Raw genomic sequence first — 222,655 nt, 5'->3', positions numbered from 1 at the left:
GTTCGATCAAGGACAAATTCCTGCCGCTGGTGATCGAAGCACTGAAAACCTGGAAGCCGGGTAACCCGCTGGATCCGGCGACCAATGTTGGCGCGCTGGTCGATACCCAGCAGATGAATACCGTACTGTCCTACATCGAGTCTGGTCATGCCGACGGCGCCAAGCTGGTGGCCGGTGGCAAGCGTACGCTCCAGGAAACTGGCGGCACTTACGTTGAACCGACGATTTTCGATGGCGTGAGCAACGCGATGAAAATCGCCCAGGAAGAAATCTTCGGCCCGGTACTGTCGGTCATCGCATTCGACAGCGCCGAAGAAGCCATCGCGATCGCCAACGACACTCCGTACGGCCTGGCCGCTGCGGTCTGGACTGCGGACATTTCCAAGGCTCACCTCACCGCCCGTGCACTGCGTGCCGGTAGCGTATGGGTCAACCAGTATGACGGTGGCGACATGACCGCTCCGTTCGGTGGCTTCAAGCAGTCCGGCAACGGTCGTGACAAGTCCTTGCACGCGTTCGACAAATACACCGAGCTGAAGGCGACCTGGATCAAGTTGTAAGCCGTTAAGGGAGGTCTGTTGTAGAGCAGGCCTCCCGAACGACACAGACCCCTTGTGGGAGCGGGCTTGCTCGCGAAGGCGGTGTATCAGCCAACGTTGATGTTGGATGTGATGACCTCTTCGCGGGCAAGCCCGCTCCCACATTGTTTTGTGTGTCCTGAAAAAAATATTAATCCACAGGAGCGTGGAACATGCGTTGGGCGACGTATTTCGCCGTTTTGGCATCTGTCCTGAGTGTCGGCCTGGCCCTGGGTGTCAGCATGCCGCTGGTGTCGTTTCGCCTGGAAAGCTGGGGCTACGGCTCGTTTGCCATTGGCGTGATGGCGGCGATGCCGGCCATCGGCGTCCTGTTGGGGGCGAAAATCTCCAGCCATCTGGCGGCGCGATTCGGCACGGCCAATCTGATGCGCCTGTGCTTGTGGGCTGGGGCGGTTTCGATCGGTTTGCTGGCGCTGTTGCCGAGCTATCCGATCTGGTTGGTGCTGCGGCTGATGATCGGGGTGATCCTGACCCTCGTATTCATCATCGGTGAAAGCTGGATCAATCAACTGGTGGTCGAGCAATGGCGCGGGCGGTTGGTGGCACTGTATGGCAGCAGCTACGCCTTGAGTCAGCTGGCAGGGCCGGTGTTGCTGGGTTTCCTCGGTACCGAGCACGACTATGGCTTTTGGGTGGGCGTCGGTTTGCTGATGGCTGCTCCGTTTCTGTTGCTGGGGCGCAGTGGTGCGCCGAGCAGCGAGGCCAGCAGCGTGACCTTGAGTGATCTGCTCGCTTTCTGTCGTGGCCTGCCGGCGATTGCCTGGGCTGTGTCGTTGTTCGCTGCGTTCGAGGCGATGATTCTGACGTTGTTGCCGGTCTATTGCCTGCGCCAGGGCTTCACCACCGAGATCGCCCTGGCGATGGTCAGTACGGTGGTGGTCGGCGATGCGGTGCTGCAATTGCCGATTGGCGCGTTGGCCGATCGCTTGTCGCGGCGCGCGTTGTTCACCGGTTGTGCAGTGGTCCTGCTGATGTCGAGCCTGGCAATCCCGTTGCTGATCGACACGCTGCTGATCTGGTCCTTGTGGGTGCTGTTCGGTGCCAGCGCTGGCGGGTTGTTTACCTTGTCGTTGATTCTGATCGGCGAGCGTTATCGCGACGATGCGCTGGTGCGGGCTAACGCGCACATTGCTCAGCTGTGGGGGATTGGTTGCCTGGTCGGGCCGCTGCTGGCGGGTGCCGGCAGCCAGTGGATCAACGGCCATGCGTTGCCGTTGCTGATGGCGGTGGGGGCCTTGGGCGTGTTGATTGTGGTCTCGCGGCAAGGGGCGTTTGGCACTGCTCAGCCAGCCTGATGAGCATCGGAGAACTGTGGCGGTCGAGTCTTACAACATCTTCTCCAGGCCCACCGTATTGCTCATCCACGCATTGAAGCGCCGCCACCAACTCCCTGGCTCCTTGGCCAGGGTGTGCATTTTTCCGTCGTCTTCGGTGGTCCAGACGATCTGATCGTTTTCCAGCTCCACCTGATAACTCAGGGCCGGAGCCATACCCTGCAGCGCCAGTTCGCGGACCCGTGCAGCCAATTCCGGACTGTCCACCAGCACGCCGACTTCGGTGTTCCACAGCACCGAGCGCGGATCGAAATTGAACGAACCGATAAAGGACTTCTGCTGGTCGAAGATCATCGCCTTGCTGTGCAGGCTGGAGTCAGAGCTGTGATAGGCGTTGCTGGAAAACAGATGCGGCCCGCTACCGCTGCCGCCTTCCTCGCCGGGTTGGCTACGCAATTCGTACAGCTTCACGCCGTGCTCCAGCAGCGCCCTGCGATAGGGTGCGTAGCCACCGTGTACGGCGGGAACGTCCGTGGCTTCCAGTGAATTGGTCAGCAAACTCACGGAAACGCCGGCATCGGCGCGCCCGGTCAGGTACACCAGCCCCGGCTGGCCGGGCACAAAGTAGGCCGAGATCATGATCAGCTCTTTGCTGACGTTATTGAGTTCAGGTGCGAGTTGCGTGGTCAGCAGCAACTGCGGATCGGGTTCGCCCTTGGCCAGTACCTTGCTCGGCGCATCCCACAATGCCTGGTTCCAGGCCCAGATCAGTTCGCGGCGCCAGATGTCCAGGCGAGGGTGGGTGGTGAAGGTCATCAAGTGTTTGTAGAGCGCGTGATTCTGGTTGCGTGTCTCCGCCAGGGACTCTTCCAGTCGGGTGCGGGTGTTTTCCAGGTCCCGGGGGGTGGGTTTGCTCGACAGGAATTCGTCGATCGGCTTGCTCAGGGCGCTGTTCCAGTACTGGTCGAAACTGTGCCCGAGTTGCTCGGCGACCGGGCCGACACCGAGCATGTCGATGTCGGTGAAATTCATGTTGGGCTCGGCATCGTAATACTCGTCCCCCAGATTGCGCCCGCCGACGATGGCCATGCTGTTGTCCGCCAGCCACAACTTGTTATGCATGCGTCGATGCTGTTGCGACAGGTTGAACAGCCGGCCCACGGTGCGCGTCACACCCGTACTGCGGCCAAGATTCAGCGGGTTGAACACGCGGATCTGAATGTTCTGATGCGCGGCGAGGGTCGCGATGACCCGGTCCAGGCCGTCGCTGGTGGTGTCGTCGAGCAAGACCCGCACCCGCACACCCCGGTCGGCGGCCTTGAGCAACTCCGCGATCAACATGCGCGTGCTGATGCCGTCGTGCACGATGTAGTACTGCAAGTCGAGGCTGCTTTGGGCGTTACGGATCAGTTCGGCGCGGGCGGTGAAGGCCTCGGTGCTGTCCGATAGCAGGCGAAAACCCGATTGTCCGTTGTAGGGTGCGGCTTGCGCCTGGACCGAGCGACCGAATGCGGAGTCTGCAGCTGGCAGCGCCTGGCTCGGCACACGCTGAACGTCGAAGCTGGAGCAACCGCCCAGGAACGCGGCGAGTAGCAGAAGAGCAAGCAGGGGCTGTCTGACTCTCACGTAGGATCGTTCCGTTTGGCGGCGCAGATAGGCATATGGACGCCGATTCCCGAAGAAAAGTCAGTCGCTGAGCTGATCGGTTTCCGCCAGCAGTTTGATCGCTGTCACACCCACCTTGCGCACCGCGTCTTCGATCTGCGGTGTTGGCTTGGCAGCGTAGTTCATGCGCAGGCAATTGCGGTACTTGCCGGAGGCGGAAAAAATGCTGCCCACGGCAATCTGTACGCCCTGGTCGTGCAATGCACGATTCAGTTTCAGGGTGTCGAAACCTTCCGGAAGTTCGACCCACAGCATGAAGCTGCCTTGTGGGCGACTCGCGCGAGTGCCGGCCGGGAAATAGCGGGTCACCCAATCAATCATCACGTCGCGATTGCGTTGGTATTGCGTGCGCATTCGTCGCAAATGCGGCTCGAAATGGCCGCCCTTGAGAAACTCGGCGATGGCGATCTGCGGCTGTGGCGCTGTGGATCCGGTGCTGATGTATTTCATGTGCAGCACCCGTTCCAGATAGCGGCCGGGCGCGACCCAGCCGATGCGCAGGCCCGGCGCCAGGGTCTTGGAAAACGAGCTGCACAACAGGACGCGACCGTCCTCGTCGAAGGATTTGATCGTGCGTGGTCGCGGATAGGTATAGGCCAGTTCGCCATACACATCGTCCTCGATGATCGCCACGTCATAGCGCTGGGCAAGCGTCAACAACGCGCGTTTGCGCGACTCCGGCATGATGTAGCCCAACGGGTTGTTGCAGTTGGGGGTCAGCTGTATGAGCTTGATCGGCCACTGCTCCAGGGCCAGTTCCAGCGCTTCGAGACTGATGCCGGTCAGCGGATCGGTGGGGATTTCCAGGGCTTTCATGCCCAGGCCCTTGAGGGTCTGCATCGCGCCGTGAAAGCTCGGCGAGTCCACCGCGACAATGTCGCCGGGCTCGCAGATTGCGCGAATGCTGGTGGACAGCGCTTCGTGGCAACCGGTGGTGACCACCAGTTCGCTGGCGCTCAGCTGGCAGCCGGAATCGAGCATCAGGCGAGCGATCTGTTCGCGCAGTTCGAGGTTGCCGTGGATGTTGTCGTAATACAGCCCGGGCATGTCCTGCCGACGGCTGATTCGCGCCAGGTCACGCAGCAGCGGTTTCATCGTCGGACTGGTGATGTCCGGCATGCCGCGGCCCAGTTGCACCACGTCTTTGCGCGGCACGGCGCGAATCAATTCCAGCACTTGATCCCATTGGGAAATGTCCACTGGCCGTTGGGCCGGGCGGCCGACTGCCGGCAAATCCGGCAGTTCGCGGCTGGCGGGGACGAAGTACCCGGATTTTGGCCGTGGCATGGCCAGCCCGCTGTCCTCCAGCACCCGATAGGCCTGCTGCACCGTGCTCAGGCTGACGCCGTGCTCGACGCTCAGCGCCCGTACCGAAGGCAGCCGGTCACCGGGGCGATAGAAGCCCTGTTCGATACGTGTGCCGAGCAATTCGGCGAGGTTGACGTAAAGGGTCATGGTGCAGCCTCGATAAGGGTGATCGGTTAACCAGTACAGATCGGGCAAAAAATGAGGATTCAGTGGCGGAATCGGCAAAACTGTATGGAGTTAATACAGTTGCTTTGAATCTGTAATGCTTTTGCGCGCCCACGCATCATGGAACCTCTGGCTACCCAAGTAAACAGGAGCATCCAAGATGAACGGTTTGAGCGATGTGCGGCTGACGTTACACAGTCAGGAACTGGCGACCGGGCAGAACAACGGCGCGCGGGAGGCGGGCATGGGCAATGCGTCGTCCGGCCTGAGTCGCTGGGACCAGTTCTGGCGTCGCCTGCACACGCGCAAGGCCTTGCTGGCCCTGACGGCCGATCAGCTCAAGGATATCGGGCTGACGCGGGAGCAGGCGCGGGAGGAGGGACTGAAGCCTTTCTGGCGGATCTGATTTTGGCGGCGTTCTTCAGGGCCTCATCGCGAGCAAGCTCGCTCCCACAAGGACCGGCGGTGAGCACAAATTTTGTGAACACCATCATTCCCTGTGGGAGCGAGCTTGCTCGCGATAGCGTCGGCAAAGACGCAGAGAATCCTTCAGACCAACTCTTTAAGCCGATGCCACAACATCCCCAGCGCCAGCAACGGTGAGCGCAAATGCTTGCCGCCGGGGAAGGTGATGTGCGGCACCTTGGCAAACAGGTCGAAACCACCACTGTGCTGCCCGCTAATCGCTTCGGCCAGCAGCTTGCCGGCGAGGTGCGTGGCATTCACGCCGTGACCGGAATAGGCCTGGGCGTAGTATACGTTCGGCTGGTCCTTGAGTCGCCCGATCTGCGGCAGGCGATTGGCGCCGATGCCGATCATGCCGCCCCATTGGTAATCGATCTTCACTGCGCTCAGCTGCGGGAAAACCTCGAGCATTTTCGGGCGCATGTATGCGGCGATGTCTTTCGGGTCACGGCCCGAGTAATGGCAGGCGCCGCCAAACAGCAGGCGCCGGTCCGCCGAGAGCCGGTAATAGTCCAGCGCCACCCGCTGGTCACAGACCGCCATGTTCTGCGGTAGCAGGGCGTGAGCCAGTTCTTCGCTCAACGGTTCGGTGGCGATGATGTAGCTTCCGGCGGGCAGGACTTTGCCGCTGAGCTCCGGGTTGAGGTTGTTGAGGTAGGCATTGCAACCCAGCACCAGGGTCTTGGCGCGCACCGAGCCCTCGGCGGTATGGACCTTGACCTCGGGGCCATAGTCGATGCGGGTCACGGCCGAGTGCTCGAACAGCTGGACCCCCAGTCGTTGTGCCGCAGCGGCTTCGCCCAAGGCCAGGTTCAGTGGATGCAGGTGCCCCGAACCCATGTCGATCAGGCCACCCACATAGCGCGTGGAGCCGACCACGGTGTGCATCTCGTTGGCTTGCAGCAAACGGGTCTCGTAGCGATAACCGAGGCTGCGCAGTTCTTCGGCATCCTCGGCGAAGCCTTCAAGGTCACGGGGCTTGTTGGCGAGGTCGCAGTAACCCCAGGTCAGGTCGCAGGGGATCTGGAAGCGCTCGACCCGTTGCCGGACGATTTCCACGGCTTCCAGGCCCATGAGTTTCATTTGCCGAACACCTTCGGCACCGATGACGTTGGTGAACTGATCGAGGCCGTGGCCGACGCCACGAATCAGCTGCCCGCCATTGCGACCACTGGCGCCCCAGCCGATTCTATGGGCTTCAAGCAACACCACGCTGAGACCGCGTTCGGCCAGCTCAAGCGCCGTGTTCAACCCCGAAAACCCGCCGCCCACCACACAGACATCGGCCAGCACTTCGCCTTTGAGCGCCGGAAGTTCGGGCTGCGGCAGGCTGCTGGCGGCGTAGTAGGACGCGGTGTGGTTCAGGGCAGGCTGTTGAGCACGGGCATTCATGTGCGTGTTCCTGATTCTTGCGTTTGGAAAACCTGACGGAGCATAAGCCGGACCTTTCCTGGCGGGCAACATTGGTCGGCTGGTGCTGTCTGGATCGGGGCTTTTGCGTCAGAATCGCGCTCTATTCCGCTATTGGTCACCGCTTCAATGAGCTGCAACAGCCAGATAATCCGCACATTGCGACAACAGATTCCCTCGTTCGAGTGCGTGCCCGGCTGCCATGACTGCTGCGGGCCGGTGACCACCTCGCCCGAAGAAATGTCGCGCCTGCCGCGCAAGACCCGCGCCGAGCAGGAGGCCGCCATGGAAGAGCTCAACTGTGTGCATCTGGGGCCGAATGGTTGCACGGTGTATGACGAGCGGCCGCTGATCTGCCGGTTGTTCGGCACCACCAAGACCTTACCGTGCCCCAATGGGCGCGGGCCGATGGAGCTGATTCATCCGCGGGTGGAGAAACAGGTGTTCGAGTACATGGCTTCGAACCGACAGGTGCTGGTTTAAGAAAGACCGAGTCGCCTGCATTCGCGAGCAGGCTCGCTCCCACAAGGACGACGCCGTACCTGTGGGAGCGAGCCTGCTCGCGATGGGGGCTGAACAGACACCGGAAAATCTTCAGTCCGGAATAGGCAAAGTCAGGCTCTCCTTCACCTCTTCCATCACGATATAGCTCTTGGATTCCCGTACATGAGGCAGCTTGAGCAGGATGTCGCCCAGCAACTTGCGGTACGAAGCCATCTCGGAAATCCGCGCTTTCACCAGGTAGTCGAAATCCCCTGACACCAGATGACACTCCAGCACATGGGGCAATTTCAGCACCGCACGTCGGAACTCTTCGAAAGTATCGCCGGATTTGTAGTCCAGGCTGATCTCGACAAAAACCAGCAGACTACCCTTCAGGTGCTGCGGATTGAGCCTGGCGTTGTAGCCCATGATGATCCCTTCGCGCTCCAGACGCCGGACCCGCTCAGTACAGGGCGTGGTCGAGAGCCCGACCTTTTCCCCAAGCTCCGTAAAGGAAATCCGCCCGTCCGCTTGCAGGATCCGCAGGATGTTGCGGTCGATCTTGTCCAGCTCACGTTTGGTCTGAGTGTTGGTACGCATAGGGGATGCGCCTCCGTGAAAAGGGTTTTTGCCGAGAATTGTCGCCAAATATAGGCGCTTATATAGTGAAAAGCACTGGCGAATCTTTTTTACACTGCGCGCATCTAAAGCTCTGAATAACAAACGTCAGCGGTTAGCCGCGATGAGGGATATGAAAATGCGCGTCATGGTCTTGGGTAGCGGCGTCATCGGTACCACCAGTGCTTATTATCTGGCCCGTGCCGGGTTTGAAGTGGTGGTGGTCGACCGGCAGCCAGCTGCCGCCATGGAGACCAGTTTCGCCAACGCCGGGCAGGTTTCGCCGGGTTATGCCTCGCCGTGGGCCGCGCCTGGCGTGCCGCTCAAGGCCATCAAGTGGCTGTTGCAGCGCCACGCGCCCTTGGCGATCAAGGCCACCGCTGACATCGACCAGTACCTGTGGATGGCGCAGATGCTGCGCAACTGCACCGCCAGCCGTTACGCGGTGAACAAGGAGCGCATGGTCCGTCTGTCCGAGTACAGCCGTGACTGCCTCGATGAACTGCGCGCCGAAACCGGCATTGCCTATGAAGGCCGTAGCCTGGGCACCACCCAACTGTTCCGCACCCAGGCTCAACTCGACGGCGCCGCGAAAGACATCGCCGTGCTGAAAGAGTCCGGCGTGCCGTTCGAGCTGCTCGACCGCGACGGCATTGCCCGCGTTGAGCCGGCCCTGGCCAGCGTCACTGACATCCTCGCCGGTGCCCTGCGCCTGCCGAACGACCAGACTGGCGACTGCCAGATGTTCACTACCAAGCTCGCAGAAATGGCCGCGAACCTCGGTGTGCAATTCCGTTTCGGCCAGGACATTCAGCGCCTCGACTTTGCCGGTGACCGCATCAACGGCGTATGGATCGACGGCAAGCTGGAAACCGCCGACCGCTACGTGCTGGCCCTCGGCAGCTACTCGCCGCAACTGCTCAAGCCGCTGGGGATCAAGGCGCCGGTGTACCCGCTCAAGGGCTACTCCCTGACCGTGCCGATCACCAACTCGGCGATGGCTCCGACTTCGACCATTCTCGACGAGACCTACAAGGTCGCGATCACCCGTTTCGACAACCGCATCCGCGTTGGCGGCATGGCTGAAATCGCCGGTTTTGACCTGTCGCTGAACCCGCGTCGCCGGGAAACCCTGGAGATGATCGTCAACGACCTTTATCCTCAGGGCGGCGATCTGGCCCAGGCCAGCTTCTGGACCGGTCTGCGTCCGACCACTCCCGACGGCACGCCGATCGTTGGCGCCACTCCGTTCAAGAACCTGTTCCTGAACACCGGTCACGGCACACTCGGCTGGACCATGGCCTGTGGCTCCGGTCGCTTGCTGGCAGACCTGATGGCGAAGAAAAAGCCGCAGATCAGCGCCGAAGGCCTCGATATTTCCCGTTATGGCAGCAAAACCCAGGAGCCTGCAAAGCATGTCAGTCCAGCGCCAGCTCACCAATGAGCGCATGAGTCAGATCGTCACCCATAACGGCACGGTTTACCTTGCCGGACAGGTCGGCGATGACATGAACGCCGGGATTGAACAGCAGACCCGTGAAACCCTCGCCAACATCGAGCGGTTGCTCGATCTGGCCGGCACCGACAAGCACAATCTGTTGTCGGTGACGATTTACCTGAAAGACATCGACGCGCATTTCGAAGGCATGAACGAAGTGTGGGACCAGTGGCTGCCAAAAGGCGTCGCCCCGGCCCGCGCCACCGTTGAATCGAAATTGTGCGAACCGGAAATCCTGGTCGAGCTGTCGGTTGTCGCCGCTCTGCCATAAGCTTTCAGACAGATCCCTCTCCCGGTGCTGTTGGCGGTTCACGCCGTCAGCCAGCACCGGTTTTTCTTCCCGATAACCCGACCAGAAGTCTGCCGCCATGCGTCCTGCCCGTGCCCTGATCGACCTTCAAGCCCTGCGCAACAACTACCGAGTCGCCCGTGAGCTCACGGGGGCCAAAGCCCTCGCGGTGATCAAGGCCGATGCCTATGGCCATGGCGCGGTGCGTTGCGCCCAGGCGCTGGAAGCCGAGGCGGACGGGTTTGCCGTGGCGTGTATCGAAGAGGCGTTGGAGCTGCGGGCGGCGGGCATTCGTGCGCCGATCCTGCTGCTGGAAGGTTTTTTCGAAGCCGATGAGCTGGCGCTGATCGTCGAGCATGATTTCTGGTGCGTGGTGCATTCACTGTGGCAGCTCGAAGCCATCGAGAAAGCGGCGTTGAGCAAGCCGATCACCGTGTGGCTGAAGCTCGATTCGGGCATGCACCGCGTTGGGCTGCACCCGGCGGATTATCAGGCGGCCTATCAACGGCTGCTAGCCAGCGGCAAAGTCGCGAAAGTGGTGCTGATGAGCCACTTTGCGCGTGCCGATGAACTGCACGAGCAGGCCAGTGCCGATCAGGTGGCGGTATTTGAAGCGGCGCGCAAGGGCTTGTCCGCCGAGGTCAGCCTGCGCAACTCGCCGGCGGTGCTCGGTTGGCCGCAGATTCCGAGCGATTGGGTGCGCCCGGGCATCATGCTCTATGGCGCCACGCCCTTCGAAGAAGCCAACGAAGTGGCATCGCGCCTGCAACCGGTCATGACCCTGGAGTCGAAAGTGATCAGTGTGCGCGAGTTGCCGGCTGGCGAACCCGTCGGTTACGGCGCCAAATTCATCACCCCTAAACCGATGCGCATTGGCGTCGTGGCCATGGGTTACGCCGACGGCTACCCGCGTCTGGCACCGACCGGCACGCCAGTGCTGGTTGCCGGGCAGCGCAGCCAGTTGATCGGCCGGGTGTCGATGGACATGCTCTGTATCGACCTGACCGATGTGCCGCAGGCCGGTCTTGGTTCGACCGTCGAATTGTGGGGCAAAAACATCCTCGCCAGTGATGTGGCCATGGCTGCCGGCACGATTCCTTACCAGATTTTCTGCAACCTGCGCCGAGTGCCACTGCTCTATTCCGGGGCTTAGTGCGCAGGGCTCCAGACCGGAAGTCGCCTCGCTGAGCAGGATTCAGGTCAAGGTGTTGTAAATACTGAACGCTGTCGCCATGATAACGCTCACTATTCCAACAATCCTGAATCCTGGAGGCGCAAGCTTTGGACGTCGGTGAACGACTGCAATCCATCCGTAGGCTCAAAGGCCTTTCCCAGCGTGAGCTCGCCAAACGGGCGGGGGTCACCAACAGCACGATTTCGATGATCGAAAAGAACAGCGTGAGCCCTTCGATCAGTTCGCTGCGCAAGGTGTTGGGCGGGATTCCCATGTCCATGGTCGAGTTCTTTTCCGAAGAAATCCTGCAGGAAAAACCGACCCAGATCGTCTACAAGGCCAACGAGCTGATCGATATTTCCGATGGCGCGGTGACCATGAAACTGGTCGGTCGGGCGCACCCGAGCCGGGCTATCGCATTCCTCAATGAAATCTATCCGCCAGGCGCCGACACCGGTGACGAGATGCTCACCCATGAGGGCGAGGAAACCGGCATCCTGGTCGAAGGAAAACTGGAACTGGTGGTCGGTCTCGAAACTTTTGTCCTCGAAGCCGGCGATAGCTACTACTTTGAAAGTACCAAGCCACACCGTTTCCGTAATCCGTTCGATGTGCCGGCGCGACTAATCAGCGCAGCCACGCCGGCGAATTTCTAAGAAAAGAGGCGTCCTGCCAGCATCGCAGAGGCGCCCGGGCTGTTTTTCCGTTGCGGCCTAAGACCCCTCCGACTTTGGGGTTGTTTCAGTGCGACGGGCTTACCGCTATACTTGCGCCCGCCTGCGAACCGTGGCCGTAGGCGTGACTAGCCACCATTGAGGGTGAACGCGTGAACCTAATTATGAAAATGCTGGCTGCACCAGCAACCGTATTGGCCCTATGGGCTGTCAGTGTCAGCGCTCAGGCTGCGACCAACGACGAAATTGCCAAACGCCTTGAGCCAGTTGGCCAGGTTTGTGTTCAGGGTAAAGAGTGCAAGGGCATGGAAGTGGCCGCTTCGGCCGGCGGCGGTGGCGGTGCCAAGGCGCCTAAAGATGTTATTGCCAAACATTGCAACGCTTGCCACGGCACCGGCCTGCTGGGCGCGCCGAAAATCGGCGACAAAGCGGCCTGGAAAGAACGCGCCGATCACCAGGGCGGCCTCGACGGCATCCTGGCCAAAGCCATTACCGGCGTCAACGCGATGCCGCCTAAAGGCACCTGCGCCGACTGCTCCGACGACGAGCTCAAGGGCGCCATCAAAGAGATGTCCGGTCTGTAACTCAGCCCGCCTCTTTCGCAAAAAAGCCGCTTTCGAGCGGCTTTTTTGTGCCTGTGATTCAGCAGACGCCGTAAACCCCTGTGGGAGCGAGCTTGCTCGCGATGGCGGTGTATCTGGCAACGATGTGTTGATTGATCGTCCGCTATCGCGAGCAAGCTCGCTCCCACAGGACTGGTCATTGCAGCCAAGACCCGGCAAGCTCGGTCCAAGCCCAAGTCATGGAACATGAGGGAGGATCCGATGGTTCAGCTGTGCTCTATCGAACAGGCAGTCGATGACGTCCTGGCACGGTTGCCAGCGCATATCCACATGGGACTGCCTCTGGGGTTGGGCAAACCCAATCACTTCGTCAACGCATTGTATCGGCGAATCGCACAGTCGCCCGAGCGACGGCTGACGATCTACACCGCGTTGTGCCTGGGGCGCCCGCCCTTGGGCGATGGTCTGCAAAAGCGATTTCTCGAACCCTTTATCGAACGGGTCTTCGGCGACTATCCGGAGCTGGAATTTCTCGCCGACCTGCGCCGCGACGTTCTACCGGGCAACATCCACATCCAGCAGTTCTTCATGCAGCCCGGCAGCCTGCTCAACAGTGCCACGGCGCAACAGGATTACGTCAGCAGCAATTACAGCCATGCGGCGCGGGACATCAATGCCGCCGGGTTGAATCTGGTGGCGCAGCTGGTGGCCAGCCACGCCGAGCATCCCGACCGCGTGAGCCTGGGCTGCAACCCGGACATCACCCTCGACCTGCTGCCGATGATCGCCAGGCGCCGCGCCGCCGGAGAAACCATCCTGATGGTCGGCCAGGTGCACAACGATCTGCCTTACATGCCCGGCGATGCGGAAGTCGGTATCGACACCTTTGACCTGCTGATCGATGAGAAGGACAACACCACGCTGTTTTCCACGCCGAACATGCCGGTGGGGTGTCAGGACCATTTCATCGGCCTGCACGCCAGCACCCTGGTGCGTGATGGCGGAACTTTGCAGATCGGCATCGGTTCCATGGGCGATGCGCTGACGGCGGCGCTGCTGGCGCGGCAAGCCGACAACGACGGATACAGGGCTTTGCTGGCAGACGTAAACCTCAGCTACTGGGCGCAACTGATCGAGCGCGAAGGCGGCATCGAACCCTTCGCCAAAGGCCTGTATGGCTGCAGTGAAATGTTCGTCAATGGCTTGCTGGTGCTGGCCGATGCCGGGATCGTGCGGCGCAAGGTTTATCCGGACGTGGCGACCCAACAGCAGGCAAATGCAGGCACCCTCGACGAGGCTGCGCAAACCGATGGCATCTCGGTGCACGGCGGATTCTTTCTCGGCCCGCGCAGCTACTACGAACGCTTGCGCGAATTGCCACAAAACAAGCGGCTCGAATTCAACATGACCCGCATCAGCTACATCAACGAGCTCTACGGACAGGAAGAACTCAAGCGCTTGCAGCGCCTGGATGCGCGATTCATCAACACCGCGTTCACCGTGACCTTGCTCGGTGCCGCAGTGGCTGATCAGCTCGAAGACGGACGTGTGCTCAGCGGCGTAGGCGGGCAATACAACTTCGTGGTGCAGGGGCATGCGCTGGCAGGCGCACGCTCGGTGTTGCTGCTGCGCAGTTGGCGCGAGTCCGGCGGCGATGTCAGCTCGAACATCGTCTGGGAGTATGGTCACTGCACGATTCCCCGACACTTGCGGGACATCGTGGTCACCGAATACGGCATCGCCGATCTTCGCGGCAAAACCGATGCGGCAGTGATCGAGGCCTTGCTCAATATCAGCGACTCGCGTTTTCAGCCGGGATTGATCGAGCAGGCGCAGAAAGTCGGCAAACTGCCCAATGACTTCCGTCTCGATCCGCGCTTTACCGATAACAGTCCGCAGCGTTTGCAGGCGATTCAGGCACGGCATCCACAGCTGTTTCCGGAGTATCCGCTGGGCTGTGATTTCACCGAGGTCGAGCGTGATCTGTTGCGGGCACTGAACTGGCTCAAGAGCAAGTTCAAGCTGAGCGAGGTGCTGGAATTGGGCAGGGCGGCGCTGGATGCGCCGGAGCCTGCGTTGTTCCAGGAGCATCTGCAGCGCATGCAACTGGCCAACCCGGAGGGGATGAAGGAGGACTTGTATCAGCGGTTGCTGCTCACAGGCCTCAAGGCGACTGCGCAGTAACTGGCCACCGAAAACAACTGTGGGAGCGAGCTTGCTCGCGATAGCGGCCTGACAGACAACATTGATGTTGAATGTGATGGCCTCATCGCGAGCAAGCTCGCTCCCACAGGGGATGTGCGTTGTCGCGGCTTTATTCGATAAAGGTCACGACACCATCGGCCAGCGATTTCACGCGGGCCAGCGACTCTACGCGATAACCCTGCGAATCCAGCTCCGCACGCCCACCCTGGAACGACTTCTCGATCACGATACCCAGGCCCGCCACGGTGGCGCCGGCCTGTTTGATGATCGAAATCAGTGCCTGGGACGCCTTACCGTTGGCCAGGAAGTCATCGATGATCAGCACGCGGTCGCTGCTGGTCAGGTGGCGCGGGGAGATGGCCACGGTGCTTTCGGTCTGCTTGGTGAACGAGTAGACGGTCGCCGACAGCAGGTTTTCGGTCAGGGTCAGGGACTGGTGCTTGCGGGCGAAAATCACCGGCACACCCAGGTTCAGACCGGTCATGATCGCCGGGGCGATGCCCGAGGCTTCGATGGTGACGATCTTGGTGATGCCCGAATCCTTGAACAGCGTGGCGAATTCGTCGCCGATCAGCTTCATCAGGGCCGGGTCGATCTGGTGGTTCAGAAAGGCGTCGACTTTCAGGACCTGGTCGGAAAGCACGATGCCTTCTTCGCGAATTTTCTTGTGCAGGGCTTCCATGAAGCTGTCCTCTGTTGGCGCCTTGTGCGCCCTAAGGTTTTAAAAAAGTGGTCAATTCTAGCGCTTTAACATCGCGCGTATATCCGCCAATGCGTTGTTGCCCCGCACGGCTTTGACTTCGGTCGGTGTGTCGTCGTTGCCTTCCCAGGCCAGATCGTCCGGCGGCAGTTCATCGAGGAAGCGGCTCGGCGCGCAGTCGATGATTTCGCCGTACTGCTTACGCTTGGCGGCGAAGGTGAAGGCCAGGGTCTGGCGCGCGCGGGTAATGCCCACGTAGGCCAGGCGACGCTCTTCTTCGATGGTGTCGGCTTCGATGCTGGAACGGTGCGGGAGGATTTCCTCCTCCATGCCCATGATAAACACGTAGGGGAACTCCAGTCCCTTGGACGCATGCAAGGTCATCATCTGCACGCCTTCGGCGCCGTCTTCCTCTTCCTGCTGGCGCTCGAGCATGTCGCGCAGGACGAGTTTGCCGATGGCGTCCTCGACGGTCATCTCGCCTTCTTCGTCTTTTTCCAGGGTGTTTTTCAGCGCTTCGATCAGGAACCAGACGTTACCCATGCGGTAGTCGGCAGCCTTGTCGCTGGAGCTGTTGGTGCGCAGCCAGTTCTCGTAGTCGATGTCCATGACCATGCTGCGCAGGGCCGAGATCGGGTCTTCGCCGGCGCACTGCTCGCGCACCCGGTCCATGAAACGCTTGAAGCGCGACAGGCGATCGGTGAAGCGGCTGTCCAGATGCTCGCCCAAACCCATCTCGTCGGTGGCGGCGTACATCGAGATCTTGCGCTCGGTGGCGTAGTTGCCCAGCTTCTCCAGCGTGGTCGAACCGATCTCACGGCGCGGCACGTTGATCACCCGCAGGAACGCGTTGTCGTCGTCCGGGTTCACGATCAGGCGGAAGTAGGCCATCAGGTCTTTTACTTCCTGACGCCCGAAAAAGCTGTTGCCGCCGGACAGGCGATACGGCACCTGGTGATGCTGTAACTTCAGCTCGATCAGCTTGGCCTGGTAGTTACCGCGATACAGGATCGCGAAATCGCTGTACGGGCGGTCGGTGCGCAAGTGCAGGCTGAGGATTTCCATGGCCACGCGCTCGGCCTCGGCATCCTCGTTGCGGCAGCGGATCACGCGGATCTCGTCGCCGTGACCCATTTCACTCCACAGCTGTTTTTCGAATTCGTGGGGGTTGTTCGAAATCAGCACGTTGGCGCAGCGCAGGATGCGGCTGGTGGAGCGGTAGTTCTGCTCCAGCATCACCACTTTCAAGGATGGGTAGTCGTCCTTGAGCAGCATCAGGTTTTCCGGGCGAGCGCCGCGCCAGGCGTAGATCGACTGGTCGTCGTCGCCTACCACGGTGAACTGGTTGCGTTTGCCGATGAGCATTTTCACCAGCAGGTATTGGCTGGCGTTGGTGTCCTGGTATTCGTCGACCAGCAGGTAACGCACCTTGTTCTGCCACTTTTCCAGGATGTCGGCGTGCTCTTCGAACAGCTTCACCGGCAGCAGGATCAGGTCGTCGAAGTCCACCGCGTTGAACGCCTTGAGCGTGCGCTGGTAGTGGGTGTAGACGATGGCGGCGGTCTGTTCCTTGGGGTTGCGCGCGTTTTCCAGGGCCTGGGCCGGCAGGATCAGGTCGTTTTTCCAGGCGCCGATCATGTTCTTGATCTCGTCGACGCCGTCGTCGCCCGAGTATTCCTTCTGCATGATGTCGGTCATCAGGGCCTTGACGTCGGTCTCGTCGAAGATCGAGAAGCCCGGCTTGTAGCCCAGCCGCACGTGCTCCTTGCGGATGATGTTCAGGCCCAGGTTGTGGAACGTGCAGACCGTCAGCCCGCGACCTTCACCGGCACGCAGCAGGGTGCCGACCCGTTCCTTCATTTCGCGGGCGGCCTTGTTGGTAAAGGTCATGGCGACGATGTACTGGGCGCGAATGCCGCAGTTCTGGATCAAATGCGCGATTTTGCGCGTGATCACGCTGGTCTTGCCGGAGCCTGCACCGGCGAGCACCAAAAGAGGGCCGCCGACGTAGCTCACGGCTTCTTGCTGCCGGGGATTGAGTCGGGACATAGGTAAATTCAGGAGTCAGTCACAAAATGGGCCGGCATTTTAACAGGCTCAGCGAATTGTGCTGCTCTGTCCGACTTGTGACGTAGCACGCTATCTGTAATCGCCGGTTTTGTTACTTTCACGCAGGATGCGCAACGGATTTGCGGCTAATGTTCGTAATTCCGGATACAAAGGGCTCGTTTTGCCAACTGATGTCATTGTCATTGATCATCGGAACGGCATAATGCCCGTCGCCTACATCTTTGCAGAGTCTAGGGAGCTAGCTTGTCTACGCCTGTCGAACCCTTGCGTTTGCTGCTACTGGCTGAAGAGCCAGCGTGGGCAGCGTTGTTGCGCGAGTGTCTGGTTCCTATGGGGAGCTCGGCCGTTCTCATCAGCGCGCCGAGTTGGGAGTCGGTCAGCAGCCTGTTCGATGACAACCGCAGCGCGGTGTTATTGACCATCCCGCAACTTCAACCGGCGCCGGGCCGTTGCAGCCTGCCGACGGTGTTGCTGCTCGACCATGAACCGCTGACCCCGCCCGACGGTGTGAGTGACTGGCTGGTGCGCGATCTGCTTGATTCCGGCATGTTGCGCCGCTGCCTGCGCCATGTGCGCGAGCGGGGCGTCCTGGAAAACACTCTGCAACGCCTGGCCGAGCAAGATCCGCTCACGGGCATCGCCAACCGCCAGGGCTTCCAGACCCTGCTGACGGCGCGGCTGGCGGAAAACGACGGTCGTGGCCTGGCCCTCGGTCATCTCGACCTCGACAATTTCCGTTACGCCAACGATGCCCTCGGCCATCAGGCCGGTGACCGCCTGATCTTGCAAGTGGTGGCGCGGCTCAAGTGCCAGCTTGAGGTCGGCGATCAACTGGCGCGCCTGGGCAGTGATGAATTCGCTCTGCTGATCGACACCCGTCGCGCTCCCCAGCGTGCCGAGTGGATGGCCGAGCGCATCAGCGAAGCGCTGGCCGAACCTTATTGGGTCGATGGCGAAAGCCTGCTGATCGGTTCCAGTCTGGGCATCGCCTACGCCCGGGCCCAGACCGATGCGGATCCGCTGATGTGGCATGCACACATCGCCATGCAGCAGGCCAAAAGCACCCAGGGCTGCACCTTTCACATTTTCAACGAACGCATCAATCGCAATGCCCGCAGCATCGCCGACCTCGAAACCGAGCTGCGCCGGGCACTGCGTCGCGATGAACTGGAATTGCACTACCAGCCACGGCTGAACCTCGAAGACGGGCAGATCGTCGGCCTCGAAGCGTTGGTGCGCTGGCGGCATGCCGAGCGCGGCTTGTTGCCGCCGAGCGAGTTTGTGCCGCTGGCTGAGCAAAGCGGCCTGATCGTGCCGCTGGGCTACTGGGTGATTTCCCGGGCCTTGCGCGACATGCAGGCGCTGCTTGAACTGGGTTTACCGCCGTTGCACATGGCGATCAACCTGTCGTTCCGGCAGTTCCAGGACAGCCAGTTGCTGTCGACCCTGAGTCGTCTGATTGCCGAGCGCGGTGTCGAGGCGCAGTGGCTGGAGTTCGAACTGACCGAAACCGCCGTGATGCGCCGCAGCGATCTGGTCAAGCAGACCATGGACGCCCTTGGGCGCCTCGGGGTGCGCTTCTCCCTCGACGACTTCGGCACCGGGTTCTCGTCGTTCGTACACCTCAACAGCTTGCCGATCACCTTGCTGAAGATCGACAAGAGCTTTGTCGGCGGCATGGAACAGCGTGAGGAAAACCGCAAACTGGTCCACGCGATGATCAACCTGGCGCACAACCTCAACCTTGAGGTGGTCGCAGAAGGCGTGGAAACGCCGGAGCAACTGGATCTGCTGCGTGGGTTTGAATGCGATCAGGTGCAGGGATATTTGATCAGCATGCCATTGCCGCTGGCCGAGCTGGTGGAGTATCTGACGTTTGGCAGCAATCAGCAGTCGATGCTGGAAATCGTGAGTTAAAAACCCCACGACCCCCTGTAGGAGTGAGCCTGCTCGCGATGAGGCCAGGTCAGTCAACATTCATGTCGGCTGATAGTTCGCTATCGCGAGCAGGCTCACTCCTACAAGGGATATGAGTCTGTCTGAGCGACCTCGAAGCGCTGCTCTGACGTCGTGTCCCGCTTGATCATCCGCTTCATCTTCCACTCAAACCCCAGGGTCAGGCTCACCGCTGCACACGCCAGCCCCAGCGCCAGGCCCCACCAGACACCCGTTGGCCCCCAGTCCAGGTGGAACGCCATCCACCACGCCGCCGGTGCGCCAATCAGCCAATAGCAACCCAGACCGACGAGGAAAGTGGTCTTGGCATCCTTGAGTCCGCGAATGCAGCCCATGGCAATGGTTTGCACGCCGTCGAACAACTCGAACCATGCCGCCACCGCCAGCAGGCTCACGGCAAGGTTGATGACATCGCGAAACGCCGGGTCGTTGTGGTCGAGAAACAGGCCGACCAACTGGTTTGGCAATAGCCAGAAGACCATGGCGAAACACAGCATCGCCGCCGCCCCGAACGCAATGCCGACCCGCCCGGCCAGCCGCGCATCCAGCAGTTGCCCGGCGCCGTAGTGCTGGCCGATGCGCATCGTGATTGCGTAGGAAATACCCGCCGGGACCATGAACGCCACCGAGACGATTTGCAGGGCGATCTGGTGTGCGCCCAGTTGCGTACTGCCCATGGTGCCCATGCACAGCGCGGCGAAGGCAAACAGACCGACTTCCACCGCGTAGGTACCGCCAATCGGCAGGCCCAGGCGCCACAGCTCCTTCAGGTACTGGCGGTTCAGCCGCGACAGGCCCTGGCGCAGCGGATAGGCCTCATAAGCCGGATGCCGACGAATGTGCCACGCCAGCGCAAGTGCCATGAGGTTGGCGACAATCGCCGTGACCAACCCGATGCCCGTCAGCCCCAGTTTCGGCAGGCCGAACATCCCGGTAATCAGCGCATAGTTGAGCAAGAAGTTGGCGACCGTACCGCCGAGGCTGATGACCATCACCGGCGTCGCACGACCAATGGCGCTGGTGAACCCGCGCAGGGCCATGAAGCTCAGGTAGCCAGGCAGGGCGAACGGCAGGAAAATCAAAAACTGCCCGGCCGCATGGACGTTGCTTTCGGTCTGGCCGAACAGCAGCAGCACCGGTTTGAGGTTCCACAGCAGCAAACCGGCGACCAGCGCCATCAGCCACGCCAGCCACAACCCAGCCTGGGTCAGCCGGGTAGCCCCGACAATATCGCCGGCACCCTGACGGATCGCCACCAGCGTACCTACCGCTGCGATCACGCCAATGCAGAAAATCGACACGAACGAGTAGGTCGCCGCACCGAGCCCGCCACCGGCCAACGCTTCGGGACTCAGGCGCGCCATCATCAGGGTGTCGGTGAGGACCATCAGCATGTGCGCCAACTGCGAGGCAATCAGCGGCCCCGCCAGCCGCAGGATGGCCCAGAGTTCAGTACGTGCTGGATGCTGCATGGTCATCACGCTCGATTATCAAAGGGAACAGGAAAGCACCGATTCTCGGCGCTCTGCGCGGTTTGCACAAAGGGATAAAAAGGATGGATGGCATGATTCAAACTCATTCTGGAGAGTTTCTGCTAGGGTGGGCGAAACCCGCAGTAGGAGCTTTCCCAATGTCCCGTCGTCTTCCTCCCTTGTATGCCCTGCGCGCATTCGAAGCGGCGGCGCGGCACAGCTCGTTTACCCGCGCGGCCGAAGAGCTGTCGATTACCCAAAGTGCGGTCAGCCGACATATTCGTACGCTCGAAGAGCATTTTGCCTGCCGCTTGTTTCACCGCAGTGGCCGTAATCTGCAATTGACCGAGTCGGCCCGTTTGCTGTTGCCGGGCATTCGCGAAGGCTTCACCGCCCTGGAGCGCGCCTGCAATACCTTGCGCGCCGAAGACGACATCTTGCGCATGAAAGCCCCGTCGACCCTGACCATGCGCTGGTTGCTGGCGCGCCTCAGTCGCTTCCGTCATCTGCAACCGGGTAACGAAGTGCAACTGACCAGTGCGTGGATGGACATCGATTCGGTGGACTTCAACGACGAGCCGTTCGACTGTGCGGTGCTGCTGGGTAACGGACATTTTCCGCCGGACTGGGAGGCGAGTTACCTGTTCCCCGAGGAATTGATCCCGGTCGGGGCGCCCAACCTGCGGGGCGACCAGCCCTGGGATGTCGAGCGTCTGGCCAACACCGAGTTGCTGCACCCGACGCCGGACCGCCGCGACTGGCGCAACTGGCTGGAACGCATGGGACTGGCCGATCAGGTGTCGCTCAAGGGCGGACAGGTGTTCGATACCCTGGAACTGGGCATGATCGCCGCCGCGCGGGGTTATGGCGTGTCCATGGGCGATTTGCTGATGGTGGCGGAGGATGTGGCCCAGGGACGCCTGAGTTTGCCGTGGCCAACCGCCGTCGCCAGTGGCGAGTGTTATTACCTGGTATGGCCGAAAACCCGGCCCGGCGGCGAACGCATGCGCCGGCTCAGTGACTTTCTGCAAAACGAAGTCCGGTCCATGGAATTGCCGGATGTCGTGCATCTGAGCTGAACGATGAAGCCACCGATGTCTCGACTTTTATGCTTGCTGAAACGTTTCATCAGGTCTATAAAAATGGCACAACTCCAAGAAAGGCTATTGCCATGACCCCACTCAAACTCTTCGTTGCCCTCAGCGCACTGTCCGCTGCCTCCCAAGCCCTAGCCTGGGATTACGTCCTGCTCGACACCGACAAAGCCGCCCAGAACTGGCAAATCACCAGCCAGCAACTCGGCGTAAAAATCGACAAACCTTTCAGCGTGACCCTGCGCACCTTGCACGGCGGTCGGCAGGAAGGCGTCAGCATCGTCGACATCGATAACGGCACGATGAAACTTTCGGTAGTTCCAACTCGCGGCATGAACGTCCTGCAGGCCTCGGTCGGTAACGTGCGCATGGGTTGGGATTCGCCAGTCAAGGAAGTGGTCAATCCGTCCTTCATAGAGCTCAACGGCCGTGGTGGCCTGGGCTGGCTGGAAGGCTTCAATGAACTGGTCACCCGCTGCGGCTACGAATGGGTCGGCCATCCCGGCATCGACAACGGCGAACTGCTGACCCTGCACGGTCGCGCTGCCAATATCCCGGCCAACAAAGTCACCCTGCACATCGATGAAAAACCACCGTACGCCATCAGCCTGCGCGGCGAGCTGAAAGAGCAGGCTTTCAAGAAAGTCGACTTCTCGGTCGCGACCGAACTGGTCACCGAGCCCGGCAGCGTAGCGTTCGCCCTCAACGACACCCTGACCAACAACGGCGACTATCCAAAGGAATACCAGGCGCTGTATCACAGCAACTTCAGCACCCCATTCCTGGAGCAGGGCGCCCGCTTCGTTGCGCCGGTGAAACAGGTGTCGCCGTTCAACGATAAAGCCAAAAGCGATTTGCCGGACTGGCAAACCTACCGCGCACCGACCAAGGACTACGACGAAACGGTTTACAACGTAGTGCCGTACGCCGATGCCAAGGGCGATACATTGACCGTCCTGCATAACAAGGCCGGAAGCCTGGGCGTTTCGGTCGGTTTCAACACTCAAACACTGCCCGTGTTCTCGCTGTGGAAAAACACCGATACCCAAGGGCAGGGCTATGTCACGGGGCTGGAGCCAGGCACGAGTTTTTCCTACAACCGCCGGTATCAACGGCCACTGAACCTGGTGCCAATGATTGGGCCGAAGGAGCAAAAGCAGTTCCGCATCAGCTACGGCTTGCTGGCGGATAAGACCGCTGTGGATAAGGCGTTGAAGCAGGTGAGCGAGATTCAAGGTGGGCGGGAGACTGAGGTGCGGCAGACGCCGTTGGTTGACCTTACCAAGGGTTGATTTTCGCCATCTTTCCGAAAAACCGCTTACTGGTCGAAAAAAACACTTGGGAATGACGTTTTTCTCAAAAAAATACTTACAAATTTGAGCTACTGGCTTGTTGGCCGATATTGCAGCGCTTCGGCCAAGTGCTCGCGTCTGATCTCATCGACTTGTTCAAGGTCCGCAAGAGTGCGCGCTACTTTGAGCAGTCGATGGGCCGCTCGCAGTGACAAGGTCAGTCGTTCACACGCCGTCTCCAGCCAGGTTTCGTCTGTTGTGGATAACTTGCAGTGTCTGCGCAGGCCCGGCAAGTCGAGAAAGGCATTGGCACAGCCTTGGCGCTTTTGTTGCCGTTCTCGTGCGTCGGCAACCAACTCGGCGGCGGTGGCAGTGTCGTCGCCGGGTTTTAACGCAGGATTCAATGCCGTGGCTTCGCGAGCAACCGTCAGGTGCAGATCAATACGATCCAGCAGTGGCCCCGACAGTTTGTTGCGATAGCGCTGAACCATGTCCGGCGTACAGGAACAACGGCCACTCGGTTCGCCAAGATATCCACAGGGGCAGGGATTCATCGCGGCGACCAGTTGAAAGCGCGCCGGGAAGCGTACGCGGTCCTTGGCACGGGAAATCACGATGTGGCCGGATTCCAGTGGCTCTCTCAACACCTCCAATACCTTGCGATCAAATTCCGGGAGTTCATCGAGGAACAGCACGCCATGGTGAGCGAGGGTGATTTCGCCCGGTTGTGGTTTCGAGCCACCGCCCACCAGTGCCGGTCCTGAGGCGGAATGGTGTGGTTGTCGGAAGGGGCGCTGTGGCCAATGGCTCAGTGGCACACAGCTGGCGACCGATTGAATCGCTGCGACTTCCAGCGCTTCGCTCTCGGCCAATGGCGGTAACAGCCCCGGCAGACGACTCGCCAACAACGTTTTTCCCGTCCCCGGCGGCCCGCTGAACAACAGGTTATGAGCCCCCGCCGCCGCAATCAGCAAGGCTCGCTTGGCCGCAAGTTGCCCCTGAACTTCATTCAAGTCTGGGTAGGGTTTGCTGGCGTAGAGCAAACCGTTGGAGGCGTAGGGTTCGATGGGCGTGTGGCCATTGAAATGCGCGACCGCTTGAAGCAGATGATCCACCGCAATCACCTTCAACCCCGACGCCAGGCATGCCTCCTCGGCATTCGCTCGCGGGACTACCAGCATACGCCCGGCCTTGCGTGCCGCCAGCGCCGCCGGCAACACCCCGCGAACCGCCCGCACCGCACCTGACAGCGCCAACTCTCCCAGGCACTCCACGTCATCCAGTGTCAGGGTCGGCACCTGCACACTGGCCGAGAGAATCCCCAAGGCAATCGCCAGATCGAACCGCCCGCCATCCTTGGGCAAGTCCGCTGGCGCCAGATTCAGCGTGATCCGACGCGCCGGAAATTGCAGCCCCGAATTGATGATCGCGCTACGCACCCGGTCCTTGCTTTCCTTCACCGCCGCTTCGGGCAGGCCGACCATCGTCAGCGAGGGCAGACCGTTGGCCAGATGGACTTCGACGGTAACGGCGGGCGCATCCACGCCAATCTGGGCGCGGCTGTGGACGATGGAGAGGGACATGGTCGTTCCTTGAAATTACGGGGAGCCGCTTCCTGCGGTTTTTCAAGGGTAGTCAGGAGATGAGCATTTCGCGTGGCGTGAGAGAAGGTGAATTTTCGCAGGATGTTGCGAGCCATCGCCGGACGGGCGGGCAGAAAGAACCGCCATTCAGGCGGTTCTTTGGTAGGCGGTTTCAGGCTCTTTTACCGGCAAGTAAGCCCGGAGGTTCAAGGTCTTTGCCGTGAGCCGCAGCGACATCAAGAAATCGTTGTTGATTGGCTGAAATCTTGCCGCCTAGCCGAAGTGCTTCAGCATGATATTGAATGATGAGTAAAAGCTTGGCTTTGCGCTTTCTGTGAATCATGGACACCTCCTGTGCCTGGGAGTGAGATCGATACTATTAATCGTCCAGGTAAATGACAAGTCGATTGTTCTGGTCGAAGCTGAATCCGAGGCTCTGGTAGTAGGGGACGACATTTGGGCCAGGATCCTGAATCTCTATTTCTTTGCACCCCAGCATTCGTGCATAGGTATCTGTAGCCAGCAGTGCCATCGGGGCGATCAAGCCACGAAGAGGATGAGACCTGTCTGGGTGACCCTGCAAAAGAATGATCTTTATGCAAATAGCGCTTTTACGCGGAGTGGCATAACACAGACCACATAGTTTCTGTTCGTACCAGATGGCCAAATCCAGTCCCTTGGCATCTTTGCACTTCCAGTTCGGCACGCTTTCCCATGGGAAGAGTGCTGCTTCCAACCATGGGAGGCAGGCAGTAATCGCAGCTGGAGTTATTGGGTCGAACCTAACCGCCTCGGTGTTGAGTTTCCTGGCCCGAGATTTACAGTCCTTGACGAACATTTTATATGCGAGCTTTCGTGCATCTGATTTGTAAGTCTGGTTTCGAAGTTCGGTGCCTTTTCCTTTTCTTCTCATTGCTAGTGTCTATCGAGTAACAAGGCGAAAAGCGTAAAGAAAAGGGTGAGGACTGATAAATCAGGCCGGAGCGCCGCTTTTTGTAGGACCGTGCCGAGAAAGATGAAGGACGTCGGTGAAAGAGCGTGGATGGTCTTGCCGGATGAAGGTTGCTGCTTATTATCTCGCTGAATGCAACCTTGGGAGGCGTGAATGAACAGGAATGGGGTGCGCCCGATTCATCCTGGCGAAATTCTCAGCGAGGAATTTTTGACGCCGCTGGGCATTACAATCGAGGGCTTGGCTCGTTTGCTGAATGAGCCTGAGGCGGAAGTAAGCGGGGTGGTGAGTCAGCAGATCAGTGTCAATGCTGGTCTGGCGAAGAAGCTATCCATGAACCTGAACACCACGCCCGAGTTCTGGCTGAATCTGCAATCGATCTACGAGTTGCGCTCAGCCCGGATCGAGCGTGGTTGAACGTTAAATATTCAAAGCGACTGCAAGACGAGTGAAGCCCGCTTCCACCACGGTTTTACCGGGCGTCTTGCCTGATCCTGCTCTGTCATCATCTGCGGCACATCCTGCAACCGAATCCATGGCTGGTTGTTCCAGTGCAGCAGGCTCAACGACATTTCCGGCCAGTTGAGCAGGCTCAGTTGCGGGCGTTCGGTTGTGGTGGGGTATTGGGCATCTCGCAGGGCGGGAACAACTTCGTGGGTGAGCCATTCGCGTAAGGCTCGGTATTCGGGGCAGTAGTGATAGACCAGCAAGGCGTAGACGCCGGATTCGCTGATCAGCAGGGTGTTTTCGATGCTGCCGTGGATGAATGTTCGGGCGATTTGGTGTTGGTCTGCATCGAGTTTTCGGACGGTGCGCTCGTCGATATAGAGGCGAAGGAGGCGGCCCAGGTCGCGGGCGCTGAACCAGGGTTGGTTTTGTATTAGGAGGGCGTGTAGTTGGAGTTTGTGGCGGGTGAAGACTTGCGGAATCAGGTAAGCATCATCTCGATTCATTGATACGGCTCCTTTTGCTTAAGGGCTGCCGGCAATTGTCGCCAAACAATTAGGTGGCAGTTGTACGCGGGTTGGCGAACCGGAGCAAAAGGAACCCGGCAGACCCGGAGATCTCCCACGCACAACCGCCATGACTTGCGTCGATGGTCGTCATGCTCCTTTAGCTTCCGGGTCGCCAAACCCAGTGCTGAACATTCAGCTGAGGGTGAGCTTAGGAACCGGAGATCTGCGGAGCAATCGGACGGCGGATGAGAACTTTGTAGGACTTTGCCGGGATTGTTGCGGGGCTTGAGATCAAAAGATCGCAGCCTGCGGCAGCTCCTACAGGTGAAGCGCAAGGTCGTTCCGACCTTCAATCGCGAGCAGGCTCGCTCCCACAAGGGGACTGCATTTCACATCAGAATTTATTCGGTTGGCGGATTCAGCTTCGCTTCCAGCTCAGCCACCTTCACCTCAAGGCTCTCCAACCGCGCCCGGGTGCGCGCCAATACAACCATCTGGCTATCGAATTCTTCCCTACTCACCAGATCCAGTTTGCTGAAGCCGCTCTGCAGCAACATTTTGAACTGGCTTTCGATTTCAGCTTTCGGCAGAGGCGTGTCGCCGCTGAAGAGACGGGAGGCGGTGCCGGTCAGGGCGTCGAGGAAGTCTTTTGGCGCGAGCATGGGCAATGTCCTGGAAACAATGACGGGCAGTGTATCACGCAGTGTCTATAGTCATTTGCGCAGGCGAAGGGCGCACGCTTTTCGCGCATGGGGACGGACGGCGTCGCACCGTTATTGTGCGTAACCAGGCGAGTGTTGTTGCGATATGGCAGACATCTGCCAGCAAAAGATTGAAAACTATGAGTTTTGTGGAGATGGCAAGGTTTCTGCTTAGATGCTGGTGACCCATGCACTGATGCAGTCGCTGTGACGAATGCAGTGCGCCAAGCGAAACACGGGGAGTGCTTCGTCAGGAGCGGTTAGCTGGCGTCGAACGGGCAGGTAAGGCCGACGATGCGTTACAAAGCCAGGCACTGCGCTTAGACTTGAGTCGGGTTTGTTTTCCTGGGGCAAGTCCACCAATTCGGGAGAGAGTTTTCATGAAGCTAGTCACTGCCATCATCAAGCCGTTCAAGCTGGACGACGTACGCGAGTCGCTGTCCGAGATCGGCGTGCAGGGCATTACCGTCACTGAAGTCAAAGGCTTTGGTCGGCAGAAGGGTCACACCGAGCTGTATCGCGGCGCGGAATACGTGGTCGATTTCCTGCCCAAGGTGAAGATCGACGTCGCCATCGACGACAAGGATCTGGACCGGGTAATCGAGGCCATCACCAAGGCGGCCAACACCGGCAAGATCGGTGACGGCAAGATCTTCGTGGTCAATCTGGAGCAGGCGATTCGCATCCGTACCGGCGAAACCGATACCGACGCAATCTAAGCCGCCACAAACCCAACGCCCCAGGAGAAAACAATATGACTCTGCGTAAATTCGCAGGGCTAGGAGCCCTGTTGTCCATCGTAATGCCCAGCCTTGCTCTGGCGGCAGACGAAGTGGCGGCCCCAGTCCTCAACTCCGGCGACACCGCCTGGATGATGACCTCGACAGCCTTGGTGCTGTTCATGACCATTCCCGGCCTCGCGCTGTTCTACGGCGGCATGGTCCGGTCGAAAAACATTCTTTCCGTGATGATGCAGTGCTTCGCCATTACCGGTCTGATCAGCGTCCTGTGGGTCATTTATGGCTACAGCATCGCGTTCGACACCACGGGCATGGAGCAGGGCGTCGTCAACTTCAACTCGTTCTTCGGCGGCATGGGCAAGGCATTCCTCGCCGGCATAACGCCAGCCAGCCTGACCGGCCCTGCGGCGCTGTTCCCTGAGGCGGTGTTCGTCACCTTCCAGATGACCTTCGCGATCATCACCCCGGCGCTGATCGTCGGTGCGTTCGCCGAGCGGATGAAGTTCTCCGCGATGCTGGTGTTCATGGGCATCTGGTTCACCCTGGTGTATGCGCCGATCGCGCACATGGTCTGGTCCGGCAACGGTGGCCTGATGTGGGACTGGGGCGTGCTCGATTTCGCTGGCGGCACCGTGGTGCACATCAACGCCGGTGTAGCAGGTCTGGTTGCCTGCCTGGTGCTGGGCAAGCGTAAAGGCTTCCCGACCACGCCGATGGCGCCGCACAACCTCGGTTACACCCTGATGGGCGCGGCCATGCTGTGGGTCGGCTGGTTCGGTTTCAACGCCGGTTCCGCCGCTGCGGCCAACGGCACCGCCGGCATGGCGATGCTGGTGACTCAAATCGCTACCGCTGCTGCTGCACTGGGCTGGATGTTTGCCGAGTGGCTCACCCACGGCAAGCCTAGTGCACTGGGCATCGCTTCGGGCGTGGTTGCCGGTCTGGTGGCAATCACCCCGGCTGCCGGCACCGTTGGCCCGATGGGCGCGCTGGTAATCGGTCTGGCAGCTGGTGTGGTGTGCTTCTTCTGCGCCACCACCCTCAAGCGCAAGCTCGGCTATGACGATTCCCTGGACGCCTTCGGCGTGCACGGTATCGGCGGTATCCTTGGCGCAATCCTGACCGGTGTGTTTGCTGCTCCGTCCATGGGTGGCTTCGGCACCGTGACCGACATTGCCGCACAAGTGTGGATTCAGTGCAAAGGCGTGGGCTTCACGGTGATCTACACCGCGATCGCTACATACATCATCCTCAAGGTGCTGGATGCGGTCATGGGCCTGCGTATCAACGAAGAAGAAGAAGCGGTCGGCATCGATCTGGCGCTTCACAACGAACGCGGCTACAACTTGTAAGCAAGCGCATAAAAAACCTGCCCGGCTTGCCGGGCATTTTTTTGTCTGGAATTTGTCATTGAAGGCTGAGCTGAAAGGTTTTTTCCTACAGGTTTTACGATGTTTACGTCGGGTGTTTTTGTGCGGCCAAAGGCTTACAGGATTGAAGGAATATTAGGGCCTTTGTTTTTTCCCAGAGCGCGCTAGAATGCGCCCCGAACGTGCGGAGAACTGTATGTGGCAACAGACTCTGATTACCTTGCGGGCGAGGCCTCGGGGCTTTCATCTGGTAACGGACGAGTTACTCGCCGGCCTGCCTGAACTCAAGGCGTGTCGGGTCGGTCTGTTGCATTTGTGGCTGCAGCATACCTCGGCGTCGTTGACCATCAACGAGAACGCCGATCCGGCGGTACGTCGCGACTTCGAACGATTTTTCAATCGTCTGATCCCACAAGGAACAGACGGCTATGAGCATAACGACGAAGGCCTGGACGACCTCCCGGCGCACTTCAAGGCCAGCGTGCTTGGCTGTCAGCTCAGTTTGCCGATTGCGGCAGGCCGGTTGGCGTTGGGAACCTGGCAAGGCGTTTACCTGGGCGAGCACCGTGATCATGGCGGTGCCCGTAAAGTCCTCGCCACCGTACACGGTGAAGAGGCATAGCCGCTGGTCAGCAGCGGCTGTTGAATTTTTTCCTGCAGCCTTCGACAGAGGGCAAAGCTGGGCTATAACTAATCTGCTTTTCGCAAGTCATGAGGTAGAACATGAGCGACGATGATCTGGAAAACGACGACCTCGAAGTAGGCGACGACGACGAAACCGAAGAAGGTCTGGAAGCAGCGGCGGAAGACGTCGCTGAAGACGACGGTGGTGATGCGCCGGTTCCGGCCGCCAAAGGCAAGGCCAAGGCAGCGGTATCGGTCGATGAGCTGCCGAGTGTCGAAGCCAAGAACAAGGAACGCGATGCTCTCGCGCGGGCCATGGAGGAGTTTTTGGCCAAGGGTGGCAAGGTGCAGGAAGTGGAGGCCAATGTGGTCGCCGATCCGCCCAAGAAGCCTGATAACAAGTACGGCAGCCGGCCTATCTGAGCCTGCTACCCGCTTGCTGAAAAAGCCCGCCGTCGCTGCGGGCTTTTTCATGCCTGATACAAAAAATATGAAACCTGTGGTGATCCCTGTGGGAGCGAGCTTGCTCGCGATGGCAGTAGACCAGACGCCGACATGGTGACTGTCAGTCCGCTATCGCGAGCAAGCTCGCTCCCACAGGTTTTTTCGTCAGGCCGACACCGAATTCCACCGCGCCAGCAATGCCGGCAAATCGGTCAGGCTGCGAATCTCCGCATCGGGCAAGCGGTCGGCTTCCCAGGCCTTGCCCGCCGGGTTGAACCAGATTGCCCGCATTCCCGCCTGCTGCGCACCGGCAATGTCATCGCCCGGATGATCGCCAATGTGCACCGCCGATTCAGCGGTCGCGCCACCGCGCTGCAAGGCCTCCTGGAACAATCGTGCGTCGGGTTTGGCGATGCCGATGTCTTCGGCGCACAGCGCAAACTTGAAGTAATCCGCCAGGCCCAGCCGGCGCACATCGGCGTTGCCATTGGTGACCACGCCGAGGGTGTAATGATTGGCGAGGATTTCCAGGGTCGGTTCGACCTCTGGAAACACTTCGATCTGATGCCGGGCATGCAGGAACACTTCAAAGCTCTTGTCCGCCAGGTCCGAGGCTTCGTCATGCCCATAACCGGACTCTTCCAGTGCATGGAACAGCACCCGCCGACGCAGGGCGCTGATGCGGTGCTTGAGGCCAGGCTCGTTGCTCAATACGCGCTCGCGAATGGCCCACAGATGCTCCACCGGCACAGCCCCAAGGTTGGGGGCGTGCTCGGTCAACCATTCACGCAAAACGGCTTCGGCGCTGACGATTACCGGGGCGGTGTCCCACAGGGTGTCGTCGAGGTCGAAGGTGATCAACTGAATGCTCATGAATCGTCGCCCTTAATGCGTTTGGCCCGTGGGTGGGCGCTGTCGTAGACCGTGGCCAGATGCTGGAAGTCCAGGTGGGTGTAGATCTGCGTGGTCTTGATGTCCGAGTGGCCGAGCAGTTCCTGCACTGCCCGCAGGTCCTGGGAGGATTCCAGCAAATGGCTGGCAAAGGAGTGCCGCAGCATGTGCGGATGCAGGTTCTGCCCCAGTTCGCGCTCGCCGGCAGCCTTGACCCGCACCTGGATCGCCCGGGGGCCGAGGCGGCGGCCTTGCTGGCTGACAAACACCGCATCGTCTGCCGAGTTGGTCATGGCTCTCAATGGCAGCCACTGCTCCAGGGCCTCGCGGGCCTTTTTTCCTACCGGCAGCAGGCGGGTCTTACTGCCTTTACCGAGCACCTGGACCATGCCGTCAGCCAGGTCGAGCTGATCGAGATTGAGCCCCGTCAGCTCCGACAGCCGCAAGCCGGAGGAATAGAACAGTTCGAGTATCGCCTGGTCCCGGCGAGCCAGAAAGTCATCCTCCACACCACCTTCCAGCAGTTGCAGGGCGCGGTCGGTATCGAGGGTTTTCGGCAGGCGGCGTTCGCCTTTGGGCGGTGCGAGGCCATTGGCCGGGTCGTGATCGCACAGGCCTTCGCGGTTCAGGTAGTGATAGAGCCCGCGAACGGCCGACAGCAATCTCGCCAGGCTGCGGGACGATTGACCCTGGGCGTGCAGGCGGGCAACCAGGCTACGCAGGCGCTGGATGTCCAGCGCCGTCCAGCTGCCGATATTCTGTTTGACGCACCAGCCCAGCACTTTATCGAGGTCGCGGCGGTAGGCCGACAGCGTGTGCGGCGACACCTGCCGCTCACTGCGCAGGTGTTCGCAGTAAGCGTCCAGTTGCCGTTCCATGTTCAGCGTACCGAGCGCAGGGAGTTGTTGACCCGTGGCAGCACGCGACCCATGACTTCAGCGATGTAGCTCAGGAACAAGGTGCCCACCGAGCTTTTGTAGTGCTGCGGATCACGGCTGGCAATGGCCAGGATGCCGTGGATGCCCTGGTGGCTGATGGCGACGACGGCGGTGGAACCGATCTGCTTGCGCTGTTCTTCGCCGAACAGGAAGTCCAGTTCATGCTCGCGCAGGCTGCCGCTGACGCTTTTGTCTTCCGAGAGCAAACCGCCGATGGCCACTTGTGCTTCGGCGTGGGTGACCCAACGGCCCACCGGCATGGCGTTGTCGCCGAGCAGGATGAGGCTGACGAAGGGCACCTGGAATTCCTGGCGCAGGCTGTCTTCGACGCACATCACTACGTCTTCCAGGCTGGCGGCATCCATCAGCGCCAGGATCAGGCGACGGGTCTTCTCGAACAGCCGGTCGTTGTCCCGGGCCACGTCCATCAAATGCGACAGACGATGACGCAGTTCAATGTTGCGGTCGCGCAGGATGGTCATCTGACGCTCCACCAGCGACACGGTATCGCCGCGCCGATGGGGGATGCGCAGGGACGGGAGCAGTTCTTCATGCTCGACGAAGAAGTCCGGATGAGCCTCCAGGTACGCGGCTACAGCCGCCGCCTCCAGGCTTTCGGACGGTGATTCGTCAGCTTGTCGTGCGGGTACCGGAGGCTTGTCGGTCATGGATTTCGCTCACTCAAAGACGCACTTGTCCTTCATATACGCGCACTGCCGGGCCGGTCATCATCACCGGTTGGCCAGGGCCTGCCCATTCAATGGACAAACGCCCGCCAGGCAGGTCGATCAATAGCGGCGAATCCATCCACCCCTGGCTGATCGCGGCCACTGCAGCGGCACAGGCGCCGGTTCCGCAAGCCTGGGTTTCCCCGGCTCCACGCTCCCAGACGCGCAACTGCGCGCGGCTCCGGTCGATGACCTGGAGAAAACCGACATTGACCCGTGCCGGGAAGCGCGGGTGATGTTCGATTTTCGGGCCCAGCTCATGCACCGGCGCGTTGTTGATATCGCTAACCCGCAGCACGGCATGGGGGTTGCCCATGGACACGGCGGCCAGATCGACCGGGGTGCCGTCGACGTCGACCTGATAACTCTTGGCCTGCTCCGGCGCCTGGAACGGAATATCCGCCGGCACCAGGCGTGGGGCGCCCATGTTGACACTGATCTGGCCGTCGTTACGCACGTCGAGCTCGATGATACCGCTCTTGGTCTCGACGCGGATCTGCCGCTTTGCGGTCAGGCGCTTGTCGAGCACGAAACGGGCGAAGCAGCGCGCACCGTTGCCGCACTGCTCCACTTCGGAGCCGTCGGAGTTGAAGATCCGATAGCGGAAATCCACGTCCGGATTGCTCGGCGCTTCAACGATCAACAACTGGTCGAAACCGATGCCGGTGTGCCGGTCGCCCCATTGCTTGGCATGCTTGGGCAGAATGTGCGCGTGCTGGCTGACCAGGTCGAGGACCATGAAATCATTGCCCAGGCCGTGCATCTTGGTAAAACGCAGCAGCATGGTTTTACTCCGGCAGCAGGCTTTCGCCAGCAAACAACTCGGCTACCGTTTCACGGCGACGCACTTCAAATGCCTGATCACCGTCCACCAACACTTCTGCGGTACGGCCGCGGGTGTTGTAGTTGGAACTCATGACAAACCCGTAGGCACCGGCCGAATGCACGGCCAGCAGGTCGCCTTCTTCCAGCGCCAGCTGACGATCCTTGGCCAGGAAGTCGCCGGTCTCGCAGATCGGGCCGACGATGTCGTAGGCGCGGGCAGCGGAGGTGCGCGGGCGCACGGCAGTGACGTCCATCCAGGCTTGATACAGCGCCGGGCGGATCAGATCGTTCATGGCGGCGTCGACGATGGCGAAGTCTTTGTGCTCGGTGTGCTTGAGGTATTCGACCTGGGTCAGCAATACACCGGCGTTGGCGACGATGAAGCGGCCTGGCTCGAACACCAGCGCCAGGTCACGACCGTCGAGACGCTCGCGCACGGCCTTGATGTAGTCGGCAGCCAGTGGCGGCTCCTCGTCCTTGTATCGCACGCCCAGGCCGCCACCGAGATCGATGTGGCGCAGGTAGATGCCGCAATCGCCGAGGCGATCGACCAGGCCCAGCAGGCGGTCGAGAGCGTCGATGAACGGCGGCAGGGTGGTCAGTTGCGAGCCGATGTGGCAATCGACGCCGACCACTTCCAGGTTCGGCAGCTGCGCGGCACGCACGTACACGTCTTCGGCGTCGGCGATGGCGATGCCGAACTTGTTCTCTTTGAGACCGGTGGAAATGTACGGGTGGGTGCCGGCATCGACGTCCGGGTTCACGCGCAGCGAAATCGGCGCGCGAACGCCCAGTTCGGCGGCGACCACTTGCAGGCGTTCCAGCTCGTCGGTGGATTCGACGTTGAAGCAGTGCACGCCGACTTCCAGGGCGCGACGCATGTCGTCACGGGTCTTGCCGACGCCGGAGAACACGATCTTGTCGGCGCTGCCGCCAGCGGCCAGTACACGTTCCAGTTCGCCACGGGAGACGATGTCGAAACCGGCGCCCAGGCGCGCCAGGACATTCAGTACACCCAGGTTGGAGTTGGCCTTTACAGCAAAGCACACCAGGTGCGGCATGCCGGCCAGTGCATCGGCGAAAGCCAGGTATTGGGCTTCGATGTGCGCGCGCGAGTAAACGTAGGTCGGTGTACCAAAGCGCTCGGCGATGGCAGACAGGGCAATACCTTCCGCGAACAGTTCACCGTCACGGTAGTTAAAAGCGTCCATGAGGTTCCCTTATTATTGGTAGACGTCGTGCTTGTGTGCTTTGGAAGCAGGCTGCTGCTGCGACGACTTGGCTTGCTCGACAGGGTCCTGGTCTGCATCGGGCAGGTACAGCGGGCCTTTTTGACCGCAGGCCGACACAAGACAGGCAACCGCGAGGAGCGCAGCAAAGGAAGAGATCAGGCGCTTCATGGCGAAATCCTTGAAAATGCATTAATTGCGCCAGAGTATACCGGCCACCCGGCAGCTTGCCTATGCAACGGACCGCCCGTCCGGCGGGGCTTGGCCGCAAGCACATCGAACCCTATGGGAGCGGGCTTGCCCGCGATGAGGCCATAATAGGCGCATCAATGTTGAATGTGAGGCCGCCATCGCGAGCAAGCCCGCTCCCACAGGTAAGCTACTGGTCGTTATCCTTTGCAATCGACGGGGCTCGGTCGTATCTTGCGGCGCTTGAGCCTGATCAGACACTTTTTGAGGTTGCCGTAATGAGTTTGTCCGAAGCGCGTTTCCATGACCTTGTCGATGCCACCCAGCAAACCCTGGAGGACATCTTTGACGAGAGCGACCTGGATATCGACCTCGAAAGCTCGGCCGGTGTGCTGACCGTCAAGTTCGAGAACGGCAGCCAGTTGATCTTCAGTCGCCAGGAGCCGCTGCGTCAGCTGTGGCTGGCGGCGGTGTCCGGTGGTTTCCACTTCGACTACGACGAAGAAAGCGAGCGCTGGATGTGTGACAAGAGCGAAGAGCAGTTGGGTGAAATGCTTGAGCGTATCGTCCAGCAGCAGGCCGGTGTCGAGCTCGATTTCGAAGGTCTGTGAGATCGTGACCCAGCCTGCGCCTGTCCGTGCGCCCAAGCCGCTCTACAGCAACGTCAGCCAAGCGGTGCCATCGCCCTGCAGCGGTGTGTGCCGGCTGGACGAGCAGAAAGTCTGCCTGGGCTGCTTCCGTCATGTCGAAGATATTCGTGAGTGGCGTTCGGCCGATGATCAGCGTCGGCGGGTGATCTGCGAGCAGGCGGCGAATCGCAAGGCCGACACTCTGTAGGAGCTGCCGAAGGCTGCGATCTTTTGGCAGCTCTGAAGATTGCCGAAGAACAAGATCAAAAGATCGCAGCCTACGGCAGCTCCTACGCCGCCGAGTGGCGGCTTGTATATTTTTTGAGCTGTGATAGTGTCCGGAAACGCCTCAACCCACCGAGGCTGATGAAAACCCCGCCTTTTTCTGGCGGGGTTTTGCTTTTTTCGTGCAGAAGAAAGGAGTCTGCCCAGACCATGACCGCACCTTCCATCACCCTTACCCGTCTGGACGTCCAGCGTCTGGAGCGTCTGATCGACAGCCTGGACGACACGCTGCCGGGCGTTATTGCGTTGCAAACCGAACTGGATCGCGCCGATACCCTGGTCGGCCACGATGAAGTGCCGGCGGATGTCGTGACCATGAATTCCCGAGTGCATTGCCGCGAAGAAGGCAGTGGCAAGGACTACCACCTGACCCTGGTGTACCCCAAGGATGCGAACGCCGACGAAGGCAAGGTCTCGATCCTGGCGCCGGTGGGCAGCGCGCTGCTCGGCCTGAAGGTTGGCCAGCACATCGATTGGCCAGCTCCGGGCGGCAAGACCCTGAAGCTGACGCTGCTGGAAGTTGAATCGCAGCCGGCCAATGGCGGCGCGTTCCCGGAGTGACATCCCTCAGACCTGATCGAGCGCCTCGTTCAACGCGTACTCCAGGTCGGCTTTGTAGCGCAGGTACAGATGGGTGGAACTCTGGCCTTCGCCCAGCAGGCCTGACAGGTCGAGGTCGGTGATGTAGCAGCGGTAGCGTTCGGTTTCCCGGCGCTGCCCGACGATTTCTCGGGCGACCACGCGGAACAGCTGGTCGCCATGTTCCAGTTCGGAAAACTCCCGTTGATTGCAATACAACGTCACCTGCACCTGACCCGGTGCGGCTTTGCCGACGATCGCCTGCACGTCGTAGAACGGCTTGTTCACCGGCGTCTGCGGCTCCGGCCGGGCTTCGATGCGGCGCGCCCGGCCAGGACCTGACGGCAGCAACTGGCAATACAGGGTGTCGAGGCTTGAGGGGTGGGTCGCGTCCATCGGCAGCAGGGCATCACGGCGGTACTGGATCGATTGCAGGAAACGCTGCAGCGGCACCAGCAGGCTTTGCTCATCGTGCCAGGGCAGGCGTTGCTGCCACAGGGCATTGAACTCATCGAGCACGTACAGATCAGCCTGATCTTCGATAACCCGGTAGAACACTTGAATGCAGTCCGGCTGGCCCGTTGGCAGGAATAGCGCGAGGTCGTGGTCTTCCAGTGCCTTTGGGTCCAGGTGAAGTGGGCTGTAACTCGCCACTTCCTCGCCCAGGTAATCGATCAACGCTGGCAGAGTGGCCAGCGCGATGTGCTGGACCTGGCCCGGCACCAACTCCAGCACGTGGTAGTGCTGCTGGACCTGGATCAGGTAGCGATGATTGAGCCGGCTCAGCAGCAGGTTCTGCGCGGTATCGAGGATTTCCTCGACCCGTTGGGCAATGAACTGCGCGCGGTTATGGCAGAAGCAACGCACCCTCAGCTTCGGCTGTTGTGGCCCGGCCGGCAGGTTGTTGAGGTAATCGCGGATACAGTCGAGCAGGGCGTGGGGGCCGTGGTAGCGGCCGACCAGCACTTCGTTCCAGCTATTGAGCGTGACCTGGTCAAGGGTCAGCACCAGATTTTCCCGGACACCGGCGTAGCTCAGGGAGTCGGTGCGCTCGGTGGTCATGAGGATGTTCAGGTCGCGATGATGCTTGAGCGGATCGATGCCGACATTCACCAGGATCAGCACTTCACTCGGCACGCTGGCGCGCAACAGAGGTTCCTCGGCGACGGTGGGCAAGGGCAGGGCGATGGTCTGTTGCAGGCTGCCGAGCAAGTTGAACAGTTCGAATTCGCTCAAGTCGCTGGTGCCGGGGTGCAAGGCCAGACGGGTACTGCTGTCGATTACGACATTGCGGTGGCACCAGGTCAGCAGTTCGAGCAAGTGACGGCTGCGTTTGATCGGCGCGAAATGCTCCCACTCCAGTGCCGTCAGGCTGCCGTTGTACAAGCCCCACTGGCCTTGCCCCGGTTCTTTCTTGTTCGGGGCGTACACCAGCGTCAGGGTGTCTTCAGCGAGGTCCGGGGCGATGCCGGGGTTGATGAATTCGACTTTGCCGGCCTTGCGCTCGAAAGCGGCGTACAGACGACGGCCGAGGACACTCAGGTCGCGCTTGTTGATGCGGCTGGCCGTTTGTTCGTGACGGGCAAACTGGGTGAGGAAGCGGTAGCTGTAGTTCAGCTCGTTGACCAGTGCACGCCGCTCGGAGCTGACCTGGCGGACTTTCCACTGGCTGCGGCTGTCGAGCAGGGCCAGTTGGCGCTGGTCCCAGTGCCATTCGTGGGCCAGGCGTTCGAGCAAAGAGCGCTGCCAGCTCTGGGTGCGGCTGTTGCCGGTGAGTTTGCGATTGACCTTCAGGTACAGCGCGCGACGTACCAGCTCCAGCCGTTCCGGTTCGTTGCGGGCGATCAGGTATTCTTCGATGCGCCGGTACACCACGACGTACGGATCCAGTTCGTCGAGGTCGAGCCGGTTGGCGAACACCGCTTGCTTGAAGCGCAGGCTCAGGCAATGAACCCTGGGGTGCTCACTGGCGTAAACTTCGGTCAGCAGCAGCTTGAGTACCGACTTGTAGGGCGACTCGATGCCCTTGAACAACTGCCAGAGCCCGGCACCGATAAATTCGCCGGGCGGGATGTAGGCCAGGCTGCCGAGGTCGATGGTTTCATCGGCACGGATGAAGCGTTTGGAAATCAAGGTGTGGGTGTAACGGTCGTAGCTCGACTCTTCGTAGACCGGCACCAGCCACCAGATTGGTGTCCGCCCGGCGAGCCAGATCGCGGTGCGGTAAAACTCGTCCAGCAACAGGTAGTGCTGGGTGGTGCCGCAATCTTCCGAACTCAGCTGGGTATCGCGCTCGCCACGGACGAAACGGCTCGGGTCGATCAGGAAAAAATGCGCTTCGGCGCCTTGGCTGGCGGCCCAGGCTTCCAACAACTGGCATTTTTTGCGCAGCTCGGCGAGTTCGTTCTCGGTCAGGTCCGGCCCATGGCAGACCCACACATCCATGTCGCTCTGGTCGGCCTGCGCCAGGGTGCCGAGGCTGCCCATCAGGAACAGTCCGTGAATCGGTCTCGGCGGGTTACTGCCGTGGCGCGGCTTGTAGGAAAACGAGCGGGTCAGGCGCTGGGCTTCAGCGAGGACATTGGCATCCGGCTCGAAATTCGACAGCCCGGCCGGCGTACTGCCAGAAACGTAGCCGGGCAACAGCGGATGGTTGACGTGGAAAAACAGCGGCAGCAAGGTCAGGACCCCTTGCTGGCGGGTAGACAACCCTTCCATGGCGCGAGCCATGCGTCCTTCGTTGAGTTTCAGGAAGCGTGCGCGCAGCTGGCTGAGAACCTTGCGGTCGATTCCCTCGTCCAGATCGGGGCGGATTTCATGGGTGCGCGTCATGTCAGCTCAAACCGGCTCGCAGGGCTCGGACGTGGGGGCTCAGGTGAGGGGGAGTTTAGCGCCTGGGTCACGAGACTTTTAAGCTGATTTTGTATTTCTGGCGTCAGATTTCTATCGCGCGGGCTACAACGGGCATCGAAATGCGCCCACGGAAATCCTTCAGCAGGGTTTCCGTGGGCGATGCGGGGGAATTCAGGCTGTTTCTTCGGCTCTCAGAATGGTGAGCACGGTTTGCACATTTTGCGCGGCGTCACGACCCAGGCTGGTCAGATAGCCGCCATCAGGCTGGTCGATCAGATCTTTTTCAAATAGGCGTTTGGCAGCGGCAATGGCTTTTGGGGCAGCGGTCTGATGAATTTTCAAACCTTCCTGGGAACTGTCCAGGTTGAAGAGTGCGAGGATTTCCAGTTCGGCAACCAACTCAGGGGTAAGCGACATAAGGACTCCAGACTTTCTAGGAATTGGACGACAGCGCCCCTAAGGTGAACCCGCTTGTCCGGCATGTCCAGTGCTCGCGACAGGGTTTTTTCTTTGTAGGAGCAGCCGGTCGACGCTCGATTGCTCGCGAAGATCGTCAACGATGACGCGTAAACCAGATGCCCCGTGGCGCTCTCGGGTTTTTCGCGAGCAATCGAGCGTCGACCGGCTGCTCCTACAGGGAGGGCGTGGGCTTACTGCTTTTCCGGCGGCAACTCGGGCAATGCGCGCAGCGCAGCTTCGTACCATTCGGTGTTGAACGCGCGGTCTTCTTCGAGGATCGCGTCGATTTCCACTGCCAAAACGTGAGCCATCAGGTTGAGGATTTCTTCCCGCTCGTAACCCACCAGCGTCAGCTTGTTGAACGTCGCCTTGGCCGCTGGCGGGTTGTCGCTTTCGATCTGGTTTTCGATGGCCTGGATCAGGGTGCTTTCGGCGAACTCTTCTTCGTCGTTATCGATATCGGTTGGCTCGCTCATGGCAGGCTCCTCAGGGAAAGGTGGCCAGTTTACCCGCATTCAGTCGCGTGATGCTGCTGGCAAGAATCCCGGCAGCGTTCTATAAACAGGCACCGCCCACCCCGCATGGCCTGGAGGCTTTGTGATGATCAAGCTTTATGGATTCTCCGTCAGTAACTACTACAACATGGTCAAACTGGCGCTGCTGGAAAAAGGACTGCCTTTCGAAGAAGTACCGTTTTATGCTGGCACCAGCCCCGAGGCACTGGCCATCAGCCCGCGCGGAAAGGTCCCGGTGCTGCAGGTAGAGCAGGGCTTCATCAATGAAACCAGCGTGATCCTCGAATACATCGAGCAAAGCCAGAAAGGCACGTCGCTGCTGCCGAGCGATCCGTTCGAGCGCGCGCAGGTGCTGGCACTGGCCAGGGAAATCGAGTTGTACATCGAATTGCCAGGCCGGGCCTGCTATCCCGAGGCTTTTTTCGGCATGACCCTGCCGGAAGCGATCAAGGAAAAAACCAAAGCCGAATTGTTGCTGGGGATGGCGGCGCTGGGCCGGCACGCCAAATTCAGCCCTTACGTGGCTGGCGACAGCTTGAGCGTGGCGGATTTGTATTTCCTGTTCAGCGTGCCGCTGGCGTGCGGGGTCGCCAAGAAGTTGTTTGGCATCGATCTGTTGGCCGAGATGCCGAAGGCCAAGGCACTGCTGGAGCGGTTGGGGGGTAACCCGAACGTGCAGCGCGTGGCGGCAGACCGGGAGGCCGCGATGCCGGCATTCTTGGCGATGATTGCTGCCAAGAAGTAATTCTGTGGGGTTTTGAAGTCAGTCATCGCGGGCAAGCCCGCTCCCACAAGATTGCGTAAACCCTGTGGGAGCGAGCCTGCTCGCGAAGCTTTTGGCGATTTAGCGGCTGGCGAGCAACGCCTGGCCGCGAGCGACGGCAGCCTTCACCTGCGCCGGCGCGGTGCCGCCGATGTGGTTACGGGCATTGACCGAGCCTTCCAGGGTCAGCACGGCGAACACGTCCTGATCGATCTGGTCGCTGAACTTGCGCAGTTCTTCCAGGCTCATTTCCGCCAGGTCCTTGCCGCTGTCCACGCCGTACTTCACGGCATGACCAACGATTTCGTGGCAATCACGGAATGGCAGGCCGCGACGCACCAGGTAGTCGGCCAGGTCGGTGGCGGTGGAGAAACCGCGCAGGGCCGCTTCGCGCATCATCGCGTGCTTGGGCTTGATCGCCGGAATCATGTCGGCAAAGGCCCGCAGCGAGTCGCGCAGGGTATCGGCGGCGTCGAACAGCGGTTCCTTGTCTTCCTGGTTGTCCTTGTTGTAGGCCAGGGGCTGGCCTTTCATCAGGGTCAACAGGCCCATCAGCGCGCCGAATACGCGGCCGGTCTTGCCACGCACGAGCTCCGGTACGTCCGGGTTTTTCTTTTGCGGCATGATCGAGCTGCCGGTGCAGAAACGGTCGGGCAGATCGATGAACTGGAACTGCGCGCTAGTCCACAGCACCAGCTCTTCGGAGAAGCGCGACAGGTGCATCATCGCGATGCTGGCCGCCGAGCAGAATTCGATCGCGAAATCGCGATCGGAGACGTTGTCCAGCGAATTGCCGCCAACCGCGTCGAAGCCCAGGAGTTGGGCGGTGTATTCGCGATCGATCGGGTAGGTGGTACCGGCCAGCGCCGCGCTGCCCAGCGGCATGCGGTTGGTGCGCTTGCGGCAGTCGACCAGGCGTTCGTAGTCGCGGCTGAGCATTTCGAACCAAGCCAGCATGTGGTGTCCGAACGTCACCGGCTGTGCGGTCTGCAGGTGGGTGAACCCCGGCATGATGCTGCCGGCTTCGCGCTCGGCCTGCTCAAGCAGGCCTTTTTGCAGGCGGGTGATTTCGGCCAGGATCAGGTCGATCTCGTCACGCAGCCACAGACGGATGTCGGTGGCGACCTGATCGTTACGACTGCGGCCGGTGTGCAGCTTTTTACCGGTCACGCCGATGCGGTCGGTCAGACGCGCCTCGATGTTCATGTGGACGTCTTCGAGGTCGATGCGCCAGTCGAATTGGCCGGCTTCGATTTCACCCTGGATGGTGTTCAGGCCATCGATGATGCTGTCGCGCTCGGCATCGGTCAGCACGCCGACCTTGGCCAGCATGGTGGCGTGGGCGATCGAGCCCATGATGTCGTGGCGATACAGGCGCTGGTCGAAGGTGACGGAGGCGGTGAAGCGGGCGACGAAGGCGTCGACGGGTTCACTGAAGCGGCCGCCCCAGGACTGATTGGTCTTGTCAGTGCTCATGAATTCGCTCGTATCGGCTTGAGGTAAGAAGGCGTGGAACGCTGGCGCGGATAATAACAGGGTTGCCAATCCTGTCGCTGACACTGGTCGATACGTTTTTTTGGGGGGGAGAGCCCTGGCCCGGGTAAGACCCGCGTATTTTTGCCGAACGATATTTTCCAATTGAGCTATATCGTCCCGGCAACCGTCTACAGTTGGACAATAGGATCAGCGCACTTCTCGGTGCAGCCGCTGGCTATAAGAAGAGTGGGGTGTTCATATTGCGTATCAGCAAACCCTGTGGCGATGTGTCGCCAATGCGGACCTGGACCGCCAATCGCCCGGCAGATGAAAATTTAGCCGCCGGACCAGCGGCACTTTTTGACGCTCGCGCTAGTCTTAGCGTGGATCGCGGTGACGGACGTCACTTCACCTGTCTACGCTATCCTTGTGCGAGACTCACGCAGGAATCCAGCGCAATATGAATGTCCTGATCGTTGATGACGAACCCTTGGTCCGCGAGCGCCTGAGCCGAATGGTTGGCGAACTCGAGGGATACAGTGTCCTGGAGCCTAGTGCCACGAATGGCGAAGAGGCGTTGGCACTGATCGACAGCCACAAGCCGGATATCGTGCTGCTCGATATCCGCATGCCCGGCCTCGATGGCCTGCAAGTGGCTGCGCGGTTGTGCGAACGCGAAACTCCGCCCGCCGTAGTGTTCTGCGCCGGGCCCGATGAATTTGCCGTGGAAGCCTTACAGGCCAGCGCCGTAGGCTATCTGGTGAAACCTGTGAGAACTGAACAATTACATGACGCATTAAAGAGAGCCGAGCGCCCCAATCGTGCCCAGCTCGCCGCCCTGACCCGCCCTGCTGCCGAAAGCGGCAACGGCCCGCGCAGCCATATCAGCGCCCGAACCCGTAAAGGGATCGAGCTGATTCCGCTGGATCAGGTGGTGTATTTCATTGCCGACCACAAATACGTGACCTTGCGCCACGAAAGCGGCGAAGTGTTGCTCGATGAGCCGCTCAAGGCCCTCGAAGATGAGTTCGGTGACCGTTTTGTGCGTATCCACCGCAATGCACTGGTCGCCCGCGAGCGTATCGAGCGATTGCAACGCACACCCCTGGGGCATTTTCAGCTGTTCCTCAAAGGCCTCAATGGTGATGCGCTGATCGTCAGTCGGCGTCATGTGGCTGGGGTACGCAAAATGATGCAACAGCTTTAAATAGCTGTTCGCAGGCCAATTTTACACCCGATTGCCGGACATCCGGGGCCAGGGAGGCCGAGTAGTATCTGATACAAGTCAAAGTGGATTTGGCTGAGCTGTTATTATCCGTCATATCTATTCAGTACGGATTGATCCATGTCCTCTCGCCAGATCCGCATCGCCACCCGCAAAAGCGCTCTCGCCCTGTGGCAGGCCGAATACGTCAAAGCCCGTCTTGAAGCAGCCCATCCGGGCCTGCTGGTGACTCTCGTCCCCATGGTCAGCCGTGGTGACAAGCTGCTTGACTCACCGCTGTCGAAAATCGGCGGCAAGGGCCTGTTCGTCAAGGAACTCGAAACCGCGCTGCTGGAAAATGAAGCCGACATTGCCGTGCACTCCATGAAGGACGTGCCGATGGACTTCCCCGAAGGCCTCGGTCTGTTCTGCATCTGTGAGCGGGAAGACCCGCGCGATGCCTTCGTTTCCAACACTTACACCAGCCTGGATGAGTTGCCCCAGGGCAGCATCGTCGGCACCTCCAGCCTGCGTCGTCAGGCTCAATTGTTGACCCGTCGCCCGGACCTGGAAATCCGCTTCCTGCGCGGCAACGTCAACACTCGCCTGGCCAAGCTCGATGCCGGCGAATACGACGCCATCATCCTCGCCGCTGCCGGCCTGATCCGCCTGGGCTTTGAAGATCGCATCACCTCGGCCATCAGCGTCGACGACAGCCTTCCGGCCGGTGGCCAGGGCGCGGTGGGTATCGAATGCCGCAGCGGCGACAGTGAAATCCATGCGTTGCTGACACCTCTGCATCACCAGGACACCGCCACCCGCGTGACCGCCGAACGTGCCCTCAACAAGCACCTCAATGGTGGCTGCCAGGTGCCGATCGCCTGTTACGCCGTGCTGGAGGGTGAGCAAGTCTGGTTGCGCGGGCTGGTGGGCGATCCAGCCGGTGGCCTGCTGCTCAGCGCACAAGCCCGTGCCCCTCGCGGCGATGCCGAGGCGCTGGGTGTGCGAGTCGCCGAAGACCTGCTCAGCCAGGGTGCCGACGCCATCCTCAAAGCGGTCTATGGCGAGGCTGGTCACGAGTGATCGGCTGGCGCTTGCTGCTGACGCGTCCCGCCGAAGAAGCGGCGGCGCTGAGCAGTCTTTTGGCCGAGCAGGGGATATTCAGTAACAGTCTGCCGCTTTTGGACATCATGCCCATTGCGGCCACTGACACAATGCGCCAGGTGATTCAGGCGCTGGATCAGTTCTGCGCCGTCATCGTGGTCAGCAAGCCGGCAGCCCGGATCGGCGTCGAACTGCTCGAGCGATATTGGCCAACACCGCCTGGTGTGAAGTGGTTCAGCGTCGGTGCGGCGACTGCGCAGATCCTCGAGGATCACGGGTTGGACGTGAGCTTCCCGGCAGAGGGCGATGACAGTGAAGCCTTGCTCGAACTTTCCCGACTGCGCGAGGCCATCGCACAACCCGATGCGCGAGTGCTGATCCTGCGTGGGGAGGGCGGGCGCGAGTTGCTGGCTGAGCGTTTGCGTGAGCTTGGTGCTAGTGTCGAGTATCTGGAGCTGTACCGCCGGGCATTACCGAATTACCCGCCGACTGCGTTGCCGGAACGGATCCGGGCGGAACGCCTGAACGGGCTGGTGGTCAGCAGTGGGCAAGGTTTTGAGCACCTGCATCAACTGGCCGGCGATGCCTGGCCGCAGTTGGCGCGGTTGCCGTTGTTTGTACCGAGCCCCAGGGTTGCCGAGCTGGCGCGTGCCGCCGGGGCTAAAACAGTTGTGGATTGTCGCGGCGCCAGTGCCGCGGCCTTGCTGACGGCGTTACGGGAGCATCCCGTACCCGTTTTCTGATGCAAAGGATGGATACGTGAGCGAAACAGCCTTGCCTAAAGATGACGTGCGACCTGTGCTTGATGCACCAGTTGATGCTCCTGTTGATGAAATGCCGCCGCCGCCACCTGCTGCCGAGCAGCGTCGAGGCAATGGTCTGGCAATCATTGCGCTGCTGTTGGGTGCGGCCGGTGTCGCAGTGGGCGGTTGGGGTGTCTGGCAGGTGCGTCACCTGCAGGCCAATAATCAGCAGCAACTGAGCCAGGTGCAGGCGCTGAATGACCAGGCGCAAAGCCTCAAGCTCAATGAAGAGCGCCTGAGTGCACGCCTGGCGCAATTACCTCCCGCCGATGAACTGGAAGCACGCAGTCGTCTGGTGATTCAGCTGCAAGGTGATCAGCAGCGTTTGAACCAACGGCTGGAAACCGTACTCGGCGCCAGTCGCAAGGACTGGCGTCTGGCCGAGGCCGAGCACCTGCTGCGTCTGGCCAGTCTGCGACTTTCCGCCTTGCAGGACATCAGCAGCGCCCAGGCACTGGTCCAGGGTGCCGACGAGATACTGCGCGAGCAGAACGACCCGGGTTCCTTTGCCGCTCGCGAGCAGGTGGCCAAGACCCTGATTGCCTTGCGCAGTACCGAGCAACCGGATCGCACCGGGCTGTTTCTGCGTCTTGGCGCGCTGCGCGATCAAGTGGCCAGCCTCACTGAGCTGGCGCCGGAGTACAAGGACCGTGGCGATTCGTTGCTGGGCCTGACCGCCGATGGCGACGGTGCCAGTCGCTGGGCGCAGTGGTGGGATCAGATTTCGCGCTACATCCGTATCGATTTCAATGCCGACAAAAACGTTCGTCCATTGCTGGCCGGCCAGAGCCTGAGTCAGGTACGCCTGGCCCTGAGCCTGGCGCTGGAGCAAGCGCAGTGGGCCGCACTCAATGGCCAGGCGGCGGTTTACTCCCAGGTGCTGGACGAAGCGCGGGACATCCTCAAGGGCAACTTCAACCCGGACAACGCGCAAAGCAAAGTCATGCTTGAGCAGGTGGCCGAGTTGAGCAAGCAACCTGTCACCGTCGTCACGCCGGACATGACCGGCACCCTGAGCGCGGTGCAGGGGTATCTGGAACGGCGCAACGTCAACGCCGAAGATTCGGTCAAGCCGCTGGTCAGGCCTGCTGCGAACACCGCGCCGGAGGCCACGCCATGAAACGCCTCTATGTGATCGTGTTCCTCGTGATCGCCGCTGCCGCTGCGCTGGGGCTGGCGATTGCCGAACACTCCGGTTACGTGCTGATTGCCTACAAGACCTTCCGCTATGAGTCGAGCCTGTGGGCTACTTTGGCGCTGGTGGCTGTGCTCTGGCTGGTGATCTGGGGCATCAAGTCGCTGGTCGAACTGGTGATGGCTTCCAGTGGCGTGGTCAATCCGTGGTCGCGACGTAACCGCAGCCGTCGGGTGCAGGTGGCGATCGAACACGGTCAGCTGGACCTGGCCGAGGGTCGCTGGGCCAGCGCGCAACGGCACTTGCATCGGGCTGCCGAAGCCGAGCGCCAGCCGCTGCTTTACTACCTCGGCGCTGCCCGTGCCGCGAACGAACAAGGCAATTACGAAGAAAGCGACAACTTGCTGGAGCGCGCCCTGGAGCGTCAGCCTCAGGCCGAGTTGGCGATCGCCTTGAGCCACGCCCAGTTGCAGACCGATCGCGGTGATACCGAAGGCGCCCTCGCCACCCTGCAAGCCATGCGTGAACGCCATCCTCATAACGCACAGACCCTGCGTCAGTTGCAGCGCCTACTTGCGCAGCGTGGTGACTGGTCGGCAGTGATTCGCCTGCTGCCGGAGCTGCGCAAGGACAAAATCCTGCCGGCGGCCGAACTCGCCGATCTGGAGCGTCGGGCCTGGGGGGCGAACCTGTCCCTGGCGGCGCAACGGGAAGAAGACGGAACGGTGGGGCAGCAATCGCTCGAACGTGCCTGGCAACAACTGACTTCAGCACAGCGTCAGGAGCCGCAACTGGTGCTCGCATATGCCGAACAACTGCGGCAATTGGGGGCCCAGATCGAGGCCGAAGAAGTGCTGCGCACCGCTCTCAAACGCGGCTACGACAGTCATCTGGCACGACTCTACGGACTGGTTCGCGGCAATGATCCGACCCGCCAGTTGCAGGCCGCCGAAGGCTGGCTCAAGGACCATCCGGCCGATCCGGGTCTGCTGCTGACACTGGGTCGTCTTTGCCTGCAAAACAGTTTGTGGGGCAAGGCCCGGGACTATCTGGAAAGCAGCCTGCGTGTACAACGCCATCCGGAAGCCTGTGCGGAGCTGGCGAGGTTGTTGGCGCAAATGGGCGATACCGAGCGTAGCAACCAGCTGTTTCAGGAAGGCCTGGGGCTGTTGGATGAACGCTTGCTCGCGGCCCCTCTGCCGGTGGCAGTCCGCGCTTGATCCCCCCCTCGCTGGCGCCAACCTCCGGCGTCTGAGTGATGACTTGCGACGAGGGCGCAATCGCCCTCGCCGCAGTGCGATGACTGGTTGAAATTCAGTCGCAAAATTTCGTCGCAGGCAAAGTCCTACAGAGGACTACATTTTATCCTCTCGCCTGCGTCGGGATTTCCCTACACCTGCGCTGAAGTCTCTGTGGGCACTTGCCTTGAAAGGCCGTCGCGCTTTCCTCTACCGTAATGGTCTGTCACTACTTTTACGGAAAAGCCATGTCTTTGGCCTGCTCACGCTCCTTGTTTTTCATGGCTTTCATTGCGGGTACCCTGGCGATGGGCGTTTCCTACTACCTGGAATATGCAGTTGGCCTGCGGCCTTGCGGCTTGTGTCTTGTGCAACGATTTTGCCTGGCGCTCCTTACCGGTGTCTGCCTGATGGCTTCGATCCATGGCCCCGGTCGCATCGGCAACGTTCTGTATTGGCTGCTCAGTCTTTGTAGCAGTCTGGCCGGCACTGTCACGGCGTGGCGACAGGTCCTGCTGCAAAGCCTTCCGACGGAACAGGTAGCGGCGTGCTCGACCCATCTGGCGGAACTGTTGGCCAGTTCTCCGTGGCTATCCGTCGTACAGCAAATGTTCAGGGGCGCCGCCGATTGTGTGGAAATTTCCTGGACGCTGTTCGATCTGAGTCTCACCGAGTGGAGCCTGCTGTTCTTCGTCGCGATGATGATTCTGGCCGTTTACCAGTCGTTGCGACTGGTCTGGACCAGCTATCAGCGACCACTCAGCGGCGAGTCGTCGCACCGGGCCTTTGTGGGCGATTAAACACTTGTATGAACTTTATCGCCTGCGTACCTTGAAGCCAGTGTCGTGCGGGCATAATCTGGCCCGCACGTGTCATTGGAATTATGTTGCTCGATGACGCTCTGCCTGACCGCCCACCGACGTTACAAGAGGCGAGCGGGCATAGAGCAGCTGACCCACAAGGGAAGAGAGATCACCATGCTCGAAAGTTGTCAGAATGCTCAGGAACGCTGGGGCGGAGTGCACCTGCTGATCGATCGCTGGTTGCAGGAGCGCAAAGAGCTGATCGATGCGTACGACAAGCTCGGCGCAAAGCCTGAGGCGCTGAGCGAGAATCGAAAGCCCTTGCAGGAGTTCTGCGGTGTGCTGGTCGATTACGTGTCTGCCGGGCATTTTGAGATCTATGAACAGCTGACGGGGGAGGCCAAGGCCTTCAACGACAAGCGTGGCCTGGAGCTCGCCGAGACGATCTACCCGCGTATTGACGTCATCACCGAAAAGCTGCTCGCCTTCAATGACCTGTGTGACGCAGGAAAGTGTGTCGCCGAAGAGTTCAAGACACTCGGCGGGCTGTTGCATGAGCGCTTTGAGCTGGAAGACTGCCTGATCGAAGTGCTGCACACCGCCCACAAGGAAACCGATTCGGTTCAAGCCTGAAGCACTTCCTGCAAGATCCCGAAACGGCGTGCCAAGGCACGCCGTTTTTCGTTTGCGTCGTCAGCCGGTAGCACCGCGCAATTCGACTTCGAACACCAGTGGAGTGAATGGTGCGATCACGTCACCGGCACCGTCGGCGCCATAGGCCTGAGCCGATGGAATCACCAGTCGCCACTTCGCCCCTACCGGCATGTTTTGCAGCGCGCTACGCCATCCGGCGATCACGCTGTCGAGACTGAACCATTGTGGCTGACTGTTCTGATCGAACACCGTGCCGTCGGGCAAGCGACCGATGTACAGCACCTGCACCTTGCCGTTCGGTCCGGCCTTGGCGCCAGTGCCTGGCGTCAACTCGGTCAGCAGCACGCCATCAGCCAGTTCGCGCACGCCGGGTCTGGCTTTCTCCGTGGCGAGAAAACGCTGTTCTTTTTCCAGTGCCATTTCGCTTTGCGGCTCGGCTGACTGCATGGCGATCCGGGCTTCATGCTCGGTCAATATCTGCTGGATCTGCTCGTCCTTCAGCGCCAGCGGTTTGCCCTGATAGGCCTGCTGCAACCCTTCGACCAGTGCCTGGAGTTGCAGGTCGGGAGCCTCCTGGCGCAAGCGTTCGCCAAGGCTTGCACCCAGGCTGTAAGCGAGGTCGTGGGCTTCATTTTCCTGCGTTGTTGCAGCGGCTTGAGCCACTGAAAAAAACACGCACAGCGATAAAAAAAGATAGCGCGACATGAGCACTCTCCGACCTGAAATTCGGGCGATTATGCCAGCGGGAATGCGCACAACGGTGAACTGCTTTTGCGCCGAGGCAGAAGTTTTTCAATCCTTTGCAACGCAGCGCTTTCGATAGTGTCAACATGCCCTAGCGGCGGTTGCAGCAGAGGTCTAGTATGAGCCGCACTCACTTCAGCCAGGAGGTAAACCATGTCGGCCACCAAGAAGCCAGTAAACACTCCATTGCACCTGCTCCAACAACTCTCGGGCAGCTTGCTCGAGCATCTGGAAACCGCTTGTTCCGAAGCCTTGGCTGATGCTGAAAAACTGCTCGCCAAGCTGGAAAAGCAGCGCGGCAAAGCGCAAGAAAAACTGCACAAGTCCCGCACCAAATTGCAGGACGCTGCGGCGGCCGGAAAAGCCAAGGCACAAGCCAAGGCCAAGGGCGTAGTGGGCGATCTTGAGGAACTGCTCGATGCCCTCAAGGATCGTCAATCGGAAACCCGCGGCTACATTCTGCAACTCAAGCGCGATGCTCAGGAAAGCCTGAAACTGGCTCAGGGCGTCGGTCGTGTACAAGAGGCTGTCGGCAAGGTGTTGTCCTTGCGTGCGGCCAAGCCTGCTGCGGCACCTGCGAAGAAAGCCGCTGCCAAACCGGCTGCTGCAAAAGCACCGGCCAAGCCTGCTGCTGCAAAACCTGCAGCTGCCAAGCCAGTCGCTAAAACTGCCGCAGCCAAACCTGCTGCCAAACCGGCTGCGAGAAAACCGGCCGCTGCCAGCGCAGCAAAACCTGCGGCTAGAACCACGGCTGCCAAACCAGCCGCACGACCCGCCGCTGCACGAGCCGCTGCTGCCAAACCAGCCGTGGCTAAAACCGCCGCCGCTAAACCGGCTGCAAAACCAGCTGCAAAACCGGCCGCTAAACCAGCTGCCCGCACCGCTGCGGCGAAACCTGCTGCCAAGCCGGCTGCCAAACCTGTCGCTGCAAAACCAGCAGCCAAAACTGCCGCTAAACCAGCAGCCAAGCCAGCGGCAAAACCTGCTGTAAAAGCGGCTGCCAAGCCTGCTGTTAAACCTGCCGCAAAACCAGCTGCAGCGAAACCAGCCGTTGCCGCCAAGCCTGCCGCTGCCAAGCCGGCTGCTGCAAAACCCGCTGCAAAACCAGCAACCAAACCTGCAGTGAAGAAGCCGGTTGCCGCCAAGCCAGCCACCGCACCGGTTGCCAAGCCAGCCAACCCGGCTCCGGTAGCAACGTCTGCTTTAGCAGCAGCCACCTCGACAGCCACGCCAGCGCCAACGCCGGCCGCCGCATCGATCGCAGCAACCACCCCAACCAGCGCTTCCTAAGTGCCGGTTACCGCGACGCGCAGCTGATGCAGCGCGTCGCGGTGCAGGTGGGCGGCCTCAGCCGCCGCACCTTCCAGCCAGGCCGATAGATCGGCCCCGACATTTTGCGGCCAACTCTGCGCCGCTCTCTCCAGCCGCAACAACAGATGCCGTTCGGCTTCCAGCTCCAGTGCCTTCACTTGTTCACGCAGGGTATGCAATTCAGCGTCTTCCTTGGCTGCGGCTTTCCACTGTGTGCGCAAGGCGCGTAACGGCCGCACGACATCGGTGTCCCAGGCGGCAGCCACGCTGCGTAGTTGCTGCAAGCGCTGCTCATCGCAGGCCACGCCTCGTTGTCCCAACCACGCACCACACAGCAACAGGCACACATTGACTCCCGTCGACTGCAATTGCAGGCATGCCTGCTCAACACCCGGACGGGCGTAAGTGGTCAGGGAAAAGTTCCACAGGTCAGAGGACATAGTGCTACTCGCGCCAGTTGCGAGCGAAGCTGGTAGACTCCGCCGCCATTATGATTCGACTTCAGAACCTGACTTTACAGCGTGGCCCGCAACGTCTGCTAGAAGACGCCGAGCTGACGCTGCACGCCGGCCAGAAAGCCGGCCTCATCGGTGCCAACGGCGCCGGCAAATCGAGCCTGTTCGCCTTGCTTCGGGGCGAACTGCACCCGGACTCGGGTGATTGCTTCCTGCCGGCCGACTGGCGTATCGCCCACATGCGCCAGGAGGTCGACACCCTCGAGCGCCTGGCGGTCGACTACGTGCTCGATGGCGACCTGCGCCTGCGCCAGGTGCAACGCGACCTGGCGACAGCCGAAGCGGCCCATGACGGTGCCGCGCAGGCCCGCCTGCACTCGGAACTCGACAGCGCCGACGGTTACACCGCCGACGCCCGGGCGCGCAAGTTGCTGGCCGGGCTTGGGTTCACCAACGAGCAGATGGATCGCCAGGTCGGGGATTTCTCCGGTGGCTGGCGGATGCGCCTGAACCTGGCGCAGGCCTTGATGTGCCCATCGGACTTGCTGCTGCTCGACGAACCGACCAACCACCTCGACCTCGACGCCATCATCTGGCTCGAAGAGTGGCTCAAGAGTTATCCCGGCACCTTGATGCTGATTTCCCACGACCGGGATTTCCTCGATGCCGTGGTCGATCACGTGGCCCACGTCGATCAGCGCAAGATCACCCTGTACCGCGGTGGCTACAGTGCCTTCGAGCGCGCCCGTGCCGAACGCCTGGCCCAGCAACAGCAGGCGTACGAGAAGCAGCAGGTGCAACGTGCGCACATGGAAAGCTACATCGCCCGCTTCAAGGCCCAGGCCACCAAGGCCCGTCAGGCCCAGAGCCGGATCAAGGCACTGGAGCGGATGGAAGAGCTGACCGCGGCCCACGTCGATTCGCCGTTCGACTTTGTCTTCCGTGAATCGCAGAAGATTTCCAGCCCGCTGATCGACCTGTCCGATGCCCGCCTGGGTTACGGCGACAAAGCCGTGCTGGAGAAGGTCAAGCTGCAACTGACCCCGGGTGCGCGGATCGGTCTGCTCGGCCCTAACGGCGCCGGTAAATCGACCCTGATCAAGAACCTTGCCGGCGAACTCTCGCCATTGGCCGGGCGCTTGACCCGTGGCGAGAACACCGTGGTCGGTTACTTCGCCCAGCATCAACTCGATTCTCTGGACTCCAAGGCCAGCCCGTTGCTGCACTTGCAGCGTCTGGCGCCGACCGAGCGCGAGCAGACTCTGCGCGACTTCCTCGGCGGTTTCGACTTCCGTGGCGCGCGAATCGACGAGCCGGTACTGAATTTCTCCGGTGGCGAGAAAGCGCGCCTGGCGTTGGCCTTGATCGCCTGGGATCGACCGAACCTGTTGCTGCTCGACGAACCGACCAACCACCTGGACCTGGAAATGCGCCTGGCGCTGACCATGGCCCTGCAGGAATTCAGTGGTGCGGTACTGGTGGTCTCTCACGATCGCCACTTGCTCAAAAGCACCACCGACAACTTCTATCTGGTGGCGGACGGCAAGGTCGAGGAATTCGACGGCGACCTGGAGGACTACACCCGCTGGCTGGTGGAGTATCGCCAGCGCAACGCCCCGGTCAGCAACACGCCGGTCAACCCGGACAAGACCGACAAGAAAGCCCAGCGTCAGGCCGCTGCTGCGTTGCGTCAGCAACTGGCACCGCACAAGCGCGAAGCCGACAAGCTCGAAGCCGAGCTGGGCAAGCTCCACGAAAAACTGGCGAAGATCGATGCCAGCCTCGGCGACAGCGACATCTACGAGCAGGCGCGCAAGAACGAATTGCGTGATCTGCTGGCCGAACAGGCCAAGCTGAAGGTGCGTGAGGCGGAGCTGGAAGAAGCGTGGATGGAAGCCCTGGAATTGCTGGAAAGCATGCAGGCGGAGCTGGAGGAACTGTCCTGATGGACGCCTTCAAGCTGCCGCTGCCGGCGGTGTGGGCCGAGCCGATCTGGCTCGGCGTACAAATCCTGCTGATCCTGCTCGCCGGTTACATCGCCCAGCGCTTTGTTGCCAAATGCCTGACTCGTCTCGGTGAGCGCTACCCGTTTCCGCCGCAGTTGCTGATGCCGCTGCGGGGCGGATTGCGTTGGCTGATCATGGGCAGTGCACTTATTTTCGTTCTGGAGCGACTCGGTGTATCGGCCACGGTGCTCTGGACCGCGTTGTCCGGTTTCGTCGCGGTCGCGGCGGTGGCGTTTTTCGCTATGTGGAGCGTGCTGTCGAACCTGCTGTGCGCGATCCTGATCTTCACCGTCGGCCCGTTCCGCCTCGGTGACGTGGTCGAGTTGGTGGACACCACCGACAAGCCCGGCGTCAAAGGCCGGGTGGTGGCGATCAATCTCCTGTACACCACGCTGGTCGAGGCCGAAGAACTCGGCACTGGCAGCGCCATGGTGCAGGTGCCCAACAGTTTGTTCTTCCAGCGTTCAGTACGGCGCTGGCGCGGGACGGATGTGTTTCCTTCCAGCGGGTTTGAAAAGTAAGCCGGCGGTCACCTGATGTACCGCTTTCGCGAGCAAGCCCGCTCCCACATTTGACCCGTGTCGTTCACAAGATTTGTGGCCACTGAAGATCAACTGTGGGAGCGGGCTTGCTCGCGAAGAGGCCCTCAAGCCGCAAACGCTGGTCGGCCGCTGACACATCCTGCAAAAAATCGGTAGTCATCCAACCCAAGCCGCATTAGCTTAGACGTCTGTCACGAGTCTGAGTCGAGGTGTGCAATGGAGCTTCAAACATGGCTGGCGTTTTTTGCCGCCTGCTGGGTGATCAGCCTGTCCCCCGGTGCCGGCGCCATTGCGTCGATGTCCAGCGGTCTGCAATACGGCTTCTGGCGCGGCTACTGGAACGCTCTGGGCCTGCAATTGGGTCTGGCGGTGCAGATCGCGATTGTCGGCGCCGGTGTTGGCGCGATTCTTACTGCGTCGGCCACCGCTTTCTACGCGATCAAATGGTTCGGTGTGGCCTACCTGGTTTACCTCGCGATCAAACAATGGCGCGCGCTGCCCAGCGACATGAGCGATGACGCGGCGGTCCGGCAGATAGGCAAGCCGATTGCCCTGGTGTTCCGTGGCTTTCTGGTGAACATCAGCAACCCCAAGGCGCTGGTGTTCATGCTGGCGGTGTTGCCGCAGTTCATTGATCCGCACGCGCCACTGCTGATCCAGTACCTGATCATTGGTGTGACGATGATATGCGTGGATCTGATCGTCATGGCCGGCTACACCGGATTGGCCTCGAAGGTGCTGCGCCTGCTGCGCACACCCAAGCAGCAGAAACGCATGAACCGTACCTTTGCCGGGCTGTTCATTGGTGCAGCGGCATTCATGGCGACCTTGCGTAAAGCGGCGGTTTAACAACCCTCAGGTACAAAAAAGGCGACCTTTTCAGGTCGCCTTTTTCATTTGGGGTATGCCTGCAAACCACAACAAAGCTTGAGTGAAAGTGATTGGGAGGGAACAATATGTTACTTCGTGTTTCCAATTGAGATTCATTCATGATTGCCCCGTCCCGTTTCCTGGCCTGGCTGATAGCGCCAGTGTTTGCCTTGTGCAGCTTGAACCTGCTGGCCGACACGGTGGAAGGCGCACCGCAAGCCCTGCATTTACTCGACTACATTGGTGCGGATTACCCGCAAGCGGTGCAGGCAGGCAAGGTCGTCAACGAATCCGAATATCGCGAGCAACTGGAGTTCGTCCAGGCCCTGCAAGGCTTGGTGGCCGCCATGCCAGCCAAACCGGAAAAGGCCGGGCTGGAGCAGGGCATCAGCGCACTGCGTAACGCGATTACTGCGCGTCAGGACGGCGCAGACGTTACCCGCCAGGCGCGGCAGCTCGGGGCGAAGCTTGCCGTGGCCTATGAAGTCAGCCAGGCCCCGATCATTACCCCGGACCCGACCCGTGGGGCGCCGCTGTACGCCCAGCATTGCTCGGTGTGCCATGGCGATGCCGGGGCGGGTGATGGTCCGGCAGGTGTCGGTCTGACGCCGCCACCGGCCAATCTGCGCGATAACGCGCGTCTGGATCACCTGAGTCTCTACGCGATCTACAGCACCCTGGGCCTCGGGGTCGAAGGCACCGACATGCCAGCCTTCGCCGATCAGCTGGATGATCGTCAGCGTTGGGACCTGGCCACCTATATCGCCAGCTTCAGTGTTGACCCGGCGACGGCCAAGGCTGAAAAGACCTACAACATCGCCGACCTGGCTCGTCAGACCCCGGCCGAGGTGCTGGCCGTCGAAGGCCTGCAAGCCGCCGCGACCTTCCGTTCCCAGCGGGCGCAACCGCCGCAGGTCAAGCGTGGCCCGGCACAACTGCTCGACTACACCGCAGCCACTCTGGACAAGAGCATCGCGGCGTATCGTGCCGGTGAGCATGATCAGGCTTATGACTTATCGGTAGCGGCGTATCTGGAAGGCTTCGAGTTGGTTGAGAGCTCGCTGGATAACATTGACGCCAACGTGCGTAAAGACACTGAAAAATCCCTGATGGCCTACCGTCAGTCGTTGCAGGATGGCCTGCCGGTGAGCGAGGTCGAGCAGCGCCTGGACGTGGCCAAGGACAAGTTGAAGGCATCGGCCGGCCTGTTGGGCAACGAGGGTTTGAGCTGGTCGCTGAGTTACATTTCCGGCCTGCTGATTCTGCTGCGCGAAGGTCTGGAAGCGATTCTGGTGCTGGCGGCGATCCTTGCTTTCCTGCGTAACACGGATCAACAGGCGGCGGTGCGCAGCGTTAACGTCGGCTGGGGCCTGGCGTTTGTGGCGGGGCTGGGCACCTGGGCGCTGGCAGCCTATGTGATTGATGTCAGCGGTTCGCAGCGCGAGTTGCTGGAGGGCGCGACGGCGTTGTTTGCCAGCGTCATGGTGCTGTGGCTGGGCGTGTGGATGCATGACCGTCGTCACGCGGCAGCCTGGCAGGATTACATCAAGACCAGCCTGGTGGGTGGCGGCGGGCGTTTCGGTTTTGCGACCCTGGCGTTCTTCTCGGTGTATCGCGAGCTGTTCGAAGTGATTCTGTTCTACGAAACCCTGTGGTTGCAGGCAGGCCCCGCGGGGCACAACGCCGTGCTGGCCGGTGGGGCCACGGCGCTGGTGCTGCTGGTCGGCCTGGCCTGGGTGATTTTGCGCGGTTCGGCGAAGTTGCCGCTGGCGCTATTCTTCAGCATCAACGCCGGTCTTTTGTGCGCATTGTCGGTGGTGTTTGCCGGGCATGGAGTGAAAGCGCTGCAGGAAGCCGGGATTTTCGGCACGCGGCCGGTGCCGTTCTTTGACTTTGAATGGTTGGGGATCCATGCCGATGCGTATTCGCTGAGCGCCCAGGCAGTGGCGATCATTGCGATTGTCGTGTTGTATGGTCGCAGTCGGGTGGTTGAGAGGCAGCGGGTGCAGGTTTCCTGAAGAACAGCATTCGCTGCGCTCATATTCGCGAGCAGGCTCGCTCCCACAGGATTGGGTATAACCTGTGGGAGCGAGCCTGCTCGCGATTTTTTTGGAAGAGGAAAAACCAATGCGTGTGTGGATCGATGCCGACGCTTGTCCGCGGGCAGCCAAGGATCTGGTGGTGAAGTTCGCCCTCAAGCGCCAGTTCGAAGTGGTGCTGGTGGCCGGGCAGCCGCAGATCAAACCGGGGCTGGCACTGGTCAAGCTGATCGTGGTGCCGAGCGGACCGGATGCGGCCGATGACTACCTGGTGGAACACGCGGTGCCTGGTGAGCTGGTGATCTGCAGCGATGTGCCGCTGGCCGATCGCCTGGTGAAGAAGGGCGTGGCAGCGCTCGACCCACGGGGCAAGGAGTTTGATACGCAGAACATGGGCGAGCGGCTGGCGGTTCGCAACCTGTTCACGGATTTGCGCGAACAGGGGCAAATGGGTGGTGGGCCGGCGCCGTTTGGCGACCGTGAGAAGCAGGCGTTTGCCAATGCGCTGGACCGGATTTTGACCCGGCTCACACGCAAAGCCTGACCTTTGCCAAGAACCCTGTGGGAGCGTGTCAGGCGTCGTTTTCGTGGGTCAGTTCGAGCACGCGGTCGACCAGCTTATTGATTCCCGACGCCGCTTCACTGATCGATTGCGCCAGCATGTAAGCCGGTGTGCTCACCAGCTTGCGCGCCTTGTCCTCGACGATCTCACTGACCGCGCAATCGGTATGGGTCGCGCCCATCTTGTTCATCGCCGCAGCCGTGTCGGTGTCGTTGCCGATGGTGCAGGTGACGCCAGGGCCGTAGATCTTTGCCGCCAGGGCAGGGGAGATGCACATCAACCCCACTGGTTTGCCAGCCTCGGCAAAGGCTTCGGTCAATGCCAGGACATCCGGTTGAACGGTGCAGCCGGCGCCTTCGATGGCGAAGTTGGACAGGTTCTTGGCCGAGCCGAAGCCGCCGGGCACGATCAGCGCATCGAACTCATCGACGTTCGCGTCACGGATATCCTTGATGTTGCCCCGGGCAATCCGCGCTGATTCCACCAGCACGTTGCGCGATTCGGGCATTTCTTCGCCGGTCAGGTGGTTGATCACATGCAACTGCGCGATGTTAGGTGCGAAACACTGCACCTGAGCCCCGCGCTGGTCCAGGCGCAGCAGGGTGATGACGCTCTCGTGGAGCTCGGCGCCGTCGTACACGCCACAACCGGAAAGGATCACTGCAACTTTTTTGCTCATGGGCTTTTCTCCAGATTCATGGCGTTAAATGTCCACTAATTTGTCCCGCGTTGCCATAGGGTTAATTCACCGCTGCACATAGCATCTGTCCTCAAGATTCCGATCAGGGCGCGTCATGGACTTCATTCTGTATGCGGTGCCGTTTTTCTTTGTGCTGATCGCCGTCGAGCTGCTGGCCGACCGTTGGCGCGGGGTAAGCAATTATCGGGTGGCGGACGCGATCAACAGCATCAGTACCGGCGTACTGTCGACCACCACGGGTCTGTTGACCAAGGGTGTGGGGCTGGTGACCTATGCCTTCGCTCTCAAGCACCTGGCACTGTTCGAGCTGTCGGCCGACAGCGTCTGGACCTGGGTGTTTGCCTTTGTCTTCTACGATTTCTGCTACTACTGGCTGCACCGCATGGGCCACGAGCGCAACATCCTCTGGGCCGCCCATTCGGTGCATCACCAGAGCGAGGACTACAACCTGTCCACGGCGTTGCGCCAGACCAGTACCGGATTCCTGCTGAGCTGGATCTTCTATCTGCCGATGGCGGTGTTCGGCGTGCCGCTGCTGGTGTTCGTCAGCGTCGCGGCGCTGAACCTGCTGTACCAGTTCTGGGTGCACACGCGGCACATTCCCAAGCTTGGCTGGTTCGAATGGTTCTTTGTCACGCCGTCCAATCATCGGGCCCACCATGCACAGAACGCTCTCTACATGGATCGCAACTACGGCGGTGTGTTCATTATTTGGGACCGTCTGTTCGGCTCGTTCCAGGAAGAAGTCGACAACGAGCCGGTGATCTTCGGCGTGACCACGCCGCTGGCGAGCTGGAACCCCGTGTGGGCGAACGTGCAGTTCTACGCGCAGTTGTGGGCAGACGCGCGGCGTACCGAAAGCACTTGGGACAAGCTGCGGATCTGGTTCATGCGCACTGGCTGGCGCCCGGCGGACGTGGCGGCCAGATACCCGATGAAAAAGCCGGACCTGAGTCAGTTTCGCAAATTCGAGGTGGCGCTGGACGGGCGTCAGCAGCTCTACGTCCTCTTGCAGTTCTGCGTCTACATCGCGCTGGGCAGTTACTTGATGAGTCTTGAATCGAAGCTGCCAGTCGCCGCCCTGGTGTTGGGCTGGGGAGCGGTGGCGCTGGGTCTGTTTGTGCTGGGCGTGGCCCTGGAGAATCGCCCGTGGGCGTTGAAGCTGGAGCTGGTGCGGCTGGCGTCGAATCTGCCATTGGCATGGCTGGCCCCGATGGTGGGGCTGTGGCCGGCCGGCGCGGTGGGCTGGGTCGGCCTGCTCAGCTACAGCCTGTTGAGCGGCATCGGTCTCTACTGTTGCAGAAACCGCATCACTCGGTTGGCGTCGTAGGGCCTTCGGTGCTGGTCCGCGTAGCTTTCAGGGCTTGTTCGTCGGCGTAGACCTGTTTGGCCAGGCGGGCATTCTTGAAGCGCCGACGCAGCCACAGCACGAAGCCCAGGACCAGCAGCGCACCGAGCACCCAGAGTTCATACTTCTTCACACTGCCGAGCATGCCTTCAAGCACGGCGCCGAAATGGTAAGCGGCGGCCGCCAGGGCTGTGGCCCAGATCGCTGCACCAATGCCGTTGAGCAGCAGGTAACGGCCCGGCGGATAGCCCGACAGCCCAATGGCCACCGGCATGACCGTGCGCAAACCGTAGACGAAGCGGAAACTCAGGACCCAGATGTCCGGGTGCTTGCGAATGTGTTCCAGCGCCCGGTCACCCATCATCTGCCAGCGGGGTTTGCGCGCCAGCAGTTTGCGGCCGTGCTTGCGTCCAAGGAAATACCACAGCTGGTCGCCGGCATAGCTGCCGAAGAAGGCCACGACCACCACCAGGTTGATGTCCATGTATCCACGGAACGCGAGGAAGCCCGCGAGTACCAGGATGGTTTCGCCTTCGAAGAACGTGCCTAGAAAAAGGGCAAAGTAGCCGAAGTCATGCAGAAATTGTTGGAGCATTGTCTGGGTGCTGGCGAAATGAACGCGCAGCCTAACCCTTCGGACACATTCAGGAAAGTGTCCAAATGTGTCTCGACGTGAACATTTCCTACAACGACAATGGAATGCGGCTACCTGTCACAGGGATGCACACAACTGTAATACGTTCGTCATAATGGCCGCTTATAACTGTCACGCTCGCCCGTAAGCGCGGGCTCAGGAGTCTGCCGTGAGCTTTACCCCCGCCAACCGCTTGTTCCCCGCAACCCGCCTGCGCCGCAACCGTCGTGACGACTTCTCGCGTCGCCTGGTCCGTGAAAACGTCCTGACCGTCGATGACCTGATCCTGCCGGTGTTCGTGCTGGACGGTGAAAACCGTCGCGAAGCGGTGGCCTCGATGCCGGGCGTTGAACGCCTGACCATCGACCTGTTGCTGGAAGAAGCAGCCAAGTGGGTCGAACTGGGGATTCCGGCGCTGGCGCTGTTCCCGGTGACACCCGCGGAACTCAAGTCCCTGGACGCCGCCGAAGCGTGGAACCCCGAAGGCATCGCCCAACGCGCGACCCGTGCGCTGCGTGCGCGATTCCCTGAGCTGGGCGTGATCACCGACGTCGCCCTGGACCCGTTCACCACCCACGGCCAGGACGGCATTCTTGATGAAGAGGGCTACGTGCAGAACGACATCACTGTCGACGCACTGGTCAGGCAAGCCCTGTCCCACGCCGAAGCCGGCGCTCAGGTCGTGGCGCCGTCGGACATGATGGACGGTCGCATCCAGGCGATCCGCGAAGCCCTCGAAGTGGCCGGTCACGTCAACGTGCGGATCATGGCCTACTCGGCGAAGTACGCCAGCGCCTATTACGGCCCGTTCCGCGATGCGGTCGGTTCGGCATTGAACCTGGGCAAGGCCAACAAGGCCTCCTATCAGATGGACCCGGCCAACAGCAACGAAGCCCTGCACGAAGTGGCGGCGGACTTGTCAGAAGGTGCAGACATGGTCATGGTCAAGCCGGGCATGCCGTACCTGGACATCCTGTGCCGGGTAAAAGAAGAATTCAAAGTGCCGACGTTTGTTTATCAAGTCAGCGGCGAATACGCCATGCACATGGCGGCGATCCAGAATGGCTGGTTGAGCGAAGGGGTTATCCTCGAGTCCCTGACCGCTTTCAAACGTGCAGGGGCTGATGGCATCCTGACGTACTTTGCCGTTCGTGCCGCTCAATTGTTACGAGAGCAAAAATAGCCCTCCCAGGAACATTCGATGAATACCGAAGTACTCACTGAAGTTGCCGTAAAAGACGCTCAACCTGTGGTGGAGCAAGTCGACGAGACCCCGCCGGAGCTGGAGCCAGCTCCGCCCGCGGCGGTCGTCGAAACCGCCGTGACAGCGCCAGCGCCGGCGCTGGCCATTCCCGGCCTGGATGACAGCAGCCTGTACATCCACCGCGAGCTCTCGCAACTGCAGTTCAACATCCGCGTGCTGGAGCAGGCGCTGGACGAGTCCTACCCATTGCTGGAGCGGCTGAAGTTTCTGTTGATCTTCTCCAGCAACCTGGACGAGTTCTTCGAGATTCGTGTCGCCGGCCTCAAGAAGCAGATCACCTTCGCCCGTGAACAGGCCGGTGCCGATGGTCTGCAACCGCATCAGGCGCTGGCGCGCATCAGCGAATTGGTCCACGGTCACGTCGATCGCCAGTACGCGATCCTCAACGACATTCTGTTGCCGGAGCTGGAAAAACATCAGGTCCGCTTCATCCGTCGCCGTAACTGGACGACCAAGCTCAAGACCTGGGTCCGCCGCTATTTCCGTGACGAGATCGCACCGATCATCACCCCGATCGGCCTCGACCCGACGCACCCGTTTCCGTTGCTGGTGAACAAGAGCCTGAACTTCATCGTCGAGCTCGAAGGCATCGACGCCTTTGGCCGCGATTCCGGTCTGGCGATCATCCCGGCGCCACGCTTGCTGCCGCGGATCATCAAGGTGCCGGAAGAAGTCGGCGGCGCTGGCGACAACTATGTATTCCTGTCGTCGATGATTCACGCTCACGCCGATGACCTGTTCCAGGGCATGAAGGTCAAGGGCTGCTACCAGTTCCGCCTGACCCGGAACGCCGACCTGGCACTGGACTCCGAAGACGTCGAAGACCTGGCCCGCGCCTTGCGCGGCGAACTGTTCTCCCGTCGCTATGGCGATGCAGTACGTCTGGAAGTGGCCGACACGTGCCCGAAACACCTGTCCGACTACCTGCTCAAGCAATTCAACCTGAGCGAGACGGAGTTGTATCAGGTCAACGGTCCGGTGAACCTGACGCGGCTGTTCAGCATCACCGGCCTGGACAGTCAGCGCGAGCTGCAATACCTGCCGTTCACCCCGCAGATTCCGAAACTGCTGCAGAACAGCGAGAACATTTTCAGCGTGATCAGCAAGCAGGACATCCTGCTGCTGCACCCGTTCGAGTCGTTCACCCCGGTGGTCGACCTGCTGCGCCAGGCCGCCAAGGACCCGCACGTGTTGGCGGTGCGCCAGACCCTGTACCGTTCCGGCGCCAACTCGGAAATCGTCGATGCGCTGGTGGATGCGGCGCGTAACGGCAAGGAAGTCACGGCGGTGATCGAATTGCGCGCGCGGTTCGACGAGGAGTCCAACCTGCAACTGGCCAGCCGTCTGCAAGCGGCCGGTGCGGTGGTGATCTACGGTGTGGTCGGCTTCAAGACCCACGCCAAGATGATGCTGATCCTGCGTCGCGAGGCCGGAGAGATCGTGCGTTACGCGCACCTCGGCACCGGTAACTACCACGCCGGCAACGCCCGCCTGTATACCGACTACAGTCTGCTGACCTCCGACGACGCCTTGTGCGAAGACGTCGGCAAACTGTTCAGCCAGTTGATCGGCATGGGTAAAACGCTGCGCATGAAGAAGCTGCTGCACGCGCCGTTCACTCTGAAAAAGGGCATGCTCGACATGATTGCCCGGGAGACCCAGTTCGCCCTCGACGGCAAACCGGCGCACATCATCGCCAAGTTCAACTCGCTGACCGATCCGAAGATCATCCGCGCGCTGTACAAGGCCAGCCAGTCAGGTGTGCGTATCGATCTGGTGGTGCGTGGCATGTGCTGCCTGCGGCCGGGCATTGCCGGGGTTTCCCACAACATCCACGTGCGTTCGATCATTGGCCGCTTCCTGGAACACACCCGGGTCTTCTACTTCCTCAACGGTGGCGACGAGCAGATGTACCTGTCCAGTGCCGACTGGATGGAACGCAACCTCGACAAGCGCGTCGAGACTTGCTTCCCGGTGGAAGGCAAGAAGCTGATCATGCGGGTCAAGAAAGAACTGGAGTTGTATCTGACCGATAACACCCACAGCTGGAGCCTGCAGTCGGACGGTCGTTACATCCGTAACACGCCGACCGGCAACCAGAACCCGCGCAGCGCCCAGGCGACATTGCTGGAACGTTTGGGTAGCCCGATTCTGGCTGTTCGGTAACATGGAACCTGTGGGAGCGGGCTTGCTCGCGAAGGCGGCCTAACAGTCAACATTGATGTTGGCGCTGACGGCCTCTTCGCGAGCAGGCTCGCTCCCACATGGGGCTGTGTCGCTTGCTGAATCTCGAACACAAAAAAGGCCTTCCGAAGAAGGCCTTTTTCAATTTCAGCGAGCGGTCAACACAATGTCGACCCGGGTCAGCCATTGCGCTTCGATTTCGAAGTCGGCCTGGGTCAGCTGGTTTTCGTCCAGCCAGTTTTCCGGGAACACCACTTCCAGGTGGTTGCCATTGGCGTTCAATTCCACCTGGGGCATTTGCTGGGTGCCACGGATGTGGTGGAACAGGATCGCAAAGCGCAGCAGCGCGCACAGGCGAATCAGCTTGATGCCGTCGTCGCCGAAATCGGCGAACCTGTCCTTGGGAATGTTGCGGCGGTGACCGCGTACCAGCAGCGCGAGCATCAACTGGTCTTCGCGGGAGAACCCGGCGAGGTCCGAATGCTCGATCAGGTAGGCACCGTGCTTGTGGTACTGGTAGTGAGCGATGTCCAGGCCCACTTCATGGACCTTGGCCGCCCAGCCGAGCAGTTCGCGCCAGACGCCGTCTTCCAGATCCCAATCCTGCGCCACCTGGTCGAACGCATGCAGCGCCTTGCGCTCGACCCGTATCGCCTGTTCCTGGTCGACGTGGTAGCGCTCCATCAGCGAAGTGAGGGTGCGCTCGCGCACGTCTTCGTGATGATGGCGGCCCAGCAGGTCATAGAGCACGCCTTCGCGCAGGGCGCCTTCGCAGTGATCCATGCGTTGCAGTTCGAGGGCGTCGAAGATCGCTTCGAGGATCGCCAGGCCCGCCGGGAAGATCGCCCGGCGATCCGGCTTGATACCTTCGAAATCGATTTTTTCGACGTCGCCCATCTTGATCAGTTTGCGCTTCAGCCAGGCCAGGCCTTCGGCATTGACCTCGCCGGTACCATGGCCGCCAGCCTTCAGCGCCAGGCCGATGGCGCGGATGGTGCCCGAGGAGCCGATGGCTTCATCCCAGGTCAGGCGGTGCAGGGCGTGTTCGATGCTCATAATCTCCAACCGTGCCGCGGTGTACGCCTGGGCGTAACGGGCCGGGGTGATCTTGCCGTCCTTGAAATAGCGCTGGGTGTAGCTGACGCAACCCATCTGCAGGCTTTCGCGCAGCAGCGGTTCGAAGCGCTGGCCAATGATGAATTCGGTACTGCCGCCGCCGATGTCGGCCACCAGGCGCTTGCCCGGGGTATCAGCGAGGGTGTGGGACACGCCGAGGTAGATCAGGCGCGCTTCTTCACGGCCGGAAATGACTTCCACCGGGTGGCCGAGAATTTCTTCGGCGCGACGGATGAATTCGGCACGGTTGCGGGCTTCACGCAAGGCGTTGGTGCCGACGATACGAACGGCGCCGGTGGGCATACCGCTGATCAGTTGGGCGAAGCGCTTGAGGCAGTCGAGCCCGCGCTGCATCGATTCTTCGTTGAGATGGCGTTCTTCGTCGATGCCAGCGGCCAGCTGAACCTTCTCCCCGAGACGCTCGAGAATTCGGATCTCGTCGTTCTGGGACTTGGCCACGACCATGTGAAAGCTGTTGGAGCCCAGGTCGATTGCGGCGATCAGGGACAGATTCTTGGCTTGGGATTGCGGCATGGTCAGGGGTCTCGGTCGATAACCTCGACATCGTGCCACGATCAAAGGCTGGCGCCAACGCACAGTGTTCAAAGCCTTGATCCAGTGCATGCAAACCGGTGACCGCTGCGCGGTCAATCGCGAGCAGGCTCGCTCCCACATTGGAATGCGTACCTCTGTGGGAGCTAGCCTGCTAGCGATGGCGGCCTTCCAGACACCGAAGATCTTCAGCCCGCCGCCTCAACCGTCCCGATGAAATTCGCCAGCTCCGCCGTCTGCGGGTTGGCGAACAGTGCTTTCGGATCCCCAACCTCATGCACCTTGCCCTGGTGCATGAACACCAACTTATCCCCAACCTCCCGGGCGAAGCGCATTTCGTGGGTGACCATGATCAGCGTCATGCCCTCCCTGGCCAGTTGCCGGACCACGCTCAGCACTTCGTTGACCAGTTCCGGGTCCAGGGCCGAGGTGATTTCGTCGCACAGCAAAACCTTCGGCGACATCGCCAGTGCCCGGGCAATCGCTACCCGCTGTTGCTGTCCGCCGGACAGCCGATCAGGGAAGGCATCGAACTTTTCCCCCAGCCCGACTCTTTCCAGCATCTGCCGCGCCAGTTCGGCGGCCTTGGCTTTCGGTACTTTCTGCACCACTTGCGGCGCGAGCATGACGTTCTCGCCGACGGTCAGGTGCGGGAACAGATTGAACTGCTGGAACACCATGCCGACTTTCTGCCGCAGGCTGCGCAGATCGGCGCGGGCGGCGTCGAGGTACTCGCCGTCGACTTCGATCACGCCGTCGTTGATCGACTCCAGGCCGTTGAGGGTGCGCAGCAAAGTGGACTTGCCCGAGCCGCTGCGACCGATGATCGCCACCACCTGGCCCTCCTCGATGCTCAGGTCGATGCCTTTGAGCACATGGTGATCGCCATAATATTTATGCAGGGCGGAAATTCTAAGCAGAGGCATGCAGTCTCCTTTCCAGGTAACGCGCACTGAGCGACAAGGGGTAGCAGAGCAGGAAGTAGCCGAGGGCGACGAGGCCGTAGACCATGAAGGGTTCGAAGGTGGCGTTGGCGAGCATGCCGCCGGTCTTGGTCAGCTCGGTGAAACCGATGATCGAGGTGACGGCGGTGCCTTTGACTACTTGCACCGAAAAACCCACGGTTGGCGCCACGGCGATGCGCAGCGCCTGGGGCAGGATCACATAGCGCAATTGTTCCAGCGGGCTCAGCGCCAGGCTCGATGAGGCCTCCCATTGACCGTTGGGAATCGAATCGACGCAACCGCGCCAGATCTCCGCCAGATAGGCGCTGGTAAACAACGTCAGTGCAATCGCCGCTGCCATCCACGGCGAAATCTCTATCCCGGCCAACGCCACGCCGAAAAACACCAGGAACAGCTGCATCAACAGCGGTGTGCCCTGGAACAGTTCGATGTAGGTTCGGGCGAAACTGCGCGGCAGGGATTTTTTCGAGATGCGCATGACCATGATCAGCAAGCCGATCAGCCCGCCGCCAATGAACGCCACCAGCGACAGCGCCAGCGTCCATTGCAGACCCATGAGCAGGTTGCGCACGATGTCCCAGAAGGTGAAGTCGCTCATCGGCTGCTCCTTGCAATGAAGCGGTGGCCGATCCAGTTCAGCAACTGGCGGATCAGCAGTGCCATGCACAGGTACAGCAGTGTGGTCAGGGCGTAGGTTTCAAAAGCGCGGAAGTTGCGCGATTGAATGAAGTTGGCGGCGAAGCTCAGCTCTTCGGTGGCGATCTGCGAACACACCGCCGAACCGAGCATGACGATGATGATCTGGCTGCTCAGGGCCGGCCAGACTTTGCCCAATGCCGGCAGCAGCACCACATGACGGAACGCTTCGAAGCGCGTCATCGCCAGTGCCGCCGCAGCCTCCAGCTGACCCCGGGGGATCGCCTGGATGCCGGCGCGAATGATCTCGGTGGAATAGGCGCCGAGGTTGATGACCATCGCCAGCACCGCCGCCTGCCATTCGGAAATCTGCACGCCCAGGGACGGCAAGCCGAAGAAGATGAAAAACAACTGCACCAGGAATGGCGTGTTGCGGATCAACTCGACGTAGGCCGCGAAAATCCCCGCGAAAGGCCGGATGTTCCACGCCCGCACCAGCGCCCCGACGATGCCCAGCCCCACGCCGAGCAAAGCGCCGATGGCGGTCAGCTCAAGGGTGAACAACGCACCGCGCAGCAACAGGTCGGTGTTGTTCACCACCGGCAGGAAATCGAATTGATAAGCCATAAAACGTCTCCAGCGCGCCGAATCAGAGATCGGCCGGCAGCGGTTCTTTCAGCCAGGTCAGGGCGTTCTTTTCCAGCGCGCCGTCGCTCTTGGCGGTCACGAGGATCTGGTTGACCTTGTCCAGCAGCGCTGGCTCGTTCTTGTTCACGCCGACGTAGACCGGCGAATCCTTGAGCTTCACTTTCAGCGCCGGCACGCGTTTCGGGCTCTTCTCGCTGATCGCGACCATCACTACGTTGCCGCTGGCGATCAGGTCGACTTGCCCGGCCAGGTACGCGGCAATGGTCGAGTTGTTGTCTTCGAAACGCTTGATGGTCACGCCTTCGGGGGCGACCTTGGTCAGCTCGATGTCTTCGATGGCGCCGCGGGTGACGCTGATGGTCTTGCCCTTGAGATCGTCCAGGCCTTTGATGTCGGCGTCTGGCGGACCGAACACGGCGAGGTAGAACGGCGCGTAGGCGCGGGAGAAGTCGATGACTTTTTCGCGCTCCGGGTTCTTGCCGAGGCTGGAGATCACCAGGTCGACCTTGCCGGTGGTGAGGAACGGGATGCGGTTGGTGCTGTTGACCGGGGTCAGTTCGAGTTTGACCTTGAGCTGGTCGGCCAGCAGTTTCGCGGTGTCGATATCGAGGCCGCGGGGTTTCATGTCCGGGCCGACCGAGCCGAAGGGCGGGAAGTCCTGGGGCACGGCCACCTTGAGGACGCCGCGCTTGACCACATCCTCCAGACCGTCGGCGTGGGCGGGTGCCTGGCTCAGCATCAGGCTGGCAAACAGGGCGGCGAGGAGGGCGCTGTAACGCTGGGTCATGGCAAATCTCCGGATCGGCAAGAAGTGATTTCTGCGGATCGACAGAGCATGGGCCATGCCAACATAGGGTTTTGGGGGCGCCAGAGCGCGGTTTTGCTGGCGTCACACGGTCTTACTGGTCTGAACAGTCAGGTTGCGTTTCGCACCCCGATGGCGCAGCCGTGAAAATCACCGAACCCCCATGGGGCACGACTTGCCGGGCGTCGCGAATAGCTTTACAACTGAGCGCACATTGGCCTGGTTCGTCTGGAAAACCATGAACTCGATCTCCCGCGCCGTACCTGAAGTGGCGCTGCAAGCCATCCGCAAACTGATTACCGAACAGGGCTTCGGGCCGGGGGATGCCTTGCCTTCGCAACGGGACCTGGCGGTGCAATTGGGGGTCAGTCGGGCGTCGTTGCGCGAGGCGTTGTCATCGCTGAGCGCACTGGGCGTCATCAGCATCCAGCCGGGCAAAGGCGTGTTCGTGCAATCGCCGGTGGAGTTGCCGCGAGGTGATGCGGCGCCGGGCTGGCCGTTCGCGGCGCAGGCTTCGCCGCTGGACATCTTTCAGTTGCGCTATGCGCTGGAGGGGTTTGCGGCGGGGTTGGCGGCCGTAACCTTGAGCACCGACGAACTCGATGCGCTGGAAGACAATGTCGCCGCCATGCGTAATGAGCTGAAATCCGGCGACTTCGAAGCCGCGGCCCGCCTGGATTTCGAATTCCACCGCCGCATCCTGCTGGCCAGCGGCAATCAGGCGATGCTGAGCATCCTGACCGCCAGCGCCGACATCTTCCTGGAGAGCCAGAAGCTACCGTTCATCCGGGTCGAGCGGGCCATGGAAACCTGGCAGGAACACCGCAAAATCCTTCGTGCGCTGGCTCGCCGAGCGTCTGGCGCCGCGCAAAAGGCCATGCAAGAGCACGTACGCAATTCCGCATTGCGCACCGGAATCGCGTTCATCGCTCCCGTCACTTCATGACCTGAGCTATACCCAAACTCATGAATCACCATAGCGAGACTCAATCATCTGCACCTTCCTGAACGAGGGAAGGGCAGCTATGATGGGCCACGTTTTTTTGCTTACAACCTGGAGAATTCCATGAGCAGCGATCTTATCAAACACGTTAGCGACGCTAGCTTCGAGGCCGACGTACTCAAGGCCGAAGGCGCTGTACTGGTCGACTACTGGGCTGAATGGTGCGGCCCTTGCAAAATGATCGCTCCGGTTCTGGACGAAATTGCCGAGACTTACAAAGGCAAGCTGACCATTGCCAAGCTGAACATCGACGAGAACCAGGAAACCCCGGCCAAGCACGGCGTGCGCGGTATCCCGACCCTGATGCTGTTCAAGAACGGCAACGTTGAAGCGACCAAGGTCGGCGCACTGTCGAAGTCGCAACTGGCTGCCTTCCTCGACGCCAACATCTAAGCGTCGCTGCAAAGTATCCTGAAAAAGCCCCGCAAATAGCGGGGCTTTTTGCGTATTCAGGGCTAGACGCTCCTAAACTCAGGTGGTACATTCGGCCCCGCACTGGTTTCTCCATTGCCCCCTGCTAGCCGTCGCCGACGCACTCCTTTTCGAATAAGTACGCGATCCTGTCGCCTTCTCTGCGGCGCGGCCTCATTAAGCCAAAAGCTTAATTTCCCCCCTCCATAAATGATTACGTCATTCCTATATGAATCTGACTGAACTCAAGCAAAAGCCGATTACCGAACTGCTCGAATTGGCCGAACAGATGGGCATAGAAAATATGGCCCGTTCGCGCAAGCAGGACGTGATTTTCTCCCTGCTCAAGAAGCACGCGAAAAGCGGTGAGGAAATCTCCGGTGATGGCGTGCTGGAGATTCTCCAGGACGGCTTCGGCTTCCTGCGCTCCGCTGACGCTTCCTATCTCGCCGGTCCAGACGATATCTACGTCTCGCCGAGCCAGATCCGTCGTTTCAACTTGCGCACCGGTGACACCATCGTTGGCAAGATCCGCCCTCCAAAGGAAGGCGAGCGTTATTTCGCGCTGCTCAAGGTCGACACGATCAACTACGACCGTCCGGAAAACGCGAAGAACAAGATTCTCTTCGAGAACCTGACCCCGCTGTTCCCGACCGTGCGCATGAAGATGGAAGCCGGTAACGGTTCCACCGAAGACTTGACCGGTCGTGTCATCGACCTGTGCGCCCCGATCGGTAAAGGCCAGCGCGGTCTGATCGTTGCACCGCCGAAAGCCGGCAAGACGATCATGCTGCAGAACATTGCCGCGAACATCGCGCGTAACAACCCTGAAGTTCACCTGATCGTGCTGCTGATCGATGAACGTCCGGAAGAAGTGACCGAAATGCAGCGCACCGTGCGCGGCGAAGTGGTTGCCTCGACGTTCGACGAGCCGCCAACCCGCCACGTGCAGGTTGCCGAAATGGTGATAGAGAAGGCCAAGCGCCTGGTCGAGCACAAGAAAGACGTGGTGATCCTGCTCGACTCCATCACCCGTCTGGCTCGCGCCTACAACACCGTGATCCCGAGCTCCGGCAAGGTACTGACCGGTGGTGTCGATGCCCACGCCCTGGAGAAACCGAAGCGTTTCTTCGGCGCCGCGCGGAACATCGAAGAAGGCGGCTCGCTGACCATCATCGCCACCGCGCTGGTTGAAACCGGCTCGAAGATGGACGAAGTGATCTACGAGGAATTCAAAGGCACCGGCAACATGGAACTGCCGCTTGATCGCCGTATCGCTGAAAAACGCGTCTTCCCGGCCATCAACATCAACCGTTCCGGCACCCGCCGCGAAGAGTTGCTGACTGCCGACGACGAGCTGCAGCGCATGTGGATTCTGCGCAAGCTGCTGCACCCGATGGATGAAGTGGCTGCCATCGAGTTCCTGGTCGACAAGTTGAAAACGACCAAGACCAACGATGAGTTCTTCCTGTCGATGAAACGCAAGTAAGTCGAACAGGCAAAAAAAGCCGGGGAAACCCGGCTTTTTGCTATCTGATTTTTGATCAAGCGGCAGTTCGTGGTTCTGAACCGCAGGGTTCGGCGCTAAACTGCCTGCCCCGAACGCCACGGCCAACACGAGGCTCACGCATGCAGTATCGCGACTTGCGCGACTTTATCAGCGGGCTGGAACAGCGCGGCGAACTCAAGCGCATCCAGATTCCGGTGTCCCCAGTACTGGAAATGACCGAGGTCTGCGACCGCACGTTGCGCGCCAAAGGCCCGGCCCTGCTATTCGAAAAGCCTACGGGTTACGACATTCCCGTGCTCGGCAACCTGTTCGGCACCCCCGAGCGCGTGGCGTTGGGCATGGGCGCCGAGGCGGTCAGCGAGCTGCGCGAGATCGGCAAGCTGCTGGCGTTCCTCAAGGAACCCGAGCCGCCGAAAGGCTTGAAGGATGCCTGGTCCAAGCTGCCGATCTTCCGCAAGATCATTTCGATGGCGCCGAAAGTCGTCAAGGACGCGGTGTGCCAGGAAGTGGTCATCGAAGGCGACGACGTCGACCTGGCCATGCTGCCGGTGCAGACCTGCTGGCCGGGTGATGTTGGCCCGCTGATCACCTGGGGCCTGACCGTCACCAAAGGCCCGAACAAGGATCGCCAGAACCTCGGCATCTATCGTCAGCAGGTGATCGGTCGCAACAAGGTCATCATGCGCTGGCTGAGCCACCGTGGCGGCGCGCTGGATTTTCGCGAGTGGTGCGAAAAGCATCCCGGCCAGCCATTCCCGGTATCGGTCGCATTGGGCGCCGACCCGGCGACCATCCTCGGTGCCGTGACCCCGGTGCCCGACAGCCTTTCCGAATACGCCTTCGCAGGCCTTTTGCGCGGTAACCGCACCGAGTTGGTGAAGTGCCGCGGCAACGACCTGCAAGTGCCGGCCACCGCCGAAATCATCCTCGAAGGCGTGATCCATCCGGGCGAGATGGCCGATGAAGGCCCGTACGGCGACCACACCGGTTACTACAACGAAGTCGACAGCTTCCCGGTGTTCACCGTCGAGCGCATCACCCACCGGATCAAGCCGATCTACCACAGCACCTACACCGGCCGTCCACCGGATGAGCCGGCGATCCTCGGCGTGGCATTGAACGAAGTGTTCGTGCCGATCCTGCAGAAGCAGTTCCCGGAGATCACCGATTTCTACCTGCCGCCCGAAGGCTGCTCGTACCGCATGGCCATCGTGACCATGAAAAAGTCGTATCCGGGCCACGCCAAGCGGGTAATGCTGGGTGTCTGGTCGTTTTTGCGACAGTTCATGTACACCAAGTTCGTTATCGTCACCGACGACGATATCAACGCCCGGGACTGGAACGACGTGATCTGGGCCATCACTACGCGCATGGACCCCAAGCGCGACACGGTGATGATCGACAACACGCCGATCGACTACCTCGACTTCGCCTCGCCGGTTTCCGGCCTGGGGTCGAAAATGGGCCTCGATGCCACGCATAAATGGCCGGGCGAAACTACCCGCGAATGGGGCCGGGTCATCGTCAAGGACGATGCCGTGACCCAGCGGATCGATGCCATCTGGAATCAGTTAGGAATAGATTGATGCGTGTAACCTTGCAGCCCTCCGGAGCAGTACTTGAGATATTGCCCGGCGAGCGGATTCTCGATGGCGCACGACGTCTGGGCTACGAATGCCCGCAAAGCTGCCGCAACGGCAATTGCCACGTGTGCGCGGCGCTGCTGGTGGAAGGCCGGGTCGAGCAGGCCGGCAATGTGCGTGATCATGGCGAGTTCTACACTTGCATAGCGGAGCCGCTGGAAGACTGCATCGTGCTGTGGGATGGCGTGCTCGCGCTGGGAGAACTGCCGGTGCGCAGCGTGTCGTGTCAGGTCATTGAGTGCAAGGAGGTGGGCGGCGACACCTGGCGCGTGCGTCTGCGGGCTCCGGCCGGCAAGCCGCCGCGCTACCACGCCGGCCAGTACCTGATGATCGAGCGTGAGAACGGCGAGAAATCCGCCTTCTCCCTCGCCTCGGCACCGCATGCGGGGCGCGACCTGGAAATCCACGTACTGGCGCGCGAAACCAGTGCGCTGAGCCTGATCGAACAGCTCCAGCGCAACAGCATGGTGCGGGTCGAATTGCCGTTTGGCGATACCCACCTGGAGGAGTTGCCGGACGGTTCTCTCGTGCTGATCGCCGCTGGTACCGGCATGGGCCAGATCCACAGTCTGATCGAGCATTGCCGGGCCTCGGGTTTCAAGCACCCGGTGCATCTGTATTGGGGCGTGCGTCGTCCTGAAGATTTTTATCAAATCGAGCACTGGGACGAATGGCTGAAGCTGCCCAACCTATTCCTGCACAAGGTCGTCAGCGATCAATGCGGTTGGGAAGGGCGGTGCGGCATGTTGCATGAAGCGGTCTGTGAAGACTTCCCTGACCTCAAGCCGCTGCATGTATACGCCAGTGGCTCTCCGGCCATGGTCTACGGCACGCTGGATGCGCTGGTGGAAGCGGGGATGGACGCTCACCAGATGCGTGCCGACGTTTTTGCGTATGCCCCCAGATCCTGATGTTGCCCCTCCACACTGTAGGAGCGAGCCTGCTCGCGATGGACTCAAGAGCGCCGCGGACAGCCTGACTCCCCGCGTAATCGTTAACAACCATCGCGAGCAGGCTCGCTCCTACAAGTTATAAACCCCTATATAGCCTATCGGTATTTATAAACATCTATAAATTTCGGTAGGTTATATCTCATGCAGGCATCAACTTAAGAACTGTGCCATGGCATTCAAATTGCCTTAAAACTTATGTGCCTTATTGTTACAGCTGTGCGTTCTATTAAGTAATTCTTCACCCGCGGGGAGCTGAACGCTATTCGCCATGAGCGCCATTGAATCTGCTTTTTTGAATCTGGCTTACCCTCCGCGGCTCGATCTGGGACCGCAGCTCACTCACGAACAATTGCTCAGCTCGATGCAATCGACCATGGCGCGCCACAAGGGTGGGCCGGTCTGGTTGTTTGCGTATGGTTCGCTGATCTGGCGCCCTGAATGCACGGCGGTTGAGCGGGTTCGCGGCCGGGTGCATGGATACCATCGCGGGTTGTACCTGTGGTCCCACGAACATCGCGGCACACCGGAAATGCCCGGCCTGGTGTTTGGCCTGGATCGCGGCGGTTCTTGCAGCGGTTTCGCCTATCGCTTGCCCGAAGAGCAACTCGAAGCCTCGCTCTACGCGCTTTGGCAGCGCGAGATGCCTTTCCCTTCCTACCGCCCGCACTGGCTCAACTGCCGTCTCGAAGATGGCAGCCAGGTTCAGGCATTGGGCTTTGTGCTGGAGCGACATCTGCCCAGCTATGCCGGCAACTTGCCGGACCATGTGTTGAGCCATGTGTTCGAGAACGCCTGCGGGCGCTACGGCACCACTCGCGATTATGTCGAGCAGACCGCGCATGCCCTGCGCAGCCACGCCATGCCAGACCGGAATCTGGAGGCGCGGCTCAAGCGCTGTAAATCAAAGGCTGATCAAGCGAGTGCTTCGCGGCCCTGACTGGCGATTTGTTTGTGCCGTAGTGTCGGGGCCAGGAAGGCCATCGCCAGCAGGCAGGCGCCGACCAGCAGCACGAAGCCGCCGTCCCAACCGAAATGGTCCACGGTGTAGCCCATCGCTGCACTGGCCGCGACCGAACCGCCCAAGTAACCGAACAGACCGGTAAAGCCCGCCGCCGTACCGGCAGCTTTCTTCGGTGCCAGTTCCAACGCCTGCAGGCCGATCAGCATCACCGGGCCGTAGATCAGGAAGCCAATGGAAAGCAGTGCAATCATGTCGACCATCGGATTGCCGGCCGGGTTGAGCCAGTAAACCAGCGTCGCGACCGTCACCAGCGCCATGAACACCATGCCGGTCAGGCCACGGTTGCCACGGAAGATCTTGTCCGACATCCAGCCGCACAGCAGCGTGCCTGGAATACCTGCCCACTCGTAGAAGAAGTACGCCCACGAGGTTTTATCCACAGTGAAACCCTTGGCTTCCTTGAGGTAGGTCGGCGCCCAGTCCAGCACGCCGTAGCGCAGCAGATAGACAAAGACGTTGGCCAGGGCGATGTACCAGAGCATTTTGTTGCGCAGCACGTATTTGACGAAGATTTCCTTGGCGCTGAATTCCTCTTCGTGGCTGGCGTCGTAGCCTTCCGGGTAGTCGTTCTTGTATTGCTCGATCGGCGGCAGGCCAACCGATTGCGGGGTGTCGCGCATGGCCACAAAGGCAAACACCGCTACTGCCAGCGCCACGGCTGCCGGCACGTAGAACGCGGCGTGCCAGTCATTGAACAGACCCATGCCGAGCAGGAACAACGGGCCGATCAGGCCGCCGCCGACGTTGTGCGCCACGTTCCACACGGACACCACGCCGCCACGTTCCTTCTGCGACCACCAGTGCACCATGGTCCGGCCACTCGGCGGCCAACCCATGCCCTGGGCCCAGCCGTTGATGAACAGCAGAATGAACATCATGGTCACGCTGGACGTCGCCCAGGGCGCGAAACCGAAAATGAACATCACCCCCGCCGACACCAGAAGACCGAACGGCAGGAAGAATCGCGGGTTGGAACGGTCGGAAACCAGCCCCATCAGAAACTTCGACAGACCGTAGGCAATTGCGATGGCGGACATCGCCAGACCCAACTGACCACGGGAGTAGCCCTCGTCGATGAGGTACGGCATGGCCAGGGAGAAGTTTTTGCGCAGCAGGTAGTAACCGGCATAGCCAATGAAGATACCGGCGAAAATCTGCCAGCGCAGGCGTCGGTAGGTGCTGTCGATTTTTTCTTCAGGCAATGGAGCCTGATGTGCGGCAGGACGAAAGAAAGCAAACATTCAAGAGCTCCAGATTTCTTGTTTTGACTGCGGATACGAATGTTACAGTTTCGTTACCGAAAATAGCACCGGTTCTCATCGGCAAAACAGCGGAAATGTTGGATATCGCGCGTTCCTTTATGAACATGTCGCTCAGATGTAAGTGAGGGGCGTTGTAGGAAGCGTTACCTGTTTGGTTAGCAGGCGCTTGATGTGCCTGAAATAGGGCAGGTCTTTAGGAAAGGTCCTTCGTTTAAAGCAGAAGTCATGGCGTTATGCCGAATGACTCCGCGCTTTAACCTTTGTGCTGTTGCCAGGTCTGGCGTTGCAGGCGAAGGGAGAGGGACATGCGGTGGTGGGTATGCATGGTGGTGTTGGTGGCGTCCCTGGATGTCAGGGCCGGGGAGGTGTTCCTGATACCCGAGAATAATCCGAAGCCGGTTTATCCGGTGGCGCTGCATCGGGCGGGTGTCACCGGCATGGTGCGTGTCAGTCTGACTGTGCAGGTGGATGGTTCAGTCAGCAAGGCCGGTATTTTGGAAGGGCGCTGTTATGACAAGAAAGCGCGGCAGCGTGGCCGCGCTTTTATTGCAGATAGAGATTCAGCGAACCTGCACCACCACTTTCCCGACCGCTTTACGCTGGCCAAGATCATTGATGGCTTGGGCTGAATTGCTCAGCGGATAAACCTGCGACACCAGCGGTTTCAACTTGCCCTCGGCAAACCAGCCAAACAACTGCTGGAAGTTCGCTGCGTTGTCTTGCGGCTGGCGTTGGGCGAACGAGCCCCAGAACACGCCGAGCACTGCCGCGCCTTTAAGCAAGGCCAGGTTGACTGGCAATTCGGGAATGCGCCCGCTGGCGAAGCCGACCACCAGCAGTCGGCCGTTCCAGGCGATGGCGCGGATGGCCTGGTCGAACAGGTCGCCGCCGACCGGGTCGTAGATCACGTCGGCGCCCTGGCCGTCGGTCAGGCGCTTGATTTCGTCCTTCAGGCTGGTTTCGCTGTAGTTGATCAGCTCATCGGCGCCGGCAGCCTTGGCCACGGCGAGTTTCTCTGCGCTGCTGGCCGCCGCGATCACCCGGGCGCCCATGGCTTTGCCGATTTCCACCGCCGCCAGGCCGACACCGCCGGAGGCACCAAGCACCAGCAGGGTTTCACCCGGTTGCAGGTTGCCGCGCTGCTTGAGGGCGTGCATCGAGGTGCCGTAAGTCATGCTGAAGGCGGCGGCAGTGTTGAAGTCCATGGACGGCGGGATTGGCAACACGTTGTAGCCCGGCACGGCAACCTGCTCGGCAAAGCTGCCCCAGCCGGTCAGGGCCATGACCCGGTCACCGACTTTCAAGTGGCTGACTTTTTCACCCACGGCGCTGACCACGCCGGCCGCTTCACCACCCGGCGAAAACGGGAAGGGCGGCTTGAACTGGTATTTGCCCTCGATGATCAACGTGTCGGGGAAATTCACCCCGGCGGCGTGCACGTCCAGCAGGATTTCATTCTTCTTCGCGACAGGACTGGCGACGTCTTCCAGCACCAGCGATTCGGCAGGGCCGAAGGCTTTGCACAGCACGGCTTTCATCAGGGCTATTCCTTTGGGAGTGATGGCCGATAAGTGTAGGTGTGTGGGTCGATGGGTCAACGAGCATGCCCGACCCTGATAGTCAGCCATAAGCTTGTGCTTGCGCGGCGGGTCGTTATGCCAGGCCGCAAACCGGATAAGGAGCGAATTTTGAAAGCGTGGATCATGTTGATACTGGCCCTGTCTCTGCCTGTGGCAGCGGTGGCCGAAGAAGCCAAAGAAGATGCAGCTCCGAAGGTCAGTTACATCACCCTGAGCCCGCCATTCGTGGGTAACTACGGGCTGGACGGCACGCCGAAACTCAAGGTCTACAAGGCCGATGTGGCGTTGCGGGTGACCGGTGACGAGGCCGCCAAAGCGGTGAAGGCCAATGAGCCGTTGATCCGCAATCAATTGGTCGCACTGTTCGCCCAGCAGACCACCGAGACGATGAACAACGTCGAGGCCAAGGAAAAGCTGCGTCAGGAAGCCCTGAAGCAGACCCAGCAGGTGATGAACGATGAAACCGGCAAGCCGGTGGTTGAGGATTTGTTGTTTAACAACCTGATCATTCAGTAAGGTTTTCGCTGCTCCTGCCGGCCTCATCGCGAGCAGGCTCGCTCCCACAGGGTTCTGTGGTGGATATGTGATTGTGCTTCAACACAAATCCACTGTGGGAGCGAGCCTGCTCGCGATGAGGCCAGTCCAGGCGATAAATGACTCAAGGCTTTAAAGCAATGACCACCGCCCACTGCTCGGGGGTTACGGGCATCACCGACAACCGCGAGCCTTTCTGCACCAGCGGCAACTCGGCCAGCGCCGTCTGCTGCTTCAGGTAATCCAGTTTCAGCACTCGGGCAAACGTTTCGACATGCGCGACATCGATCGCACTCCAGGCGTTTTTGTCCGGGGTGGCCTTCGGGTCAAAATAATGGCTCTGCGGCTCCAGCGCCGTCGGGTCCGGATACGCGGCTTCGACAATCTTGCCGATTCCGGCGATGCCCGGCTCAGGGCAGCTGGAATGATAGAAAAAGAACTCATCACCCACTGCCATGGCCCGCAGGAAATTGCGTGCCTGATAGTTGCGAACCCCGTCCCAGCGCGTTTTGCCGAGCTTTTCCAGCCCCTTGATCGAGAGTTCGTCGGGCTCGGATTTCATCAGCCAATAGGCCATGTCTTTTGCTCCTTGCGTGGTGATTGGGCAGCTTGTCGGCGATTTTATGACAAACCGACAGTCGGTTGGCGTCAGCATTTGCGCAGCGGTTCGCGTTGTCGCAAAATGCCGGCCTTTAAAGCTTGACGCTGCTGCACGGCCTACAAACGGAAACCGCTGCTGTCATCGTGTTGATGTGCCTTTGGGGGGCAATCGATGAAACGCAAACCGGATTTACTATGGATTTTGGTCATTTTGTTTGGACTTGGCGTCGTGACCACCGGCTATGCCCAAAGCCTGTGGGCCAACAAGACCGATGCGCCGGTCGAACTCGCCCAATTGCAGCAACAGTCGACAGCCTTCAAGCGCTGATCCTGTTGCCTCGCGCCACTGATCGAAGTGGCGCCTAACCTGCGTAATACCAGGCCTTGTCCGTCACCGTTCCTTGCAGCGGCACATCCCAACTCGCCTGAGCCAATCGCGCCACCTTCTGACACTCATGGGCCAGCCCCAACAATGTCGGCTTGCGCCAGTCATTGCGGCGCGCCAGGTAGGCCAGGCTTCGATCATAGAAGCCGCCACCCATGCCCAGGCGTCCACCGACATCGTCAAATCCCACCAACGGTAAAAGCACCAGATCCAGCGCCCAGACTTTACGTTGCCGGGCGAGGTTGTGCCTTGGTTCAAGAATGCGGAAGCGGTTGGGTTTGAGTTTTTCCCCGGGACGGATGCGCTGGAACACCATTTTGGTTCGCGGCCAGGCGCTCAGCACCGGTAGATAGGTGGCCTTGCCCCGGCGTTGCGCGGCGCGCAGCAACAGGTGCGGATCGATTTCACCGTCGGTGGGCAGGTAGAGCGAGATGTGTCTGGCGCGACGGAACAGCGGTTGCTGGGCCAATTGCTTGTACAGCCCGCGAGCGGCCTGGCGCTGCTGACTGGGTGTCAGTGCGCGGCGGGCCTTGCGCAGCATGCGTCGAAGTTGCGGGCGGGGGAGCAGCGCAGGTTCGGTCATGTATTCGGGCTTCAACAATGCGGATACGTGAAGCGTACCCGTAAAAACGCCAACGCCGGTATCAAAACCGGCATTGGACTGGAATCAGGCTCCCCGAATGTGCCGCTGTCGACTTAGCCCTTGAACCCGAAAGTTCAAGGTGGAAGATGCAGTAGGCTTTAAGGCTTTCCGTCTAGCGGACATGCACACCAGCCCAACGTGCAACCTCCAGGGTATAGCAAATCGGCTCAGGGACATCGCCAACTGGCAAGCACCCCAGGGAGTGAGGGGATTATACCGCAAGCGGCGACGCGAATCAGCCTTTGGTGACGTCCGGATCGGTGGCGAGCGCCAGATCGACGCGATCGAGCAGGTCACGCACCTGTTCGCGGGTCGATCCGCTGGCCTGGATATCCGGGCGTTCTTCCTTGTGCAGCAGGTCGTGGGTGATGTTCAGCGCGGCCATCACGGCGATTCGGTCGGCGCCGATGACTTTGCCGCTGCTGCGGATCTCGCGCATCTTGCCGTCCAGATAACGGGCGGCGCTGACGAGGTTACTGCGCTCTTCCTGAGGGCAGATGATCGAATACTCTTTGTCGAGGATCTGCACGGTGACGCTATTGCTTGAACTCATGAGTCTTGCTCCAGGGCCTTGAGGCGCGAAATCATCGATTCGACCTTACGCCGGGCGATTTCGTTTTTTTCAATGAGGTGCGCGCGTTCCTCGCGCCAGGTCTTTTCCTGAGCTAGTAAGAGTCCATTTTGACTCTTAAGTTGCTCGACTCGGGTAATCAGCAGCTCGAGTCTGGCCATCAGCGCTTGCAGGTCGGTGTCTTCCATTGTCTTCACTGTCTGATGGGGGGCGGACTTGTAGGAGCGAGCTCGCTCGCGATGAACCTGAGAGCGCCGCGGGGTATCAGGTACCCAGCGTTATCGTTGGCGACCATCGCGAGCAAGCTCGCTCCTACAGGGGTAGTCGATGTAGGATACAAGGCCTTCATTCTAGACATAGCGCCGTCTGGCGCCTAGCTGCCCATGACCATTCAGAATTCCCCGTACCAAGGCTTCGCCACCCTGCTGACTTCCAGCGGTCACAACGTCTCGCCTGCTGAACTGCACGGCCTGTTGCTCGGCCGCAGCTGCGCCGGCGCCGGTTTCGACGCCGAAGGCTGGCTGATCGACGCCGCCGAATTGCTCGAAAGCGAGCCGCAGGACAACGTTCGCAACGCCCTGATCGGCCTGCAAGCGATGGTAAAAGGCGAGCTCACCGGCGATGACGTGACCGTCGTTCTGCTGTTGCCGACCGACGACGCCCCGCTCACCGAGCGTGCCGCCGCACTGGGCGAGTGGTGCCAGGGTTTCCTCAGCGGCTTTGGCCTGAACTGCCGTGATAGCAGCACCCTGAGCACCGAGGCCACCGAAGTGTTGCAGGATCTGGCGGCCATTTCCCAGGTGCAAGACGCGCTGGAAGAGTCCGAAGACGGCGAAAGCGACTACATGGAAGTCATGGAGTACCTGCGCGTCGCACCGCTGCTGCTGTTCTCCGAGACCAAGAAAGACGTGCCGGCCGCCGCCAAGCCGTCGCTGCACTAATCGTTTGCCAGGGAACGCCATCTGCCCATGATCCATATCCCGAAATCGGAATACAGCCGTCGCCGCAAGGCCCTGATGGCGCAGATGGAACCCAACAGCATCGCCATCCTGCCCGCCGCCGCGGTGGCCATCCGCAACCGCGACGTCGAGCACGTCTACCGCCAGGACAGCGACTTCCAGTACCTCAGCGGGTTTCCCGAGCCGCAGGCCGTACTGGTGCTGATGCCGGGGCGTGTGCATGGCGAATACATCCTGTTCTGCCGTGAACGCAACGCCGAGCGCGAGCTGTGGGATGGCCTGCGTGCCGGGCAGGAAGGCGCGATTCGCGACTTCGGCGCCGACGACGCCTTTCCGATCACTGATATCGACGACATCCTGCCGGGCCTGATCGAAGGTCGTGACCGGGTGTATTCGGCCATGGGCAGCAACCCCGAATTCGACCGCCACCTGATGGAGTGGATCAATGTGATCCGCTCCAAGGCCAACCTCGGTGCCCAGCCGCCGAACGAGTTCGTTGCTCTGGATCATCTGCTGCACGACATGCGCCTGTATAAATCGGCGGCGGAAGTGAAAGTGATGCGCGAGGCGGCGCGGATTTCCGCACAGGGGCACGTACGGGCAATGCAGGCCTGTCGCGCCGGATTGCACGAATTCAGCCTGGAAGCCGAGCTCGATTACGAATTCCGCAAGGGCGGGGCGAAGATGCCGGCCTACGGGTCGATCGTCGCGGCGGGGCGCAACAGCTGCATCCTGCATTACCAGCAGAATGACGCGCTGCTCAAGGACGGGGATCTGGTGCTGATCGACGCCGGTTGCGAGATCGACTGCTACGCCAGCGACATCACCCGGACCTTTCCGGTCAGCGGCAAGTATTCAGCGGAACAGAAAGCGATTTACGAATTGGTGCTGGCCTCCCAGGAAGCCGCCTTTGCCGAAATCGCCCCGAACAAGCACTGGAACCAGGCGCACGAGGCCACGGTCCGGGTCATCACGGCCGGGCTGGTCAAGCTGGGTCTGCTGCGGGGCGACGTTGACGAACTGATCGCCAGCGAAGCCTACAAGGCGTTTTACATGCACCGCGCCGGCCATTGGCTGGGTATGGATGTGCATGACGTCGGCGAATACAAGGTCGGCGGCGAGTGGCGCGTGCTGGAAGTCGGCATGGCGCTGACCGTGGAGCCGGGGATCTATATCGCCCCGGACAACCAAAATGTTGCGAAGAAATGGCGCGGCATTGGCGTGCGCATCGAGGACGACGTAGTGGTCACCAAAACCGGCTGTGAAATATTGACGAACGGCGTGCCGAAAACCGTCGCCGAGATCGAGGCCCTGATGGCCGCCGCGCGGACACAGGCAGCATGAGTCGAGTCAACCTGGCAATCATCGGTGGCGGGCTGGTCGGTGCAAGCCTGGCGCTGGCGCTTCAGGCCGGGGCCAAGGCCCGGGGCTGGAAGATCGTGTTGATCGAGCCGTTCGCCCCTGGCGACAGCTATCAACCGAGTTACGATGCCCGTTCCTCTGCGTTGTCCTTCGGTTCGCGGCAAATCTATCAACGGCTGGGCGTCTGGCAGGAAGTCTCGCGCCGCGCCGAGCCGATCAAGCAGATTCATGTTTCCGACCGTGGCCGATTCTCCACCGCCCGTTTGTCGGCGATGGAAGAGGGGGTGCCGGCGCTGGGTTATGTCGTTGAAAATTCCTGGCTCGGCCAATGCCTGTGGCAAGGCCTGGACAAGGACGTGATCAGTTGGCGCTGCCCGGCGGAAGTCACCCGCATGGAGCCGCTGACCGACGGCTACCGCCTGACCCTGAACGATGAAACCACCCTGGAATGCGACCTCGCGGTGCTCGCCGATGGTGGCCGCTCCGGCCTGCGCGAACAACTGGGGATCGGCATCCGCAAGCGTCCGTACAACCAGAGCGCGCTGATCGCCAACATCACCCCGAGCGAAGCCCACAACGGTATGGCCTTCGAGCGTTTCACCGACGAAGGCCCGATGGCGTTGCTGCCGCTTCCGGATAATCGCTGCGCATTGGTCTGGACCCGCCTGGGCATGGACGCGCAACGCCTGGCGGCCCTTGATGAACGCAGCTTCCTCAGCGAGTTGCAGGGTGTGTTTGGTTATCGCCTCGGCACATTGAAACAGGTCGGTGCGCGGCATCTGTATCCGCTGACACTGGTCGAGGCCGAAGAACAGGTGCGCCCGCATCTGGCGATTCTCGGCAACGCAGCGCACAGTCTGCATCCGATTGCCGGCCAAGGGTTCAACCTGTCCCTGCGCGATACCCAGGCCCTGGCCGATGCCTTGCTCGCCAGTGAAGAACCTTTGGGCGACTTCGCCACGTTGCAGGCCTATCGCGAACGCCAGCGTCTCGATCAGGACCTTACCGTGGGATTCTCCGATCAGGTCACGCGCCTATTCGGCAGCACCCAGCCGCTGGTGTCCCTGGGGCGCAACATCGGCTTGCTCGGCCTGGATCTGTTGCCACCGGCCAAACGCTGGTTTGCCCGGCAGGCGATGGGGCTGGGTACCCGTCCAGATGCGTGACTGGCTGATCCGCGGATTCGGCAAGGCATGATCGATAAAAATACCTGCCGCAATTGCAGGTTCGACATTCATGACGGCCCCTGCCACCTGGTGGCGCGGGTCGGGAAAACCCTTTACGTGCGGCTCAAGCCGCAAGAGAGACAGGCTTAAAGCATGGAAATGCGCGCAGATCTGCTGATTGTCGGGGCCGGAATGGTCGGCAGCGCCCTGGCGCTGGCGTTGCAGAACAGCGGGCTGGAAGTCCTGCTGCTGGACGGCAGCCCCATGAGCGTCAAACCGTTCAACGCTCAGGCTGCGTTTGAACCGCGGGTGAGCGCCTTGTCGGCCGCCAGCCAGCGGATTCTCGAGCGCCTGGGCGTGTGGGACGGCATCGCCGGGCGGCGCAGCAGCCCCTACACCGACATGCAGGTCTGGGATGGCAGCGGCACCGGGCAAATTCACTTCTCGGCGGCCAGCGTGCATGCCGAGGTACTGGGGCATATCGTCGAGAACCGCGTGGTCCAGGATGCCTTGCTCGAACGCCTGCACGATTGCGACCTGGGGTTGCTGGCCAATGCTCGCCTGGAGCAGATGCGCCGCTCCGGCGATGACTGGCTGCTGACCTTGGCCGACGGCCGCACCTTGCGTGCACCACTGGTGATCGCGGCGGATGGCGCCAACTCGGCGGTGCGACGCCTGGCCGGTGTGGCGACCCGCGAATGGGATTATCTGCACCATGCCATCGTCACCAGCGTGCGTTGCGCCAAGCCGCATCAGATGACGGCCTGGCAGCGCTTCACCGATAATGGTCCGTTGGCGTTCCTGCCCCTTGAGCGCGACGGCCAACAGGATTGGTGTTCGATCGTCTGGTCGACCACACCGGGCGAAGCCGAACGCCTGATGGCGATGGATGAGCAAGGTTTCTGCAAGGGGCTGGAGCGGGCCTTTGAAGGTCGGCTCGGCGAGGTGCTTAGCGCCGACCCGCGCCTGTGTGTGCCTCTGCGCCAGCGGCATGCCAAGCGTTATGTGGCTGAAGGTCTGGCATTGATCGGCGATGCGGCCCACACCATTCACCCGTTGGCCGGGCAGGGAGTGAATCTCGGATTCCTCGATGCCGCCGTGCTGGCCGAAGTGTTGCTGCAAGCGGCAACACGTGGCGAACGCCTGGCGGATGTGAAAGTCCTCAGCCGTTACGAACGTCGACGGATGCCCCACAACCTGGCGCTGATGGCGGCGATGGAAGGCTTCGAGCGCTTGTTCCAGGCCGATCCGTTGCCGGTGCGCTGGTTGCGTAATACCGGGTTGAAAATGGTCGAGAAAATGCCGGAAGCCAAGGCGCTGTTCGTGCGTGAAGCGCTGGGGTTGACTGGGGATTTGCCGGCGTTGGCCAAGCCCTGAGATTTTCGTTGTGGCTGCCGCCCTCATCGCGAGCAGGCTCGCTCCCACAAGGATTTGTGGTGAACACAAAACTCCTGGACTCTGGAGATTCCCTGTGGGAGCGAGCCTGCTCGCGATGGCGGCGGTAAATTCACCATCATTTTCTGCCTGTGCAACATCCGGTAACTCCTCCACGGTCAGCTTCGATTGAGAAGCTAAATGTGAGTCCTTATCATTTGCCCTCATTTATCAATCGAGAGACCGCTCCCATGTTGGCACCGAAGCGTCTACTGACTGCACTGGCCTTGACCCTGATCGGCAGCACCGCCGCCCAGGCCGCTGACGAGGTGGTGGTCTACTCCTCGCGTATCGACGAGCTGATCAAGCCAGTATTCGATGCCTACACCGCCAAGACCGGCGTGAAGGTGAAGTTCATCACCGACAAGGAAGCGCCACTGATGCAGCGGCTCAAGGCCGAAGGCGCGAATACGCCGGCCGACCTGCTGCTCACCGTCGATGCCGGCAACCTCTGGCAAGCCGAGCAGATGGGCATCCTCCAGCCGTTCACCTCGAAAACCATCGACACCAACATTCCGCTGCAATACCGGGCCGCCTCCCATGCCTGGACCGGCCTGAGCCTGCGGGCGCGGACCATTGCCTACTCCACTGATCGGGTGAAGCCGGGTGAACTGACCACCTACGAAGCGCTGGCCGACAAGCAATGGGAAGGCCGCCTGTGCCTGCGCACGGCGAAGAAGGTCTACAACCAGTCCCTGACCGCGACCATGATCGAAGTGCACGGCGCCGGGAAGACCGAGGAAATCCTCAAGGGCTGGGTCAAGAACCTCTCCACTGACGTGTTCTCCGACGACACAGCCGTGCTGGAAGCGATCAATGCCGGCCAGTGCGACGTCGGAATCGTCAACACCTACTACTACGGCCGCCTGCACAAGCAGAAGCCAGACCTGCCGGTGAAACTGTTCTGGCCGAACCAGGCTGACCGTGGCGTACACATCAACCTGTCGGGTATCGGCCTGACACAATACGCGCCACACCCGGAAGCGGCCAAGGCCCTGGTGGAGTGGATGACCACCCCTGAAGCACAGAAGATCTTTGCCGATGTGAACCAGGAGTTCCCGGCGAACCCGGCCGTGCAGCCATCGGCTGAAGTCGCCGCATGGGGTAAGTTCATCGCTGATACCTTGCCTGTGGAAATCGCCGGCAAGCGTCAGGCCGAAGCGATTCGCTTGATGGACAAGGCTGGCTGGAACTGAGCCTGCTGTTTTAAAGGTCAAAAGATCGCAGCCTCCGGCAGCTCCTACATTGGGTTGGTGATCAACCTGTAGGAGCTGCCGGAGGCTGCGATCTTTTTGCGTTTTCTCTACACTTCAAAATTTCGCGAGAGATTTTCCTTGGCTCATCCCGCCCAACGCCGCTGGTATCCAGTCGTCTTCGCCATCGCTGCGCTGGTCCTGTTGCCCCTGAGCGTCCTGCTGCTTTCCTGGCAAACCATCGATCAACAGATCTGGTCCCATCTCTGGGACACACAGATGCCGCGTTTGCTGGGCAATACCTTGACCCTGGTGCTAGGCGTCGGTGTCGGCGTGACAGTCCTGGGTGTCAGCCTGGCCTGGCTCACCAGCCTTTGCGAATTCCCCGGCCGGCGTTGGCTGGACTGGGCGCTGATGCTGCCCTTCGCGATCCCGGCCTATGTGCTGGCCTTCGTCTTCGTCGGCCTGCTGGATTTTGCCGGGCCCGTGCAAACCCTGCTGCGGGAGTGGTTTGGCAGTGGTCTGCGCCTGCCGCGCGTGCGTTCCACGGGCGGCGTGATTGTGGTGCTGGTGCTGGTTTTCTATCCCTATGTCTATCTGCTGGCCCGCACCGCCTTCCTCGCCCAAGGCAAAGGCCTGATGGAAGCCGCGCGAGTCCTTGGCCAATCGCCCTGGCAAGCGTTCTGGCGGGTGGCGTTGCCCATGGCGCGACCAGCCATTGGCGCGGGCGTGGCATTGGCGCTGATGGAAACCCTGGCAGACTTCGGCGCAGTGTCGGTGTTCAACTTCGATACCTTCACCACCGCCATCTACAAGACCTGGTACGGTTTTTTCAGCCTGTCGTCCGCCGCGCAACTGGCCAGCCTGTTGCTGCTGGTGGTGATGCTCGTGCTCTACGGCGAACGACGTGCCCGTGGGGCCAACCGGGCGAGCAACGAGCGACCTCGGGTCAAGGCGCTGTATCACCTGCGAGGCGTCAAGGCACTGGCGGCCACGACGTGGTGCGGTCTGGTGTTCGCCTGCGCTTTCGTTATCCCGATGCTGCAATTGGTGGTGTGGTTCTGGCTGCGCGGGCGCTTCGATCTCGACGAGCGTTACACCGGGTTGATCGTCCATACCTTGTATCTGGGTGCGATGGCGGCGTTGATCACCGTCAGCGTCGCCTTGTTACTGGCGTTTGCCCGACGATTGGCGCCCACCCGGGTCATTCGTTCCGGGGTCAGTCTGGCCAATCTGGGTTATGCCTTGCCCGGTTCGGTGCTGGCGGTGTCGATCATGCTGGCGTTCAGTTACCTGGATCGCGAACTGGTGATCCCGCTCTCGAGCTGGCTCGGTGGCGCGGGCAAGCCGCTGCTGCTGGGCAGTCTGTCGGCGTTGCTGCTGGCCTATCTGGTGCGCTTCATTGCGGTGGCCTTCGGGCCACTGGAAAGCAGTCTGGCGCGTATACGGCCATCTTTGCCCGAAGCGGCACGTAGCCTTGGCGTCAGTGGGCCACGACTGTTTTTCAAAGTGTATCTGCCATTATTGCTACCCGGCACGTTGAGCGCCGCGCTGCTGGTGTTCGTCGACGTGCTCAAGGAAATGCCCGCGACCTTGCTGATGCGCCCGTTTGGCTGGGACACGCTGGCGGTGCGAATCTTCGAAATGACCAGCGAAGGCGAATGGGCACGGGCGTCTTTGCCGGCGTTGACCCTGGTGCTGGTCGGACTGTTACCGGTCATCGGATTGATCCGGCGTTCAGCACATCGAAACAGCTAGGTGTCAGTCCTACACCTTGCGGCTACAATGCGCGGCATTCGGTGCGGTCGGTCTGACAGACCAGGTAGCTGAAATTGGCTGAAGGCCCTTTGTTACAAGGCATTCAGTCCGTGCAGCACCTGCCCGCGCCTTCGCCACGCCCGGAAGGAGAAACCCATGGGACAGCGTACGCCTCTGTATGACCTTCATCTCGCACTCGGCGCGAAGATGGTCGATTTTGGCGGTTGGGACATGCCTCTGCATTATGGATCGCAGGTCGAGGAGCACCATCAGGTGCGCCGCGATTGCGGTGTCTTCGATGTATCCCACATGACCGTAATCGATGTCGGCGGCGCCCAGGCCAAAGCCTGGCTCCAGCATTTGCTGGCCAATGATGTCGAACGCCTGCACAGCCCCGGCCGTGCGTTGTACAGCACCATGCTCAACGAGCAGGGCGGGATCGTCGACGACATGATCGTCTACCGTCTCGATGAGGGTTATCGCCTGGTGGTCAACGCCTCCACCCGCGATCAGGACATGGCGTGGATGCAAGCCCATCTCAACGGTTTCGACGTGCAACTTCGCGAGCGTTCCGAGTTGGCGATGCTGGCCATCCAGGGCCCCCACGCCCGGCAAAAAATTGCCGAGCTGGTCAGCCAGTCCCGTGGCAACCTGATCCAGCTCCTCAAGCCCTTCGAAGGCCTGTCCGATGGTGACTGGTTCATCGCGCGCACCGGGTATACCGGTGAAGACGGCCTGGAAATCATTCTGCCGGCCGATCAGGCGCCAGGCTTTTTCAACGATCTGGTCGGTGCCGGGATTTCTCCCATCGGCCTCGGCGCGCGGGATACCTTGCGGGTCGAAGCCGGCATGAACCTTTACGGTCAGGACATCCAGCAGGATATTTCCCCCTTGGCCTCCAATATGGCCTGGAGCATTGCCTGGGAACCCGCCACCCGGCAGTTCATCGGGCGCAAGGCGCTGGAAGCCGAGCAGGCCGCCGGCGTACAGCAAAAACTGGTCGGTCTGGTCCTTGAGGAGCGCGGTGTTTTGCGCGCTCATCAGGTGGTCCGCATCGCCGATGTTGGCGAAGGGGAGATCACCAGTGGTAGTTTCTCTCCTACGCTTAGCAAGTCGATTGCACTGGCGCGCGTGCCGGTGGCTACCGCCGACCGCGCTGAAGTGGAAATCCGTGGCAAGTGGTACCCGGTCCGAGTGGTCAAACCGACCTTCGTACGCCACGGTAAAACCTTGATCTAACTTTTTTTGGCGGGCAATGACCGCTGACATTTTTCTTGAGGACACAGAACATGAGCGAAATCCCTGTCGACCTGCGTTTTGCCGAAAGTCACGAATGGGCCCGTCTAGACCATGATGGCGGCGTGAAAGTGGGTATTTCAGACCATGCTCAGGAAGCCTTGGGTGACGTAGTGTTCGTTGAGCTGCCGGAAATCGGCAAAGTGTTCGCTGCCGGTGAGGCTGCGGGTGTCGTCGAGTCGGTCAAGGCCGCGTCGGATATCTACTCGCCAGTTTCCGGTACAGTCATTGCCGTTAACGATGAATTGGCCAACAGCCCGGAACTGCTCAACAGCGCGCCTTATGACAGCTGGATATTCAAACTCGAGCCAAGCGATACCTCTGAGCTGAACAACCTGCTCGACGCGATGGCCTACAAGGCCGCCATCGGCGAGTAAGCCTTAAGCGTCATCCCCAAAGCCCCGACTTGTCGGGGCTTTTCAGTTTCCGGGATCCTGATCTTCAAGGCTCTGTGGCATCGACTGCTATGCTGGTTTGACCGTGTTGCATCGACGCTGAGCGCCAGTCAAGAGAGAGCCCGTCATGTCCCAATTGCCGTCCCTGAGCCAGTTACGCGACCCCAATGCCTTCCTGCGCCGCCACCTCGGGCCCGATGCCGCCGAGCAACAGGCGATGCTCGACAGCCTCGGCCTGGGCAGTCGGGTCGAATTGATCGAGCAAACGGTGCCGCCGGGCATCCGCCTCAACCGGGCGCTGGACCTGCCCCCGGCACTCGATGAAGAGGCCGCGCTGGCCAAACTGCGCGGTTATGCCGAGCAGAACCAGGTCTGGACCAGCCTGATCGGCATGGGCTACCACGGCACCCTTACACCGGCGGTCATTGTGCGTAATGTGCTGGAAAATCCCGGCTGGTACACCGCGTACACCCCCTATCAGCCAGAGATCGCCCAAGGGCGGCTCGAAGCGCTGCTGAACTTCCAGCAACTGACCATCGACCTGACCGGCCTGGAGCTGGCCAATGCCTCGCTGCTCGATGAAGCCACCGCCGCGGCGGAAGCCATGGCCCTGGCCAAGCGGGTCGCCAAGTCCAAAAGCAACCTGTTCTTTGTCGACGAAAACTGCCACCCGCAAACCATTTCCGTGGTGCAGACCCGCGCTGAGGGTTTCGGCTTCGAGCTGATCGTCGACGCTGTGGATAACTTGAAGCAGCACCAGGTCTTCGGCGCGCTGCTGCAATACCCTGACACCCACGGTGAAATCCACGACCTGCGGCCACTGATCGATCACCTGCACGCGCAACAGGCCCTGGCCTGTGTCGCCACGGATTTGTTGAGCCTGTTGTTGCTGACCCCGCCGGGTGAACTGGGTGCCGATGTGGTGTTCGGCTCGTCCCAGCGATTTGGCGTGCCCATGGGCTACGGCGGGCCGCACGCGGCATTTTTTGCCAGCCGCGATGAATACAAACGGGCAATTCCCGGGCGGATCATCGGTGTTTCGAAAGATGCGCGGGGCAACATCGCCCTGCGCATGGCCCTGCAAACCCGCGAGCAACACATCCGCCGGGAGAAGGCCAACTCCAACATCTGCACGGCCCAGGTGCTGCTGGCCAATATCGCCAGTTTCTATGCGGTCTATCACGGCCCCGAAGGGCTGAAGCGGATTGCCCAGCGGGTACATCGGCTGACCTGCATCCTGGCCGCCGGGCTTGAGCGCAACGGTATCACCCGGGTCAACCGGCACTTCTTCGACACCCTGACCCTGGAAGTCGGCGGAGCCCAGACCGCCATCATCGAAAGTGCCCGGGCCGCGCAGATCAACCTGCGCATTCTCGGGCGCGGCCAACTGGGCCTGAGCCTCGACGAGACCTGCGACGAAGGCACTGTGGCGAAGCTGTTCGATGTGTTCCTGGGTGCCGATCACGGGCTCAGCATCGATGACCTGGATGCAGAGGTCCTGCCTGGCGGAATTCCCGAAAGGTTGGCGCGAACTTCGCCTTATCTGCGCCATCCCGTGTTCAGCGCCCATCACAGCGAAACCGAGATGCTGCGCTACCTCAAACAACTGGAAAACAAGGACCTGGCGCTCAATCAATCGATGATCCCGCTGGGCTCCTGCACCATGAAGCTCAACGCCACCAGCGAGATGATCCCGATTACCTGGCCGCAGTTCGCCAATCTGCACCCGTTCGTGCCCAAGGAACAGGCTGCCGGTTATGGGCTGATGATCGAAGAACTGGAGCGCTGGTTGTGTGCGATCACCGGTTTCGACGCGATCTGCATGCAGCCCAACTCCGGTGCCCAGGGTGAATACGCCGGGCTGCTGGCAATCCGCAAATACCATGAGAGCTGTCATCAGGGCGGCCGCGATATCTGCCTGATTCCTTCGTCGGCTCATGGCACCAATCCCGCATCGGCGCAAATGGCCGGGATGCGCGTGGTGATCGTCGAGTGTGACGAGGCGGGCAACGTCGACCTGGATGACCTCAAGGAAAAAGCCGCGCAGGCCGCAGACAAACTCGCCTGCCTGATGGCGACCTATCCTTCGACCCATGGGGTGTATGAGGAAGGCATCAGCGAAATCTGTGAAGTGATCCACCAGCACGGCGGTCAGGTGTACATGGATGGCGCCAACCTCAACGCCCAGGTCGGGCTGGCGCGGCCGGCCGATATCGGCGCCGACGTCTCGCACATGAACCTGCACAAGACCTTCTGCATTCCCCATGGTGGCGGTGGGCCGGGCATGGGGCCGATTGGTGTTCGGGCGCACCTGGCGCCGTTCGTGGCCAACCATCCGGTGGTGCCGATCGACGGGCCGCACCCGCAAAATGGCGCCGTCAGCGCAGCGCCGTGGGGCAGCGCAAGCATTTTGCCGATCAGCTGGATGTACATCGCGATGATGGGGCCGCAGCTGGCGGACGCCAGCGAAGTGGCGATCCTGGCCGCGAATTACCTGGCGCGGCATTTGTCCGGTGCCTTCCCGGTGCTCTACACCGGGCGCAACGAGCGGGTGGCCCACGAATGCATCCTCGACCTGCGACCGCTCAAGGCGTTGACCGGCATTACCGAGGAGGACGTGGCCAAGCGCCTGATGGACTACGGCTTCCATGCCCCGACCATGTCGTTTCCGGTGCCGGGGACGCTGATGGTCGAACCGACCGAAAGTGAGTCGAAGGCGGAACTGGACCGCTTTATCGGAGCGATGCTGAGCATCCGCGCGGAAATCAACGAGGTGCAGAACGGTAACTGGCCGGCTGAAGAAAACCCGTTGAAAGGTGCGCCGCATACGTTGGCCGACATCACCGGCGTGTGGGAGCGGCCGTACAGCATCGTGCAAGCGGTCACGCCGGACACGCACACCAAGGCTCACAAGTACTGGCCGGTGGTGAACCGGGTGGACAACGTGTATGGGGATCGGAACCTGTTTTGTGCGTGTGTGCCGGTGGATGACTATCGCTGACATCCCAGGAAACACATAACCAATGTGGGAGCGAGCCTGCTCGCGATTGCGGTGTGACAGTCACTGAAGATTTCACTGATCCACCGCAATCGCGAGCAGGCTCGCTCCTACAGGGAGGCTCGGTGAACATGGGATTTGTGTTCGCAGGGCAAAAAAATACCGCTCAATTGAGCGGCATTTTTCATTCGCAACGCTTACTCCGAAGCCACGGCATTCTTCGCCAGGATCGCATTCGCCAGTTCCATGTCTGTGGCTTGCAGGCCCGGGTTGTCGGCGCGGACTTTCTGCATGGCCGCTTCCAGGTACGGGCCGCGGATGCTGCCGTCGCTGGCGACGAAGCTGCTGGCATCGTCCTGGGCCGCGACGACCAGCTTGTTATCCTTGGATGTCAGATAGCTCGAACCGGTGGTTGCACCGGACGTAAGAACGTTACGCCAAAAAGTATCGGCCATCGCCGAACCGACAGGCAGGGACAACAGCGCGACGGTAGCGACAGCAAGTTTGAAACGCATGACAGGGTGACTCCACTGGGTTGACTACGCGGTTGGATTGCCAACCCCCAATCGAGTTCCGTGGTTGCCTATTCCTCTGCTTCGACCAGCAGGATCGCGCCTTGCTGGCCGACCACCCGCACGCGGCTGCCAATGGCGGAGTCCGGCCCGCGGGCCATCCACACGCCGTCGGCCACCTTGATCTTGCCGCGACCGTCGACAATCGCTTCATGCACCACGAAGGTCTTGCCGATCAGTTCCTGGCCGCGCAGATTCAGGTGCGGCTGATCGCTCGGACGCGCCGCCGTGCGCTGACGCCGCCACCAGTACAACGCGGTGGTGATCGACAGCAGGCTGAACAATAGAAACTGCCATTCCCAGGACAGGTCCGGCAGCAGGAAGATCAAGACGCCCACGGCTGCCGCGGCCATGCCGATCCACAGCAGGTAACCGCCAGCGCCGAACACTTCGAGAATCAACAGCACTGTGCCCAGCGCCAACCAGTCCCAGAACGAGAGGTGCTGCAAAAATGCCCACATGGCGCGCCTCAGGCTTTCTTGTTATCGAAAGTGGCCTTGACGATTTCGCCAATGCCGCCCACCGCGCCGATCATCGAACTGGCCTCCAGCGGCATCAGGATCACCTTGCTGTTGTTGGCTGAGGCCAACTTGCCCAGCGCATCGATGTACTTCTGCGCCACGAAGTAGTTGACCGCCTGCACGTTGCCGCTGGCGATGGCTTCGGACACCACTTTGGTCGCCTGTGCTTCTGCCGCGGCTTGCCGCTCGCGGGCTTCGGACTCCAGGAAGGCGGCCTGGCGACTGCCTTCGGCTTCGAGGATCTGCGCCTGCTTCTTGCCTTCGGCGGTCAGGATCGCTGCGGCGCGCAGGCCCTCGGCCTCGAGGATTTGTGCACGCTTGATCCGTTCGGCTTTCATCTGCCCCGACATCGCCGCCATCAGGTCGGCGGGTGGGCTGATGTCCTTGATCTCGATCCGGGTGATCTTGATACCCCACGGCGCGGTCGCTTCGTCGACGGTGCGCAGCAGTTTTTCGTTGATCCCGTCGCGCTGGCTGAGCATGGCGTCGAGTTCCATCGAGCCGAGCACGGTGCGGATGTTGGTTTGCAGCAGGTTGCGGATGGCGTGTTCGAGGTTATTGACCTCATAGGCCGCCTGGGCCGTGTTGACCACCTGGAAGAAGCACACGGCGTCGATTTGCACGGTGGCGTTGTCGGCGGTGATGACTTCCTGCGGCGGAATATCCAGCACGCTTTCCATCACATTCATCTTGCGCCCGATGCGGTCCATGACCGGAATGATCACGTTCAGCCCCGGCTTGAGCGTGTTGGTGTAGCGACCGAAACGCTCGACGGTCCATTCAAAGCCTTGGGGCACGACCTTGAAACCCATGAACAGAATGGCGACCACCAGGCCGACAAAAAGCAAAAGCACACTACCGATCTGCATAACGATTCCTTGTTGATGTGTGGATCTGTGGAGTTGCAATCGCTGGAGTGTAGCTGTGCCGATGCCGGATAAGTACAGCCGGGCTCAGTTCTGCTCGCTCTGGGGCGTCACTCGCAGAACCTCCTCGATGGTCGTCAGCCCGGCGGCGACCTTTTGCGCTCCTGACAGCCGCAGGCTGCGCATGCCTTCCTTGAATGCCTGGCGCCGTACGGCCAACAGATCGGTGTCGGGACTGATCAGCGCTTTGATGCTGTCGCTCAGTTGCATGATTTCGTAGACCCCGGCGCGACCGCGATAACCGGTGTCGCGGCATTCCACGCAACCGATGGCACGCTGGGCATTGGTCGGTAACGGTGCTTGCCAGGGACGGGTCAGGGTTTGCCAGTCGTCTTCGCCCAGCGTCAGCGGCGCCTTGCAGTGCGGGCACAGGGTCCGCACCAGTCGCTGGGCCATGACGCCGAGCACCGTGGCCTTGATCAGGTAGTGCGGCACGCCGAGTTCCAGCAGGCGGCTGATGGCGCTGGGTGCGTCGTTGGTGTGCAGGGTCGACAGCACCAGGTGCCCGGTGAGCGCAGCCTGGATCGCCATCTCCGCGGTTTCGAGGTCGCGGATCTCGCCGATCATGATGATGTCCGGGTCTTGCCGCATCAGCGCGCGCACCCCGGCGGCGAAGGTCAGGTCGATGTTGTGCTGGACCTGCATCTGGTTGAACGCCGGCTCGACCATTTCGATCGGGTCTTCGATGGTGCAGAGGTTGACCTCCGGCGTCGCCAGTTTTTTCAGGGTGGTGTAGAGGGTGGTGGTCTTGCCCGAACCCGTCGGCCCGGTGACGAGGATGATGCCGTGGGGCTGGCGGGTCATGTCCTGCCAGCGGCGCAGGTCGTCGGCGGAGAAACCAAGCTGGTCGAAGTCCTTGAGCAATACTTCCGGATCGAAGATCCGCATGACCATTTTTTCGCCGAAGGCCGTGGGCAGTGTCGACAAGCGCAGTTCGACTTCACCGCCGTCCGGGGTCTTGGTTTTGACCCGGCCGTCCTGGGGTTTGCGTTTCTCCGCGACGTTCATGCGCCCCAGGGTTTTCAGGCGACTGACGATGGCCATGGTGACCTGGGGCGGGAATTGATAGACGTTGTGCAGCACGCCGTCGATGCGAAAGCGCACCGTGCCTTGCTCGCGCCGGGGTTCGATGTGGATGTCGCTGGCGCGTTGCTGGAACGCGTACTGGAACAGCCAGTCGACGATATTGACGATGTGTGCATCGTTGGCGTCCGGCTCCTGGTCGCTGGCGCCGAGGTTGAGCAGCTGTTCGAAATTGCCGAGGGTACTGACTTGCGGGTCGGCGCTGTTCGCTCCGGTGACCGATTTGGCCAGGCGGAAGAATTCGACGCTGAAGCGCTGGATGTCCACTGGGTTGGCTACCACACGCTTGATCGGCAATTTGAGCACGTGGGTCAGGTCAGCCTCCCAGCCGCTGACATAAGGCTGGGCGCTGGCCACGGTTACCGCCTCGCGGTCGATCGCTACCGCGAGGATCTTGTGGCGCTGGGCGAAGGCATAGGACATCAGCGGGGTCACGGCCGCGACATTGATTTTCAACGGGTCGATGCGCAGGTAAGGCTGGCCGGCCTGCCGGGACAGCCACAGGGTCAGGCTCTCGAGGTCCAGCGGTTTGCCGGGACGGCTGAGATCGTCCAGCTGTTGGCTGGCAATGAACTCCAGCGGATGCATCTGGCCAAGGGAGGCGTTGCGGCGGCGGGCATTGAGCGCGTGTTCGGCCGAATCCTGACTGATAAAGCCTTGGGCGACCAGTTCGCGCAGCAGGTCATTGAGATCCAGCCAGCGGTCCTGAAAGGCGAGATGTACGGACATGCGGGCTCCTTTTGAACGACAGTGCGCAAAGGATAGCCGTGGCCCGGCTGACCGCTGGGCCACTACCCGACAAAGCCGTTTCGGAGTTTTTCAGCCCGCCGCTTGAGCCGCTTCGGTCCATGGGGCATCAGCTTCTTGCAGCTCCACCGAGCAGACGCTGATCAGGTTACGAAGTTTTTCCGCAATCACTTGCGCGCGGTGCCAGCTCAAACCGTCGATGACGATCTCGATGGTCAACCAGTCGTCCTGGCGCTGCGCGTTGACCTGCACCGGTGTGAGCAATTGCAGGGCGAACAGATTGAGGGCGCGACACAGCAGGTCCGGTTCTGCCTCGGCCAGCATTTGATAGCGAACCCGGCAATGGGTGTTGCCGACGTTCCAGACATCGGCGCGGGCGGGTGGGGTGTTCACGGCTTCGAGATACGGCATGGTCTGGCTCCAAAATCATTGGAGAAATGTTTACATCCTGTGCCGGGTATTTCTTCTCTATGATTGGCTGTATTACGGAAATGAAGAATCAATCAATTCACTTGTTACTCGGTTAAGGGTTTTTTTATGCAAAGCGAACTGGACAGCTACGACCGTAAGATCCTCGCCTTGCTGCAAGAGGATGCTTCGCTTTCCAGCGCGCAGATCGCCGAGCAAGTGGGGCTCTCGCAATCGCCGTGCTGGCGGCGGATTCAGCGGATGAAAGAGGAGGGCATCATTCGCGGCCAGGTGACCTTGCTCGACCGCAAGAAAATCGGCCTGAACACGCAGATTTTCGCGGAGGTGAAACTCAATGCCCACGGGCGTTCGAACTTCACCGAATTCACCGAGGCGATTCGCGGCTTTCCGGAGGTGCTGGAGTGTTACGTGCTGATGGGGGCGGTGGATTTCTTGCTGCGGATTGTCACGGCGGACATCGAGGCCTACGAGCGCTTTTTCTTCGAAAAGCTGTCGATGGTGCCGGGGATTCAGGAGGTGAATTCGATCGTGGCGTTGTCGGAGATCAAGTCGACTACCAGTTTGCCGGTCTGAGATTTTGCGGTGAATGTGCTGGCCTCTTCGCGAGCAGGCTCGCTCCCACAAGGACCGCATAAATCCTGTGGGAGCGAGCCTGCTCGCGAATGCGGTATTACAGGCGCAGCAACATTTTCCAGGCACGGTTCTGATACACCGCGATCGCCTGCTGCTTGCGCGCATCCAGGACTTCGTCGGTGATCGACTCGTTGGCCAGTTGCGCCAGCTTGTTCAGCTCACCGTAGAGGCGATCCATTTCTGGGATCTCCAGCACGTTACGCGCATGGTGCAGCCACACCTGGATGCGTTCGATGCGCGGCAGTTGCTCGGCCAGGTCTTCCGGCTGTTGCTGGTAACGCTGCAATTGCAACGAAGTGGCTTCTTCGCCCAGCAGGCGCGGCAACCAGCTGCCCAGTTGCGCAGCGCCCTGGCGATTGCCACGGGTGTTGCGGTCGGCGGCCCAGGTGCGGGCCAGCAGCCAGCGCGAGGTGGTCAGGGAGAACAGGCCCCAGCGCGGGTCTTCGAGTTCTTCGAGGAACTGCTCGGGCGCGGCTTTGCGCACGTCTTCATCTTCCAGGCCGGCCTGGACCAGCGGGCGCCAGTCTTCCAGCAAGGCATCGAGGGCGATACGCAAATCGTGGGTCGACTGGCGTGGTGCGGCCTGGCCCAGGCTGCTGATCAGCGCGCGCATTTCCGCGAGGCATTCGACCCAGTCCTGCAACAGGCGCCAGTGACCGTTGAAGCGATACTGCTCGGCCAGACGCTGGCTGCTGCCCAGCAAATGCCAGCTCAGCGCGGCGAACGCATCGTCCAGCGGCGTTTCGGCGGTGATCTGCGGCGCCGGCAGGCTCAACGAATAGCTGTGGGCGTCGTACAAGCGATAACCGCGCTCGGCCTTGCTGATGTCGCAGGGCATCAGGGCCAGTTTCTCGGCCAGCTCGGCGGCCAGTTCCAGCAGGGCTGCCGGTTCGCCTTCGCGCAGTTCCAGTTCCAGCTCGCAGATTTCTTCTTTCTGCTTGCCGACCACGACGTGACCCAGGTCCAGCGCGGCTTCGATGACCACTTTGGTCTTGCCGCGACCCCAGGCGATTTCTGCGCGTTCGCGGACGAAGTCGGTGGTGAAGATCGGCTTCAGGGTCTTCCTGTCCAGCTCGGCCAGTTCCTCGGGCCAGCATTCGCCGTCGAGTTTCTTCAAGTCGAGCTTGGCCTTGGGCAGGGGCCAGTTGAATTCATTACGCTCGGACAAGCCGGCGACGCTCTGGCCACGGGTCTTGAGGGTCTGAATCACTTCGTCGCCATCCTTGCGCAGGCGCAGGGCGACTTTGGCCTGGGCCAGGTCGCGCTCGGGCGTGTCGAAGTACTGATTCATCAACTCACGGCGTTCCCAGCCACTTTTGTTGCGTTTTTTCAGTAACGGGTGCTCGCGCAGGGCGGCGAGGGTTTCGCGGCTGACGCGGAGTTTGATTTCGGTTTCTTTCTGCATGGCCGGAAAATCCAGGATCGGGAGCGCAGCCGGGGGAATGTGTGGCTGCCAAGGTCGTGCAGTGTACAGGACTCAAGGTTAGTACGCGCCGAGACGGTTTATTCCTGTCATCGGTTGGTTCTATGATGGACCTCAATTCGGGTGCCGGGAGTCAGCGATGCCATTGCCGTCGATGAAAGAACAATTCGCAGCGTTGATCGCCGCACCGTCGGTCAGTTGCACACAGCCCAGTCTCGATCAATCCAACCGCCCGGTCATCGATCTGCTGGCAACGTGGCTCGGTGAGCTGGGCTTTACCTGCGAGATCCAGCAGGTCAGCCCCGGCAAGTTCAACCTGCTGGCCAGTTTCGGCTCCGGCCCCGGCGGCCTGGTGCTGGCCGGGCACAGCGACACCGTGCCGTTCGACGGCGCGCTGTGGCAAACCGACCCGCTGAAGCTGACTGAAGTCGACGGTCGTTGGATTGGCCTGGGCAGTTGCGACATGAAGGGTTTTTTCGCCCTGGCCATCGAGGCGGTCAAACCGCTGCTCGATCAGCCGTTCAAACAGCCGTTGCTGATTCTCGCCACCTGCGATGAAGAAAGTTCGATGTCCGGTGCCCGCGCGCTGGCCGAGGCGGGGCGACCGCTGGGGCGGGCGGCGGTGATCGGCGAGCCGACCGGGCTCAAGCCGATCCGCATGCACAAAGGCATCATGATGGAGCGCATCGACATCCTCGGGCAGAGCGGGCATTCCTCGGACCCGCGCCTGGGCCACAGCGCCCTGGAAGCCATGCACGATGCGATCGGTGAACTGCGTGGCCTGCGCCTGTTGTGGCAGCGCGAATTCCGCAATCCACAGTTCGGCGTGCCGACACCAACGATGAATTTCGGCTGCATCCATGGCGGCGACAATCCCAATCGCATCTGCGGCCAGTGTTCGCTGGAGTTTGATCTGCGCCCGTTGCCCGGCATGGACCCCAAGGTCTTGCGTGCAGAGATCCTGCAGAAGCTCAACCCGGTTGCCGAGCGGCATCAGGTGAAGATCACCTACGCGCCGTTATTCCCCGAAGTGCCGCCCTTCGAACAGGCCGAGGACGCCGAGTTGGTGCGCCTTGCCGAAAAGCTCACCGGTCACAGCGCCGAAGCAGTGGCGTTCGGCACCGAAGCACCTTATCTTCAGCGCCTTGGCTGTGAAACGCTGGTGCTTGGCCCGGGTGATATCGCCTGTGCCCACCAGCCGGGGGAATACCTCGAAATGTCACGTTTGCAGCCTACGGTGCATCTATTACGACAGTTGATCGAACATTATTGCCTGACACCGGCGCAAAACACGGTGCCTGTCAATTGAACGCAATCCATGTGGGAGCGAGCCTGCTCGCGAAAAGGGAGTGCCAGTTGATACTTGTGTGTCTGACACACCGTATTCGCGAGCAGGCTCGCTCCCACAGGTTCCGTGCCATAACGGACAAAGCCGTATAAATTGCCGGTACCCAAACCCGTATTCATGAGGAGAGCGCGCGTGTCGCCAAGCCTGTTCCGACGATAACCATCAGCCTGCTGTGCGTTTTCAGTTTCGCCCTTTTTTCGGCTGCTATTTATTACAGGCCCAGGTTCATGCCCGAATACGTCAATTGGCTTCGTCACGCTTCGCCTTACATCAACGCCCACCGCGATTGCACCTTTGTCGTCATGCTGCCCGGCGACGGCGTTGAACACCCGAATTTCGGCAATATCGTCCACGACCTAGTGCTGTTGCACAGCCTGGGTGTGCGTCTAGTGCTGGTTCACGGCTCCCGCCCGCAAATCGAAGCGCGCCTCGCGGCCCGTGGCTTGACCCCGCATTACCACCACGGCTTGCGCATCACCGATGCCGCGACCCTGGAGTGCGTGATCGACGCGGTTGGCCAGTTGCGCATTGCCATTGAGGCTCGTCTGTCGATGGACATGGCTTCGTCGCCGATGCAGGGCTCGCGCCTGCGGGTAGCCAGCGGCAACCTGGTGACGGCCCGGCCGATCGGCGTGCTTGAAGGCGTCGACTATCACCACACCGGCGAAGTGCGCCGGGTCGACCGCAAGGGCATCAACCGTCTGCTGGACGAGCGCTCGATTGTGCTGCTGTCGCCGCTGGGCTACTCGCCGACCGGGGAGATTTTCAACCTGGCCTGTGAAGACGTCGCCACGCGAGCGGCCATCGAGCTGGGGGCGGACAAGCTGCTGCTGTTTGGCGCCGAACTGGGTTTGATCGACGAAAACGGGCGTCTGGTGCGCGAATTGCGTCCGCAACAGGTGCCGGCGCATTTGCAGCGCCTGGGCAGTAACTATCAGGCGGAACTGTTGGATGCCGCTGCCGAAGCTTGTCGTGGCGGTGTGGCCCGTAGTCATATCGTCAGTTATGCCGAGAACGGTGCACTGCTGACCGAACTGTTCACCCGTGACGGTGGCGGTACGCTGGTGGCGCAGGAGCAGTTCGAAGTGGTGCGCGAAGCGGCCATTGAAGACGTCGGTGGTTTGCTGGATTTGATCAGCCCGCTGGAAGAGCAGGGCATCCTGGTGCGCCGTTCCCGCGAAGTGCTGGAGCGTGAGATTGAGCAGTTCAGTGTGGTTGAGCGCGAAGGCATGATCATCGCCTGCGCGGCGCTGTATCAGATTGCCGATTCGGATACCGGTGAGCTGGCGTGCCTGGCGGTGAATCCGGAATATCGCCATGGCGGTCGCGGTGATGAGCTGCTGGAACGCATTGAAAACCGCGCGCGGGCTCAGGGATTGAAAACCTTGTTCGTGCTCACCACCCGCACTGCGCACTGGTTCCGCGAGCGTGGTTTTGTGCCGAGCAGCGTTGACCGTCTGCCGTCGGCGCGGGCGTCGCTGTACAACTATCAGCGTAATTCGAAGATCTTCGAAAAAGCCCTCTGACCGCGTCGCTTTCATCGCGAGCGAGCTCGCTCCCACAGTTGACCGAGTATCCCTGTGGGAGCGAGCCTGCTCGCGATGGGCGCACAGCAGCCTTCAGCAATTACTCAGTGACAAACTTCGCGCTGACATACGGCGAATAATCCGGCAACACCGTCTCCACCTTCCCTTGCTCCTTCAAGAATTTCGCCGTCTCACCAATGGCCTTGGCCGTGCCGCCGTCCAGCAGCGCGGCGCTCTGTTGCGCCTTGGCATCCGGGAATGCAGAACCGGCCAGTAACTCCGGCACGTCGGCGGCATTGGCACCGGTCAATTTGGCGATTTTCTGCACCGGCTCCGAGTCGACCGTCCAGTTGGCTTTATGCGCTGCGTAATCAGCAAAGGCGTCGAGGGTGACCTTGGCGAATCTGGCCACCACCTCTGGGTGCTTCTCGGCGTAATCCTTACGCGCTACCCAGACCTCAAAGGTTGGCGCACCCCATTGGCCCACCTGCGCAGCGTCGGTCAGGGTCTTGCCAGTCTTGCGGATTTCCCCCAGGGCGGGCGACCAGACAAACGCGCCATCAATATCACCACGCTTCCAGGCTGCCGCGATTTCCGCCGGCTGCAGGTTCACCACTTTGACTTTCGAACTGTCCAGGCCCCAGTGCTTCAGCGCACCAAGCAGGCTGTAGTGGGAGGTTGAAACGAAAGGTGTAGCGATGGTCTTTCCGATCAGATCTTGCGGTTTTTCGATGCCGCTGCCATTGCGCACCACCAGCGCTTCGGCGGCATTGATCTGGGCCGAGACGATGAACGCGACAATCGGCAGGTTGCGCGAGGCGGCAGCGGCCAGCGGACTGGAGCCGAGATTGCCGATTTGCACATCGCCGGAGGCAATCGCCGTGACCACTTCCGGGCCGCTGTTGAAGCGCCGCCAGTCGATGGGCTGGCCGATGGTTTTTTCATAAAGGCCATCGGCCTGGGGGACTTTGCTGGGGTCGATTCCGGTTTGATAGCCGACGGTGAGGTTCGCCGCCTGGGCGGTGAAAGAAAATGCGAGAGATATACAAACTGTAACAATTGCTCCGGATAGTGCGCGTTTGGTCGTCATGGGGCTGCCTTTCGGTAAGGATTTGTTTCCGAATTGCGTCAGAAACTAATCGATCTAAAAAAGCAAAAATAAATACCGTTTAGGAATTAGCTTATGAGCCGAACCCTCTGTTCTGGGGGATCTGGAAATTGAGCGCTAAATTCCTAAACGGTATTAGAAAAGAAGCGGGTAATTCTTTTCAGGTTCATGACGAATTCATGACCCGGCAGGGACCAAAAAATCGGGGGTTAGACTATGGTCGTAGACACACATGGTTACGATTGACTTGTGGGTCACGGTCTGGCGCTAATCGCGCATCTTAGGATTTCGGGCGACGACTCGAGACCAGGAATACAAGAATTAGAATCGAGAGGAGCTACACAATGAACAAGTCCACCTTGGCTTTGGCCGTGGCCGTTGGGGTTTTGGCGCAGCAGGCAGGCGCCGCAGGTTTCCTGGAGGACAGCAAGGCGTCCATCAGTTCCCGGACCATGTATTACAACAACGATAACCGTGAAGGCGGTGCGGATCAGAAAGAGTCCGCGGAAGGCCTGAAATTCGATTATCTGTCCGGTTTCACCCAAGGTACTGTCGGCTTCGGTATCGACGCCCAGGCACTGCTGGGTATCCACCTGGATGGCGGCAAGGGGCACCATCCGGATGCCAACACCTTTTTCCCAAGCGACACCGATGGTTCGGCCGTACACGAATGGAGCCGTGCGGCGGCCAACGTCAAGGCGCGCTTCTCGAAGACCGAGGCCCACCTGGGTGGCGCTCTGGCACCTAACTTGCCGATCCTGGTCGCGAACGACAGCCGTCTGCTGCCACAGACCTTTGACGGTGGCACCATCACTTCGAAAGAAATCGACAACGTGACCTTCAACGCAGGTCAGTTGGAGCACTCGGCAGGTCGCGCCTCTTCGAACTCCACCGGCCTGGCCGTGGCGGGCGGTACAGAGGACAGCAACAAGTTCTACTACGGTGGTGCCGACTGGAAGGTCACCAAGGACCTGACCCTGCAGTACTACCACTCGAATCTGAAGGACTACTACAAGCAGGACTTCCTGGGTTTGATTCACGTCTTTCCGATCGACGCCAACCAGTCCTTCAAGACTGATATTCGCTACTTCGACAGCAGCTCCGACGGCAAGAACGGTGATCCGGGTTTCCGTTTCAACAACAACAACGGTTTCGCCAAGACCCCGGGCGAGGTCGATAACAAGACCTGGAGCGCCATGTTCACCTACACCCTGGGTGGCAACGCCTTCCTGCTCGGTCATCAGCGCGTCAACGATGACGGCGGTTTCGTTTTCCTGAACCAGGGCAACGTGGTTGATAGCAATGGCCGTCCGGAAGGGAACGGCGGCGCCAGCTTCTACCTGTTCACCGACGCCATGATCAACGGCTTTGTTCGTGCCGGTGAAAACACCACCTTCGGTCAGTACTCCTATGACTTCGCCGGACTGGGCGTGCCGGGACTGAAAACTTCGATCGCCTACCTGCATGGCGACAACATCAAGGCTACCAACGGCAGCGGCCCTGATGGGTCCGAGTGGGAGCGCGATATGCGGATCGACTACACCATCCAGCAGGGTGCTCTCAAAGGTTTCGGCGTAACACTGCGTAATGGCGTCTACCGTGGCAGTGAAGTCTCCAACAACCCTGATGTTGACCAGACTCGTCTGATCTTCAACTACACCTACAGCTTCCTGTAACAAGACTTCTGAAAAAGCCTCGCCTGCTGGCGAGGTTTTTTTGTCTGTTTTTTTATATTCCATAATGATCTTTAATGATTATTTATTATTCTTTTTAGTTTTTAAATATCCCGCTTAAAGTGCGCCTGTCCGACACTCATCCCTGAGCCCGGATTTGGCAGTTTCGTCCCTCGACCGTTGATCAGGTTCAGGAATTGGCCTAGCCGCCGATACCTCGGATCTGTCGTGGGAAGTCATATTCCGAGACGATATTAAAAAGCATCAATAAATTCTTTTTAGCTTTAAGGCCATGTATCCTGCGGCCCGCCAAATGACCGGCTCAGGCGGTTTGCCGCGAATTTACGCATTCAGGATCCCGGGCGATCGATTCGGGACCAGGAACATCAGAATTAGAAACGAGAGGAGCGAAACATGAACAAGTCCACCTTGGCCATGACTGTGGCCGTCGGGGTTTTGACCCAGCAGGCAAGCGCCGCGGGTTTTGTCGAAGACAGCAAGGCAACACTGGGGCTGCGTAACTTCTACATCAACACTGATTACCGTGACGGCACTGGCCCGAACAAAAACGAAGAATGGGGCCAAGGCTTCGATCTGCGTTTCATCTCCGGTTACACCCAGGGCACCGTCGGCTTCGGTATCGATGCGATCGGTCTGTTGGGCGTCAAACTGGATTCCGGTGGCGGCACCAACGGCGCGAGCAACAACTCGTACGGCGGCACCGTGTTCCCGAGCAAGTCCAACGGCGAAGCGGTTGATGACTTCTCCAGCCTGGGTTTGACTGCCAAAGCCAAGATCTCCCAGACCGAGCTGAAGCTGGGTACCTTGCAGCCAAAGTTGCCGGTGATCGTGACCAATGACGGTCGTCTGTTGCCGCAAACCTGGCAGGGCGGCCAGCTCGCCTCGAGCGACATCAAGGACCTGACCTTGATCGGTGGTCAGATCGAGCAGGTAAAAGGTCGTAACTCGAGCAACAACGAGCAGTTGTCTATCTCCGGCGCCAACAGCCGATCCGCTACAGGCCGCGACAGCAACAAATTCATTTATGCCGGCGGTGACTACAAGCTCACCAAGGACCTGACGGCCCAGTACTACTACGGCAACCTGGAAGAGTTCTACAAGCAACACTTCCTGGGTCTGGTGCACAACTGGGCCATCGGCCCTGGCGTGTTGAAGTCTGACTTGCGTTACTTCAACAGCTCCGACGACGGTGCCAACGGTCACGACCCTCTGTACTTCACCACTGGCAACTACAGTGGTGCAGCCAATGGCAAAGGCAAGGTCGACAACAACCTGTACAGCGGCCTGTTCCTGTACACCGTTGCCGGTCACACCTTCGGTGGCGGTTACCAGGTCAGCAACGGCAGCAGTGACTTCCCTTGGCTGAACCAGGGCGACGGTTCGTCGAACTACACCATCACCGACTCGCAAATCCAGAAGTTCGGCCGTGCCGGCGAGCATACCTGGCTAGCACGCTACTCCTATGACTTCGCCAAGGTCGGCGTACCTGGCCTGACGGCGGGTCTGGTGTACCTGCACGGCGACAATATCGATACCGTTAACGCCAAGGGTGGCGAGGCGGCCAATGGTGCTTCCGAGTGGGAGCGCGATTTGAGCCTGGCTTACGTCGTTCAGGAAGGTCCGCTGAAAAACCTGGGCCTGGCGTGGAAAAACGCGACCTGGCGCACCGACCTGCCGAACACGCGTTCGCAGGACGAAAACCGCCTGATCGTCAGCTACTCGATCCCGCTGCTGTAATAGCGCTCGCGTAACCGAGACAAAAAAGCCCCGCCCGGTATTGCACCGGGCGGGGCTTTTACACTTTCAAGACGGGTTCACCCCCGTAATCCCGCCTTGAACTTCCCTCTTTGCAGCAACTCAAGGCCTTCTCGAACCTTGGGGGCGATGTTCGGCTGGTTGTACGAGCACGTCCAGTGAACAGATATTTAATATTTCTTTATGATCTAAATAAATCGATATTTATTCTTTTTAATAGATAAAAAACACAGGCACAGTTGAACCCATCAAGCACTCAGAAGGAGCAGCACCATGGGTCTCAGACTTGGCGATATCGCCCCCGATTTCGAACAGAACTCCAGCGCCGGCACCATCCGTTTCCATCAGTGGCTGGGCGATAGCTGGGGCGTGCTGTTTTCCCATCCCGCGGATTTCACACCGGTGTGCACCACGGAATTGGGCTTCACCGCCAGGCTCAAGGATGAGTTCGCAGTGCGCGGTGTCAAGGCCATCGCTTTGTCGGTAGACCCGGTGGAGTCGCACCATCGGTGGATCGAGGACATCAACGAAACCCAGGGCACCGTGGTCAACTTTCCGATCCTGGATGACGCCGACCGCAAGGTCTCGGACCTCTACGACCTGATCCATCCCAACGCCAACGACACCCTGACCGTGCGCAGTCTGTTTGTGATCGACCCGAAGAAAAAGGTCCGGCTGACGATTACCTACCCGGCGAGCACCGGCCGCAACTTCAATGAAATCCTGCGGGTGATCGACTCGCTGCAACTCACCGACAACTACAAGGTGGCCACACCGGCCAACTGGCAGGACGGTGATGAGGTGGTGATCGTGCCGTCGCTCAAGGATGAGGATGAAATCAAGCAGCGCTTTCCCAAGGGCTATCGGGCGGTCAAGCCTTACCTGCGCCTGACGCCGCAGCCGAACCGGTGAGCCAGTCTTTTTTGTGGTGTGACTGAAAAGCCTTCGCGAGCAGGCTCGCTCCCACAGTTGATCGCGTACCCCTGTGGGAGCGAGCCTGCTCGCGAAGGCGATAGTCCAGGCACTACAGACGTCATAGTTAATCCACAAAGCAGGGGATTTCGGGCCGTTTCGACGGCCTGTTTTTTTGCCTGGAAGAAACCGGTTTATATATTTCTTTAACGAATAACCAAATGAATAAATATGATTTATGGATATATAAATCAGCTGTTAAGGTCACTCCATCAAAGCGAGATCGCAAGCCGCGAATCGCCAACACCGTGCAAGGAATCGTCTGAATGTTGGTTGTCTCACTCGGTGGCAGTCCCAGTCAGCGCTCTCGTTCCGGGGTGCTGCTGGATCGCTCCCAGCGTTGGTTGCAAGGGCAGGGCGTGGAAGTGGTGAGTTATCAGGTGCGGGACTTCCCGGCCGAGGACTTGCTGCACGCACGCTTCGACAGCCCCAAGGTGGTCGACCTGTTGCAACAGATTGAAAACGCCGATGGCCTGCTGATCGCCACACCGGTATACAAGGCATCGTTTTCCGGAGCACTGAAAGTCGTGCTGGATCTGCTGCCCGAACGCGCCTTGAGCCACAAGGTGGTTTTGCCAATGGCCACGGGCGGCAGCATCGCTCACATGCTGGCGGTGGATTACGCGCTCAAGCCGGTGCTGTCGGCATTGAAGGCCCAGGAAATGCTGCAAGGGATTTTCGCCGTCGACAGCCAGATCGCCTACGGCGAAGGCAGCGCCCTGGCGCAGTTGGCGCCGGAGCTGGAACAACGACTGAATGAATCGCTGGAGCTGTTTTTCAGCGCCATGGCGCGACGGCCCAAGCCGCTCGATCCGAACCTGTTGAATGATCGTTTGTTGAGTGCTCGCTGGAGCATTTGAGCCTCACCGAAAAATTGAAGTACTGGCCTTACTCGCCCGCCAACGGGCAAGCAGGTGCAGCCAAAACCCAACTGCAAAAAGGAGAGCGCCATGCGCCCTGTCATTTTGCGTCGTGGTCTGGTCGCTCTGTTTGCTGCGGCTTTGACCTTCGGCGCCATTACTCAAGCTCAAGCGCTTTCTACCCAAGAAGGCGTTCTGCGAATCGGCTATCAGAAATACGGCACCCTGGTGCTGCTCAAAGCCAAAGGCACCCTGGAAAAACGCTTCGCCGCCCAAGGCGTGGACGTGCAATGGACTGAATTCCCCGGTGGCCCGCAACTGCTCGAAGGCCTGAATGTCGGTTCCATCGACTTCGGCGTCACCGGCGAAACGCCTCCTGTGTTTGCCCAGGCAGCAGGTGCCGATCTGCTCTACGTCGCCTATGAACCGCCAGCGCCGCACAGCGAAGCGATCCTCGTTCCAAAGGACTCGCCGATCAAATCGGTAGCAGAGCTCAAGGGCAAGAAAGTCGTGCTCAACAAGGGCTCCAACGTGCACTACCTGCTGGTGCGTGCGCTGGAAGACGCCGGCCTCAAATACACCGACATCCAGACCGTATTCCTGCCGCCAGCCGATGCCCGTGCCGCCTTCGAGCGTGGCAGCGTCGACGCCTGGGTGATCTGGGACCCGTACCAGGCCGCCGCCGAACAACAGCTGCAAGCGCGCACTCTGCGCGATGGCCAGGGCATCGTCGACAACCATCAGTTCTACCTGGCGACCAAGCCTTATGCGCAGAAAAATCCCGAGGTGATCAAGACCCTGGTGGAAGAAGTGCGCGCGGTGGGCGAGTGGTCCAGGGCTAACCCGCAAGAGGTGACCGAACAGGTTTCACCGCTGCTCGGCCTGCCAGCAGACATCACCCTGACCTCGGTGAAACGCCAGGGCTATGGCGCGCTGTTCCTCACCCCGGAAGTGGTCGCCGCACAGCAGAAAATCGCCGACAGCTTCTATCAGCTCAAGCTGATTCCCAAGCAGTTGAGCATCAAAGATGTGATCTGGACACCGCCGGCCGCCGTTGCCCAAAGCTCAGTAACCAAAATCCAATAAATCGCTTCCCCAAGGAGACCACTCCATGAGCCTCAATATTTTCTGGTTCCTGCCTACCCACGGCGACGGCCATTACCTTGGCACCGCCGAAGGCGCACGCGCCGTCGATCACGGCTACCTGCAGCAAGTCGCACAGGCAGCGGATCGCCTGGGTTTTGGCGGGGTGCTGATCCCTACCGGTCGCTCTTGCGAAGACTCGTGGCTGGTGGCGGCATCGCTGATTCCGGTGACCCAGCGCTTGAAGTTCCTTGTCGCCCTGCGCCCCGGGATCATTTCCCCGACTGTGGCGGCGCGTCAGGCCGCGACCCTGGATCGACTGTCCGGTGGGCGTGCTTTGTTCAACCTGGTGACGGGCGGTGATCCGGAAGAGTTGGCGGGCGATGGTCTGTTCCTCAGCCACGAAGAACGCTATCAGGCCTCGGTGGAATTCACCCGCATCTGGCGCCGGGTGCTGGAAGGTGAAACCGTCGATTACGACGGTCAGCACATCAGCGTGAAGGGGGCGAAATTGCTCTATCCACCGATCCAGCAACCGCGTCCGCCGCTGTACTTCGGTGGTTCCTCGGAAGCCGCACAGGATCTGGCCGCCGAACAGGTGGAAATGGTCCTGACCTGGGGCGAGCCACCGGCCGCCGTCGCGGAAAAAATCGAACAGGTCCGAGCCAAGGCCGCCAAGCTCGGACGCACCGTGCGCTTCGGCATTCGACTGCACGTGATCGTGCGCGAAACCAACGATGAAGCATGGAAAGCCGCGGATCGGCTGATCTCCCATCTCGACAATGAGACTATCGCTCGTGCCCAGGCTTCCCTGGCGCGTTTCGATTCGGTCGGTCAGCAACGCATGGCCGCATTGCATGGCGGCAACCGCGACAATCTGGAGGTCAGCCCTAACCTGTGGGCCGGCGTCGGTCTGGTGCGCGGCGGTGCCGGTACGGCGCTGGTGGGCGATGGTCCGACCGTGGCCGCCCGCGTGAAGGAGTACGCGGACCTGGGCATCGATACCTTCATCTTCTCCGGTTATCCACACCTGGAAGAGTCGTACCGGGTGGCCGAGTTGCTGTTCCCGCACCTCGATGTCGAGCGTCCCGAGTTGCCGAAAAGTGCCGGTTATGTCAGCCCGTTCGGTGAGATGGTCGCCAACGACATTCTGCCCAAAGCCGCATCCCAGAGCTGAGGCGCGGTCATGAAGAAAATCATCCACAGCCTTGCGCCCTGGGCGTTGCCGGTGTTGTTGCTGGCGGTGTGGCAGTTGAGTGTGTCGGCGGGTTGGTTGTCGACACGGATCCTGCCGGCACCCATCGCCGTGATCGAGGCCGGCGTGAGCCTGGTACGCAGTGGCGAAATCTGGACGCACCTGGCAATCAGTGGCTGGCGTGCAGCGCTGGGCTTCACCGTCGGTGGTGGCATCGGCTTGACGCTTGGCTTCATCACCGGCCTGTCGAAGTGGGGCGAACGCCTGCTCGACAGTTCGGTGCAGATGGTCCGTAACGTGCCGCACCTGGCGCTGATTCCACTGGTGATCCTGTGGTTCGGCATCGACGAGTCAGCGAAGATTTTCCTGGTGGCGCTGGGCACGTTGTTCCCGATTTACCTCAACACCTATCACGGCATCCGCAACGTCGACCCGGCGCTGGTGGAGATGGCGCGCAGCTATGGCCTGAGCGGTTTCAACCTGTTCTGGCAGGTGATTCTGCCGGGGGCACTGCCTTCGATTCTGGTCGGCGTGCGCTTCGCCCTGGGCTTCATGTGGCTGACGTTGATCGTCGCGGAAACCATTTCCGCGAGTTCCGGCATCGGCTATCTGGCAATGAATGCCCGGGAGTTCTTGCAAACCGACGTGGTGGTGCTGGCGATTCTGTTGTACGCGGTGCTCGGCAAACTGGCCGACCTCGCGGCCCGTGGGCTTGAGCGAGTGTGGCTGCGCTGGCACCCGGCGTATCAGGTTGCCAAGGGAGGTGCGGCATGATCGCGGAACAACCTCCACGCCTGCTGCGCGGCATTCCGCTGGCGGTGCGCAAGCTGCAAAAAACCTTTGGCTCGCGGCAGGTGCTGCGCGAGATTGACCTGCACATTCCGGCGGGCCAGTTTGTTGCCGTGGTCGGTCGCAGTGGCTGCGGCAAAAGTACCTTGCTGCGCTTGCTCGCCGGTCTCGATCAGCCAACTGGCGGTGAGTTGCTCGCCGGTGCCGCGTCATTGAGTGACGCGCGGGAAGACACCCGGCTGATGTTCCAGGAAGCACGTCTGCTGCCGTGGAAAAAGATCATCGACAACGTCGGCCTGGGCCTCAAGGGCAACTGGCGGCCGCAAGCACTTGAAGCTCTGGAAGCGGTGGGTCTGGCGGATCGTGCCAACGAGTGGCCAGCGGCGCTGTCCGGTGGACAGAAGCAACGCGTGGCTTTGGCGCGTGCGTTGATTCACCAACCGCGCCTGCTGTTGCTCGACGAACCCTTGGGCGCGCTGGATGCCCTGACCCGAATTGAAATGCAGCAACTGATCGAACGGCTCTGGCAACAGCACGGCTTCACGGTGTTGCTGGTGACCCATGACGTCAGTGAAGCGGTGGCGATTGCCGATCGGGTGATCCTGATCGAAGACGGCGAAGTCGGCCTCGACCTTCAGGTGGAACTGCCGCGCCCTCGGGTTCGTGGCTCCCATCGGCTGGCGACGCTGGAAACCGAAGTCCTCAATCGCGTGCTGGCGCTGCCCGGCCAACCGCCGGAACCGGAGCCTGTTTCACCCTTGCCTACGCAATTGCGCTGGGCTCAATAACTCAAGTCTTACCCAACGACAGGAATCAACATCATGACGATCAAGGCCATCAACGTTCGCAACCAGTTCAAAGGCTCCATCAAGGAAATCGTCCTCGGCGACGTGCTCTCGGAAATCGACGTGCAAACCGCTTCCGGCATCGTCACTTCGGTGATCACCACACGCTCGGTGAAAGAGCTGGAACTGGCGGTCGGCAGTGAAGTGATCGCGTTTGTGAAATCCACCGAGGTATCGATCGCCAAGTTGTAAGGCGCATGCGCAAACAACAACCCCGAAGGGTTTGAGCCCTTCGGGGTTTTTTGTGCGTGTGATTCATTGAGATCGGTGGTGCGGCCTTCGCGAGCAGGCTCGCTCCCACAGGGGAATGCATTTCAAATGTGGGAGCGAGCCTGCTCGCGAAGAGGCCAGTAAGGCCAATCAAGAAATCAGGCTGGAACGCTGCGCTTGGGCAGATACGGTGGCAAATACAACCCCACATAAGCATCAAACACCCGCATCCCTTCCTCGGCCATGCGCGGCGTAATCTGCCCGTGTTGCTGCACCGAGCGCGCATACACCCGGTCGCCCAGTTCCATGGCCAGGGCGAACACATCGACATCACTCGGCAATGTCGGCAGCTCGAAGTGATGGTCGAACAGCTTGTGCATCAGGTCGCCGAGTTCGATGTCGTGCTGGCGGTCGGCCTGGGTGACTTCGGTCAGGCCGTGCTGGGCCAGAATGAGTTGGCGGGCGGCGGCGTCCTCGGCGTAGATGTCGAGCATGCGTTGCTCCACCAGTCTCGACAGATCGCGCCAGCCATTCAAGGCGAGGTGGTCGATGGGGGCTTGCAGGCAGGCGCGGAAGGCCGCGTGGACATCGGCGGTCAGGGCTTCGAGCAGGGCAGGCACGCTGGCGAAGAAGTGGTAGACCGAGGAGGGTGGAATCTCCGCGCGCTCGGCGACGCTGTAGATCGACAGGCTGGCCACGCCCTCCGCGGCCAGCAGCGTGCGGGCCGCATCGAGTATCGAATCGATCCGGGCCTGGCTGCGTGCGCGGGGTTTGCGGGGGGTGGCTACGCGTGTCATTGGAGTCTCCTGCGGGGCAGCGGGCATTGTACGAGTCGGGTTGTGTGTTGTCTTCTCGGCCGCCTTCGCGAGCAGGCTCGCTCCCACATTGGATCTGTTCTGGGCGCCAATTCTTTGCTCACAGAAGATCCCTGTGGGAGCGAGCCTGCTCGCGATCCGCCGCAGGCGGCCATAAAAAAACGCCGCAGGCTGTGAGGCCGGCGGCGTTTCTTCACTACTGCAACCGCTTACACGGTATGCAGGTACCAGTTGTACTCGAGGTCGGAGATGGAGTGTTCGAACTCCTCCAGCTCGCTCTCTTTACAGGCCACGAAGATATCGATGTATTTCGGATCGATGTACTTGGCCATGACTTCGCTGTCGTCCAACTCGCGCAGTGCATCACGCAGGTTGTTCGGCAGACTCTGCTCGTTCTGCTCGTAGCTGTTGCCTTCAACCGGGTCGCCAGGCTCGATCTTGTTGACCAGGCCGTGGTGCACGCCTGCCAGGACCGAAGCCATCAGCAGGTACGGGTTGGCATCGGCGCCGGCTACACGATGCTCGATGCGCACGGCGTCGGAGGAACCGGTCGGTACGCGAATCGCCACAGTGCGGTTATCCAGGCCCCAGCACGGCGAGTTCGGCACGTAGAACTGTGCGCCGAAACGGCGATACGAGTTGACGTTCGGGCAGAGGAAAGCCATCTGCGCCGGTAGGGTCTCGAGCACACCGCCGATCGCGTGACGCAGTGCGGCGTTCTGCTCGGGATCCTCACTGGCAAAAATATTCTTGCCGTCTTTGTCGAGAATCGAAATGTGAACGTGCAGACCATTACCCGCCTGGCCTGGGTAAGGCTTGGCCATGAAGGTGGTGTCCATTTCATGGTCGTAGGCGATGTTCTTGATCAGGCGCTTGAGCAGGACCGCGTAGTCGCAGGCCTTGATCGGGTCAGCCACGTGGTGCAGGTTCACTTCGAACTGCGCCGGGGCACTTTCCTTGACGATGGCGTCAGCCGGAATGCCTTGCTCCTTGGCACCTTCCAGAATGTCCTGGAGGCAGTCGACGTATTCGTCGAGGTCGTCGATCAGGTAGACCTGAGTCGAGTGCGGACGTTTGCCGGAAACCGGCGAGCGAGGTGGTTGCGGACGACCGTTCACGTTCTCCTGGTCGATCAGGTAGAACTCCAGTTCGAACGCGGCGCAGATAGTCAGGCCCATTTCGTCGAACTTGCGTACCACATTGGCCAGCACTTCACGCGGGTCGGCGAAGAATGGCTCGCCTTCGAGTTCGTGCATGGTCATCAACAGTTGCGCGGTCGGGCGCTTCTGCCATGGCTCGTTGCATAGGGTATCGGGGATTGGATAGCAGATTCGGTCAGCATCACCGATGTCCAGGCCCAGGCCGGTGCTTTCCACCGTCGAGCCATTGATATCCAGAGCAAATAGAGAGGCCGGCAGGTTGATGCCTTTCTCGTAAACCTTGTGGAGGCTGGTGCGTTCAATGCGCTTGCCGCGCACCACACCATTCATATCCGCAATCAGAAGGTCAACGTACAGAACCTCAGGATGTTCCTTAAGGAACGCGTTCGCTTCGTTAAGCTGAACGGCACGCGGGGGTACCGACATGATGCAACACCTTTGTTGTTAAAAATATCAATCATTGATCTTTTCAGATTCCAGTCAACCCGAACGGCATGCCGAAGTCAAGCGAGGCCTTTTTTGCCCTAAAAAAGCGCCCGTGTGGCTTTTTTGAGGCACTTTGGCGCGTTTTTATGCCTTTGGCCTCTATGGCGCCCGCAGGCTTGAGCGGGCCGTGTTGTATTTTTTACGGGGGTGTTGTGTAAAAAAATGAACAAGGCTAAGCTCGAATCAAACCCATAACAGCAATAATACCGGGGTGCTTCATGTCTCGCCTGCCGATAATCGGCGTCACCGACTGCTCAAGACAGGTCGGTCGGCATGTTTATCACATCAGTGATGACACGTCCGTCCGTTCCGTGGCCTCAGCGGTTCTGGTGATCCTCCCATCCGTGACGGTTCGACCGTCCCCGTCCGATATTCTGGACGGTTGCGATGGCACCCCCATTACGGTTACTCCATTCAATATAGAACCGATTCACAATAGCGGCCTGACCATCGTTCAGGGCACCGCTCGCGATTCTGCACGCCCGGCCTCCGCAGCCGTGTCGGCAAGCACGATAATCTGCCGCGCAAACGCTCTACAACGCGACGCCGATGCGTCAAACAACGCCTGACCTTAAAAAGGTCAGACAACTCAAGCCTAGAGGCATTTATGAGTAACAACCTCGACCAGCTCACCGATTGGTTGAAAAACCACAAGATCACAGAAGTCGAATGCATGATCGCCGACTTGACCGGGATTACCCGGGGCAAGATTTCGCCGACCAACAAATTCATCGCCGAAAAAGGCATGCGCCTGCCAGAAAGCGTTCTGTTGCAGACCGTGACCGGCGATTACGTCGAAGACGACATCTATTACGAACTGCTCGACCCGGCCGACATCGACATGATCTGCCGTCCCGACCAGAGCGCGGTGTACCTGGTGCCGTGGGCCATCGAGCCGACCGCCATCGTCATCCACGATACCTACGACAAGCAAGGCAACCCGATCGAGCTGTCGCCACGCAACGTGCTCAAGAAAGTCCTGAAACTCTATACCGACAAAGGCTGGCAGCCGATCGTGGCGCCAGAAATGGAGTTTTACCTGACCAAGCGCAGTGACGACCCGGACTACCCGCTGCAACCGCCAATCGGTCGCTCCGGTCGCCCGGAAACCGGTCGCCAGTCGTTCTCCATTGAAGCGGCGAACGAATTCGATCCGCTGTTCGAAGACGTCTACGACTGGTGCGAACTGCAGGACCTGGACCTCGATACGCTGATCCACGAGGACGGCACGGCGCAGATGGAAATCAACTTCCGTCACGGCGATGCCCTGTCCCTGGCCGACCAGATCCTGGTGTTCAAGCGCACCATGCGCGAAGCCGCGCTCAAGCACGACGTGGCCGCGACCTTCATGGCCAAACCGATGACCGGCGAGCCGGGCAGCGCCATGCACTTGCACCAGAGCATCATCGACATCGAGACCGGCAAGAACATCTTTTCTAATGAAGACGGGACCATGAGCCAGTTGTTCCTGCACCACATCGGTGGCTTGCAGAAACTCATTCCCGAGCTGTTGCCGCTGTTCGCACCCAACGTCAACTCGTTCCGCCGCTTCCTGCCGGATACCTCGGCGCCGGTGAACGTGGAGTGGGGCGAAGAGAACCGCACCGTGGGCCTGCGGGTGCCGGATGCGGGGCCGCAAAACCGTCGGGTGGAAAACCGCCTGCCGGGCGCCGATGCCAACCCCTACCTGGCAATTGCTGCGAGCCTGCTCTGCGGTTACATCGGCATGGTCGAAGGCCTGAACCCGAGTGCGCCGGTGGTGGGGCGTGGCTATGAACGCCGCAACCTGCGCCTGCCGCTGACCATCGAAGACGCGCTGGAGCGTATGGAACACAGCGCGACCATTGAGCGGTACCTGGGCAAAAATTTCATCACTGGCTACGTTGCGGTCAAGCGAGCCGAGCATGAAAACTTCAAGCGCGTGATCAGTTCGTGGGAAAGGGAATTCCTGCTCTTTGCCGTCTGATACGCCGGGCGCCACCGCTGTCTGGTGGCGCTTTCACCTGATTTTTTTAGGAGATTCGTATGACCAGCAACAATCCGCAAACCCGTGAATGGCAAATCCTGAGCAATGACCACCACCTGGCTCCGTTCAGCGACTTCAAGCAGCTGAAAGAGAAAGGCCCGCGGATCATCACCAACGCCAAGGGTGTTTACCTCTGGGACAGCGAAGGCAACAAGATCCTCGACGGCATGGCCGGCCTGTGGTGCGTCGCGATTGGTTATGGTCGCGATGAACTGGCCGATGCCGCCAGCAAACAGATGCGCGAACTGCCTTACTACAACCTGTTCTTCCAGACCGCGCACCCACCGGTACTGGAACTGGCCAAGGCTATCGCCGACATCGCGCCAGAAGGCATGAACCACGTGTTCTTCACCGGTTCCGGCTCCGAAGGCAACGACACCATGCTGCGTATGGTTCGTCACTACTGGGCGATCAAGGGCCAGCCGAAAAAGAAAGTCATCATCAGCCGCAAGAACGGCTATCACGGTTCCACCGTGGCCGGCGCGAGCCTGGGTGGCATGACGTACATGCACGAACAGGGCGACTTGCCGATCCCGGGCATCGTTCACATTGCCCAGCCGTACTGGTTCGCCGAAGGCGGCGACATGACCCCGGAAGAGTTCGGTATCTGGGCGGCCAACCAGCTGGAAGAAAAGATTCTGGAAGTCGGCGTCGACAACGTCGGTGCCTTTATTGCCGAGCCGATCCAGGGCGCCGGTGGCGTGATCATTCCGCCAGAGACCTACTGGCCGCGCATCAAGGAAATCCTCGCCAAGTACGACATCCTGTTCGTGGCTGACGAAGTGATTTGCGGTTTCGGTCGTACCGGTGAGTGGTTCGGTGCCGATTTCTACGACCTCAAGCCAGACATGATGACCATCGCCAAGGGCCTGACCTCGGGCTACATCCCGATGGGCGGCCTGATCGTGCGTGATGAAGTGGTGGACGTGCTCAACGAGGGCGGCGACTTCAACCACGGCTTCACTTACTCCGGTCACCCGGTGGCTGCCGCGGTGGCGCTGGAAAACATCCGCATCATGCGCGACGAGAAGATTATCGAGCGCGTTCATGCAGAAACGGCACCGTATTTGCAAAAGCGTCTGCGGGAACTGAACGATCACCCGCTGGTGGGTGAAGTTCGTGGGGTGGGTCTGTTGGGGGCCATCGAACTGGTCCAGGACAAGGCCACGCGCAAGCGTTACGAGGGCAAGGGCGTCGGCATGATCTGCCGTCAGTTCTGCTTCGATAACGGCCTGATCATGCGCGCCGTCGGCGACACCATGATCATCGCTCCGCCACTGGTGATTACACCGGCGGAAATCGATGAACTGGTGACCAAGGCTCGCAAGTGTCTTGACCTGACCCTGAGTGCATTGCAGGGCTAAGTGCTAGGCTCTGAGCGGAAGTCCAAAGTTCTGCATATGAAGTAGGAACTTTCGCTCAGAACTGTCAGAAAGCGTGGCCGTTTCCTTGAAAGACCGATGTGGATCTTGCCAGACTAGCCGCGGTTCCAGTTGCCCGGGTTCGGCCGCTGAACAAGTGGTTCAAAAAAGAAAAATTTGGAGCATTACGCATGAAGGCACTAGGTAAAAAGCTCGCTGGCAAGACTCTGCTTGCCATGTCCGTGATGGGTTTGATGGCCGGCGCGGTTCAGGCCGATGACAAAGTACTGCACGTGTACAACTGGTCCGACTACATCGCACCGGACACCGTCAAGAAGTTTGAAGACGAGTCGGGTATCAAGGTTGTCTATGACGTCTTCGACAGCAACGAAACTCTGGAAGCCAAGTTGCTCGCAGGCAAGTCCGGTTACGACATCGTTGTACCGTCGAACAACTTCCTGGCCAAGCAGATCAAGGCTGGCGTCTACCAGAAGCTGGACAAGTCCAAGCTGCCTAACTGGAAGAACCTGAACACCGACCTGCTCAAGGCAGTTTCCGTGAGCGACCCGGGCAACGAGCACGCCTTCCCGTACATGTGGGGTTCGATCGGTATCGGCTTCAACCCCGAGAAGGTCAAGGCTGCGCTGGGTGCCGATGCGCCGACCAACTCCTGGGACCTGCTGTTCAAACCTGAAAACGCCGCGAAGTTGAAGTCGTGCGGTATCAGTTTCCTCGATTCGCCAACCGAGATGATTCCGGTGGCGTTGCACTACCTGGGCTATCCAACCGACAGCCAGGACAAGAAACAACTGGCCGAAGCCGAAGCGCTGTTCCTGAAAATCCGTCCTTCGGTAGGTTACTTCCACTCGTCCAAGTACATCTCCGACCTGGCCAACGGCAACATCTGCGTGGCCGTGGGTTACTCGGGTGACATTTACCAGGCCAAGTCCCGCGCGGAAGAAGCCGGTGACAAGGTGAAAGTCAGCTACAACATTCCCAAAGAAGGTGCCGGCAGCTTCTACGACATGGTCGCCATCCCTAAAGATGCCGAAAACGTCGAAGGCGCCTACAAGTTCATGACCTTCCTGCAGAAGCCGGAAATCATGGCTGAAATCACCAACGCCGTGCGTTTCCCGAACGGTAACGCGGCTGCAACTGCGTTGGTCGATAAAGACATCACCAGCGACCCGGGCGTTTACCCACCGGCGGACGTGCTGGCCAAGTTGTACGCGATTGCCGACTTGCCGGCCGCGACCCAGCGGATCATGACCCGCAGCTGGACCAAGATCAAATCCGGTAAATAAGCCGGTTTGATGCAACAACCTGTTGCCACCACCCGCGCGGTGGCGGCAACAGGTTGAATTAAATGACAGAAAGTTTTGCTGGAACGGTTTTTCGAGGGTAAGTTGCGCGCCGGTTTTGTTGCCGGGCAACCACGGTTGTCATGTAGCGCGGGGCAACTTGGGCCCAACTAATTTCAGAGGACCTCCACTTGCCTATTTTTTCTTTGTTGCGCAATGCCATGCTGGTGGGCGCCGGATTGACGCTGGCTGTCAGTGTCCAGGCCGCCGGTACCGTGCATATTTATAACTGGTCGGACTACATCGGCGAGAACACCCTGGCCGATTTCCAGAAAGAGACCGGTATCAAGCCGGTTTATGACGTCTTCGATTCCAACGAAACCCTGGAAGGTAAATTGCTGGCCGGGCGTACCGGCTACGACGTGGTCGTGCCGTCGAACCACTTCCTCGGCAAACAGATCAAGGCCGGGGCATTCCAGAAGCTCGACAAATCGCAGCTGCCGAACTATTCGAACCTCGACCCGGTGCTGCTCAAGCGTCTGGAGCAGAACGATCCGGGCAACCTGTACGCCGTGCCGTACCTGTGGGGCACCAACGGCATCGGTTACAACGTCGACAAGGTCAAGGCTGTGCTGGGCGTCGATACGATTGATTCGTGGGGCGTGCTGTTCGAACCGGAGAACATCAAGAAGCTGCAAAGCTGTGGCGTCGCGTTCCTCGATTCCGCCGATGAGATAATGCCGACAGTGCTCAACTACATGGGCCTGAACGCCAACAGCACCGATCCCAAGGACTACGAAAAGGCCACCGCCAAGTTGCTCGCAGTGCGGCCTTACGTGACCTACTTCCACTCCTCCAAATACATCGCGGATCTGGCCAACGGCGATATCTGCGTGGCGATCGGTTTCTCCGGCGACATCTTTCAGGCCAAGAACCGCGCCGAAGAAGCCAAGAAAGGCGTGAACATCGCCTACTCGATCCCGAAAGAGGGCGGTGCGCTCTGGTTCGACATGCTGGCGATTCCGAAGGACTCGGCCAACGTCAAGCAGGCCAACGCTTTCATCAACTATTTACTGAAGCCTGAGGTGATTGCCCAGGTCAGTGATTACGTCGGCTATGCCAACCCTAACCCGGGTTCGGACAAACTGATGGAACAGTCCATTCGCACCGACGAAGCGGTTTATCCACCGCAAGCGGTGCTCGACAAGACCTACGTGTCAGTCGAGTTGCCGCCGAACATTCAACGTTTGATGACCCGCAGCTGGACCAAGGTCAAGTCGGGTAAATAGCTTCAAGGCTCAAACTATCCAAGGTTGGCTCACCTTGAGCGAACTGCACTCTTTTTTTTGGGAGTTTCGTAAATGGCAGTTGCCTCCGGCGCCTATAAGAAAGCCCTCGAGGGCGACCAGCAACCTAAACAGGTGCTGGTCAAAATCGACCGGGTCACGAAGAAGTTCGACGAGACGATTGCCGTGGACGATGTGTCCCTGGAAATCAAGAAAGGCGAGATCTTCGCCCTGCTCGGCGGTTCGGGATCGGGCAAATCCACTTTGCTGCGCATGCTCGCAGGTTTCGAACGGCCCACGGAGGGGCGCATTTTCCTCGATGGCGTAGACATCACTGACATGCCGCCCTACGAGCGGCCGATCAACATGATGTTCCAGTCCTACGCCCTGTTCCCGCACATGACCGTGGCGCAAAACATCGCCTTCGGCCTCAAGCAGGACAAGCTGCCGGCCGCTGAAGTCGATGCCCGCGTGGCCGACATGCTCAAGCTGGTGCAGATGAGCCAGTACGCCAAGCGCAAGCCGCATCAATTGTCCGGCGGCCAGCGTCAGCGTGTGGCCCTGGCCCGTTCCCTGGCCAAGCGTCCGAAGCTGTTGCTGCTCGACGAACCGATGGGCGCGCTGGACAAGAAGCTGCGTTCGCAAATGCAGCTGGAGCTGGTGGAGATCATCGAGCGCGTCGGCGTGACCTGCGTCATGGTGACCCACGACCAGGAAGAGGCCATGACCATGGCCGAGCGCATCGCGATCATGCACCTGGGCTGGATCGCCCAGATCGGCAGCCCGATCGACATCTACGAAACCCCGACCAGCCGTCTGGTCTGCGAATTCATCGGTAACGTGAACATCTTCGAAGGCGAAGTGATCGACGACGCCGAAGGCCACGCGATCATTACCTGCAAAGACCTGGATCGTCAGATCTACGTCGGCCACGGCATCAGCACCTCGGTGCAGGACAAGTCGGTCACCTACGCGATCCGTCCGGAAAAACTACTGGTCACCGCCGACATGCCGACCTGCCAGTACAACTGGTCGAGCGGCAAGGTGCACGACATCGCTTACCTGGGCGGGCACTCGGTGTTCTACGTCGAACTGCCAAGCGGCAAGCTGGTGCAGTCGTTCGTGGCCAACGCCGAGCGTCGCGGCGCGCGTCCGACCTGGGGTGATCAGGTCTACGTGTACTGGGAAGACGACAGTGGCGTGGTGCTCCGCTCATGAACATGCGCAAGTTCAAGCGTCGACTCAATCGAATAATTCCCGGTGGCCGTCAGATGGTCATCGGGGTTCCCTTCATCTGGTTGTTCCTGTTCTTCATGCTGCCGTTCTTCATCGTACTGAAGATCAGCTTCGCCGAAGCGGACGTGGCCATTCCGCCCTACACCGAAATCTACAGCTACGCCGAACAGAAGCTGCAGTTGCTGCTTAACCTGGGCAACTACGCGATGCTGGCCGGTGACGAGCTGTACATCGCCGCTTACCTCGGCTCGTTGAAGATGGCGCTGTTCAGCACCATCCTCTGCCTGCTGATCGGCTACCCGATGGCCTACGGCATCTCCGTTGCCCGCAAGGAAGTGCAGACGGTGCTGGTGCTGCTGATCATGATGCCGACCTGGACCGCGATCCTGATCCGCGTTTACGCGTGGATGGGCATCCTCAGCAACAACGGCCTGCTCAACGGTTTCCTGATGAGCATGGGCTTGATCGACGAACCACTGCAGATCCTCAACACCAACCTGGCGGTCTACATCGGCGTGGTTTATTCCTACCTGCCGTTCATGATCCTGCCGCTGTACGCCAACCTGGTGAAGCACGACCAGAGCCTGCTGGAAGCTGCGTCGGACCTGGGTTCGAGCACCTTCAACAGCTTCTGGAAAATCACCGTGCCGCTGTCGAAAAACGGCATCATCGCCGGCTGCATGCTGGTGTTCATCCCGGTGGTGGGCGAGTTCGTGATCCCGGAACTGCTCGGCGGTCCGGAAACCCTGATGATCGGTAAAGTGCTCTGGCAAGAGTTCTTCAACAACCGTGACTGGCCGGTGGCGTCTGCCCTGGCGGTGGTGATGCTGGCGATCCTGATTGTGCCGATCATCCTGTTCAACCGCAGTCAGGCCAAGGAAATGGAGGGTAAAGAATGAAGCGCTTCCGTTTCTCCAGCCTGATGCTGGTCGTGGGTCTGTTGTTCATCTATCTGCCGATGCTGATTCTGGTCATCTACTCGTTCAACGCCTCCAAACTGGTAACGGTGTGGGGCGGCTGGTCGATCAAGTGGTACGTCGGCCTGCTCGACAACAGCCAGTTGATGGGCTCGGTGGTGCGCTCGCTGGAAATCGCCTGCTACACGGCGGTGGCGGCGGTGGCTCTGGGTACATTGGCGGCGTTCGTCCTGACGCGCATTACGCGTTTCAAGGGCCGTACCCTGTTCGGTGGCCTGGTCACCGCGCCGCTGGTCATGCCTGAGGTGATCACCGGTCTGTCGCTGTTGCTGCTGTTCGTGGCCATGGCGCAGATGATCGGCTGGCCGCAGGAGCGCGGCATCGTCACCATCTGGATCGCCCACACCACGTTCTGTGCGGCCTATGTGGCGGTGGTGGTCTCGGCGCGCTTGCGCGAGTTGGACCTGTCCATCGAAGAGGCGGCCATGGACCTCGGTGCGCGGCCGTGGAAGGTGTTCTTCCTGATCACCATCCCGATGATCGCGCCGTCGCTGGCGGCGGGCGGCATGATGTCCTTCGCGTTGTCCCTCGATGACCTGGTGCTGGCGAGCTTCGTGTCGGGCCCGGGTTCAACGACCCTGCCGATGGAAGTGTTCTCGGCGGTGCGTCTGGGCGTGAAACCCGAGATCAACGCCGTGGCCAGCCTGATCCTGTTGGCGGTGTCGATCGTGACCTTCATGGTCTGGTTCTTCAGCCGTCGCGCCGAAGAAAGCCGCAAGCGTGCGATCCAGCAGGCGATCGAAGAAGCGGCAGCCGACTCGTGGAAGCAACCGGACGTGCGTCGCGCACAGGCACCGGAAGCGGCTTGAGCCCGAATTGGGTAGACCACATTTGAGTGGTCTACCCAAATCCAATGTGGGAGCGAGCTTGCTCGCGATAGCGGACTGTCATTCAACATCAATGTTGACTGTGATGCCGCCATCGCGAGCAAGCTCGCTCCCACAGGTTCTTCTGCAGTCAGGAAATCCAAGGGGATTTGCGGATGAGCTCGACGAAGTTCATCGGCTTGAACCCCGGCTCCTGATCCACCAGCACATCGGTCTTCACATTGCCGAACGTGGTCTGCGGACGATGGCGCAAGCCGTCGGCAAACGCACAGATGATGCACTCCTTGAAGCCCTCGCCCCGTGGATGCGCATGCACCACCGCTTCGCGCTGCACGCTGGAAAATGCCGCGTAGTCCATGCCCAGCACGTCCATCTCGACGCCAGCCGTGACCAGTGCCACGGTGGGTCGCAAGTGCTGAGGCACGCCCGGCGTGGTGTGCAGGGCAATCGATAGCCAGACCTGTTCGATGTCGTCATCGCTCAGTCCGTAAGGCTTGAGGAACGCCGCTGCCGCATTGGCACCGTCGACTTCGAAGCGCTCGTTGTCGCTGCGATGACCTTGCACCAGGCCCAGGTCATGGAACATCGCGCCGACGTACAGTAACTCCGGGTTGTAGGCCAGTTGCTTGCGCTCGCCGCTCAGTGCACCGAACAGGAAGACCCGACGCGAGTGGTGGTAGAGCAGGTCGGACTCGATATCGCGGATGTATTCGGTGGTGGCTTTGGCCAACGCGCTGTCGGGGATCCTGATGCCGGCGATGGTGGTGCTCATGGAGTTTTCCTCGTCGTGATGAAGGTTCCAGTCTGTTCCGGCCCTCGAAACCGGACAATCGATCCATGGCTGCGATCCCGGCCAATGAACGTGCATATCGCGCCAACCTCGCTTGTTGGACCTGGATTGGCTAGGGTGCATGCAGACCCTGTAGGAGCGAGCCTGCTCGCGATGCACGTGAGGGCGCCGCGTACATCCAGGCAGCTCCCGTCATCGTTGACGTCCATCGCGAGCAAGCTCGCTCCTACAAGTGTGCGTTGCCATTCAATGCCATCAGAGACGTTTTGAACCATGAGTAAAACCGTTGCAATCGTGGTGTTCGCCGGCGTCCAGTCGCTGGACGTCACCGGCCCCATGGATGTGTTTTCCGAGGCCAACCGCTTCCTTGCCTCGCAGGATCACTATCGTCTTGAGGTGATCGGCGTCGAGCACGGGATGATGCCGTGCTCCAACGGTTTGGCACTCAATGCCCATCGGCATTTCAGCGAAGCGCTGGAGCCGTATGACCTGTTGCTGGTGGCTGGCGGGCCGCAGTTGCCGTTCATGGATTTCGGTAGGGCATTCGATGGCTGGTTGCGTGATGCCTGTGCGCGGGCCAAGCGCTTTGGTTCGATCTGCAACGGCGCGTTCATGCTCGCCCGGGCCGGATTGCTGGAGGGGCGAACGGTCACCACGCATTGGCAGGACGCATCGGATCTGGCGGCGCTGTGCCCCTCGTCCCGGGTGGAGGCGGATCGACTGTATGTTGAGGACGGCGAGCTGTTCACCTCGGCCGGGGTCACAGCGGGGATCGATCTGTCGTTGTATCTAGTGGGCCGGGATCACGGGCCGGAAGTGGCGCTGAATGTCGCCAAGCGCCTGGTGGTGTTCACCCAGCGTTCGGGCGGGCAATCGCAATTCAGCCCATTCCTCACGCCCCACGCCGAAGCGGATTCGGCGGTGGCGATGGTGCAGCATTACGTGTTGGCCAATTTGACGGGCGACCTGACCATCGCCGACCTGGCCAATGCCGCCAACATGAGCGCACGCAACTTCTCCCGGGTGTTCGCCAGGGAAGCGAAAATCACCCCGGCCGAGTTTGTCGAGCGCGCGCGGGTCGATGCGGCGAGGACGCTGCTGGAAAGCACCCGCGCGCCACTCAAGACCGTGGCCTATCAATGCGGCTTTCGCGATGCCCAGCATATGCGCAGTGTGTTCAATCGTAGATTGGGGGTGACGCCGCAGCAGTTCAGGTTGCATTTTGCGGCTATGGTTTGAGCTGATATTTTTTTGCCTGTGAGGGCCCCATCGCGAGCAAGCTCGCTCCCACAGGGATCTTTGTTGAACACGAATTTTGTGAACAGCAGAAAACCTGTGGGAGCGAGCTTGCTCGCGATGAGGCCGGTCCAGCCAGCAAAAATCTAAGGCGCCGCCCGCGCCGGCAACAGCTTCAAGGTGCTGCGGGTATTAGCCGTGACTTCTTCATCATTGATATGCGCCTGGAAGTACATCCCCTCGATGTAGGCCTCGGCCTGATCATCGTAGTGACTGTCGAACAGTACGCCGCTCTGGCCAACCGGGTTGACGGTCAGGCTGTGGGCCGGGTCGGCGAAGTCGATCAGGCGTCGGGTCGAGGGGCCGTAGGTGACGGGCCAGGGTGCCGGGCCAATTTTCGCCGAGAGGTTGTTCGGTACTTCATGGGTGCCGGGTGCGGCGAAGGGGCCGACATTGAAGACCAGGTCCAGCGGCTTTTGCTGCCCCAGCGGATGGCCATGGGTCAATGTGTGTGCGCTGCCCCACTGCCATTGCGAGGCGTCTGCGCCGAGGGTGCTCTTGAGGTGCGCGAGGCTGGCTAGCCAAGCGGCCTTCACCGTGTCGGCACGGGTTTCCTTGCCGAGGGTGCTGCGGTTGTCCCACCACGGTGAATCAGTGCTGGCGGCCAGGCGGGGTAGCGCGGCGTCGATCACCCGGGTCGAGAGCAGCGTTTCGAAGAAGTCGTTACCCAGCTCATCGCGCATCGTCGCGTCAGCCAGGTTGAACAGGAACTGGTTGAACAGCGTGGCGCTGGTCGAGTCGAGCGGGTAATCGCCTTTCCACTGGGCCAGTTGCTCCACCAGCTTGAGTTCGGCGGGATCGCTCACCACTTCGCGCAACACTGGCAACAGCGGTGCCAACAGGCGCGGGCCGTAGGCGGTGGCGGTGCCCAGTTGCAGCTTCTGGCTGTTTTCCAGGTCCCATTTGACAGCCTTTTCGCTGAGTTGGCGATTGAGTTGCTGGCCGCGATCGGCAAGGTTGTAGTAGCCGGGAATCTCCATGCCGGTCGGCGACACCGGCTGGAAGTTGGCCGAGACGATGTAGCCCCGGGCCGGGTTTTCTTCCTGGGGGTTGGCCGTGAACGGGTAGAAGCCGTCCTTGTCTGCCTCGGCAGTGCTGCCGTCGAGGATGAACCACGGGCGTACACCCGCCGGGCGTTTAGGCAATTGCGCCGCCGCCCACCAGCCGATGTCACCCTTGGCATTGGCCCAGACAACGTTCAGGCCCGGGGCCTGGATTTTTGCCGCGGCACCACGGGCCTTGGCCAAGGTGTCGGCGCGATTGAGCTGGTAGAAACCCTCCAGGATCGGGTTCTGGCTTTCGAGAAACGCCCACCACATGGCAATCGGCGTTTTGCCGACGCCGCTACCCAAGGCATCGTTGACGATCGGGCCGTGGGGCGATTGACGCAATATCAGGGTGACTGGCGCCTGGCCCTTGACCGCGATCTGCTGCTCGCTGGTCGTCATGTCCACCCACTTGCCGCGATACCAGACCTGATTGGGGTTGTCCGGGTTGACCTTCTCGGCGATCAGGTCGAGGTCGTCGTTCTGGAACATGGTGATGCTCCAGCCGAAGTCGCGGTTCATGCCCAGCGACGCAAACGGCATCAGGGCCTGATAGTGGCCGTAGAGTTCGAAGCCCGGCGCCGAGAGCTGCGCTTCGTACCACACCGACGGCGCGGAAAAACGGATATGCGGATCACCCGCCAGCAGCGGCTTGCCGCTTTGGGTCCGGCTGCCCGCGACAACCCAGGCGTTGCTGCCCTCGAACTGTGGCAGGCCGTTGTCAGCCAGGGCTTGTTCGCTCAGGCGGGCGAGGGCGTTGAGGTCTTTCCAGTCGGCACTGGCCAAGGTGGTGCCAGTCCCGTTGAGCACGCCCTTGGGCTGCCAGTCGAGATCGAAGATGTTCAGGTATTCGGGCCCCAGTTGATCGCGCACGAATGTCAGCAAGGGTTCGGTGCGAAATGCCGCGGCAAAACTGTAGGCCATGTAACCGGCGATGCTGATGGTGTCCTGGGCTGTGAATGGGCGTTTTGGAATGCCCAGCACATCGAACTCCACGGGTTTGGCGTGGCTGTCCTGATACTGGTTGATACCGTCCAGATAGGCTTGCATGGCGATGAAGGAGGGCGACTGCTTGTCGAGGTTCGCGAAGTAGGTTTCGGCGCGTTCGCGAATGCGCAGGCTGCGCATCAGTTTGTCGGTGTCGAGCAGTTTCGGTCCCAGTACTTCAGCCAGTTCGCCACGGGCCAGGCGACGCAGGACTTCCATCTGGAACAGGCGGTCCTGGGCATGGACGTAGCCGAGGGCGCGGTACAGGTCGGTTTCGTTGTCGGCGCGGATGTGCGGGACGCCGCGTTCGTCGTAGCGCACGGTGACGGAGCCTTGCAGGTGTTGCAGTTCCACCATGCCCTGGCGTGACGGCTGCTTGCTGTAGAGGTACCCGCCGGCCCCGGCGGCCAGCATGACGATCAACAGAGCGAGAGCGGTCAGGCTGCGTTTCATGGAGACTCCTTGTTGTTATTGTGATTCCTGGCGTCACTGTGTAACACCGCGCGCCGGTTTGGCGCATCGCCCGTAGGAGGGATTCGTATTACCGCGTCTTTCCCTATTTAGTTGGCTCAACAGGCCACGGGCAGTAACACCCCACGGCCAGTGTGTGCGTGGCACTCACTGCACGGCCTTCATCCAGCGCTTGCAGAATCGGTTCGATAAAGCTGTTGCTGGAATTGCAGGTCAGGCCTTCGCTGTAGGGGCCGAAGTACGCCAGTTTGCCGCTGCGGTCCCAGATCGCCACGGCCGGGCTGGCGGGGATCTGTTCGGAGCCGGGCAGGATGTCGATGGTTTTCAGGCTGCTCAAGGTGCCCGGCAATTGGCCGTGGCTACCGGGTTTTTGCACGGCATAGAATTCCACGCCATGGGGAACGTAGCGCTCGACCAGTTCGGTCAGGTGTTGTTGATTGCCGACATTGCACGGACAAGCCGGGTCCCAGAAATGCACCAGGCGGATGGCGCCAGGGCCGGAGAGAGATTCGGGAAGACGCAGCGGATCGCCGGAGAACACGGCCGTGTGTTCGCTGAATGCGCGCAGGTAGCGTCCCTGAAACCAGTCGTAGGCCGCCCACAGCATGCCGGCACACACCACGGCGAGCAGGCAGGCAAACAGGGTGGCGCGAAAGGGCGAGCGCATCGGTTCAATCCTCGAAGGGCGGCTAGCTTGCCATGCTTGCCGCGACAGATGAATATCGCAGGCCTATAAAGTCCGTTTCACGCTCTGGAATCGTCCATGCCGGCTACTTTCGACCCCGATCTTCTACGCGCAAGCCTGCTGCCACTGGCGGCCGGGCAGCCGTTGTCGGCGCAGGCACAGGCTTACCAGCGATTCTACGGGCTGGATTTTGCCCCGCGTCAGGTGCGCAGTGGCCTTGGGCGATTCGAGGTCGACGGTTATGAGCTGGTGAGCCAGTTCTGGTGGCCTGAGCGAGCCAAGGCCACGCTGTTTGTCATCCACGGTTTCTACGACCACACCGGGCTTTACCGGCATGTGATCGAGTGGGCGCTGGATCAGGGCTTTGCGGTGATCGCCTGTGACTTGCCGGGGCATGGGCTATCCAGCGGCGAACGGGCGAGTATCAAGGATTTCGCCGAGTATCAGGACACCCTGCAAGGCCTGTTCAGTGAGGCGCAATCTCTCGACTTGCCGCAGCCGTGGCACCTGTGCGGGCAGAGTACAGGCGGGGCGATCGTGATCGATCATGTGTTGAATGCAGGGGTGAACAGCCCGGCGCAGGGTCAGGTAATTCTGCTGTCGCCGCTGGTGCGGCCGCGGGCGTGGGGTTGGTCGCAACTGAGTTACTACCTTCTCAAGCCTTTCGTCAAAGCCATCGCCCGGCGCTTCAGCGAGAACTCCAACGACCCGGACTTTCTGCCGTTCCTGCAAGCCGATCCGTTGCAGCCGCTGCGCCTGCCAACAGCCTGGGTGGGTGCATTGGCGCGCTGGATCAAACGCATCGAGGCCGCTCCCCTGAGTGCTCGCCGGCCGCTGATCGTGCAGGGGCAGGCCGACATGACCGTGGATTGGGAGCACAACCTGGAAGTGTTGCGGGGCAAGTTTGATCGGCCGCAGGTGCTGATGCTTCCCGAGGCACGGCATCATCTGGCGAATGAGACGTTGGTGATGCGAGAGGAGTATTTCGGGTTCTTGACCAGGCGGATCAAGGGGCGCAATCCCTAGCGACAGTCAGGGCCTCATCGCGAGCAGGCTCGCTCCCACATTTGGAATGCATTCCCCTGTGGGAGCGAGCCTGCTCGCGAAAGCTATCTAGAGGGCGCCGAAACTCACTGGGTCAGGTTCGAGTTGCTCTGCCCCACCGCCAACCCCGCCCGAATTGCCGCCAACGCCGCTTGATAATAAGCCTGGCCTTCCGCCGATTCGGCAAAGGTCGCGAACTCTTCCAGTTCGTTGTCCGACAGGTCGCGATAGACATACAGCAGTGTGTTGTTCAGGTCGCTGCCAATCTGGTCCATCAGGCGCTGGCGCTGGCCGTTGAGCATGCCCTGGGCCTGACCGGCACCGAGCAACCCCGGGATCATCGAACTCAAGCTATCGGCGGCGACGCCAGCAATCGCCAGGCTGACTTCCGCGCCGGCCTCGCGTGCGGGAAGGGCTTGTGCCAAGTGGCCAATGATCAGCATGCGGCTGTCGCTGGCCTGCATCTTCGGCAGGCCCTTGGCGTTTTTCGCCAGTTGGTCGCGTCGGGTCGCCAGCAGCTCGGCGGCAACGATTTTCTTGCCCAGGGGCGACTGGAAAAACGTCAGCGCGGGTTTGGGGTCGGCGAGGTTCTTGCGCAATTGCGCTTCGGCGCGCTGGTCCACGGCTCGGGCAGAAAAACGCTGATTGCTGTTATTGACCAGTGTCTGAAACACCGCCGGAGGCAGGCTGCCCTGGTAGCGTTGCTGAGCGGCCGAGAGGGCGTCGTTGAAATGCGCGCGTTGTTCCGGCCAGCCGGCGACCTTGTACAACTGGTCGTGGCCGTCTGCCCAGGCGGGCAAAACGCAGAACATCAGCAGTGATAAAAGCAAACGGCGCATAGGGACTCCAGTCAGCAGGCGACTATTCTCCGTGCGGCATCCCTGCTTGTCGAGAATTCGTATCAACCCGCTGCGCGGCTCTGTCGGATTTTCGGACACAGGAATACTATGCGCGGCATGCAAATATCCTCTGATCACCCGCTGCTGTTACGAATCGTCGATGACCTGGCTGAGCACGGCTGGTCGCAGCAGAATATTTTCCTGCCTCTGGATCTGACCCGAGCGCTGGCGGGCGAGTGTCGCAAACGTGCTGCCGAAGGTGAGCTGGCTCCGGCCGCCGTGGGCCGTGGGCCGTCATCGGAGATCCGCGAAGGGATTCGTGGCGACCATATCCAGTGGATCGACCCCGGCCAGGCCGAGGCTTGCGACAGCTACCTGAGTTTGATGGACAGCCTGCGCGAGGCGATCAATCGGGGGCTGTTTCTCGGCCTGGAGGATTTCGAAAGCCATTTTGCGATGTACCCGCCCGGGGCGTTCTACCTGAAGCACGTCGACCGCTTTCGCGATGACGACCGGCGCATGGTTTCGGCGGTGGTTTACCTCAATGACGCCTGGCTTCCCGAGCACGGCGGCCAGTTGCGCATGTACCTCGACAATGATCGCGTCCACGACGTGCAACCTATCGGCGGCTGCCTGGTGGTGTTTCTCTCCGGAGAGGTTCCCCACGAAGTCCTGCCCGCGACCCGCGATCGCCTGTCGCTGACCGGCTGGTTCCGTCGTCGTGGCAACGAGCCGTTCTGATCATGCAGAAAATTCTCGTCAGCCGCTGCCTGTTGGGCCACCGCGTCCGTTACGACGGCGGGGCCAGCGGGCCGTTCGATCAACTTCAGCAGTGGCTTGACGACGGTCGGGTCGTTCCCTTGTGCCCGGAGGTCGCCGGCGGCTTGCCAACGCCTCGGGCGGCGGCGGAAATCCCTGGCGGGCAGGGTGCGCAAGTCCTCGACGGCCAGGCGTTGGTGATCACCACCGAGGGCGAGGACGTCAGTGCGCAGTTTCTGTCGGGGGCGTATCAGGCACTGGAGCTGGTACAAAAGCACGGCATCCGCATCGTCATCCTCAAGGCCAACAGCCCGTCCTGCGGCAATCTGCTGACCTATGACGGGACGTTCAGCGGCGTGAAGGTCAGTGGCGAGGGCGTGACGGCGGCGCTACTCAAGCGCCATGGGGTGCAGGTGTTCAGTGAGTTGGAGTTGCCGCAAGCGGCGCGGGCATTGGCAACACTCGATTAACGAGCGACACAAGACACTGTAGGAGCGAGCCTGCTCGCGATGAGGCCAGTCCAGCAAACATGGATGTTTGAATGTCAGGCCGCCATCGCGAGCAGGCTCGCTCCTACAGGATCAGCTTTCACTCCAGACCTGCAACAACTTCAAGGTTTGGGTACCACACCCGCTTCCACCCCCAACCACTTCTGCTCCAACGCTTGCAGTCGCCCGTCATCCTTGATCCGCTGCAACGCGTTTTCCAGGCTGGCATGGAACGCCGGATTACCCTTCTGAAACGGAATCGCCAGGCTCACAGCCGGGTTGGATTTTGGCTTCTCTTCCGTCAGCGACTGCACCAGCAGAATGGAGCGCGGCTCTTCTTTCTGCGCGATCAGTTGCGCGCTGGTTTGAATGTAGGGTTCGCTGAAGTCGAAACGATCCTGGAGATCCGGGGTCGCTGCTATGTGGTTGATGGCGATGTCGTATTTGCCGCTTTCGACACCGGTCAGCAGATCGCTGCCGTCGGTGACGACAAAGTCGGCCCGGACATCGAGTTCACTTGCCAGCAGTTGGCCCAGCTCGACTTCGAAACCGGTGAGTTTGTCGTCATCCTTGAAATTGAATGGGGGGGTGTTGGCTTCAACGGCAATGCGCAATTCGCCCCGGTCGTTGATGTCATCAATCAGTTCGGCGTGAGCCAAAGGGCTCAGAAGGGGTAGCAGGCAGATCAGGCCAGGCAGAAAGCGCATGGTCACTCCTTTGAATTTATTATCGCGACCCTCTGATTCAGGCTCGCTTTGCTATGGTTGTCGAGTGCCTTCGACAACGAATGGCCATGAAGTTGTCATGGTCACGCGAATTTTACGGAAAAACTGGAGAAGAGAATGAAAACCTTTATGTCACGTGCTGCTTTGGCTGGCCTGTTGATGGGTGTTTCGGTGCTGGCCAGTGCAACGCCGGCTCCGAAAGGCGCCGAAGTGTCCATCGTGTCTCCCAAGGATGGCGCGACGGTTCCACAGACAGTCGTGGTCAAGTTCGCGGTCGAGAACGTTGCCTTGGCACCGGCGGGCAATACCACCAAGAACACCGGTCATCACCACTTGCTGATCGACGTCGACGAACTGCCAGCCGCCGGTGCGCCGATTCCCAAGGATGCCAACCACCAGCATTTCGGCAACGCGCAGACCCAGGCTGAAGTAACGCTCACGCCGGGCGAACACACCTTGCAGCTGGAACTGGGCGATAGCAACCACATGCCGTTCGATCCGCCGATCGTTTCCGAGAAGATCACCGTCAACGTCAAGTAAGGTTGTTGCGTGAATGAAAAAGGGAGCCCGAAGGCTCCCTTTGTTTGTTGCTCAGATCGTGATCAGAACAACACACGGCTACGGATGGTGCCGTTGACGTGTTGCAGCTTCTCTTGCGCCAGGTCCGAGTACTCGGCGTCGACGTCGATTACCACGTAGCCGACTTTCTCGTTGGTCTGCAGGAACTGACCGGAGATGTTGATGCCGTTTTCGGCGAAGACCTTGTTGATCTCGCTGAGCACGCCCGGGATGTTCTCGTGGATGTGCAGCAGGCGGTGCTTGCCAGGGTGAGCCGGCAGGGCCACTTCCGGGAAGTTCACGGACGATACCGAAGTACCGTTGTCGCTGTACTTGACCAGTTTTTCCGCCACTTCCAGACCGATGTTGGCCTGGGCTTCAGCGGTGGAACCACCGATGTGCGGGGTCAGGATCACGTTGTCCAGGCCACGCAGCGGGCTTTCGAACTCTTCTTCGTTGGAGCGTGGCTCCACCGGGAATACGTCGATGGCCGCGCCGATCAGGTGTTTGTCCTTGATCGCGTCCGCCAGGTGGTCCAGTTCGACCACGGTGCCGCGGGCGGCGTTGATCAGGATGCCGCCTTTCTTGATGGCGCGGATTTCCTTCTCGCCCATCATCCACTGGGTGGCGGCGGTTTCCGGTACGTGCAGCGAAACGATGTCGGACATCGCCAGCAGCTCGTGCAGGTTGCCTACCTGAGTGGCGTTACCCAGTGGCAGCTTGGTGATGGTGTCGTAGAAGTACACCTGCATCCCCAGGCCTTCCGCCAGGACCGACAGTTGAGTACCGATCGAGCCGTAGCCGACGATGCCCAGCTTCTTGCCGCGGATCTCGAAGGAGTTGGCCGCGCTCTTGATCCAGCCGCCACGGTGGCAGGAAGCGTTCTTCTCCGGGATGCCGCGCAGCAGCAGGATCGCTTCGGCCAGCACCAGCTCCGCTACGGAACGGGTGTTGGAGTACGGCGCGTTGAACACCGCAATGCCGCGTTCGCGGGCGGCGTCCAGGTCGACCTGGTTGGTGCCGATGCAGAAACACCCTACAGCCACGAGCTTCTTCGCGTGATCGAAGATCTCTTCGGTCAGTTGAGTGCGGGAGCGAATGCCGATGAAGTGAGCATCAGCGATCTTTTCCTTGAGCTGGGCTTCCGGCAGAGAACCAGTGAGGTACTCGATGCTGGTGTAGCCCGCCGCCTTGAGGACGTCGACAGCCGATTGGTGGACGCCTTCGAGAAGAAGGAACTTGATCTTGCTCTTATCGAGAGAAGTCTTGCTCATCTGCGTAAACCTGTATCCCGGAGAAAAATGGCAGGAGATAGCCAGCAGACGCTGACCCGGACGGCACGACAGCCGTCACCGCAGAACAGCCCTTGGGCACTATCCTGCGGGGTCGTTATGCTAGCATATGCACCCCGCTAAACACTCATTCCTGCGACGTGAAGCGTTCTCAGGATGACCATGAATTGTTCGAGAGTTCTGTCGATGACCAATCCTGCCCTGATTGAAGAGCTGAAGACCCTGGTTGAGCCTGGCAAGGTGCTGACCGATGCCGACTCCCTGAATGCTTACGGAAAGGATTGGACCAAGCATTTCGCCCCGGCCCCGACCGCCATCGTGTTCCCCAAGACCACCGAGCAGGTCCAGGCCATTGTCCTGTGGGCCAACAAACACAAGGTGGCGCTGGTGCCGTCCGGTGGTCGCACCGGCCTTTCCGCAGCAGCGGTGGCGGCCAATGGTGAGGTCGTGGTGTCCTTCGACTACATGAACCAGGTCCTCGACGTGAACCTGACCGACCGCACCGCTGTCTGTCAGCCGGGCGTGGTCACCAAGCAATTGCAGAACGTCGCTGAAGAAAAAGGCTTGTACTACCCTGTGGACTTCGCATCGTCCGGCTCGAGCCAGATTGGCGGCAATATCGGCACCAATGCCGGCGGGATCAAGGTGATTCGCTACGGCATGACCCGTAACTGGGTCGCCGGCATGAAAGTGGTCACCGGCAAGGGCGACGTGCTGGAACTGAACCGCGACCTGATCAAGAACGCCACCGGCTACGACATGCGTCAGCTGTTTATCGGCGCCGAAGGCACCCTGGGGTTCGTGGTCGAAGCGACCATGCGCCTGGACCGCGCGCCGAAAAACCTCACCGCGATGGTTCTCGGCACCGCCGATTTCGACTCGATCATGCCGGTGCTGCACGCCTTCCAGAGCAAGCTTGACCTGACCGCCTTCGAATTCTTCTCCGACAAAGCCCTGGCCAAAGTCATGGCCCGGGGCGATGTACCGGCGCCGTTCGAAACCGATTGCCCGTTCTACGCGCTGCTGGAGTTCGAAGCGACCACCGAAGAAGTAGCCAACCATGCCCTGGAAACCTTCGAGCACTGCGTCGAGCAGGGCTGGGTGCTGGACGGCGTGATGAGCCAGAGCGAAACCCAGTTGCAGAACCTGTGGAAACTGCGCGAATACATCTCCGAAACCATTTCCCACTGGACGCCGTACAAGAACGACATTTCGGTCACCGTATCGAAAGTCCCGGCATTCCTGAAGGAAATCGACGCGATCGTCGGCGAACACTACCCGGACTTCGAAATTGTCTGGTTCGGCCACATCGGCGACGGCAACCTGCACTTGAACATCCTCAAGCCGGATGACCTGAGCAAGGATGAGTTCTTCGCCAAGTGCGCCACTGTCAACAAGTGGGTGTTCGAAACCGTCGAGAAGTACAACGGTTCGATCTCCGCCGAGCACGGCGTGGGCATGACCAAGCGTGACTACCTGACCTACAGCCGTTCACCGGTCGAGATCGAGTACATGAAAGCCGTCAAGGCGGTGTTCGACCCGAACGGCATCATGAACCCGGGCAAGATTTTCGCTGTTTGATTTTCGAACTTTAAGAGCCAACGAAGCAGGAGTCGGTAATGAGCTATCAGCACCAGTATGTCGACGGTACGCGCATTCACTTCCCGCTGGGGAAAGTGGTGTGCATCGGCCGTAACTACGCCGAACACGCCAAGGAACTGGACAACCCGGTGCCGACCGAGCCACTGCTGTTCATCAAGCCGGGCAGTTGCGTGGTGCCGCTGGAAGGCGGTTTCAGCATTCCGACCGAGCGCGGTTCGGTGCATTACGAAGCGGAAATCGCGGTGTTGATCGGCAAGCCGTTGTCGACCAAGCCGAGCCGTGAAGAAGTGCTCGACGCCATCTCCGGTTTCGCTCCAGCCCTGGACCTGACCCTGCGCGACAAGCAGGCCGAGCTGAAATCCAAGGGCCTGCCCTGGGAAATCGCCAAGTCCTTCGACGGTGCGGCAGTGCTGGCTCCGTTCGTGTCTGGCAGCTCGTTTGCCGACCTGACCGACATCGGCATCCGCCTGACCATCAACGGTGAAGTGCGCCAGGACGGCAACAGCAGCGCAATGCTCAACCCGATCGTGCCGATGATCCAGCACATGGCCGGCTGCTTCTCGTTGCAGGCCGGGGACGTGATCCTCACCGGCACACCAGTGGGCGTCGGCCCGCTGAATGTCGGTGACGAGATCGTTCTGGAGTTACCGGGCGTTAGCAGCTTCACCAGCAGCGTTCGCTAGTTGTAACACCGCTATACCCTGTGGGAGATTCTATGGTTGAGGGGAAGCCCTCAACCTGCTTTCGGTTGGTATTCACCTTGCCCTTTCAGCAGTGCAAATACGATCCGGGCAAGTTTACGGGCCAAGATCACCAGTGCCTGCGTAGTACTGAACCCTTTAGCTCTTTGTTCTTGGTAAAAACCTTTCCAGGCGGCTGTGCGGCTGGCCGACATGGCAGCGTTGTGCAAAAGCCGACGCGCCTCCGGATCGCCGCGCTTGGTCAGGCTGCGGCGACCGTCTTTTTGTCCTGACTGCGATACCCGCAAATCCATCCCCAAAAACGCGATGAAGGCATCTGCATTTCTGAAATCGCCTCGCTGAAAGGCCGCGATCAAGCGGGCGCCAGTTAGAAAACCAATACCTTCAACTTTCATGCAACGCTTCAACTGGGCAAGCAAGCCGGCTTCTTTCAGGCGGTCGTTGATCATTTTCTCGACCAGCCCTTCAAGCCTCTGCATGGAGGCCACTTGCTCGGCAAAAGCGGCTTTGAGCAGCGGTTCATTTGTCCAGCTCTGCACCAGGCCAACCCGCGCCTGAACCAGCGCCGCGCGCCGGCGGAAAAGGCTCAAGAGGCAACGGTACAGCGGCGAGGGCGGGATCCACGGATGAAGCTCTTCATACTCGTTCTTCAGATAGCGAGCGAGCAACTTTGCATCCAGTGCGTCAGTTTTGGCGCGAACCTTCACACCTTTGCGGTAGTGGCTCAGTTCATAGCCGCCGACCATGTAAATGGTGCAACCGGCCTCATGGGCCAGGTCGGCGAACTCCAGGTGATAGATATTGGTCGACTCAATCGCGACATCGACCGGTGCCGGCAAGGCTTTCAGCCATTTCTTGATGGCTGGCTTGTTATTGGGAAGCGGCTCAAGCAGATCCAGTTCGGCCTGATAGATCATCAATTCATTCTTGGCGACATCCACGCCCACGATTGGCTTGATAGCAGAAACCGGCATTGCCATTGAACATCCCCCGAGATATGGTTTTGAGCACTTGAAGGGCTCACCCAGAGGCGCAGGCTTGTTCCTATCGTCGGTCTAGCCAGATGCATTCTTTATCGGCGCTTGGGTGAAAGGAGGAGGGGCGAAATCTCCCACGGATCTGTACTGCGCTAACAGTCAGAATCGAGCCTTGTCCCTCCTCCTCCCTTCAAGTCCTAGCATACAAGCGAGCCTGCTCGCGATAGCGGTGTGTCATCCAATATCTTTGTTGGCTGACACGCCCCCATCGCGAGCAGGCTCGCTCCCACATTAGTTTTGTCGTGGCCTGTAGATGGCTCACCCTGTCATTTCCCGTTTTTTTCACATCCAGTCTGGATAAAATTTCAGGGTCTTCGGCCTCTGAGCCGGCCCCAAACTGTGCTATTACCCCTAGCCTGAATTTCTGGAACGCATTCCCCGATGGCCACTCCTCCGCTTTCCACGCTTGAACCTGCCCGCCGCTCGCGCTTCGCCCTGCGTTGGCACACCTGGCTGCTGTTGGTAGCCGTTGTTGCTTACGGCGTCGCATTTACCATGCACTGGGATTCCCGGGGCGTGCTCTGGGTGAAAGAGCAATTCAAGAGCCCGGCCGAGCGTCAGGCGAGCATCTGGCTCCCGGACTACCGGGCGGTGATCGATGCCAAGCCGTTGCCGGGCATGGAGAGGGACGAAGCATCGGACGTGGCCTACGACCCTCAGACCAAGACTCTGTTTGCGGTCATGGGCAAGAACCCGTTCCTGGTCGAATTGAACTTGCAGGGCGATGTGCTGCGCAAAATGCCGTTGGTCGGCTGGAGCAACCCTGAGGGCATCACCGTGCTGGGCGACGGCCGGCTGGCCATTGTCGATGAGCGCGAGCATCTGATCGCTATCGTCAAGGTCGATGCCGATACCCGCGAATTGAATATGGCCGACTTCCCGAAATACGACCTCGGGCCTTCCAAAGACCAGAACAAAGCGTTCGAGGGTGTCATCTGGGATCCGAGCGATCAGCAACTGCTGCTGGGCGAAGAGCGCCCGCCAGCATTGTTTGCCTGGAAAGGTGACGGCAAGGTCCTGGCCGGCGACAAGTTGAAGCTGGCCAGCCATGCGCTGGACATGCGGAACCTGTCTGCCCTGGCTGTCGACCCGCGGACCGGCCACATGCTGGTGCTGTCCGCCGACTCGCACCTGTTGCTGGAACTGGACAAGAAGGGTGAGCAGGTCAGTTTCATCACCCTGCTGCGTGGTTTCAACGGCCTGAAAAACACCATTCCCCGTGCCGAAGGCGTGACCATGGATGAAGCGGGCACGCTGTACATGGTGAGTGAGCCGAACCTGTTTTATCGCTTCGAAAAACAGAAGTAACCAGCGCCTGCACTGATTGCCTGTACGTAAAAGGCCAGCGGCCATTAAGCTTCAGTTCAGACGGGCGTGATATTTCATCCGCCTGTTTTGACCCGAGCCTGCCCGAATGCGTCGATTTGCCCGTCCCAAATTCCTGATTCTGATCCTGTCGGTGATCTTGCTGATCGCGTTGATAGCGATCGCCCAGTACATGCGCCTGTTCGAGCGGACCTGGTTCAATCTGCATACGCTGTGGCAGCCGGTGAGTTCCCGCTCCATGGGGCTGGACCAGTATCAGGTTGTGACCGAAGCGCAGATGATCGATGGCCTGGCCGACGACGTTTCAGCGCTGACCTACGACCCGGTGCGTAAAAGCCTGTTCACCGTCACCAACAAGCGGAGCGAGCTGATCGAGTTGTCCCTCGATGGCAGGATCCTGCGTCGTGTGGCGCTGGTTGGCTTCGGTGATCCAGAGGCGGTGGAGTTCATCAGTGAGGACATCTACGTGGTCACAGACGAAAGCCAGCAGCGGCTGATCAAGATTCGTCTGGAGCAGGACACCACTTTCGTCGATGCGGCCGACGCCGAGCAGATGACCATTGGCGTACACATGGGCGGCAACAAGGGCTTCGAGGGCCTGGCTTACGATTCTGTGGGCAAGCGCCTGTTCGTCGCCAAGGAGCGCAACCCGATGCTGATCTACGAGGTGCACGGTTTTCCGCGCTTCAATCCTGAAGAATCCTACTCGGTGCATGTGATCAACGACCCCAAGCGTGATGCCGGGATGTTCGTGCGGGATCTGTCGAGCCTGCAATACGACGAGCGCAGCGGGCATTTGCTGGCGCTGTCGGATGAGTCGCGATTGATTCTGGAGCTGGATGTGGACGGGCGTCCGCTGAGCACAATGTCATTGAGCAAGGGGCACCATGGCCTGCAAAAAACCGTGCCGCAAGCGGAGGGGATTGCCGTGGACGACGACGGTACGCTGTACCTCGTCAGTGAGCCGAACCTGTTCTACGTGTTCAAGAAGCCGGCACAACTCTGATCAACACCCCATACCAATGTGGGAGCGAGCCTGCTCGCGAAAGCGGTGTATCAGTCGAGATTGATTTCAACTGACAGTCCGCTATCGCGAGCAGGCTCGCTCCCACAGGTATTTCGTCTGCCCTCAAATTAGGTGGACAGATTGGCTTACTCGGCGCGCAGGGTTTTCACACCTTCGCTCGTACCCAGCAACAACAGATCCGCCGGACGTGCCGCGAACAAACCGTTGGTGACCACGCCGACGATCGCATTGATCTGCGTTTCCAGTTCCACCGGATTGGTGATCTGCATGTTGAACACGTCGAGGATGATGTTGCCGTTGTCGGTCAGCACGCCTTCGCGGTAAACCGGGTCGCCGCCGAGCTTCACCAGCTCGCGGGCCACGTGGCTGCGGGCCATCGGGATCACTTCCACCGGCAACGGGAAAGTACCGAGGACCGGTACCAGCTTGCTGGCGTCGGCGATGCAGATGAAGGTCTTGGCCACGGCCGCGACAATCTTCTCGCGGGTCAGGGCTGCGCCGCCGCCCTTGATCAGGTTCAGGTGCTCGTCGCTTTCATCGGCGCCGTCGACGTAGAACTCCAGGTCGCTGACGGTGTTCAGTTCGTACACCGGAATCCCGTGGCCCTTGAGGCGTGCGGCGGTGGCTTCGGAACTGGCGACGGCGCCATCGAATGCGCCCTTGTGCTTGGCCAGCGCGTCGATGAAGCAGTTGGCGGTGGAGCCGGTGCCGACCCCGACGATGCTCTTGTCGTCGAGTTTCGGAAGGATGAAGTCGACGGCGGCCTGAGCCACTGCCTGTTTGAGTTGATCCTGGTTCATGCGGGCTCCGGGGTGCCGAGGAGGGGACGAAAGGCCGGCATTATAGCCCTAAGCGGGGCTGAAACCTCTGCATTCGTGTGGTCGTACAGCTGAAAGCCGGGTTAGACTCTTTGGTCCTGCCCAACCCGCTCAGTGATGCTTTCCGATGCTTGAACAGTACGTCAAAAAGATCCTCACCTCGCGCGTTTATGACGTTGCCGTAGAAACCCCGCTGCAGACTGCCCGCCAGCTCTCCGAGCGGCTGGGCAACAGCATTTGGCTCAAGCGCGAAGACTTGCAGCCGGTGTTCTCGTTCAAGATTCGCGGCGCCTACAACAAGTTGACCCAGTTGAGCGACGAAGAACGCGCTCGCGGCGTGGTCACCGCGTCGGCGGGCAACCATGCCCAGGGCCTGGCCCTGGCGGCGAAGGTGTTGGGCGTGAAAGCGACCATCGTCATGCCCAAGACCACCCCGGAGATCAAGGTCGAAGGCGTGCGCTCCCGTGGCGGCAAAGTGGTGCTGCACGGCGACTCGTTCCCGGAAGCCCTGGCCTACTCGCTGAAACTGGTCGACGAAAAAGGCTACGTCTACATTCACCCGTATGACGATCCCCACACCATTGCCGGGCAGGGCACCGTGGCGATGGAGATTCTGCGCCAGCACCCGCAGCCGCTGGATGCGATTTTCGTCCCGGTGGGCGGCGGCGGCCTGATCGCCGGCATCGCGGCGTACGTGAAGTATCTGCGCCCGGACATCAAGATCATCGGCGTCGAACCGGATGACTCCAATTGCCTGCAAGCGGCCATGGCGGCTGGCGAGCGCGTGGTACTGCCGACCGTAGGCCTCTTCGCCGACGGTGTTGCGGTGGCCCAGATCGGTCAGCACACCTTCGATATCTGCAAAGACTATGTCGATGAGGTGATCACCGTCAGCACCGACGAAATCTGTGCCGCCATCAAGGATATCTACGACGATACCCGCTCGATCACCGAACCTGCCGGCGCCTTGGGCGTGGCCGGGATCAAGAAGTATGTCGAGCAGCGCGGCGTCAGCGGCCAGACCTTCGTGGCCATCGACTCCGGGGCCAACGTCAACTTCGATCGCCTGCGCCACGTCGCCGAGCGTGCGGAGCTGGGCGAAGGTCGAGAAGCGATCATCGCCGTGACCATTCCCGAGAAGCCAGGTAGCTTCAAGGCGTTCTGCGAGGCCATCGGCAAGCGCCAGATCACCGAATTCAACTACCGCTACAACACCGGCAGCGAAGCGCACATCTTTGTCGGCGTGCAGACCCACCCGGAAAACGACCCGCGCAGCGCGCTGATCGCCAGCCTGAGCGAGCAGGGTTTCCCGGTGCTGGACCTGACGGACAACGAGCTGGCCAAGCTGCACATCCGCCACATGGTGGGCGGGCGTGCGGCGCATGTGGTCGACGAAGTGATCCTGCGTTTCGAATTCCCGGAACGTCCGGGCGCGCTGTTTAACTTCCTCAACAAGCTTGGCGGGCGCTGGAACATCTCGATGTTCCACTACCGCAACCATGGCGCGGCCGATGGCCGTGTCGTCGCGGGCCTGCAAGTGCCCCACGACGAGCGCCACCTGGTGCCGGCGGCGCTGGAAGAAATCGGTTACCCGTACTGGGACGAAAGCGACAACCCGGCCTATCAGCTGTTTCTTGGCTGAGCGGCTACGCTGACTGGCAAGGCAATAAGGAAATCTGACAATGGAAACGTTAACTGCCCTGAAAGCGGCGCACATGGTGGCAACTGTTGTACTGCTGGCTTGTGCGCTGGGGCTGGGAGTCTGGGTTTTGCTTGCGCGGCGCAAAGGTGATGCGACGGCGGGTAGTCGCACCTTGCAGCGGCCAAGAGTGTTTATCTGGCTGCTGATGGGTCTGGCGCTGCTGAGCATGCCGTTTACCGGCTGGTGGATGGTGCACCTGATGGGCTGGCCGCTGGGGCAGACCTGGTTGCTGGCCTCCAGCGTGCTTTACACGGTGGCGGCACTGGCGTGGTTCTGGCTGCTGGTGCGGCTGAACAAGCTGCGCAAGGCGCCGGGTGGCGTGGGGAAATTCACCTTTGCCTTGGCGTTGTTCAGTTTTGTCTGTCTTGTGGCCATTGCCGGGTTGATGGGGGCCAAGCCTGTTTAAGGCTTGAAACCCAGTCGACCCCATCGCGAGCAAGCTCGCTCCCACAGGTTTTTCTGGGGTTCACAAAATTTGTGTTCGACAGAGATCCCTGTGGGAGCGAGCTTGCTCGCGATGGCGTAATCAGCCGCGCAGAGTGATCACCGGCCAACCCCGCTTCTTGGCCTCGGCCCGCAGATTCGGATCAGGATCGACCGCCACCGGATGGGTCACCTGCTCCAGCAGCGGAAAATCATTCATCGAGTCGCTATAGAAGTAGCTGTCTTCCAGCGTAAACCCGGTTTCCTCCAGCCAGCGATTCAAGCGCGTCACCTTGCCTTCACGGAAGCACGGCACGTCGGTGCTGCGCCCGGTGTAGCGGCCGTCGAGCATTTCGCATTCGGTGGCGATCAGGGTTTCGACGCCCAGACGCTCGGCAATCGGCCCGGTGACGAAGCGATTGGTCGCAGTGATGATCACCAGTTTGTCACCGGCCGCACGGTGCTTGGCCAAAAGTTCTATAGCCTTGGGTAGCATGATCGGTTCGATGCAGTCGCGCATGTAATCGCTGTGCCATTGATCCAGCGTGGCCATTTCGGTGCGGCCGAGGACTTCCAGGCAGAAGTTCAGGTAAGCAGCGTTATCCAGTTTGCCGGCCAGGTAATCCTGGTAGAACTCATCGTTGCGTGCCTTGTAGGCGACGGCGTCGAGAAAGCCGCGCTCGCACAGGTAATCGCCCCAGGCGTGATCGCTGTCACCGCCCAGAAGGGTGTTGTCCAAATCGAATAAAGCCAGGCGCATTGCAGTTACCCGCTGAAAAGTCAGTAAAAAGGCGACAAGAATACGGTCTTTTCACAAGAGTGCACATAAGGTAGGAACCTTCGTTGCCGCCTTCACAACCTTTGTGGAACAATGCGGCGACATGCGTTTGCGAGGTTGTTGCCGTGATCGACCCCGATGGTTTTCGCCCCAATGTCGGGATCATTCTGACGAATGACGCCGGCCAGGTGCTATGGGCTCGCCGAATCAATCAAGATGCCTGGCAGTTTCCGCAGGGGGGAATCAACCCCGAAGAGACGCCGGAAGACGCCTTGTACCGCGAGCTGAACGAAGAAGTGGGCCTTGAGCGCGAAGATGTTGAAATTCTCGCCTGCACCCGGGGCTGGTTGCGCTATCGTTTGCCGCAACGTCTGGTACGTACCCACAGCCAACCGCTGTGCATCGGCCAGAAACAGAAATGGTTTCTCCTGCGCCTGATCTCCAACGAGCAGCGGGTGCGGATGGATTTGACCGGTAAACCGGAATTCGATGGCTGGCGCTGGGTCAGCTATTGGTATCCGTTGGGCCAGGTGGTGACATTCAAGCGCGAGGTGTATCGACGCGCTCTCAAAGAGCTTGCCCCGCGCCTTTTAGCGCGCGACTGACGACGGAGTTCGACCCCGAGCCATGCTCAATACGCTGCGCAAGATCGTCCAGGAAGTTAACTCCGCCAAGGATCTCAAGGCGGCGTTGGGGATTATTGTGTTGCGCGTCAAAGAGGCCATGGGCAGCCAGGTCTGCTCGGTCTACCTGCTTGATCCGGAGACCAACCGGTTCGTGCTGATGGCCACCGAGGGCTTGAACAAGCGCTCGATCGGCAAGGTCAGCATGGCCCCCAACGAAGGTCTGGTGGGTCTGGTCGGCACGCGTGAAGAACCCCTGAACCTCGAAAACGCCGCGGACCACCCGCGCTACCGCTACTTCGCCGAAACCGGTGAAGAGCGTTACGCCTCGTTCCTCGGTGCGCCGATCATTCACCACCGCCGCGTCGTCGGCGTGTTGGTCATCCAGCAAAAAGAGCGTCGCCAGTTCGATGAAGGGGAAGAAGCCTTCCTCGTGACCATGAGCGCGCAGCTCGCCGGCGTTATCGCCCACGCCGAAGCCACCGGCTCGATCCGTGGCCTCGGTCGTCAGGGCAAAGGTATCCAGGAAGCCAAGTTCGTCGGCGTGCCGGGCTCGCCGGGTGCGGCAGTCGGTACGGCGGTGGTCATGCTGCCGCCGGCCGATCTGGACGTGGTGCCGGACAAGGCCATCGCTGATATCGACGCCGAACTCGGGCTGTTCAAGACCGCCATCGAAGGCGTACGCGCCGACATGCGCACCTTGTCCGCCAAGCTTGCCACGCAGTTGCGCCCCGAAGAGCGGGCCTTGTTCGACGTCTACCTGATGATGCTCGACGATGCCGCGCTGGGCAGCGAAGTCACCACCGTGATCAAGACCGGCCAGTGGGCCCAAGGCGCGTTGCGCCAGGTGGTCACCGATCACGTTAACCGTTTCGAATTGATGGATGACGCCTACCTGCGTGAGCGGGCCTCGGACGTCAAGGACCTCGGTCGGCGTCTGCTGGCGTACTTGCAGGAAGAACGTCAGCAAACCCTGGTCTACCCCGACAACACCATTCTGGTCAGCGAAGAACTGACACCGGCGATGCTCGGCGAGGTGCCGGAGGGCAAGCTGGCCGGCCTGGTGTCGGTACTCGGTTCCGGTAACTCCCACGTCGCCATCCTCGCCCGCGCCATGGGCATCCCGACGGTGATGGGCCTGGTCGACCTGCCGTACTCCAAGGTCGACGGCATCCAGATGATCGTCGACGGTTACCACGGCGAGGTCTACACCAATCCGAGTGAAGTGCTGCGCAAGCAGTTCGCCGAAGTGGTCGAGGAAGAGAAGCAACTGGCCCTGGGGCTGGATGCGCTGCGCGATCTGCCGTGCGTGACGGTCGATGGCTACCGCATGCCGCTGTGGGTCAACACCGGCCTGCTGGCGGATGTGGCGCGTGCGCAGAAGCGTGGTGCCGAAGGCGTTGGCCTGTACCGCACCGAAGTGCCGTTCATGATCAACCAGCGCTTCCCGAGCGAAAAGGAACAACTGGCGATCTACCGCGAACAACTGGCCGCGTTCCACCCGCAACCGGTGACCATGCGAACCCTGGACATCGGCGGCGACAAATCGCTGTCGTACTTCCCGATCAAGGAAGACAACCCGTTCCTCGGCTGGCGCGGTATTCGCGTCACCCTTGATCACCCGGAAATTTTCCTGGTGCAGACCCGCGCCATGCTCAAGGCCAGTGAAGGCTTGAACAACCTGCGCATTCTGTTGCCGATGATTTCCGGCACCCACGAGCTGGAGGAAGCCCTGCACTTGATCCACCGTGCCTGGGGCGAAGTGCGTGACGAGGGCTGCGATGTACCGATGCCGCCGATTGGCGTGATGATCGAGATTCCGGCGGCGGTGTACCAGACCAAGGAACTGGCGCGGCAAGTGGACTTCCTGTCGGTCGGCTCCAACGACCTGACCCAGTACCTGTTGGCTGTGGACCGCAACAACCCGCGGGTGGCCGATCTCTACGATTACCTGCACCCGGCGGTGCTTCAGGCGCTGCAGAACGTGGTGCGTGATGCCCACGCCGAAGGCAAGCCGGTGAGTATCTGCGGTGAAATGGCCGGTGATCCGGCGGCGGCCGTGCTGTTGATGGCGATGGGTTTCGACAGCCTGTCGATGAACGCCACCAACTTGCCGAAAGTGAAGTGGATGCTGCGCCAGATCAACCTGAGCAAGGCCAAGGAATTGCTGGCTGAGCTGATGACCATCGACAACCCGCAAGTGATTCACAGCTCGTTGCAGCTGGCGCTGAAGAACCTCGGGTTGGCGCGGATGATCAATCCGGCAGCGATCAAGCCCCACTAGATCTGCGGCGCCCCATTCGCGAGCAGGCTCGCTCCTACATTGGATCTGTGAGCGACGCAAATCCCCTGTGGGAGCGAGCCTGCTCACGATGGGGCCAGTCCAGACAACACACAACTACAACCTGATCTCCACTTCCCCAAGATGCCCGCCATACGGCCCGAAACTCCTTTCGACCATATGCAGCGCCCCATCCGCCTGCACAATCAACGCCGTACTCGCCCGCGTTCCATAACTCTGGCTGGCAATGAACACGCTCGACAGCAATGTTTCGGTAGCCAGCCCGACACCGGTATCCGGCAACTCGGCAAACGGCGCGGTCTGCGCATCGCTCAATAATGCCAAAAGCGCCTGAGGCTGCGGATCATCCAGCACCTCGCTCAATGCAGCCTTGGCCTTGAGCAGCTTCGGCCACGGCGTATCCAGCCCGGCGTTCGACACGCCGTAGACTCCCGGTTGCAGCATCACGGCTTCCGTCTCCCGGGCATTGAAGTGCCAGAGCTCGTTCCTGTTGCCAACCAGTAGATTGAAACCGCCATATTCAGGCGAACGTCTGACAACGTCGGCCAAATAGTCATCAATCGAGCAGTCGCCCTCGAGGAATCGCGCCACCAGCTCCCCACGAGACTTGCGCCCCGGCGGTCGATGGGGGTCGCGGATGTTGGTCAACGCCGCAAAGCGTCCGTTGGCACCGACACCGAGCCAGGTGCCACCGGCCTCGAGGTCGCGTCCCGCATGCACGTGCGGCGCTTCGGGCCATGGCGCCAGCGGCAGGCTGGGGCGGGCGTAGAATTCATCGCGATTGGCCGCCACGACCAGTGGCAGGGCATGACCCGGTCGCCAGGCAAAAACAATCAGGCACATCAGGCTGTCCTTGTGTGTTTTTTGCTCACTCTACGCAGACATCGCTCATCGATCCATCGCCTTGCGCAGTGGAGCTTGAGGCCATGCATCCGTTACCATGCCGCTCCGGTTTTGGGGATACGGGCGGGACGACCATGGAATTTCTGCTCTATCTGGCGCTCGGCGCCTGTGCAGGTGTACTCGCCGGGCTGTTTGGCGTGGGCGGCGGGATCATCATCGTCCCGGTGCTGGTGTTCAGCTTCAAGGCCCAGGGGTTCGATCCGTCGATCCTCACGCACCTGGCAGTGGGCACCTCCCTGGCGACGATCATCTTTACCTCGGTCAACGCGGTACGTGAGCATCACCGCCGCGGCGCCGTGCGTTGGCCGATCTTCATGTGGATGACCGTCGGTATTCTGGTCGGCGCCGGGTTCGGCGCGCTGACGGCCGAAGCGATTTCCGGCCCCAACCTGCAGAAGCTCATTGGTGTATTCGCCCTGGTGATCGCCGCTCAGCTGGCGCTGGAGGTCAAACCCAAGGCCAGTCGAACCGTGCCGGGCAAACTCGGTCTGACCGTGGCAGGCAGCGTGATTGGCTGGGCTTCGGCGATTTTCGGCATTGGCGGCGGTTCGTTGACCGTGCCATTCCTGACCTGGCGCAGTGTGCCGATGCAGCAAGCCGTGGCCACTTCATCGGCCTGCGGTCTGCCGATTGCTTTGGCCAGTGCATTAAGTTTCATGATCCTGGGCTGGCACGATCCATTGCTCCCGGCCCATAGTCTCGGTTTCATTTATCTGCCGGCGTTGCTGGGCATTGCCCTGACCAGCATGGTGTTCGCCCGTTTCGGTGCGCGACTGGCCCACAACCTGTCGCCAAAGTTGCTGAAACGGCTGTTTGCCGCTTTGCTGTTCTGCGTTGGTCTGAACTTTCTAGTCTGAAGCATCTGCTCTGACGCACAGCGCAATCCTGGCTTAATCCTGAGGTGGCAGCGTCGCCCGGGAATTTTTAAGATTTGAACTCTAACGAGGAGTCGCAATGCTGCCTTACCCGCAGATCGACCCGGTGGCCCTGGCCATCGGTCCGCTGAAAATCCACTGGTACGGTCTGATGTACCTGATCGGCATCGGCGGCGCCTGGCTGCTGGCGTCTCGCCGCCTGAACCGCTTCGACCCGACCTGGACCAAGGAGAAACTCTCCGACATGGTGTTCTGGATGTCGATGGGGGTGATCATCGGCGGACGTCTGGGTTATGTGCTGTTCTACGATCTGGGCGCTTACCTGGCCAACCCGACGCTGATTTTCGAAGTGTGGAAGGGCGGCATGTCGTTCCACGGCGGTTTCATCGGTGTGATGCTGGCGGCGTTGTGGTTCGGCAAGAAGAACAACAAGTCGTTCTTCCAGCTGATGGATTTCGTTGCGCCGATGGTGCCGATCGGCCTGGGCGCCGGACGTATCGGCAACTTCATCAACGCCGAGTTGTGGGGCAAGGCAACCGATGTGCCGTGGGCGATGGTCTTTCCGACCGATCCGGCGCAACTGGCGCGTCACCCGTCGCAGCTGTACCAGTTCGCCCTCGAAGGCGTGGCACTGTTCCTGATCCTCTGGCTGTTCTCGCGCAAGCCGCGGCCGACCATGGCGGTATCGGGGATGTTCGCGCTGTTCTATGGCATCTTCCGTTTCATCGTCGAGTTCGTCCGCGTACCGGACGCACAGTTGGGCTATCTGGCCTGGAACTGGCTGACCATGGGCCAGGTGCTGTGCGTGCCGATGATCGTCGGCGGACTGTTCCTGATCTGGCTGGCGTATCACCGCGCCCCGGCGACTCCAGCGGCAGCCGTATAAAATTCGAACCCCGCAGCGATGGTTGCGGGTTCAAGGACACAGGTAATTCATGAAGCAATATCTCGAACTGGTCGCCCACGTCATCAAGAACGGCACCAAACAGGCCAACCGTACCGGCGTGAACACCATCAGCTTTCCCGGTGCGATGCTGCGTTATGACCTGCAGGAAGGTTTCCCGGCGATCACCACGCGCAAGATGGCGTTCAAATCGGCCATCGGCGAAATGTGCGGATTCCTGCGTGGCGTGAACAACGCTGCCGAATTCCGCGCATTGGGCTGCAAGGTCTGGGACCAGAACGCCAACGAAAACGCCCAGTGGCTGGCCAACCCGTTCCGCCAGGGCGAAGACGACCTCGGCGAAATCTACGGCGTGCAATGGCGCAAATGGCCAGCGTACAAGCAGATCCCGGTCAGCAACCCGGCTGCTATCGAGCAGACCCTGAAGCAAGGCTACCGCCAGATTGCCGAAGGCGAGGAGGACGGCCAGGCCTACGTGGTGCTGTACAAGGCCATCGACCAGGTTCGCCAGTGCGTCGACACCATCATCAAGGACCCGGGCAGCCGCCGCATCCTGTTCCACGGCTGGAACTGCGCTCAGCTCGATGAAATGGCCCTGCCGCCGTGCCACTTGCTGTACCAGTTCCATCCGAATGTCGAGACCAGGGAGATTTCCCTGACCCTCTACATCCGCTCCAACGATCTGGGCCTGGGCACGCCGTTCAACCTCACCGAAGGTGCTGCGCTGCTGAGCCTGATCGGTCGCCTGACGGGCTACACGCCGCGCTGGTTCACCTATTTCATCGGTGATGCCCACGTCTACGAAAACCACCTGGACATGCTCAACGAACAGCTCAAGCGCGAGCCGTTTCCGATGCCGAAACTGGTGATTTCCGACCGTGTGCCGGAATTTGCCAAGACGGGTGTTTACCAGCCGGAATGGCTGGAGCTGGTGGAGCCGGGCGATTTTTCGCTGGAAGGCTACGAACACCACGCGCCGATGACCGCGCCGATGGCGGTCTGATTCAGGGACCGCTTCGCGGTCATCGCGAGCAGGCTCGCTCCCACAGTTGATCGCGATCCCCTGTGGGAGCGAGCCTGCTCGCGATGGCGTCTTTAGTGGCCGTGACTGCGGCCCACATGGGAATGCTCAACCTCCGTCGCCACCACCCCGCCGCTCACTTCCAGCCGCTGCAAAATCCCGCATTGATCGACCCCTGGCCCCTCGTCGCAGCGTTGGCGCAGGTCGAGCAGTTGCGTCTGCAAGGCCAGCAAGCCGTCGATCCGCGCCTTTACATGGTGGATGTGCTCGTCGATCAACGCATTCACGCTTTCGCACTGGTCCTGCGGACTGTCGCGAAACGCCAGCAGGCTGCGGATTTCTTCAAGCGTCATGTCGAGGGTGCGACAGTTGCGGATGAAGGTCAGGCGCTCGGCGTGGGCCTGGGTATAGACGCGATAATTGCCGTCACTGCGGGCCGGTTCCGGCAGAAGGTTTTCGCGCTCGTAGTAGCGGATCGTTTCCACGGCGCAGTCCGTGAGTTTCGCCAATTCTCCAATTTTCATGACGCCAATCTCCAAAACTCCAGAAAGGGTGCTTGACCCTATAGTGGCTACAGGGTCTTTACTTGGCAACAGGCACTCTTATGGACGCAACCAATGAGCGATTCCCTGCACTCCCGCAAACCCGGGGCTGAGCACGAGCACAGCCACAAGCTCAAACCCGTGCAAAAACATGGCCATGGCGGTCACGGCGACGCCTGTTGCTCATCTAAAGCGGCAGCGCCTGCGCTGGTAAAACTGAGCGAATCGCCGACGATTGGCGCTAGGCTGAGTAGTTTCCGTATCGAGGCAATGGACTGCCCGACCGAGCAGACACTTATTCAGAACAAGCTAAGTAAACTGACCGGGGTGCAGCAGCTGGAGTTCAATCTGATTAATCGGGTGCTCGGCGTGACCCACGATTTGCCCGGTACCGAGCCGATCGTCGAGGCTATCAAGTCCTTGGGCATGCAGGCCGAGCCGATGGATCAGGGGGCTGAAACCCCGACGCCGGCGCCCCGGAAAAAACCGTGGTGGCCCTTGGCGCTGTCCGGTGTTGGTGCATTGCTGGCAGAGGTTATCCACTTCACCGGTTTCGCGCCGAACTGGGTGGTGGCGGTCATCGCGCTGGTCTCGATCCTCAGTGGTGGCCTCGGCACTTACAAAAAAGGCTGGATCGCCCTTAAAAACCGCAACCTGAACATCAACGCGCTGATGAGCATTGCCGTGACCGGCGCGGTGCTGATCGGCCAGTGGCCGGAAGCGGCGATGGTGATGTTCCTGTTCACCGTGGCCGAGTTGATCGAAGCCAAGTCACTTGATCGTGCGCGCAATGCCATCGGCGGCCTGATGCAGATGACCCCGGACACGGCCACGGTGTTGCAGGCTGATGGGATCTGGCTTGAGCAGGATGTCAAAACCATTGGGCTCGGTGCGCGGGTACGGGTCCGTCCCGGTGAGCGCATCGGCCTGGACGGTGAAGTGCTGTCCGGTCGCTCGACCATCGACCAGGCGCCAATCACCGGTGAAAGTTTGCCGGTAGAAAAGACCCTCGGCGACAAAGTCTTCGCCGGCACCATCAACCAGGCAGGTTCCCTGGAGTACGCGGTGACCGCCGCGGCGGATAACTCGACCCTGGCGCGCATCATCCACGCCGTCGAGCAGGCCCAAGGCGCGCGGGCGCCGACCCAGCGTTTCGTCGACAGCTTCTCGAAAATCTACACCCCGGCAGTGTTCATCCTGGCCTTGGCCGTGGCGGTGATCCCGCCAATGTTCATGGGCGCGTTGTGGTTCGACTGGATCTACCGGGCGCTGGTGCTGCTGGTGGTGGCCTGCCCGTGTGCGCTGGTGATTTCCACGCCGGTGACCATCGTCAGCGGCCTCGCGGCGGCGGCGCGCAAAGGCATTCTGGTCAAGGGCGGCGTTTATCTGGAGGGCGGTTACAAGCTCGATTACCTGGCCTTGGACAAGACCGGCACCATCACCCACGGCAAACCGGTGCAGACCGATTACCTGTCGCTGGACCCGACCGCCGACGACTCGGCACCTGCCATTGCCGCCGCGCTGGCTGGGCGCTCGGATCACCCGGTTTCCCTGGCCATCGCCAAAGCGGCTGTGGATAACCAGACCGCGACGTTGATTGTGGATAACTTCGAAGCGCTGGGCGGTCGTGGTGTGCGCGGCGAGATCAACGGCCAGCTCTACCATTTGGGCAACCATCGACTGGTAGAGGATCTGGGCCTGTGTTCGCCGGCGCTGGAAGAAAAGCTGTTTGCCCTGGAAAAGCAGGGCAAGTCGGTGGTGCTGCTGCTTGATTCATCTGGCCCGTTGGCGCTGTTTGCCGTCGCCGATACGGTAAAAGTGTCCAGCCGCGAAGCCATCCTGCAACTGCATGACCTGGGCATCAAAACCCTGATGCTCACCGGCGATAACGTCCACACCGCGCAGGCCATTGCCGCGCAAGTCGGCATCGACGAGGCCAAGGGGGACCTGTTGCCAGGCGACAAATTGCAGGCCATCGAGGCTCTTTATGCCCAGGGGCATCGGGTCGGCATGGTCGGCGATGGCATCAACGACGCCCCGGCGCTGGCGCGTTCCGAGATCGGCTTCGCCATGGCCGCCGCAGGCACCGATACCGCTATCGAAACCGCCGATGTTGCCCTGATGGACGACGATCTCCGCAAAATCCCGGCATTCATCCGCCTGTCTCGGCAGACATCGAGCATCCTCAAACAGAACATCGCCCTGGCTTTGGTCATCAAGGCGATCTTTCTTGGGGTAACCTTCGCCGGGGTCGCTACCATGTGGATGGCGGTGTTCGCCGACATGGGCGTGAGTTTGCTGGTGGTGTTCAACGGTTTGCGCCTGCTGCGCAAGTAAAGGATGAGGGACGGTTGTGCTGAGTGCGGAGCTTAAGGCGTTTTACATGGTGGCCCGCCTGGGCAGCATTACCCAGGCTGCCAAAAAGCTCGGCCTGAGCCAGCCGACGGTGACGACGCAGATCCGCAACCTCGAAAGTCAGTACTCGGTCGAGCTGTTCTACCGCGGCGGCCGGCGTCTCAGCGTCAGCGAGGAGGGCGCGCGGCTGCTGCCGATGGTCAAGGTGCTGATGCAACAGGAAGCCGACATCGAGTTTTTCCTGCGTAACTGCGGTCAGGTCCAGGGCACGTTGCGCATAGCCGCCACGGCGCCGTATTACATCCTCGACCTGGTGAAAACGTTCCGCGAGCGCCTGCCGCAGGTTGAGGTTTCGGTGGAAATCGGCAACTCCCAACAGGTGCTTGAAGCTCTGGAAGATTACCGGGTCGATGTCGCGGCGTCGTCGCAGTTGCTCGATGACGCGCGACTGGTTCGCCGGGTGCTCGGCAGTGATCCGCTGGTGCTGGCGGTGCATCGCAATCATCCGCTGGCGGTTCACGATCACGTGCCGCTCGGCGCCTTGGCCGGGCACACCCTGCTGATGCGCGAACCGGGCTCGACCACCCGTCGCCTGACCGAAGAGTTGCTGGCCAGCGCGGGTGTGTGTTTCGGCCCGTTGCTGGAGATCGGCAGCCGCGAATCGATCCGCGAAGCGGTGCTGCGCAACATCGGCATCAGCATCATTGCCCGGCAGGAAGTGCCCCATGATCCGCAACTGCGGGTGCTGACCATCGAGAATGCGCCGCAGATTCCCGAGTACCTGTACTGCCTCAAGGAGCGTAAAAACGCGCGACTGCCGGCGGCGTTTCTGGGGTTGGCGCAGGAAATGGCTCCGGCCTGAGATTTGTAGTGCCGTCCTGGCCTCTTCGCGAGCAAGCCCGCTCCCACAGGGGACCGCGATCAACTGTGGGAGCGGGCTTGCTCGCGAAGGCGCCAGATCAAACAAAACAGGGCTTGAAGGCTTAACCAAAAATCCCGAATACCACTATCGGCAGTTTTTGCCTTACTGCCACATGACGGACTCATTACAACTCTAGGATGGCCCCATCTGCTAGATGAGGTCCGTCCATGAACAACTCGATCGCAACCGCCCTGACCAACCCCGGCGCACCGATGAAGGTGCGCGGTGTACAGAAGCACTTCGGCGCCTTCACCGCGCTGGACAACGTTTCCCTCGACGTAGCGGCCGGTGAGCTGGTGTGTCTGCTGGGGCCGTCGGGCTGTGGCAAAACCACCTTGCTGCGCTGCATCGCAGGACTGGAGAAACAGGACAGCGGCGAGTTGTACCTAGGCGATCGCGACGTTTCCCACCTGGCGCCCCAAGCGCGGGACTACGGCATTCTGTTCCAGTCCTACGCGTTGTTTCCCAATCTCACCGTCGAAGCGAACATTGCCTATGGCCTCGCCGGCAGCGGTCGCGACGAGGTGCGCCGTCGTGTCGGCCAGATGCTGGAACTGGTCGGCCTGAGCGGCAGCGAGAAAAAGTATCCCGGTCAATTGTCCGGCGGCCAGCAGCAGCGGGTTGCACTCGCTCGCGCCTTGGCCCCGGCACCTTCGCTGTTGCTGTTGGACGAACCGATGTCGGCCCTCGATGCCCGGGTGCGCGAGCATCTGTGCACCGAATTGCGCCAACTGCAACGCAACCTCGGCATCACCACCTTGATGGTGACCCACAATCAGGACGAGGCCATGCTGATGGCCGACCGCATCGCCGTGATGAACAACGGCAAGGTCGAGCAATACGCCACACCGCAGGAAATCTACAACCGCCCGGCCACGCCATTCGTGGCGGAGTTCGTCGGCCAGGGCAACTGGTTGCCGTTCCAGCGCAGCAGCGACAGCCACGCCCAGGTCGGCGGGCTGAACATGCGTCTGGCCGAAGGCAGCGCCAAGACCGCGTCGGGCCGTTTGTTCTGCCGTCCGGAGGCGATCAACGTCAACCCGTTGGTGCACGAGGAAAACCTGTTCCCGGCCAAGGTTCGTGAAATCACCTTCCTCGGTAACCGCTGCCGCATGAGCTTCGAACTCGATCAGTTGCCGGGGCATGCGCTGTTGGCGGAGCTGGCACCGGAAGCCATGCCACGCCTTGGCGCCCAGCAGATCATGGTCGCCTTGCCGCCGCGCAGCCTGCAGGTGTTTGCCTGATGAGCGCGAACATCGCGCTGCCGCTGCCGCACAAGCAGGTTCGACAAACCACCCGCGCCGAGGTCGGTGACCGGTTGTTCGTGGTCGGCGGCAAAGTCCTCATGCTGGTGTTGTTGGGTGTTGCCGTATTGATGCCGTTGCTGGCGATTTTCTGGCGCGGCTTCAGCGCCGAAGCCGGGCAGGGCGGTGGCTGGGTCGCAGCGAAAGAACTGGTGACCAGCGAAAACTTCCATTGGTTGCTCGGTAACAGCCTGAAGGTTTCCCTCAGTGTCGCGGCCATTGTCGTACCGCTGGCTTACCTGTTTGCCTACGCGCTGCAACGCACCTTGATTCCGGCCAAAGGCATCTGGCGCGGTATTTCGCTGCTGCCATTGATGGCGCCGTCGATGCTGCCGGGCATCGCGCTGGTTTACCTGTTCGGCAACCAGGGCATGCTGCGTGGCCTGCTCTCGGACAACATCTACGGCTTCTGGGGCATCGTGCTCGGCGAAGTCATCTACACCTTCCCGCACGCCTTGATGATTCTGCTGTCGGCCTTGTCCCTGGCGGATGCACGACTGTTCGACGCGGCCTCCAGCATGGGCGCGAGTCCTGCGAAGGCCTTCCGCAGCATCACCTGGCCGGCGACCCGTCAGGCCGTGTTCGCCGCGTTCTGTCTGGTGTTCACCCTGACCATCACTGACTTTGGTGTGCCGGTGGTGGTCGGTGGCGACTATCAGGTGCTGGCGCTGGAAGCCTACAAGGCGGTGGTCGGCCAGCAACAGTTCGGTCGCGGGGCGTTGATCGGCATGGTGCTGCTGCTGCCGGCGCTGTTCAGTTTCGGGGTCGATGCCTGGTTGCGTCGGCGCCACGGCGACTCCATGAGCGGTCGCGCCCAGGTGTTCAAACCCGCGCCGTCGAAGCTGCGCGACAGCTGCTACATGGTCATCGTCCTGCTGATCTGCGCCGCGTTGCTGCTGGTGTTCGGCATGGCGGTGTTCTCGTCCCTGGTGAAGTTCTGGCCGTACAACCTGTCGCTGTCGCTCAACCATTATCAGTTCAACGAAACCGCTGGCGGTGGCTGGCTGGCCTACGGCAACGGCTTGAAGATGGCCTTGGGCACGGCGTTGATTGGCAGCCTGCTGATTTTCACCGGCGCCTACCTGATGGAAAAAACCAAGGGCCAGCGCGGCCTGAACCTGACCTTGCGCATGCTCAGTTTCGTCCCGATGGCGGTGCCGGGCCTGGTACTGGGTTTGGGTTACGTCTTCTTCTTCAACCTCACCGGCAACCCGCTGCACGTGCTCTACGGCACCATGACCCTGCTGATCGTCTGCACCATTGCTCACTATTTGACCACCGCACAAATGACCGCCACCACCGCGCTGCGCCAACTCGACGCCGAGTTCGAAGCCGCCGCGCTGTCGCTCAAGGCGCCGCTGTACCGCCATTACCTGCGTGTCACCGTGCCGATCTGCCTGCCGGCGCTGCTGGACATCGTGCGCTACCTGTTCGTCTCGGCCATGACCACCGTTTCGGCGGCGATCTTCCTCTACAGCCCCGACACCATCCTCGCGGCGGTGGCGGTGCTGAACATGGATGACGCCGGCAACGTCGGCGGTGCGGCAGCGATGTCGACTCTGATCCTGATTACCTCGGCGAGCGTGTCCCTGCTGCTGGCCTGGGCCTCGCGCGGTTTGCTGCGCCGGTCCCAGGCCTGGCGGCAGACCGCGCCCGGTCATTGAATCTGCACAACCCCTCAACTCAAAAAACAGGAAAAGATCATGTTCAAGCCTATGGCCCTGGCCGCTGCTGTCCTTACCGCTTTCAGCCTGAACGCCTTTGCGGCGAAAACCGAGTTGACGGTGTACACCGCCCTCGAAGCCGAACAACTGAAGACCTACAAAGAAGCTTTCGAAAAGGCCAACCCGGACGTCGAAATCAAATGGGTGCGTGATTCCACCGGCATCATCACCGCCAAACTGCTGGCCGAAAAAGCCCGTCCGCAGGCTGACGCCGTATGGGGCCTGGCCGCTTCGAGCCTGGCGATTCTCGATCAGCAAGGCATGCTGCAAAGCTACGCACCGAAAGACCTGGGCAAGATCGGCGCCAACTACCGCGACGCGGCCAACCCACCAGCCTGGGTCGGCATGGACGTCTGGGCCGCGACCATTTGCTTCAACACCGTCGAAGCCGAAAAGCAGGGACTGACCAAGCCCGTGAGCTGGCAGGACCTGACCAAGCCTGAGTACAAAGGCAAGATCGTCATGCCGAACCCGGCATCGTCCGGCACCGGTTTCCTCGATGTCAGCGCCTGGCTGCAAACCTTCGGCGAGAAGCAGGGCTGGGCCTACATGGACGGCCTGCACCAGAACATCGGCCAGTACGTTCACTCCGGTTCCAAGCCTTGCAAACTGGCTGCCGCCGGTGAGTTCCCGATCGGTATTTCCTTCGAGTACCCGGCCGTTCAGCTGAAACGCCAGGGCGCACCGCTGGACATCATCCTGCCGAAGGAAGGTTTGGGTTGGGAGATCGAAGCGACTGCCGTGATCAAGGGTACTGCCCACGAAGAAGCGGCGAAGAAACTGGCTGACTTCTCCGCCAGCCCCGAGGCGATGGAGCTCTACAAAGAAAACTTCGCCGTGCTCGCCCAGCCAGGCATCGCCAAGCCGCAGACCGAACTGCCGGCTGACTACGAGCAGCGCCTGATCAAGAACGACTTTGCCTGGGCTTCGAAGAACCGCGACGAGATCCTGGCCGAATGGCGCAAACGCTATGACGGCAAGTCCGAGAAAGTGGCGGCCAAGTAAGGTCTTCATCGGCTGTAAGGGCCTCATCGCGAGCAAGCTCGCTCCCACAGGTCCTGTGGCGGTCACAAAATTTGTGTCCACTACAAATCACTGTGGGAGCGAGCTTGCTCGCGATGGCGGTTTCGAATTCAGGACAAGACCCCATGACACAACACAACGACATGCTGATCGTCGGCGCCGGCATCCTGGGCTTGTCTCACGCGTATGCCGCTGCCAAGCGCGGTCTCAAGGTCACGGTTTTCGAGCGCAGCGAAACGCCCCTCGGCGCTTCGGTGCGTAACTTCGGCCAGGCACTGGTCACCGGCCAGCCGCCGGGACCGATGCTGGAACTGGCCCGCGCCAGTCGCGGAATCTGGGGCGACTGGGCGCAGCTCGCCGGCCTGCAACTCAAGCGCAATGGCTCGTACCTGTTCGCCCGCACCGAAGCGGAAGAACAACTGCTGGAAGCCTTCTGCGAGGGCCGCGCCGTCGAACACGGTTACCGTGTCGACTTGTTGCGCGGCGCTGCGTTACGCGATTTGTACGGCGGTCAGTTCCGCCATCACCGCGCGGCCTTGCATGGCATGGACGATCAGCAGCTATATTCCCGCGAAGCGATTCCGGCGCTGATCGACTTCCTGCGTCGCGACCTGGGCGTCAAGTTTCACTTCTCTACCCTGGTGCGCGATATCGAGCCGGGTCGCCTGCACAGCACCGCCGGCAGCTTCAGTGCCGAGCAGATCATCGTCTGCTCCGGCCACGATTATCAGACGTTGCTGGCCGAACAGATCGCCGAACTCGAGCCGCAAATCTGCCGCCTGCAAATGCTCCGCGCCCGCCCGCAGATCAACCTCAACCTGCAACACGCGTTGCTCACCGGTTTGAGCTGCGTGCATTACGGCGCCTTTGCGGATTTGCCGGAAGCCGCCGCGGTGCAGGCCGAGATTCTGCGGCACGCCCCGCACCTGCATGAAAACGGTATCCATTTGCTGATCAGTCCGACACCCCATGGCGAATTGATCATTGGTGATTCGCACCATTACGGCAGCGATCCGTCACCCTTCAATACCGAGCAGGTCGACGACTGGATGATCGAACTGGCCGAGCAGACCTTGGGCTGCAAGGTGCAAGTGGTCGAACGCTGGCAGGGGGTCTATGGTTCACGGGGGCCGGGACCGTTCTCGTTCCTGCGCCCGGCAAAAGGCCTGAGCATGGCGTTGATGCACACCGGTGTCGGCATGAGCGTCGGGCCGGCTATGGCTGAACGCAACGTTGCCACGGTACTGGGAGAAAACTGATGGAGCGTAAAGAGCAAGTGATCGCCGAAGTGTTCGCTCTCTACGAGCGCTTTGGCGACAGCGACTACATCGGCGAGCCGGTGTCGCAGATCGAGCACATGTCCCAGGCCGCAGAGCTGGCCATGGCTGAGGGCTTCGATGATGAAGTGGTGCTGGCGGCGTTCTTCCATGACATCGGGCATATCTGCGCCGACAGTGCCGAGAACATGGGTGGCTTCGGCGTGGTCAGCCATGAGCGCCTGGGCGCGGATTATTTGCGCCGCGCCGGATTCAGCGAGCGCATGGCGCGGTTGGTCGAATACCACGTGCAGGCCAAGCGTTATCTGACGCTCAAGGAGGCGGGATACTACGAGCGCCTGAGCGAAGCCAGTCGCCGGACCCTGGAATATCAGGGCGGGGTGATGACGGCTGAAGAGGCGCAGGCGTTCGAGCAGGACCCGCTGTGTGCCGTGAGTTTGCGCATGCGCCAGTGGGATGAAATGGCGAAAGAGATGCACGTGCCGGTGATTGATCTGGCGGTGTTGAAGGACAAGGCGGTGCGCCTGTTGGCTGCATAAAGCCTTTGAACCGAGGCGCGGCCATCGCGAGCAGGCTCGCTCCCACAAAGGAGCTGTGTCGACCACAGATTCTGTGTCCACTGCGAAACAACTGTGGGAGCGAGCCTGCTCGCGAAGAGGCCGGTCAGGCCACTAGAGGTGCTGCGCCAATACCTCGATCTGCTCCTGCCGCTCCCCCTGATTCAATTTGGGATGAGGATTGAGCGACGACCACTGCGGATGCGCCCGCGCCTTGTTCAGCGCCTCGGGCAGTTTGCCTTCGCGCCAGCTCTTATCCTGTGGCGTGGCCACCTGAATGCTGTCCATCGCTGCGTGCCCACGGGCATTAAGCGCTTGCAGCAATTGCCGCTGGCGCAACGCCAACAGCCGCAGCACGTTGTCATCCACCGTCAGTTCGCGCTGGCCCTTGATTTTGCCGAGCAGGCGGCTGCCATAACTGCGGGCGGTTTGCAGGGCGCCGCCGGCAATTGCTCCGGCCAATGCCGCCGCGCCCAGGGTGATGCCACCCACCAACAGATCGACCCCGGCCCCGGCAGCTGCGCCGGCAGCGATACCTCCACCGACGCGCACGCCCAGTTGCTTGAGGGTTTCCGGGTTGAACAGGTCATCGCCCCAACGACCGTCGAGCAGCGGCAAATCACTCGCAGCGGCATCCTGTGGGCGGAAGGCGTAGAGCTTGAGCAGGGCCTCGACGCAACGCTGCTCACGCTGGCGTACGGCTTTGCGCAGTGCGCTGATCGCCTGTTGTTCCTGCTCGGCTTCACTGACCACGCTGCGCCGACAAGCCGCGCAATCGATCAGCAATTCGGCAATCAATCGCTCCGCGCTTTGTTGGCGAGCCAGACGCTGGGCTTGCTGATCGGCGATCAGGCGTTCGAGTTGCGGCCGGGCAGATTCCAGCAGCAGGGCGAGACTTTCATAGAGTCGACGCTCGCCATCCTCCGGCGGCGCGACACTGTCGAAACGCACCAAGGCATGCAGGCCCAGCCGCGCCAGCGCTTCCCGCCATGCCGGTTCGCGGTGGTTGGCGCTGCTGACGAAATTCAGCACCGGCAGCAAGGGTTTGCCGCAACTGGCCAGCACTTCCAGCTCGTCGCGATACTTGGCCAGCACCGGCTCCCGGGCGTCGATCACATAGAGCCCGGCATCCGAGGCCAATAGCTGGCGCAGGACCTTGGCCTCCTGTTCGAAACGCTGTCGGGCTTCGCTGCCATCCAGGAAACGCGCCAGCCGCGCCGGGCCGTCGAGGCGTTCGCCAGGCCGCTCCAGGCGTTCGAGGTAGTCGAGCAGGGCGATGGCGTCTTCCAGGCCCGGGGTGTCGTAGAGATCGAGCAGTGGCTCGCCGTCCACCGACAACCGCGCGCCTTCGACATGCCGTGTGGTGCTCGGACGGTGGGACACCTCACCGAAACCCACGTCACGGGTCAGGGTACGCAACAGCGAGGTTTTGCCGACGTTGGTGTGGCCGACGACGGCGAGTTTCAGAGGGTTAGTCATGACCCGTCTCCAGCCAGTTCATCGGTGCGCAATCGGCAAACGGCAGCTCAAGCTGTTGCAGCGCCACGTGCCAGTCGCCCAGGCGTTCGGCGTCCAGCGCTTCACCGGGGGGCGCCTGCAACAACCACACGCGGGTGGCGCTGGCGCTGCGGGCCAGTTCGGCAATCAAGGCCAGGCTGCCGCGATCCGGCGAGCGCCGTGGATCGCACGCAATGGCCAGGCGCGCGGGGGGAAAGCGGCTCAGTTGTTCGAGTAGTTTGTGCCGCGATTCGCGGCTGTCGAGGATGCCGGCGTTGCTGACGTTTTTCGGCAATTGCGGTGGCCACGGGCGGTCGTCATCCAGTTCGATGGCGACCAATAGAGCACCATCACTTTGTTGTTCGCTGACACCGCTTTCCACGCGATGCAGTTGCTCAGGCGCCGCATCGCTGATGCCGAGACGTTCGCTGGTGGGCATCAAGCGTTCGCGAAGCTGTGCGTAGCCGGGCAGGTTCAAATCCAGACGCAGCGCCGGTTGACCCGACTTCCAGCGCCACAGGCAAAACAGCGCGAGCAGCAGGCGCGGCAAAACGCCGTAGACCAGCAATACGCCCACCAGCCAGGCGGCCCAGGCCTGGCGGGCACTTTCGATGTTCAGTGCGGCGTCGCCACTGGCGCGGATCATCTCCTCGGTCGGCACGCTGAAGCCGAGCAGGGCCGGCAGCGCGCCGAGGGCCTGGGTTACGGCGATAAAGGTGTCGGCACTGAGGATGGTGGTTTCCCAGACGAAGCCATAGCGTCGGGTCGCCATCAGCGTCAGCAGAATGACCAAGGCGCTGAGCATCGCCAGCAACCACAGGCTGTTGACCAGCACGCCGATTGCCCAGCGATTGAGTTTCTGCCGTTGCAGCAACAGCAGCAGGGCCGGAGCCAGTTGCGCGGCTTTGGCGTCCCGGGCGAGTTTTTCACTTAGCCACAGCCACAAGCGGCCGAGGCTGGCACCGTGTTCGCCGGCAAACAGCAGGCCCAGGGTCCAACTCAGCAGCAGGATCAAATTGAGTCCGAGCAGACTGCCCAAGGCCCAGAACACATTTACTGGGTGCAGGCCGTCACCCATTGCAGCAAAGGCCAGGCCGGCGCCGCTGATCACCGCCAGCACCGCCATGACGATCAGCGCCAGTCGCGCGCCTTGCAGCCAGTGTTTGAGAGCATCGGCCAGGCCATCACGCTCGGCTAGCCACAGGGCCCGGCGTTGAATGCGCGACGGCAAATCGCCCCCGGCGCTGCGGGCCAGTCGGTTGGCTTCAAGGTCTTCCAGAGGGCCGGCGTACTCTTCGCGCAGGCGGATGGTTTCTGTCAGCCAGAGGTTATTCAGTTCAGTCACGCGGCATCCCGTCGCTTAAATGAGCTGTGAGCATAACCGCTGTGACGCTTATCGGCGAAAGCGAGGCTCTGGTATCCTCGCGGCATGACTAAATCACTCCCCCTCAGCCTGATCGCAGCCCTCGGTGAAAACCGTGTGATCGGCGTCGACAACAGCATGCCCTGGCACTTGCCGGGGGACTTCAAATATTTCAAGGCCACCACCCTCGGCAAGCCGATCATCATGGGTCGCAAGACCTGGGATTCCCTCGGTCGCCCGCTGCCGGGCCGCTTGAACATCGTGGTCAGCCGTCAGGCGGATCTGGTGCTGGAAGGCGCGGAGGTTTATCCGTCGCTGGAAGCCGCCGTCGTTCGCGCTGAAGCATGGGCGAAGGAACAGGGCGTCGATGAGCTGATGCTGATTGGTGGTGCGCAGTTGTATGCGCAAGGGCTGGCCCAAGCCGATCGGTTGTACCTGACCCGCGTGGCGCTGAGCCCGGAAGGGGATGCGTGGTTTCCGGAGTTTGATTTGGGCCGGTGGAAGCTGGTGTCGAATGTGCCAAACCCGGCTGAAGGGGACAAGCCGGCGTACAACTTTGAAGTCTGGGAAAAAGCTTAAAAGCTTCGCGAGCAGGCTCGCTCCCACAGTGGGTTTGAGGTGAAACACAGATTGTGTGAACACCCAAAATCCCTGTGGGAGCCAGCCTGCTGGCGATGAGGCCAGATCAGACGCTAAAGAATTTAAGCCTGTGCCAACGCCGAATGCTCATCCGCATCCAGCAGTTCTTTATCAGTCTGCTGCATCACCTGACTGGTAATCGCACCCGCCGTCATCGACCCACTGACATTCAACGCCGTGCGCCCCATATCAATCAGCGGCTCGACCGAAATCAGCAACGCCACCAGTGACACCGGCAAGCCCATCGCCGGCAGCACGATCAACGCGGCAAACGTCGCACCGCCACCCACTCCGGCCACACCGGCCGAACTCAGCGTGACAATCGCCACCAGCGTCGCGATCCACAATGGGTCCAGCGGATTGATGCCCACAGTCGGCGCCACCATCACCGCCAGCATCGCCGGGTACAGACCGGCACAACCGTTCTGGCCAATGGTTGCGCCAAACGACGCAGCGAAACTGGCGATCGACTGCGGGATGCCCAGGCGACTGGTCTGCGCCTCGATGCTCAACGGAATCGTCGCTGCGCTGGAGCGGCTGGTGAAAGCAAACGTCAACACCGGCCAGATCTTGCGGAAGAAGCGCAGTGGATTGATCCCGGCCGCCGATACCAGCACACCGTGAACCACGAACATCAGGCCCAGGCCGATGTAGGACACCACCACGAAACTGCCGAGCTTGATGATGTCTTGCAGGTTCGACCCGGCGACCACTTTGGTCATCAGCGCCAGCACGCCGTACGGGGTCAGCTTCATCACCAGGCGCACCAGGCGCATCACCCAGGCTTGCAGGGTGTCGATGGCGTTGATCACTTTCTGACCTTTGTCAGCATCATCCTTGAGCAATTGCAGGGCCGCGACTCCCAGGAACGCCGCGAAAATCACCACGCTGATGATCGACGTCGGCTTGGCCCGCGCCAGATCGGCGAACGGGTTTTGCGGAAAGAACGACAGCAACAGCTGCGGCACATTCAGGTCGGCGACCTTGCCGGCGTAATCGGTCTGGATGGTTTGCAGACGGGCCATTTCCTGGGTGCCGGCCACCAGGCCTTCGGCGGTCAGGCCGAACAGGTTGGTCAGGCCGATGCCGATCAGGGCCGCGATGGCCGTGGTGAACAGCAGCGTGCCGATGGTCAGGAAGCTGATCTTGCCCAGCGATGAGGCGTTGTGCAGGCGGGCCACGGCGCTGAGGATCGAGGCGAACACCAGCGGGATCACGATCATTTGCAGCAATTGCACGTAACCGTTGCCCACCAGATCGAACCAGCCGATCGAGGCTTTGAGTACCGGGTTGCCGGCACCGTAAACGGTGTGCAAGGCCACGCCGAACGCCACGCCCAGCACCAGTGCGAGCAGGACTTTTTTCGCCAGGCTCCAAGTGGTGTGGCGGGTTTTCGCCAGGCCCAGGAGCAGTGCGAGGAACACCAGAAGATTGAGAATCAGCGGCAGATTCATTGGAACTCCCATTAGACTTTTGCCAACTGCCTTCCGGGGCAGCTGCGAACCGGCAAGCCTAACAGCTTGAAAACTAATGAATTAATATCGAAAACGCATGGTATCCGTCGTTTTTGGAATAAGCGGATGTCGCTGTCAGAAATGCAACTGGCGCGAAAGGGACACAGGCGGTCGCTGACAGGCGAGGACTGTCACACTTATTTGTTAGCGTCGATCTCTTTCACATTCAGGGAGAAACGCCAATGAAGTTCGCACCGAAATTACTGGCAGCAGCACTTTGCCTGGGCCTCGCCGGCCAGGTGCTTGCAACGGATCTGAAACACTGGCCCGCCGATCAGGCCAAGGCGCTGGAGGCGATGATCGCCGCCAACGCCAACAAGGGTAACTACGCGGTGTTCGACATGGACAACACCAGTTACCGCTACGACCTCGAAGAGTCGTTGCTGCCGTTCATGGAGAACAAGGGCCTGATCACCCGCGACAAGCTCGATCCCTCCCTGAAGCTGATGCCGTTCAAGGACACCGCCGACCACAAGGAAAGCCTGTTCAGCTACTACTACCGTCTCTGTGAACTCGACGACATGGTTTGCTACCCATGGGTCGCCCAGGTGTTCTCCGGCTTTACGCTCAAGGAACTCAAGGGTTATGTCGACGAGATGATGGCGTCCGGCAAGCCGGTGCCGGCCACCTATTACGAAGGCGATGTGGTCAAGAAGCTTGACGTCAACCCGCCGAAGATCTTCACCGGGCAGCAAGAGTTGTACAACAAGTTGATGGAGAACGGCATCGAGGTCTACGTGATGACCGCCGCCTCCGAAGAACTGGTGCGCATGGTCGCGGCCGATCCGAAGTACGGTTACAACGTCAAACCGCAGAACGTGATCGGCGTGTCGCTGCTGCTCAAGGACCCGAAGACTGGCGAACTGACCACCGCGCGCAAGCAGGTCACCGCCGGCAAGTATGACGAGAAGGCCAACCTCGGCCTCGAACTGACCCCGTACCTGTGGACCCCGGCAACCTGGATGGCCGGCAAGCAGGCAGCGATCCTGACCTACATCGACGAGTGGAAAAAACCGGTGCTGGTTGGCGGCGATACCCCGAGCAGCGACGGTTACATGCTGTTCCACAGTGTTGACGTGGCCAAGGGCGGCATTCACCTGTGGGTCAATCGCAAGGACAAGTACATGACCCAGATCAACGGCATGATGGCCAAGAACGCCGCGGCCCAGGCCAAGGAAGGGTTGACGGTGACGGCTGACAAGAACTGGGTGATCGTGAAGCCGGAAGACATCCAGTAAATCCGGGTTTTAGGTTCTCTGTAGGAGCGAGCTTGCTCGCGATGGTCGTTAACGATGACGCGTCTATTCTGATTTAACGCGTCGCCCTTTCGTTCATCGCGAGCAAGCTCGCTCCTACAGTGGATCGGTGTAAATAAAAATGCCCCGCACTTGGCGGGGCATTTTTATGTCGACGGTTAACGCTTACAGCCCGTCAAGCATCGCTTTGTTACGCACGGCACCCTTGTCGGCACTGGTGGCCAGCAGGGCGTAGGCTTTCAGTGCGGTGGTCACTTTACGTGGACGCACTTCCACCGGTTTCCAGCCTTTCTTGTCCTGCTCGACCCGGCGTGCAGCCAGTTCTTCATCGCTGACCAACAGGTTGATCGAGCGGTTCGGAATGTCGATCAGCACTTTGTCGCCGTCCTGCACCAGACCAATCGCGCCACCGGCAGCGGCTTCAGGCGAAGCGTGGCCGATGGACAGGCCCGAAGTACCGCCGGAGAAACGGCCGTCGGTGAGCAGGGCGCAGGCTTTGCCCAGGCCTTTGGATTTCAGGTACGACGTCGGGTAGAGCATTTCCTGCATGCCCGGGCCGCCTTTCGGGCCTTCGTAGCGAATGATGACGATGTCGCCTTCTTTCACTTCGTCAACAAGGATCCCGCGAACGGCGCTGTCCTGGCTTTCGAAGATCTTCGCGTTGCCTTCGAACACGTGGATCGACTCGTCGACGCCAGCGGTTTTCACCACGCAGCCGTCCAGGGCGATGTTGCCGTAGAGCACGGCCAGGCCGCCTTCTTGCGAGTACGCATGCTCGACACTGCGGATGCAGCCGTTTTCACGGTCGTCGTCCAGGGTTTCCCAGCGGGTCGACTGGCTGAACGCGGTTTGCGTCGGGATGCCTGCCGGACCGGCCTTGAAGAAGTGGTGCACCGCTTCGTCGGTGGTCTGGGTGATGTCCCACTTGGCGATGGCTTCTTCCATGCTGCGGCTGTGCACGGTCGGCAGCTGGGTGTGCAGCAAACCACCACGGGCCAGCGAACCGAGGATGCTGAAGATCCCGCCGGCGCGGTGCACGTCTTCCATGTGGTACTTCTGGATGTTCGGCGCGACCTTGCACAGTTGCGGCACGTGACGGGACAGACGGTCGATGTCGCGCAGGTCGAAATCGATCTCGGCTTCCTGGGCAGCAGCCAGCAAGTGCAGGATGGTATTGGTGGAACCGCCCATGGCGATGTCCAGGGTCATGGCGTTTTCGAACGCCTGGAAGTTGGCGATGTTGCGCGGCAATACTGACTCGTCGTTCTCGCCGTAGTAACGCTTGCACAGCTCGACGATGGTGCGGCCGGCCTGCAGGAACAACTGCTCGCGGTCACTGTGGGTGGCCAGGGTCGAACCGTTGCCCGGCAATGCCAGACCCAGCGCTTCGACCAGGCAGTTCATCGAGTTGGCGGTGAACATGCCGGAGCACGAACCGCAGGTCGGGCAGGCGCTACGCTCGTACTCGGCGACTTTCTCGTCAGAAGCGCTGGAGTCGGCGGCGATCACCATGGCGTCGACCAGGTCGAGGCCGTGGGAGGCGAGTTTGGTCTTGCCGGCTTCCATCGGACCGCCGGAGACGAAGATCACCGGGATGTTCAGGCGAAGGGACGCCATCAGCATGCCAGGGGTGATCTTGTCGCAGTTGGAAATGCAGACGATCGCATCGGCGCAGTGGGCGTTGACCATGTACTCGACGGAGTCGGCGATGATCTCGCGGCTCGGCAGCGAATAGAGCATGCCGTCGTGGCCCATGGCGATGCCGTCATCGACAGCGATGGTGTTGAATTCCTTTGCCACGCCGCCAGCGCGTTCGATCTCGCGGGCGACCAGTTGGCCCAGGTCCTTGAGGTGCACGTGGCCGGGTACGAACTGGGTGAAGGAGTTGGCAATGGCGATGATCGGCTTCTTGAAGTCGTCATCTTTCATCCCCGTGGCGCGCCACAGTGCGCGGGCACCGGCCATGTTGCGGCCGTGGGTGGATGTTTTCGAGCGGTAATCAGGCATGAAGCACTCCGGGCGGCTAATCAGGTATCAAAAGGGAAGTGAGCTTCTATTGACGTCTGGAACACTCAGAAATGGCCGCGTGTCCGGAAGTTGCCGATAACTTTGCGGGATCGCCGCGCGCTTCAGCTTGAGCTCATAAACCCGCCGGGGATGACTGGCGATGAATGTTCGCGATTCTACACGGCTGGCGGCTGGAGGGAATGGCTGCAAGCGTGGAGAGAGCGTTCACTGGACGTGCGGGCAAGCCTGCGGAACTTCACATGGAACGATTTTCTGTAGGAGCGAGCTTGCTCGCGATGAACCAGAGGGCAACGCGTTCATCCAGAATGAACGCGTTATCGTTTACGACCATCGCGAGCGAGCTCGCTCCTACAGTTGGCTGCGTTTCAGAGCCAGATGGCGTCCCATAGCGGATATTCGCCGATATGGTCGACTAGCCCTGCTCGCAATGGGTTGGCAACGATATATCGGGCCATCGCTTTCAGATCGTCCTCGCGACGCAACGCCCGGTCAAAATAACCTTTTTGCCATAGCGTCTCGTGACAGCCTCTCGCCTTGTTGATAGCGCGGGCGCTTCGAGATTTGGTGGCTTGCATCAGTTTCGGCAAATCACCGTTATGCAACTCGACCAGCCAGTGAAAGTGATCCGGCATGACCACCCAGGCAATAGAGGAGGCTTGGCCGTCCTCAGACGCCTTCCTGAATTCGCTTACCACCATATGACCCATATGCCAGTCCTTGAAGATGGGTTGTCGCTGGTGGGTGACAGCTGTGAGCAAATAAATCCGGCCGGTTTCCGAATAGCGGCCGGTGCGTAAGTGATGGGCATGGGGTGCGTTGGACATTCCTTGGTCCTCTTCAGTGATTGGAAGAGAAACGGTAGGTGAGGAGGGGGGAGATAGCTGGTTCGACAGTAGTTCCAGATGTGTCTTATGTCTGTAGGAGCGAGCTTGCTCGCGATGAATCCATAGACAACGCTGGCTACCAGATGCGCTGCGTCATCGTTGAGGTTCTTCGCGAGCAAGCTCGCTCCTACAGTCAGCGCCCGATCCTGGTGTTCGTCAGCAAACCCCAAAGACTGAACACGATGTAGCTGACAGCAATGGTCATCAGCAAATTGTCCCCGGTTTGTGCGAGGGCGGCGCTGCTGACGGCGGCGGTAATGAACATGATGCTGTTGCCTGCGGATGCTGCCGTCCCTGCGCTGTTTGAGAACAGCAACATGGCTGCGGAAATGGCGGCAGGCCGTACCAGGGTGACCGCCAGAGCACTGATCACCATCGGTATGAGCAGGGTGATGGTTGTCATCGCCTCATAGCGGATGATTAACATCAACAACAGGCCGGCGGCACCCAGTAATCCAAGGCCGATGTTGATTTGCACAGAGAGGGAGATATGTTTCTGCATGGCGGTAGCAATGACTCCACCCAGGAAGTAGGCGACCCCATACACCATAAGTACCCACGCGTACTGGTACTCGGACAGTTTCAACTCATCCATGAAAATCAGCGGTGTCACGCTGATCAACGCGAAATAACAAGCGAACACTAACGCGGCTATCCACCAATAGCGGATGAAGTCTTGATTTCCAGCGATGGATTTCAGCGTACGGATGACTGAAACGGGTGTTTTTTCTGGGAGGGCTGCCTTGGAAGGTAGTATCAGTTGGGCATGGATCAGCATGCCGAGCGCCATGAGCGCAAAACCATAAAAACTACCCTGCCAATCGAAAGTGGTTTGTAGCCAAGAGCCTAACAGCGGTGCCAGTGCAACAAAGGAGCCGCTCAGCGTCATGTAATAAATGCGCACCCGGGCCCTATCTTGTTCATCGAACAAATCCTCCACCAGTGCATGACCCAGCACAAAAAAACCACACCCGATGGCTTGGACTGCACGAAACGCCAGGAAGCTTGGGAAGTCCGTCGCCAGCGCGCAGCCTATCGAGCCGAGAGTAGAAACAACGATGCAACCAAGAAGAACTTCCTTGCGCCCCCACTTATCTGAAAGCGGGCCGGTTATTAATTGAGAAAACGCAAAAACCAGCGTGAACAGACTGATGGAAAGGGCGATGTCAGCGGTTGAACTGTCGAACTTCGCGGCCAAGGCAGGAAAAGAAGGCAGGAGGATGTTCAGTGGGAAAAAACTGATTAGCGAGATATTGGTAATCAGGATAAAGCGGGAGACTCGTTGGCGTTTCAGGTCGCCACTTAGAGCTGGGTAAGAGGACTCAGACATTGTTTTTGTTTTCCGGAGTGATCAAGCGTTCATGCTTGAAACCAGAAACCGATACTAGTCTGGGACGCAGGGAGTTCAATCAAAAGCGCTGTAGGAGGCTTCCTGTTTTGATGCCGGGAACCTCTGTAGGAGCGAGCTTGCTCGCGATGAGCCTGAGAGCGCCGTGGGGCGTCAGGTTGCCAGCGTTATCGTTGACGTCCATCGCGAGCAAGCTCGCTCCTACAAGGGCAGGGTTTTAGCTGTTAGGCAGCAACCGGCAGGTGATGCTCTTGATGTAGCGGGTTTCAGCGATAGCCGGATGCACCGGATGATCCGGACCCTGACCGCCACGTTCCAAGATCTGGATATTGCGGTCCAGGTGGCGGGCGCTGGTCAGCAGGATGTTCTGCAGGTCGTCTTCCGGCAGGTGCATCGAGCACGAGGCGCTGACCAGGATGCCGTCCTTGGTGAGCAGGCGCATGGCTTGCTCGTTCAGGCGGCGGTAGGCGCCTTCGCCGTTCTTCATGTCTTTCTTGCGTTTGATGAACGCCGGCGGGTCGGCCACGATCACGTCGAAGCGTTCTTCGCTGGCTTTCAGTTCTTTGAGGGCTTCGAACACGTCGCCTTCGATGCAGGTCATTTTCTCGGCGAAGCCGTTCAGTGCGGCGTTGCGCTCGACGCCGTCGAGGGCGAAGGCCGAAGCGTCGACGCAGAACACTTCACTGGCGCCGAACGCGGCAGCCTGCACGCCCCAGCCGCCGATGTAGCTGTACAGGTCGAGCACGCGTTTGCCTTTGGCGTAGGGTGCCAGGCGTGCGCGGTTCATGCGGTGGTCGTAGAACCAGCCGGTTTTCTGACCCTGGATGACAGGTGCTTCGAATTTCACGCCGTTCTCTTCGAGGGCAACCCACTCCGGCACCAGGCCGAACACGGTTTCGACGTAGCGGGTGAGGCCTTCGGCGTCACGGGCGGCGGAGTCGTTCTTGAACAGGATGCCGCTTGGCTTGAGTACTTGGGTCAGCGCTGCAATCACGTCGTCTTTATGTGCTTCCATGGTCGCCGAAGCGATCTGCACCACCAGGATGTCGCCGAAACGGTCGACCACCAGGCCTGGCAACAGGTCGGAGTCGCCGTAGACCAGGCGATAGAACGGCTTGTCGAACAGGCGATCGCGCAGGGACAGGGCCACGTTCAGGCGATGCACCAGCAGCGACTTGTCCAGCGGCAACTTGATGTCGCGCGACAGCAGTCGGGCGCAGATCAGGTTGTTCGGGCTCATGGCAACGATGCCCAGCGGCTTGCCGCCGGCGGCTTCGAGGATCGCTTGGTCACCGGCCTTGAAACCGTGCAAAGGCGTAGCGGCTACATCGATTTCGTTGCTGTAGACCCACAAATGACCGTTGCGCAGACGACGGTCGGCGTTGGCTTTGAGGCGCAGGCTAGGCAGGGACATGTCGTCGCTCCGGAAAAAAGAGCGGGAGTATAGCGTGTTGAGGTCCCGGGTAGGCCTGCAAGTGGACATGTGGCGAGGGTTGTCATGCGATTTGGTATGTCGGATCCAACTTCATAAAGGTTAGAATCACCACCTGACCCAGAGTGTGCACAAATGTCCCAAGAGCTGACTTCCGAACAGATCCAACAAGCCCTGCAGGGCATCAGCGTACCGGCCCAGCCGCAAATCATGGTGGATTTGCAGATGGAGCAGTACATGCCCGACCCGGATCTGGAAGTCATTGCCAAGCTGATCTCCCAGGACCCGGGCCTTTCCGGTTCCCTGCTGAAGATCGTCAATTCGCCGTATTACGGGCTGAGCAACAAGATTGCCTCGATCCAGCGCGCGGTAAATCTGCTGGGCAGCCGTTCGGTCATCAACCTGATCAACGCGCAGTCGATCAAGGGCGAGATGAATGACGACACCATTGTCACCCTGAACCGTTTCTGGGACACCGCGCAGGACGTGGCCATGACTTGCCTGACCCTGGCCAAGCGCATCGGCGTTGAAAATGGCGATGAAGCGTATGCCCTGGGCCTGTTCCACGACTGCGGCGTGCCCTTGATGCTCCAGCGTTTCCCCGATTATATGGGCGTTCTGGAGCAGGCCTATGCCAACGCCAGTGCCGAATGCCGGGTGGTGGATACGGAGAATCAGGTGTTCAATACCAATCACTCGGTGGTCGGGTATTACACGGCCAAGTCCTGGCGACTGCCGGAACACGTGAGCGCGGCGATCGCCAATCACCACAATGCGTTGGCGATTTTCAGCGATGAGTCGTCGCGCAACAGTTCGCTGAAGAACCTGCTGGCGATACTGAAAATGGCCGAGCACATTTGCGCGTCGTACCGGGTGCTGGGCAATCAGACCGAAGATCACGAGTGGAACGGCATCGCGCCGCTGGTGCTCGATTATGTCGGCCTCTCGGACTACGACTTCGAGACCCTCAAGCAGACGATCCGCGACCTCGGCACTCATCACTGAGTGTCGGAACCTTCCAGGCCAAGCGCCTGAGCCGAGAGCACCATGCCTGAATTGCCAGAAGTCGAAACCACCCGTCGCGGTATCGCGCCGCACCTGGAAGGCCAGCGGGTCAGCCGGGTGATCGTGCGTGATCGTCGTTTGCGCTGGCCGATTCCCGAAGACCTCGATGTGCGGTTGTCCGGGCAGCGTATCGTGCTGGTGGAGCGGCGTGCCAAGTACCTGCTGATCAATGCCGAAGTCGGCACCTTGATCAGCCACTTGGGCATGTCAGGCAATTTGCGGCTGGTGGAGGCCGGGCTGCCGGCGGCCAAGCATGAGCATGTGGACATCGAGCTGGAGTCGGGCCTGGCCCTGCGTTACACCGACCCGCGGCGCTTCGGCGCAATGCTCTGGAGTCTCGATCCGCTCAATCACGAATTGCTGATTCGCCTGGGGCCGGAACCGTTGACCGACCTGTTCGATGGCGAGCGCCTGTTCCAGCAGTCCCGGGGCCGCTCGATGGCGGTCAAGCCGTTCATCATGGATAACGCGGTGGTGGTGGGCGTGGGCAATATCTATGCGACCGAAGCGTTGTTCGCCGCAGGCATAGATCCGCGCCGAGAAGCCAAGAGCATTTCCCGAGCGCGTTATTTGAAGCTGGCCATTGAGATCAAGCGCATCCTGGCGGCCGCCATCGAGCGCGGCGGTACCACGCTGCGGGACTTTATCGGTGGTGACGGTCAGCCTGGTTATTTCCAGCAGGAACTGTTCGTGTACGGCCGTGGCGGTGAACACTGCAAGGTCTGTGGCACGGGGCTGCGGGAAGTGAAACTCGGGCAGCGCGCCAGCGTTTTTTGCCCGCGTTGTCAGAGCTGAAAGTCAGTTAGATTTTCAGTGAGGCTGATGACGTCATCGCGAGCAAGCTCGCTCCCACACTGGATCTGCGTCGTTCACAAAACCCCTGTGGGAGCGGGCTTGCTCGCGAAGACGGTCTGACAGGCGCCGAATGGCTTAAGCCTTACCGGTAATTTTCCGGTACTTCTCCATCAACTGCTCTTCAGTCTCCGGATGAGCTTCGTCCAGTGGAATGCAATCCACCGGGCAGACCTGCTGGCACTGCGGTTCGTCATAGTGGCCGACACACTGAGTGCACAGGTTCGGGTCGATCACGTAGATCTCTTCGCCTTGGGAAATGGCGGCGTTCGGGCACTCGGGTTCGCAGACGTCGCAGTTGATGCAATCGTCGGTGATGATCAGGGACATGCTAGCTCCAGCCGGGGCGGCAAGCCCGGGCGCAATAAACCAATGCACACAATTGTGCCGCATTGGCGCCTGCGTTGCACGCAGGTGCGACGTACTGTAGGAGCCAGCCTGCTGGCGATGAACTCGAGAACGCCGCGGGGTGTCAGGTTTCCCGCGTTATCGTTGACGTCCATCGTCGGAACGCCGCCCGGAGCAGGCTCGCTCCTACAGTTTGCGGGGGTTACTTCTTGAAACGTTCGGTCAGTGCGTCCGCCACCACCGGGTGCACGAACTTGGTGATATCGCCGCCCAGGGCTGCGATTTCACGGACCAGCGTCGAGGAAATGAACGAGTAACGCTCGGACGGGGTAAGGAACAGGCTTTCCACGTCCGGCGCCAACTGGCGGTTCATGTTGGCCAGCTGGAATTCGTATTCGAAGTCCGACACCGCACGCAAACCACGCAGGAACACATTGGCGTTCTTTTCTTTGGCGAAGTGCGCCAACAGCGTCGAGAAGCCGACGACTTCAACGTTCGGCAGATGTTTAGTGACCTCGCGCGCCAGTTCTACCCGTTGTTCCAGAGGAAACAAGGGGTTTTTCTTCGGGCTCGCGGCGACGGCGATGATCACGTGATCGAACAGGCGCGAGGCGCGTTCGACCAGATCGCCATGGCCCTTGGTAATAGGGTCGAAGGTACCTGGGTACAACACTCGGTTCATCGCGTCGTCCTGGCGGGAATCCGTTGGGGAGTCGGATGGTATCGCAGCCTTCCCGGTCGGCCAAGTCGCCTGTTAGGTAAGAAAGCACTATAGACGATGGGAATTATCGTTATTTTCATGGGTTTTTTAAACGTTCGGCTAGGGACGTCGCCAATTGCGCCGTCAGTCCGTAGACCGACAGTTGCGGATTGGCGCCAATGCTGGTGGGGAACAGCGAGCCGTCGTGGATCGACAGATTGCCCAGTTGATGATGCCGACCGAGGCTGTCGGTCACCGCAATTGTCGGGTCTTCACCCATTGCGCAACCGCCCATCACATGGGCACTGCCCAGGCGTGTGCGATACAACTCCAGGCTCAGGCCGTCGATCAGCGTGCGCGCTTCGGCGAGGGTCTTCACGTAGCGGGCGTCGGCGTGCATCGGCATCACGGCCTTGGCGCCACCGGCAAACTGGATCTCGGCCATGGTATGGAACGCCCGGCGCAATCCATCCCAGGCGTACGGTGATAGCTGGTAGTCCAGCACCGGCGTGTCATCGCTGCGCAATTCGACGCTGCCACCAGGGCTGTCCGGGTGAAAACCGTCCCGCAGCAACGCCAGCATGGCGTGGGTATGGGCCAGATTGGCCATGTGCTGCGAGTTTTCCTGGCCGAAACCACCGAGCAATGTCGTGGCCAGCGCCGGGTGCAGGGGCGGGACTTCCAGTTTGTAGGACATCTTGCCCGTGGTGCCGTCCTGCCATTGGAAATGGTCGGAATAGATCGACTGCGGTGCGCCGTAGAAGGGGTTGACCACTTCGTCGAACAAGGCGGCGGACATGTTTACCGGGTGCAGGAACGTACGTTTGCCCAAGCGCTTGTGCGGGTCGGGTGCCCCGGAGCGCATCAGCAAGGCTGGGCTGTTGATGCCGCCACCGGCCAGCACGAAATGCCGCGCCTTGACCGTGATGGTGCGCCCGGTCGGTGCGACGCAGCGTTCATCCATCGCCGAACATTGCAGGCCGGTGATCCTGTCGCCGCTGATGTTAAGTTTTTCGGCGCGAGCCAGGTAAAGCAGCTCGCCACCTTTTTCCAGGGTTGCTGGAATGGTGGTGACCATCATCGATTGCTTGGCATTGGTCGGGCAGCCCATGCCGCAGTAGCCGAGGTTCCAGCAGCCGCGAACGTTGCGCGGGATGACGTGCCAAGAGTAATTCAGTGCTTCGCAGCCCTTGCGGATCACATCATTGTTGGCGTTGGGTGGCACCATCCACGGCGCGACGCCCAGGCGCTGCTCCATTTTCTCGAACCACGGCGCCATTTCCGTCGGGCTGTGGCCCTTGACGTTGTGCTCTTTGGCCCAGTGTTCCAGAGTCGGCTCCGGGGTGCGGAAACTGGAGGTCCAGTTGATCAGCGTGGTGCCGCCTACCGCCCGGCCCTGGAGGATGGTGATCGCGCCGTCCTTGCTCATGCGGCCGATGCCTTCCTGGTAAAGGTTGGCGTAGGCCTGGTCTTCGAGCATCTTGAAGTCGCTGCTGGTCTTGAGCGGGCCTTCTTCGATCAGCAGCACCTTGTAGCCGGCCGCGCTGAGGATTTCGGCGGTGGTGCCGCCGCCGGCACCGCTGCCGATGATCGCCACGTCCGCTTCGAGTGTCAGGTCCTGGGTCAGTTGCGAGCCGTTGTAGGTTTTCCAGCCTCGGGCCATGCCTTCGCGGAACGGATCGGGTACGGGCATCTTCGGGTTCTCTTTTTATTATTGAGGTACACGGTCAATTGTGGGAGCGAGCCTGCTCGCGATAGGGGCGACTCGATTTCAGACCGTAGGCGGCCCGGGATACCCGCAATGCGCCCACGATTCCTTGCGGCCGTACCAGGCCATCATCACCAGTTGCAGCAAGGAACTGTGACCCATGCGCAATAGGCTCAACGAGCTGTTTTCCCAGCGATCGAGAAAGGCTCGGATGTCGTTGGCACTGGCGTTCTCCCAGCTGCCCCAGACCCCGGTCAACGGTCCGCGGGTCACGGCCATGCCCAGCACATCGAACAATTGTTGGGTCAACTTGAGCATTTCCGGCGACAGGTGAGCGAGGTTGTAGTCCAGGCTTTTCAGTGTGCCATCGACAGCCTCGGGCATCCGTTCGACGGTCACGGCACCTTCGAGCATGACCGGGAGCAACGCCCGCAAAAACAGCAGGTCGCCGCTGCGTAACGTGACGAAACCATTGGCCGGCACGCTCGACGAACAACCGCTGAGGCTGGCTCCGAGCCCGGCGGTGGCGAGGAAAGCTGTGGCGCCGAGGCTGAATTTAAGCAGCCCGCGCCGTGACAGCGCGGGTGAATCGGACAGGCTGGGGTTCATTATTGTTATTACCCGACGGTGATGATCGTTAGCGTATGAACAGCTTCTGGATCAGCTTCTGAATCGACTTGCCGTACGGCGGATAGATCAACTTCGCGGCGTTGAACCGCTGTTTGATCAACACGCCCTTGGCCTTGCTGAAGGTCAGGAACCCTTCATGGCCGTGGTAGTGGCCCATGCCCGAGGCGCCGATACCGCCAAACGGCATGTCGTCCTGGGCGACGTGCAGCAGGGTGTCGTTCAGGCACACGCCGCCGGAATGGGTTTCGTGCAGCACGCGCTGTTGTTCGCGTTTGTCGTAGCCGAAGTAATACAGCGCCAGTGGGCGAGGGCGCTGGTTGATGTAGGCAAATGCCTGGTCCAGATCCTTGTACGGCACGATCGGCAGCAGCGGCCCGAAGATTTCGTCCTGCATCACCGTCATCTCGTCCGTGACGTTGAGCAGCAGGCTATGGCTCATGCGGCGGCCCTGGCCCTGGTCGAACAGCGGCATCAGCAGCGCACCCTTGCTGGTGGCGTCGCTGACGTAGCCGTTGAGACGCGCCAGTTGTCGCTCATTGATGATCGCGGTGTAGTCCGGGTTGTCGGCCAGCGTCGGATAAAACCCGCGGACGGCTGCGCGATAGGCTTCGACGAAACCTCCGACGCGATCCTCCGGCACCAGCACGTAGTCCGGGGCCACGCAGGTCTGGCCGGCATTCAGGGTCTTGCCGAAGGCGATGCGCTCGGCGGCATCCTTGAGCGGCACGTCGTGAGAAACAATGGCTGGGGACTTGCCGCCCAGTTCCAGGGTCACCGGGGTCAGGTTTTCCGCAGCGGCGCGCATCACGTGTTTGCCGATGCTGGTGGCGCCGGTGAACAGCAGGTGATCGAACGGCAGGCGTGAAAACGCCACGCCCATATCCGCCTCGCCCAGGACCACGCAAACCAGGTCTTCGGGGAAGATTCGCGCCAGCAGTTGCTTCATCAGCAGGCCGGTCGCGGGGGTCGACTCACTGAGCTTGAGCATGACCCGATTGCCCGCCGACAGCGCGCCGACCAACGGGCCGATGGCCAGGTACAGCGGGTAGTTCCACGGCACGATGACCCCGACCACGCCCAGCGGTTGGTAAACCACTTTGGCCGAAGCCGGCTGGAAGGCTGCGCCTACCTTGCGTCGCGAGGCTCGCATCCAGCCCTTGAGGTGTTTGCTGGCGTAATGGATGCCGTGCAGGCTGGGCATCAGTTCGGCGAGCAGGGTTTCATCGGCGCTGCGATGGCTGAAGTCCTGGCTGATCGCATCGATCAGGGCCTGGCGTTCATTGTTCAACAAATCCTTTAGTGCCTTGAGCCATTGCTGGCGCTGCGCGGCCGGTGGCATCGGGTTGGCGGCGTAGGCGGCACGCTGGGAGTCGAACAGGGCCTGAAGCTCTTCCAGCGGCTGCTGTAGGTTCTGCAGGTAGGAAATTTCAGCAGTCATGGTCGGCTCCGGATTTATTGTAATGAGGCTCTTTTTAGAGTCTATACTCTAAAAAGTCAAATGACATCCTGGAACAGCTTTGTTTTATCCGCTCGCGGATAGATCTAAGATGCCCGTCAACGCACTCTGAATTAAAGCTCAAGCCATGGCCCCACGGATCAAAACCAGCGAGCGCATCGTGCAGAACAGCCTGGAGCTGTTCAACCAGCAGGGCGAGCGCAGCATCAGCACCAACCACATTGCTGCCCACATGGAAATTTCCCCGGGTAACCTGTACTACCACTTCCCTAACAAGCAGGCGATCATCGCCGTGCTGTTCAGCGAGTACGAAAGCCTGGTGGACAGCTTCCTGCGCCCGCCTCTGGGCCGTGCCGCCACGGTGGAAGACAAACGCTTCTACCTCAAGGAACTGCTGTCGGCGATGTGGCGCTACCGGTTTCTGCATCGCGATCTCGAACATTTGCTCGACAGCGATCCGGACCTGGCCGACCGCTATCGACGCTTCTCCCAGCGCTGCCTGATCCAGGGTTCGGCGATCTACGAAGGTTTCGTCGCCGCCGGCATCCTGAAGATGGACAAGGTGCAGATCGAGTCCCTGACGCTCAATGCCTGGATCATCCTCACGTCTTGGGTGCGCTTCCTGTGCACCACGCGAGAGAACTCCAGCCACCTGAGTGAGCAGGCCATTAAACGCGGTGTGTATCAGGTGCTGGTGCTGGAAGCCGGGTTTGTCACGGATGAGGCCCGCGATGCGGTCAGCGCCTTGTTCGAAGAGTTTTACGTGCCCCTGGCCCAGGCACTGGAAGAAGTACAGTAGGATCAACCGACTTAATCACAGGAGCCCGCTATGCCCATTGCGCAACTGATCAGCCCGCAAGCACTGGACCTGAAAAAGGACCAGCCGGGGCTGGTGATTCTGGATTGTCGTTTTGCCCTCGAAGACCCGGATTACGGTCAGCGCAGCTATGCCGAAGGGCACATCGCCGGTTCGAGCTATGCCGACCTTGAGCGTGACCTGAGTGGCGCGGTGGTCAAGGGCGTGACCGGGCGTCATCCGTTACCCGAGCCGGCGCAACTGATCGAGCGCCTGCAAGCCTGGGGAATCAACGCCGATAGCGAAGTGGTTCTGTATGACGACGGCCCGGGTGCCTATGCGGCGCGGGCCTGGTGGTTACTGGCGTGGTTGGGCAAACGCGATGGTGTATTCATTCTCGATGGCGGTCTCAAGGCCTGGCACGCGGCCGGTTTGCCGCTGAGCCTGGATGCGCCGGCGATTACTCGTGGCTCCTTCACCGGCAGTCCTGACACGGCGTTGCTGATCAGTGCCGAGCATTTGCAAAAGCGCCTCGCGCAGCCGGAGCTGACCCTGCTCGATGCCCGCGCACTACCGCGTTTCAAGGGTGAAGTAGAACCAATCGATCCGATTGCCGGGCACATTCCTGGCGCCCAGTGTGCGGCGTTTACCGAGAACCTGGGCAGTGACGGGCGCTTCCTGCCGGCCGATCAGCTCAGGCAGCGTTTTGCCGCAAAACTGGGTGATCGTTCACCGAATGATCTGGTGGCGTACTGCGGTTCCGGCGTGACGGCGTGCCACAACCTGTTTGCGTTGTGCCTGGCCGGTTATCCGTTGGGTTCGTTGTATGCCGGGTCGTGGAGCGAATGGATCAACGAGCCTGCGCGGGGCATTGCCACGGACGAATAAGCACCACGAAACCTTGTGGGAGCGAGCTTGCTCGCGATGGGGCCGTTACATTCAATATTGATTTTGATTGTTAAGCCGCCATCGCGAGCAAGCTCGCTCCCACAGGGATGGATGGTGTTTTTGAGACTTCGTTAAGCCTCAAGTCCCCCGCTTTGCACTGCGATACGCCCCCGGTCCAACCCCATACACCTGCTTGAACTGCCGGCTCAGATGGCTCTGGTCGGCAAACCCCAGTTGCATCGCGACTTCCAGCGGCAGACAACCACTTTGCAGCAACGCCCGCGCCCGGGCGATGCGCTGTTGCATCAGCCAGGTGTGCGGCGGCATGCCGGTGGCGCGGCGGAACACTCGGGCGAAATGGAAGGGCGAGAGGTTGACCGCCGCCGCCAGCGCCTCCAATGAGGGCGGTGCTGCCAATTGCGCGAGCAGCAATTCCTTGGCCAGGCTCACGGCCCGGTGTTCCTTGCCAGGTTTATCGGCATCGGGCACCGCCGCATGACGCTGCAACAGCGACAACACCAGTTCGCGCCAGACCGTTTGTTGCTGCAATGCGGTGGCGGGGCTTTCCAGCAGGCGGTGGAGTTGGCAGAAGCCGTTCACCAGATCCTGATCGCGATACAGCGTGGCACCGAAGGCTGGCAAGTGGTGGGTCGGCAGTTCGAGTTCAGCCAGCAGCGAGGTTATCTGCCCGCTGTCCGGATAAAACGCCCGGTAAAGCCAGCCATCCTCGGTGCCTTTGTGGCCGGTGTGCAGTTCATCAGGGTTGATCAGCACCAGCGTGCCGCTGCCCGCCAGGTGTTCGGCGCCGCGATAGCGATAACGCTGGGCGCCGGCCATGATCATGCCGATCACATAGCCGTCATGCACGTGGGGGGCGAAACGATGATCGATGTAGCGGGCGGACAACAACTCGACCCCGGCCAGCGGCGGGGTTTGCCAGAAGTGGATCGACTCGCCTTGGTCAGCGTCCATGATTCAAGTGCGCCCTATGGCGGCTAGCCACTCGGGGATGCGCCGCTCCAGGTAGTAACCCGGTTGCCTGAGCGTACCGTCGACGAAGCCGACATGCCCGCCCTTGGCTTGCAGTTCGAATTGCGTGCAAGCGGACAATTCATCGACGTGCGGCAGGCTGTGGGGAAACACGAAGGGGTCGTCGGCGGCCTGAATCATCAAGGTCGGCGTGCGAATTTCGCCAAGGAAATAGCGGCTTGAAGCGCGACGATAGTAATCCTCGGCATCGACAAAACCGTTCAGCGGTGCGGTAACCCGGCCATCGAAGTCCCAGAACGTGCGCATGTTTTCCAGCGAGCCAAGCGCCGCCAGGGCTGCCAGGCCCTCCTCGCGTCCGTCGTGCTGGAACTGTCGCTGCTTGTTCTTGATGTAGGCGAGCATCTCGCGCATGAAATGTGCCTGATAGACTTTTGAGAAGCCTTGGTCGATGCGGTCGGCGCACTGGTCCAGGCGGAATGGCACCGACACCGCCACGGCACCCATCACGCCGCTGTCGCTGCCGGTCTCGCCCAAATGCTTGAGCAGGATATTGCCGCCCAATGAGTAGCCGACAGCATACAGCGGAGCGAGAGGCCGTTTGGCCCGCAAGTGCCTGATGGTTTCGGCCAGGTCTTCGCTGGCGCCGGAATGGTAGCTGCGCGGCAACAGATTGGGTTCGCCCGAACAGCCACGCCAGTTCAGCGCGACGCTAGCCCAGCCTCGGTCGCCCAGGGCTTTTTGCATACCGGCCACGTAAGGAGAATTCGACGAACCGGTGAGCCCGTGCAGCACCAGCACCAACGGCGCATCGGCAATGTGCGGGCCGTGCCAGTCGAGGTCGAGGAAGTCGCCGTCTTCAAGCCAAAGACGTTCGCGTTCGCGGCCGATGTGCACGGTTTTACGCCACAGCGGCCCCCACAAGGTTTGCAAGTGCGGATTGCCGATGCCGAAGGCGGGGGTGAACGGTGGTGGTTGGGCCATTGCAGGGTGCAGGTGCACAGCGATTCTCGAAGAAAGTGCTCATGAGTCTGCCCGAAGACGCGGCGGGACAGCGCCGCGACCGCGTCGTCGTGGGTAACTAACTTGCCACAATCTCTTCAGGTGCGCGACACATGGCGTTGGTTGTGCTTTCGATTGGAGCTGGCAACGGTTGTTGATCTGTCTTCGGCCCCAGGATGACAACGCGCCATTGGTCGGCGTGGTGATGCCGGTTGAGGGCGCTCGTGATTGATGCGAGGTTCAGCTCCAAGGCCGCTTGCGTGGAAAAGTCGAGATCCAGCGGCAGATTGTGGATGCTGATGTTGTGCAGTCGGCTCAAAATCTGTGCATTGGTGGCGCGGCCCAATGGCGCGCTACTGGCCAGATGCTGTTGGATGTCGTTGAGTTCCTGTTGGGTCGGCCCCTGGGTGAGGAAGTCGCTGAACATCGTCTTGATATGGGCCAGCACGGCATCGGCCTGCTCAGGTCGGGTCTGCAATTCAATGGTCAGCCATCCTTGCGCCTGAAGGGCCGAGAGGTCGGCTTCAACGTGGTAGGTCAGGCCTCGGCGTTCACGCAGTTCATTGGTCAGTCGGTTGGTGAAAATCCGCATGGACATCTGCAGTGCGTCATAGTCAGGACTGCTTCGCAGGACACTTGGCTGGGCAAGGCGCAGGTAGGCCTGGGTCGATGGTCGTTCAATGCGCAGCAGACCTGGAGCAGCTGGACTTGCCACTGGCTGGATCGCCGCAGTGGCCGGTCCCGGGGGCAGGGCCGCGGATATCTGCGCACCGATGCGTTGGGCTTCTTCCTCCGTGAGATCGCCGACCAGTGTGATCTGGGCATTGCCCGCGGCATAAGCCTCGCGATGAAAGTCTTGCACTTGGGTGCGGGTAATGGCGGTCAGTCCGGCCCTGGTTCCGTAGAGGGACTGGGCATAACCGTGGTCGGGAAACAGCTGGCCGAGGTTCGCTTGTCGGACTTGAGCGGCATGGGACTGATCTTCAAGGTCCAGAAAGTACTGCAGTTGGGATTTCACCGTAGGCAGAGACTCTTGCGGTAACAGCGGCTTGCCGAGTACCTGGGCAAACAATTCAAGCGCTGGAGTGCGCTGTGATTCGTCACTCAGGCTACGCAGGGAAAACCAGGTTCGGTCGTGGCTGGTACCCATATTCATCCTTGCTCCCAGATTATCGAACGTCGCCTGTATGGCATTGATGTCCTTGCCATCTACGCCCTCATTCAAAAGGCTAACGGTGACCGCGGCCAGGCCGGGTTGATGTGATGTGTGGGCGCTGCCGGCGGCAAAGCTCACAAGGGCATCGAACATCGGCAGGCCAGGGGTGCGGATGAACAGGATCTTCGTTCCACTGAGGGTTTTGTAACCCTTGATCGGCAGTGTGCGGTGGGTCGCCGGAGTCTGTGGTTCATTGAGCGATTGCAGCGCTGGCTTCTGGGGCGCCGTGGTTGCAGTGGCAGGGGACTGTGCACTCGACAGCATGCCGACCAGGATCAATCCGTTGATGAGGCCTTTGAGCTTATCCATTGTTTTTCTCCGGCAGGATTTTCGCGGTACTCAGGCGCTCGCGCGTCAGGTAAGTCTTTGCGACCTGTTGAATATCCAGGGGCGTGACCTTGTTCAGCGCATCCGTATCCTGATCGGCCAGCCGCCAGTCGAGGCCAATGGTTTCCAGCAGGCCCAAGTTGTAGGCCTGCCCTTCCAGATCATCCTGTGCATAAACCGTGTTAGCGATCAGGCGGTTTTTCGCGCGCTCCAGTTCTGCCGGTTCCGGTGCCTTGCTCTTCAGTGATTCGATCACTTGCCACAGACGGGCGAGGGCTTCGTCAGCGTCACTGAGCTTGTCCGGGTTGAGCTGGGTGCTGATGGTCAGTAACGAATCGCCGCGATTGAAGGCGTCGTACTCTGAGTCGGCCTCGGTGAATATCGCCTCGCTCAGTTGCAGTTGCTGTTTGATCCGCGCGCTACTGGATCCGGCCAGTAACATGTCGAGCAAGCGCAGGGCATGGGCGGTCCGACGATCCGGTGCCGTGGCCAGGCTGGGCGCGTTGAAGCTCATGATCAGGCGTGGGGATGCTATCGGTGCATGCAGGGTCAGTGACCGTTCACCGGCAGACGCCAGCTCGACGGGGGCGGGCGTCACAGGTGTCGCACGTCGTTCCAGATGGCCGAAATGCTGCTGTGCCAGGGCCTTGATCCGCTCAGGCGCAACATCGCCAACGACCACCAGCGTCGCATTGCTTGGCGAATACCAAGCCTGATACCACTGCCGCAATTGCACGGCGTTCATTCGTTGCAGGTCGTGCATCCAGCCAATCGTCGGGGTGCGGTAGCCGCTGGCCGGGTAGGCAATGCTGTTCAGTCGTTCGTGAGCCGACGCGGTGATTTCATCATCAACGCGCATCCGACGCTCCTCCTGAATGACCTTGAGCTCGGGTGTGAAGTCCTGTGCATCCAGCTTTGCCGTACTCATCAGGTCGGCCAGTATTTCGAAAGCGACGCCAGTGCGGCCGGAAGGCAGTGTCTGGTAAAAAACCGTGTAATCGGTGCCGGTAAATGCGTTTTGATTGGCGCCAAGTTTTTCCAGTATTGCTGCGAACTCTCCGGCGCAGGCCTTGCTGCTGCCTTTGTAGACCATATGTTCGAGGGCGTGGGACAGGCCCGACTGGCCGGGTGGTTCGTAGCTTGAACCGGCCTTGATCCAGAGTTGGGCGGTGACGATGGGGGAGCGGTGGTCCTCGCGCACGACAACCTTGAGGCCGTTATCCAGTACGAAGTCTTGTGTCGCAGGGGGGGGCGCCGCGCTGGCCATGAGCGGCAGACAGGCGATAAAGGGCAGCATAAATGTGCTGCGGGAGATGTTCATCCGTGTTCATCCTCAGTGGTTTGCAGGTAATTGCGCAAACCACTGTGGATGATCCGAAAGGACGTCAGGCGGTAACTATGTAGTGCACTTCACAACCGGTTTGGGGCAGTCGTCTCGCCGAAATGTCAGGCGCCGCGCTGCCACAACGAGTAATACACACGCCCGGATTTCTGCTCCCGGTGCAAGCGCCAGTTCTGCGGCAAGCCCAGGGTCGAAGGCGCGGGTTTGCAGGTTGATCATGAACGGGCCGCGCACCTGCATCGGGGTGAAGCCCGAATACACGCCGTAAGTCAGGCCACGCTTCTCGCGCACCTCACTCATCAAGCGGGTGCCGAAGCCGCCGCCACCGAGAATCTGGTTACCCATGGACAACACCGCGTAGTCCGGGTCGTTGCGGTCGATACCCAGTTGCGGGAGCATCAGGTTGGTCTGCTTGGACGGAAACTGTGTCTCGCTTGCTTGGGAGCACGAACAGTGTGGGGCTGCGAGCGGTGCAGGTTCGGCAACCCCTTGGTTCACTGTTTGCAATTCAGCGGCAGGCTTGAAAATTGAACAACAGCGTTATTCCAGCGAACCTTCCAATGGGAAAATGTGGGCTGTTGTCATTCGCTGCTCTGTGAAGTAAGTGTTGGCGAAGTCTTGAATGTCCTTGGCGGTGACGCCCAGCAAAGCTTGGTATTCCTGCGCCCTGTTACTCAGAGGCAGTTTTGAATGATGATATCTGGTGACGATGGCGGGTAAAATCAAAGGATCTTGCTCCCTTTTGGCCCATAGGGTGAGACGCTTTTCACGAGCCTGTTCCAAGGTTTGGGTATCGATTGGATTTCGTTTTAGCTCATTTATGTAAGTGTGCAGCCCCTGCTCTAACTGACTTGGAGTTTGATCCGCCGACAGGGCCGTAACACTCAGAGAAAAAAGGCCCGCATTTTCGTAGCATCGTACCCCTGCGACGCCCCACCCGTCTGGCATTAGCAGGAAGTAGTTGGTCAGAAGCTCCGCGAGGATGCCTAAGGCGCCGAAAGCCTTGGGATCTTCATTGAAGAAGTTGCGGTCGGGCAAATTGAAGGTCATGACCGCTATAGGTTCTTTAGTGTTTTTGCGCAGTTCGATATGTCGCTTGCCTGGTTCGGAAGCTTCTTTGATGTAGTTGAAGGCCTCAAGAGATCTATGCGGGATTGCAGAGAAATGCTGTTCTGCCAACTTGAAAACGTTCACGGCGTTAACATTACCGACAACGACCAGCGTTGCATTATTGGGCATGTACCAACGCTGATACCATTGGCGCAGTTGATTGATATCAAGTCTTGAAAGGCTGACTGGAGTGCCGTTGGCGTTGTTGGAGTAACCACTGAAAGGATAAAATAGTTCGTTGATCTCCTGTGATGTATTGTAGTTGGATATAAAAACATCGCTTTCGACTCGATAGCTATTTTGTTGTTGTATTTCTGACTGCAAAGATTCGTCGGTCATTTTTGGTGCTGCCATCATGATGGCGTGTTGGCTGAAAGCCTCATTTAAGCTGGAAGGTAGTACCTGCTGTTTATAGGACGTAAAGTCACCCCGATGCCACGAAGTAAGCTCGGTTGCATCGGGTAATTCTATGTCTTGATTGTCTTGAAGTAAGACACCCGCCAGCATGAGGTTGATCCCCGCGCTATCCGACGGTTCGTTACAGTGGCTTACTTTGTAGTTAAGTTCGATATATGCCTCAGTGGTACCACTGAGTTCGGCAACAATGATTTTCATGCCATTGTCGAGAATGAGTTCTTTTGTTGGAGTAGTTGGATATTCTGTCTGCATAGTTTGCGAGTCCATTTGCGGTTATGCGAGTCATTTCGCTCGCCAACAATGCTCACAAGTATTAAATCTATCTAGGGTAAATATGTTTCCCGTTACGACTCTTGTAGAGATATCGGGTGGGGGGATGCCCACCCGAACTTGGTTATGCGGAAGGGCGAGCGAAGCGCTGCCACAACGAGTAATACACTCGCCCGGATTTCTGCTCCCGGTGCAGGCGCCAGTTCTCCGGCAGGCCCAGGGTCGACGGTGCCGACTCGCTTTCGGTGTACACCCAGGCATCTTCGGCCAGCCATTGGCGCTCTTCGAGCAACTTGCAAACGGCGGGCAGCAGGTTCTGGTTGAACGGCGGATCGAGGAACACCAGGTCGTAGGCCGTTGCGGTCTGGGTTTCCAGGTAGCGCAGGGCGTCGGCGGTCTGGACCTGGCCGTTGGTGCAACGCAATGTGCCCAGGTGCTCCTTCAGGCTGGACACCGCGATGCTGCTGGCGTCCAACGCCTGACCCATGGCTGCGCCACGGGACAGGGCTTCGAGGAACAGCGCGCCGCTGCCGGTGAACGGGTCGAGCACCTTGGCGCCCGGCACGTAAGGCGCGAGCCAGTTGAACAGGGTTTCACGCACGCGGTCCGGCGTCGGGCGCAGGCCCGGGGCGTCGGGGAAGCTCAGCTTCCGGCTGCGCCATTCTCCGCCGATGATGCGCAGCTGGTTCACGCCGTTGTGGACGTTTTTGGCGGGTTTTTTAGGATGGGCCATTAATGCTCCGGAACCCCGAGCGGCTGCTCGGAAGGTTTATCAGTAGGGGCCGGTAACGGCTTTTGCGGCACGGTCGGGCCAGCGCTGACGATGACCATCTTGTCCGTGCTCAGGTGTTTGTTCATGGCGGCTTTGACCTGCTCGACGGTCAAGGCCTGGGACTGTTGCATGAAGTCTTCCAGGTGACTCAACGGCAGGTTATAGAAACCGATAGCGCCCAGTTGGCCGACGATATCGGCGTTGCTCGCGGTGGACAGCGGGAAGCTGCCGGCCAGTTCGCGCTTGGCGTCGTCGAGCTCTTTTTCGGTCGGGCCGGTTTTAAGGTAGTCGGCCAGCACATCCTGCACCAGTTTCAGGGTGCCCTCGCTCATCTCGGCGCGGGTTTGCAGGTTGATCATGAACGGGCCGCGCACCTGCATCGGGGTGAAGCCCGAATACACGCCGTAAGTCAGGCCACGCTTCTCGCGCACCTCACTCATCAAGCGGGTGCCGAAGCCGCCGCCACCGAGAATCTGGTTACCCATGGACAACGCCGCGTAGTCCGGGTCGTCGCGGTCGATGCCCAATTGCGCGAGCATCAGGTTGGTCTGCTTGGACGGGAACTCGATATGGCCGACGCTGGCCTTGGGCTCGACCGGTTGCGCAATTTTCGGCAAGTCCGGGCCTTTGGGCAAGGTACTGGAAACCTGTGCGGCAATCGCTTCGGCTTCCGCGCGGGACAGGTCGCCGACCAGCGCGATCACCACATTACCGGCTGCATAGGCCTTCTCGTGGAAGGCACGCAGTTGGGCCACGGTGATCGTCGGTACGGTTTTCGCCGTGCCGTCGCTGGCGTGTGCGTACGGGTGATCACCATACAAGCGGTTCATCAGTTCCAGGCTCGCCAGTTTGCCGGGGTTCTGTTTCTGGTATTCGAAACCGGCGAGCATCTGGTTCTTGATGCGGGCCAGCGAATCGGCAGGGAAAGTCGGCTTGCCGATGACTTCGGCGAACAGCTTCAGGGCCGGCTCGCGCTTGTCCTTGGCACTCAGGCTGCGCAGCGAAGCGATTGCCATGTCCTTAAAAGCGCCGTTGCCGAAATCGGCGCCCAGGCCTTCGAAGCCCTGGGCAATGGCGCCGACGTCTTTGCCGGCCACGCCTTCGTTGAGCATGGCGTTGGTCAACACCGCCACACCCGGTGCATCGCCGTCCTGGCTGCTGCCGGCAGCGAAGATCAGGCGCATGTCGAACATCGGCAGTTCATGGGCTTCGACAAACAGCACCTTGGTGCCTTCGGCGGTGTTCCAGGTCTGCACGTCCAGCTTGCGGTGTTCTGGTGCCTTGCCGTTGAGTTCGGTCAGCGATTGCAGTTTCTGGCTGGCCCTGGCCTTGTCCAGGGCTTCGCTGGCATTGGTTTCACCAGAGCGCGACAGATAGAACGCGGCGGAGCCGATAACGGCGACGGCGACCAGGCCGATCAGGGCCAGGCGGGAGGGTTTACGCTCACTCATGAGTCGTCTCCAGAGGCAGTACATGGGCGACGCTGAGACGTTCGCGGGTGAAATACAGCTTGGCGGCTTTCTGGATATCTTCCGGCGTGACGCTTTCCAGATCGGCCAGTTCGGTGTCCATCAGTTTCCATGACAGACCGACGGTTTCCAGTTGGCCGATGGCGGTGGCCTGGCTGGTGATCGAGTCGCGCTCGAAGACCAGGCCTGCGATGACTTGTGCGCGGACCCGTTCCAGTTCTTCGGCGGTTGGCGCCGTGGTTTTCAACTGGTCGAGCAGCTTCCACAAACCGGCTTGCGCCTGGGCGATGGTCTTGTGTTTCTGCGAGTTTGGCGATGCCGACAGGGTGAAGAGGCTGTCGCCACGGGTATAGGCGTCGTAACTCGACGAACCGCCGGACACCAGTTCTTCGCCGCGCTCCAGTTGCGTCGGGATGCGTCCGCTGTAGCCGCCGTCAAGCAGTGCCGAGATCAGCCGCAGGGCATTGACCAGGCGTTTGTCGTCGGTGGTGGCGATGCTCGGCACGTTGAAGGCCAGCATCAGGCTAGGCAGTTGGGTCTGCACGTGCAGGGTGATCTGGCGCTCGCCCGGTTCGGCCAGTTCCAGTGGTTTTTTCGCGGCGGGCACTTCACGCTTGGCGATCGGGCCGAAATAGCGTTGGGCCAGGGTTTTGACTTCGTCCGGGGTGACATCGCCGACCACCACCAGCGTGGCGTTGTTGGGCACGTACCAGGTTTCGTACCAGTGGCGCAGTTCTTCGACTTTCATCCGCTCAAGGTCGGCCATCCAGCCGATAGTCGGCGTGTGATAGCCGCTGGCCGGGTAGGCCATGGCCTTGAAGCGCTCGTAGGCCTTGGACATTGGCTTGTCGTCGGTACGAAGGCGACGTTCTTCCTTGATGACCTCGATTTCCTTGGCGAACTCGTCGGCCGGCAGGCGCAGGCTGGCCATGCGGTCGGCCTCCAGCTCGAAGGCCACGCCCAAGCGATCCCGGGCCAGCACCTGGTAGTACGCGGTGAAGTCATCGCTGGTGAAGGCGTTCTCTTCGGCGCCGAGGTCACGCAGGATCAGTGACGCTTCGCCGGGGCCGACTTTCTCGCTGCCCTTGAACATCATGTGCTCCAGGGCGTGGGACAGGCCGGTATTGCCCGGTGTCTCGTAGCTGGAGCCGACCTTGTACCAGACCTGGGAAACCACCACGGGAGCACGATGGTCTTCGCGCACGACCACCTTCAAGCCATTGTCGAGAGTGAATTCGTGGGTGGGTTGCGGGTCGGCAGCCAGGGCCGAAAGGGGCAGGCAAACTGTGCTGAGCAGCAGGCCTGCGGCGCGGCGGGCAAGAGCATTCATTCGTTTTCAAACCTTTGGGGCTGCCCGCTTGTTCTTAGCGTCAGCGGGCGAGAGGGTGCTAGGATACTGATCCGTTTTACTGGCGGCCACGCCTATCAGGCCTTTGATTGGCCTGCGGGTTGTATGGGTTACCGGCAGAAACTTTGAGTTTGTCAGCTAAACTCTGCGTTTTCGCCGACGATGCCGTTCCAGTCCTTCGTATTAGTCGAGCTTTGAGGTGCTTTTGATCACCTCGACAAAATGTTGCGCGTGAACAAGCTGGGTGAAACACAGTCTGTTCTGCATCGAATATTTATTTGCCGGGGCGCCATTGGCGCGTCGCTACCGTGAGATAGCCGTCCTCCATGTTTGGTTCCAACGACGACAAGAAGATCCCAGCTGCGGCTGGCGAGAAAAAAAGCCTGTTCGGATGGCTGCGCAAAAAGCCGCAGGAACCCGTCGTCGAACAGCCACAAGCCATTCCTGAACCAGCGCCGACGCCGGTCCCGGTAATAGAAGAAGCGCCCGCGTCGGTTGTTTTGCCGATTGCCGAGCCGTTGCAGCAACCCAAGGTTGAAACCGCTCCCGAACCCGTCAGCGAAATCGTCACCGAACAGCCGCCGGCCCCGACGGCCGAGCCGTGGTTGACCCTGCCGGTAGCCGAAGAGCCTGTGGCATTGGTCGAAAATGACTTGGCCCCCCACGTGACCCCGCCGATTCCGGCTCCGGCAGCGTTTACGCCTGCACCGGTTCACGCGCCTGTGGTCGAACCGATTGTTGAACCAGTCGTCGTGGCCGAGCCTGTGCCCGTTGTCAGCCAGCCAGAGGTTCCAGTATTCGTTGCTCCGGTTGCTCCGGTTGCTCAGGCGCCTGCACCCGCTCCAATTCCTGAGCCGATCGCGGCGCCCGTCGAAGCCCTGGCGGAGCCGGTACGCACCGAAGAAACCAAAGCCGGTTTCTTCGCCCGCCTCAAGCAGGGTCTGTCCAAGACCAGCGCCAGTATCGGCGAAGGCATGGCCAGCCTGTTCCTGGGCAAAAAGGTTATTGATGACGAACTGCTCGAAGATCTCGAAACTCGTTTGCTGACCGCCGACGTTGGTGTCGAAGCCACCTCGGTGATCATTCAGCGCCTGACGCAGAAGGTTGCGCGCAAGGAGCTGGCCGACGCCGACGCTCTGTACAAATCCCTGCAAGCCGAGCTGGCAGCGATGCTCAAGCCGGTCGAGCAGCCGCTGAAAGTCACCTCGCAGAACAAGCCGTTCGTGATTCTGGTGGTCGGCGTCAACGGTGCCGGCAAGACCACCACCATCGGCAAGCTGGCGAAGAAGCTGCAGCTGGAAGGCAAGAAAGTCATGCTCGCCGCTGGCGACACCTTCCGTGCCGCGGCGGTGGAGCAATTGCAGGTCTGGGGTGAGCGCAACAAGATCCCGGTGATCGCGCAGCACACTGGCGCCGACTCGGCCTCGGTGATCTTCGACGCCGTGCAGGCCGCCAAGGCCCGTGGCATTGATGTACTGATCGCCGACACCGCCGGCCGCCTGCACACCAAAGACAACCTGATGGAAGAGCTGAAAAAGGTTCGCCGGGTGATCGGCAAGCTCGACGCCGACGCCCCTCACGAAGTGCTGTTGGTGCTTGACGCTGGCACCGGCCAGAACGCCATCAACCAGGCCAAGCAATTCAACCAGACCGTCGAACTGACCGGCCTGGCGCTGACCAAGCTCGACGGCACCGCCAAGGGCGGGGTGATTTTCGCCCTGGCCAAGCAATTCGGCCTGCCGATCCGCTACATTGGCGTCGGCGAAGGCATCGACGATTTGCGTACCTTTGAAGCAGAACCCTTTGTCCAGGCATTGTTTGCCGAGCGGGAGCGTTCATGATTCGTTTCGAACAGGTCGGTAAGCGCTACCCGAACGGTCACGTCGGCTTGCATGAGCTGAGCTTTCGAGTCCGTCGTGGCGAGTTCTTGTTTGTCACCGGCCATTCCGGCGCCGGTAAATCCACGCTGTTGCGCCTGTTGCTGGCGATGGAACGCCCGACTAGCGGAAAGCTGCTGCTCGCCGGGCAAGACCTGAGCACCATCAGCAACGCGCAGATTCCTTTCTTGCGCCGGCAGATCGGCGTGGTGTTCCAGAATCACCAGTTGCTGTTCGATCGCACGGTGTTCAATAACGTCGCGTTGCCTTTGCAGATCCTGGGACTGTCCAAGGCCGAGATCGCCAAGCGCGTGGACTCGGCACTGGAGCGCGTGGCGCTGTCGGATAAAACCGACTTGTACCCGGGCGACCTGTCCACCGGTCAGCAGCAGCGCGTCGGCATCGCCCGCGCCATCGTCCACCGTCCGGCCTTACTGCTGGCGGATGAGCCGACCGGTAACCTCGACCCGCGTCTGGCCGCCGAGATCATGGGTGTGTTCGAAGACATCAATCGCCTGGGTACCAGCGTGCTGATCGCCAGTCACGACCTGGCCCTGATCGCCCGCATGCGCCATCGCATGCTGACGCTGCAACGCGGTCGATTGATCGGTGACGGGGAGGCCGCGGTATGAGTGCAACACGTAGCCCCAAGGTTTCCGAGCGTGTGGCCCCGAAGGCCGCCGATTCGCAGCCGCAAAAGAAAAAACACGACGATGACGACGGGCCGGACTTTGCCACGTTGTTCCGCGCCTGGATTGAAAGCCATCGTGCCAGTCTGGTGGACAGCCTGCGCCGTCTGGGCAAGCAGCCCATCGGCAGTTTTTTCACCTGCATGGTGATGGCGGTAGCCCTGAGTTTGCCCATGGGGCTGTCACTTTTGCTAAGTAACGTCGAGCGCCTTGGCGGTTCCTGGCAGCGCGCGGCGCAGATTTCCCTGTATCTGGATCTTGAGGCTAAACCGGCCGAAGGCGAATCGCTGCGCGATCAGATCAAGGGCATGCCTGGCGTCGCCGATGCCGAATATGTTGGCCGGGAGCAGGCGCTGGAAGAGTTCCAGCAACAGTCCGGTCTGGGCGAGGCGCTCAAGGAGTTGCCGGAGAACCCGCTGCCGGGCGTGGTCCTGGTGACGCCGGCCGAAGTCGACAAGCCGGCCCTTGAAGCATTAAGACAAAAACTATCCGAGCTGCCGAAGGTACAACAGGCGCAACTTGATTTAGTCTGGGTCGAGCGTCTGGCAGCCATCCTCAAGCTGGGTGACCGTTTTGTCTTCGGTCTGACCGTGCTTCTGGTTTCTGCATTACTTTTGGTGATAGGCAATACCATTCGTCTTCATATTGAAAACCGCCGCACAGAGATAGAAGTGATTAAACTGGTCGGCGGCACTGACAGCTATGTACGCAGGCCCTTTCTGTATATGGGTGCGCTGTATGGCTTCGGTGCGGGGATTCTGTCCTGGGGGGTACTGGCGTTCGGCCTTGATTGGCTGAACGACGCGGTGGTAGGGCTGGCCGGTTTGTACGGCAGTGATTTTGCACTGGCTGGAGTGCCAGTTGCCGACGGTCTGTCTCTCTTGCTTGGCGCGGTGCTGTTGGGGTATATCGGTGCATGGATTGCAGTCGCACGCCACCTGAGGGAGCTTGCGCCTAAGTAGTATCATTTTGCTCGTATTGACCTTTCAGCGTTTTTGGGTTTTAGGGAACTTGTCTTTCGGTTTCCGGTCAATTTTCGCAGTGCTGAACTGCACGAGTTTGTAAGTCGGAGGTTTTTTCGTATGACCAATTCTTTGCAACCTGCATATGCTCTGGTCCCGGGTGCGAACCTGGAGGCCTATGTGCACACCGTCAACAGCATTCCATTGCTGTCGCCGGAGCAGGAGCGTGAACTGGCCGAGAGTCTCTATTATGAGCAGGATTTGGGGGCGGCTCGGCAGATGGTGCTCGCCCACCTGCGTTTTGTCGTACATATCGCCCGTAGCTATTCCGGCTACGGCCTGGCCCAGGCTGACCTGATCCAGGAAGGCAACGTCGGCCTGATGAAGGCCGTGAAGCGCTTCAACCCGGAAATGGGCGTGCGCCTGGTGTCCTTTGCCGTGCACTGGATCAAGGCGGAAATCCACGAGTTCATCCTGCGCAACTGGCGCATCGTGAAAGTCGCGACCACCAAGGCCCAGCGCAAGTTGTTCTTCAACCTGCGCAGCCAGAAGAAACGCCTGGCCTGGCTGAACAACGAGGAAGTCCACCGTGTGGCGGAAAGCCTCGGTGTAGAGCCTCGGGAAGTGCGCGAGATGGAAAGCCGCCTGACGGGCCATGATATGGCCTTCGACCCGGCTGCCGAAGCGGACGACGACAGTGCTTTCCAGTCGCCGGCCAACTATCTGGAAGACCACCGGTACGACCCGGCGCGTCAACTGGAAGACGCCGACTGGAGCGACAACTCCAACCACAACCTGCACGAAGCGCTGGAAGTGCTGGACGACCGCAGCCGTGACATCCTCTACCAGCGCTGGCTGGCGGAAGAAAAAGCCACGCTGCATGACCTGGCGCAGAAGTACAACGTATCGGCCGAGCGTATTCGTCAGCTTGAGAAGAGCGCGATGAACAAGCTCAAGGTGTCGATCGCTGCGTAAGCACTGTACAGGCAATAAAAAACGCCGCGGTCATTGATCCTGTGGGAGCGAGCTTGCTCGCGATGAGGTCCGAACATTCAATATAAAAGTTGAATGTCAGGCCGTCATCGCGGGCAAGCCCGCTCCCACAGTGGTTTTCAGGGTCTGAAAAATTGGGATCAGTTATTGGGCCCAGGGCGCCCGACGCGAGTCGTTCAGCCCGACCAGATAGCTGTCGCCACCCAACTGGCTCATCTGTCGCCGAATCCAGCCGGCACGTCGCGCCACGTAAGCGGTCGGATGGCTGGCGCTCCAGACTCGGGGGTTAGGCAGCACGGCGGCCAACAAGCTCGATTGCTGACGGCTGAGGTTCCTGGCGCTCACACCAAAGTGATGCCGAGCCGCCGCTTCAGCGCCAAACACACCGTCATCCCACTCGACACTGTTGAGGTACACCTCAAGAATCCGCTGCTTGGGCCAGAACACTTCGATCAGTCCGGTGAACCAGGCTTCCAGGCCTTTGCGCAGCCAGCTGCGGCCAGACCACAGGAACAGGTTTTTCGAGACTTGCTGGCTGAGGGTGCTGGCGCCACGGATCGAACCGCCGCGCTCGTTATGGGCAAACGCCGCCTGAATCGCGCCGATATCGAAGCCCCAGTGCTCCGGGAATTTCTGGTCTTCGCCGGCAATCACCGCGACTTTCAGGTCATCGGAGATCTCGTCCCAGGGTTTCCAGGTCCGTTGCAGGTCGATGGGTTCGCCGTCAAACCAGGATTCGATCTTGCGCTCGACCATCAGCGTCGTCCCCGGTGGCGGCACCACGCGAAAGATCAGCACCAGCAATACGCTGCCACCCATGAACCAGAGTACGGCCTTGGAGAAATGACGGAAATAGATACGCAGCATAGAGATGGCTTGGCCGAACCCGTTGAGCGGGCCATTATACAGACCCTTTGGATCGAAACTGACTGGAGTTCTGCATGCTGCGTGGCTTTCTGATGCTGGCCGCTTTTTTCGGCTTCACCGGTGTCGGCCTCGGGGCCTTTGCCGCCCATGGCCTGAAGAGCCGCCTGAGCGCCGAGTACCTGGCGATCTTCCACACCGGCGTCACCTATCAACTGGTGCACGCCCTGGCGTTGCTCGGTGTCGCAGCGCTGGCCACGCAAATTCCCGGTCGACTCGCCACCTGGGCCGCTGCGTCGTTTGCCATCGGTATCCTGCTGTTTTCCGGCAGCCTGTATATGTTGACGCTGACGGGCATCAGCAAGCTCGGCATCGTCACCCCGTTCGGTGGCTTGGCCTTTCTGGTGGGCTGGTTTTGCCTTGGACTTGCCGCCTGGCGCCTGAGCTGACTTAACGGTCCATTTCATGACGAATGGCTTGGGTCGGCCTGACTGATCGGGCTAGAATGCCAGCCCCTAAAAATGATGGCGGCATCCGGCATGCGCATTCAGTTGAACGGCGAATCCTTTGAACTGCCCGACGGTGAAACCGTTGCGGCCCTGCTGACCCGTCTGGACCTGACCGGACGCCGGGTGGCGGTCGAACTCAATCTGGATATCGTCCCGCGCAGTCAGCACGCAGACACCGCGTTGAACGACGGCGACAACGTCGAAGTGGTGCACGCCATCGGCGGCGGCTAGCCCCAAACACTGTGAAAACTGCTGCGCTCGGAAATACTGCGTTAAAAACAGGCTCGGAATGCTCATTTACAACCCGTAAACTCCGCTTCCTCGCCTGTTTTTGCCTTGTCTTTCCTTCGCTCGCGACGTTTTCACAGCGTTTGGTTAATAAGGAATTCTGCAAGAACCTCACCCCTACAGAGGATTTCCCATGAGCATCGTTCGCAGCGACAAGCCTTTCGTCCTGGCCGGTCGTACTTACCAGTCGCGTTTGCTGGTCGGTACCGGCAAGTACCGTGACATGGAAGAAACCCGCCTGGCCATCGAAGCCTCGGGTGCCGAGATCGTCACCTTCGCCGTGCGCCGCACCAACCTTGGCCAGATCGAGGGCGAGCCGAACCTGCTCGAAGTGCTGTCGCCGGATCGCTACACCTTCCTGCCGAACACCGCCGGTTGCTACGACGCCATCGAAGCCGTGCGCACCTGCCGCCTGGCCCGTGAGCTGCTCGATGGCCACAACCTGGTGAAGCTGGAAGTGCTGGCTGACCAGAAAACCCTGTTCCCCAACGTGATCGAAACCCTCAAGGCTGCCGAAACGCTGGTCAAGGAAGGCTTCGACGTGATGGTCTATACCAGTGATGACCCGATCATCGCCCGTCAATTGGCGGAAATCGGCTGCATCGCCGTCATGCCGCTGGCCGGTCTGATCGGCTCCGGTCTGGGGATCTGCAATCCGTACAACCTGCAGATCATCCTCGAAGAAGCCAAGATCCCGGTGCTGGTGGATGCCGGTGTCGGTACTGCTTCCGACGCCACCATCGCCATGGAACTGGGTTGTGATGCGGTGCTGATGAACTCGGCCATCGCACATGCCCAGCAACCGGTCATGATGGCTGAAGCCATGAAACATGCGATCGTCGCAGGCCGCCTGGCTTACCTCGCCGGCCGTATGCCGAAAAAACTCTATGCCAGCGCCTCTTCGCCGCTGGATGGTCTGATCAAGTAAGAGCCATTGATGACTGAATCGAACGACACGCCAATCCAGACGGAAGAAGGCGACGAGCGCCAACACCGCCGCATCAAGAGTTTCGTGATGCGCGCCGGGCGCATGACCGAAGGCCAGCAAAAGGGCCTGGAGCAGGGCACTCCGCTGTTCGTGCTGCCGCTGGCCGACGCGCCGGTGGATTTCGACCAGGTGTTCGGTCGCTCTGCACCGCGCTCGCTGGAAATCGGTTTCGGCATGGGCCATTCGCTGCTGGAAATGGCAGCGGCTGCGCCGGAGCAGGATTTCATTGGCGTCGAGGTGCACCGTCCGGGTGTCGGCGCACTGCTCAATGGCGTGCTGACTCAAGGCCTGACCAACCTGCGGGTCTACGATTGCGATGCGATCGAAGTGCTCAACCGCTGCGTCGCCGACAACAGCCTCGATCGCCTGATGCTGTTTTTCCCGGACCCGTGGCACAAGAGCCGTCACCACAAGCGCCGTATCGTTCAGGCGTCCTTCGCCGAATTGGTGCGCAGCAAGTTGAAGGTTGGTGGCATTCTGCACATGGCCACTGACTGGGAACCGTACGCCGAGTACATGCTGGAAGTGATGAACGTCGCGCCGGGTTACCGCAACCTCGCCGAAGACGGCAAGTGCGTACCGCGCCCGGCCGAGCGGCCGATCACCAAGTTCGAACGCCGTGGCGAACGTCTTGGGCATGGGGTTTGGGATTTGAAGTTCGAAAAACAGTCCTAAGCATCACCCAATACAACCTGTGGGGGCGAGCCTGCTCGCGAAGAGGGAGTGTCAGTCGACAGAAATGCTGTCTGACACACCGCTTTCGCGAGCAGGCTCGCTCCCACAGTTGTTTTAGGGTGTGGCTGAGATCAGCGGCGGTCGGCGACTACGCCAATCAACACCAGCACCACCAGCAACACCGGCGCCAGGCTGTAGTTGTTGAACTGGCTCAAGCCGCGCACGACCCATGGTGTGGCGTAGATCAGCGCCGCGCCACTGCCGATCATGCACAGCAGGGACATCAGTGGCACGCGCAAGGCGCCGGCGATGCTGCCCAGGCGCTGCTCGACCCAGCCTTTGAAATCCGCACCGAACAGCACCAGCAGGCAGCCCACCAGGGCCAGGGCGATTTCCGAGAGGTTGCTGCGGCTCCAGCGAGACATGGTGGCAAGCAGGTCGAGTACCAAATCCATTCGATTTCCTTATGTCAGAAATTTCTGCAGCAAGTCGTTGAGGAAGAGTTGTCCGCGCTCGGTAGCTACCAGAAGTGACGGTTCGACCTGCAACAGGCCGCTTTGTTCGGCTTCACGGCGGCCTTCAGCAAGGCTTTCCAGCGTCATGCCGGTACGTTCCGGGTACAGCCGCGATTCGACGCCTTCAGTCAGGCGCAGCGCGTTCATCAGGAATTCGAACGGCATTTCATCGTTGCCCAGCGCTTTCTCGCCTGCCTGGAAGCTCTTCGCCGGGTTCAGGTAATCCTTCGGCAGGCGGGTCTTCCAAGTGCGAATGATGCGCCCGTCCGGATGACTGAGCTTGCCATGGGCGCCGGCACCGATGCCGATGAAGTCGCCAAAACTCCAGTAATTGAGGTTGTGGCGCGCCAGGCGACCGGGCAGGGCATAGGCCGAGACTTCGTATTGCGCGTAACCGTGTTCGACCAGCAGTGCTTGCCCGGCCTCCTGAATGTCCCACAGCGTGTCGTCTTCCGGCAGTGTCGGCGGCTGGTTCCAGAACACTGTGTTCGGTTCCAGGGTCAGTTGATACCACGACAGGTGTGTCGGTTTCAGGGCGATGGCTGTGCGCAGGTCGGCCAAGGCATCGTCCAGGGACTGATTCGGCAAGCCATGCATCAAGTCCAGATTGAAGTTGTCGAACCCGGCCTGCCGCGCCATGCCGGCGGCGCGTACGGCTTCGTCGCCGTTGTGGATGCGGCCCAAAGCCTGGAGCTTTTCTTGCTGGAAGCTCTGGATGCCGATCGACAGGCGATTGATCCCCAGTTTCCGGTACGCCACGAACTTGTCTTGCTCGAACGTCCCCGGATTGGCTTCCAGCGTGATTTCGATGTCGCTGGCAAACGGGATGCGCTGTTCGACGCCTTTGAGCAAGCGACCCAGCGAATCAGCGCTGAATAGGCTTGGCGTGCCGCCACCGAAGAAAATCGAGCTCAGCTCACGACCATAAACGGCGTGCAGGTCCTGATCGAGATCGGCCAGCAATGCGTCGACGTACTCTTCTTCCGGCAGCACGGGGCTGGCGGTGTGGGAGTTGAAGTCGCAATAAGGGCATTTGCGCACGCACCACGGGATGTGGATATACAGCGCCAGCGGCGGCAGCACAGGCAGGGCCGCCCGAGGCGATTGAGCATCGCCGCCGAAGATCAGCGGCGACGCGGATGATTCACGGGTCATTTCAAGCCCAGACGCTGGCGCAGCAGATCCATTGCACGGGCGCGGTGGCTGATCTGGTTCTTGTCGCTCGGGCTCAGCTCGGCGCTGGAGCAATTACGCTCCGGCACCCAGAACAGCGGGTCGTAGCCGAAACCGTGTTCGCCGCTGGCCTGGGTCAGGATTCGCCCGTGCCACAAACCTTCGCAGAGGATCGGCAACGGATCATCGGCGTGGCGCACCAATGCCAGCACGCACACGAACTGCGCACCACGTTCGGCTTCAGGCACGTCTTTCAGCACGTCGAGCAGCTTGGCGTTGTTCGCCGCATCGCCCTTGCCGTCGGCGTAACGCGCCGAGTAGATACCCGGCGCACCGCCAAGGAAATCCACTGCCAGCCCGGAATCGTCGGCCAGCGCCGGCAGGCCGGAGATGCGCGCGGCATTGCGGGCCTTGAGGATGGCGTTCTCGACGAACGACAAACCAGTCTCTTCAGGCTCGACGCTGCTGAACTCGCCAATCGAGCGCAGATGCACCGACTCACCGAGCATGGCCTGGAGTTCCTTGAGTTTGCCGGCGTTATGGCTGGCCAGTACGAGTTGCGAGAAGTTGATCATTGGCCAGGGAAGAGCTCTTGGTTGAAATTGATGGTGTTGATCTTGTCGCCGGTCTGCACCTTGATGTTGAAGGTGCGGATTTCCTGCTGGGGTACCGGGTATTGGGCGATGTAGTAGATCGCTCCTTGCTCGGTGACCTGTTTGAAGTTCAGTGTGTAGCTTTGGCTGGTCAGGTCTTTGACGGTGCCGCTGACCTCGGCCGTCATCGGCGTGCCGGCCTTGATCACCGAAATGTTGATCACGCCCTGATCCTTGCTGCGCGTCAGCTGGGCGGCCTTGGCAACGTCCGGTAGCAGGTAGGTGGAGTTGAAGGTGTTGTAGTGCACCGTCACGTCGCCGAAGGTTTCCTTGCGTTCGCTCTTGATGGCGTCGGCGGCCATGGCGGTGACGCTCAGGCAGGCAGTGAGTAGAAGCAACGCTAGACGACCCATGATCGTTCTCCTTGAAATAGTGTGGATCAGACTGCGACCTTGTGGTCGGCAAGTCCCGGGCTGCTGACCCGGTAGATGCCGATCTCACCTAACAGATTAGGCCATAGCTTGCTGGCCCACCCGTGCCGATGCTGTTGATCCACGGCAAGCCGATCAATGACCTTCGCCTCACGTTCGCGACACAAGGCTTCAAAGTCCGCGAAGGTGCAGAAGTGAATGTTCGGCGTGTTGTACCAGGTGTACGGCAGGAATTCGGAAACCGGCATGCGGCCCTTGCTCGCCAGGTACCAGCGGCAGCGCCAGTGACCGAAATTCGGGAAAGTGATGATGCACTGACGGCCGACGCGCAGCATTTCCTCGAGGATCCTGTCCGGGTAGTGCACCGCTTGCAGCGCCTGGGTCATGACCACGATGTCGAAACTGTTGCTGGCAAAGTTGCCCAGGCCCTTGTCCAAGTCCTGTTCTATGACGTTGATGCCCTTGGCCACGCACTCGGCGATGTTGTCGGCGTCGTTTTCCAGGCCATAACCGGTGACTTGTTTGTTATCGCGCAGCCAGGTCAGCAGTTCGCCATCGCCGCACCCGAGGTCGAGCACGCGGCTGCCGGCGGGGATCCATTCCTGGATGATTTCCAGATCAGCTCTCATGGCTTTCTCACAACGTAATGCGGTTCATGTAATTGCCGAATGCCTGCAGATAGCGCGGGATCGGAATCAGGAAGGCGTCGTGGCCTTGCGGAGCGTCGATCTCGAGGTAGCAGACGTCCTTGCGCGCGGCCATCAGTGCGTCCACCAGTTCCCGCGAGCGGGCAGGGGAGAAGCGCCAATCGGTGGTGAACGACATCACGCAGAACTTGGCTTTGGCACCTTCAAAGGTTTTCGCCAGGTTATCGTCGAAGTTCGCCGCCGGATCGAAGTAATCGAGCGCTTTGGTCATCAACAGGTACGTGTTGGCATCGAAGCGCCCGGAGAACTCTTCGCCCTGATAGCGCAGGTAGCTTTCAACCTGGAACTCGACGCTGTGGAAGTCGTAGTTGAGCTTCTCGCTCTTGAGCCCGCGGCCGAATTTCTCGCCCATGGAGTCGTCGGACAGATAGGTGATGTGCCCGACCATCCGCGCCAGCATCAGGCCGCGCTTGGGGATCACGTTGTGTTCCTGGAACGAACCGCCGTGGAATTCCGGGTCGGTGAGGATCGCCTGGCGCGCCACTTCGTTGAACGCGATGTTCTGTGCCGACAGCTTGGGCGCCGAAGCGATGGCCAGGCAGTGACGGATGCGGTCAGGGTAAGTGATGCTCCATTGCATCGCCTGCATGCCGCCGAGGCTGCCGCCGATCACGGCCGCGAACTGGGCGATGCCGAGACGATCCGCCAGGCGCGCCTGGCTGTGTACCCAATCCTCGACGGTCAACACCGGGAAGTCGGCGCCGAACGGCTTGCCGGTGTCCGGGTTGATGCTGCTCGGGCCGGTGGAGCCGTTGCAGCCGCCGAGGTTGTTCAGGCTGACCACGAAGAACTTGCTGGTGTCGATCGGCTTGCCGGGACCGATGCAGCTGTCCCACCAACCGGGTTTGCGGTCGTCGACGCTGTGAAAACCGGCGGCGTGGTGGTGACCGGACAGGGCGTGGCAGATCAGCACGGCGTTGCTCGCCGTGGCGTTGAGCGTGCCGTAGGTTTCGTAAATCAGGTCATAGGCCGGGAGCGAACGGCCGCAGGCCAACGCCAGGGGTTCACTGAAGTGCGCCACTTGCGGCGTCACCAGACCAACAGAATCGGGGGGGAAGGCAGCTGGCATCGACCCTGCTCTCATTGAAATGAGGCGTAAGTCTAAAGACCGCTGGGGTTAGCGGCAAGCAAAGGTCCGAGCTGATTTTTCCCGGGTAGACCGCGTCATCGTTCATCGCGAGCAGGCTCGCTCCCACAAGGGTATGCATTCCAATGTGGGAGCGAGCCTGCTCGCGATGAACGATGACGCGATCAGCCTGCCGGACGCACCAGATCAGGCAAATCCGGCAACTTCTTCGGCGAGCAGATCCGCACCCGTTTCTGCCGGTTCAACTCGCCGCTGATCAGGCTGACCTGGCTCTTGGACACGCCAAAGGCCTTGGCCAGAAACGCCATCAGATACGCGTTTGCCTTGCCCTCGACCGGCGGCGCGGTCAGGCGGATCTTCAGGCGATCGCCGTGCAGCCCGCAGAAATCATCACTGCGGGCTGCCGGCTGCAGGTGACACTCCAGAATCAGGTCGTCACCGTCCCAGCGAAAGTAGCTCATCAGATCAGGCCGAGTCCTTGCGGCATGAAGGCAAGGTAAGCAATGCGCGGGATCAGCCAGCTTTGCAGCAACTGGATCACGATGAACGCGAAGATCGGCGAGATGTCGAGACCACCCAGGTTAGGGATGATCCGGCGGAACGGCGCAAGGACCGGTTCAGTGATCTGAGCGACCAGTTCTGCGCCAGGGTTGTGGCTGCCCGGTGCAACCCAGGACAGAATCACGCTGATGATCATCGCGTAGAACAGTACATTCAAAAACAGCGAGAAAAGGGCGATCAGAGCCCAAGGCACCAACAGCAGCAGGTCGACCTGGAAGCCTTTGAGCAGCAGGATGACCGCCATCAGCACTATCTGCACGATCAGCGCCAGTACCAGCGACGACATGTCCAGACCGAACATGCTCGGGATGAACCGGCGCAGTGGCTTGAGCAGTGGTTGAGTGGCTTTCACGATGAACTGGCAGAGCGGGTTGTAAAAATTTGCCCGGACCAATTGCAGGATGAAGCGCAATAGCACGATCAGCAGGTACAGGTTGCCCAAGGTTTTAATGATGAAAATGGCAGCGTCATTGAGTCCGAGCATTATTGATTCCTTTGTAAGAGCTGATTAGCGGCCAAGTTGCTCAGCCATCTCGGCCGAGCGATGCGCGGCAGCGCCGAGTGCTTTCTCGACCAGGGCTTCAAAGCCATTGGCCTGGAACGACTTGATTGCAGCTTCCGTGGTGCCCGCAGGCGAGGTGACACGGTGGCGTAACTCGGCCGCGTCGACGTCGCTGGAGACCGCCATGTGGGCGGCGCCAAGGGCGGTTTGCAAGGTCAGTTGCGCGGCGATGTCCGCCGGCAGGCCGAGTTTCACTCCGGCGGCGGTCATGGCTTCGATCAGCAGGAAGAAATACGCCGGGCCCGAGCCGGAAACGGCGGTGACGGCATCCAGTTGCTGCTCTTCATTCAGCCATAGGGCGATACCGACCGCGGACAGCAACTCCTGGGCCTGCTGACGCTGTTCGGCTGACACTTCGGCTGTTGCGAACAGGCCGCTCGCGCCCTGACGCACCAGCGCCGGGGTGTTGGGCATGCAGCGCACGATTGGCTGGGCGCCGAGCCAGTTGTTCATGCTGGCGCAGGTGATACCCGCGGCAATCGAAACCACCAGTTGATCGGGTTTGAGGCTTGGGCGCAGAGCTTCGCACACGGTTTTCATCGCCTGCGGCTTGACCGCCAGCACGACGACGTTGGCGCCATCGATGGCCTGGGCGTTGTCGGCAAAGGTTTCGATGCCGTGTTCAGCACTCACGCGGGCGCGTGTTTCTTCGCCCGGATCGCTGGCGCGGATCTGTGCGGCTTCCAGACCTTTGGCCCGCAGGCCGCCGATCAGGCTGGCGGCCATGTTGCCGGCACCGATAAAGGCAATACGTGTCTTGCTCATGTCAGGTCCTTATTCAGAAGTGTGTCAGCCATGTTTACGGCTGGCTGTAGTCGCGGGCGCCAAACAGGGCCGTACCAATACGGACCCAGGTGGCACCCTGGGCAATGGCTGACTCAAGGTCGTGGCTCATGCCCATGGAAAGTGTGTCGAGTGGCAGGTTCAGGCTGGCTTGCAGGTTTTGCACGGCAGCGAAAGCGGCATCCTGGGCAGCGCGATCTTCAGTCGGCTCGGGGATTGCCATCAACCCGCGCAGTTTCAGGCGCGGCAGGTTGCTGATGGCGTTGGCCAGGGCCGGCAGGTCGGCCGGGGTGCAGCCGGATTTGCTGGCTTCACCGCTGACATTGACCTGAATGCAGATGTTCAGGGGTGGCAAATCGGCGGGACGTTGTTCGGACAGGCGTTGTGCGACTTTCAGACGATCCACGGAATGCACCCAGTCGAAGTGCTCGGCGATAGCACGAGTCTTGTTCGATTGAATGGGGCCGATGAAGTGCCAGATCAAGGGCAAGTCGGCCAGTTCGACTTGCTTGCCCAGCGCTTCCTGCAGGTAGTTCTCGCCAAAGTCGCACAGGCCGGCAGCGTAGGCTTCACGCAGGTCTTGAGCGGGTTTGGTCTTGCTCACGGCCAGCAACCGGACACTGTTTTCGGCACGGTTGGCGGCGAGTGTTGCGGCGTTTATGCGCGAACTAACTTCGAGAATGTTGTCTGCTATGGTGGACATCAAGAGGCGCCAGCGGTCTGAAGGTTCGCGGCATTCTACTGGAATTGAGAGACGCTATGGATATCACCGAACTGCTGGCTTTCAGCGCCAAACAGGGCGCATCCGACCTGCACCTGTCCGCCGGCCTGCCGCCGATGATTCGGGTGGATGGCGATGTGCGGCGCATCAACCTGCCGCCCCTGGACCACCAGCAGGTGCAGGCACTGATCCATGCCATCATGAATGACACCCAGCGGGTGGATTTCGAAAAGCATCTGGAAACCGACTTTTCCTTCGACGTGCCCGGCGTGGCGCGCTTTCGGGTCAATGTGTTCAACCAGAACCGTGGCGCGGGTGCCGTGTTTCGCACCATCCCGGCAAAAGTGCAGAGCATGGACGAACTGGGCATGGGCGACGTATTCCACAAGATGACCGACGCTCCCCGTGGCCTGGTGCTGGTGACCGGCCCGACCGGTTCCGGCAAATCCACCACGCTCGCGGCGATGATCGATTACCTCAATACCCATCGTCATCACCACATCCTCACCATCGAGGACCCCATCGAGTTCGTTCACGAGTCGCGCAAATGCCTGATCAATCAGCGTGAAGTCCACCGCGATACCCGTAGTTTCGCCACCGCCTTGCGTTCGGCGCTGCGGGAAGACCCGGATGTGATCCTGGTGGGGGAGATGCGCGATCTGGAGACTATTCGCCTGGCATTGACCGCGGCCGAAACCGGCCATCTGGTGTTCGGCACGCTGCACACCACGTCGGCAGCGAAAACCATCGATCGGGTGGTCGACGTGTTTCCGGGGGACGAGAAGTCGATGGTGCGCTCGATGCTTTCCGAGTCGCTGCTGGCGGTGGTGTCCCAGACCCTGGTGAAGAAAATCGGCGGCGGACGCATCGCGGCCCACGAGATCATGCTGGGGACATCGGCAATCCGCAACCTGATCCGCGAGGACAAGGTGGCGCAGATGTACTCGGCGATTCAGTCGGGAGGGTCGTTGGGGATGCAGACGCTGGATATGAGCTTGAAGGACCTGGTGACCAAGGGGTTGGTCAGTCGCGACCATGCGCGGGAGACGGCGCGGTCGCCGGATGGGTTTTGATGAGGATTTGTGGTGCTTTCAAGGGCCTCTTCGCGAGCAAGCCCGCTCCCACATGGACTGCATTAATCCTGTGGGAGCGGGCTTGCTCGCGATGGGGCCATCATGCTCGATGCAGATTCAGGGCACTGAAATCAGCGCTGAACAACCCGCAACGCATTCTGTTCTTTCGGCAGAACCCGCTTGGCAACCACGTAGTGGTTTTCCCAGTACGGTTTCTTCAAAGTGTCGATGGACACCGACTTGCCGCGACGTGGAGCGTGGATGAAACGGTCGTTGCCCAGGTAAATGGCAACGTGATTGACCCGACGGCTCTTGATGTTGAAGAAAATCAGGTCGCCCGGCTTCAGGTCGTTGCGATCGACTTTCTCCCCATGACCGCTGGCCATGGCGTTGGAGGTGCGTGGCAGGTCGAACGTGGCGTCGTTGAACGCGTATTTCACCAGGCCGCTGCAATCGAAACCTTTGCTTGGGCTGCTGCCGCCCCAACGATAAGGAGTGCCGAGGACGTTCACGGCGCGGCTCAGCACGTCGCTGCTTTCCTTGGTGCCCATCGGTGGAACCAGGCCGCTTTTGTTGCTGGCCAGGCTTGGAGCATATTTAGCGGATTTTTTGTCTTTGCTCGAAGGAGCAGAGGCATGGGATTTTGGGGTGTAACCATTAACGTTTGGAAGACGTTGCTCACGATTGGTGGCGTGGGCGGCCAGTGGCATCAAAAGGCAAATGGTTAGCCATGTCTTGAAAAATGAACGCATTAGGCAAGGCTCTTAATAAGTTAGCGCGCAACTTTATAACAGCTTTTTTGCTGCTTCCGAGGCCGTTGGTCGATTCAATCAGGAGGGCAATGGTGGCAAAAAAGCGGCAAAATGGCGCAATTGTCGGACAGGAGTCTTGTGTTACAAGGCTTTGACAGGCGTGAAGGTAGCATTTGCCATACGTCGGGTGCCTGTAAAAAAGTCACAAAGAATTAAAGAATATTTATCTATCGTGTGAATCGAGGTCATTCATGAACCCCTATCAACAGGCTGTTCAGCAGCAAGACACCCACAGCAAAGTGATCGGTTACCTGCTGTGGATTTTCGGTTTTACCGGCGCTCACCGCTTCTATTACGGCAGGCCGGTGACCGGGACGATCTGGTTCTTCACCTTGGGCTTGCTGGGGATCGGTTGGCTGATCGACCTTTTCCTGATCCCGGCGATGGATCGCGAGGCTGACCTGCGGTTTACCGCAGGCCCCATCGAATACAACGTGGCGTGGATCCTGCTGACGTTTCTCGGGGTGTTCGGTGTACACCGGATGTATCAGGGGAAATGGATCAGTGGGTTGCTGTACCTGCTGACCGGCGGGTTGTTCTTTCTCGGGGTGCTGTATGACTTCTGGACGTTGAATGACCAGGTTTCTGTGCGTAACGCGCAGAGTCGCGGCGCCTTTTAGTCAGTCTTCGCGAGCAAGCCCGCTCCCACATTTGATCTCTGGTGTTCACACAATATGTGGTCACTGGAGATTTATGTGGGAGCGGGCTTGCTCGCGAATGCAGGCGATGCGGTTTTAAGCCTGGTGGCTAATGCGCCCATCCACCAGGGTGTAACGCACCACACCCGGCAAGCTGTGGCCAATGAACGGGCAGTTTTCGCCCTTGGACAGCCAGGTTTCACCCGCCACTGTAGAGGCCGTCGGGTCGAACAGTACGATGTCCGCCGCACCACCCACCGCCAGTTTGCCTGCCGGCAGGCGCAAGGCCTCGGCAGGGCCGGCGCTCAGGCGCTTGAGCAGTGTCGGCAGGTCCAGCAAGCCGTCTTCAATCAAGGTCATTGCCAGTGGCAATAGCAGTTCAACGCTGCTGATGCCTGGCTCGGTCGCGCCGAACGGTGCCAGTTTGGCGTCACGCTCATGGGGTTGGTGATGGCTGGAAATGGCCGAGATCACGCCCGATTTCACCGCTGCGCGCAGGCCTTCGCGGTCGGCGTGGGTGCGTAGCGGCGGCTGGACGTGATACAGGCTGCTGAAGCCGATCAGGGCTTCGTCGGTCAGGATCAACTGGTACAGGGCAACATCCGCGGTCACCTTCAGGCCCCGGGCCTGGGCCTGGGCGATCAGCTCCACACCGCGTGCGCTGGTGAGCTGGCTGAAGTGTGCGCGCACGCCGGTCTGTTCAACCAGCAGCAGGTCCCGGGCCAGGGCGACGGTCTCGGCACTTTCCGGAATGCCCGGCAAGCCCAGGAAGCTGGCGGTCGGACCTTCGTGAGCCAGGCCACCCTCGGCCAGGTCGTGATCCTGGGAGTTGAAAATCACTGTCAGGTCGAAAGTCGCTGCGTAGTCCAGTGCCCGGCACAGCGTGCGGGTGTTGCGGAAGCTCTCCAGGCCATTACCGAAGGCCACGCAACCGGCATCACGCAGTGCCACGAGTTCGGCGAGCTGTTCGCCGTCCAGGCCTTTGCTCAGGGCGCCAATCGGGAAGACTTTGGTGTTGCCGGCCTCACGGGCGCGGTCGAGGATCAGTTCAGCCACCGCCGAGGTGTCCAGCACCGGTTTGGTCTTTGGCGGGCAGCACAGGCTGGTCACGCCGCCAGCCGCCGCCGCGCGGGTTTCGCTGACAATCGAGCCTTTGCGGCTGTAGCCCGGCTCGCGCAGGGCAACGTTGAGGTCGACCAGGCCGGGAGCGGCCACCAGGCCTTTGGCGTCGATCGTGTCGATGGCGACAAAACCGGCTGGCGCCGCGCCAAGGGCGACGACTTTGCAGGCTTCAATGTGGATATCGGTCACTTGATCCAGGCCGCTGGCCGGATCGATCACGCGGGCACCGAGAATGCTGAGCTTCACTGGGCGTTCTCCTGCTCGAATTGGCGCTGGGCAGTCTGCCCGCTCATGGCCATGGACAGTACCGCCATACGAATGGCGATCCCGTAGGTCACCTGGTTGAGGATCACCGAATGCGGGCCGTCGGCCACCGCAGACTCGATTTCCACCCCACGGTTGATCGGCCCCGGGTGCATCACGATGGCATCGGGCTTGGCACCGGCCAGGCGCGCGGTGGTCAGGCCGAACAGGCGATAGAACTCGCCCTCGCTCGGCAACAGGCCGCCGGTCATGCGTTCACGCTGCAGGCGCAGCATGATCACCACGTCCACGTCCTTCAGGCCTTCGGTCATGTCGGTGTAGACCTTCACGCCGTATTGCTCGATGCCGATCGGTAGCAGGGTTTTCGGCGCGATCACGCGGATATCCGGGCAACCGAGGGTTTTCAGGGCCAGCATGTTCGAGCGCGCGACCCGCGAGTGCAGGATGTCGCCGACGATGGCCACCGAAAGGTTTTCGAACCCGCCCTTGTGCCGGCGGATGGTCAGCATGTCGAGCATGCCCTGGGTCGGGTGCGCGTGCCGGCCGTCACCGCCGTTGATGATCGCCACCTGTGGGCAGACATGTTCGGCGATGAAGTGCGCGGCACCCGAATCACCGTGGCGCACGACGAACATGTCGGCGGCCATGGCTTCCAGGTTGCGCAGGGTGTCGAGCAGGGTTTCGCCCTTGCTCGCCGACGACGTGGACACGTTGAGGGTGATCACGTCCGCCGACAACCGCTGGGCCGCCAGTTCGAAGGTGGTGCGGGTGCGGGTCGAGTTCTCGAAGAACACGTTGCACACGGTCTTGCCGCGCAGCAGCGGGACTTTCTTCACGGCCCGGGCGCCGACTTCGAGGAAGGAGTCGGCGGTGTCGAGGATTTCCGTCAACAGCTCGCGGCGCAAGCCGTCGAGCGAGAGGAAATGGCGCAGCTGGCCCTGATCATTGAGCTGCAGCGGGCGCTTGGTTTCTAGAGGCGTCATCGCGAGGGGGACTCTCAATAGGGCGAATTAAAGGGCGAGGTCTTGCAGTTCGAGCGCAAGCTCCGGGCCGGACAGCTTCACCCGTTCGTGGGCCGCCAGCGACAGGGTCGCGCCAACCACGTTCGGGCGGATCGGCAGTTCGCCGGCGTCCAGGTCCAGCAGGCACACCAGCGTTACGCTGGCCGGGCGGCCGTAGTCGAACAACTCGTTCATGGCAGCGCGGATGGTGCGGCCGCTCATCAGCACGTCGTCGATCAGCACCAGGTGCTGGCCTTCGATCTCGAACGGCAGCGCCGAAGGGCGAACCTGCGGGTGCAGGCCGTTCTGGCTGAAATCGTCGCGGTAGAAGGACACGTCCAGGGTGCCGAGGGGCTCATTGCTGCCCAGTTCCTTGAGCAGGGCCTGGGCCACCCAGACGCCGCCGGTACGGATGCCAATGAAGCGCGGGTCGCTGATGCCTCGTTTGGCCAGATAAGCGTCAAGTCGGGTTGCCATCTGGCTGACCAGTTCGGCGGGATTGGGCAGGCTCATGGTTGCTCCTTCTTGGGTTCGAGCCAGCTTGTGCGGGAAGTGGCTCGGGTTGTAGCTAAGAGAGACGCACAGCGGCTCTTCAGGATTCAAACAGTGCGGTGTTTTCGTCGAGCCAGCCTTGCAGCAGCAGGGCGGCGGCGATGGCATCGACCGGGTTGTCGCGGTAACTGCCTTTCTGGCCGCCACGAGCCAGGCGTTCGCCCTTGGCTTCGAAGGTGGTGAGGCGTTCATCGTGGGTATAAAAGGGCAGGTTGAAGCGACCGTTCAGGCGCCGGGCAAACTTTTCCGCGCGGGCGCACATGTCGCTGGGCGTGCCGTCCATGTTCAACGGCAGGCCAACCACCACGGCATCGGGTTTCCACTCTTTGATGAGGGCTTCGAGCTGGTTCCAGTCGGGAATGCCGTTCTGCGCTTTCAGGGTGCACAGCTCGCGGGCCTGGCCGGTAATCACCTGGCCGACCGCAACGCCGATCTGTTTGGTGCCGTAGTCGAATCCGAGAATCAGCCGCAGAGCCATCAGGCGTGCCCCGCCTGGCTGGTCAGCAGGCTGAGGTTGACGCCCAGGTGCTTGGCCGCCGCTTCCAGGCGCAACTCACTGCTGGTATTGAACAGGATGTCGGCGTCGAACGGGCAGTTCAGCCAGGCGTTCTGCGCCAGTTCTGCTTCAAGCTGCCCGGCTTCCCAACCGGCGTAGCCGAGGGCAATCAGGCTTTTTGCCGGGCCGACGCCGTCAGCGATGGCGAACAGCACGTCCTGGGAGGTCGACAGGGCCAACTCGTCTTCCAGATCAACGGTCGCCTGGAAGCTCTGACCCTTGGGGTGAAGGACGAAGCCGCGATCGGTCTGCACCGGGCCACCGATGAAGATCGGCACATGCTGGCAGAGCGCTGGCGGTTCGATTTCCGGGCGCAATTGCTCAAGGATATCGGCCAGGTTCAGATCTTGCGGACGGTTGACCACCAGCCCCATGGCGCCATTGGCCGTGTGCTCGACGATGTAGGTCAAGGTGTGCGCAAAGTTCGGGTCGGCCATGTGTGGCATGGCGATCAGGAATTGATGCTTGAGGTAGCTGGGGCTGACGTTTTTCATGACCGCTAGTGTGGCGTTCGAGGGGCGAACTGACAAGCTGGGGATGCCGCAATTTGGCAGTCGACACGGATCAAATGTGGGAGCGGGCTTGCTCGCGAAGGCGTCGTGTCAGTCGACATCTATATTGAATGACTGACCGCATTCGCGAGCAAGCCCGCTCCCACAGGGGATTTGCGGTGGTCAATTGCTTGAGAGTCGATCCCCACGGGCAAACTTCCAGGTGCGGATGATCTCCAGCCGGTCGATATCCGACAAATCCCCGGTAAACGGCGCAAACGGTGCCGCCAGCCGGACGATCCGTTGCGCCGCCTGGTCCAGCAGCGGTTGCCCGGAAGACTCCAGCACCAGCACTTCATACAGCGAACCATCACGGTTGATCGACACCATCAGGCGCAAGTTGCCATAGATCTGTTTGCGCCGCGCTTCATCGGGGTAGTTGAGGTTGCCGATGCGCTCGACTTTCTTGCGCCATTCGTCCTTATACCAGGCGCCCTTGTCGCGCATGGTCGAGGCTGCGCTCAAGCGGTGAATACGCGGGCGCTTGGCGTACAGCTGTTGTTCGGCGGCCAGTTCCGCTTCGAGGCTGGCGATGTCGCTGGACAGTTGCTCACTGTCGAAGGTCGGCGCCTGGACCTGGGGCTTGACCTCGGTCTTGGGCTCCTCGGTCTTGGCGGGGGCCTTTTTCGGTTTCGGCGCCACGGTGGTCACGGCAGCCTTGGGTGGGGCTTCCTGAATTTCAGGCTTGGCGGCCGGCGGTGGCGTGACCTTTTGCACCTTGTTGTCCTGGAACGGCGCGACCTCGGTGGTCTTGGGAATCGCCTTTTTATCCAGGGTGCCGCTGCCTTGTTGATTCTCCTGAGCCAGGAAATCGGCTTTCTCGGGCTTCTTCTCGCTCTTGAAGGTGGCGAGGGTGATTTCCAGGGTTTTGCTGATCTGCTTGGGCTCGACCACTGCAAATCCGACACCCAACAACAAGGCCAGGTGGATCAGCGCTGCCAGAAACAGGGTAAAACCGAGGCGATCGACCGGGCGCACGCCACGGTGGGCGAGTTCAACAGGCAGATCGGACGGGAGGGTCATGACAAGGAAACCAACATCGCGTTTTCACAGGCCGCGCATGATAACGCAATGTTGGTTTGGCTAATCAACGTGCCTTGAGCTTCTGATCGATGGCATCCATCAACATGCCGCCGATGTCAGTGCCAAACGCGTTATCGATCTCGCGAATGCAGGTCGGACTGGTGACGTTGATCTCGGTCAGGTGCTCGCCGATCACGTCCAGACCCACGAACAACAGGCCTTTTTCACGCAGGGTCGGGCCGACTTGCGCGGCGATCCAGCGGTCCTTGTCGGTCAATGGACGGGCTTCGCCACGACCACCGGCGGCCAGGTTGCCACGGGTTTCGCCCTGGGCCGGAATCCGCGCCAGGCAATAATCCACAGGCTCGCCGTCGATCATCAGGATGCGCTTGTCGCCATCGACGATGGCCGGCAGGTAACCCTGGATCATGATTTGCTGCTGACCATGCAGGGTCAGGGTTTCGAGGATCACCGACAGGTTCGGATGCCCTGCGGTGTGGCGGAAGATCGAAGAACCGCCCATGCCGTCCAGCGGCTTGAGGATCACATCGCCATGATGATCGGCGAATTCGCGCAGCACGTCAGGGCGACGGCTGACGATAGTCGGCGGAGTGCATTGCGGGAACAGCGTGGCGAACAGCTTCTCGTTGCAGTCGCGCAGGCTTTGCGGCTTGTTGACCACCAGCACACCAGCGCGCTCGGCCTGTTCCAGCAAATAGGTGGAGTAGACGAACTCCATGTCGAACGGCGGATCCTTGCGCATCAGGATCACGTCCAGATCGCTCAGCAGCGCGTCACTTTCGGCACCCAGTTCGAACCATTTTTCCGGGTTGGCGAAAACCTGCAGTGGACGCATCCGCGCCCGGGCCTGGCCTTCGCCCTGATACAGGTCGCGCTGTTCCATGTAGAACAGTTCCCAGCCACGCTTCTGCGCGGCCAGCAGCATGGCCAGCGAGCTATCCTTTTTATAGGAAATGCTGGCGATAGGGTCCATGACAATCCCGACGCGAACGCTCATTGGGTTTTCCTCGAAAATTTAGGGCCGGATATTGATCTTCTGTAGGAGCGAGCTTGCTCGCGATGGAGTGTCAGTCGACACCTATGCAGCTGATACACCATCGCGAGCAGGCTCGCTCCCACAAGTCAGGCCAAAGGGTCATATAAAAGTGGCGTCAGAGTGGCGCTGAGTGTGTTCCCGGTCAAGGAAAAACCACCTTGCCGGTCGGCCGATAGATTGGTTTTGGAGACTGTGCTAAAAAGGCTGCCATGTCGTGCCGGCCCTTGAACATCAAGGGTTTCGAGCCGCGTTAACCGGCAAACGGACAATTTGTTTCGCAAAGGCGACGGTAGAGCATTTTATGGAACGGCACCCCAGCGCCTTGAAGGTCATGGTAATCGACGATTCGAAGACGATCCGTCGCACCGCCGAAACGCTGCTCAAGAACGTGGGTTGTGAGGTCATCACGGCCGTCGACGGTTTTGATGCCCTGGCCAAGATTGTCGACAACCACCCCGGCATCATCTTTGTCGACATCATGATGCCGCGCCTGGATGGCTATCAGACCTGCGCTCTGATCAAGAACAACAGTGCGTTCAAGTCCACGCCGGTGATTATGCTGTCGTCCAAGGACGGGCTGTTCGACAAGGCCAAGGGGCGCATCGTCGGCTCCGACCAGTTTTTGACCAAACCTTTCAGCAAGGAAGAATTGCTTGATGCGATCCAGGCCCATGTTCCTGGCTTCGCCGCCGTTTTGCCGCAGTAGGACACGCACAGTGACGCTCGGCCATCGGGCCCGGCGTCGACAAGAATGGGGAAGACCATGGCACGTATTCTGATCGTCGATGATTCGCCGACCGAAATGTACAAACTGACCGGCATGCTGGAAAAGCACGGTCATGAAGTGTTGAAAGCCGAAAACGGTGCCGACGGCGTGGCCCTGGCCCGCCAGGAAAAGCCCGATGCGGTGCTGATGGACATCGTCATGCCCGGCCTCAACGGCTTCCAGGCAACCCGCCAGTTGACCAAGGACCCGGAAACCGGGCACATCCCGGTGATCATCATCACCACCAAGGATCAGGATACCGACAAGGTCTGGGGCACGCGCCAGGGCGCCAAGGACTACCTGACCAAGCCGGTCGATGAAGACACCCTGATCAAGACCCTGAACAACGTGCTGGCCGGTTGATCGACAGATCATGAACGAGTCGCTGACGGCTTTCGAACTGCTGCTGCAAATCGACCAGCGCTGTCGTCTGCTGGCGGCGGACTTGCCCTCCCAGCCGGCCCGGCGGGACAGCTGGAGCGGTATCGGTTTTCGCCTGGGCGAACACTGGTACGTCGCGCCCATGAGCGAAGTCAGCGAAGTCTTGCATGAGCCGCGCTCCACTCAGCTACCGGGGGTCAAGCCCTGGGTCAAGGGTGTCGCCAACCTGCGCGGGCGTTTGCTGCCGGTCATGGACCTGTGCGGCTTCTTCGGGCACGAGCTTTCGGCGGCGCGTCGGCAGCGCCGGGTGTTGGTGGTGGAACATGAAGAGGTGTTTGCCGGGTTGCTGGTCGATGAAGTCTTCGGCCTCCAGCACTTTGCCCAGGACAGCCTGGAGCCGGTGCCGGCAGACGAATTGAAGGGACCGGTGGCGGCGTTCGTCAAAGGCCGGTTTCAGCGCGAGCAGTGCTGGCAGGTGTTCAGCCCGTTTGCGTTGACGCAGTCCCAAGGGTTCATGAACGTCGCGGTGTAAGCGCAACAACAGAGAGCCAATGTGGGAGCGGCGGTGCGGCGATCCGACTTGCTCGCGAAGGCGGCAGTCCATTCAACATTGATATTGGCTGATCTACCGCTTTCGCGAGCAAGCCCGCTCCCACAGGGTCTCGGGCAGGACCGGAAATGGGTTAACAGGCGAGGACCGATGATAAAAGCAAAAGCAGGCAAGCCATTGGAAGGGTCGCGCAGCCGGTCGCAGATTATCGTGCTGTTCCTCGCGCTGATCGTCTTCATCATGCTGCTGTTCGCCAACTTCGCGTACCTCAACACCCAGGCTCTCTACGACAAACAGTACATCGGCCACGCCGGCGAGCTGCGCGTGCTGTCCCAGCGGATCGCCAAGAACGCCACCGAAGCCGCCGCCGGCAAGGCTGCCGCGTTCAAGTTGCTCAGCGATGCGCGCAACGATTTTGCCCGGCGCTGGGGTTATCTGAAGAAGGGTGACCCGGTCACCGGCCTGCCGCCAGCCCCCGCCACCGTGCGTCCAGAGATGCGTGCAGTGCAACAGGACTGGGAACGCCTGCTGAAAAACACCGATGCGATTCTTTCCAGCGAGCAAACCGTACTGTCGCTGCATCAGGTCGCCGCGACCCTGGCCGAAACCGTGCCGCAGTTGCAGGTCGAGTACGAGAAAGTCGTCGAGATCCTGCTGCAACGGGGCGCCCCGGCGGCCCAGGTGGCGATGGCCCAGCGCCAGTCGCTGCTGGCCGAACGGATCCTCGGCGCGGTCAACACGGTGTTGGCCGGCGACGAAAATTCACAGCAGGCCGCCGATGCGTTCGGACGCGACGCGACGCAGTTCGGCAAGGTGCTCAACGGCATGCTCCAGGGCGACCCGGCGCTCAAGGTCAGCCAGGTCGAAGACCGTGACGCCCGTGCGCGACTCGCGGAAATCTCCGAGCTGTTCGAGTTCGTCTCGGGCTCGGTGGACGAGATCCTCGAAACCTCGCCGGAGCTGTTCAAGGTCCGCGAATCGGCCTCGAACATTTTCAGCCTGTCGCAAACCCTGCTCGACGAAGCCTCACACCTGGCCAGCGGTTTCGAAAACATGGTCGGTGGGCGCACCACGGACACCATTGGCGGCTATGTGCTGGGCTTGTTGGCGCTGGCTTCGATCATCCTGATCGGCATGGTGATGGTGCGCGAAACCAATCGTCAGTTGCGCGAAACCGCCGAGAAAAACGAGCGAAACCAGAACGCGATCATGCGCCTGCTCGACGAAATCGAAGACCTGGCCGATGGCGACCTCACGGTGACGGCCTCGGTGACCGAAGACTTTACCGGCACCATCGCCGACTCGATCAATTACTCCGTCGACCAACTGCGCGATCTGGTCGCGACCATCAACCTCACCGCCGGCCAGGTCGCCGCCGCCGTGCAGGAAACCCAGGCCACCGCCATGCACTTGGCCCAGGCGTCGGAACATCAGGCCCAGCAGATTTCCGAGGCCTCCATGGCGATCAACGACATGGCCGAGTCCATAGACCAGGTGTCGGCCAACGCGGCGGAATCTTCGGCGGTTGCCGAGCGCTCGGTGGAGATCGCCAACAAGGGCAACGAGGTGGTGCACAACACCATCCACGGCATGGACAACATTCGCGAACAGATTCAGGACACCGCCAAACGCATCAAGCGCCTGGGCGAGTCATCACAGGAAATCGGCGACATTGTCAGCCTGATCGATGACATTGCCGACCAGACCAACATCCTGGCCCTCAACGCGGCCATCCAGGCATCCATGGCCGGTGATGCCGGTCGCGGTTTCGCCGTGGTCGCCGATGAAGTGCAGCGCCTGGCCGAGCGCTCGTCCGCCGCTACCCGGCAGATCGAAACCCTGGTGCGGGCGATCCAGACCGACACCAACGAAGCGGTCATCTCCATGGAGCAGACGACGACCGAAGTGGTGCGTGGCGCTCGTCTGGCGCAGGATGCCGGTGTGGCCCTGGAAGAAATCGAAGGCGTTTCCAAGACACTTGCGGCGTTGATCCAGAGCATTTCCAATGCAGCGCAACAGCAGACGTCGTCGGCCGGTCAGATTTCCCTGACGATGAACGTGATCCAGCAGATCACCTCGCAGACGTCGTCGGGTTCCACCGCCACGGCTGACAGCATCGGCAATCTGGCGAAAATGGCCAGTCAGTTGCGTCGTTCGGTGTCCGGTTTCACCTTGCCGGATGCCAAGGCGCAGGTTGTGGACAAAGCTTGAACCGCCCATGGGTATCTGAATTGTGATTGGAGTGGTTATGGGTGATCGGCACGACTATGTGGCCCTCGAGTGGGTCAAGGGCGAGATTGCCGAAACGCTGAAGCAGGCTCATCACGCGATCGAAACCGTGCTCGATGACCCGCAGGCGACGCATGCGCTGGATGATTGCCTGGCATGCATCCATCAGGTCCACGGCAGTTTGCAGATGGTCGAGTTCTACGGCGCGGCGTTGCTCGCCGAAGAAATGGAACAACTGGCCATGGCCTTGCAGGGCAACCGCGTCAGCCATCGCGAAGAGGCGTTGCACCTGTTGATGCAGGCACTCGGGCAGCTGCCGATCTACCTCGACCGGGTGCAAGGTGCGCGTCGTGACTTGCCACTGGTGGTGTTGCCACTGATCAACGACCTGCGCAGCGCCCGTGGCGAAAGCCTGCTGTCGGAAACCAGCCTGTTCAGCCCGCAATTGCCCGAGTTGCCGCCGTTGGACGTAGAAACGCTGGCGCAGCTGGAACCGGCCGAATTGCCCGGTGTGCTGCGCAAGCTGCGGCAGATGCTGCAAATGGCGCTGGTCGGATTCCTGCGTGAACAGGACCACGACACCACCCTCGATTACCTGGCCAAGGTCTTCACCCACCTCGAAGCACTCTGCGCCAGCGCACCCCTGAGCCCGTTATGGCAGGTGGCATCAGCGCTGGTCGAAGGCATGCAGGGCGGTGCTATCGCCAACAGCCCGGCCTTGCGCAGCCTGTTCAAGGAGGCCGACAAGGAACTCAAGCGCCTGCTCGAACAAGGCATGCCCGGTATCAATCAACCGGCCCCGCCGGAGCTGCTCAAGAGTTTGCTGTTCTACATTGCCAAGGCCGAACAACCCACCGGGCAGATGCTGATCATGAAAGAACGCTACTCACTGGACGACGCGCTGCCCGACAGCGCGATGGTCGATGAAGAACGCGCGCGGCTTGCCGGTCCCGACCGCGACGCCATGCGCTCGGTGCTGGCTGCGCTGTGCGAAGAGCTGGTGCGGGTCAAGGAACGCCTGGACCTGTTCGTGCGCAGTGACCGCCAGCACACCTCCGACCTCGACAGCCTGCTGGCGCCGCTGCGGCAAATCGCCGACACCTTGGCGGTGCTGGGTTTCGGCCAGCCGCGCAAGGTGATCATCGATCAATTGGCGGTGGTGCTCAGCCTCGCTCAGGGCCAGCGCGAACCCAACGATGCAATCCTCATGGACGTTGCCGGAGCCTTGTTGTACGTCGAAGCGACGCTGGCCGGCATGGTCGGAACCGTTGAGCCGGAGAGCCAGGACGACAACCGCCTGCCGACCACCGACCTGACGCAGATCCATCAGATCGTGATCAAGGAGGCCCGCATCTGTTTGCTGCAGGCCAAGGACATGATCGTCGACTACATTGACGCCGATTGGGACCGCCAGCATTTGCAGGCGCTGCCGGCCTTGCTGACCCAGGTGCGCGGGGCGCTGGCGATGATCCCGCTGAGCCGGGTGGCGAGCCTGGTCGAAACCTGCAATCACTTTATCCGCGAGCACCTGTTGCTCGAGCCGGGTCAGCCGGGCTGGCAGGAACTGGACAGCCTGGCCGACGTGATCACCAGCATCGAGTACTACCTCGAGCGCCTCAGCGATGACCCGCAAACGCAGGGTGAAAACCTGCTCGATGTCGCGGAAAAAAGCCTGGCGAGCCTCGGGTTTTTCCCCAGTGAGCAGCATGTGCCCGTGCTTGATGATGTGCTCAACCCGAGCGAAGCGCAGGTCATGCAGATGATGCAGGAGCTGGATGATCCACAGATCGTCCAGACCCTGGCCGATGTGCTCGCCAGCCCGGTTTCGACGCTGAACCCGCCCGCGCTGAACACCCCGGGCAGCCTGCTGCCGCCGCCCGCGGGCGAAGAGCCGGTGGACGAGGAGCTGCGCGAAGTGTTCCTCGAAGAAACCGACGAAGTTCTGGACATCCTGCGCGAGTACTTGCCGCGCTGGTCAGCCGACCCTGACAACCGCTCGGCCCTGAGTGAGTTGCGCCGCGCCTTCCATACCCTCAAGGGCAGTGGCCGGATGGTGCGCGCCCTGGTGTTGGGCGAGCTGGCCTGGGCCGTGGAAAACCTGCTCAACCGCGTACTGGAAAACAGCGTGGAGCCGGGCGCTACGGTGCAGCAACTGATCGGCGATGTGCTGCAGCTGCTTCCGGAACTGGTGGCTGAATACGCCGCCAATGCCCAGCGTCAGCGCAACGATGTCGATCAGTTGGCCGCCCGCGCCCATGCCCTGGCCAAGGGCGATGAACCGGTGTCCGATGAGGATACGCAAGATGTCGCGGCCCTCGACCCGCTGTTGCTGGAGATCTTTCGCAAAGAAGCCGAAACCCACCTGGGCAGCCTCAATCGCTTCCTTGATCAGGCCGCCGAACATATGCCGTTGCAGGCCAGCGACGAATTGCAGCGCGCCTTGCACACCCTCAAGGGCAGCGCTTATATGGCCGGTGTGTTGCCGATTGCCGAACTGGCCGCGCCGCTGGATCAACTGGCCCGGGAATACAAGGCACACCTGATCGCGCTGGATCTGGATGAAGTCGAATTGCTGCTGGAAGCAGAAGGGCTGTTTCGCCTTGGCTTGCGTCAGCTCAAGACAGATCCGCTGGCGGAAATTCCCGGTGCCCGGGGTTTGACCGAACGTGCCAGGGCGCTGCTGGCCGAGCGCCTGGAAAACCTCCTGAGCACACCGAACACCGGGCTGCGAATCAAACGCGACCCGCAACTGATCAACAACTTCCTCGCCCAGGGCATGGACATCCTGCTGGACGCCGAAAGCCTGTTGCAGCGTT

At 60.5% G+C, this 222,655-nt stretch carries 215 protein-coding genes, 1 other RNA gene and 5 pseudogenes (2 of these 221 cut by a window edge); 121 read left to right on the top strand and 100 right to left on the bottom strand.

Annotated features, from left to right (window positions below):
- Both WHX55_RS30190 and WHX55_RS30185 read left to right on the top strand, forming a co-directional pair.
- Positions 1–560, top strand: the end of a protein-coding gene (locus WHX55_RS30190) for an aldehyde dehydrogenase (protein ID WP_150757467.1). The gene continues 934 nt to the left of window position 1, outside the view; the window shows 560 of its 1,494 coding nt (coding positions 935–1,494); its start codon lies off the left edge, out of view; its stop codon occupies positions 558–560.
- 191 nt (positions 561–751) lie between these two features.
- Positions 752–1,894: an MFS transporter gene (locus WHX55_RS30185; protein WP_150757468.1), complete on the top strand. Its 1,143-nt coding sequence runs from the start codon at positions 752–754 to the stop codon at positions 1,892–1,894.
- Between the two features lie 30 nt (positions 1,895–1,924).
- Here WHX55_RS30185 and WHX55_RS30180 read toward each other — a convergent pair whose 3' ends face one another.
- Positions 1,925–3,499, bottom strand: coding sequence for a phospholipase D family protein (locus WHX55_RS30180; RefSeq protein WP_150753849.1), 1,575 nt, complete (start codon positions 3,497–3,499; stop codon positions 1,925–1,927).
- Between the two features lie 60 nt (positions 3,500–3,559).
- Positions 3,560–4,993, bottom strand: coding sequence for a PLP-dependent aminotransferase family protein (locus WHX55_RS30175; protein WP_150753850.1), 1,434 nt, complete (start codon positions 4,991–4,993; stop codon positions 3,560–3,562).
- A 178-nt stretch (positions 4,994–5,171) separates the two neighbouring features.
- Here WHX55_RS30175 and WHX55_RS30170 point away from each other — a divergent pair, with 178 nt between their 5' ends.
- Entirely contained in the window at positions 5,172–5,417 is a 246-nt protein-coding gene (locus WHX55_RS30170) for a DUF1127 domain-containing protein (protein ID WP_150753851.1), read from the top strand.
- Between the two features lie 143 nt (positions 5,418–5,560).
- Here WHX55_RS30170 and WHX55_RS30165 read toward each other — a convergent pair whose 3' ends face one another.
- Positions 5,561–6,868, bottom strand: coding sequence for an FAD-binding oxidoreductase (locus WHX55_RS30165; protein WP_150724900.1), 1,308 nt, complete (start codon positions 6,866–6,868; stop codon positions 5,561–5,563).
- Between the two features lie 147 nt (positions 6,869–7,015).
- Here WHX55_RS30165 and WHX55_RS30160 point away from each other — a divergent pair, with 147 nt between their 5' ends.
- On the top strand, positions 7,016–7,369 hold the full coding sequence (locus WHX55_RS30160) for a YkgJ family cysteine cluster protein (protein WP_150757469.1): 354 nt from the start codon (positions 7,016–7,018) through the stop codon (positions 7,367–7,369).
- Between the two features lie 111 nt (positions 7,370–7,480).
- On the opposite strand, the gene WHX55_RS30155 is transcribed toward WHX55_RS30160, so the two are convergent.
- On the bottom strand, positions 7,481–7,969 hold the full coding sequence (locus WHX55_RS30155; protein WP_007975155.1) for an Lrp/AsnC ligand binding domain-containing protein: 489 nt from the start codon (positions 7,967–7,969) through the stop codon (positions 7,481–7,483).
- 157 nt (positions 7,970–8,126) lie between these two features.
- Here WHX55_RS30155 and dadA point away from each other — a divergent pair, with 157 nt between their 5' ends.
- The 6 genes from dadA (at position 8,127) to WHX55_RS30125 (ending at position 14,369) form a co-directional block, all read left to right on the top strand.
- Positions 8,127–9,431 carry a D-amino acid dehydrogenase gene (dadA, locus tag WHX55_RS30150; RefSeq protein WP_150757470.1) on the top strand — a complete coding sequence of 435 codons (1,305 nt, stop codon included), beginning with the start codon at positions 8,127–8,129 and terminating at the stop codon, positions 9,429–9,431.
- The gene (locus WHX55_RS30145) at positions 9,403–9,756 is read left to right on the top strand and encodes a RidA family protein (RefSeq protein ID WP_150757471.1); all 354 of its coding nucleotides are present in this window, start codon (positions 9,403–9,405) and stop codon (positions 9,754–9,756) included. The genes dadA and WHX55_RS30145 overlap by 29 nt, the downstream gene beginning before the upstream one ends.
- Positions 9,757–9,853: 97 nt before the next feature.
- On the top strand, positions 9,854–10,927 hold the full coding sequence (gene alr, locus WHX55_RS30140) for an alanine racemase (protein WP_150753854.1): 1,074 nt from the start codon (positions 9,854–9,856) through the stop codon (positions 10,925–10,927).
- 128 nt (positions 10,928–11,055) lie between these two features.
- Entirely contained in the window at positions 11,056–11,604 is a 549-nt protein-coding gene (locus WHX55_RS30135; protein ID WP_008023455.1) for a cupin domain-containing protein, read from the top strand.
- A gap of 182 nt (positions 11,605–11,786) precedes the next feature.
- Positions 11,787–12,206, top strand: coding sequence for a c-type cytochrome (locus WHX55_RS30130; RefSeq protein ID WP_150725225.1), 420 nt, complete (start codon positions 11,787–11,789; stop codon positions 12,204–12,206).
- 240 nt (positions 12,207–12,446) lie between these two features.
- Positions 12,447–14,369: an acetyl-CoA hydrolase/transferase C-terminal domain-containing protein gene (locus WHX55_RS30125; RefSeq protein WP_150757472.1), complete on the top strand. Its 1,923-nt coding sequence runs from the start codon at positions 12,447–12,449 to the stop codon at positions 14,367–14,369.
- A 130-nt stretch (positions 14,370–14,499) separates the two neighbouring features.
- Here WHX55_RS30125 and WHX55_RS30120 read toward each other — a convergent pair whose 3' ends face one another.
- Positions 14,500–15,072: a xanthine phosphoribosyltransferase gene (locus WHX55_RS30120; protein ID WP_046038985.1), complete on the bottom strand. Its 573-nt coding sequence runs from the start codon at positions 15,070–15,072 to the stop codon at positions 14,500–14,502.
- 57 nt (positions 15,073–15,129) lie between these two features.
- The gene (rep, locus tag WHX55_RS30115; RefSeq protein WP_150724906.1) at positions 15,130–17,139 is read right to left on the bottom strand and encodes a DNA helicase Rep; all 2,010 of its coding nucleotides are present in this window, start codon (positions 17,137–17,139) and stop codon (positions 15,130–15,132) included.
- Positions 17,140–17,403: 264 nt separating this feature from the next.
- Between rep and WHX55_RS30110 the strand changes: the two genes are divergently transcribed.
- On the top strand, positions 17,404–19,077 hold the full coding sequence (locus WHX55_RS30110) for a bifunctional diguanylate cyclase/phosphodiesterase (RefSeq protein WP_150724907.1): 1,674 nt from the start codon (positions 17,404–17,406) through the stop codon (positions 19,075–19,077).
- Positions 19,078–19,178: 101 nt separating this feature from the next.
- On the opposite strand, the gene WHX55_RS30105 is transcribed toward WHX55_RS30110, so the two are convergent.
- On the bottom strand, positions 19,179–20,588 hold the full coding sequence (locus WHX55_RS30105) for a NorM family multidrug efflux MATE transporter (protein ID WP_150724908.1): 1,410 nt from the start codon (positions 20,586–20,588) through the stop codon (positions 19,179–19,181).
- A gap of 158 nt (positions 20,589–20,746) precedes the next feature.
- Between WHX55_RS30105 and WHX55_RS30100 the strand changes: the two genes are divergently transcribed.
- Complete coding sequence (locus WHX55_RS30100) at positions 20,747–21,667, top strand: LysR substrate-binding domain-containing protein (RefSeq protein ID WP_150724909.1); 921 nt, start codon at positions 20,747–20,749, stop codon at positions 21,665–21,667.
- Positions 21,668–21,759: 92 nt separating this feature from the next.
- A complete protein-coding gene (locus tag WHX55_RS30095) occupies positions 21,760–22,974 on the top strand; it encodes an aldose 1-epimerase family protein (RefSeq protein WP_150724910.1) in 1,215 nt (404 codons plus the stop codon).
- Positions 22,975–23,063: 89 nt separating this feature from the next.
- On the opposite strand, the gene WHX55_RS30090 is transcribed toward WHX55_RS30095, so the two are convergent.
- The 3 genes from WHX55_RS30090 to WHX55_RS30080 all read right to left on the bottom strand — a co-directional run bounded on the left by WHX55_RS30090 (position 23,064) and on the right by WHX55_RS30080 (position 25,470).
- Positions 23,064–24,557 (bottom strand): YifB family Mg chelatase-like AAA ATPase, encoded by a 1,494-nt coding sequence (locus tag WHX55_RS30090; RefSeq protein ID WP_150757473.1) that lies wholly within the window; start codon positions 24,555–24,557, stop codon positions 23,064–23,066.
- A 172-nt stretch (positions 24,558–24,729) separates the two neighbouring features.
- Positions 24,730–24,900, bottom strand: coding sequence for a hypothetical protein (locus WHX55_RS30085; RefSeq protein ID WP_191624900.1), 171 nt, complete (start codon positions 24,898–24,900; stop codon positions 24,730–24,732).
- Positions 24,901–24,936: 36 nt separating this feature from the next.
- The gene (locus WHX55_RS30080; RefSeq protein WP_150757474.1) at positions 24,937–25,470 is read right to left on the bottom strand and encodes an N-acetyltransferase; all 534 of its coding nucleotides are present in this window, start codon (positions 25,468–25,470) and stop codon (positions 24,937–24,939) included.
- A gap of 192 nt (positions 25,471–25,662) precedes the next feature.
- On the opposite strand from WHX55_RS30080, the gene WHX55_RS30075 reads away from it, so the two are divergent.
- On the top strand, positions 25,663–25,926 hold the full coding sequence (locus WHX55_RS30075) for a HigA family addiction module antitoxin (RefSeq protein WP_150757475.1): 264 nt from the start codon (positions 25,663–25,665) through the stop codon (positions 25,924–25,926).
- Between the two features lie 11 nt (positions 25,927–25,937).
- On the opposite strand, the gene WHX55_RS30070 is transcribed toward WHX55_RS30075, so the two are convergent.
- Together WHX55_RS30070 and WHX55_RS30065 are read right to left on the bottom strand one after the other, a co-directional pair.
- On the bottom strand, positions 25,938–26,462 hold the full coding sequence (locus tag WHX55_RS30070) for a Bro-N domain-containing protein (protein WP_150757476.1): 525 nt from the start codon (positions 26,460–26,462) through the stop codon (positions 25,938–25,940).
- 404 nt (positions 26,463–26,866) lie between these two features.
- The gene (locus WHX55_RS30065) at positions 26,867–27,127 is read right to left on the bottom strand and encodes an accessory factor UbiK family protein (RefSeq protein WP_150753861.1); all 261 of its coding nucleotides are present in this window, start codon (positions 27,125–27,127) and stop codon (positions 26,867–26,869) included.
- A 419-nt stretch (positions 27,128–27,546) separates the two neighbouring features.
- Here WHX55_RS30065 and glnK point away from each other — a divergent pair, with 419 nt between their 5' ends.
- The 4 genes from glnK to sutA all read left to right on the top strand — a co-directional run bounded on the left by glnK (position 27,547) and on the right by sutA (position 30,323).
- Positions 27,547–27,885 carry a P-II family nitrogen regulator gene (gene glnK, locus WHX55_RS30060; protein ID WP_002555808.1) on the top strand — a complete coding sequence of 113 codons (339 nt, stop codon included), beginning with the start codon at positions 27,547–27,549 and terminating at the stop codon, positions 27,883–27,885.
- Positions 27,886–27,920: 35 nt separating this feature from the next.
- The gene (locus tag WHX55_RS30055) at positions 27,921–29,258 is read left to right on the top strand and encodes an ammonium transporter (RefSeq protein ID WP_150724914.1); all 1,338 of its coding nucleotides are present in this window, start codon (positions 27,921–27,923) and stop codon (positions 29,256–29,258) included.
- Positions 29,259–29,472: 214 nt separating this feature from the next.
- Entirely contained in the window at positions 29,473–29,898 is a 426-nt protein-coding gene (locus WHX55_RS30050; protein WP_150724915.1) for a secondary thiamine-phosphate synthase enzyme YjbQ, read from the top strand.
- A gap of 101 nt (positions 29,899–29,999) precedes the next feature.
- Positions 30,000–30,323, top strand: coding sequence for a transcriptional regulator SutA (gene sutA / locus WHX55_RS30045; RefSeq protein ID WP_046038997.1), 324 nt, complete (start codon positions 30,000–30,002; stop codon positions 30,321–30,323).
- 186 nt (positions 30,324–30,509) lie between these two features.
- Here the strand turns inward: sutA and WHX55_RS30040 are convergent, their stop codons facing one another.
- Genes WHX55_RS30040 through WHX55_RS30015 form a run of 6 tightly spaced genes read right to left on the bottom strand, consistent with a single transcriptional unit; the run spans position 30,510 to position 35,126 of the window.
- Complete coding sequence (locus WHX55_RS30040) at positions 30,510–31,217, bottom strand: HAD-IA family hydrolase (RefSeq protein WP_353741769.1); 708 nt, start codon at positions 31,215–31,217, stop codon at positions 30,510–30,512.
- Complete coding sequence (xerC, locus tag WHX55_RS30035; protein ID WP_353741768.1) at positions 31,214–32,113, bottom strand: tyrosine recombinase XerC; 900 nt, start codon at positions 32,111–32,113, stop codon at positions 31,214–31,216. Before xerC ends, WHX55_RS30040 begins: the two co-directional genes overlap by 4 nt.
- Before the next feature lie 2 nt (positions 32,114–32,115).
- A complete protein-coding gene (locus tag WHX55_RS30030) occupies positions 32,116–32,841 on the bottom strand; it encodes a DUF484 family protein (RefSeq protein ID WP_150724918.1) in 726 nt (241 codons plus the stop codon).
- 13 nt (positions 32,842–32,854) lie between these two features.
- A complete protein-coding gene (dapF, locus tag WHX55_RS30025) occupies positions 32,855–33,685 on the bottom strand; it encodes a diaminopimelate epimerase (RefSeq protein WP_150753864.1) in 831 nt (276 codons plus the stop codon).
- A gap of 4 nt (positions 33,686–33,689) precedes the next feature.
- Positions 33,690–34,937 carry a diaminopimelate decarboxylase gene (gene lysA / locus WHX55_RS30020; RefSeq protein WP_150753865.1) on the bottom strand — a complete coding sequence of 416 codons (1,248 nt, stop codon included), beginning with the start codon at positions 34,935–34,937 and terminating at the stop codon, positions 33,690–33,692.
- 12 nt (positions 34,938–34,949) lie between these two features.
- Entirely contained in the window at positions 34,950–35,126 is a 177-nt protein-coding gene (locus tag WHX55_RS30015) for a lipoprotein (protein ID WP_150724921.1), read from the bottom strand.
- A gap of 296 nt (positions 35,127–35,422) precedes the next feature.
- Between WHX55_RS30015 and cyaY the strand changes: the two genes are divergently transcribed.
- From cyaY to rnk, 3 genes are all read left to right on the top strand, one after another.
- A complete protein-coding gene (gene cyaY, locus WHX55_RS30010; protein WP_008050853.1) occupies positions 35,423–35,755 on the top strand; it encodes an iron donor protein CyaY in 333 nt (110 codons plus the stop codon).
- Positions 35,756–35,759: 4 nt separating this feature from the next.
- Positions 35,760–35,981, top strand: coding sequence for a DUF1289 domain-containing protein (locus WHX55_RS30005; protein WP_150753866.1), 222 nt, complete (start codon positions 35,760–35,762; stop codon positions 35,979–35,981).
- A 227-nt stretch (positions 35,982–36,208) separates the two neighbouring features.
- The gene (rnk, locus tag WHX55_RS30000; protein WP_008050852.1) at positions 36,209–36,619 is read left to right on the top strand and encodes a nucleoside diphosphate kinase regulator; all 411 of its coding nucleotides are present in this window, start codon (positions 36,209–36,211) and stop codon (positions 36,617–36,619) included.
- 6 nt (positions 36,620–36,625) lie between these two features.
- Here rnk and WHX55_RS29995 read toward each other — a convergent pair whose 3' ends face one another.
- The 3 genes from WHX55_RS29995 to WHX55_RS29985 all read right to left on the bottom strand — a co-directional run bounded on the left by WHX55_RS29995 (position 36,626) and on the right by WHX55_RS29985 (position 40,425).
- Positions 36,626–39,469 carry a class I adenylate cyclase gene (locus WHX55_RS29995; protein ID WP_353741767.1) on the bottom strand — a complete coding sequence of 948 codons (2,844 nt, stop codon included), beginning with the start codon at positions 39,467–39,469 and terminating at the stop codon, positions 36,626–36,628.
- A gap of 192 nt (positions 39,470–39,661) precedes the next feature.
- Positions 39,662–39,907, bottom strand: coding sequence for a TIGR02647 family protein (locus tag WHX55_RS29990; RefSeq protein ID WP_150724924.1), 246 nt, complete (start codon positions 39,905–39,907; stop codon positions 39,662–39,664).
- Between the two features lie 233 nt (positions 39,908–40,140).
- Entirely contained in the window at positions 40,141–40,425 is a 285-nt protein-coding gene (locus WHX55_RS29985; protein ID WP_046039010.1) for a hypothetical protein, read from the bottom strand.
- Between the two features lie 124 nt (positions 40,426–40,549).
- On the opposite strand from WHX55_RS29985, the gene WHX55_RS29980 reads away from it, so the two are divergent.
- On the top strand, positions 40,550–41,209 hold the full coding sequence (locus WHX55_RS29980) for a glutathione S-transferase (RefSeq protein WP_150757478.1): 660 nt from the start codon (positions 40,550–40,552) through the stop codon (positions 41,207–41,209).
- A gap of 99 nt (positions 41,210–41,308) precedes the next feature.
- Here the strand turns inward: WHX55_RS29980 and argH are convergent, their stop codons facing one another.
- Positions 41,309–42,703 (bottom strand): argininosuccinate lyase, encoded by a 1,395-nt coding sequence (argH, locus tag WHX55_RS29975; protein WP_150724926.1) that lies wholly within the window; start codon positions 42,701–42,703, stop codon positions 41,309–41,311.
- Positions 42,704–43,163: 460 nt separating this feature from the next.
- Between argH and WHX55_RS29970 the strand changes: the two genes are divergently transcribed.
- The 7 genes from WHX55_RS29970 to rsd all read left to right on the top strand — a co-directional run bounded on the left by WHX55_RS29970 (position 43,164) and on the right by rsd (position 49,623).
- Positions 43,164–43,910 (top strand): LytTR family DNA-binding domain-containing protein, encoded by a 747-nt coding sequence (locus WHX55_RS29970; protein WP_150724927.1) that lies wholly within the window; start codon positions 43,164–43,166, stop codon positions 43,908–43,910.
- A gap of 138 nt (positions 43,911–44,048) precedes the next feature.
- Positions 44,049–44,990, top strand: coding sequence for a hydroxymethylbilane synthase (hemC, locus tag WHX55_RS29965; RefSeq protein WP_150724928.1), 942 nt, complete (start codon positions 44,049–44,051; stop codon positions 44,988–44,990).
- On the top strand, positions 44,987–45,754 hold the full coding sequence (locus WHX55_RS29960; RefSeq protein WP_150724929.1) for a uroporphyrinogen-III synthase: 768 nt from the start codon (positions 44,987–44,989) through the stop codon (positions 45,752–45,754). The genes hemC and WHX55_RS29960 overlap by 4 nt, the downstream gene beginning before the upstream one ends.
- Before the next feature lie 16 nt (positions 45,755–45,770).
- Positions 45,771–46,934: a uroporphyrinogen-III C-methyltransferase gene (locus WHX55_RS29955; RefSeq protein ID WP_150724930.1), complete on the top strand. Its 1,164-nt coding sequence runs from the start codon at positions 45,771–45,773 to the stop codon at positions 46,932–46,934.
- Entirely contained in the window at positions 46,931–48,169 is a 1,239-nt protein-coding gene (locus WHX55_RS29950) for a heme biosynthesis protein HemY (RefSeq protein ID WP_150757479.1), read from the top strand. The genes WHX55_RS29955 and WHX55_RS29950 overlap by 4 nt, the downstream gene beginning before the upstream one ends.
- A gap of 266 nt (positions 48,170–48,435) precedes the next feature.
- The gene (locus tag WHX55_RS29945; protein ID WP_150753874.1) at positions 48,436–48,987 is read left to right on the top strand and encodes a disulfide bond formation protein B; all 552 of its coding nucleotides are present in this window, start codon (positions 48,436–48,438) and stop codon (positions 48,985–48,987) included.
- A 177-nt stretch (positions 48,988–49,164) separates the two neighbouring features.
- On the top strand, positions 49,165–49,623 hold the full coding sequence (gene rsd, locus WHX55_RS29940) for a sigma D regulator (protein ID WP_150724933.1): 459 nt from the start codon (positions 49,165–49,167) through the stop codon (positions 49,621–49,623).
- 60 nt (positions 49,624–49,683) lie between these two features.
- Here the strand turns inward: rsd and WHX55_RS29935 are convergent, their stop codons facing one another.
- Positions 49,684–50,349 (bottom strand): FKBP-type peptidyl-prolyl cis-trans isomerase, encoded by a 666-nt coding sequence (locus WHX55_RS29935; RefSeq protein WP_150757480.1) that lies wholly within the window; start codon positions 50,347–50,349, stop codon positions 49,684–49,686.
- Positions 50,350–50,541: 192 nt separating this feature from the next.
- Here WHX55_RS29935 and WHX55_RS29930 point away from each other — a divergent pair, with 192 nt between their 5' ends.
- A complete protein-coding gene (locus WHX55_RS29930; protein WP_150757481.1) occupies positions 50,542–51,678 on the top strand; it encodes an AlgP family protein in 1,137 nt (378 codons plus the stop codon).
- On the opposite strand, the gene WHX55_RS29925 is transcribed toward WHX55_RS29930, so the two are convergent.
- Positions 51,675–52,139, bottom strand: a complete 465-nt coding sequence (locus WHX55_RS29925) for a TIGR02444 family protein (RefSeq protein WP_150757482.1) — start codon at positions 52,137–52,139, stop codon at positions 51,675–51,677. The genes WHX55_RS29930 and WHX55_RS29925 overlap by 4 nt on opposite strands.
- Before the next feature lie 50 nt (positions 52,140–52,189).
- Here WHX55_RS29925 and WHX55_RS29920 point away from each other — a divergent pair, with 50 nt between their 5' ends.
- The 5 genes from WHX55_RS29920 to WHX55_RS29900 all read left to right on the top strand — a co-directional run bounded on the left by WHX55_RS29920 (position 52,190) and on the right by WHX55_RS29900 (position 58,155).
- On the top strand, positions 52,190–54,100 hold the full coding sequence (locus WHX55_RS29920; protein WP_150724937.1) for an ATP-binding cassette domain-containing protein: 1,911 nt from the start codon (positions 52,190–52,192) through the stop codon (positions 54,098–54,100).
- Positions 54,100–54,681: a mechanosensitive ion channel family protein gene (locus tag WHX55_RS29915; protein WP_150757483.1), complete on the top strand. Its 582-nt coding sequence runs from the start codon at positions 54,100–54,102 to the stop codon at positions 54,679–54,681. The genes WHX55_RS29920 and WHX55_RS29915 overlap by 1 nt, the downstream gene beginning before the upstream one ends.
- A gap of 237 nt (positions 54,682–54,918) precedes the next feature.
- Positions 54,919–55,551: a homoserine/homoserine lactone efflux protein gene (rhtB, locus tag WHX55_RS29910; RefSeq protein ID WP_150753879.1), complete on the top strand. Its 633-nt coding sequence runs from the start codon at positions 54,919–54,921 to the stop codon at positions 55,549–55,551.
- Between the two features lie 140 nt (positions 55,552–55,691).
- A complete protein-coding gene (locus tag WHX55_RS29905) occupies positions 55,692–57,590 on the top strand; it encodes a cytochrome c/FTR1 family iron permease (RefSeq protein ID WP_150724940.1) in 1,899 nt (632 codons plus the stop codon).
- A gap of 109 nt (positions 57,591–57,699) precedes the next feature.
- A complete protein-coding gene (locus tag WHX55_RS29900) occupies positions 57,700–58,155 on the top strand; it encodes a YaiI/YqxD family protein (RefSeq protein WP_150757484.1) in 456 nt (151 codons plus the stop codon).
- Positions 58,156–58,183: 28 nt separating this feature from the next.
- Here WHX55_RS29900 and elbB read toward each other — a convergent pair whose 3' ends face one another.
- Positions 58,184–58,852, bottom strand: coding sequence for an isoprenoid biosynthesis glyoxalase ElbB (elbB, locus tag WHX55_RS29895; RefSeq protein WP_150757485.1), 669 nt, complete (start codon positions 58,850–58,852; stop codon positions 58,184–58,186).
- A gap of 115 nt (positions 58,853–58,967) precedes the next feature.
- On the opposite strand from elbB, the gene WHX55_RS29890 reads away from it, so the two are divergent.
- Entirely contained in the window at positions 58,968–60,203 is a 1,236-nt protein-coding gene (locus tag WHX55_RS29890; RefSeq protein WP_150757486.1) for a sterol desaturase family protein, read from the top strand.
- Here WHX55_RS29890 and WHX55_RS29885 read toward each other — a convergent pair.
- Positions 60,184–60,816, bottom strand: a complete 633-nt coding sequence (locus WHX55_RS29885; protein ID WP_150757487.1) for a DedA family protein — start codon at positions 60,814–60,816, stop codon at positions 60,184–60,186. The genes WHX55_RS29890 and WHX55_RS29885 overlap by 20 nt on opposite strands.
- 208 nt (positions 60,817–61,024) lie before the next feature.
- Between WHX55_RS29885 and hemB the strand changes: the two genes are divergently transcribed.
- Both hemB and ppk1 read left to right on the top strand, forming a co-directional pair.
- Complete coding sequence (hemB, locus tag WHX55_RS29880; RefSeq protein WP_046039035.1) at positions 61,025–62,038, top strand: porphobilinogen synthase; 1,014 nt, start codon at positions 61,025–61,027, stop codon at positions 62,036–62,038.
- 18 nt (positions 62,039–62,056) lie between these two features.
- Positions 62,057–64,285, top strand: coding sequence for a polyphosphate kinase 1 (ppk1, locus tag WHX55_RS29875; protein ID WP_150757488.1), 2,229 nt, complete (start codon positions 62,057–62,059; stop codon positions 64,283–64,285).
- 165 nt (positions 64,286–64,450) lie between these two features.
- Here ppk1 and ppx read toward each other — a convergent pair whose 3' ends face one another.
- From ppx to WHX55_RS29850, 5 genes are all read right to left on the bottom strand, one after another.
- The gene (gene ppx, locus WHX55_RS29870; RefSeq protein WP_150724946.1) at positions 64,451–65,953 is read right to left on the bottom strand and encodes an exopolyphosphatase; all 1,503 of its coding nucleotides are present in this window, start codon (positions 65,951–65,953) and stop codon (positions 64,451–64,453) included.
- A 206-nt stretch (positions 65,954–66,159) separates the two neighbouring features.
- Positions 66,160–66,897 (bottom strand): amino acid ABC transporter ATP-binding protein, encoded by a 738-nt coding sequence (locus tag WHX55_RS29865; protein ID WP_150753883.1) that lies wholly within the window; start codon positions 66,895–66,897, stop codon positions 66,160–66,162.
- Positions 66,884–67,534, bottom strand: a complete 651-nt coding sequence (locus WHX55_RS29860; RefSeq protein ID WP_150724948.1) for an amino acid ABC transporter permease — start codon at positions 67,532–67,534, stop codon at positions 66,884–66,886. The genes WHX55_RS29865 and WHX55_RS29860 overlap by 14 nt, the downstream gene beginning before the upstream one ends.
- Complete coding sequence (locus WHX55_RS29855) at positions 67,531–68,199, bottom strand: amino acid ABC transporter permease (protein WP_150757489.1); 669 nt, start codon at positions 68,197–68,199, stop codon at positions 67,531–67,533. Before WHX55_RS29855 ends, WHX55_RS29860 begins: the two co-directional genes overlap by 4 nt.
- 22 nt (positions 68,200–68,221) lie before the next feature.
- Positions 68,222–69,007 (bottom strand): transporter substrate-binding domain-containing protein, encoded by a 786-nt coding sequence (locus WHX55_RS29850; protein ID WP_008048680.1) that lies wholly within the window; start codon positions 69,005–69,007, stop codon positions 68,222–68,224.
- A gap of 256 nt (positions 69,008–69,263) precedes the next feature.
- On the opposite strand from WHX55_RS29850, the gene WHX55_RS29845 reads away from it, so the two are divergent.
- From WHX55_RS29845 to WHX55_RS29820, 6 genes are all read left to right on the top strand, one after another.
- Positions 69,264–69,971, top strand: coding sequence for a FadR/GntR family transcriptional regulator (locus WHX55_RS29845; protein ID WP_150757490.1), 708 nt, complete (start codon positions 69,264–69,266; stop codon positions 69,969–69,971).
- A 120-nt stretch (positions 69,972–70,091) separates the two neighbouring features.
- Entirely contained in the window at positions 70,092–70,421 is a 330-nt protein-coding gene (gene trxA, locus WHX55_RS29840) for a thioredoxin TrxA (RefSeq protein ID WP_003177349.1), read from the top strand.
- A 247-nt stretch (positions 70,422–70,668) separates the two neighbouring features.
- Positions 70,669–71,928 carry a transcription termination factor Rho gene (gene rho, locus WHX55_RS29835; RefSeq protein ID WP_046039047.1) on the top strand — a complete coding sequence of 420 codons (1,260 nt, stop codon included), beginning with the start codon at positions 70,669–70,671 and terminating at the stop codon, positions 71,926–71,928.
- Positions 71,929–72,068: 140 nt separating this feature from the next.
- Positions 72,069–73,535, top strand: coding sequence for a 4-hydroxy-3-polyprenylbenzoate decarboxylase (ubiD, locus tag WHX55_RS29830; protein WP_150724951.1), 1,467 nt, complete (start codon positions 72,069–72,071; stop codon positions 73,533–73,535).
- Positions 73,535–74,503 carry a CDP-6-deoxy-delta-3,4-glucoseen reductase gene (locus WHX55_RS29825; protein WP_150724952.1) on the top strand — a complete coding sequence of 323 codons (969 nt, stop codon included), beginning with the start codon at positions 73,535–73,537 and terminating at the stop codon, positions 74,501–74,503. The genes ubiD and WHX55_RS29825 overlap by 1 nt, the downstream gene beginning before the upstream one ends.
- A 310-nt stretch (positions 74,504–74,813) precedes the next feature.
- Positions 74,814–75,482, top strand: coding sequence for a gamma-glutamylcyclotransferase (locus WHX55_RS29820; RefSeq protein ID WP_007978886.1), 669 nt, complete (start codon positions 74,814–74,816; stop codon positions 75,480–75,482).
- Here the strand turns inward: WHX55_RS29820 and glpT are convergent.
- Positions 75,458–76,807 carry a glycerol-3-phosphate transporter gene (gene glpT / locus WHX55_RS29815; protein WP_150724954.1) on the bottom strand — a complete coding sequence of 450 codons (1,350 nt, stop codon included), beginning with the start codon at positions 76,805–76,807 and terminating at the stop codon, positions 75,458–75,460. The genes WHX55_RS29820 and glpT overlap by 25 nt on opposite strands.
- A gap of 344 nt (positions 76,808–77,151) precedes the next feature.
- On the opposite strand from glpT, the gene WHX55_RS29810 reads away from it, so the two are divergent.
- Positions 77,152–77,457 (top strand): hypothetical protein, encoded by a 306-nt coding sequence (locus WHX55_RS29810; RefSeq protein WP_353741766.1) that lies wholly within the window; start codon positions 77,152–77,154, stop codon positions 77,455–77,457.
- Here WHX55_RS29810 and WHX55_RS29805 read toward each other — a convergent pair.
- A complete protein-coding gene (locus tag WHX55_RS29805) occupies positions 77,389–78,366 on the bottom strand; it encodes an NADPH:quinone oxidoreductase family protein (RefSeq protein ID WP_150724956.1) in 978 nt (325 codons plus the stop codon). The genes WHX55_RS29810 and WHX55_RS29805 overlap by 69 nt on opposite strands.
- Positions 78,367–78,516: 150 nt before the next feature.
- Here WHX55_RS29805 and WHX55_RS29800 point away from each other — a divergent pair, with 150 nt between their 5' ends.
- Positions 78,517–78,924, top strand: coding sequence for a flagellar basal body-associated protein FliL (locus WHX55_RS29800; RefSeq protein WP_150757492.1), 408 nt, complete (start codon positions 78,517–78,519; stop codon positions 78,922–78,924).
- Between the two features lie 142 nt (positions 78,925–79,066).
- Here WHX55_RS29800 and WHX55_RS29795 read toward each other — a convergent pair whose 3' ends face one another.
- Positions 79,067–79,519: an EVE domain-containing protein gene (locus WHX55_RS29795; protein WP_150753887.1), complete on the bottom strand. Its 453-nt coding sequence runs from the start codon at positions 79,517–79,519 to the stop codon at positions 79,067–79,069.
- Positions 79,520–79,714: 195 nt separating this feature from the next.
- Here WHX55_RS29795 and WHX55_RS29790 point away from each other — a divergent pair, with 195 nt between their 5' ends.
- Positions 79,715–79,870: a hypothetical protein gene (locus WHX55_RS29790; RefSeq protein WP_007982896.1), complete on the top strand. Its 156-nt coding sequence runs from the start codon at positions 79,715–79,717 to the stop codon at positions 79,868–79,870.
- Positions 79,871–79,904: 34 nt separating this feature from the next.
- Here WHX55_RS29790 and WHX55_RS29785 read toward each other — a convergent pair whose 3' ends face one another.
- The 5 genes and pseudogenes from WHX55_RS29785 to WHX55_RS29765 all read right to left on the bottom strand — a co-directional run.
- The gene (locus tag WHX55_RS29785) at positions 79,905–80,510 is read right to left on the bottom strand and encodes a 5-formyltetrahydrofolate cyclo-ligase (protein ID WP_150724958.1); all 606 of its coding nucleotides are present in this window, start codon (positions 80,508–80,510) and stop codon (positions 79,905–79,907) included.
- A gap of 86 nt (positions 80,511–80,596) precedes the next feature.
- Positions 80,597–80,775, bottom strand: a non-coding RNA gene (gene ssrS, locus WHX55_RS29780) — 6S RNA.
- Between the two features lie 30 nt (positions 80,776–80,805).
- Positions 80,806–81,123 (bottom strand): cell division protein ZapA, encoded by a 318-nt coding sequence (locus WHX55_RS29775; protein WP_007982900.1) that lies wholly within the window; start codon positions 81,121–81,123, stop codon positions 80,806–80,808.
- A complete protein-coding gene (locus tag WHX55_RS29770) occupies positions 81,120–81,329 on the bottom strand; it encodes a TIGR02449 family protein (RefSeq protein ID WP_007982902.1) in 210 nt (69 codons plus the stop codon). The genes WHX55_RS29775 and WHX55_RS29770 overlap by 4 nt, the downstream gene beginning before the upstream one ends.
- A gap of 29 nt (positions 81,330–81,358) precedes the next feature.
- Positions 81,359–81,490: pseudogene (locus WHX55_RS29765) on the bottom strand (outer membrane lipoprotein carrier protein LolA); the annotation flags it as partial.
- Between the two features lie 34 nt (positions 81,491–81,524).
- On the opposite strand from WHX55_RS29765, the gene WHX55_RS29760 reads away from it, so the two are divergent.
- The 10 genes and pseudogenes from WHX55_RS29760 (at position 81,525) to gcvP (ending at position 93,705) form a co-directional block, all read left to right on the top strand.
- Positions 81,525–82,082: a YecA family protein gene (locus tag WHX55_RS29760; RefSeq protein ID WP_150724959.1), complete on the top strand. Its 558-nt coding sequence runs from the start codon at positions 81,525–81,527 to the stop codon at positions 82,080–82,082.
- Between the two features lie 27 nt (positions 82,083–82,109).
- Positions 82,110–83,444 carry a Xaa-Pro aminopeptidase gene (pepP, locus tag WHX55_RS29755; protein WP_150753889.1) on the top strand — a complete coding sequence of 445 codons (1,335 nt, stop codon included), beginning with the start codon at positions 82,110–82,112 and terminating at the stop codon, positions 83,442–83,444.
- Entirely contained in the window at positions 83,441–84,628 is a 1,188-nt protein-coding gene (gene ubiH, locus WHX55_RS29750; RefSeq protein WP_150757493.1) for a 2-octaprenyl-6-methoxyphenyl hydroxylase, read from the top strand. The genes pepP and ubiH overlap by 4 nt, the downstream gene beginning before the upstream one ends.
- 38 nt (positions 84,629–84,666) lie before the next feature.
- Positions 84,667–84,778, top strand: a pseudogene (locus WHX55_RS29745) (tetrameric acyl-CoA thioesterase); the annotation flags it as partial.
- 9 nt (positions 84,779–84,787) lie between these two features.
- Positions 84,788–86,005: a 2-octaprenyl-3-methyl-6-methoxy-1,4-benzoquinol hydroxylase gene (locus tag WHX55_RS29740; protein WP_191624903.1), complete on the top strand. Its 1,218-nt coding sequence runs from the start codon at positions 84,788–84,790 to the stop codon at positions 86,003–86,005.
- Positions 86,006–86,253: 248 nt separating this feature from the next.
- Positions 86,254–87,258 (top strand): extracellular solute-binding protein, encoded by a 1,005-nt coding sequence (locus WHX55_RS29735; protein WP_150757495.1) that lies wholly within the window; start codon positions 86,254–86,256, stop codon positions 87,256–87,258.
- A gap of 138 nt (positions 87,259–87,396) precedes the next feature.
- Positions 87,397–89,013, top strand: a complete 1,617-nt coding sequence (locus WHX55_RS29730) for an iron ABC transporter permease (protein ID WP_150724964.1) — start codon at positions 87,397–87,399, stop codon at positions 89,011–89,013.
- Positions 89,014–89,169: 156 nt separating this feature from the next.
- Entirely contained in the window at positions 89,170–90,252 is a 1,083-nt protein-coding gene (gene gcvT, locus WHX55_RS29725) for a glycine cleavage system aminomethyltransferase GcvT (protein WP_150757497.1), read from the top strand.
- 50 nt (positions 90,253–90,302) lie between these two features.
- Complete coding sequence (gene gcvH / locus WHX55_RS29720; RefSeq protein WP_150724966.1) at positions 90,303–90,686, top strand: glycine cleavage system protein GcvH; 384 nt, start codon at positions 90,303–90,305, stop codon at positions 90,684–90,686.
- 145 nt (positions 90,687–90,831) lie between these two features.
- Positions 90,832–93,705 (top strand): aminomethyl-transferring glycine dehydrogenase, encoded by a 2,874-nt coding sequence (gene gcvP / locus WHX55_RS29715; protein WP_150757498.1) that lies wholly within the window; start codon positions 90,832–90,834, stop codon positions 93,703–93,705.
- Positions 93,706–93,899: 194 nt separating this feature from the next.
- Here gcvP and WHX55_RS29710 read toward each other — a convergent pair whose 3' ends face one another.
- The 5 genes from WHX55_RS29710 to WHX55_RS29690 form a co-directional block, all read right to left on the bottom strand.
- Positions 93,900–94,217 carry a DUF2388 domain-containing protein gene (locus WHX55_RS29710; protein WP_056726402.1) on the bottom strand — a complete coding sequence of 106 codons (318 nt, stop codon included), beginning with the start codon at positions 94,215–94,217 and terminating at the stop codon, positions 93,900–93,902.
- A 68-nt stretch (positions 94,218–94,285) separates the two neighbouring features.
- Positions 94,286–94,735, bottom strand: a complete 450-nt coding sequence (locus tag WHX55_RS29705) for an NfeD family protein (RefSeq protein ID WP_150757499.1) — start codon at positions 94,733–94,735, stop codon at positions 94,286–94,288.
- Between the two features lie 8 nt (positions 94,736–94,743).
- Positions 94,744–95,664, bottom strand: coding sequence for an SPFH domain-containing protein (locus tag WHX55_RS29700; RefSeq protein WP_056726404.1), 921 nt, complete (start codon positions 95,662–95,664; stop codon positions 94,744–94,746).
- 84 nt (positions 95,665–95,748) lie between these two features.
- A complete protein-coding gene (locus WHX55_RS29695; protein WP_150753897.1) occupies positions 95,749–97,533 on the bottom strand; it encodes a GspE/PulE family protein in 1,785 nt (594 codons plus the stop codon).
- 90 nt (positions 97,534–97,623) lie between these two features.
- Positions 97,624–97,962: a hypothetical protein gene (locus WHX55_RS29690; protein ID WP_150753898.1), complete on the bottom strand. Its 339-nt coding sequence runs from the start codon at positions 97,960–97,962 to the stop codon at positions 97,624–97,626.
- A 126-nt stretch (positions 97,963–98,088) separates the two neighbouring features.
- On the opposite strand from WHX55_RS29690, the gene WHX55_RS29685 reads away from it, so the two are divergent.
- A complete protein-coding gene (locus tag WHX55_RS29685; RefSeq protein ID WP_008015415.1) occupies positions 98,089–98,553 on the top strand; it encodes an Lrp/AsnC family transcriptional regulator in 465 nt (154 codons plus the stop codon).
- 97 nt (positions 98,554–98,650) lie between these two features.
- On the opposite strand, the gene WHX55_RS29680 is transcribed toward WHX55_RS29685, so the two are convergent.
- Positions 98,651–100,018, bottom strand: coding sequence for a CYTH domain-containing protein (locus WHX55_RS29680; protein WP_150753899.1), 1,368 nt, complete (start codon positions 100,016–100,018; stop codon positions 98,651–98,653).
- Positions 100,019–100,175: 157 nt separating this feature from the next.
- Between WHX55_RS29680 and argE the strand changes: the two genes are divergently transcribed.
- A complete protein-coding gene (gene argE, locus WHX55_RS29675) occupies positions 100,176–101,345 on the top strand; it encodes an acetylornithine deacetylase (protein WP_353741765.1) in 1,170 nt (389 codons plus the stop codon).
- 266 nt (positions 101,346–101,611) lie between these two features.
- On the top strand, positions 101,612–102,910 hold the full coding sequence (gene argA, locus WHX55_RS29670; RefSeq protein ID WP_150757501.1) for an amino-acid N-acetyltransferase: 1,299 nt from the start codon (positions 101,612–101,614) through the stop codon (positions 102,908–102,910).
- A 100-nt stretch (positions 102,911–103,010) separates the two neighbouring features.
- Here the strand turns inward: argA and tauA are convergent, their stop codons facing one another.
- A complete protein-coding gene (tauA, locus tag WHX55_RS29665; RefSeq protein WP_150757502.1) occupies positions 103,011–104,000 on the bottom strand; it encodes a taurine ABC transporter substrate-binding protein in 990 nt (329 codons plus the stop codon).
- 362 nt (positions 104,001–104,362) lie between these two features.
- Here tauA and WHX55_RS29660 point away from each other — a divergent pair, with 362 nt between their 5' ends.
- The 9 genes from WHX55_RS29660 (at position 104,363) to WHX55_RS29620 (ending at position 113,403) form a co-directional block, all read left to right on the top strand.
- On the top strand, positions 104,363–105,694 hold the full coding sequence (locus tag WHX55_RS29660) for an OprD family porin (protein ID WP_150753903.1): 1,332 nt from the start codon (positions 104,363–104,365) through the stop codon (positions 105,692–105,694).
- A 411-nt stretch (positions 105,695–106,105) separates the two neighbouring features.
- Positions 106,106–107,449, top strand: coding sequence for an OprD family porin (locus tag WHX55_RS29655; RefSeq protein WP_150753904.1), 1,344 nt, complete (start codon positions 106,106–106,108; stop codon positions 107,447–107,449).
- A gap of 291 nt (positions 107,450–107,740) precedes the next feature.
- Positions 107,741–108,379, top strand: a complete 639-nt coding sequence (locus tag WHX55_RS29650; RefSeq protein WP_150724979.1) for a peroxiredoxin — start codon at positions 107,741–107,743, stop codon at positions 108,377–108,379.
- A gap of 326 nt (positions 108,380–108,705) precedes the next feature.
- Positions 108,706–109,299 (top strand): NADPH-dependent FMN reductase, encoded by a 594-nt coding sequence (gene ssuE, locus WHX55_RS29645; protein WP_150755033.1) that lies wholly within the window; start codon positions 108,706–108,708, stop codon positions 109,297–109,299.
- Positions 109,300–109,389: 90 nt separating this feature from the next.
- Positions 109,390–110,385 (top strand): sulfonate ABC transporter substrate-binding protein, encoded by a 996-nt coding sequence (locus WHX55_RS29640; protein ID WP_150757503.1) that lies wholly within the window; start codon positions 109,390–109,392, stop codon positions 110,383–110,385.
- A 25-nt stretch (positions 110,386–110,410) separates the two neighbouring features.
- Positions 110,411–111,559: an FMNH2-dependent alkanesulfonate monooxygenase gene (ssuD, locus tag WHX55_RS29635; protein WP_057712845.1), complete on the top strand. Its 1,149-nt coding sequence runs from the start codon at positions 110,411–110,413 to the stop codon at positions 111,557–111,559.
- A gap of 9 nt (positions 111,560–111,568) precedes the next feature.
- Positions 111,569–112,351, top strand: a complete 783-nt coding sequence (gene ssuC / locus WHX55_RS29630; protein WP_150757504.1) for an aliphatic sulfonate ABC transporter permease SsuC — start codon at positions 111,569–111,571, stop codon at positions 112,349–112,351.
- On the top strand, positions 112,348–113,154 hold the full coding sequence (gene ssuB / locus WHX55_RS29625; protein ID WP_150757505.1) for an aliphatic sulfonates ABC transporter ATP-binding protein: 807 nt from the start codon (positions 112,348–112,350) through the stop codon (positions 113,152–113,154). Before ssuC ends, ssuB begins: the two co-directional genes overlap by 4 nt.
- Before the next feature lie 33 nt (positions 113,155–113,187).
- On the top strand, positions 113,188–113,403 hold the full coding sequence (locus WHX55_RS29620) for a TOBE domain-containing protein (protein ID WP_007967989.1): 216 nt from the start codon (positions 113,188–113,190) through the stop codon (positions 113,401–113,403).
- Between the two features lie 176 nt (positions 113,404–113,579).
- Here WHX55_RS29620 and WHX55_RS29615 read toward each other — a convergent pair whose 3' ends face one another.
- On the bottom strand, positions 113,580–114,218 hold the full coding sequence (locus WHX55_RS29615) for a TetR/AcrR family transcriptional regulator (RefSeq protein ID WP_150724984.1): 639 nt from the start codon (positions 114,216–114,218) through the stop codon (positions 113,580–113,582).
- Between the two features lie 227 nt (positions 114,219–114,445).
- Complete coding sequence (locus tag WHX55_RS29610; protein ID WP_150716318.1) at positions 114,446–115,822, bottom strand: glutamine synthetase family protein; 1,377 nt, start codon at positions 115,820–115,822, stop codon at positions 114,446–114,448.
- 667 nt (positions 115,823–116,489) lie between these two features.
- On the opposite strand from WHX55_RS29610, the gene WHX55_RS29605 reads away from it, so the two are divergent.
- The 7 genes from WHX55_RS29605 (at position 116,490) to WHX55_RS29575 (ending at position 124,878) form a co-directional block, all read left to right on the top strand.
- Positions 116,490–117,848: a glutamine synthetase family protein gene (locus tag WHX55_RS29605; RefSeq protein ID WP_150755039.1), complete on the top strand. Its 1,359-nt coding sequence runs from the start codon at positions 116,490–116,492 to the stop codon at positions 117,846–117,848.
- 59 nt (positions 117,849–117,907) lie between these two features.
- Positions 117,908–119,272: an aspartate aminotransferase family protein gene (locus WHX55_RS29600; RefSeq protein ID WP_150755040.1), complete on the top strand. Its 1,365-nt coding sequence runs from the start codon at positions 117,908–117,910 to the stop codon at positions 119,270–119,272.
- Positions 119,273–119,460: 188 nt separating this feature from the next.
- On the top strand, positions 119,461–120,573 hold the full coding sequence (locus WHX55_RS29595) for a polyamine ABC transporter substrate-binding protein (RefSeq protein WP_008048745.1): 1,113 nt from the start codon (positions 119,461–119,463) through the stop codon (positions 120,571–120,573).
- 188 nt (positions 120,574–120,761) lie between these two features.
- Complete coding sequence (locus tag WHX55_RS29590; RefSeq protein WP_353741764.1) at positions 120,762–121,859, top strand: polyamine ABC transporter substrate-binding protein; 1,098 nt, start codon at positions 120,762–120,764, stop codon at positions 121,857–121,859.
- A 72-nt stretch (positions 121,860–121,931) separates the two neighbouring features.
- Complete coding sequence (gene potA / locus WHX55_RS29585; protein ID WP_150755042.1) at positions 121,932–123,074, top strand: polyamine ABC transporter ATP-binding protein; 1,143 nt, start codon at positions 121,932–121,934, stop codon at positions 123,072–123,074.
- A gap of 35 nt (positions 123,075–123,109) precedes the next feature.
- Positions 123,110–123,991: an ABC transporter permease subunit gene (locus WHX55_RS29580; protein ID WP_191624904.1), complete on the top strand. Its 882-nt coding sequence runs from the start codon at positions 123,110–123,112 to the stop codon at positions 123,989–123,991.
- Entirely contained in the window at positions 123,988–124,878 is an 891-nt protein-coding gene (locus WHX55_RS29575) for an ABC transporter permease subunit (RefSeq protein ID WP_150724988.1), read from the top strand. The genes WHX55_RS29580 and WHX55_RS29575 overlap by 4 nt, the downstream gene beginning before the upstream one ends.
- A 148-nt stretch (positions 124,879–125,026) precedes the next feature.
- Here WHX55_RS29575 and WHX55_RS29570 read toward each other — a convergent pair whose 3' ends face one another.
- The gene (locus WHX55_RS29570; RefSeq protein WP_150757506.1) at positions 125,027–125,668 is read right to left on the bottom strand and encodes an HD domain-containing protein; all 642 of its coding nucleotides are present in this window, start codon (positions 125,666–125,668) and stop codon (positions 125,027–125,029) included.
- Positions 125,669–125,959: 291 nt separating this feature from the next.
- Here WHX55_RS29570 and WHX55_RS29565 point away from each other — a divergent pair, with 291 nt between their 5' ends.
- Positions 125,960–126,925, top strand: a complete 966-nt coding sequence (locus tag WHX55_RS29565; RefSeq protein WP_150757508.1) for a GlxA family transcriptional regulator — start codon at positions 125,960–125,962, stop codon at positions 126,923–126,925.
- 143 nt (positions 126,926–127,068) lie between these two features.
- On the opposite strand, the gene WHX55_RS29560 is transcribed toward WHX55_RS29565, so the two are convergent.
- Positions 127,069–129,468: a penicillin acylase family protein gene (locus tag WHX55_RS29560; protein WP_150757509.1), complete on the bottom strand. Its 2,400-nt coding sequence runs from the start codon at positions 129,466–129,468 to the stop codon at positions 127,069–127,071.
- Between the two features lie 103 nt (positions 129,469–129,571).
- Positions 129,572–130,153, bottom strand: a complete 582-nt coding sequence (locus WHX55_RS29555; RefSeq protein WP_150757510.1) for a DUF6436 domain-containing protein — start codon at positions 130,151–130,153, stop codon at positions 129,572–129,574.
- Positions 130,154–130,249: 96 nt separating this feature from the next.
- Between WHX55_RS29555 and WHX55_RS29550 the strand changes: the two genes are divergently transcribed.
- Positions 130,250–131,197 carry an alpha/beta hydrolase gene (locus WHX55_RS29550; RefSeq protein WP_150757511.1) on the top strand — a complete coding sequence of 316 codons (948 nt, stop codon included), beginning with the start codon at positions 130,250–130,252 and terminating at the stop codon, positions 131,195–131,197.
- 104 nt (positions 131,198–131,301) lie between these two features.
- Here the strand turns inward: WHX55_RS29550 and WHX55_RS29545 are convergent, their stop codons facing one another.
- Positions 131,302–132,054 carry a DUF2059 domain-containing protein gene (locus WHX55_RS29545; RefSeq protein WP_150757512.1) on the bottom strand — a complete coding sequence of 251 codons (753 nt, stop codon included), beginning with the start codon at positions 132,052–132,054 and terminating at the stop codon, positions 131,302–131,304.
- A gap of 108 nt (positions 132,055–132,162) precedes the next feature.
- On the opposite strand from WHX55_RS29545, the gene WHX55_RS29540 reads away from it, so the two are divergent.
- Both WHX55_RS29540 and WHX55_RS29535 read left to right on the top strand, forming a co-directional pair.
- Positions 132,163–132,795: a 2OG-Fe(II) oxygenase gene (locus WHX55_RS29540; RefSeq protein ID WP_150757513.1), complete on the top strand. Its 633-nt coding sequence runs from the start codon at positions 132,163–132,165 to the stop codon at positions 132,793–132,795.
- 2 nt (positions 132,796–132,797) lie between these two features.
- A complete protein-coding gene (locus tag WHX55_RS29535) occupies positions 132,798–133,283 on the top strand; it encodes a DUF523 domain-containing protein (RefSeq protein WP_150757514.1) in 486 nt (161 codons plus the stop codon).
- Positions 133,284–133,423: 140 nt separating this feature from the next.
- On the opposite strand, the gene WHX55_RS29530 is transcribed toward WHX55_RS29535, so the two are convergent.
- Complete coding sequence (locus WHX55_RS29530; protein ID WP_150757515.1) at positions 133,424–134,008, bottom strand: transporter substrate-binding domain-containing protein; 585 nt, start codon at positions 134,006–134,008, stop codon at positions 133,424–133,426.
- Between the two features lie 135 nt (positions 134,009–134,143).
- Between WHX55_RS29530 and WHX55_RS29525 the strand changes: the two genes are divergently transcribed.
- Positions 134,144–134,566 (top strand): DUF4399 domain-containing protein, encoded by a 423-nt coding sequence (locus tag WHX55_RS29525; RefSeq protein WP_150724999.1) that lies wholly within the window; start codon positions 134,144–134,146, stop codon positions 134,564–134,566.
- Between the two features lie 62 nt (positions 134,567–134,628).
- Here WHX55_RS29525 and serA read toward each other — a convergent pair whose 3' ends face one another.
- The gene (serA, locus tag WHX55_RS29520) at positions 134,629–135,858 is read right to left on the bottom strand and encodes a phosphoglycerate dehydrogenase (RefSeq protein ID WP_150725000.1); all 1,230 of its coding nucleotides are present in this window, start codon (positions 135,856–135,858) and stop codon (positions 134,629–134,631) included.
- 204 nt (positions 135,859–136,062) lie between these two features.
- Between serA and WHX55_RS29515 the strand changes: the two genes are divergently transcribed.
- Together WHX55_RS29515 and WHX55_RS29510 are read left to right on the top strand one after the other, a co-directional pair.
- Entirely contained in the window at positions 136,063–137,457 is a 1,395-nt protein-coding gene (locus WHX55_RS29515) for an FAD-binding oxidoreductase (protein WP_150757516.1), read from the top strand.
- Positions 137,458–137,495: 38 nt separating this feature from the next.
- Entirely contained in the window at positions 137,496–138,161 is a 666-nt protein-coding gene (locus WHX55_RS29510; RefSeq protein ID WP_150755054.1) for a fumarylacetoacetate hydrolase family protein, read from the top strand.
- Between the two features lie 50 nt (positions 138,162–138,211).
- On the opposite strand, the gene WHX55_RS29505 is transcribed toward WHX55_RS29510, so the two are convergent.
- Complete coding sequence (locus WHX55_RS29505; protein WP_150759740.1) at positions 138,212–139,159, bottom strand: IS110 family transposase; 948 nt, start codon at positions 139,157–139,159, stop codon at positions 138,212–138,214.
- Between the two features lie 438 nt (positions 139,160–139,597).
- On the opposite strand from WHX55_RS29505, the gene WHX55_RS29500 reads away from it, so the two are divergent.
- Together WHX55_RS29500 and WHX55_RS29495 are read left to right on the top strand one after the other, a co-directional pair.
- The gene (locus WHX55_RS29500; RefSeq protein WP_150759084.1) at positions 139,598–140,524 is read left to right on the top strand and encodes an SdiA-regulated domain-containing protein; all 927 of its coding nucleotides are present in this window, start codon (positions 139,598–139,600) and stop codon (positions 140,522–140,524) included.
- Positions 140,525–140,630: 106 nt separating this feature from the next.
- Entirely contained in the window at positions 140,631–141,548 is a 918-nt protein-coding gene (locus WHX55_RS29495; protein ID WP_150759083.1) for an SdiA-regulated domain-containing protein, read from the top strand.
- 146 nt (positions 141,549–141,694) lie between these two features.
- On the opposite strand, the gene rpiA is transcribed toward WHX55_RS29495, so the two are convergent.
- Complete coding sequence (gene rpiA, locus WHX55_RS29490; protein ID WP_046039153.1) at positions 141,695–142,369, bottom strand: ribose-5-phosphate isomerase RpiA; 675 nt, start codon at positions 142,367–142,369, stop codon at positions 141,695–141,697.
- A 145-nt stretch (positions 142,370–142,514) separates the two neighbouring features.
- Here rpiA and ilvA point away from each other — a divergent pair, with 145 nt between their 5' ends.
- Both ilvA and WHX55_RS29480 read left to right on the top strand, forming a co-directional pair.
- A complete protein-coding gene (gene ilvA / locus WHX55_RS29485; protein ID WP_150725004.1) occupies positions 142,515–144,029 on the top strand; it encodes a threonine ammonia-lyase, biosynthetic in 1,515 nt (504 codons plus the stop codon).
- Between the two features lie 40 nt (positions 144,030–144,069).
- Positions 144,070–144,495: a DUF2269 domain-containing protein gene (locus WHX55_RS29480; protein WP_353741763.1), complete on the top strand. Its 426-nt coding sequence runs from the start codon at positions 144,070–144,072 to the stop codon at positions 144,493–144,495.
- Positions 144,496–144,615: 120 nt separating this feature from the next.
- Here the strand turns inward: WHX55_RS29480 and WHX55_RS29475 are convergent, their stop codons facing one another.
- Positions 144,616–145,272, bottom strand: a complete 657-nt coding sequence (locus WHX55_RS29475; protein WP_353741762.1) for an HAD family hydrolase — start codon at positions 145,270–145,272, stop codon at positions 144,616–144,618.
- Between the two features lie 143 nt (positions 145,273–145,415).
- Between WHX55_RS29475 and WHX55_RS29470 the strand changes: the two genes are divergently transcribed.
- Together WHX55_RS29470 and ptsP are read left to right on the top strand one after the other, a co-directional pair.
- Complete coding sequence (locus tag WHX55_RS29470; protein WP_003229203.1) at positions 145,416–145,895, top strand: RNA pyrophosphohydrolase; 480 nt, start codon at positions 145,416–145,418, stop codon at positions 145,893–145,895.
- Between the two features lie 22 nt (positions 145,896–145,917).
- Positions 145,918–148,197, top strand: a complete 2,280-nt coding sequence (gene ptsP / locus WHX55_RS29465; RefSeq protein WP_150759081.1) for a phosphoenolpyruvate--protein phosphotransferase — start codon at positions 145,918–145,920, stop codon at positions 148,195–148,197.
- Positions 148,198–148,311: 114 nt separating this feature from the next.
- Here ptsP and WHX55_RS29460 read toward each other — a convergent pair whose 3' ends face one another.
- On the bottom strand, positions 148,312–149,058 hold the full coding sequence (locus WHX55_RS29460; RefSeq protein ID WP_223445205.1) for an NRDE family protein: 747 nt from the start codon (positions 149,056–149,058) through the stop codon (positions 148,312–148,314).
- 134 nt (positions 149,059–149,192) lie between these two features.
- Between WHX55_RS29460 and WHX55_RS29455 the strand changes: the two genes are divergently transcribed.
- From WHX55_RS29455 to WHX55_RS29445, 3 genes are all read left to right on the top strand, one after another.
- Positions 149,193–149,975 carry a sulfite exporter TauE/SafE family protein gene (locus WHX55_RS29455; protein ID WP_150725009.1) on the top strand — a complete coding sequence of 261 codons (783 nt, stop codon included), beginning with the start codon at positions 149,193–149,195 and terminating at the stop codon, positions 149,973–149,975.
- A 97-nt stretch (positions 149,976–150,072) separates the two neighbouring features.
- Positions 150,073–150,879 (top strand): prolipoprotein diacylglyceryl transferase, encoded by an 807-nt coding sequence (gene lgt, locus WHX55_RS29450; RefSeq protein ID WP_353741761.1) that lies wholly within the window; start codon positions 150,073–150,075, stop codon positions 150,877–150,879.
- 49 nt (positions 150,880–150,928) lie between these two features.
- Positions 150,929–151,900: a thymidylate synthase gene (locus tag WHX55_RS29445; protein ID WP_150755062.1), complete on the top strand. Its 972-nt coding sequence runs from the start codon at positions 150,929–150,931 to the stop codon at positions 151,898–151,900.
- Positions 151,901–151,992: 92 nt separating this feature from the next.
- Here WHX55_RS29445 and cadR read toward each other — a convergent pair whose 3' ends face one another.
- On the bottom strand, positions 151,993–152,442 hold the full coding sequence (gene cadR / locus WHX55_RS29440) for a Cd(II)/Pb(II)-responsive transcriptional regulator (RefSeq protein ID WP_150725011.1): 450 nt from the start codon (positions 152,440–152,442) through the stop codon (positions 151,993–151,995).
- A gap of 93 nt (positions 152,443–152,535) precedes the next feature.
- On the opposite strand from cadR, the gene WHX55_RS29435 reads away from it, so the two are divergent.
- From WHX55_RS29435 to WHX55_RS29405, 7 genes are all read left to right on the top strand, one after another.
- Complete coding sequence (locus WHX55_RS29435; RefSeq protein ID WP_353741760.1) at positions 152,536–154,797, top strand: heavy metal translocating P-type ATPase; 2,262 nt, start codon at positions 152,536–152,538, stop codon at positions 154,795–154,797.
- Between the two features lie 16 nt (positions 154,798–154,813).
- The gene (locus WHX55_RS29430) at positions 154,814–155,677 is read left to right on the top strand and encodes a LysR family transcriptional regulator (protein ID WP_223445229.1); all 864 of its coding nucleotides are present in this window, start codon (positions 154,814–154,816) and stop codon (positions 155,675–155,677) included.
- Between the two features lie 227 nt (positions 155,678–155,904).
- On the top strand, positions 155,905–156,981 hold the full coding sequence (locus tag WHX55_RS29425; RefSeq protein ID WP_150755066.1) for a putative 2-aminoethylphosphonate ABC transporter ATP-binding protein: 1,077 nt from the start codon (positions 155,905–155,907) through the stop codon (positions 156,979–156,981).
- Positions 156,981–158,705, top strand: a complete 1,725-nt coding sequence (locus WHX55_RS29420; RefSeq protein ID WP_353741759.1) for a putative 2-aminoethylphosphonate ABC transporter permease subunit — start codon at positions 156,981–156,983, stop codon at positions 158,703–158,705. Before WHX55_RS29425 ends, WHX55_RS29420 begins: the two co-directional genes overlap by 1 nt.
- A gap of 39 nt (positions 158,706–158,744) precedes the next feature.
- On the top strand, positions 158,745–159,770 hold the full coding sequence (locus tag WHX55_RS29415) for a putative 2-aminoethylphosphonate ABC transporter substrate-binding protein (RefSeq protein ID WP_150725017.1): 1,026 nt from the start codon (positions 158,745–158,747) through the stop codon (positions 159,768–159,770).
- A 143-nt stretch (positions 159,771–159,913) separates the two neighbouring features.
- Positions 159,914–161,047, top strand: a complete 1,134-nt coding sequence (locus tag WHX55_RS29410; protein ID WP_150755068.1) for a TIGR03364 family FAD-dependent oxidoreductase — start codon at positions 159,914–159,916, stop codon at positions 161,045–161,047.
- A complete protein-coding gene (locus WHX55_RS29405; protein ID WP_150759076.1) occupies positions 161,047–161,604 on the top strand; it encodes a phosphonate degradation HD-domain oxygenase in 558 nt (185 codons plus the stop codon). Before WHX55_RS29410 ends, WHX55_RS29405 begins: the two co-directional genes overlap by 1 nt.
- A gap of 132 nt (positions 161,605–161,736) precedes the next feature.
- Here WHX55_RS29405 and WHX55_RS29400 read toward each other — a convergent pair whose 3' ends face one another.
- On the bottom strand, positions 161,737–163,101 hold the full coding sequence (locus tag WHX55_RS29400; RefSeq protein WP_353741758.1) for a GTPase/DUF3482 domain-containing protein: 1,365 nt from the start codon (positions 163,099–163,101) through the stop codon (positions 161,737–161,739).
- A complete protein-coding gene (locus tag WHX55_RS29395; protein ID WP_150755071.1) occupies positions 163,094–164,464 on the bottom strand; it encodes a DUF2868 domain-containing protein in 1,371 nt (456 codons plus the stop codon). The genes WHX55_RS29400 and WHX55_RS29395 overlap by 8 nt, the downstream gene beginning before the upstream one ends.
- An 84-nt stretch (positions 164,465–164,548) precedes the next feature.
- On the opposite strand from WHX55_RS29395, the gene WHX55_RS29390 reads away from it, so the two are divergent.
- Positions 164,549–165,061, top strand: a complete 513-nt coding sequence (locus WHX55_RS29390) for a dihydrofolate reductase (RefSeq protein ID WP_150755072.1) — start codon at positions 164,549–164,551, stop codon at positions 165,059–165,061.
- A gap of 122 nt (positions 165,062–165,183) precedes the next feature.
- Here the strand turns inward: WHX55_RS29390 and WHX55_RS29385 are convergent, their stop codons facing one another.
- Positions 165,184–166,575, bottom strand: coding sequence for an L-cystine transporter (locus WHX55_RS29385; protein WP_150755073.1), 1,392 nt, complete (start codon positions 166,573–166,575; stop codon positions 165,184–165,186).
- A 242-nt stretch (positions 166,576–166,817) separates the two neighbouring features.
- Between WHX55_RS29385 and WHX55_RS29380 the strand changes: the two genes are divergently transcribed.
- The gene (locus WHX55_RS29380) at positions 166,818–167,873 is read left to right on the top strand and encodes a haloacid dehalogenase-like hydrolase (protein ID WP_353741757.1); all 1,056 of its coding nucleotides are present in this window, start codon (positions 166,818–166,820) and stop codon (positions 167,871–167,873) included.
- 183 nt (positions 167,874–168,056) lie between these two features.
- On the opposite strand, the gene ilvD is transcribed toward WHX55_RS29380, so the two are convergent.
- From ilvD to WHX55_RS29360, 4 genes are all read right to left on the bottom strand, one after another.
- Positions 168,057–169,898 carry a dihydroxy-acid dehydratase gene (ilvD, locus tag WHX55_RS29375; RefSeq protein WP_353741756.1) on the bottom strand — a complete coding sequence of 614 codons (1,842 nt, stop codon included), beginning with the start codon at positions 169,896–169,898 and terminating at the stop codon, positions 168,057–168,059.
- 386 nt (positions 169,899–170,284) lie between these two features.
- Complete coding sequence (locus WHX55_RS29370) at positions 170,285–170,743, bottom strand: transposase (RefSeq protein ID WP_150755075.1); 459 nt, start codon at positions 170,741–170,743, stop codon at positions 170,285–170,287.
- A gap of 193 nt (positions 170,744–170,936) precedes the next feature.
- Positions 170,937–172,133: an MFS transporter gene (locus WHX55_RS29365; protein WP_150755076.1), complete on the bottom strand. Its 1,197-nt coding sequence runs from the start codon at positions 172,131–172,133 to the stop codon at positions 170,937–170,939.
- A gap of 235 nt (positions 172,134–172,368) precedes the next feature.
- A complete protein-coding gene (locus tag WHX55_RS29360; RefSeq protein ID WP_151214112.1) occupies positions 172,369–173,565 on the bottom strand; it encodes a class I SAM-dependent rRNA methyltransferase in 1,197 nt (398 codons plus the stop codon).
- 153 nt (positions 173,566–173,718) lie between these two features.
- Here WHX55_RS29360 and WHX55_RS29355 point away from each other — a divergent pair, with 153 nt between their 5' ends.
- Both WHX55_RS29355 and mutM read left to right on the top strand, forming a co-directional pair.
- Entirely contained in the window at positions 173,719–174,588 is an 870-nt protein-coding gene (locus WHX55_RS29355) for an HDOD domain-containing protein (RefSeq protein WP_150755077.1), read from the top strand.
- Positions 174,589–174,630: 42 nt separating this feature from the next.
- Entirely contained in the window at positions 174,631–175,443 is an 813-nt protein-coding gene (mutM, locus tag WHX55_RS29350; protein WP_008065060.1) for a bifunctional DNA-formamidopyrimidine glycosylase/DNA-(apurinic or apyrimidinic site) lyase, read from the top strand.
- Between the two features lie 135 nt (positions 175,444–175,578).
- Here the strand turns inward: mutM and WHX55_RS29345 are convergent, their stop codons facing one another.
- From WHX55_RS29345 to WHX55_RS29325, 5 genes are all read right to left on the bottom strand, one after another.
- Positions 175,579–175,830: a YfhL family 4Fe-4S dicluster ferredoxin gene (locus WHX55_RS29345; RefSeq protein ID WP_003195146.1), complete on the bottom strand. Its 252-nt coding sequence runs from the start codon at positions 175,828–175,830 to the stop codon at positions 175,579–175,581.
- A 220-nt stretch (positions 175,831–176,050) separates the two neighbouring features.
- A complete protein-coding gene (gene coaD / locus WHX55_RS29340; protein ID WP_046039203.1) occupies positions 176,051–176,530 on the bottom strand; it encodes a pantetheine-phosphate adenylyltransferase in 480 nt (159 codons plus the stop codon).
- A 115-nt stretch (positions 176,531–176,645) separates the two neighbouring features.
- Positions 176,646–178,241 (bottom strand): GMC family oxidoreductase, encoded by a 1,596-nt coding sequence (locus WHX55_RS29335; RefSeq protein ID WP_353741755.1) that lies wholly within the window; start codon positions 178,239–178,241, stop codon positions 176,646–176,648.
- A 78-nt stretch (positions 178,242–178,319) separates the two neighbouring features.
- Complete coding sequence (locus WHX55_RS29330) at positions 178,320–178,865, bottom strand: twin-arginine translocation pathway signal protein (RefSeq protein WP_353741754.1); 546 nt, start codon at positions 178,863–178,865, stop codon at positions 178,320–178,322.
- 28 nt (positions 178,866–178,893) lie between these two features.
- Complete coding sequence (locus WHX55_RS29325; protein WP_150755082.1) at positions 178,894–180,324, bottom strand: coniferyl aldehyde dehydrogenase; 1,431 nt, start codon at positions 180,322–180,324, stop codon at positions 178,894–178,896.
- Positions 180,325–180,469: 145 nt separating this feature from the next.
- Here WHX55_RS29325 and WHX55_RS29320 point away from each other — a divergent pair, with 145 nt between their 5' ends.
- Both WHX55_RS29320 and WHX55_RS29315 read left to right on the top strand, forming a co-directional pair.
- Positions 180,470–181,141 carry a TetR/AcrR family transcriptional regulator gene (locus WHX55_RS29320; protein WP_150725032.1) on the top strand — a complete coding sequence of 224 codons (672 nt, stop codon included), beginning with the start codon at positions 180,470–180,472 and terminating at the stop codon, positions 181,139–181,141.
- Positions 181,142–181,171: 30 nt separating this feature from the next.
- Entirely contained in the window at positions 181,172–182,026 is an 855-nt protein-coding gene (locus WHX55_RS29315; RefSeq protein WP_353741753.1) for a sulfurtransferase, read from the top strand.
- 138 nt (positions 182,027–182,164) lie between these two features.
- On the opposite strand, the gene WHX55_RS29310 is transcribed toward WHX55_RS29315, so the two are convergent.
- The 10 genes and pseudogenes from WHX55_RS29310 to WHX55_RS29265 all read right to left on the bottom strand — a co-directional run bounded on the left by WHX55_RS29310 (position 182,165) and on the right by WHX55_RS29265 (position 192,268).
- Positions 182,165–182,998 carry an AraC family transcriptional regulator gene (locus WHX55_RS29310; RefSeq protein WP_150755084.1) on the bottom strand — a complete coding sequence of 278 codons (834 nt, stop codon included), beginning with the start codon at positions 182,996–182,998 and terminating at the stop codon, positions 182,165–182,167.
- 3 nt (positions 182,999–183,001) lie between these two features.
- Entirely contained in the window at positions 183,002–183,997 is a 996-nt protein-coding gene (locus tag WHX55_RS29305) for a hydrolase (RefSeq protein ID WP_353741752.1), read from the bottom strand.
- Between the two features lie 97 nt (positions 183,998–184,094).
- Positions 184,095–185,540 carry a pitrilysin family protein gene (locus tag WHX55_RS29300; RefSeq protein ID WP_353741751.1) on the bottom strand — a complete coding sequence of 482 codons (1,446 nt, stop codon included), beginning with the start codon at positions 185,538–185,540 and terminating at the stop codon, positions 184,095–184,097.
- Positions 185,533–186,879 (bottom strand): pitrilysin family protein, encoded by a 1,347-nt coding sequence (locus WHX55_RS29295; RefSeq protein WP_353741750.1) that lies wholly within the window; start codon positions 186,877–186,879, stop codon positions 185,533–185,535. Before WHX55_RS29295 ends, WHX55_RS29300 begins: the two co-directional genes overlap by 8 nt.
- 125 nt (positions 186,880–187,004) lie before the next feature.
- Positions 187,005–187,097: pseudogene (gene rsmD / locus WHX55_RS29290) on the bottom strand (16S rRNA (guanine(966)-N(2))-methyltransferase RsmD); the annotation flags it as partial.
- Positions 187,096–187,326, bottom strand: a pseudogene (locus WHX55_RS29285) (insulinase family protein); the annotation flags it as partial. The pseudogenes WHX55_RS29285 and rsmD (WHX55_RS29290), both read right to left, overlap by 2 nt.
- Before the next feature lie 114 nt (positions 187,327–187,440).
- The gene (locus WHX55_RS29280) at positions 187,441–188,679 is read right to left on the bottom strand and encodes an insulinase family protein (protein WP_353741749.1); all 1,239 of its coding nucleotides are present in this window, start codon (positions 188,677–188,679) and stop codon (positions 187,441–187,443) included.
- Between the two features lie 142 nt (positions 188,680–188,821).
- The gene (gene rsmD / locus WHX55_RS29275; RefSeq protein ID WP_353741748.1) at positions 188,822–189,430 is read right to left on the bottom strand and encodes a 16S rRNA (guanine(966)-N(2))-methyltransferase RsmD; all 609 of its coding nucleotides are present in this window, start codon (positions 189,428–189,430) and stop codon (positions 188,822–188,824) included.
- A complete protein-coding gene (locus tag WHX55_RS29270) occupies positions 189,430–190,920 on the bottom strand; it encodes a pitrilysin family protein (protein ID WP_353741747.1) in 1,491 nt (496 codons plus the stop codon). Before WHX55_RS29270 ends, rsmD (WHX55_RS29275) begins: the two co-directional genes overlap by 1 nt.
- On the bottom strand, positions 190,913–192,268 hold the full coding sequence (locus WHX55_RS29265) for a pitrilysin family protein (RefSeq protein ID WP_150755090.1): 1,356 nt from the start codon (positions 192,266–192,268) through the stop codon (positions 190,913–190,915). The genes WHX55_RS29270 and WHX55_RS29265 overlap by 8 nt, the downstream gene beginning before the upstream one ends.
- Positions 192,269–192,612: 344 nt before the next feature.
- Here WHX55_RS29265 and ftsY point away from each other — a divergent pair, with 344 nt between their 5' ends.
- The 4 genes from ftsY (at position 192,613) to rpoH (ending at position 196,789) form a co-directional block, all read left to right on the top strand.
- Positions 192,613–194,127 carry a signal recognition particle-docking protein FtsY gene (gene ftsY, locus WHX55_RS29260; RefSeq protein ID WP_353741746.1) on the top strand — a complete coding sequence of 505 codons (1,515 nt, stop codon included), beginning with the start codon at positions 192,613–192,615 and terminating at the stop codon, positions 194,125–194,127.
- Positions 194,124–194,795 (top strand): cell division ATP-binding protein FtsE, encoded by a 672-nt coding sequence (gene ftsE, locus WHX55_RS29255; RefSeq protein ID WP_007975383.1) that lies wholly within the window; start codon positions 194,124–194,126, stop codon positions 194,793–194,795. The genes ftsY and ftsE overlap by 4 nt, the downstream gene beginning before the upstream one ends.
- Positions 194,792–195,814 carry a permease-like cell division protein FtsX gene (gene ftsX / locus WHX55_RS29250; protein ID WP_150725043.1) on the top strand — a complete coding sequence of 341 codons (1,023 nt, stop codon included), beginning with the start codon at positions 194,792–194,794 and terminating at the stop codon, positions 195,812–195,814. The genes ftsE and ftsX overlap by 4 nt, the downstream gene beginning before the upstream one ends.
- Positions 195,815–195,934: 120 nt before the next feature.
- Positions 195,935–196,789 (top strand): RNA polymerase sigma factor RpoH, encoded by an 855-nt coding sequence (rpoH, locus tag WHX55_RS29245; protein ID WP_150725044.1) that lies wholly within the window; start codon positions 195,935–195,937, stop codon positions 196,787–196,789.
- 162 nt (positions 196,790–196,951) lie between these two features.
- Here rpoH and mtgA read toward each other — a convergent pair whose 3' ends face one another.
- Entirely contained in the window at positions 196,952–197,674 is a 723-nt protein-coding gene (mtgA, locus tag WHX55_RS29240; RefSeq protein ID WP_057712908.1) for a monofunctional biosynthetic peptidoglycan transglycosylase, read from the bottom strand.
- A 74-nt stretch (positions 197,675–197,748) separates the two neighbouring features.
- Between mtgA and WHX55_RS29235 the strand changes: the two genes are divergently transcribed.
- The 5 genes and pseudogenes from WHX55_RS29235 to WHX55_RS29215 form a co-directional block, all read left to right on the top strand.
- On the top strand, positions 197,749–198,120 hold the full coding sequence (locus WHX55_RS29235) for a DUF423 domain-containing protein (RefSeq protein WP_353741745.1): 372 nt from the start codon (positions 197,749–197,751) through the stop codon (positions 198,118–198,120).
- Positions 198,121–198,210: 90 nt separating this feature from the next.
- Entirely contained in the window at positions 198,211–198,411 is a 201-nt protein-coding gene (gene thiS, locus WHX55_RS29230; RefSeq protein ID WP_050562648.1) for a sulfur carrier protein ThiS, read from the top strand.
- 190 nt (positions 198,412–198,601) lie between these two features.
- On the top strand, positions 198,602–199,396 hold the full coding sequence (locus WHX55_RS29225; RefSeq protein WP_007975390.1) for a thiazole synthase: 795 nt from the start codon (positions 198,602–198,604) through the stop codon (positions 199,394–199,396).
- A 9-nt stretch (positions 199,397–199,405) separates the two neighbouring features.
- Complete coding sequence (trmB, locus tag WHX55_RS29220; RefSeq protein ID WP_150725048.1) at positions 199,406–200,131, top strand: tRNA (guanosine(46)-N7)-methyltransferase TrmB; 726 nt, start codon at positions 199,406–199,408, stop codon at positions 200,129–200,131.
- A gap of 10 nt (positions 200,132–200,141) precedes the next feature.
- Positions 200,142–200,240 (top strand): annotated as a pseudogene (locus WHX55_RS29215) (DUF4381 domain-containing protein); the annotation flags it as partial.
- A gap of 22 nt (positions 200,241–200,262) precedes the next feature.
- On the opposite strand, the gene WHX55_RS29210 reads toward WHX55_RS29215, so the two are convergent.
- From WHX55_RS29210 to WHX55_RS29165, 10 genes are all read right to left on the bottom strand, one after another.
- Positions 200,263–200,586, bottom strand: a complete 324-nt coding sequence (locus WHX55_RS29210) for a DUF3392 domain-containing protein (protein WP_150725049.1) — start codon at positions 200,584–200,586, stop codon at positions 200,263–200,265.
- 9 nt (positions 200,587–200,595) lie between these two features.
- Entirely contained in the window at positions 200,596–201,801 is a 1,206-nt protein-coding gene (gene hemW, locus WHX55_RS29205) for a radical SAM family heme chaperone HemW (RefSeq protein WP_353741744.1), read from the bottom strand.
- Entirely contained in the window at positions 201,798–202,394 is a 597-nt protein-coding gene (gene rdgB / locus WHX55_RS29200) for an RdgB/HAM1 family non-canonical purine NTP pyrophosphatase (RefSeq protein WP_150755095.1), read from the bottom strand. Before rdgB ends, hemW begins: the two co-directional genes overlap by 4 nt.
- The gene (locus WHX55_RS29195) at positions 202,391–202,825 is read right to left on the bottom strand and encodes a DUF4426 domain-containing protein (protein ID WP_150725052.1); all 435 of its coding nucleotides are present in this window, start codon (positions 202,823–202,825) and stop codon (positions 202,391–202,393) included. The genes rdgB and WHX55_RS29195 overlap by 4 nt, the downstream gene beginning before the upstream one ends.
- 26 nt (positions 202,826–202,851) lie before the next feature.
- Positions 202,852–203,472: a methionine biosynthesis protein MetW gene (gene metW / locus WHX55_RS29190; RefSeq protein WP_150725053.1), complete on the bottom strand. Its 621-nt coding sequence runs from the start codon at positions 203,470–203,472 to the stop codon at positions 202,852–202,854.
- Between the two features lie 7 nt (positions 203,473–203,479).
- Positions 203,480–204,619: a homoserine O-acetyltransferase gene (locus WHX55_RS29185; protein ID WP_150725054.1), complete on the bottom strand. Its 1,140-nt coding sequence runs from the start codon at positions 204,617–204,619 to the stop codon at positions 203,480–203,482.
- 182 nt (positions 204,620–204,801) lie between these two features.
- Entirely contained in the window at positions 204,802–205,098 is a 297-nt protein-coding gene (locus tag WHX55_RS29180; protein WP_046039238.1) for a DUF167 domain-containing protein, read from the bottom strand.
- Entirely contained in the window at positions 205,098–205,682 is a 585-nt protein-coding gene (locus WHX55_RS29175) for a YggT family protein (RefSeq protein ID WP_223460574.1), read from the bottom strand. Before WHX55_RS29175 ends, WHX55_RS29180 begins: the two co-directional genes overlap by 1 nt.
- Positions 205,683–205,706: 24 nt before the next feature.
- Positions 205,707–206,525: a pyrroline-5-carboxylate reductase gene (gene proC, locus WHX55_RS29170; RefSeq protein ID WP_353741743.1), complete on the bottom strand. Its 819-nt coding sequence runs from the start codon at positions 206,523–206,525 to the stop codon at positions 205,707–205,709.
- A 34-nt stretch (positions 206,526–206,559) separates the two neighbouring features.
- Positions 206,560–207,246 (bottom strand): YggS family pyridoxal phosphate-dependent enzyme, encoded by a 687-nt coding sequence (locus WHX55_RS29165; RefSeq protein ID WP_353741742.1) that lies wholly within the window; start codon positions 207,244–207,246, stop codon positions 206,560–206,562.
- A gap of 56 nt (positions 207,247–207,302) precedes the next feature.
- Here WHX55_RS29165 and WHX55_RS29160 point away from each other — a divergent pair, with 56 nt between their 5' ends.
- On the top strand, positions 207,303–208,337 hold the full coding sequence (locus tag WHX55_RS29160; RefSeq protein WP_353741741.1) for a type IV pilus twitching motility protein PilT: 1,035 nt from the start codon (positions 207,303–207,305) through the stop codon (positions 208,335–208,337).
- 131 nt (positions 208,338–208,468) lie between these two features.
- Here the strand turns inward: WHX55_RS29160 and WHX55_RS29155 are convergent, their stop codons facing one another.
- Entirely contained in the window at positions 208,469–209,089 is a 621-nt protein-coding gene (locus WHX55_RS29155) for a C40 family peptidase (protein ID WP_353741740.1), read from the bottom strand.
- Between the two features lie 251 nt (positions 209,090–209,340).
- Here WHX55_RS29155 and WHX55_RS29150 point away from each other — a divergent pair, with 251 nt between their 5' ends.
- Positions 209,341–209,769, top strand: a complete 429-nt coding sequence (locus tag WHX55_RS29150; RefSeq protein WP_150725059.1) for a TM2 domain-containing protein — start codon at positions 209,341–209,343, stop codon at positions 209,767–209,769.
- Between the two features lie 114 nt (positions 209,770–209,883).
- Here the strand turns inward: WHX55_RS29150 and WHX55_RS29145 are convergent, their stop codons facing one another.
- The 7 genes from WHX55_RS29145 to gshB form a co-directional block, all read right to left on the bottom strand.
- Positions 209,884–211,155, bottom strand: a complete 1,272-nt coding sequence (locus WHX55_RS29145; protein WP_353741739.1) for a dihydroorotase — start codon at positions 211,153–211,155, stop codon at positions 209,884–209,886.
- The gene (locus WHX55_RS29140) at positions 211,152–212,156 is read right to left on the bottom strand and encodes an aspartate carbamoyltransferase catalytic subunit (RefSeq protein ID WP_007939362.1); all 1,005 of its coding nucleotides are present in this window, start codon (positions 212,154–212,156) and stop codon (positions 211,152–211,154) included. The genes WHX55_RS29145 and WHX55_RS29140 overlap by 4 nt, the downstream gene beginning before the upstream one ends.
- Positions 212,157–212,183: 27 nt before the next feature.
- Positions 212,184–212,687 carry a bifunctional pyr operon transcriptional regulator/uracil phosphoribosyltransferase PyrR gene (pyrR, locus tag WHX55_RS29135; RefSeq protein ID WP_223456707.1) on the bottom strand — a complete coding sequence of 168 codons (504 nt, stop codon included), beginning with the start codon at positions 212,685–212,687 and terminating at the stop codon, positions 212,184–212,186.
- Positions 212,688–212,766: 79 nt separating this feature from the next.
- The gene (gene ruvX / locus WHX55_RS29130; protein ID WP_103395762.1) at positions 212,767–213,204 is read right to left on the bottom strand and encodes a Holliday junction resolvase RuvX; all 438 of its coding nucleotides are present in this window, start codon (positions 213,202–213,204) and stop codon (positions 212,767–212,769) included.
- Positions 213,204–213,776: a YqgE/AlgH family protein gene (locus WHX55_RS29125; RefSeq protein WP_057712922.1), complete on the bottom strand. Its 573-nt coding sequence runs from the start codon at positions 213,774–213,776 to the stop codon at positions 213,204–213,206. The genes ruvX and WHX55_RS29125 overlap by 1 nt, the downstream gene beginning before the upstream one ends.
- Before the next feature lie 180 nt (positions 213,777–213,956).
- Positions 213,957–214,856, bottom strand: a complete 900-nt coding sequence (locus tag WHX55_RS29120; RefSeq protein WP_150755104.1) for an energy transducer TonB — start codon at positions 214,854–214,856, stop codon at positions 213,957–213,959.
- A gap of 64 nt (positions 214,857–214,920) precedes the next feature.
- Positions 214,921–215,874 carry a glutathione synthase gene (gene gshB / locus WHX55_RS29115; RefSeq protein WP_057712924.1) on the bottom strand — a complete coding sequence of 318 codons (954 nt, stop codon included), beginning with the start codon at positions 215,872–215,874 and terminating at the stop codon, positions 214,921–214,923.
- Positions 215,875–216,214: 340 nt separating this feature from the next.
- On the opposite strand from gshB, the gene pilG reads away from it, so the two are divergent.
- From pilG to WHX55_RS29090, 5 genes are all read left to right on the top strand, one after another.
- Positions 216,215–216,619, top strand: a complete 405-nt coding sequence (gene pilG, locus WHX55_RS29110; protein ID WP_150725063.1) for a twitching motility response regulator PilG — start codon at positions 216,215–216,217, stop codon at positions 216,617–216,619.
- A gap of 57 nt (positions 216,620–216,676) precedes the next feature.
- Positions 216,677–217,042 (top strand): twitching motility response regulator PilH, encoded by a 366-nt coding sequence (gene pilH / locus WHX55_RS29105; protein ID WP_101209186.1) that lies wholly within the window; start codon positions 216,677–216,679, stop codon positions 217,040–217,042.
- Between the two features lie 10 nt (positions 217,043–217,052).
- Positions 217,053–217,592, top strand: a complete 540-nt coding sequence (locus tag WHX55_RS29100; protein ID WP_046039266.1) for a chemotaxis protein CheW — start codon at positions 217,053–217,055, stop codon at positions 217,590–217,592.
- A 168-nt stretch (positions 217,593–217,760) separates the two neighbouring features.
- A complete protein-coding gene (locus tag WHX55_RS29095) occupies positions 217,761–219,821 on the top strand; it encodes a methyl-accepting chemotaxis protein (protein ID WP_150725064.1) in 2,061 nt (686 codons plus the stop codon).
- Between the two features lie 37 nt (positions 219,822–219,858).
- Positions 219,859–222,655, top strand: the 5' end (the start) of a protein-coding gene (locus WHX55_RS29090) for an Hpt domain-containing protein (protein WP_353741738.1). 3,221 nt of this gene lie beyond the right edge of the window; 2,797 of the gene's 6,018 nt are visible here — the first part of the coding sequence; the start codon lies at positions 219,859–219,861; its stop codon lies off the right edge, out of view.

Source organism: Pseudomonas fluorescens, assembly GCF_040448305.1.
GTDB classification, from domain to species: Bacteria; Pseudomonadota; Gammaproteobacteria; order Pseudomonadales; family Pseudomonadaceae; genus Aquipseudomonas; species Aquipseudomonas fluorescens_BH.
Note: the sequence above shows the minus strand (reverse complement) of the source record. Positions and strands in the feature narration are given on the sequence as shown.

What these genes read in the sequence shown, in the direction of transcription:
- WHX55_RS30085 (WP_191624900.1), bottom strand. Translation starts at nt 24,900, where the DNA reads ATGATTCACAGAAAGCGCAAAGCCAAGCTTTTACTCATCATTCAATAT.
- WHX55_RS29740 (WP_191624903.1), top strand. Translation starts at nt 84,788, where the DNA reads ATGCGCGCAGATCTGCTGATTGTCGGGGCCGGAATGGTCGGCAGCGCC.
- WHX55_RS29945 (WP_150753874.1), top strand. Translation starts at nt 48,436, where the DNA reads ATGTCTTTGGCCTGCTCACGCTCCTTGTTTTTCATGGCTTTCATTGCG.
- WHX55_RS29735 (WP_150757495.1), top strand. Translation starts at nt 86,254, where the DNA reads ATGTTGGCACCGAAGCGTCTACTGACTGCACTGGCCTTGACCCTGATC.
- argE (WP_353741765.1), top strand. Translation starts at nt 100,176, where the DNA reads ATGCCATTGCCGTCGATGAAAGAACAATTCGCAGCGTTGATCGCCGCA.
- WHX55_RS30120 (WP_046038985.1), bottom strand. Translation starts at nt 15,072, where the DNA reads ATGGAAGCCCTGCACAAGAAAATTCGCGAAGAAGGCATCGTGCTTTCC.
- WHX55_RS30145 (WP_150757471.1), top strand. Translation starts at nt 9,403, where the DNA reads ATGTCAGTCCAGCGCCAGCTCACCAATGAGCGCATGAGTCAGATCGTC.
- sutA (WP_046038997.1), top strand. Translation starts at nt 30,000, where the DNA reads ATGAGCGACGATGATCTGGAAAACGACGACCTCGAAGTAGGCGACGAC.
- WHX55_RS29510 (WP_150755054.1), top strand. Translation starts at nt 137,496, where the DNA reads ATGAGCTATCAGCACCAGTATGTCGACGGTACGCGCATTCACTTCCCG.
- WHX55_RS29795 (WP_150753887.1), bottom strand. Translation starts at nt 79,519, where the DNA reads ATGGCCTATTGGCTGATGAAATCCGAGCCCGACGAACTCTCGATCAAG.
- WHX55_RS29390 (WP_150755072.1), top strand. Translation starts at nt 164,549, where the DNA reads ATGACTAAATCACTCCCCCTCAGCCTGATCGCAGCCCTCGGTGAAAAC.
- WHX55_RS30065 (WP_150753861.1), bottom strand. Translation starts at nt 27,127, where the DNA reads ATGCTCGCGCCAAAAGACTTCCTCGACGCCCTGACCGGCACCGCCTCC.
- mtgA (WP_057712908.1), bottom strand. Translation starts at nt 197,674, where the DNA reads ATGCTGCGTATCTATTTCCGTCATTTCTCCAAGGCCGTACTCTGGTTC.
- WHX55_RS29550 (WP_150757511.1), top strand. Translation starts at nt 130,250, where the DNA reads ATGCCGGCTACTTTCGACCCCGATCTTCTACGCGCAAGCCTGCTGCCA.
- WHX55_RS30080 (WP_150757474.1), bottom strand. Translation starts at nt 25,470, where the DNA reads ATGAGAAGAAAAGGAAAAGGCACCGAACTTCGAAACCAGACTTACAAA.
- WHX55_RS29405 (WP_150759076.1), top strand. Translation starts at nt 161,047, where the DNA reads ATGGAGCGTAAAGAGCAAGTGATCGCCGAAGTGTTCGCTCTCTACGAG.
- WHX55_RS29650 (WP_150724979.1), top strand. Translation starts at nt 107,741, where the DNA reads ATGGGTCTCAGACTTGGCGATATCGCCCCCGATTTCGAACAGAACTCC.
- WHX55_RS29615 (WP_150724984.1), bottom strand. Translation starts at nt 114,218, where the DNA reads ATGACACGCGTAGCCACCCCCCGCAAACCCCGCGCACGCAGCCAGGCC.
- WHX55_RS29920 (WP_150724937.1), top strand. Translation starts at nt 52,190, where the DNA reads ATGATTCGACTTCAGAACCTGACTTTACAGCGTGGCCCGCAACGTCTG.
- WHX55_RS29345 (WP_003195146.1), bottom strand. Translation starts at nt 175,830, where the DNA reads ATGTCCCTGATCATCACCGACGATTGCATCAACTGCGACGTCTGCGAA.
- WHX55_RS29660 (WP_150753903.1), top strand. Translation starts at nt 104,363, where the DNA reads ATGAACAAGTCCACCTTGGCTTTGGCCGTGGCCGTTGGGGTTTTGGCG.
- WHX55_RS29855 (WP_150757489.1), bottom strand. Translation starts at nt 68,199, where the DNA reads ATGGCTTATCAATTCGATTTCCTGCCGGTGGTGAACAACACCGACCTG.
- WHX55_RS29460 (WP_223445205.1), bottom strand. Translation starts at nt 149,058, where the DNA reads ATGTGCCTGATTGTTTTTGCCTGGCGACCGGGTCATGCCCTGCCACTG.
- WHX55_RS29435 (WP_353741760.1), top strand. Translation starts at nt 152,536, where the DNA reads ATGAGCGATTCCCTGCACTCCCGCAAACCCGGGGCTGAGCACGAGCAC.
- WHX55_RS30130 (WP_150725225.1), top strand. Translation starts at nt 11,787, where the DNA reads ATGAAAATGCTGGCTGCACCAGCAACCGTATTGGCCCTATGGGCTGTC.
- argH (WP_150724926.1), bottom strand. Translation starts at nt 42,703, where the DNA reads ATGAGCACTGACAAGACCAATCAGTCCTGGGGCGGCCGCTTCAGTGAA.
- thiS (WP_050562648.1), top strand. Translation starts at nt 198,211, where the DNA reads ATGCGCATTCAGTTGAACGGCGAATCCTTTGAACTGCCCGACGGTGAA.
- WHX55_RS29165 (WP_353741742.1), bottom strand. Translation starts at nt 207,246, where the DNA reads ATGTCCACCATAGCAGACAACATTCTCGAAGTTAGTTCGCGCATAAAC.
- WHX55_RS29175 (WP_223460574.1), bottom strand. Translation starts at nt 205,682, where the DNA reads ATGCTCGGACTCAATGACGCTGCCATTTTCATCATTAAAACCTTGGGC.
- WHX55_RS29575 (WP_150724988.1), top strand. Translation starts at nt 123,988, where the DNA reads ATGAAGCGCTTCCGTTTCTCCAGCCTGATGCTGGTCGTGGGTCTGTTG.
- WHX55_RS29180 (WP_046039238.1), bottom strand. Translation starts at nt 205,098, where the DNA reads ATGAGCTACTTTCGCTGGGACGGTGACGACCTGATTCTGGAGTGTCAC.
- WHX55_RS29925 (WP_150757482.1), bottom strand. Translation starts at nt 52,139, where the DNA reads ATGTCCTCTGACCTGTGGAACTTTTCCCTGACCACTTACGCCCGTCCG.
- WHX55_RS29265 (WP_150755090.1), bottom strand. Translation starts at nt 192,268, where the DNA reads ATGAATGCTCTTGCCCGCCGCGCCGCAGGCCTGCTGCTCAGCACAGTT.
- WHX55_RS29455 (WP_150725009.1), top strand. Translation starts at nt 149,193, where the DNA reads ATGGAATTTCTGCTCTATCTGGCGCTCGGCGCCTGTGCAGGTGTACTC.
- WHX55_RS29985 (WP_046039010.1), bottom strand. Translation starts at nt 40,425, where the DNA reads ATGAGCGAGCCAACCGATATCGATAACGACGAAGAAGAGTTCGCCGAA.
- argA (WP_150757501.1), top strand. Translation starts at nt 101,612, where the DNA reads ATGCCCGAATACGTCAATTGGCTTCGTCACGCTTCGCCTTACATCAAC.
- WHX55_RS30165 (WP_150724900.1), bottom strand. Translation starts at nt 6,868, where the DNA reads ATGAATGCCCGTGCTCAACAGCCTGCCCTGAACCACACCGCGTCCTAC.
- ftsY (WP_353741746.1), top strand. Translation starts at nt 192,613, where the DNA reads ATGTTTGGTTCCAACGACGACAAGAAGATCCCAGCTGCGGCTGGCGAG.
- WHX55_RS29195 (WP_150725052.1), bottom strand. Translation starts at nt 202,825, where the DNA reads ATGGGTCGTCTAGCGTTGCTTCTACTCACTGCCTGCCTGAGCGTCACC.
- WHX55_RS30040 (WP_353741769.1), bottom strand. Translation starts at nt 31,217, where the DNA reads ATGAGCATTCAGTTGATCACCTTCGACCTCGACGACACCCTGTGGGAC.
- WHX55_RS30090 (WP_150757473.1), bottom strand. Translation starts at nt 24,557, where the DNA reads ATGTCCCTCTCCATCGTCCACAGCCGCGCCCAGATTGGCGTGGATGCG.
- WHX55_RS29530 (WP_150757515.1), bottom strand. Translation starts at nt 134,008, where the DNA reads ATGCGCTTTCTGCCTGGCCTGATCTGCCTGCTACCCCTTCTGAGCCCT.
- WHX55_RS29380 (WP_353741757.1), top strand. Translation starts at nt 166,818, where the DNA reads ATGAAGTTCGCACCGAAATTACTGGCAGCAGCACTTTGCCTGGGCCTC.
- WHX55_RS29600 (WP_150755040.1), top strand. Translation starts at nt 117,908, where the DNA reads ATGACCAGCAACAATCCGCAAACCCGTGAATGGCAAATCCTGAGCAAT.
- WHX55_RS29950 (WP_150757479.1), top strand. Translation starts at nt 46,931, where the DNA reads ATGAAACGCCTCTATGTGATCGTGTTCCTCGTGATCGCCGCTGCCGCT.
- WHX55_RS30125 (WP_150757472.1), top strand. Translation starts at nt 12,447, where the DNA reads ATGGTTCAGCTGTGCTCTATCGAACAGGCAGTCGATGACGTCCTGGCA.
- WHX55_RS29695 (WP_150753897.1), bottom strand. Translation starts at nt 97,533, where the DNA reads ATGTCCGTACATCTCGCCTTTCAGGACCGCTGGCTGGATCTCAATGAC.
- WHX55_RS29885 (WP_150757487.1), bottom strand. Translation starts at nt 60,816, where the DNA reads ATGCTCCAACAATTTCTGCATGACTTCGGCTACTTTGCCCTTTTTCTA.
- WHX55_RS29605 (WP_150755039.1), top strand. Translation starts at nt 116,490, where the DNA reads ATGAGTAACAACCTCGACCAGCTCACCGATTGGTTGAAAAACCACAAG.
- gcvH (WP_150724966.1), top strand. Translation starts at nt 90,303, where the DNA reads ATGAGCGAAATCCCTGTCGACCTGCGTTTTGCCGAAAGTCACGAATGG.
- WHX55_RS29330 (WP_353741754.1), bottom strand. Translation starts at nt 178,865, where the DNA reads ATGAACCCCAGCCTGTCCGATTCACCCGCGCTGTCACGGCGCGGGCTG.
- WHX55_RS29805 (WP_150724956.1), bottom strand. Translation starts at nt 78,366, where the DNA reads ATGAAAGCCGTGCTGTGCAAAGCCTTCGGCCCTGCCGAATCGCTGGTG.
- rhtB (WP_150753879.1), top strand. Translation starts at nt 54,919, where the DNA reads ATGGAGCTTCAAACATGGCTGGCGTTTTTTGCCGCCTGCTGGGTGATC.
- WHX55_RS30015 (WP_150724921.1), bottom strand. Translation starts at nt 35,126, where the DNA reads ATGAAGCGCCTGATCTCTTCCTTTGCTGCGCTCCTCGCGGTTGCCTGT.
- gshB (WP_057712924.1), bottom strand. Translation starts at nt 215,874, where the DNA reads ATGAGCGTTCGCGTCGGGATTGTCATGGACCCTATCGCCAGCATTTCC.
- WHX55_RS29500 (WP_150759084.1), top strand. Translation starts at nt 139,598, where the DNA reads ATGGCCACTCCTCCGCTTTCCACGCTTGAACCTGCCCGCCGCTCGCGC.
- WHX55_RS29900 (WP_150757484.1), top strand. Translation starts at nt 57,700, where the DNA reads ATGCGTGTGTGGATCGATGCCGACGCTTGTCCGCGGGCAGCCAAGGAT.
- WHX55_RS29790 (WP_007982896.1), top strand. Translation starts at nt 79,715, where the DNA reads ATGAAACGCAAACCGGATTTACTATGGATTTTGGTCATTTTGTTTGGA.
- glnK (WP_002555808.1), top strand. Translation starts at nt 27,547, where the DNA reads ATGAAGCTAGTCACTGCCATCATCAAGCCGTTCAAGCTGGACGACGTA.
- WHX55_RS29335 (WP_353741755.1), bottom strand. Translation starts at nt 178,241, where the DNA reads ATGCCCGTACCCGATCCGTTCCGCGAAGGCATGGCCCGAGGCTGGAAA.
- WHX55_RS29225 (WP_007975390.1), top strand. Translation starts at nt 198,602, where the DNA reads ATGAGCATCGTTCGCAGCGACAAGCCTTTCGTCCTGGCCGGTCGTACT.
- WHX55_RS29545 (WP_150757512.1), bottom strand. Translation starts at nt 132,054, where the DNA reads ATGCGCCGTTTGCTTTTATCACTGCTGATGTTCTGCGTTTTGCCCGCC.
- WHX55_RS29295 (WP_353741750.1), bottom strand. Translation starts at nt 186,879, where the DNA reads ATGAACATCTCCCGCAGCACATTTATGCTGCCCTTTATCGCCTGTCTG.
- WHX55_RS29515 (WP_150757516.1), top strand. Translation starts at nt 136,063, where the DNA reads ATGACCAATCCTGCCCTGATTGAAGAGCTGAAGACCCTGGTTGAGCCT.
- WHX55_RS29825 (WP_150724952.1), top strand. Translation starts at nt 73,535, where the DNA reads ATGCGTGTAACCTTGCAGCCCTCCGGAGCAGTACTTGAGATATTGCCC.
- WHX55_RS29610 (WP_150716318.1), bottom strand. Translation starts at nt 115,822, where the DNA reads ATGTCGGTACCCCCGCGTGCCGTTCAGCTTAACGAAGCGAACGCGTTC.
- WHX55_RS29915 (WP_150757483.1), top strand. Translation starts at nt 54,100, where the DNA reads ATGGACGCCTTCAAGCTGCCGCTGCCGGCGGTGTGGGCCGAGCCGATC.
- WHX55_RS29100 (WP_046039266.1), top strand. Translation starts at nt 217,053, where the DNA reads ATGAACGAGTCGCTGACGGCTTTCGAACTGCTGCTGCAAATCGACCAG.
- potA (WP_150755042.1), top strand. Translation starts at nt 121,932, where the DNA reads ATGGCAGTTGCCTCCGGCGCCTATAAGAAAGCCCTCGAGGGCGACCAG.
- WHX55_RS29325 (WP_150755082.1), bottom strand. Translation starts at nt 180,324, where the DNA reads ATGACTGCTGAAATTTCCTACCTGCAGAACCTACAGCAGCCGCTGGAA.
- WHX55_RS29385 (WP_150755073.1), bottom strand. Translation starts at nt 166,575, where the DNA reads ATGAATCTGCCGCTGATTCTCAATCTTCTGGTGTTCCTCGCACTGCTC.
- rsmD (WP_353741748.1), bottom strand. Translation starts at nt 189,430, where the DNA reads ATGGCCCATCCTAAAAAACCCGCCAAAAACGTCCACAACGGCGTGAAC.
- WHX55_RS29685 (WP_008015415.1), top strand. Translation starts at nt 98,089, where the DNA reads ATGCAAAGCGAACTGGACAGCTACGACCGTAAGATCCTCGCCTTGCTG.
- tauA (WP_150757502.1), bottom strand. Translation starts at nt 104,000, where the DNA reads ATGACGACCAAACGCGCACTATCCGGAGCAATTGTTACAGTTTGTATA.
- WHX55_RS29535 (WP_150757514.1), top strand. Translation starts at nt 132,798, where the DNA reads ATGCAGAAAATTCTCGTCAGCCGCTGCCTGTTGGGCCACCGCGTCCGT.
- ssuD (WP_057712845.1), top strand. Translation starts at nt 110,411, where the DNA reads ATGAGCCTCAATATTTTCTGGTTCCTGCCTACCCACGGCGACGGCCAT.
- WHX55_RS29185 (WP_150725054.1), bottom strand. Translation starts at nt 204,619, where the DNA reads ATGCCAGCTGCCTTCCCCCCCGATTCTGTTGGTCTGGTGACGCCGCAA.
- pilG (WP_150725063.1), top strand. Translation starts at nt 216,215, where the DNA reads ATGGAACGGCACCCCAGCGCCTTGAAGGTCATGGTAATCGACGATTCG.
- WHX55_RS29990 (WP_150724924.1), bottom strand. Translation starts at nt 39,907, where the DNA reads ATGTCGCTTACCCCTGAGTTGGTTGCCGAACTGGAAATCCTCGCACTC.
- WHX55_RS30155 (WP_007975155.1), bottom strand. Translation starts at nt 7,969, where the DNA reads ATGCGTACCAACACTCAGACCAAACGTGAGCTGGACAAGATCGACCGC.
- WHX55_RS29235 (WP_353741745.1), top strand. Translation starts at nt 197,749, where the DNA reads ATGCTGCGTGGCTTTCTGATGCTGGCCGCTTTTTTCGGCTTCACCGGT.
- WHX55_RS29810 (WP_353741766.1), top strand. Translation starts at nt 77,152, where the DNA reads ATGGTGGTGTTGGTGGCGTCCCTGGATGTCAGGGCCGGGGAGGTGTTC.
- WHX55_RS29505 (WP_150759740.1), bottom strand. Translation starts at nt 139,159, where the DNA reads ATGGCAATGCCGGTTTCTGCTATCAAGCCAATCGTGGGCGTGGATGTC.
- WHX55_RS29095 (WP_150725064.1), top strand. Translation starts at nt 217,761, where the DNA reads ATGATAAAAGCAAAAGCAGGCAAGCCATTGGAAGGGTCGCGCAGCCGG.
- WHX55_RS29775 (WP_007982900.1), bottom strand. Translation starts at nt 81,123, where the DNA reads ATGAGTTCAAGCAATAGCGTCACCGTGCAGATCCTCGACAAAGAGTAT.
- WHX55_RS29360 (WP_151214112.1), bottom strand. Translation starts at nt 173,565, where the DNA reads ATGTCCCTGCCTAGCCTGCGCCTCAAAGCCAACGCCGACCGTCGTCTG.
- WHX55_RS29680 (WP_150753899.1), bottom strand. Translation starts at nt 100,018, where the DNA reads ATGCAGAAAGAAACCGAAATCAAACTCCGCGTCAGCCGCGAAACCCTC.
- rpoH (WP_150725044.1), top strand. Translation starts at nt 195,935, where the DNA reads ATGACCAATTCTTTGCAACCTGCATATGCTCTGGTCCCGGGTGCGAAC.
- rsd (WP_150724933.1), top strand. Translation starts at nt 49,165, where the DNA reads ATGCTCGAAAGTTGTCAGAATGCTCAGGAACGCTGGGGCGGAGTGCAC.
- cyaY (WP_008050853.1), top strand. Translation starts at nt 35,423, where the DNA reads ATGAGTTTGTCCGAAGCGCGTTTCCATGACCTTGTCGATGCCACCCAG.
- pilH (WP_101209186.1), top strand. Translation starts at nt 216,677, where the DNA reads ATGGCACGTATTCTGATCGTCGATGATTCGCCGACCGAAATGTACAAA.
- WHX55_RS29525 (WP_150724999.1), top strand. Translation starts at nt 134,144, where the DNA reads ATGAAAACCTTTATGTCACGTGCTGCTTTGGCTGGCCTGTTGATGGGT.
- WHX55_RS29495 (WP_150759083.1), top strand. Translation starts at nt 140,631, where the DNA reads ATGCGTCGATTTGCCCGTCCCAAATTCCTGATTCTGATCCTGTCGGTG.
- hemC (WP_150724928.1), top strand. Translation starts at nt 44,049, where the DNA reads ATGTCCTCTCGCCAGATCCGCATCGCCACCCGCAAAAGCGCTCTCGCC.
- WHX55_RS29690 (WP_150753898.1), bottom strand. Translation starts at nt 97,962, where the DNA reads ATGCCGTATCTCGAAGCCGTGAACACCCCACCCGCCCGCGCCGATGTC.
- WHX55_RS29210 (WP_150725049.1), bottom strand. Translation starts at nt 200,586, where the DNA reads ATGGATTTGGTACTCGACCTGCTTGCCACCATGTCTCGCTGGAGCCGC.
- lysA (WP_150753865.1), bottom strand. Translation starts at nt 34,937, where the DNA reads ATGGACGCTTTTAACTACCGTGACGGTGAACTGTTCGCGGAAGGTATT.
- WHX55_RS29930 (WP_150757481.1), top strand. Translation starts at nt 50,542, where the DNA reads ATGTCGGCCACCAAGAAGCCAGTAAACACTCCATTGCACCTGCTCCAA.
- WHX55_RS29565 (WP_150757508.1), top strand. Translation starts at nt 125,960, where the DNA reads ATGAGTAAAACCGTTGCAATCGTGGTGTTCGCCGGCGTCCAGTCGCTG.
- WHX55_RS29785 (WP_150724958.1), bottom strand. Translation starts at nt 80,510, where the DNA reads ATGACCGAACCTGCGCTGCTCCCCCGCCCGCAACTTCGACGCATGCTG.
- WHX55_RS29150 (WP_150725059.1), top strand. Translation starts at nt 209,341, where the DNA reads ATGAACCCCTATCAACAGGCTGTTCAGCAGCAAGACACCCACAGCAAA.
- ppk1 (WP_150757488.1), top strand. Translation starts at nt 62,057, where the DNA reads ATGAATACCGAAGTACTCACTGAAGTTGCCGTAAAAGACGCTCAACCT.
- WHX55_RS29560 (WP_150757509.1), bottom strand. Translation starts at nt 129,468, where the DNA reads ATGAAACGCAGCCTGACCGCTCTCGCTCTGTTGATCGTCATGCTGGCC.
- WHX55_RS29970 (WP_150724927.1), top strand. Translation starts at nt 43,164, where the DNA reads ATGAATGTCCTGATCGTTGATGACGAACCCTTGGTCCGCGAGCGCCTG.
- WHX55_RS29540 (WP_150757513.1), top strand. Translation starts at nt 132,163, where the DNA reads ATGCGCGGCATGCAAATATCCTCTGATCACCCGCTGCTGTTACGAATC.
- coaD (WP_046039203.1), bottom strand. Translation starts at nt 176,530, where the DNA reads ATGAACCGAGTGTTGTACCCAGGTACCTTCGACCCTATTACCAAGGGC.
- pyrR (WP_223456707.1), bottom strand. Translation starts at nt 212,687, where the DNA reads ATGAGCCTGCCCAATCCCGCCGAACTGGTCAGCCAGATGGCAACCCGA.
- gcvP (WP_150757498.1), top strand. Translation starts at nt 90,832, where the DNA reads ATGTCCCAATTGCCGTCCCTGAGCCAGTTACGCGACCCCAATGCCTTC.
- proC (WP_353741743.1), bottom strand. Translation starts at nt 206,525, where the DNA reads ATGAGCAAGACACGTATTGCCTTTATCGGTGCCGGCAACATGGCCGCC.
- WHX55_RS29865 (WP_150753883.1), bottom strand. Translation starts at nt 66,897, where the DNA reads ATGCCTCTGCTTAGAATTTCCGCCCTGCATAAATATTATGGCGATCAC.
- WHX55_RS29370 (WP_150755075.1), bottom strand. Translation starts at nt 170,743, where the DNA reads ATGTCCAACGCACCCCATGCCCATCACTTACGCACCGGCCGCTATTCG.
- WHX55_RS30050 (WP_150724915.1), top strand. Translation starts at nt 29,473, where the DNA reads ATGTGGCAACAGACTCTGATTACCTTGCGGGCGAGGCCTCGGGGCTTT.
- WHX55_RS29760 (WP_150724959.1), top strand. Translation starts at nt 81,525, where the DNA reads ATGACCATTCAGAATTCCCCGTACCAAGGCTTCGCCACCCTGCTGACT.
- gcvT (WP_150757497.1), top strand. Translation starts at nt 89,170, where the DNA reads ATGGGACAGCGTACGCCTCTGTATGACCTTCATCTCGCACTCGGCGCG.
- WHX55_RS29820 (WP_007978886.1), top strand. Translation starts at nt 74,814, where the DNA reads ATGAGCGCCATTGAATCTGCTTTTTTGAATCTGGCTTACCCTCCGCGG.
- glpT (WP_150724954.1), bottom strand. Translation starts at nt 76,807, where the DNA reads ATGTTTGCTTTCTTTCGTCCTGCCGCACATCAGGCTCCATTGCCTGAA.
- pepP (WP_150753889.1), top strand. Translation starts at nt 82,110, where the DNA reads ATGATCCATATCCCGAAATCGGAATACAGCCGTCGCCGCAAGGCCCTG.
- WHX55_RS29120 (WP_150755104.1), bottom strand. Translation starts at nt 214,856, where the DNA reads ATGACCCTCCCGTCCGATCTGCCTGTTGAACTCGCCCACCGTGGCGTG.
- xerC (WP_353741768.1), bottom strand. Translation starts at nt 32,113, where the DNA reads ATGGAACGGCAACTGGACGCTTACTGCGAACACCTGCGCAGTGAGCGG.
- WHX55_RS29365 (WP_150755076.1), bottom strand. Translation starts at nt 172,133, where the DNA reads ATGTCTGAGTCCTCTTACCCAGCTCTAAGTGGCGACCTGAAACGCCAA.
- WHX55_RS29710 (WP_056726402.1), bottom strand. Translation starts at nt 94,217, where the DNA reads ATGCGTTTCAAACTTGCTGTCGCTACCGTCGCGCTGTTGTCCCTGCCT.
- WHX55_RS29270 (WP_353741747.1), bottom strand. Translation starts at nt 190,920, where the DNA reads ATGAGTGAGCGTAAACCCTCCCGCCTGGCCCTGATCGGCCTGGTCGCC.
- lgt (WP_353741761.1), top strand. Translation starts at nt 150,073, where the DNA reads ATGCTGCCTTACCCGCAGATCGACCCGGTGGCCCTGGCCATCGGTCCG.
- WHX55_RS29280 (WP_353741749.1), bottom strand. Translation starts at nt 188,679, where the DNA reads ATGCAGACAGAATATCCAACTACTCCAACAAAAGAACTCATTCTCGAC.
- ftsX (WP_150725043.1), top strand. Translation starts at nt 194,792, where the DNA reads ATGAGTGCAACACGTAGCCCCAAGGTTTCCGAGCGTGTGGCCCCGAAG.
- WHX55_RS30095 (WP_150724910.1), top strand. Translation starts at nt 21,760, where the DNA reads ATGACCCCACTCAAACTCTTCGTTGCCCTCAGCGCACTGTCCGCTGCC.
- WHX55_RS29305 (WP_353741752.1), bottom strand. Translation starts at nt 183,997, where the DNA reads ATGGCCCAACCACCACCGTTCACCCCCGCCTTCGGCATCGGCAATCCG.
- rho (WP_046039047.1), top strand. Translation starts at nt 70,669, where the DNA reads ATGAATCTGACTGAACTCAAGCAAAAGCCGATTACCGAACTGCTCGAA.
- ubiH (WP_150757493.1), top strand. Translation starts at nt 83,441, where the DNA reads ATGAGTCGAGTCAACCTGGCAATCATCGGTGGCGGGCTGGTCGGTGCA.
- trmB (WP_150725048.1), top strand. Translation starts at nt 199,406, where the DNA reads ATGACTGAATCGAACGACACGCCAATCCAGACGGAAGAAGGCGACGAG.
- rpiA (WP_046039153.1), bottom strand. Translation starts at nt 142,369, where the DNA reads ATGAACCAGGATCAACTCAAACAGGCAGTGGCTCAGGCCGCCGTCGAC.
- WHX55_RS29555 (WP_150757510.1), bottom strand. Translation starts at nt 130,153, where the DNA reads ATGCGCTCGCCCTTTCGCGCCACCCTGTTTGCCTGCCTGCTCGCCGTG.
- ruvX (WP_103395762.1), bottom strand. Translation starts at nt 213,204, where the DNA reads ATGGCTCTGCGGCTGATTCTCGGATTCGACTACGGCACCAAACAGATC.
- WHX55_RS29700 (WP_056726404.1), bottom strand. Translation starts at nt 95,664, where the DNA reads ATGCAGATCGGTAGTGTGCTTTTGCTTTTTGTCGGCCTGGTGGTCGCC.
- WHX55_RS29355 (WP_150755077.1), top strand. Translation starts at nt 173,719, where the DNA reads ATGTCCCAAGAGCTGACTTCCGAACAGATCCAACAAGCCCTGCAGGGC.
- WHX55_RS29320 (WP_150725032.1), top strand. Translation starts at nt 180,470, where the DNA reads ATGGCCCCACGGATCAAAACCAGCGAGCGCATCGTGCAGAACAGCCTG.
- serA (WP_150725000.1), bottom strand. Translation starts at nt 135,858, where the DNA reads ATGAGCAAGACTTCTCTCGATAAGAGCAAGATCAAGTTCCTTCTTCTC.
- WHX55_RS29655 (WP_150753904.1), top strand. Translation starts at nt 106,106, where the DNA reads ATGAACAAGTCCACCTTGGCCATGACTGTGGCCGTCGGGGTTTTGACC.
- WHX55_RS30185 (WP_150757468.1), top strand. Translation starts at nt 752, where the DNA reads ATGCGTTGGGCGACGTATTTCGCCGTTTTGGCATCTGTCCTGAGTGTC.
- WHX55_RS29980 (WP_150757478.1), top strand. Translation starts at nt 40,550, where the DNA reads ATGATCAAGCTTTATGGATTCTCCGTCAGTAACTACTACAACATGGTC.
- cadR (WP_150725011.1), bottom strand. Translation starts at nt 152,442, where the DNA reads ATGAAAATTGGAGAATTGGCGAAACTCACGGACTGCGCCGTGGAAACG.
- ilvD (WP_353741756.1), bottom strand. Translation starts at nt 169,898, where the DNA reads ATGCCTGATTACCGCTCGAAAACATCCACCCACGGCCGCAACATGGCC.
- WHX55_RS30100 (WP_150724909.1), top strand. Translation starts at nt 20,747, where the DNA reads ATGTCCCGTCGTCTTCCTCCCTTGTATGCCCTGCGCGCATTCGAAGCG.
- WHX55_RS29620 (WP_007967989.1), top strand. Translation starts at nt 113,188, where the DNA reads ATGACGATCAAGGCCATCAACGTTCGCAACCAGTTCAAAGGCTCCATC.
- WHX55_RS30055 (WP_150724914.1), top strand. Translation starts at nt 27,921, where the DNA reads ATGACTCTGCGTAAATTCGCAGGGCTAGGAGCCCTGTTGTCCATCGTA.
- elbB (WP_150757485.1), bottom strand. Translation starts at nt 58,852, where the DNA reads ATGAGCAAAAAAGTTGCAGTGATCCTTTCCGGTTGTGGCGTGTACGAC.
- WHX55_RS29845 (WP_150757490.1), top strand. Translation starts at nt 69,264, where the DNA reads ATGAACTCGATCTCCCGCGCCGTACCTGAAGTGGCGCTGCAAGCCATC.
- dadA (WP_150757470.1), top strand. Translation starts at nt 8,127, where the DNA reads ATGCGCGTCATGGTCTTGGGTAGCGGCGTCATCGGTACCACCAGTGCT.
- WHX55_RS29125 (WP_057712922.1), bottom strand. Translation starts at nt 213,776, where the DNA reads ATGAAAAACGTCAGCCCCAGCTACCTCAAGCATCAATTCCTGATCGCC.
- WHX55_RS29310 (WP_150755084.1), bottom strand. Translation starts at nt 182,998, where the DNA reads ATGGACGCTGACCAAGGCGAGTCGATCCACTTCTGGCAAACCCCGCCG.
- ssuB (WP_150757505.1), top strand. Translation starts at nt 112,348, where the DNA reads ATGATCGCGGAACAACCTCCACGCCTGCTGCGCGGCATTCCGCTGGCG.
- WHX55_RS29140 (WP_007939362.1), bottom strand. Translation starts at nt 212,156, where the DNA reads ATGACGCCTCTAGAAACCAAGCGCCCGCTGCAGCTCAATGATCAGGGC.
- rep (WP_150724906.1), bottom strand. Translation starts at nt 17,139, where the DNA reads ATGTCCCGACTCAATCCCCGGCAGCAAGAAGCCGTGAGCTACGTCGGC.
- WHX55_RS29905 (WP_150724940.1), top strand. Translation starts at nt 55,692, where the DNA reads ATGATTGCCCCGTCCCGTTTCCTGGCCTGGCTGATAGCGCCAGTGTTT.
- WHX55_RS30170 (WP_150753851.1), top strand. Translation starts at nt 5,172, where the DNA reads ATGAACGGTTTGAGCGATGTGCGGCTGACGTTACACAGTCAGGAACTG.
- ubiD (WP_150724951.1), top strand. Translation starts at nt 72,069, where the DNA reads ATGCAGTATCGCGACTTGCGCGACTTTATCAGCGGGCTGGAACAGCGC.
- dapF (WP_150753864.1), bottom strand. Translation starts at nt 33,685, where the DNA reads ATGCTGCTGCGTTTTACCAAGATGCACGGCCTGGGCAATGATTTCATG.
- WHX55_RS30160 (WP_150757469.1), top strand. Translation starts at nt 7,016, where the DNA reads ATGAGCTGCAACAGCCAGATAATCCGCACATTGCGACAACAGATTCCC.
- WHX55_RS29415 (WP_150725017.1), top strand. Translation starts at nt 158,745, where the DNA reads ATGTTCAAGCCTATGGCCCTGGCCGCTGCTGTCCTTACCGCTTTCAGC.
- WHX55_RS29850 (WP_008048680.1), bottom strand. Translation starts at nt 69,007, where the DNA reads ATGACCCAGCGTTACAGCGCCCTCCTCGCCGCCCTGTTTGCCAGCCTG.
- WHX55_RS29420 (WP_353741759.1), top strand. Translation starts at nt 156,981, where the DNA reads ATGAGCGCGAACATCGCGCTGCCGCTGCCGCACAAGCAGGTTCGACAA.
- WHX55_RS29595 (WP_008048745.1), top strand. Translation starts at nt 119,461, where the DNA reads ATGAAGGCACTAGGTAAAAAGCTCGCTGGCAAGACTCTGCTTGCCATG.
- WHX55_RS30105 (WP_150724908.1), bottom strand. Translation starts at nt 20,588, where the DNA reads ATGCAGCATCCAGCACGTACTGAACTCTGGGCCATCCTGCGGCTGGCG.
- WHX55_RS29705 (WP_150757499.1), bottom strand. Translation starts at nt 94,735, where the DNA reads ATGTGGGCATTTTTGCAGCACCTCTCGTTCTGGGACTGGTTGGCGCTG.
- WHX55_RS29315 (WP_353741753.1), top strand. Translation starts at nt 181,172, where the DNA reads ATGCCCATTGCGCAACTGATCAGCCCGCAAGCACTGGACCTGAAAAAG.
- WHX55_RS29995 (WP_353741767.1), bottom strand. Translation starts at nt 39,469, where the DNA reads ATGACGCGCACCCATGAAATCCGCCCCGATCTGGACGAGGGAATCGAC.
- rnk (WP_008050852.1), top strand. Translation starts at nt 36,209, where the DNA reads ATGACCGCACCTTCCATCACCCTTACCCGTCTGGACGTCCAGCGTCTG.
- WHX55_RS29300 (WP_353741751.1), bottom strand. Translation starts at nt 185,540, where the DNA reads ATGGATAAGCTCAAAGGCCTCATCAACGGATTGATCCTGGTCGGCATG.
- ptsP (WP_150759081.1), top strand. Translation starts at nt 145,918, where the DNA reads ATGCTCAATACGCTGCGCAAGATCGTCCAGGAAGTTAACTCCGCCAAG.
- ppx (WP_150724946.1), bottom strand. Translation starts at nt 65,953, where the DNA reads ATGCCGCAATCCCAAGCCAAGAATCTGTCCCTGATCGCCGCAATCGAC.
- hemW (WP_353741744.1), bottom strand. Translation starts at nt 201,801, where the DNA reads ATGACCCGTGAATCATCCGCGTCGCCGCTGATCTTCGGCGGCGATGCT.
- WHX55_RS29400 (WP_353741758.1), bottom strand. Translation starts at nt 163,101, where the DNA reads ATGACTAACCCTCTGAAACTCGCCGTCGTCGGCCACACCAACGTCGGC.
- WHX55_RS30175 (WP_150753850.1), bottom strand. Translation starts at nt 4,993, where the DNA reads ATGACCCTTTACGTCAACCTCGCCGAATTGCTCGGCACACGTATCGAA.
- ssuE (WP_150755033.1), top strand. Translation starts at nt 108,706, where the DNA reads ATGTTGGTTGTCTCACTCGGTGGCAGTCCCAGTCAGCGCTCTCGTTCC.
- WHX55_RS29935 (WP_150757480.1), bottom strand. Translation starts at nt 50,349, where the DNA reads ATGTCGCGCTATCTTTTTTTATCGCTGTGCGTGTTTTTTTCAGTGGCT.
- WHX55_RS29640 (WP_150757503.1), top strand. Translation starts at nt 109,390, where the DNA reads ATGCGCCCTGTCATTTTGCGTCGTGGTCTGGTCGCTCTGTTTGCTGCG.
- ssuC (WP_150757504.1), top strand. Translation starts at nt 111,569, where the DNA reads ATGAAGAAAATCATCCACAGCCTTGCGCCCTGGGCGTTGCCGGTGTTG.
- mutM (WP_008065060.1), top strand. Translation starts at nt 174,631, where the DNA reads ATGCCTGAATTGCCAGAAGTCGAAACCACCCGTCGCGGTATCGCGCCG.
- WHX55_RS29475 (WP_353741762.1), bottom strand. Translation starts at nt 145,272, where the DNA reads ATGCGCCTGGCTTTATTCGATTTGGACAACACCCTTCTGGGCGGTGAC.
- trxA (WP_003177349.1), top strand. Translation starts at nt 70,092, where the DNA reads ATGAGCAGCGATCTTATCAAACACGTTAGCGACGCTAGCTTCGAGGCC.
- rdgB (WP_150755095.1), bottom strand. Translation starts at nt 202,394, where the DNA reads ATGATCAACTTCTCGCAACTCGTACTGGCCAGCCATAACGCCGGCAAA.
- WHX55_RS29160 (WP_353741741.1), top strand. Translation starts at nt 207,303, where the DNA reads ATGGATATCACCGAACTGCTGGCTTTCAGCGCCAAACAGGGCGCATCC.
- ilvA (WP_150725004.1), top strand. Translation starts at nt 142,515, where the DNA reads ATGCTTGAACAGTACGTCAAAAAGATCCTCACCTCGCGCGTTTATGAC.
- WHX55_RS29570 (WP_150757506.1), bottom strand. Translation starts at nt 125,668, where the DNA reads ATGAGCACCACCATCGCCGGCATCAGGATCCCCGACAGCGCGTTGGCC.
- WHX55_RS29410 (WP_150755068.1), top strand. Translation starts at nt 159,914, where the DNA reads ATGACACAACACAACGACATGCTGATCGTCGGCGCCGGCATCCTGGGC.
- ftsE (WP_007975383.1), top strand. Translation starts at nt 194,124, where the DNA reads ATGATTCGTTTCGAACAGGTCGGTAAGCGCTACCCGAACGGTCACGTC.
- WHX55_RS29445 (WP_150755062.1), top strand. Translation starts at nt 150,929, where the DNA reads ATGAAGCAATATCTCGAACTGGTCGCCCACGTCATCAAGAACGGCACC.
- WHX55_RS29155 (WP_353741740.1), bottom strand. Translation starts at nt 209,089, where the DNA reads ATGCGTTCATTTTTCAAGACATGGCTAACCATTTGCCTTTTGATGCCA.
- WHX55_RS29860 (WP_150724948.1), bottom strand. Translation starts at nt 67,534, where the DNA reads ATGAGCGACTTCACCTTCTGGGACATCGTGCGCAACCTGCTCATGGGT.
- WHX55_RS29425 (WP_150755066.1), top strand. Translation starts at nt 155,905, where the DNA reads ATGAACAACTCGATCGCAACCGCCCTGACCAACCCCGGCGCACCGATG.
- WHX55_RS30075 (WP_150757475.1), top strand. Translation starts at nt 25,663, where the DNA reads ATGAACAGGAATGGGGTGCGCCCGATTCATCCTGGCGAAATTCTCAGC.
- WHX55_RS29890 (WP_150757486.1), top strand. Translation starts at nt 58,968, where the DNA reads ATGGACTTCATTCTGTATGCGGTGCCGTTTTTCTTTGTGCTGATCGCC.
- WHX55_RS30070 (WP_150757476.1), bottom strand. Translation starts at nt 26,462, where the DNA reads ATGAATCGAGATGATGCTTACCTGATTCCGCAAGTCTTCACCCGCCAC.
- WHX55_RS29770 (WP_007982902.1), bottom strand. Translation starts at nt 81,329, where the DNA reads ATGGAAGACACCGACCTGCAAGCGCTGATGGCCAGACTCGAGCTGCTG.
- alr (WP_150753854.1), top strand. Translation starts at nt 9,854, where the DNA reads ATGCGTCCTGCCCGTGCCCTGATCGACCTTCAAGCCCTGCGCAACAAC.
- WHX55_RS29480 (WP_353741763.1), top strand. Translation starts at nt 144,070, where the DNA reads ATGGAAACGTTAACTGCCCTGAAAGCGGCGCACATGGTGGCAACTGTT.
- WHX55_RS30030 (WP_150724918.1), bottom strand. Translation starts at nt 32,841, where the DNA reads ATGACCGACAAGCCTCCGGTACCCGCACGACAAGCTGACGAATCACCG.
- metW (WP_150725053.1), bottom strand. Translation starts at nt 203,472, where the DNA reads ATGAGAGCTGATCTGGAAATCATCCAGGAATGGATCCCCGCCGGCAGC.